General features: G+C 43.1%; 203 protein-coding genes, 3 tRNA genes, 6 pseudogenes, 1 riboswitch and 2 other annotated features (1 of these 215 cut by a window edge). Of the genes and pseudogenes, 154 read left to right on the forward strand and 58 right to left on the reverse strand.

The genetic code is table 11. The features are described from left to right. The 10 genes and pseudogenes from EO126_RS11130 to EO126_RS00045 form a co-directional block, all read left to right on the forward strand. Nucleotides 1–127 (forward strand): annotated as a pseudogene (locus EO126_RS11130) (IS30 family transposase); the annotation flags it as partial. A 93-nt stretch (nt 128–220) separates the two neighbouring features. Next, nucleotides 221–982, forward strand: coding sequence for a ParA family protein (locus EO126_RS00005; protein ID WP_006555266.1), 762 nt, complete (start codon nt 221–223; stop codon nt 980–982). Further along, on the forward strand, nt 975–1,973 hold the full coding sequence (locus EO126_RS00010) for a ParB/RepB/Spo0J family partition protein (RefSeq protein WP_127006821.1): 999 nt from the start codon (nt 975–977) through the stop codon (nt 1,971–1,973). The genes EO126_RS00005 and EO126_RS00010 overlap by 8 nt, the downstream gene beginning before the upstream one ends. Nucleotides 1,974–2,055: 82 nt before the next feature. Beyond that, entirely contained in the window at nt 2,056–3,273 is a 1,218-nt protein-coding gene (gene hydF / locus EO126_RS00015; protein WP_127006823.1) for a [FeFe] hydrogenase H-cluster maturation GTPase HydF, read from the forward strand. A gap of 213 nt (nt 3,274–3,486) precedes the next feature. Further along, complete coding sequence (locus tag EO126_RS00020; RefSeq protein ID WP_127006825.1) at nt 3,487–4,008, forward strand: DUF4446 family protein; 522 nt, start codon at nt 3,487–3,489, stop codon at nt 4,006–4,008. A 138-nt stretch (nt 4,009–4,146) separates the two neighbouring features. Beyond that, the gene (locus EO126_RS00025) at nt 4,147–5,133 is read left to right on the forward strand and encodes a M23 family metallopeptidase (protein WP_006555270.1); all 987 of its coding nucleotides are present in this window, start codon (nt 4,147–4,149) and stop codon (nt 5,131–5,133) included. 280 nt (nt 5,134–5,413) lie between these two features. Continuing rightward, nucleotides 5,414–5,992 carry a cob(I)yrinic acid a,c-diamide adenosyltransferase gene (locus EO126_RS00030; protein WP_127006827.1) on the forward strand — a complete coding sequence of 193 codons (579 nt, stop codon included), beginning with the start codon at nt 5,414–5,416 and terminating at the stop codon, nt 5,990–5,992. Between the two features lie 159 nt (nt 5,993–6,151). After that, on the forward strand, nt 6,152–7,261 hold the full coding sequence (locus tag EO126_RS00035) for a hypothetical protein (RefSeq protein ID WP_127006829.1): 1,110 nt from the start codon (nt 6,152–6,154) through the stop codon (nt 7,259–7,261). Between the two features lie 64 nt (nt 7,262–7,325). Further along, complete coding sequence (locus EO126_RS00040; RefSeq protein WP_127006831.1) at nt 7,326–7,700, forward strand: GerW family sporulation protein; 375 nt, start codon at nt 7,326–7,328, stop codon at nt 7,698–7,700. A 233-nt stretch (nt 7,701–7,933) separates the two neighbouring features. After that, the gene (locus EO126_RS00045) at nt 7,934–8,383 is read left to right on the forward strand and encodes an OmpH/Skp family outer membrane protein (RefSeq protein ID WP_127006833.1); all 450 of its coding nucleotides are present in this window, start codon (nt 7,934–7,936) and stop codon (nt 8,381–8,383) included. Nucleotides 8,384–8,561: 178 nt separating this feature from the next. Here the strand turns inward: EO126_RS00045 and EO126_RS00050 are convergent, their stop codons facing one another. The 3 genes from EO126_RS00050 to EO126_RS00060 form a co-directional block, all read right to left on the reverse strand. Further along, a complete protein-coding gene (locus EO126_RS00050) occupies nt 8,562–8,849 on the reverse strand; it encodes a cupin domain-containing protein (RefSeq protein WP_006555275.1) in 288 nt (95 codons plus the stop codon). A 181-nt stretch (nt 8,850–9,030) separates the two neighbouring features. Beyond that, nucleotides 9,031–9,693, reverse strand: coding sequence for a hypothetical protein (locus EO126_RS00055; RefSeq protein WP_006555276.1), 663 nt, complete (start codon nt 9,691–9,693; stop codon nt 9,031–9,033). A gap of 2 nt (nt 9,694–9,695) precedes the next feature. Further along, complete coding sequence (locus EO126_RS00060; protein WP_127006835.1) at nt 9,696–10,685, reverse strand: DUF1858 domain-containing protein; 990 nt, start codon at nt 10,683–10,685, stop codon at nt 9,696–9,698. A gap of 302 nt (nt 10,686–10,987) precedes the next feature. Here EO126_RS00060 and sfsA point away from each other — a divergent pair, with 302 nt between their 5' ends. From sfsA to EO126_RS11135, 10 genes are all read left to right on the forward strand, one after another. Continuing rightward, entirely contained in the window at nt 10,988–12,139 is a 1,152-nt protein-coding gene (gene sfsA / locus EO126_RS00065) for a DNA/RNA nuclease SfsA (RefSeq protein ID WP_127006837.1), read from the forward strand. A 9-nt stretch (nt 12,140–12,148) separates the two neighbouring features. Continuing rightward, entirely contained in the window at nt 12,149–12,469 is a 321-nt protein-coding gene (locus EO126_RS00070; RefSeq protein ID WP_206168748.1) for a YnfA family protein, read from the forward strand. Between the two features lie 175 nt (nt 12,470–12,644). Continuing rightward, nucleotides 12,645–15,122, forward strand: coding sequence for a DNA gyrase subunit A (gene gyrA / locus EO126_RS00075; RefSeq protein ID WP_127006841.1), 2,478 nt, complete (start codon nt 12,645–12,647; stop codon nt 15,120–15,122). 482 nt (nt 15,123–15,604) lie between these two features. Further along, complete coding sequence (locus tag EO126_RS00080) at nt 15,605–16,513, forward strand: DUF2156 domain-containing protein (protein ID WP_040770734.1); 909 nt, start codon at nt 15,605–15,607, stop codon at nt 16,511–16,513. Nucleotides 16,514–16,637: 124 nt separating this feature from the next. Next, nucleotides 16,638–17,858: a GNAT family N-acetyltransferase gene (locus tag EO126_RS00085; protein ID WP_127006843.1), complete on the forward strand. Its 1,221-nt coding sequence runs from the start codon at nt 16,638–16,640 to the stop codon at nt 17,856–17,858. 112 nt (nt 17,859–17,970) lie between these two features. Then, entirely contained in the window at nt 17,971–18,255 is a 285-nt protein-coding gene (locus EO126_RS10870) for a hypothetical protein (RefSeq protein ID WP_225723623.1), read from the forward strand. Then, nucleotides 18,233–19,006: a diaminopropionate ammonia-lyase gene (locus EO126_RS00090; RefSeq protein WP_240631424.1), complete on the forward strand. Its 774-nt coding sequence runs from the start codon at nt 18,233–18,235 to the stop codon at nt 19,004–19,006. Before EO126_RS10870 ends, EO126_RS00090 begins: the two co-directional genes overlap by 23 nt. A 162-nt stretch (nt 19,007–19,168) precedes the next feature. After that, nucleotides 19,169–20,410, forward strand: coding sequence for an L-cysteine desulfidase family protein (locus tag EO126_RS00095; RefSeq protein ID WP_006555284.1), 1,242 nt, complete (start codon nt 19,169–19,171; stop codon nt 20,408–20,410). Nucleotides 20,411–20,503: 93 nt separating this feature from the next. Continuing rightward, a complete protein-coding gene (locus tag EO126_RS00100; protein ID WP_006555285.1) occupies nt 20,504–21,262 on the forward strand; it encodes an SDR family NAD(P)-dependent oxidoreductase in 759 nt (252 codons plus the stop codon). 284 nt (nt 21,263–21,546) lie between these two features. Then, nucleotides 21,547–21,795, forward strand: coding sequence for a DUF7695 domain-containing protein (locus tag EO126_RS11135; RefSeq protein WP_006555286.1), 249 nt, complete (start codon nt 21,547–21,549; stop codon nt 21,793–21,795). A gap of 88 nt (nt 21,796–21,883) precedes the next feature. Here EO126_RS11135 and EO126_RS10665 read toward each other — a convergent pair whose 3' ends face one another. Together EO126_RS10665 and EO126_RS00105 are read right to left on the reverse strand one after the other, a co-directional pair. Further along, the gene (locus EO126_RS10665; RefSeq protein WP_006555287.1) at nt 21,884–22,051 is read right to left on the reverse strand and encodes a hypothetical protein; all 168 of its coding nucleotides are present in this window, start codon (nt 22,049–22,051) and stop codon (nt 21,884–21,886) included. 301 nt (nt 22,052–22,352) lie between these two features. Next, complete coding sequence (locus EO126_RS00105) at nt 22,353–23,165, reverse strand: ADP-ribosylglycohydrolase family protein (RefSeq protein WP_127006845.1); 813 nt, start codon at nt 23,163–23,165, stop codon at nt 22,353–22,355. A 305-nt stretch (nt 23,166–23,470) separates the two neighbouring features. Between EO126_RS00105 and EO126_RS00110 the strand changes: the two genes are divergently transcribed. The 7 genes and pseudogenes from EO126_RS00110 to leuB all read left to right on the forward strand — a co-directional run bounded on the left by EO126_RS00110 (nt 23,471) and on the right by leuB (nt 29,985). After that, nucleotides 23,471–23,656: a hypothetical protein gene (locus EO126_RS00110; RefSeq protein WP_127006847.1), complete on the forward strand. Its 186-nt coding sequence runs from the start codon at nt 23,471–23,473 to the stop codon at nt 23,654–23,656. Nucleotides 23,657–23,666: 10 nt separating this feature from the next. Then, a complete protein-coding gene (locus EO126_RS10670) occupies nt 23,667–23,816 on the forward strand; it encodes a hypothetical protein (RefSeq protein ID WP_155994008.1) in 150 nt (49 codons plus the stop codon). A 111-nt stretch (nt 23,817–23,927) separates the two neighbouring features. Then, nucleotides 23,928–24,689 (forward strand): DUF805 domain-containing protein, encoded by a 762-nt coding sequence (locus tag EO126_RS00115; RefSeq protein WP_127006849.1) that lies wholly within the window; start codon nt 23,928–23,930, stop codon nt 24,687–24,689. A 96-nt stretch (nt 24,690–24,785) separates the two neighbouring features. Continuing rightward, nucleotides 24,786–24,987, forward strand: a binding site (T-box leader). Between the two features lie 534 nt (nt 24,988–25,521). Continuing rightward, a pseudogene (locus EO126_RS00120) lies at nt 25,522–26,835 on the forward strand (2-isopropylmalate synthase); the annotation flags it as partial. A gap of 218 nt (nt 26,836–27,053) precedes the next feature. Continuing rightward, the gene (leuC, locus tag EO126_RS00125; RefSeq protein ID WP_127006851.1) at nt 27,054–28,313 is read left to right on the forward strand and encodes a 3-isopropylmalate dehydratase large subunit; all 1,260 of its coding nucleotides are present in this window, start codon (nt 27,054–27,056) and stop codon (nt 28,311–28,313) included. A gap of 1 nt (nt 28,314) precedes the next feature. Beyond that, a complete protein-coding gene (locus tag EO126_RS00130; RefSeq protein ID WP_127006853.1) occupies nt 28,315–28,809 on the forward strand; it encodes a 3-isopropylmalate dehydratase small subunit in 495 nt (164 codons plus the stop codon). Between the two features lie 102 nt (nt 28,810–28,911). Further along, nucleotides 28,912–29,985: a 3-isopropylmalate dehydrogenase gene (gene leuB, locus EO126_RS00135; protein ID WP_127006855.1), complete on the forward strand. Its 1,074-nt coding sequence runs from the start codon at nt 28,912–28,914 to the stop codon at nt 29,983–29,985. Between the two features lie 234 nt (nt 29,986–30,219). Here leuB and panB read toward each other — a convergent pair whose 3' ends face one another. Together panB and EO126_RS00145 are read right to left on the reverse strand one after the other, a co-directional pair. Further along, on the reverse strand, nt 30,220–31,059 hold the full coding sequence (panB, locus tag EO126_RS00140; RefSeq protein ID WP_127006857.1) for a 3-methyl-2-oxobutanoate hydroxymethyltransferase: 840 nt from the start codon (nt 31,057–31,059) through the stop codon (nt 30,220–30,222). Then, entirely contained in the window at nt 31,049–31,969 is a 921-nt protein-coding gene (locus tag EO126_RS00145) for a Rossmann-like and DUF2520 domain-containing protein (protein ID WP_164726682.1), read from the reverse strand. The genes panB and EO126_RS00145 overlap by 11 nt, the downstream gene beginning before the upstream one ends. Before the next feature lie 391 nt (nt 31,970–32,360). Further along, nucleotides 32,361–32,610: a binding site (T-box leader), on the forward strand. A 52-nt stretch (nt 32,611–32,662) separates the two neighbouring features. On the opposite strand from EO126_RS00145, the gene EO126_RS00150 reads away from it, so the two are divergent. The 19 genes and pseudogenes from EO126_RS00150 to epsC all read left to right on the forward strand — a co-directional run bounded on the left by EO126_RS00150 (nt 32,663) and on the right by epsC (nt 51,136). Continuing rightward, entirely contained in the window at nt 32,663–34,123 is a 1,461-nt protein-coding gene (locus EO126_RS00150) for an energy-coupling factor ABC transporter ATP-binding protein (protein WP_127006861.1), read from the forward strand. Nucleotides 34,124–34,252: 129 nt separating this feature from the next. Continuing rightward, nucleotides 34,253–35,062, forward strand: a complete 810-nt coding sequence (locus tag EO126_RS00155; RefSeq protein ID WP_127006863.1) for an energy-coupling factor ABC transporter ATP-binding protein — start codon at nt 34,253–34,255, stop codon at nt 35,060–35,062. Between the two features lie 8 nt (nt 35,063–35,070). Further along, nucleotides 35,071–35,751, forward strand: coding sequence for an energy-coupling factor transporter transmembrane component T family protein (locus EO126_RS00160; protein ID WP_127006865.1), 681 nt, complete (start codon nt 35,071–35,073; stop codon nt 35,749–35,751). Then, on the forward strand, nt 35,748–36,698 hold the full coding sequence (gene hisJ, locus EO126_RS00165) for a histidinol-phosphatase HisJ (RefSeq protein ID WP_127006867.1): 951 nt from the start codon (nt 35,748–35,750) through the stop codon (nt 36,696–36,698). The genes EO126_RS00160 and hisJ overlap by 4 nt, the downstream gene beginning before the upstream one ends. A gap of 320 nt (nt 36,699–37,018) precedes the next feature. Then, nucleotides 37,019–38,176 (forward strand): ATP phosphoribosyltransferase regulatory subunit, encoded by a 1,158-nt coding sequence (locus EO126_RS00170; RefSeq protein ID WP_127006869.1) that lies wholly within the window; start codon nt 37,019–37,021, stop codon nt 38,174–38,176. Beyond that, nucleotides 38,172–38,801: pseudogene (gene hisG, locus EO126_RS00175) on the forward strand (ATP phosphoribosyltransferase); the annotation flags it as partial. The gene EO126_RS00170 and the pseudogene hisG, both read left to right, overlap by 5 nt. A 58-nt stretch (nt 38,802–38,859) precedes the next feature. Continuing rightward, nucleotides 38,860–40,188: a histidinol dehydrogenase gene (gene hisD / locus EO126_RS00180; protein ID WP_127006871.1), complete on the forward strand. Its 1,329-nt coding sequence runs from the start codon at nt 38,860–38,862 to the stop codon at nt 40,186–40,188. Further along, nucleotides 40,178–40,840, forward strand: a complete 663-nt coding sequence (gene hisB, locus EO126_RS00185) for an imidazoleglycerol-phosphate dehydratase HisB (protein ID WP_127006873.1) — start codon at nt 40,178–40,180, stop codon at nt 40,838–40,840. Before hisD ends, hisB begins: the two co-directional genes overlap by 11 nt. A gap of 48 nt (nt 40,841–40,888) precedes the next feature. Further along, nucleotides 40,889–41,521, forward strand: a complete 633-nt coding sequence (gene hisH / locus EO126_RS00190; protein ID WP_127006875.1) for an imidazole glycerol phosphate synthase subunit HisH — start codon at nt 40,889–40,891, stop codon at nt 41,519–41,521. A gap of 259 nt (nt 41,522–41,780) precedes the next feature. Beyond that, on the forward strand, nt 41,781–42,578 hold the full coding sequence (hisA, locus tag EO126_RS00195; RefSeq protein WP_240631425.1) for a 1-(5-phosphoribosyl)-5-[(5-phosphoribosylamino)methylideneamino]imidazole-4-carboxamide isomerase: 798 nt from the start codon (nt 41,781–41,783) through the stop codon (nt 42,576–42,578). Between the two features lie 87 nt (nt 42,579–42,665). Then, nucleotides 42,666–43,424, forward strand: a complete 759-nt coding sequence (gene hisF, locus EO126_RS00200; RefSeq protein WP_006555309.1) for an imidazole glycerol phosphate synthase subunit HisF — start codon at nt 42,666–42,668, stop codon at nt 43,422–43,424. A gap of 65 nt (nt 43,425–43,489) precedes the next feature. Next, nucleotides 43,490–43,807, forward strand: a complete 318-nt coding sequence (gene hisI, locus EO126_RS00205; protein ID WP_127007120.1) for a phosphoribosyl-AMP cyclohydrolase — start codon at nt 43,490–43,492, stop codon at nt 43,805–43,807. Between the two features lie 39 nt (nt 43,808–43,846). Beyond that, nucleotides 43,847–44,170, forward strand: coding sequence for a phosphoribosyl-ATP diphosphatase (gene hisE / locus EO126_RS00210; protein ID WP_127006879.1), 324 nt, complete (start codon nt 43,847–43,849; stop codon nt 44,168–44,170). Between the two features lie 82 nt (nt 44,171–44,252). Then, nucleotides 44,253–45,341: a histidinol-phosphate transaminase gene (gene hisC, locus EO126_RS00215; protein WP_127006881.1), complete on the forward strand. Its 1,089-nt coding sequence runs from the start codon at nt 44,253–44,255 to the stop codon at nt 45,339–45,341. A 242-nt stretch (nt 45,342–45,583) separates the two neighbouring features. Beyond that, nucleotides 45,584–46,273, forward strand: coding sequence for a 7-cyano-7-deazaguanine synthase QueC (gene queC, locus EO126_RS00220; protein ID WP_127006883.1), 690 nt, complete (start codon nt 45,584–45,586; stop codon nt 46,271–46,273). A 67-nt stretch (nt 46,274–46,340) separates the two neighbouring features. Continuing rightward, on the forward strand, nt 46,341–46,943 hold the full coding sequence (locus EO126_RS00225; protein WP_127006885.1) for an SGNH/GDSL hydrolase family protein: 603 nt from the start codon (nt 46,341–46,343) through the stop codon (nt 46,941–46,943). A gap of 555 nt (nt 46,944–47,498) precedes the next feature. Further along, nucleotides 47,499–47,975, forward strand: a complete 477-nt coding sequence (locus tag EO126_RS00230; protein ID WP_127006887.1) for a hypothetical protein — start codon at nt 47,499–47,501, stop codon at nt 47,973–47,975. 1,475 nt (nt 47,976–49,450) lie between these two features. After that, nucleotides 49,451–50,371 carry a cysteine synthase A gene (gene cysK, locus EO126_RS00235; RefSeq protein WP_006555316.1) on the forward strand — a complete coding sequence of 307 codons (921 nt, stop codon included), beginning with the start codon at nt 49,451–49,453 and terminating at the stop codon, nt 50,369–50,371. Between the two features lie 129 nt (nt 50,372–50,500). Continuing rightward, nucleotides 50,501–51,136, forward strand: a complete 636-nt coding sequence (epsC, locus tag EO126_RS00240; protein ID WP_127006889.1) for a serine O-acetyltransferase EpsC — start codon at nt 50,501–50,503, stop codon at nt 51,134–51,136. 365 nt (nt 51,137–51,501) lie between these two features. On the opposite strand, the gene aroQ is transcribed toward epsC, so the two are convergent. The 8 genes from aroQ to EO126_RS00280 form a co-directional block, all read right to left on the reverse strand. Next, nucleotides 51,502–51,942: a type II 3-dehydroquinate dehydratase gene (gene aroQ / locus EO126_RS00245; RefSeq protein WP_006555318.1), complete on the reverse strand. Its 441-nt coding sequence runs from the start codon at nt 51,940–51,942 to the stop codon at nt 51,502–51,504. Next, nucleotides 51,923–53,182, reverse strand: coding sequence for a shikimate kinase (locus EO126_RS00250; RefSeq protein WP_127006891.1), 1,260 nt, complete (start codon nt 53,180–53,182; stop codon nt 51,923–51,925). Before EO126_RS00250 ends, aroQ begins: the two co-directional genes overlap by 20 nt. Before the next feature lie 61 nt (nt 53,183–53,243). Further along, complete coding sequence (gene aroC / locus EO126_RS00255) at nt 53,244–54,338, reverse strand: chorismate synthase (RefSeq protein WP_127006893.1); 1,095 nt, start codon at nt 54,336–54,338, stop codon at nt 53,244–53,246. 78 nt (nt 54,339–54,416) lie between these two features. Continuing rightward, nucleotides 54,417–55,784, reverse strand: coding sequence for a 3-phosphoshikimate 1-carboxyvinyltransferase (aroA, locus tag EO126_RS00260; protein ID WP_225723621.1), 1,368 nt, complete (start codon nt 55,782–55,784; stop codon nt 54,417–54,419). Then, nucleotides 55,771–56,853 carry a 3-dehydroquinate synthase gene (aroB, locus tag EO126_RS00265; RefSeq protein ID WP_006555322.1) on the reverse strand — a complete coding sequence of 361 codons (1,083 nt, stop codon included), beginning with the start codon at nt 56,851–56,853 and terminating at the stop codon, nt 55,771–55,773. Before aroB ends, aroA begins: the two co-directional genes overlap by 14 nt. Before the next feature lie 9 nt (nt 56,854–56,862). After that, entirely contained in the window at nt 56,863–57,870 is a 1,008-nt protein-coding gene (aroF, locus tag EO126_RS00270; RefSeq protein WP_006555323.1) for a 3-deoxy-7-phosphoheptulonate synthase, read from the reverse strand. 551 nt (nt 57,871–58,421) lie between these two features. Continuing rightward, complete coding sequence (locus EO126_RS00275) at nt 58,422–59,450, reverse strand: ribonucleotide-diphosphate reductase subunit beta (RefSeq protein WP_006555324.1); 1,029 nt, start codon at nt 59,448–59,450, stop codon at nt 58,422–58,424. 166 nt (nt 59,451–59,616) lie between these two features. Then, complete coding sequence (locus EO126_RS00280; RefSeq protein WP_127006895.1) at nt 59,617–61,902, reverse strand: ribonucleoside-diphosphate reductase subunit alpha; 2,286 nt, start codon at nt 61,900–61,902, stop codon at nt 59,617–59,619. Between the two features lie 516 nt (nt 61,903–62,418). Between EO126_RS00280 and EO126_RS00285 the strand changes: the two genes are divergently transcribed. From EO126_RS00285 to purB (EO126_RS00300), 4 genes are all read left to right on the forward strand, one after another. Beyond that, nucleotides 62,419–62,661: a DUF2922 domain-containing protein gene (locus EO126_RS00285; protein ID WP_006555326.1), complete on the forward strand. Its 243-nt coding sequence runs from the start codon at nt 62,419–62,421 to the stop codon at nt 62,659–62,661. Between the two features lie 91 nt (nt 62,662–62,752). Beyond that, the gene (locus tag EO126_RS00290; RefSeq protein WP_006555327.1) at nt 62,753–62,965 is read left to right on the forward strand and encodes a DUF1659 domain-containing protein; all 213 of its coding nucleotides are present in this window, start codon (nt 62,753–62,755) and stop codon (nt 62,963–62,965) included. Between the two features lie 209 nt (nt 62,966–63,174). Then, a complete protein-coding gene (locus EO126_RS00295; protein WP_006555328.1) occupies nt 63,175–64,098 on the forward strand; it encodes a hypothetical protein in 924 nt (307 codons plus the stop codon). 240 nt (nt 64,099–64,338) lie between these two features. Then, nucleotides 64,339–65,631 (forward strand): adenylosuccinate lyase, encoded by a 1,293-nt coding sequence (gene purB / locus EO126_RS00300; RefSeq protein ID WP_127006897.1) that lies wholly within the window; start codon nt 64,339–64,341, stop codon nt 65,629–65,631. 150 nt (nt 65,632–65,781) lie between these two features. On the opposite strand, the gene EO126_RS00305 is transcribed toward purB (EO126_RS00300), so the two are convergent. After that, nucleotides 65,782–65,949, reverse strand: a complete 168-nt coding sequence (locus tag EO126_RS00305) for a winged helix-turn-helix transcriptional regulator (RefSeq protein WP_081580022.1) — start codon at nt 65,947–65,949, stop codon at nt 65,782–65,784. 69 nt (nt 65,950–66,018) lie between these two features. Here EO126_RS00305 and EO126_RS00310 point away from each other — a divergent pair, with 69 nt between their 5' ends. Beyond that, the gene (locus EO126_RS00310; protein WP_006555330.1) at nt 66,019–67,320 is read left to right on the forward strand and encodes a replication-associated recombination protein A; all 1,302 of its coding nucleotides are present in this window, start codon (nt 66,019–66,021) and stop codon (nt 67,318–67,320) included. A 328-nt stretch (nt 67,321–67,648) separates the two neighbouring features. Here EO126_RS00310 and EO126_RS00315 read toward each other — a convergent pair whose 3' ends face one another. Both EO126_RS00315 and EO126_RS00320 read right to left on the reverse strand, forming a co-directional pair. Beyond that, a complete protein-coding gene (locus EO126_RS00315) occupies nt 67,649–68,971 on the reverse strand; it encodes an MFS transporter (protein WP_006555331.1) in 1,323 nt (440 codons plus the stop codon). A gap of 151 nt (nt 68,972–69,122) precedes the next feature. Beyond that, the gene (locus tag EO126_RS00320; RefSeq protein ID WP_006555332.1) at nt 69,123–69,647 is read right to left on the reverse strand and encodes a transcription repressor NadR; all 525 of its coding nucleotides are present in this window, start codon (nt 69,645–69,647) and stop codon (nt 69,123–69,125) included. Nucleotides 69,648–70,056: 409 nt separating this feature from the next. On the opposite strand from EO126_RS00320, the gene EO126_RS00325 reads away from it, so the two are divergent. The 34 genes and pseudogenes from EO126_RS00325 to EO126_RS00485 all read left to right on the forward strand — a co-directional run bounded on the left by EO126_RS00325 (nt 70,057) and on the right by EO126_RS00485 (nt 113,225). Further along, entirely contained in the window at nt 70,057–71,346 is a 1,290-nt protein-coding gene (locus tag EO126_RS00325) for an adenylosuccinate synthase (RefSeq protein WP_127006899.1), read from the forward strand. A gap of 339 nt (nt 71,347–71,685) precedes the next feature. Further along, a pseudogene (locus tag EO126_RS00330) lies at nt 71,686–72,267 on the forward strand (DedA family protein); the annotation flags it as partial. 173 nt (nt 72,268–72,440) lie between these two features. Then, nucleotides 72,441–74,162, forward strand: coding sequence for an ArnT family glycosyltransferase (locus EO126_RS00335; RefSeq protein WP_127006903.1), 1,722 nt, complete (start codon nt 72,441–72,443; stop codon nt 74,160–74,162). 81 nt (nt 74,163–74,243) lie between these two features. After that, on the forward strand, nt 74,244–74,972 hold the full coding sequence (locus EO126_RS00340) for a uracil-DNA glycosylase (RefSeq protein ID WP_127006905.1): 729 nt from the start codon (nt 74,244–74,246) through the stop codon (nt 74,970–74,972). Nucleotides 74,973–75,511: 539 nt separating this feature from the next. After that, nucleotides 75,512–77,659 (forward strand): ribonuclease J, encoded by a 2,148-nt coding sequence (locus EO126_RS00345; protein WP_127006907.1) that lies wholly within the window; start codon nt 75,512–75,514, stop codon nt 77,657–77,659. A gap of 148 nt (nt 77,660–77,807) precedes the next feature. Further along, a complete protein-coding gene (locus tag EO126_RS00350) occupies nt 77,808–78,764 on the forward strand; it encodes a YybS family protein (RefSeq protein WP_127006909.1) in 957 nt (318 codons plus the stop codon). A 24-nt stretch (nt 78,765–78,788) separates the two neighbouring features. Further along, the gene (locus EO126_RS00355) at nt 78,789–80,804 is read left to right on the forward strand and encodes a DHH family phosphoesterase (RefSeq protein WP_127006911.1); all 2,016 of its coding nucleotides are present in this window, start codon (nt 78,789–78,791) and stop codon (nt 80,802–80,804) included. After that, nucleotides 80,801–81,247, forward strand: coding sequence for a 50S ribosomal protein L9 (rplI, locus tag EO126_RS00360; RefSeq protein WP_006555340.1), 447 nt, complete (start codon nt 80,801–80,803; stop codon nt 81,245–81,247). The genes EO126_RS00355 and rplI overlap by 4 nt, the downstream gene beginning before the upstream one ends. 1 nt (nt 81,248) lies before the next feature. Then, the gene (dnaB, locus tag EO126_RS00365) at nt 81,249–82,595 is read left to right on the forward strand and encodes a replicative DNA helicase (RefSeq protein ID WP_006555341.1); all 1,347 of its coding nucleotides are present in this window, start codon (nt 81,249–81,251) and stop codon (nt 82,593–82,595) included. A gap of 11 nt (nt 82,596–82,606) precedes the next feature. Continuing rightward, a complete protein-coding gene (locus EO126_RS00370; RefSeq protein WP_127006913.1) occupies nt 82,607–83,761 on the forward strand; it encodes a M48 family metalloprotease in 1,155 nt (384 codons plus the stop codon). A gap of 542 nt (nt 83,762–84,303) precedes the next feature. Next, on the forward strand, nt 84,304–85,443 hold the full coding sequence (locus EO126_RS00375) for an Ldh family oxidoreductase (protein ID WP_374111559.1): 1,140 nt from the start codon (nt 84,304–84,306) through the stop codon (nt 85,441–85,443). A gap of 401 nt (nt 85,444–85,844) precedes the next feature. Next, nucleotides 85,845–87,854: a molybdopterin-containing oxidoreductase family protein gene (locus EO126_RS00380; RefSeq protein ID WP_127006915.1), complete on the forward strand. Its 2,010-nt coding sequence runs from the start codon at nt 85,845–85,847 to the stop codon at nt 87,852–87,854. Between the two features lie 285 nt (nt 87,855–88,139). Continuing rightward, complete coding sequence (gene brnQ, locus EO126_RS00385) at nt 88,140–89,501, forward strand: branched-chain amino acid transport system II carrier protein (RefSeq protein ID WP_127006917.1); 1,362 nt, start codon at nt 88,140–88,142, stop codon at nt 89,499–89,501. A gap of 270 nt (nt 89,502–89,771) precedes the next feature. Further along, nucleotides 89,772–91,187 carry an amino acid permease gene (locus tag EO126_RS00390; protein ID WP_127006918.1) on the forward strand — a complete coding sequence of 472 codons (1,416 nt, stop codon included), beginning with the start codon at nt 89,772–89,774 and terminating at the stop codon, nt 91,185–91,187. A 300-nt stretch (nt 91,188–91,487) separates the two neighbouring features. Further along, nucleotides 91,488–91,640, forward strand: a complete 153-nt coding sequence (locus EO126_RS10675; protein ID WP_006555347.1) for a hypothetical protein — start codon at nt 91,488–91,490, stop codon at nt 91,638–91,640. 223 nt (nt 91,641–91,863) lie between these two features. Further along, the gene (gene ilvD, locus EO126_RS00395; protein ID WP_127006919.1) at nt 91,864–93,522 is read left to right on the forward strand and encodes a dihydroxy-acid dehydratase; all 1,659 of its coding nucleotides are present in this window, start codon (nt 91,864–91,866) and stop codon (nt 93,520–93,522) included. A gap of 313 nt (nt 93,523–93,835) precedes the next feature. Further along, nucleotides 93,836–95,599, forward strand: coding sequence for a biosynthetic-type acetolactate synthase large subunit (ilvB, locus tag EO126_RS00400; protein WP_127006921.1), 1,764 nt, complete (start codon nt 93,836–93,838; stop codon nt 95,597–95,599). After that, nucleotides 95,589–96,077 carry an acetolactate synthase small subunit gene (gene ilvN, locus EO126_RS00405; RefSeq protein ID WP_127006923.1) on the forward strand — a complete coding sequence of 163 codons (489 nt, stop codon included), beginning with the start codon at nt 95,589–95,591 and terminating at the stop codon, nt 96,075–96,077. Before ilvB ends, ilvN begins: the two co-directional genes overlap by 11 nt. 48 nt (nt 96,078–96,125) lie before the next feature. Further along, entirely contained in the window at nt 96,126–97,136 is a 1,011-nt protein-coding gene (gene ilvC, locus EO126_RS00410; RefSeq protein ID WP_127006925.1) for a ketol-acid reductoisomerase, read from the forward strand. Between the two features lie 176 nt (nt 97,137–97,312). Beyond that, the gene (locus EO126_RS00415) at nt 97,313–97,555 is read left to right on the forward strand and encodes a DUF1653 domain-containing protein (protein WP_006555352.1); all 243 of its coding nucleotides are present in this window, start codon (nt 97,313–97,315) and stop codon (nt 97,553–97,555) included. Between the two features lie 54 nt (nt 97,556–97,609). Continuing rightward, a complete protein-coding gene (locus EO126_RS00420) occupies nt 97,610–98,383 on the forward strand; it encodes an HAD family hydrolase (RefSeq protein WP_006555353.1) in 774 nt (257 codons plus the stop codon). Between the two features lie 158 nt (nt 98,384–98,541). Then, on the forward strand, nt 98,542–99,207 hold the full coding sequence (locus EO126_RS00425) for a peptidylprolyl isomerase (RefSeq protein WP_275938036.1): 666 nt from the start codon (nt 98,542–98,544) through the stop codon (nt 99,205–99,207). A gap of 94 nt (nt 99,208–99,301) precedes the next feature. Beyond that, a complete protein-coding gene (locus EO126_RS00430; RefSeq protein WP_127006927.1) occupies nt 99,302–99,601 on the forward strand; it encodes a GIY-YIG nuclease family protein in 300 nt (99 codons plus the stop codon). 111 nt (nt 99,602–99,712) lie between these two features. Next, nucleotides 99,713–100,171, forward strand: coding sequence for a YwiB family protein (locus tag EO126_RS00435; protein ID WP_127006929.1), 459 nt, complete (start codon nt 99,713–99,715; stop codon nt 100,169–100,171). After that, complete coding sequence (gene argS, locus EO126_RS00440; RefSeq protein WP_127006931.1) at nt 100,137–101,801, forward strand: arginine--tRNA ligase; 1,665 nt, start codon at nt 100,137–100,139, stop codon at nt 101,799–101,801. The genes EO126_RS00435 and argS overlap by 35 nt, the downstream gene beginning before the upstream one ends. Nucleotides 101,802–101,867: 66 nt before the next feature. Beyond that, nucleotides 101,868–103,481, forward strand: a complete 1,614-nt coding sequence (locus tag EO126_RS00445; protein ID WP_006555358.1) for a CTP synthase — start codon at nt 101,868–101,870, stop codon at nt 103,479–103,481. 2 nt (nt 103,482–103,483) lie between these two features. Beyond that, nucleotides 103,484–104,125 (forward strand): GntR family transcriptional regulator, encoded by a 642-nt coding sequence (locus tag EO126_RS00450; protein WP_127006933.1) that lies wholly within the window; start codon nt 103,484–103,486, stop codon nt 104,123–104,125. A gap of 239 nt (nt 104,126–104,364) precedes the next feature. After that, nucleotides 104,365–105,492, forward strand: a complete 1,128-nt coding sequence (locus EO126_RS00455; RefSeq protein WP_127006935.1) for an ABC transporter ATP-binding protein — start codon at nt 104,365–104,367, stop codon at nt 105,490–105,492. Continuing rightward, nucleotides 105,493–107,067 carry an ABC transporter permease/substrate-binding protein gene (locus EO126_RS00460; protein WP_240631427.1) on the forward strand — a complete coding sequence of 525 codons (1,575 nt, stop codon included), beginning with the start codon at nt 105,493–105,495 and terminating at the stop codon, nt 107,065–107,067. A gap of 243 nt (nt 107,068–107,310) precedes the next feature. Further along, on the forward strand, nt 107,311–107,874 hold the full coding sequence (ahpC, locus tag EO126_RS00465) for an alkyl hydroperoxide reductase subunit C (RefSeq protein WP_127006937.1): 564 nt from the start codon (nt 107,311–107,313) through the stop codon (nt 107,872–107,874). A 645-nt stretch (nt 107,875–108,519) separates the two neighbouring features. Then, nucleotides 108,520–108,855, forward strand: coding sequence for an ArsR/SmtB family transcription factor (locus tag EO126_RS00470; RefSeq protein ID WP_006555363.1), 336 nt, complete (start codon nt 108,520–108,522; stop codon nt 108,853–108,855). Between the two features lie 17 nt (nt 108,856–108,872). Then, nucleotides 108,873–110,069 carry a DNA polymerase IV gene (locus tag EO126_RS00475; RefSeq protein WP_127006939.1) on the forward strand — a complete coding sequence of 399 codons (1,197 nt, stop codon included), beginning with the start codon at nt 108,873–108,875 and terminating at the stop codon, nt 110,067–110,069. Further along, complete coding sequence (gene larAH10, locus EO126_RS00480; RefSeq protein WP_127006941.1) at nt 110,056–111,351, forward strand: NPN-dependent 2-hydroxyacid racemase, LarAH10 family; 1,296 nt, start codon at nt 110,056–110,058, stop codon at nt 111,349–111,351. The genes EO126_RS00475 and larAH10 overlap by 14 nt, the downstream gene beginning before the upstream one ends. A 65-nt stretch (nt 111,352–111,416) precedes the next feature. After that, the gene (locus EO126_RS00485) at nt 111,417–113,225 is read left to right on the forward strand and encodes a hypothetical protein (RefSeq protein ID WP_164726683.1); all 1,809 of its coding nucleotides are present in this window, start codon (nt 111,417–111,419) and stop codon (nt 113,223–113,225) included. Between the two features lie 264 nt (nt 113,226–113,489). Here the strand turns inward: EO126_RS00485 and EO126_RS00490 are convergent, their stop codons facing one another. After that, entirely contained in the window at nt 113,490–114,437 is a 948-nt protein-coding gene (locus EO126_RS00490; RefSeq protein WP_006555367.1) for a LysR family transcriptional regulator, read from the reverse strand. A 226-nt stretch (nt 114,438–114,663) separates the two neighbouring features. On the opposite strand from EO126_RS00490, the gene EO126_RS00495 reads away from it, so the two are divergent. The 4 genes from EO126_RS00495 to EO126_RS00510 all read left to right on the forward strand — a co-directional run bounded on the left by EO126_RS00495 (nt 114,664) and on the right by EO126_RS00510 (nt 120,340). After that, nucleotides 114,664–115,041, forward strand: a complete 378-nt coding sequence (locus tag EO126_RS00495; RefSeq protein ID WP_006555368.1) for a CidA/LrgA family protein — start codon at nt 114,664–114,666, stop codon at nt 115,039–115,041. Next, entirely contained in the window at nt 115,035–115,754 is a 720-nt protein-coding gene (locus EO126_RS00500) for an LrgB family protein (RefSeq protein WP_127006945.1), read from the forward strand. Before EO126_RS00495 ends, EO126_RS00500 begins: the two co-directional genes overlap by 7 nt. 276 nt (nt 115,755–116,030) lie before the next feature. Beyond that, nucleotides 116,031–116,846, forward strand: coding sequence for a sulfite exporter TauE/SafE family protein (locus EO126_RS00505; protein ID WP_006555370.1), 816 nt, complete (start codon nt 116,031–116,033; stop codon nt 116,844–116,846). 428 nt (nt 116,847–117,274) lie between these two features. Further along, complete coding sequence (locus tag EO126_RS00510) at nt 117,275–120,340, forward strand: YadA-like family protein (protein WP_127006947.1); 3,066 nt, start codon at nt 117,275–117,277, stop codon at nt 120,338–120,340. A 119-nt stretch (nt 120,341–120,459) separates the two neighbouring features. Here the strand turns inward: EO126_RS00510 and EO126_RS00515 are convergent, their stop codons facing one another. From EO126_RS00515 to EO126_RS00525, 3 genes are all read right to left on the reverse strand, one after another. After that, the gene (locus EO126_RS00515; RefSeq protein ID WP_127006949.1) at nt 120,460–122,214 is read right to left on the reverse strand and encodes an ABC transporter ATP-binding protein; all 1,755 of its coding nucleotides are present in this window, start codon (nt 122,212–122,214) and stop codon (nt 120,460–120,462) included. Next, entirely contained in the window at nt 122,211–123,995 is a 1,785-nt protein-coding gene (locus EO126_RS00520; RefSeq protein WP_127006951.1) for an ABC transporter ATP-binding protein, read from the reverse strand. Before EO126_RS00520 ends, EO126_RS00515 begins: the two co-directional genes overlap by 4 nt. 230 nt (nt 123,996–124,225) lie before the next feature. Next, nucleotides 124,226–125,647: a hypothetical protein gene (locus tag EO126_RS00525; RefSeq protein ID WP_127006953.1), complete on the reverse strand. Its 1,422-nt coding sequence runs from the start codon at nt 125,645–125,647 to the stop codon at nt 124,226–124,228. 238 nt (nt 125,648–125,885) lie between these two features. On the opposite strand from EO126_RS00525, the gene EO126_RS00530 reads away from it, so the two are divergent. Then, a tRNA-Ser gene (locus EO126_RS00530) sits at nt 125,886–125,974 on the forward strand. A gap of 96 nt (nt 125,975–126,070) precedes the next feature. Here EO126_RS00530 and EO126_RS00535 read toward each other — a convergent pair. The 10 genes from EO126_RS00535 to EO126_RS00580 form a co-directional block, all read right to left on the reverse strand. Further along, nucleotides 126,071–126,814: an aminotransferase class IV gene (locus EO126_RS00535; RefSeq protein ID WP_127006955.1), complete on the reverse strand. Its 744-nt coding sequence runs from the start codon at nt 126,812–126,814 to the stop codon at nt 126,071–126,073. Then, complete coding sequence (gene pabB, locus EO126_RS00540) at nt 126,798–128,267, reverse strand: aminodeoxychorismate synthase component I (protein WP_225723619.1); 1,470 nt, start codon at nt 128,265–128,267, stop codon at nt 126,798–126,800. Before pabB ends, EO126_RS00535 begins: the two co-directional genes overlap by 17 nt. Further along, complete coding sequence (locus EO126_RS00545; RefSeq protein ID WP_127006957.1) at nt 128,260–128,850, reverse strand: anthranilate synthase component II; 591 nt, start codon at nt 128,848–128,850, stop codon at nt 128,260–128,262. Before EO126_RS00545 ends, pabB begins: the two co-directional genes overlap by 8 nt. Before the next feature lie 221 nt (nt 128,851–129,071). After that, a tRNA-Ser gene (locus EO126_RS00550) sits at nt 129,072–129,162 on the reverse strand. 93 nt (nt 129,163–129,255) lie between these two features. Then, complete coding sequence (locus EO126_RS00555) at nt 129,256–129,915, reverse strand: radical SAM protein (RefSeq protein WP_127006959.1); 660 nt, start codon at nt 129,913–129,915, stop codon at nt 129,256–129,258. Beyond that, nucleotides 129,902–130,240 (reverse strand): 6-carboxytetrahydropterin synthase QueD, encoded by a 339-nt coding sequence (queD, locus tag EO126_RS00560; protein WP_006555390.1) that lies wholly within the window; start codon nt 130,238–130,240, stop codon nt 129,902–129,904. Before queD ends, EO126_RS00555 begins: the two co-directional genes overlap by 14 nt. 12 nt (nt 130,241–130,252) lie before the next feature. Then, on the reverse strand, nt 130,253–131,482 hold the full coding sequence (locus EO126_RS00565) for an LL-diaminopimelate aminotransferase (protein WP_127006961.1): 1,230 nt from the start codon (nt 131,480–131,482) through the stop codon (nt 130,253–130,255). 494 nt (nt 131,483–131,976) lie between these two features. Further along, nucleotides 131,977–132,732, reverse strand: coding sequence for a hypothetical protein (locus EO126_RS00570; RefSeq protein ID WP_127006963.1), 756 nt, complete (start codon nt 132,730–132,732; stop codon nt 131,977–131,979). Continuing rightward, entirely contained in the window at nt 132,732–134,132 is a 1,401-nt protein-coding gene (locus tag EO126_RS00575; protein WP_127006965.1) for a sensor histidine kinase, read from the reverse strand. Before EO126_RS00575 ends, EO126_RS00570 begins: the two co-directional genes overlap by 1 nt. Further along, nucleotides 134,110–134,784, reverse strand: coding sequence for a response regulator transcription factor (locus EO126_RS00580; protein ID WP_006555394.1), 675 nt, complete (start codon nt 134,782–134,784; stop codon nt 134,110–134,112). The genes EO126_RS00575 and EO126_RS00580 overlap by 23 nt, the downstream gene beginning before the upstream one ends. Before the next feature lie 603 nt (nt 134,785–135,387). Here EO126_RS00580 and EO126_RS00585 point away from each other — a divergent pair. From EO126_RS00585 to EO126_RS00595, 3 genes are read left to right on the forward strand one after another with little or no spacing between them, the layout of a single operon-like run. Continuing rightward, nucleotides 135,388–137,106: an FAD-binding protein gene (locus tag EO126_RS00585; protein WP_127006967.1), complete on the forward strand. Its 1,719-nt coding sequence runs from the start codon at nt 135,388–135,390 to the stop codon at nt 137,104–137,106. A gap of 1 nt (nt 137,107) precedes the next feature. Next, nucleotides 137,108–138,064 (forward strand): succinate dehydrogenase/fumarate reductase iron-sulfur subunit, encoded by a 957-nt coding sequence (locus tag EO126_RS00590; protein WP_127006969.1) that lies wholly within the window; start codon nt 137,108–137,110, stop codon nt 138,062–138,064. Further along, the gene (locus EO126_RS00595; RefSeq protein ID WP_006555397.1) at nt 138,064–138,942 is read left to right on the forward strand and encodes a CoB--CoM heterodisulfide reductase iron-sulfur subunit B family protein; all 879 of its coding nucleotides are present in this window, start codon (nt 138,064–138,066) and stop codon (nt 138,940–138,942) included. The genes EO126_RS00590 and EO126_RS00595 overlap by 1 nt, the downstream gene beginning before the upstream one ends. Nucleotides 138,943–139,123: 181 nt before the next feature. Here EO126_RS00595 and EO126_RS00600 read toward each other — a convergent pair whose 3' ends face one another. Then, nucleotides 139,124–139,801, reverse strand: a complete 678-nt coding sequence (locus tag EO126_RS00600; protein ID WP_127006971.1) for a lactate utilization protein — start codon at nt 139,799–139,801, stop codon at nt 139,124–139,126. Nucleotides 139,802–140,557: 756 nt separating this feature from the next. Between EO126_RS00600 and EO126_RS11035 the strand changes: the two are divergent. The 13 genes and pseudogenes from EO126_RS11035 to EO126_RS00665 all read left to right on the forward strand — a co-directional run. Further along, nucleotides 140,558–141,085, forward strand: a pseudogene (locus tag EO126_RS11035) (anthranilate synthase component I); the annotation flags it as partial. A gap of 99 nt (nt 141,086–141,184) precedes the next feature. Then, complete coding sequence (locus EO126_RS11040) at nt 141,185–141,424, forward strand: hypothetical protein (protein WP_276317386.1); 240 nt, start codon at nt 141,185–141,187, stop codon at nt 141,422–141,424. Between the two features lie 127 nt (nt 141,425–141,551). Beyond that, nucleotides 141,552–141,830: pseudogene (locus EO126_RS00615) on the forward strand (hypothetical protein); the annotation flags it as partial. Nucleotides 141,831–141,867: 37 nt separating this feature from the next. Further along, the gene (locus EO126_RS00620; RefSeq protein WP_127006975.1) at nt 141,868–142,941 is read left to right on the forward strand and encodes a hypothetical protein; all 1,074 of its coding nucleotides are present in this window, start codon (nt 141,868–141,870) and stop codon (nt 142,939–142,941) included. Between the two features lie 15 nt (nt 142,942–142,956). Continuing rightward, the gene (locus EO126_RS00625; protein WP_127006977.1) at nt 142,957–150,948 is read left to right on the forward strand and encodes a hypothetical protein; all 7,992 of its coding nucleotides are present in this window, start codon (nt 142,957–142,959) and stop codon (nt 150,946–150,948) included. 34 nt (nt 150,949–150,982) lie between these two features. After that, complete coding sequence (locus tag EO126_RS00630) at nt 150,983–151,906, forward strand: hypothetical protein (protein WP_127006979.1); 924 nt, start codon at nt 150,983–150,985, stop codon at nt 151,904–151,906. 112 nt (nt 151,907–152,018) lie between these two features. Continuing rightward, entirely contained in the window at nt 152,019–153,272 is a 1,254-nt protein-coding gene (locus EO126_RS00635; protein WP_127006981.1) for an Nramp family divalent metal transporter, read from the forward strand. A 256-nt stretch (nt 153,273–153,528) separates the two neighbouring features. Then, nucleotides 153,529–154,131, forward strand: a complete 603-nt coding sequence (locus tag EO126_RS00640) for a hypothetical protein (protein WP_006555481.1) — start codon at nt 153,529–153,531, stop codon at nt 154,129–154,131. Further along, nucleotides 154,109–154,873, forward strand: a complete 765-nt coding sequence (locus EO126_RS00645) for a YaaA family protein (protein WP_127006983.1) — start codon at nt 154,109–154,111, stop codon at nt 154,871–154,873. Before EO126_RS00640 ends, EO126_RS00645 begins: the two co-directional genes overlap by 23 nt. Nucleotides 154,874–154,883: 10 nt before the next feature. Then, nucleotides 154,884–156,002: a [FeFe] hydrogenase H-cluster radical SAM maturase HydE gene (gene hydE / locus EO126_RS00650; protein WP_127006985.1), complete on the forward strand. Its 1,119-nt coding sequence runs from the start codon at nt 154,884–154,886 to the stop codon at nt 156,000–156,002. 295 nt (nt 156,003–156,297) lie between these two features. After that, nucleotides 156,298–157,086 (forward strand): DUF3100 domain-containing protein, encoded by a 789-nt coding sequence (locus tag EO126_RS00655; RefSeq protein WP_127006987.1) that lies wholly within the window; start codon nt 156,298–156,300, stop codon nt 157,084–157,086. After that, entirely contained in the window at nt 157,086–157,565 is a 480-nt protein-coding gene (locus EO126_RS00660; RefSeq protein ID WP_225723617.1) for a hypothetical protein, read from the forward strand. The genes EO126_RS00655 and EO126_RS00660 overlap by 1 nt, the downstream gene beginning before the upstream one ends. Before the next feature lies 1 nt (nt 157,566). Then, a complete protein-coding gene (locus tag EO126_RS00665; protein WP_127006989.1) occupies nt 157,567–158,544 on the forward strand; it encodes a peptidase dimerization domain-containing protein in 978 nt (325 codons plus the stop codon). Between the two features lie 136 nt (nt 158,545–158,680). Here EO126_RS00665 and mscL read toward each other — a convergent pair whose 3' ends face one another. The 3 genes from mscL to thiW form a co-directional block, all read right to left on the reverse strand. Next, entirely contained in the window at nt 158,681–159,139 is a 459-nt protein-coding gene (mscL, locus tag EO126_RS00670) for a large-conductance mechanosensitive channel protein MscL (RefSeq protein ID WP_006555487.1), read from the reverse strand. Nucleotides 159,140–159,473: 334 nt separating this feature from the next. Continuing rightward, nucleotides 159,474–160,667 (reverse strand): putative hydroxymethylpyrimidine transporter CytX, encoded by a 1,194-nt coding sequence (cytX, locus tag EO126_RS00675; RefSeq protein WP_127006991.1) that lies wholly within the window; start codon nt 160,665–160,667, stop codon nt 159,474–159,476. A gap of 43 nt (nt 160,668–160,710) precedes the next feature. Next, the gene (gene thiW, locus EO126_RS00680) at nt 160,711–161,229 is read right to left on the reverse strand and encodes an energy coupling factor transporter S component ThiW (RefSeq protein WP_006555489.1); all 519 of its coding nucleotides are present in this window, start codon (nt 161,227–161,229) and stop codon (nt 160,711–160,713) included. Nucleotides 161,230–161,387: 158 nt separating this feature from the next. Continuing rightward, nucleotides 161,388–161,495: riboswitch (TPP riboswitch) on the reverse strand. A gap of 123 nt (nt 161,496–161,618) precedes the next feature. Between thiW and EO126_RS00685 the strand changes: the two genes are divergently transcribed. Further along, nucleotides 161,619–162,164, forward strand: coding sequence for a GNAT family N-acetyltransferase (locus EO126_RS00685; RefSeq protein WP_206168746.1), 546 nt, complete (start codon nt 161,619–161,621; stop codon nt 162,162–162,164). 257 nt (nt 162,165–162,421) lie between these two features. Here the strand turns inward: EO126_RS00685 and EO126_RS00690 are convergent, their stop codons facing one another. The 3 genes from EO126_RS00690 to EO126_RS00700 are packed head-to-tail and all read right to left on the reverse strand — an operon-like array spanning nt 162,422 to nt 166,057. Further along, nucleotides 162,422–164,404, reverse strand: coding sequence for a PTS fructose transporter subunit IIABC (locus EO126_RS00690; protein WP_127006993.1), 1,983 nt, complete (start codon nt 164,402–164,404; stop codon nt 162,422–162,424). A 4-nt stretch (nt 164,405–164,408) separates the two neighbouring features. Beyond that, nucleotides 164,409–165,314, reverse strand: a complete 906-nt coding sequence (pfkB, locus tag EO126_RS00695) for a 1-phosphofructokinase (RefSeq protein WP_127006995.1) — start codon at nt 165,312–165,314, stop codon at nt 164,409–164,411. Further along, nucleotides 165,311–166,057: a DeoR/GlpR family DNA-binding transcription regulator gene (locus EO126_RS00700; protein WP_006555493.1), complete on the reverse strand. Its 747-nt coding sequence runs from the start codon at nt 166,055–166,057 to the stop codon at nt 165,311–165,313. Before EO126_RS00700 ends, pfkB begins: the two co-directional genes overlap by 4 nt. A gap of 337 nt (nt 166,058–166,394) precedes the next feature. Here EO126_RS00700 and bioD point away from each other — a divergent pair, with 337 nt between their 5' ends. The 5 genes from bioD to EO126_RS00725 all read left to right on the forward strand — a co-directional run bounded on the left by bioD (nt 166,395) and on the right by EO126_RS00725 (nt 171,295). Continuing rightward, nucleotides 166,395–167,087: a dethiobiotin synthase gene (gene bioD, locus EO126_RS00705; protein WP_040770763.1), complete on the forward strand. Its 693-nt coding sequence runs from the start codon at nt 166,395–166,397 to the stop codon at nt 167,085–167,087. 138 nt (nt 167,088–167,225) lie between these two features. Then, nucleotides 167,226–168,578 carry an adenosylmethionine--8-amino-7-oxononanoate transaminase gene (bioA, locus tag EO126_RS00710; protein ID WP_127006997.1) on the forward strand — a complete coding sequence of 451 codons (1,353 nt, stop codon included), beginning with the start codon at nt 167,226–167,228 and terminating at the stop codon, nt 168,576–168,578. Nucleotides 168,579–168,762: 184 nt separating this feature from the next. Beyond that, complete coding sequence (locus EO126_RS00715; protein WP_127006999.1) at nt 168,763–169,590, forward strand: class I SAM-dependent methyltransferase; 828 nt, start codon at nt 168,763–168,765, stop codon at nt 169,588–169,590. Between the two features lie 351 nt (nt 169,591–169,941). Then, nucleotides 169,942–170,334, forward strand: a complete 393-nt coding sequence (locus EO126_RS00720; protein ID WP_127007001.1) for a hypothetical protein — start codon at nt 169,942–169,944, stop codon at nt 170,332–170,334. Nucleotides 170,335–170,338: 4 nt separating this feature from the next. Next, nucleotides 170,339–171,295 (forward strand): AEC family transporter, encoded by a 957-nt coding sequence (locus tag EO126_RS00725; protein WP_127007003.1) that lies wholly within the window; start codon nt 170,339–170,341, stop codon nt 171,293–171,295. Nucleotides 171,296–171,767: 472 nt separating this feature from the next. Here EO126_RS00725 and EO126_RS00730 read toward each other — a convergent pair whose 3' ends face one another. The 3 genes from EO126_RS00730 to EO126_RS00740 all read right to left on the reverse strand — a co-directional run bounded on the left by EO126_RS00730 (nt 171,768) and on the right by EO126_RS00740 (nt 175,936). Beyond that, a complete protein-coding gene (locus EO126_RS00730) occupies nt 171,768–173,051 on the reverse strand; it encodes a sodium/glutamate symporter (protein WP_127007005.1) in 1,284 nt (427 codons plus the stop codon). A gap of 621 nt (nt 173,052–173,672) precedes the next feature. After that, a complete protein-coding gene (locus EO126_RS00735; RefSeq protein WP_127007007.1) occupies nt 173,673–174,908 on the reverse strand; it encodes a M20 family metallo-hydrolase in 1,236 nt (411 codons plus the stop codon). 140 nt (nt 174,909–175,048) lie between these two features. Next, nucleotides 175,049–175,936 (reverse strand): PocR ligand-binding domain-containing protein, encoded by an 888-nt coding sequence (locus EO126_RS00740; protein WP_006555501.1) that lies wholly within the window; start codon nt 175,934–175,936, stop codon nt 175,049–175,051. A gap of 304 nt (nt 175,937–176,240) precedes the next feature. Here EO126_RS00740 and EO126_RS00745 point away from each other — a divergent pair, with 304 nt between their 5' ends. The 20 genes from EO126_RS00745 (at nt 176,241) to EO126_RS10780 (ending at nt 191,880) form a co-directional block, all read left to right on the forward strand. Continuing rightward, nucleotides 176,241–176,528, forward strand: coding sequence for a BMC domain-containing protein (locus tag EO126_RS00745; protein WP_006555502.1), 288 nt, complete (start codon nt 176,241–176,243; stop codon nt 176,526–176,528). After that, nucleotides 176,528–177,343 (forward strand): propanediol utilization microcompartment protein PduB, encoded by an 816-nt coding sequence (pduB, locus tag EO126_RS00750; RefSeq protein WP_006555503.1) that lies wholly within the window; start codon nt 176,528–176,530, stop codon nt 177,341–177,343. Before EO126_RS00745 ends, pduB begins: the two co-directional genes overlap by 1 nt. A 25-nt stretch (nt 177,344–177,368) precedes the next feature. Continuing rightward, nucleotides 177,369–179,030, forward strand: a complete 1,662-nt coding sequence (locus tag EO126_RS00755; protein ID WP_006555504.1) for a propanediol/glycerol family dehydratase large subunit — start codon at nt 177,369–177,371, stop codon at nt 179,028–179,030. Between the two features lie 12 nt (nt 179,031–179,042). Continuing rightward, the gene (locus tag EO126_RS00760; RefSeq protein ID WP_127007009.1) at nt 179,043–179,729 is read left to right on the forward strand and encodes a propanediol/glycerol family dehydratase medium subunit; all 687 of its coding nucleotides are present in this window, start codon (nt 179,043–179,045) and stop codon (nt 179,727–179,729) included. A 10-nt stretch (nt 179,730–179,739) separates the two neighbouring features. Beyond that, entirely contained in the window at nt 179,740–180,255 is a 516-nt protein-coding gene (locus EO126_RS00765; RefSeq protein ID WP_006555506.1) for a diol dehydratase small subunit, read from the forward strand. Between the two features lie 18 nt (nt 180,256–180,273). After that, the gene (locus EO126_RS00770) at nt 180,274–182,100 is read left to right on the forward strand and encodes a diol dehydratase reactivase subunit alpha (protein ID WP_006555507.1); all 1,827 of its coding nucleotides are present in this window, start codon (nt 180,274–180,276) and stop codon (nt 182,098–182,100) included. Nucleotides 182,101–182,103: 3 nt separating this feature from the next. Then, nucleotides 182,104–182,481, forward strand: coding sequence for a glycerol dehydratase reactivase beta/small subunit family protein (locus tag EO126_RS00775; RefSeq protein ID WP_006555508.1), 378 nt, complete (start codon nt 182,104–182,106; stop codon nt 182,479–182,481). After that, nucleotides 182,478–183,206, forward strand: coding sequence for a BMC domain-containing protein (locus EO126_RS00780; RefSeq protein ID WP_225723616.1), 729 nt, complete (start codon nt 182,478–182,480; stop codon nt 183,204–183,206). The genes EO126_RS00775 and EO126_RS00780 overlap by 4 nt, the downstream gene beginning before the upstream one ends. A gap of 66 nt (nt 183,207–183,272) precedes the next feature. Beyond that, the gene (pduA, locus tag EO126_RS00785; RefSeq protein WP_006555510.1) at nt 183,273–183,542 is read left to right on the forward strand and encodes a propanediol utilization microcompartment protein PduA; all 270 of its coding nucleotides are present in this window, start codon (nt 183,273–183,275) and stop codon (nt 183,540–183,542) included. Between the two features lie 68 nt (nt 183,543–183,610). After that, nucleotides 183,611–184,234, forward strand: a complete 624-nt coding sequence (pduL, locus tag EO126_RS00790) for a phosphate propanoyltransferase (RefSeq protein WP_006555511.1) — start codon at nt 183,611–183,613, stop codon at nt 184,232–184,234. Nucleotides 184,235–184,243: 9 nt separating this feature from the next. Continuing rightward, entirely contained in the window at nt 184,244–185,086 is an 843-nt protein-coding gene (eutJ, locus tag EO126_RS00795) for an ethanolamine utilization protein EutJ (RefSeq protein ID WP_127007013.1), read from the forward strand. 28 nt (nt 185,087–185,114) lie between these two features. Beyond that, nucleotides 185,115–185,606 (forward strand): PduM family microcompartment protein, encoded by a 492-nt coding sequence (pduM, locus tag EO126_RS00800; protein ID WP_006555513.1) that lies wholly within the window; start codon nt 185,115–185,117, stop codon nt 185,604–185,606. Then, complete coding sequence (locus tag EO126_RS00805) at nt 185,593–185,865, forward strand: EutN/CcmL family microcompartment protein (protein WP_006555514.1); 273 nt, start codon at nt 185,593–185,595, stop codon at nt 185,863–185,865. The genes pduM and EO126_RS00805 overlap by 14 nt, the downstream gene beginning before the upstream one ends. A gap of 10 nt (nt 185,866–185,875) precedes the next feature. Beyond that, nucleotides 185,876–186,916, forward strand: coding sequence for a cob(I)yrinic acid a,c-diamide adenosyltransferase (locus EO126_RS00810; protein ID WP_127007015.1), 1,041 nt, complete (start codon nt 185,876–185,878; stop codon nt 186,914–186,916). Continuing rightward, a complete protein-coding gene (locus EO126_RS00815) occupies nt 186,906–188,324 on the forward strand; it encodes an aldehyde dehydrogenase family protein (RefSeq protein WP_127007017.1) in 1,419 nt (472 codons plus the stop codon). The genes EO126_RS00810 and EO126_RS00815 overlap by 11 nt, the downstream gene beginning before the upstream one ends. Nucleotides 188,325–188,333: 9 nt before the next feature. Then, the gene (locus EO126_RS00820; RefSeq protein ID WP_006555517.1) at nt 188,334–189,455 is read left to right on the forward strand and encodes a 1-propanol dehydrogenase PduQ; all 1,122 of its coding nucleotides are present in this window, start codon (nt 188,334–188,336) and stop codon (nt 189,453–189,455) included. Nucleotides 189,456–189,465: 10 nt separating this feature from the next. Continuing rightward, entirely contained in the window at nt 189,466–190,188 is a 723-nt protein-coding gene (locus tag EO126_RS00825; protein ID WP_127007019.1) for an MIP/aquaporin family protein, read from the forward strand. Nucleotides 190,189–190,395: 207 nt separating this feature from the next. Then, nucleotides 190,396–190,758, forward strand: coding sequence for an ethanolamine utilization microcompartment protein EutS (gene eutS / locus EO126_RS00830; RefSeq protein WP_006555519.1), 363 nt, complete (start codon nt 190,396–190,398; stop codon nt 190,756–190,758). Nucleotides 190,759–190,881: 123 nt separating this feature from the next. Beyond that, nucleotides 190,882–191,337: a EutP/PduV family microcompartment system protein gene (locus EO126_RS00835; protein WP_006555520.1), complete on the forward strand. Its 456-nt coding sequence runs from the start codon at nt 190,882–190,884 to the stop codon at nt 191,335–191,337. 54 nt (nt 191,338–191,391) lie between these two features. Next, complete coding sequence (locus EO126_RS10780; RefSeq protein ID WP_006555521.1) at nt 191,392–191,880, forward strand: hypothetical protein; 489 nt, start codon at nt 191,392–191,394, stop codon at nt 191,878–191,880. 222 nt (nt 191,881–192,102) lie between these two features. Here the strand turns inward: EO126_RS10780 and EO126_RS00845 are convergent, their stop codons facing one another. From EO126_RS00845 to EO126_RS00890, 10 genes are all read right to left on the reverse strand, one after another. Next, a complete protein-coding gene (locus tag EO126_RS00845) occupies nt 192,103–192,333 on the reverse strand; it encodes a hypothetical protein (protein ID WP_127007021.1) in 231 nt (76 codons plus the stop codon). A gap of 51 nt (nt 192,334–192,384) precedes the next feature. Continuing rightward, nucleotides 192,385–192,897, reverse strand: a complete 513-nt coding sequence (locus EO126_RS00850) for an MBL fold metallo-hydrolase (protein ID WP_127007023.1) — start codon at nt 192,895–192,897, stop codon at nt 192,385–192,387. 209 nt (nt 192,898–193,106) lie between these two features. Beyond that, nucleotides 193,107–193,553, reverse strand: a complete 447-nt coding sequence (locus EO126_RS00855; protein ID WP_127007025.1) for a GNAT family N-acetyltransferase — start codon at nt 193,551–193,553, stop codon at nt 193,107–193,109. Nucleotides 193,554–193,781: 228 nt separating this feature from the next. Continuing rightward, nucleotides 193,782–194,438, reverse strand: coding sequence for a molybdenum cofactor guanylyltransferase (gene mobA / locus EO126_RS00860; protein ID WP_127007027.1), 657 nt, complete (start codon nt 194,436–194,438; stop codon nt 193,782–193,784). 282 nt (nt 194,439–194,720) lie between these two features. Beyond that, nucleotides 194,721–196,421 carry a sensor histidine kinase gene (locus EO126_RS00865; protein WP_006555525.1) on the reverse strand — a complete coding sequence of 567 codons (1,701 nt, stop codon included), beginning with the start codon at nt 196,419–196,421 and terminating at the stop codon, nt 194,721–194,723. Continuing rightward, nucleotides 196,418–197,116, reverse strand: a complete 699-nt coding sequence (locus tag EO126_RS00870) for a response regulator (protein WP_006555526.1) — start codon at nt 197,114–197,116, stop codon at nt 196,418–196,420. The genes EO126_RS00865 and EO126_RS00870 overlap by 4 nt, the downstream gene beginning before the upstream one ends. Nucleotides 197,117–197,187: 71 nt before the next feature. Beyond that, nucleotides 197,188–198,018 carry a phosphate ABC transporter ATP-binding protein PstB gene (gene pstB / locus EO126_RS00875; RefSeq protein WP_006555527.1) on the reverse strand — a complete coding sequence of 277 codons (831 nt, stop codon included), beginning with the start codon at nt 198,016–198,018 and terminating at the stop codon, nt 197,188–197,190. After that, on the reverse strand, nt 198,018–198,920 hold the full coding sequence (pstA, locus tag EO126_RS00880) for a phosphate ABC transporter permease PstA (protein ID WP_006555528.1): 903 nt from the start codon (nt 198,918–198,920) through the stop codon (nt 198,018–198,020). Before pstA ends, pstB begins: the two co-directional genes overlap by 1 nt. After that, nucleotides 198,907–199,815, reverse strand: coding sequence for a phosphate ABC transporter permease subunit PstC (pstC, locus tag EO126_RS00885; RefSeq protein ID WP_006555529.1), 909 nt, complete (start codon nt 199,813–199,815; stop codon nt 198,907–198,909). The genes pstA and pstC overlap by 14 nt, the downstream gene beginning before the upstream one ends. A 16-nt stretch (nt 199,816–199,831) precedes the next feature. Continuing rightward, nucleotides 199,832–200,707: a phosphate ABC transporter substrate-binding protein gene (locus EO126_RS00890; protein ID WP_127007029.1), complete on the reverse strand. Its 876-nt coding sequence runs from the start codon at nt 200,705–200,707 to the stop codon at nt 199,832–199,834. Nucleotides 200,708–201,250: 543 nt separating this feature from the next. On the opposite strand from EO126_RS00890, the gene EO126_RS00895 reads away from it, so the two are divergent. From EO126_RS00895 to alr, 6 genes are all read left to right on the forward strand, one after another. Then, on the forward strand, nt 201,251–202,009 hold the full coding sequence (locus EO126_RS00895; RefSeq protein WP_006555531.1) for a LamB/YcsF family protein: 759 nt from the start codon (nt 201,251–201,253) through the stop codon (nt 202,007–202,009). 47 nt (nt 202,010–202,056) lie between these two features. Then, the gene (locus tag EO126_RS10880) at nt 202,057–202,719 is read left to right on the forward strand and encodes an NRAMP family divalent metal transporter (RefSeq protein WP_225723615.1); all 663 of its coding nucleotides are present in this window, start codon (nt 202,057–202,059) and stop codon (nt 202,717–202,719) included. Nucleotides 202,720–202,758: 39 nt separating this feature from the next. Continuing rightward, a complete protein-coding gene (locus EO126_RS10885; protein WP_231160785.1) occupies nt 202,759–203,253 on the forward strand; it encodes a divalent metal cation transporter in 495 nt (164 codons plus the stop codon). 49 nt (nt 203,254–203,302) lie between these two features. After that, the gene (pxpB, locus tag EO126_RS00905; protein ID WP_006555535.1) at nt 203,303–204,058 is read left to right on the forward strand and encodes a 5-oxoprolinase subunit PxpB; all 756 of its coding nucleotides are present in this window, start codon (nt 203,303–203,305) and stop codon (nt 204,056–204,058) included. A gap of 53 nt (nt 204,059–204,111) precedes the next feature. Next, entirely contained in the window at nt 204,112–205,080 is a 969-nt protein-coding gene (locus tag EO126_RS00910) for a 5-oxoprolinase subunit C family protein (protein ID WP_127007033.1), read from the forward strand. Between the two features lie 266 nt (nt 205,081–205,346). Continuing rightward, nucleotides 205,347–206,456 carry an alanine racemase gene (gene alr / locus EO126_RS00915; RefSeq protein WP_006555537.1) on the forward strand — a complete coding sequence of 370 codons (1,110 nt, stop codon included), beginning with the start codon at nt 205,347–205,349 and terminating at the stop codon, nt 206,454–206,456. A gap of 222 nt (nt 206,457–206,678) precedes the next feature. Here the strand turns inward: alr and EO126_RS00920 are convergent, their stop codons facing one another. Then, nucleotides 206,679–207,494: an IclR family transcriptional regulator gene (locus EO126_RS00920; protein ID WP_127007035.1), complete on the reverse strand. Its 816-nt coding sequence runs from the start codon at nt 207,492–207,494 to the stop codon at nt 206,679–206,681. A gap of 446 nt (nt 207,495–207,940) precedes the next feature. Between EO126_RS00920 and EO126_RS00925 the strand changes: the two genes are divergently transcribed. The 6 genes from EO126_RS00925 (at nt 207,941) to fucO (ending at nt 215,105) form a co-directional block, all read left to right on the forward strand. Then, nucleotides 207,941–209,458: a UxaA family hydrolase gene (locus EO126_RS00925; RefSeq protein WP_127007037.1), complete on the forward strand. Its 1,518-nt coding sequence runs from the start codon at nt 207,941–207,943 to the stop codon at nt 209,456–209,458. Between the two features lie 157 nt (nt 209,459–209,615). After that, nucleotides 209,616–210,395 (forward strand): SDR family oxidoreductase, encoded by a 780-nt coding sequence (locus EO126_RS00930; RefSeq protein ID WP_006555540.1) that lies wholly within the window; start codon nt 209,616–209,618, stop codon nt 210,393–210,395. Between the two features lie 15 nt (nt 210,396–210,410). Continuing rightward, nucleotides 210,411–211,646, forward strand: a complete 1,236-nt coding sequence (locus EO126_RS00935; protein WP_006555541.1) for an MFS transporter — start codon at nt 210,411–210,413, stop codon at nt 211,644–211,646. Between the two features lie 105 nt (nt 211,647–211,751). Next, on the forward strand, nt 211,752–212,864 hold the full coding sequence (locus EO126_RS00940; RefSeq protein ID WP_006555542.1) for an L-rhamnose mutarotase: 1,113 nt from the start codon (nt 211,752–211,754) through the stop codon (nt 212,862–212,864). A gap of 12 nt (nt 212,865–212,876) precedes the next feature. After that, nucleotides 212,877–213,776, forward strand: a complete 900-nt coding sequence (locus EO126_RS00945; RefSeq protein WP_006555543.1) for a dihydrodipicolinate synthase family protein — start codon at nt 212,877–212,879, stop codon at nt 213,774–213,776. Nucleotides 213,777–213,953: 177 nt separating this feature from the next. Next, nucleotides 213,954–215,105, forward strand: a complete 1,152-nt coding sequence (gene fucO, locus EO126_RS00950) for a lactaldehyde reductase (RefSeq protein WP_127007039.1) — start codon at nt 213,954–213,956, stop codon at nt 215,103–215,105. A gap of 125 nt (nt 215,106–215,230) precedes the next feature. Here fucO and EO126_RS00955 read toward each other — a convergent pair whose 3' ends face one another. Both EO126_RS00955 and EO126_RS00960 read right to left on the reverse strand, forming a co-directional pair. Beyond that, the gene (locus tag EO126_RS00955; RefSeq protein WP_006555545.1) at nt 215,231–216,043 is read right to left on the reverse strand and encodes a hypothetical protein; all 813 of its coding nucleotides are present in this window, start codon (nt 216,041–216,043) and stop codon (nt 215,231–215,233) included. Next, on the reverse strand, nt 216,036–216,917 hold the full coding sequence (locus tag EO126_RS00960) for a LysR family transcriptional regulator (RefSeq protein WP_006555546.1): 882 nt from the start codon (nt 216,915–216,917) through the stop codon (nt 216,036–216,038). The genes EO126_RS00955 and EO126_RS00960 overlap by 8 nt, the downstream gene beginning before the upstream one ends. Before the next feature lie 356 nt (nt 216,918–217,273). On the opposite strand from EO126_RS00960, the gene purB (EO126_RS00965) reads away from it, so the two are divergent. The 4 genes from purB (EO126_RS00965) to EO126_RS00980 all read left to right on the forward strand — a co-directional run bounded on the left by purB (EO126_RS00965) (nt 217,274) and on the right by EO126_RS00980 (nt 222,710). Continuing rightward, entirely contained in the window at nt 217,274–218,620 is a 1,347-nt protein-coding gene (gene purB / locus EO126_RS00965) for an adenylosuccinate lyase (RefSeq protein ID WP_006555547.1), read from the forward strand. 53 nt (nt 218,621–218,673) lie between these two features. Further along, a complete protein-coding gene (locus EO126_RS00970; RefSeq protein WP_127007041.1) occupies nt 218,674–220,086 on the forward strand; it encodes a DASS family sodium-coupled anion symporter in 1,413 nt (470 codons plus the stop codon). Nucleotides 220,087–220,337: 251 nt separating this feature from the next. After that, nucleotides 220,338–221,612 (forward strand): MFS transporter, encoded by a 1,275-nt coding sequence (locus tag EO126_RS00975; RefSeq protein ID WP_127007043.1) that lies wholly within the window; start codon nt 220,338–220,340, stop codon nt 221,610–221,612. A 192-nt stretch (nt 221,613–221,804) separates the two neighbouring features. Beyond that, on the forward strand, nt 221,805–222,710 hold the full coding sequence (locus EO126_RS00980) for a DMT family transporter (RefSeq protein WP_006555550.1): 906 nt from the start codon (nt 221,805–221,807) through the stop codon (nt 222,708–222,710). Between the two features lie 72 nt (nt 222,711–222,782). Here the strand turns inward: EO126_RS00980 and EO126_RS00985 are convergent, their stop codons facing one another. Both EO126_RS00985 and EO126_RS00990 read right to left on the reverse strand, forming a co-directional pair. Then, nucleotides 222,783–223,322, reverse strand: a complete 540-nt coding sequence (locus EO126_RS00985; protein WP_127007045.1) for a hypothetical protein — start codon at nt 223,320–223,322, stop codon at nt 222,783–222,785. Nucleotides 223,323–223,659: 337 nt separating this feature from the next. Beyond that, nucleotides 223,660–223,733, reverse strand: a tRNA-Gly gene (locus tag EO126_RS00990). A gap of 225 nt (nt 223,734–223,958) precedes the next feature. On the opposite strand from EO126_RS00990, the gene EO126_RS00995 reads away from it, so the two are divergent. From EO126_RS00995 to EO126_RS01010, 4 genes are all read left to right on the forward strand, one after another. Continuing rightward, a complete protein-coding gene (locus EO126_RS00995) occupies nt 223,959–224,762 on the forward strand; it encodes a hypothetical protein (protein ID WP_127007047.1) in 804 nt (267 codons plus the stop codon). Between the two features lie 178 nt (nt 224,763–224,940). Beyond that, nucleotides 224,941–225,546: a beta-class carbonic anhydrase gene (locus EO126_RS01000; protein WP_127007049.1), complete on the forward strand. Its 606-nt coding sequence runs from the start codon at nt 224,941–224,943 to the stop codon at nt 225,544–225,546. A gap of 158 nt (nt 225,547–225,704) precedes the next feature. Further along, entirely contained in the window at nt 225,705–227,075 is a 1,371-nt protein-coding gene (locus EO126_RS01005) for an MFS transporter (RefSeq protein WP_006555562.1), read from the forward strand. Nucleotides 227,076–227,221: 146 nt separating this feature from the next. Then, nucleotides 227,222–227,644, forward strand: a complete 423-nt coding sequence (locus tag EO126_RS01010) for a GNAT family N-acetyltransferase (RefSeq protein ID WP_006555563.1) — start codon at nt 227,222–227,224, stop codon at nt 227,642–227,644. 67 nt (nt 227,645–227,711) lie between these two features. On the opposite strand, the gene EO126_RS01015 is transcribed toward EO126_RS01010, so the two are convergent. Then, entirely contained in the window at nt 227,712–228,611 is a 900-nt protein-coding gene (locus EO126_RS01015) for a diacylglycerol/lipid kinase family protein (protein WP_006555564.1), read from the reverse strand. Between the two features lie 195 nt (nt 228,612–228,806). Here EO126_RS01015 and EO126_RS01020 point away from each other — a divergent pair, with 195 nt between their 5' ends. Together EO126_RS01020 and EO126_RS01025 are read left to right on the forward strand one after the other, a co-directional pair. Next, on the forward strand, nt 228,807–229,502 hold the full coding sequence (locus tag EO126_RS01020) for a GntR family transcriptional regulator (protein ID WP_127007051.1): 696 nt from the start codon (nt 228,807–228,809) through the stop codon (nt 229,500–229,502). 510 nt (nt 229,503–230,012) lie between these two features. Further along, nucleotides 230,013–230,686 carry the 5' portion of a molybdopterin-binding protein gene (locus EO126_RS01025; RefSeq protein WP_127007053.1) on the forward strand. The gene runs 316 nt beyond the window's last position, so only the first 674 of its 990 coding nucleotides appear in the window; its start codon is at nt 230,013–230,015; its stop codon lies beyond the right edge, outside the window.

Below are 230,686 nucleotides of genomic sequence, written 5' to 3' on the forward strand. Positions count from 1 at the left end.
TGGTGTAATGCACTGCCACGCAAAATTCTAAATTACCGGACACCACAAGAAGTATTCATTGAAGAAGTTAATAAGTTACTGGGTTTTTAAAAGTGTTCAATTTCATATTGCAATTTACTTCTTTTAAAAAACGTTAAATTGTGTTTAAAATGCAAGTTTTTATTCGGGGAGTATGGTATAATATTTTTGTGTATTTGTATTAAGAAAATGAGGTGAGCCTGTGGGAAAAGTAATAGCCATAACAAATCAAAAAGGTGGAGTCGGCAAGACTACCACATCGGTTAATTTAAGTGCTTGTATTGCAAATTCAGGCAAAAAAGTACTGCTTATTGATATGGATCCACAGGGAAATGCTTCAAGCGGACTTGGTATTGATAAAGATAGTTTAGAACTTTGCATTTATGATGTTTTAATCAATGGCATGACGATGAATGATGTTATCGTGCCGACAGCTCTAAAAAAATTAAAAATTGCGCCTGCATCAATCGATTTAGCCGGCGCCGGGGTTGAGTTAGTAAATTTACCGAAACGTGAGCATATTTTGAAAAAGGCATTGAAGGAAATCAGAGATGATTATGATTTTATTTTCATCGATTGCCCGCCATCATTAGATTTGCTTACGTTGAATGCACTGACAGCTGCTGACGGCGTATTAATTCCTATTCAAAGTGAATTTTATGCTTTGGAAGGCGTCAGTCAGTTGATTAATACCGTTAATTTAGTTAAAAAATCCCTCAATGAAAAACTTGAAATTGAAGGGGTATTATTAACTATGTTTGACGGTCGCACTAATTTGTCTATTCAAGTGGCTGATGAAGTGAAAAAATTTTTCACCACTAAAGTGTATAAAACTATCATTCCTCGTAATGTTCGGTTAAGTGAAGCCCCTAGTTACGGAGAACCGATTATTATTTATGATCCGCGTTCTAAGGGGGCCGAGGTATATATGAAATTAGCCAAGGAGGTCATCAAAAATGCCTAGAGACAGTAAGAAAAAGGGTGGTCTCGGCAGAGGTGTTCTTTCCTTGTTGCCGCAAGATACACCGGAAAAGGAATCAGCGGTAAATACAGATGTTGAGGCGGCCGGTAAACAGAACGGTATTGTGGAATTACCGGTAACAGACATTGAACCGAATCCAAATCAACCGCGTCGTCATTTTTTAGAAGATGAAATGGCAACATTGGTAGAATCGATTCGTCAATATGGTATCATCCAGCCTATCGTAGTTTGTAAAATGAATGATAAATATCAAATTGTGGCCGGTGAGCGTCGTTGGCGAGCAGCTCAAATAGCGGAACTCACGACCATACCGGTAGTTATTAAAGACTATAGTATGGAACAGATTACGGAAATTGCTTTGGTTGAAAATTTACAGCGTCAAGATTTGGACCCGGTAGAAGAAGCTTATGCCTATAAGCGCTTAATGGATACGTTTAAAAAGACGCAGGAAGCTATTGCTACTCGCTTGGGACGCAGTCGTTCCCATGTGGCCAATATGGTTCGCTTATTGCAATTGCCGGATTTTATCCTTACGGAATTATCGGTTGGAGATATTTCAATAGGTCAAGCCAGACCATTATTAAGCTTAAAAAATAAAGAGTTACAAAAAGAAGCGTTAAAGCTGATTAAAGAAAAAGAACTTACGGCCCGTCAAGTGGAAGCGCTGGTTAAGCAGATGACGGACGGTACATACGGTCAACCGGCTAAAGGCAGAAACAAAACTCCGCAAACAGCAGAGTTACGGGAGATTATGGATCGCTTAAAAGTGAGTCTCGGTGTGCCGGTAGACATTAAAATAAAAGCAGGTAAAAAGGTACAAGGGAAAATGGAGATAGCTTTTCGCAGTGAAGACGAATTGGACTATCTGATTGACTATTTAGAGGCCCAAGGAATGGGTGAAGTTGAGGGAGCTTCCCCTGCACAAACTGAGGCTGATACTGATGAATCAGCTTCCATTTCATTTCGTGTGTAACCTGCGCTTGTCATAATTTTTTGCGAGCACGGTACAATCACGACGTATATTAAAGGCAGGTAAGTAAGAAGCTATGACAACTATGGAACAAACACCAAAAGCAAATCGCGTTCATATCGGTTTTTTCGGTCGCTGTAATGCCGGTAAATCTACATTGATTAACATGCTTACAGGTCAGCCGATTGCACTGGTATCGGATATAGCGGGTACGACAACCGACCCTGTAAGTAAGGCTATGGAAATTTTGCCGTTGGGGCCGGTAGTTATTACCGATACGGCGGGCGTTGATGATACATCAGAACTCGGCCCGTTGCGTATTAATAAGACAAAGGAATTATTGCCGCGCATGAATTTGGCAGTCTATGTCTTGAAAACCGATGAGGCACTGACTGCTGCGGATTTGGAGTGGCTTGGTCTGTTACAGCGTCAAAATGTTAATACCTTGCTTATTTTGAATGAAGTGGCCGGTAAGACTGCCGACACATATATGGCAGAATCCGGCACTTTATTGAACGAATTAAACTTGCCTTGTATCGGGGCCAATTTATTGACGAACGATAAACAGCAGATAATTTTAGAAAAATTAGGCTCTATGAGACCAAAGGACAGTGAAGATGAGCAATCATTATTGGCCGGCTTAGTGGAACCTCATGATATTATACTTTTGGTATGTCCGATTGACGGAGCAGCACCGAAAGGACGCCTTATATTGCCGCAAGTACAGATGATTCGTGAGATTTTGGATGCTCATGGAATGAGTCTTGTTGTGCAGACGGAAGAAGTAGCAACGGCCCTTACTAAATTGGCGGAAAAACCTAAATTGGTGATTACCGATTCACAAGCTTTTGATGCCGTGGCTAAACAGGTACCGGATGATATTCCGCTTACCTCTTTTTCCATTTTGATGGCTCGTTTTAAAGGAAATTTAAAGACCTTAGCTGCCGGTGTCAAAGCTGTTAAAAACTTAAAACCCGGTTCTAAAGTATTGATTAGTGAAGGTTGTACGCATCATCGTCAATGCGATGATATCGGTACGGTTAAAATCCCGCGTTGGTTAAAACAAGCGGGCTATGAAGATTTAGATTTACAATGGACCAGTGGCGGTGCATTCCCCACTGATGTGACGGACTTCGATTTGATTATTCACTGCGGAGCTTGTATGTTGACGCGCCGAGAAGTATTACGACGTTTAGAGGTATCGGAAGAACAAGGGGTACCTATCGTAAATTATGGTGTGTTAATTGCGTCATTACATGGTATACTAGAGCGTGCACTTAGTCCGTTTGTTGCTGAATTATAAGATACGGTCGGTGCATTAATCTTTTAACAAGAATTAAGAATTTTATGTTATAATAATAGTTCGACCAATAGTCGTATTGATCGTTAAAAATGGTACCGCAGTTATACCGGTACCTCCTTATTATGGCCACAGTATTCATATTATTGCTGTATTAGGCTGTATTTTAATTTTAAATTCATTATATTCGTATAATTTTAAATAGAAAGGCAAATCATGTTAGAAAATATGCAACTTTGGATCGCCATTGCCGGCGGTTTATTACTTATTGTAGTATTTCTCTATTGCCTCGTGTTGCAAAGTAAAATTAATTCCTTAAGTAAACGGTATGATTATTTTATGCGCGGTGAAAATGGCAGTAGTTTAGAGCGTAAATTATCAGTAGAAGTTAAAGAATTGCGTGATGCGGCGGAATCCATTGAAGGTTTATTCCAGCAGCAAGAAGCAATTCAAGCAACACAGCATAATACATTTCAGAAAATCGGCTTTGTTAAATACAATGCCTTTGAAAATATAGGAAACGACTTATCGTTCTCCGTAACTTTATTGGATGGTAATAATAACGGGATTTGTATTTCCAGTGTGTATGGTCGCAGCGAATCTCGTATTTTCAGTAAGCCGATTGTCAATGGTAAAAGCCTTGCCAGTCTTTCGCAAGAAGAAATGGAAAGTTTACAGGAAGCTTTGGGAACTAAGAGCAATGAAGAAGCTCTTATTAGTGCATCCGTTGTAAAATAAGGCTAATGAAGTTTTTTTATAAGGTGGAAGGTTACAATTAGCAGTCACATTTTTATTTTAGCTGTGAAGTTTAAAATTTAATTAGTACCTGTTAAAGGCGTTAAAGGTTTAAGTAAAAAGAAGGAGTTGGGGCAATATATGAAAATACCGGGCTTTTTGGCACAGCATGTGCAAAGTCAGGGCGATTCGTATACGTTGCAAATAACAAAGCAGCAATGGCGTTGGGTTTTGACCGGCGTGGTTATATTGTTGGTTGTTACGCTGGGCTTTGGCATATGGGGGATTACCCGTCAGGCTGAAGTGATGCAATTACGTCAACAAACGCAGTTGCAGACGGAACAATTAAAATTATTGCAACAAAAGACAGAGATTTTAGATAAAAAAATGGAATCGTTGGATCAGTTGGATAAAGAGATCCGTCAAATGGTTAAGGGTTCTGAATCCGGTACTATACCGCAAGGCGGCGGTGAAGCACAAACACCGCAGGCTGCATCAGGCGATAAAGAGGAGCCTGGCGGTGCCACAAAGAGTGATTCTGACAGCGGAGTGAGTAATTCCGGTACTTCAGTAACGAGTTTATCGGCCAAATTATCGCGACTTGATCGTTTGGCACAACAACGAATGGCTTCGTTTTATATGTTACGCAATATTTTGCGTGACGGTGCAGGCCAGAATATCCGTGATTTACAGTCGGTAGCGTTTGCTGCCAATAATCCGGGCAATACATCTACGATGCCGTCTATTTGGCCGACTAAAGGGGTTATTACGTCCAATTTCGGTACTCGTATCGATCCTGTATATGGCGGTTCAGCTACCCATGAAGGCCTTGATATTGCTAATGATTACGGTACTCCGATTGTTGCAACGGCAGCCGGTACGGTTACTTTTGCCGATGCAACATCGGGTGGTTACGGTAATTTAGTTGAAATCGATCATGGCAATGGTTTTGTAACGCGTTACGGACATAACTCAGTCTTGCTTGTTCATGCAGGCATGCAAGTAAAACAAGGCGACACAATTGCTTTAATGGGCAGTACCGGTAAGAGTACGGGCAGTCATGTTCATTACGAAGTGGATATTAACGGCGTGGCTGTGGATCCGTTGTTATTCTTGCCGATTCAGTAATTTGTTTACGGTTATTTCCGGCTGATTTATGAAACAACAGCATAAGGGCGTTTGATAATTGTATAGTTATCATAAAAATAAAAGCTATAACATTCATATATGGTGTTGCGTGACGAGGAATTCTTCGGAATTACGTTGTTTCGCAATGCCTTAGGTGAGCTGTTATAGCTTTTTTGATTAAAAAAATCAAAAGAATTTTCAATGTATATACTTTAAGTATAACGCTATAAAGACAGATGTGGTAAAATGATAATATACAATTGTGTAAAGGAGGTCCATCATGGATACGTATGTGCAAGTCTATACGGGCGATGGCAAAGGTAAAACGACCGCTGCTATAGGATTGGCGATTCGCGCCATTGGTGCAGGCAAAAAAGTACTGTTTTTGCAATTTATGAAATCTAAGGTCTATAGTGAGCACGAAATTTTACCAACCCTACCTAACTTAACTCTGGAAACGGTAGGCAAGCCTTTTTTTATTATCCAGGAAGGGGTCAAGTCGAAAGAAGAATTGGCTCGTTGGGGTGATGAAGTCGTTGTATTTCCGGTCGGTAAACCGCCGGCTGATTATGTAGCCCTAATTGCCAAAGGTATGGAACGGGCTAAAGAAGCAACCGCCTCAGGTGAATATGATGTAGTTGTGCTTGATGAATATGTAATGGCTCTGTTTTTCGGACTCGTCAGTCGTGAAGAAACCGAGGCTTTATTGGCACATCGTTCACCAAAGACGGAATTGATTTTTACCGGACGCGGTGCACCGGATTGGCTCATTGATGCGGCTGATTTGGTTACTTCTATGGAAGAAGTAAAACATTATTACACAAAAGGCGTTTTGGCCAGAGCCGGTATTGAAAATTAACCGTAATAAAATCAGATAGAATATTTTAAGTTATGAGATTTAAAATAGAGGAATTTTTTCACTCTATGGAGAATATTTAAAAGAATGCCCTTTTCAGAGACTGAAGGGGCTCGGCGGATATAGAGAAAACCGCAAGGAGTTACTATAGGAGGGTAGGTGTTGCCTGTGACCGGATTAGCCATAGTGCTACTGGTTATTTTTGTTCTGATTATAGTCGCCATTTTTAATCCCATTACGTATGAGGTTGAATTATCAGCGCGTAAACCATATAAAGCGCGTCTTTTCATCCAGTGGTGGGGAAAAATGTTCCGTATTCACTTTGCCTATGAGCAGGAGAAACCTTTTTTCAAAGAAGTCTATATTTTGCGTAAAGCAAAATTGGGCAATGTCCGTGATTATGAAGATTGGCTGTCACGCCGTGTAGCGGAAGAAACAGCTGAAGCTGATGAATCTAAGGTTTACGAAGAGGAATTAGAAAAAGCACGGAACAAAGAGGAAGAAGAATCTAAAGACACTGTACCGAAGACAGTCATCAAAAGCGTACGCTTTGATGCTGACGGTAAACCGGTAGAAATGGTGGAAGAAGTCGTTGAAACAAGCGGTGACCGCATTGTAATGACCGATCCGACTACGGGAAATATTGAAGGAACCGTGTCACCGAGTGAATTGCGGGCTGAAAATGAAGCAGCGGCTGCTAAGGCGGCACGTCAAGCTGAAAAAGGAACCGAGTCTGACAGTCAATCTGATAGTACTGAAGATGCAAAAAGTACTGATGATAAAGAGGCTAAGGAAAATGATCCTAATAAACGATGGTGGCTCAAACATGTAACCAATGGCGCCCTATATGAGAAATTGTTGCTGTTTACGAAGCGTTGTTACAATCATTCGAAACCTCGTCAATTTGAAATTGAAGGTCAGTTCGGCACGGGTAATCCGTATCAAATGGGTTTAACCGCGGCTGCTTTATACTCGATTTGGCCTGAAAAAATGTCTCGGGTTGAATTAAGTTATATGGAACCGGCTTTCCGCGGCAGCTTAGATGTACGCGGTCGTATCAGTCCGGGCGTACTCGCTTTCTACGGTACTTTATTTGCCGTATCAAAACCGGTACGAGATCTTCTGATTGATGTGGTAAAATTTGCTTTGCGTTATCGTAAAGCACAGAAGGCCAAAAAAGAAGCCGAAGCTAAAGAAGCTGATAAGAAACAGGCTGCAGACAAAAATAACAAAGCTAAAGAATCAGATACCAAAGATAAAGCAGCAGCGTAATCGCATTGCTTGTTATACGTGAAACTAATCGGTGTGAAGTACACATGTATTAAGGAGGATACTCATGGAAAATAAAAGCGTCTTTATTAAAGAGAATTTACAGCCTATTTTTGAAAAATTCAAAGATATGATTAAAGTGGAAACTGTAGTCGGTGAGGCAATTCAAATCGGCGATGCTACACTTGTTCCTTTCGTTGATGTAACCATGGGCTTCGGTACCGGTGGTGCCGGTAAAGGCGATTGTGGCGGTGCCGGCGGCGGTGCTAAAATGGAACCGACTGCCATCCTCGTTATTAAAGGGGAACGCGTTGAATTATTCAATATTAAAGGTTCTGCTAAATACAGCGGTTTTGACCGTCTTATCGGTATGGTTCCTGAAATTATCTCTAAACTAAAAAAGGACCAATATATTTATATCAATGAAAACGATGAAAAATAAAATTTAGTATCTCCAAACAGCCTCTTCTTTAAGGGGCTGTTTGGAGATACTATTGATTTTATAGATGATTCATTTGATATTCATTATCAATCGGTATGATAAATACATGACAAAAATGAATATAAAGTATTAAATTTATTTTTTTAGATATTGTACTTTCCCTGTATTTCTGTTACTATAGTGAGTATAGGGCAACATAATACGCTCTAGTATTGTAAGGAGGTCTTTGGGACATGAATTTTAAAAAGAATCTTGCTGCTTTAGCAGTTATTGGAACAATCGGTTTAGGTGCTGCCAGCGCAGCTAATGTTGGCGTAGTTAATATGGCTCAGGTAATGCAGGCATATCCTGGTTACGGTGCTATTCAGATGCAGGCTCAGAAAGTTGAACAGGAATACGCTCCAAAACTTCAGAAATTGGAAACTGAAATCAACGCTATTAAAGACGAAAAAGCTAAACAGGACGCTATTGATAAAAAATATGCTCCGGTAGCTCAGAAATACAACGAAGAAATGAACAAAATCTTCGCACCTGTTGACGCTAAAATCCAGAAAAAATTGGATCAGGTACGTGCTCAGAAAAACTTACCTTTCATCGTAGCTAACCCTACTGTAATCGTAAGCATCGAACCAAATTCCACTGCTGAAAACGTAACTGACGATGTAATTGCTTTGTTGAAATAAGCAAGTAAATTCATTAGTAAGGGGCTATCATATTGATAGCAGACCCTCATTAAAAAAAGCGAGTCAAGGATGACCTTGGCTCGCTTTTACTTTTTATGAGGCTATAGAATAAGGGTTACGTGTAAATATGTTGTTTGAATCACGATGCATTCCTATGAGGATGGAATGTATCGTTTTTTTATTCCGGTTTGTGTACTAATGTAACGATGAATTCACTGTCTTCCACCAGCGTTGCCTGAATGAAGTTATCACCGTTGAAATGTAGCACCGTACCCGGAGTTAATACATGTTGTTCTTCCTGATTGAGTTGAACATCTACTTTGCCTTTAACTACGGTAAAGACTACATTGGCTTCCGGATGATTATGGTTTTCCACTTTTTCACCGGCTTTGCCGCCTTTTTTTACGACTACGAAATTAGGTCCTTGGAATAATAAGCCTAATTCGTTTTTTTCTGTACTAACCATGAGAATACCTCCTTTACGGGTAAAAAAATTGCCGACAGTACGTTGCCTTATAGACTATAAGGGAAAGGTAAATTAGTTATAAAGTGCAATGGTCAGCTGTCGGCAAGATCTATAATATGTTGTTTATTTTAGGGGCGTACATTACATAGCTGCTGTTTTGGCTATGTGTTCAAATCTTTTATTAAGCACGTACAATTTTGTACTGTGGGAATTCACCGTCAATTAATTCTACGGTGAATTTAAATTTAGGATCGGCGGCACTTACGAAGCCGGTGAACCAAGCTTGGTAAGTGGCCATCATGAATGTTTGATCCACGCCGGCCTTGGCCCAGTTGGCTTTTTGATTGGCATGACTGCCTTCCCAAACATATTCGTCAGGCGTATCGGCCAGAACCGTGTCACCGCCGTCACAAGGCATGCCGTTCAGGTAGTAGTTTTGCATAACCTGGTAGATTTCCTGCGGTGTATGCTCACCTTTATTAAGCTCGTCAGCCGCTACTTTCCCACAAGCGGCACCCTGGGTTACGAAGGCGGTTAAAATAGCCGTTTCCGCATCTTCGCCACCGCAATCAAGCAAGTCTTTGATGAAATTAGCCTCACGAACTGTCGCAATCTCAATCTGGTTCTGTAACCAGCCGTGAATATTGCTGTGGTCGATGATCATTTCAAGATTACGATCGGCCGGAATCGGTTTACCGTAAAGATCGACGGCTACGAAATGAAGTTCATCGGCTAAATCACCTAAGGATTTCTGAGCTTCTTTATAAATTAAATCTTCGCGCTCGATAACGAGGCGGATTTTTTTATACAACCAAAAATGAATATGACCCAAGAATGCTGACATGATTACGCTCCTTTACGAAGATTATTCAAACGAGTTACGAGTTCGGCAACATCAAAGCCGTGAATAGAAGCGGCCTGCCATAACGGTTCGGAAGTGGCGGACGGACAGCCGAGACAGCCCATGCCGATTTCTTGGAGAGCCGGAATGGTGTTTGGATATACTTCAATGATTTCACGAATGATGGAGTTTTCTGTAATAGGTTCACCTGCTTGTAAGCCCTGCGCACCGTTTATGCCCATACCCGGTAATTTTACAGCCGGTTCGGCGTTTACATTGGCAGCGGCAGCTGCGCTGATGGTCGCGGTTACTTTGGTATCAGCTGCTTTAGTATTAGCTAAATCGCCCAATACAGCTTCTTTGAAAGCGTCGAGACCGATGCGATCGATGAAGGCGCCGATACGTTCAATGTGAGCGTTTTCTTTGTAGAAGGTTACCATACGGTTAACTAACTCCAATACTTCTTTTTCCGTTGCGACTTCGGCAATGAGGTCGGCGAAGCGAGGATGAGCCCCAGCACTGCCGCCGGCATATACCTGCCAACCGTCAACGGTACCGATAACCCCGATATCTTTGGTGATGGATTCGGAACAGGAGTTCGGGCAACCGGATACGCCCATTTTCATTTTGGACGGCATTTCTTGAGATACATATAATTTTTCGAGTTTCATACCGAGGCTTACGCTGTCTTGTTTAGCACGTTTACAGAATGTTGTACCCGGGCAAATTTTGACACTGCGTACGCGGTTGGATGTGGTGTAAGCCGGTGCCATGCCGAGCATGTCCCAAGCTTTATCTACATCTTCCGCTTTTAAATTGGTGATCATAATGCGTTGACCACCGGTGATTTTGAGGGTGGCTTTGAATGTGTTAGCCACATCTATAAATTTTTGAAGCATAGCGGGTTGTACGAAACCTCCCGGAATGCGTGGTGTAATTGCATAACGGCGTTCACCGTTGCGAATGCGTTGTAAGTTACCTGCTACTTGAGCCATAATTGTCATCGTCCTTTCCCTTGACGGCACTCACTTTACGAGTGCAATACTTCTACGTATAATAAAGAAGGTATCGTTTACTTTTTAATACGTTTAAACGATTACTTCATATTCTTTAGTAAACGGAACTTTTCGTGTTTACATGCTTATTATAGGACATTTAACTTGAAATGTATGTAGCCGGTGCTACATTTTTATTTTTTTAGATATAATTTAAGAATGATTCGTTATTGCACTTCTGAAAAGGGAATGGCTGTATAGGCAGTCATTCAACATAACGATTATGTCATGCGAGGTATGTAATGAAACAGTTATATGAAAAGGTATTAACCGGACGGTTTGTAGAGCGCCCCAATCGTTTTGTAGTCCATTTGGCGATGGATCATTTGGATGGTGAAGTGGTTCCGGCCCATTTACCTAATCCGGGGCGCATGTGGGAATTACTATATCCGGGTGTGAAATTTTATGTGGTGCATCACCCGAAGGCGGGAGCTAAAACGCAATATCGTGTTATCGGCATTGAGCGTGACGGTGTGCCAATTATGCTTGATACCAATTATAGTAATGATGTGGCTGAGTATTTAATCGCGACTAAACAAATTCCGGGCTGGGAAGAGTGGTCGGTGGTGCGCCGTGAGTATACGGTGGGCAACAGCCGCTTCGACTTGTTTTTGACCAATGATGACGGGGAAGCTTTTTTATTGGAAGTAAAATCATGCACCTTATTCAGCAGTGAAGGAGCCATGTTTCCTGATGCCATAACGGAACGGGGACGGAAACATTTATTGCATTTGCAGGCCTTACAAAGTGAAGGCTACCATACGGGCGTCTTGTTTTTGGTGCAATGGGAACGGGCCCGTTGGTTTCTGCCGGATTATCACACGGATTTGGAATTTGCCAAAACATTTGCCGAAGTAGCGGGTGATCTTGATTGGAAAGCCATAGCCCTTCGTTGGACGGAAGAATTTACCATGCCCACAGTCATTCGTGAATGTCACTATGATGCGAACTTGCTTCGCCGTGAAGCGGAAGATCGCGGTGATTATTTGGTGGTCTTACAATTGCCGGATGCTATGGATTTAGAAATTGGCAGCAAGGGTGTCATGCATTTTGAAGCCGGTTATTATACCTATGTAGGTTCCGCTAAAGCTAATTTGACGAAGCGTTTGGAGCGCCATAAACGGAAACGTAAGAAACTCCATTGGCATCTTGATTATTTCCGCTCTCATTGTGAAATGATTGCTACTGTACCGATTAGAAGCAGTGCAGATTTGGAATGCGAACTGGCTAAAGCTATGAAAAAACTGGACACATGGGAAGTGCCGGGATTCGGCTCCAGTGATTGCGATTGCAACAGTCATTTATTCGGTACGACTTACAATCCGATTCATAATGAACCGTTTATGCTCATGGTAGAGAATTTCCGCATGAATCGCTTGGATGAGGAGATTTAACATATGGAGATTGCTAAATCATTATTCTATTTCGTCGTGGCCGGTCTTTTTGAAATCGGTGGCGGCTACCTGGTATGGCTTGCTTTAAAAGAGGATAAGGGCCCTTGGTACTTGGCGGCCGGTGCGGTGGTGCTATTTTTATACGGCATCGTGCCTACCTTGCAGGAAGCCTCTTTCGGTCGTGTCTACGCGGCGTACGGTGGAATTTTCATCGTTTTATCCATCCTTTGGGGCTGGCAGGTTGATAAAGTAGTGCCCGATATGGCCGATTTAGTCGGCGGAGCCATCGCTCTGGTCGGTGTTTTGATTATTATGTACTATCCGCGTTAACGGATATGGTACATTTTGATAAATGCCTTAAAAGTCACAATAAACCGGCTTAGATAATGCGATAACTGCGTGAAAAAGTAGCGAAAAAGCACTAAAAATGCTATAATATAAGTTGCTAATAAATTAAATGAGCGATTGAAATGTACTATTAGTTATTATTAAATGAGGTGAGACTGTGGAGGAAACGACCTGGAGTCACGGGAAAATTGAGCCCGTCCAGATTGATAAAGAAATGAAGAGCTCCTATATCGATTATGCCATGAGTGTAATCGTTATGCGTGCCTTACCGGATGTTCGCGATGGTCTTAAACCGGTGCATCGTCGTATTTTGTACGCTATGCATGAAACCGGTATGGCCCCTAATAAGCCTTATAAGAAATCGGCCCGTATCGTCGGGGATGTACTTGGTAAATATCATCCGCACGGGGATAGTTCCGTATATGATGCGACGGTGCGTTTGGCACAGGATTTTAATACGCGTTACCTCTTGGTAGACGGTCATGGCAACTTCGGTTCTATCGACGGTGACTCGGCGGCGGCTATGCGTTATACGGAAGTACGTATGGCTCGTATTACTACGGAAATGCTTGCTGATATCGACAAAGATACTGTTGATTTCATGCCGAACTATGATGAATCTTTACAAGAACCGACTGTATTGCCGGCTAAAATTCCGAACTTGTTAATTAACGGTTCGGCCGGTATTGCGGTTGGTATGGCAACGAATATTCCGCCGCATAACTTGAATGAAGTGGCGGACGGCTTAATTATGCTCATCGACAATCCGGATGCGGATGTTAATGATTTGATGACTGCCATTAAAGGTCCGGACTTCCCGACCGGGGCGTTAATTCTCGGTCGTGACGGTATTAAAAAAGCTTACAGCACCGGTCGCGGCAGTATTAAGATGCGTGCCCGTGCCACTATTGAAGAAATGAACAAGGGCAAACATCGTATCGTGGTAACGGAAATTCCGTACCAGGTAAATAAAGCCCGAGTTATTGAAAGTATTGCCGAATTAAGCCGTGATAAAGTTATCGACGGTATTACGGCTCTTCGTGACGAAAGTGACCGTCGCGGTATGCGTATCGTGGTAGAACTTCGTGCCGATGTACAGCCTGATATCGTTCTTAATAAATTGTATAAACACACTCAATTGCAAGACACCTTTGGTGTAATCATGCTTGCCTTGGTAGACGGTCATCCGCGCGTATTGACGTTAAAAGAAGTGCTCACGCATTACTTAAATCATCGTTTAGGTGTTATCGTTCGCCGTACGCAGTTTGAATTGGCCAAAGCAGAAGCACGTGCTCACATCTTGGAAGGCTTGCTCATCGCACTTGATCATATCGATGAAGTTATTGCTACGATTCGCGCATCGGAAACTGATGAAATCGCGAAAAACGCATTGATGCAAAAATTCGGTTTAACCGAAAAACAAGCCGTAGCTATTTTGGATATGCGTTTACGTCGCTTGACCGGTTTGGAACGCGAAAAGATTGAAGACGAATACAAACAGTTGGAAATCCTCATTGCGGACTTGAAAGCCATCTTGGCCAGCGAAGAACGTCAACGCGGTATCATTAAAGACGAATTGACCGATATGAAACAGAAATACGGTGACAAACGTCGCAGTGAAATTACGATTGATACCTCCGAACTTGATGTGGAAGATTTGATTGCCGATGAAGAAATGGTTATCACATTGACTCGTCAGGGCTATATTAAACGCATGAATGCCAATGTATATCGCAACCAGCATAAAGGCGGTGTGGGCGTAGTCGGCATGAAGACGAAGGAAGATGATTATGTAGTACAGATTTCTCATGTACGCACTCATAATACACTCTTATTCTTCACGACGGCGGGTCGTGTATATCGCTTGAAAGGTTACGAAGTACCGGAAGCATCAAGCCGTAACTCACGCGGTACAGCGATTATCAATGTATTGCCACTCAATGTGGGTGAAACAGTTACGACCATGATTGATATGGAAACAGTTGACCATAGCCTTAACTTGTTAATGGTAACGAAACAAGGTGTAGTAAAACGTACCTCCATTGAAGAGTATCAAAACATTCGCCGCAGCGGTTTGAATGCGATTTCCTTGGCTGATGATGATCGACTCATTTCCGTATGCCTTACTTCCGGTAATCAGGATGTTCTCTTGGGAACCCGTAAAGGCATGGCTATTCGTTTCAATGAAGAAGACGTACGTCTCATGAAACGTTCCGCTCAGGGTGTTCGCGGTATTAAACTTAATGCCGGTGATGATGTAGTCGGTGCCGGTGTGATTACCGAATCGGGCGAAGTCTGTCAGGTATTTACCATCAGTGAAGAAGGTTTCGGTAAACGCAACAGCGAAGATGCATACTCGCTCCAGAAACGCGGTGGCAAAGGGACGAAAAACTTCCGCATTACCGACAAAACCGGTGATGTCGTAGCCGTAGAAATCGTAACTGACAGTGATGAAGTAATGCTTATCTCCGAACAGGGCAAGATTATTCGTTTTGATATGAAAGATATTGCCGTTAAAAAAGGTAAAGCAATTTCCGGTGTAAAATTGCAGAATCTTGAAGGCGGGGATAAAGTAGCTTCCGTTGCTATTATCGCCAAAGATGAGTTGGATACAGAAGAAGACAGCTTGTTCTAAGTTGTTTTAATCAATAAAAATAAAAGGTATTGTAAGACTACAATCCTAAAATAAAGCGGTTTGAAGATTTAGGTAGCTTCAAGCCGCTTTATTGATTTTTTATTAAGTTATTGCTTCGATATTATTTTACCGTCTTTAATATGGACTCAAATACCTTTATTAATCAAAATAAATTCCTGAAAAATTCTCTTTTGTACAATTTTATGGTAAAATACATATATATAGAATGAAATATATAGATATAGTTGTATTTTACAAAGTGTAAATATGTAGTATAATTATAGAGTTCGCTGATTATCACTCAGCCCCTATCGGTACTCTATCGTAAGTATCGATTGGCCCTAAGTGCAGTGACTATAAAATCCTAAGAGGTTAGGTAATTTGGGTTAGAGAACAGATCCTAATAAAATGTACAGCGTTATAAGAAAATCAGAACGCTATAACCGTGTATTATTACTGTTAGTTCATAGGAGGCGAGTCCTATTTTAGAATTTAAAAGATTTGAATTAAAAGATAAACCAATCATTGATGATTATTTTGCAATTCATCATTATGAATCATCAGATAACTGTTTTACCACATTATATATGTGGCAGGACGCTTACGGTATTCAATGGGCCGAAGAAGACGGCGTATTGTTTATCAAAGGGGGCGGTAAACGTGAACCGTTTATGTTGCCGCCGTTTGCCGGTAAAGACGCAAAATTCGTAGACGGTCTTGATATGGCCAAAGAATGGTTTGAAGTAAATAATTTACCGTTCCGTTTAAAAGGCGTTAATCCGATCATGATGGAACGTATGAATACGCTTTGTCCTGATTGTTATGAATTTACGCCGGACCGTGACAATTTTGAGTACATTTATAAGACTCAAGATTTGATTACTTTATCCGGTAAAAAATTGCGTCAGAAGAAAAATCATTTAAACCAGTTCCGCATGCAGTATACCAACTATGAGTACATGCCGCTTACTTCGGATATTTTTGCCGACTGTATCGCTACGGCTGAATCTTGGGTGGAAACGCATCATGAAGAAGGCATCGAAGATGAGTTGGAATCCATTAAATTGTTATTCGCTCATTGGGATGAACTCGGTCTTGTAGGCGGTGCTATTAAATTGTTCGGTCGAATCGAAGCATTCACTATCGGTGAATACTTGAACGAACGTATGGCTTTGATTCATATTGAAAAAGCAAATCCTACTATTCGCGGTTTGTACCAGGCTATCAACAATGAATTCATTCGTCATGAATTTGCCGATACAGAATTTGTAAACCGTGAAGAAGATATGGGCTTACCGGGTCTTCGTAAGGCTAAAGAATCGTATAATCCGGATCATTTTGCCGAAAAATATGATGCGGTCTATGCCGATATTTGTCCGATTAAGGAATAAAGCATAAGGGGAGTCCCGAGGACTCTCCTTTTTTGTATATACACTGAATTGAACTATGTAGTGCTTTAATTGGCATGCATATTATCTGACTATAATTGAGTGTTATGAAAAAAGAGGTGTGATTATGGAATTTAGAATTGCCAATACCAATGACACAAAGGCCGTGGAGAACTTGTGGGCCTATTGCTTTGAAACCAAAGACGATCCGTTTTTCCAATATTATTTCAGCAAAGCGTATGAACCGGAACATACCATGGTGGGGTATGACGGCAACGTATTGACCAGTATGGTACATTTACGTCAATACACGCTTAATGTGCGCGGTGCGCTTGTACCGGTTAGTTACATGGTAGGGGTAGCCACCGATCCGGTAGCGCGTCGTGGCGGTATCGGCGGCCAATTATTAACTGCTTCTTTGGAAGAGTTAAAGCAGCGCGGCCAGGGTATCACTATTTTAATGCCGTCTAAAGCAGCATTTTATCAGCAGTATGGTTGGGAATTATACGCTCATCAATGGGTGCAGACATTGAGTCTTGAAGAATTGCGTCCGCTTACAGATAAAACGTTACACTTCGGCCTTTTGCAATCGGAAGACGAATGGACTAAGTTAGCGCCTATTTATGAGGCTTATACGGAAGGTTTATCCGGTTATGCCGTACGTGGTGAAAAAGAATGGCATCGCTTGTTGGGTAGCTTCTTTGCGGAAGGCGTACGTGTAGCCTATGTGCAGACCGAGGACGGTCAGATTGAAGGCTATGCGGTGTATCGTTTGGGAGCGGAAGAAATTCCGGTAACCGAATTTGTTTATACCTCCCGTCGCGGTCAAAAAGGGCTCTTAAATTACTTGTATAATCATCGTTCACAAGGTTCAAGTATTCGCTGGAACGAAGGTATGCAGGATGAGTCCTATATTTTCCATCCGAACGGTAAAACCGGTCATACGACTATGCCGTATATGATGAGCCGTATCGTTGATGTTACAACCGCTATGGCGAGTGTGCCGGCTCATATTGATGCGCATTGGGCCAATCAGCCGGGCGTAGTTGACGGTAAGACGTATACTTTTACGTTGGGAGTGAAGGATTCCTTGGCAACTTGGAACGAAGGCACTTATGAAGTTACTATTCATAGTGACGGCCATGTAGCGGCCGTTACAACAGCGGACGAAGTTAAGGCTGATGTACAGGTTTTAAGTGAAGTTGGCGCCTTAAGCCTTATCCTCATGGGCCGCATGACAGCCTCTGAGTTACTGTTTGAAGGTAAGGTATGCGGTGAAAAAGCGGTTATTGCCATGCTTAACCGCGTATATCCGAAACAAAAAACATACATTAATGAATGGTGGTAAAATTTAATAAATTAAAGCCCTTATAAGGTTCAGACTCTATTAATAACGGATGTATTACATTTAAATCGATAGCTTTCTTGTATCTTATGAATGACATAAGTTAGGAGGATCCATGATAGATATTATCCCTATTCAAAAAGATGTAAGACATAGTAATTTTGATGCTTTATTTACAGTTGCCAAAGCGAAAGAGGTTAAAGAATTTCACGAGAGTTTGCCGGGGTATAAGGTAACACCGTTGCGAGAATTGAGAGCTTTAGCTAAACATGTGGGCCTTAAAAATTTATTTGTGAAAGATGAAAGTTATAGATTTGGGCTGAATGCTTTTAAAGGTTTGGGTGGCCAAGAATTTAGGGCAGCAAGCTGTTGTATATATGCCGAAAGGGTCTGCGGTTGAGCGGCTGGAAAATATTCGTAATCTTGGGGCTGTAGCCGAAATTACCGAATTTAATTATGATGATACGGTGCGTTTTGCCAAATCACAAAGTGAAGCAAACGGTTGGATTTTAGTGCAAGACACGTCTTGGCCAGGCTATGAGGAAATTCCCGGCTTAGTTATGCAAGGCTATATGACAATGGCTCTTGAAGCGGTGCAGGCTTTGGGTGAGACCGTACCTACTCATATTTTCTTGCAAGCCGGTGTTGGCGCTATGCCCGGGGCCTTGACCGGATTTTTCAGCCATTATTACGGCGATAAGAAACCAACCATTATCTATGTGGAGCCGGATAAGGCAAATTGTGTATTTCAGACGGCTAAAGCCAATGATGGCACCTTACATGCCGTGACCGGTGATTTAGACTCTATGATGGCAGGGCTTTGTTGCGGTGAGGTATGCACGATAGCTTGGGAGCAAATTCGACAATTTGGTGACTACTGCGTATCTTGTGATGATAAAGTGGCAGCCGATGGAATGCGCGTGTTAGGGAATCCGTTAGCCGGTGATGCTCAGGTAATTTCCGGTGAGAGTGGTGCTGTTACTACCGGACTCGTTTATCGGCTCATGGCTGATGCGGATAAAGCTCATATGCGTTCGGAGCTTGGGTTGAACGAAGAATCGGTTGTTCTTTGCATCAGTACGGAAGGCGATACGGATAAGGCCAACTATCGTCGGATTGTCTGGGATGGCGCTTCCGGGCTTAGAAAGTAGAATTATCCGGGAAATAATAAGACACTTTGCAATGAATCAGTCGCAAAGTGTCTTGTTTTTTATTATAATGAAATTAGATTGAGATTTTTGATTATAAATAGGGTATAATAAAGTTAGAAACGGGAAATTTAAGCCGTTTGTATAAAAGCATGGAGGACTCTTATGAAAGATTTGTACTGTATGTTGGAGAGAGAGGTACTACCTGCTTTTGGTTGTACGGAGCCGATTGCGTTGGCCTTTGCGGCGGCGAAAGCGGTTGAAGTATTGGGGGCTTTTCCGAACAGCTTGCACGCTGATTGCAGCGGCAACATCATTAAGAACGCCAAGAGCGTTACGATTCCGAATGCCGGGGGGCGGACAGGTTTTTACTACAGTTTGATTTTGGGCGCCATTGTGGGAGATGCGTCTAAAGAATTGGAAGTGCTCGAAGGCCTGACGGTAGACGATGTGAAGCGAGCTGACGAATTATTTAACAGCAATTTCTGTACCGTATCGTTAGCGGAAGGTGTGGCGAATCTGTACATCGCGGTGACGGCTAAAACGGCGGATCACGAAGTGAAAGTAACAGTTCAGCAGAAACACACGAATATTACTCACATCGAAAAAGACGGTGAAGTCATATTTGATATGCCGATGGAACAGATTTTGGCCGAAGAAGTGCAAATGACATTTGACGATTGTTATGAGTTCGCTGAAAACGCCGATTTTAATCGGTTAAAAGAATTATTGCATCGTCAATTTGATTATAATATGGCGATTGCCGAAGAGGGTATGAAAAATTCATACGGCTCCAATATCGGGAAGCTTATCATTGAAGAATCGGCGAGTATCGCAGATAAGGCTCGTGCCTATGCGGCAGCCGGCTCCGATGCCCGTATGGGCGGTTGCAGCATGCCGGTTATGATTAACTGTGGCAGCGGTAATCAAGGGATTACTTTGGCCGTTCCGATTTTTGTATATGCCGAAGAATATAATGTGCCGGAAGAACGTCGTTATCGTGCGTTGGCCTTGGCTAATGTATTGGCGCTTTATATTAAGCATGATATCGGCCGTTTAAGTGCATACTGCGGTGTTGTGAGTGCGGCTTCGGCTACGGCGGCGGGTATTGCTTATTTAATGGCTGAGTCGAAAGAAGTTGTGTGGGAAACTTTATCGAATGCTCTGGTTGGCACATCCGGTGTCGTTTGTGACGGTGCTAAAGCGTCCTGTGCGATGAAGATAGGCATGTCTTTGGGTAATGCGTTATTATCTTATCGCCAAGCAAAAACGAATAACAGTTTTAAAAACGGTGATGGTATTGTTAAAGCCAACATCGATGAAACGGTCCATACGGTAGGCCGCATCGCTCGTGAAGGCATGCGTGAAACGGATATCGTGATTTTAGAGTCAATGATTGAAAGATAAAAATCCTGATTAATTTGAGTTTTAACTGGCCTGAAAGCAAGTTTATAACTATAATTAAAATATAAGGTATATCTAAGAAAGAGAGTGACTACAATGAGCAAAACAGTATTAATCACAGGTGCTACGTCAGGGATTGGCCATGCTACGGCCTTAGCTTTTGCCAAAGCAGGGTATGACCTTTTGGTTTGCGCTCGTCGTTTGGAAGTATTGGAAAATATGAAAGCCGAATTCGAACCGGAATACGGTATTAAGGTTACGCCGTTTGCCCTTGATGTAACCGATCGTAAAGCTGTTTCCGAAATATTACCGGCTGTGATTGAAAAAGCCGGTGGTGTAGATATTCTCGTGAACAATGCAGGGCTTGCACAAGGACTGGATCCGTTCCAGGAAAGCTCCATAGACGATATTGAGCTCATGATTAATACGAATGTAAAAGGTTTGCTCTATGTATCGCGTACCGTGTTGCCATTCATGTTGGCTAAAAATGCCGGTCATATTATAAACTTGGGTTCTACGGCCGGAATTTATGCTTACGCTAAGGGCGCTGTATACTGTGCGACTAAAGCGGCGGTTAAAACATTGAGTGACGGTATTCGTATCGATACTATTGAGTCGGATATCAAAGTAACGACAATTCAACCGGGCATTGTAGAAACGCCGTTCAGCGAAGTTCGATTCCACGGCGATAAGGAAAAAGCGGCGGCGGTGTATGCCGGTGTTGAAGCTTTGCAGGCTGAAGACATTGCGGAAATTATCGTATTTGCCGCTACGCAGCCGAAACGCGTGCAGATTTCGGATATTACAATTATGGCCAATCAGCAAGCCACAGGCTTTATGATTGCCAAGAAATAAGTGAATGACAGTTGCCTGTGGCGAATACATCGTTACAGGCAATTGGCAGTTATACATCTTTTTATTGAGTTCACTATAGAACTCTAATCAGACCGTGGGATTGGGGGAATGTACTGGCAGCGTCTGGGAAAGGCTTAACCGACATAGTATAGGCGGTGGGCAACATTTGATTGAACAGAATATTTTACTTTTGTATTGTGCGTTTTTAAAGATTGACATTGTGCCGATTTTGAATTTTTTAAGTGTATCAGATGGTTATTTTTCTTTATACCAGGGGGAAACTTATGAAAATAATTACGGTCAATAAGATTAAGTGCAATCATTGTGTAGATGAAATCGAAGCTACGGTACTACAGCCGTTCATAAGGTATCGGCGTGATAAGGTAGCAGTTGACCATGGTCTTGAATTGTTAAAACAAAATTCGGCGAAATGTGTAACTGTCAATCATGTTATTCATGACGAAATAAAGGCGCTCACTCGAGGAATAAACGATAAAATTCCCGACAATTATCCTGTCTGTCATCCTACGTAAATTTTAATTAATGACAATTTAATAATAAAAAACAGCAATGGACTTGTCCATCGCTGTTTTTTATTGAGTAATTATGATTTAGCAACTATTATTCTTCCGAGCTTTTTGAAGTGAAAGAACGGTAGAGGTAATAAACGAAGCCGCAAAGTAAGAGAATGGATACAATCATAAAGCCTACTTTGAAAGCAAATACCATCATTTTGAAGGAAATATACATAAATAAGCCGGCTAATAATAACATAATTAAAGATTTCATTTTACATGTCTCCCTACTGTCAAAACTTTAATTTAAATGAGTACAAAACAGTAGCAAAGCATCGCGAGTATTATAGGTACGATGCGATCGATTAAATTGGCTTGATTATTGTGCCGATTATGAGCACATTGCTTGCTGTTCTTTTTGAATTATAGCAAATCTGAAAGTAAATCGCAAATTATTGATGTAAAAATAACTATTTATTATGATTAGTTTTATTTTAGGCCGGCTATTAATAATGTGTTCTATAAGAAATGACCGCCAATCTAATAAAGAGCTGAATTGACGGTCATTTTGTGATTTATTTAATTTTTTTCGGTAAAATAAATGTTTTTTCAAATTCGCAGAATAGCTTTAAGAGTTTAATATCTAAGTAAGATAAGGCTTCATCTCCGATGTCTCTCGGTATACCGAAGAACGGTTCCGCAATGGAGCCTGCAATGGCGGCCAAGGTGTCACTGTCGCCGCCGATGGAAATGGCATTGCGAATGGTATCTTCAAAATCGTTACCTTCAAGGAAGGCGACCACGGCTTGCGGTACGGTTCCTTTGCAACTGCCGTCAAATTCGTAGGTAGGGCGGATTCCGTCAATTGTAAAGTTCAAGTCGTAATAATTATCTTGGACAAATTTACGAATATCCTCCTTACTTGCCCCGGTGCGAGCTAAGTAGATAGCACCGGCTGTGGCTTGCGCACCGGCAATACCGTCCGGGTGGTTATGAGTGACAGCCGTTACGGTGTGAGCCAGCTCGAGAACTTCTTCGAGGCTGTCACCGACATAGGCACAGCCGCTGACACGCATAGCGGCACCGTTGCCGTAGCTGTTATACGGCTTTGGATCTTTACTGTAAAGCCAATCGGCAAACATACTGCCATAGTCATAATTGAGACCGCGGAAAGCACGCCCCAATATACGCATTGTCATTACGGTTGTTTGGGCCAATTTTTCACGAGATTCGGAACCGGCTTTTAGTAAGGTCGCACCAACGGCAATGGTCATTACCGAATCATCGGTAGCATGGCAAGGGGGTTTAAAAAGTTCAAATTCTTTAGACTTCAGATTATCCCATTTAAAACGGGAGCCTACAACGTCGCCTACAATTGCACCTAACATAGTAATACGCCTCCTCATATCCAACACCTGATTCAATTAAAAAATAATGAATATTTAGGTTAAAAACCATAAAATATCATTAGGCTTATATTATACCACATGCTTTTTCCAATAAATATAGAGGGGAAGTTCAATGGTTTTTATCAAGATTTTTGAAATATAATTAAAAAATGAAGCTGTGAAAATTAAAAGAGGGAAACTTTCAATGAGTGTGGAACTCTTTACTTATAGAATATGCCATAAAATTGTGGACGAGGATTTTTTTGAAAATAGGTATAGGGGAGTAAAAAAACGGGGAGGATGGCATGGATTATTGGGGTCTGATAAGACGAATTATTATTGCATGTTTAATCCTGGCGTCGGCGTCTATCATGGTTTCCACGAACAGTGTGGATAAAGTTTTTGAGCAGGCCACCAGATGGGTTGGCTACTGGGAACAGGGGAAAAAAGCATTAGGTTTCGGATCCGATGGATTTGGTTTCACAAACTGAGGATACCATTGTGATTAAATATACTTCACACACGGTTGTCGCGGAAGGTAGCGGTACGGTGCGAAGAGAGTTTGCCGGCGAAGCGACGATGCGTAAGGACGGCCCCGTATGGTTAATTGATAAAATCCAAGAGCATCAAGTGAGAGTGGCTGACGAATAGACTGAGGACGAGCATAATTTGGAATTGACATATACTAATGGTAGAATAGAATTAATAACATTTAAATTATTTGATATTATTAAGTGATATATAAAAGAGGAGTATTTTACGATGAAATGTAGAAACTGTGGCACAGAGCTTAAAGAAACCAGTCGCTTTTGCCCAAGCTGCGGCACAGCAGTAGATATGGAAGATACCTTGGCCAAGCCGAACGAAAATCAAGTTAATCAATCGGAACTGGCAACGCAGGGAGCCGAACCCGACAAGATTAGTAAGACAAGTCAATTTAATCAACCTGTTTATGTGGAAGAATCACAGCAAACGGATGATGCCGATACAGCGCAGTCTGATACAGAGAATGCTTCGCATAGTGAAACGAATGAGTCTGAGAATCGGGTTGCTCCGGACAATGGTAATCGGCGGGGGTATGATAACGGGAATTACGGCAGTTATACGAATGTAACCGATGCAGGCGGATATCCTCTGAATTGGGTAGGCTCATTACCGTTGATAGATAATTACAAGATGTGTTTTAGAGAGAAATATTTTGATTTCAGCGGCCGAGCCACGCGCGGTGAATATTGGAAATTTACATTAGTGCAGTTCATAGTATGTTTCTTTGTATCGTCGTTGCTTTGGCTTTTTACCGACTTTGGCTACTTTGTACACTCTGCCATTAACTTAATATTGTTAATACCGGCTTTATCCGTACAGGTACGTCGTTTGCATGATATCGGGCGAAATGCTTTGTGGTATTTGTTGGTATTTATACCATTTGGCGGGCTTGTAATCTTTATTTTCAATTTACAGAAGAGTCAGCCGAATCCCAATGAATACGGACCGTTACCGGATTATTCTCATTATGCGCCATAAGATTCGGTAGAGGATAAATCTGACTGAATTTTAAAAATCTAAAAAAATTCTCTTGACAAAGTATATTTGTTGTGAGAGAATAGCAACAATCAAATGAGATATGTGATGAACAGGTATAAAGAACTATTTAGTTGCTTACAGAGAGTTGCCGGTCGGTGTGAGGCAATAGAACGGATAGTATCGAAACTCGCCTGCGAGCATTGTGGCTGAACCTCAGTAAGCCGTGACGGTAGTTCCGTTATAACTGCAAGAGAACCAACTAGGGTGGTACCGTGTTATAGTTTATGATGCCCCTGGAACACATTATGTGATTCCGGGGGCTTTTTTGATAGGTGAAAAATTATTGGAAGTATTTAAACTTCAAGTCTAACAGTTTTTATATTTCAGGTCTTCAAATCTTCAGTCTTACATTCATCCATCAAAAGCATAACTGTTAATATGACTATTAATGTATATAACGCCCCTGGACGTACAGTCTGACTGTGCATCCGGGGGCGTTTTTATATTACCCGCCCACATGTTGAAAGGTTTGTAAACGACAGTGGGCATGACGGTTCTTTTGAGAAAAAAGAGAGAGCCTGCATCATGGGTGAGAGCATGAGGCGGTGGGGACTTATTTGAGTGAGAAGAGAGGGAACCGGCCCTGTGGGTGAGAGCACGGGGCCAAGCCGGTTCATTCTTGTAAAAAGAATTTGAGGCTGCGGGTGAGAGCGTAGCACAATAGTTCTTTTGATTACGAAAAGAACGTTTTATTATATTGGCGTTATAGTTGAGAAATAAGAGAGCAAAAAGAGAGGAAATTCATATGGAACAGGGGCAAGCAACTAATCAAATCAACGAAGTTACAAATCAAGTAGTCAATCAGACAAACGATAATGCAGTAAATCAAGATCGAGTGTATTTCTTTGATACAACTTTACGGGATGGTGAACAGAGTCCGGGCGTATCGTTACAAACTCCGGAAAAAATCGAAATCTCTCAGAATTTGGTTCGTTTAGGCATCGATGTGATTGAAGCGGGTTTTCCGGCTGCTTCGCCGGGCGACTTTGAAGCGGTTAAGAAAATTGTCGATGAAGTACGCGGCATTACGATTTGCGGTTTGGCCAGAGCCAACAAGGCAGACATTGAGCGTACGGCGGAAGCCTTGAAAGGTGCAGCCCACAGTCGTTTACATGTATTCATTGCCACCAGTGATATTCACTTGGAATACAAGCTTAAGAAAACGCGTGCCGAAGTGATTGAGATTGTGAAAGATTGCTTAGCCTTTGCAGCCGGTAAATTTGATGAAATCGAGTTTTCCGCGGAAGATGCTTCACGAACCGATTTGGATTATTTATGCGAAGTTTTTGCCGTTGCCATCGAAGGGGGCGCCACGATTTTAAATGTGCCGGATACGGTAGGTTACATGACACCGGATGAATTTGCGTATAAGATTCGCTATATTAAAGAACATGTAAAGGGCATAGATAAAGCAATTATCAGCGTTCATTGTCACGATGATTTGGGGATGGCCAATGCCAATACGTTGGCGGCTATTCAGGCCGGGGCTCGTCAGGTGGAAGGCACGATTAACGGGCTTGGCGAACGGGCCGGTAATGTGGGCATTGAAGAAGTGGTGATGGCGTTAAAAACGCGAGCCGATATCTACGGCGTTATGACGGGGATCGATACGAAGCAGTTCACTCGCGTCAGCAAGTTGGTAAGTAAATTGACCGGTATGGTAGTACCGCCGAATAAAGCAATCGTAGGTCGTAATGCCTTCGCTCATGAATCAGGTATTCATCAACACGGTATGTTGAATAATCCGACTACCTATGAAATCATGACACCGGAAAGTGTGGGGGCTGAAAAAACGAGTATCGTGCTTGGCAAACATTCCGGACGTCATGCCTTTGAAAGCCATTTGGAAGGTATGGGCTTTAAGTTCACTATGGAAAAAGTGAACGATTTATTCGCCAAATTCAAAGCGTTGGCAGATCGTAAAAAAGAAATCTTTGATGAAGATATTTTGGCTTTGGTTATCGATAATATCGACCATGTCAAAGCGGTGGAACTTATCCATCATCATTATAAATCCAACGAACGCGGCTATGCCTATGCCGATGTTCGCTTGAAAACACCGCAGGGAATTCGTGAAGATGCGGCGTGAGTACGGATGTAATTTCATCCAGCGTTTTGGCCTATATTAACGCTGTAAACTATGTGTACTTGGCGGAAGAAATTGAGCAGGAAACAGCACAGGAAATAGAGTAGCTGTTACACACGATGAAGCTGAGAGAGCTTCAAGGTGAGATATTAGAGCTGATAAAGCGTAAATTCAGCATATGAGAGAAAAAATTTGAGAGAATTGAGGAGGACTTCGTTATGGGGATGACGATGACAGAGAAGAACATGGCACGCCACGCCGGTGTGGCTGCTGTGAAAGCAGGCGATATTATTGAGTGTAAGGTAGATGCCGTATTGATGAACGATATTACCTTTCCACCGGCGCTTAAAGAGTTTAGAAAAATCGGCAAACCTGTTTTTGACCGTGACCGTATTTATTTGGTGCCCGATCATTTCACACCGAATAAAGATATCAAATCCGCTGAGCAGGTTAAAGTGATGCGTGATTTTGTGAAAGCGGAAAAAATTACTCATTATTTTGAGGTAGGTCGTATGGGCATTGAACATGTATTGTTGCCGGAACAGGGCTTGGTAGCCCCCGGTGATATGATTATCGGGGCTGATTCCCATACTTGTACCTACGGTGCGTTGGGTGCTTTTGCTACCGGCGTCGGTTCCACCGATGCAGGCGTTGCCATGGCAATGGGCCAAACTTGGTTCAAAGTGCCGGAAACAATCAAGGTGGAGCTTACGGGCAAACCGAACCGTTGGGTAACCGGCAAAGATATTGTGCTTGAACTCATCGGTCGTATCGGTGTTGACGGTGCCCGTTATAAAGCGATTGAATTCACCGGCGACGGGGTAGCTCATTTAACGATGGCAGACCGTTTGACCATTTGTAATATGGCGATTGAAGCGGGCGGTAAATGCGGCGTTTTCCCTTATGATGAAACGACAAAGGCCTATGTGACGGGTCGTGTGAAACGTGATTTTACACCGGTTACGGCTGACGACGATGCTGTTTACGGTGAAACGGTAACGATTGATTTAGCTGCTTTGAAACCGGTAGTGGCGTTCCCTCATTTGCCGTCCAATACTCATTGTGTAAATGAAATCGCCAAAGATATCAGCATCGATCAAGTGATTATCGGTTCCTGTACCAATGGGCGCTATGAAGACTTGAAGGCGGCGGCCGAGATTTTTAATAATCGCAAAGTAGCCGATTTCGTACGATGCATCGTTATTCCGGGCAGCCAGGCTGTGTATGATGAGGCTGTCAAAACGGGCTTGGTAGATATTTTTGTAGATGCCGGCTGTGCCGTAAGCACGCCGACCTGCGGTCCATGCTTGGGCGGTTACATGGGTATTATGGCGGCCGGTGAACGAACCGTGTCGACGACGAATCGTAATTTCAGAGGCCGCATGGGTCATGTAGACAGTGAAGTATATTTGGCCAGCCCATATGTGGCGGCGGCCAGTGCCGTTATGGGACGCATTGCCGGTCCGGAGGAGGTATAATATGGATTTTCAAGGTAAAATATGGCGCTACGGCGACAATGTAGATACAGATGTAATTATTCCGGCCCGCTATTTGGCCATTGCGGATATGGACGAATTGGCCACTCATGCTATGGAAGATATTGATACCACCTTTGCACCGAATGTAAAGCCCGGCGATATTATGGTGGCCGGTAAAAACTTCGGTTGCGGATCTTCCCGTGAGCATGCATCGGCTGTTATTAAGGCCAACGGCGTACCTTGTATTATTGCCCACAGTTTTGCCCGTATCTTCTTTCGCAATGCCATTAATATCGGCTTGCCGGTAATTGAAATCGGTGATGAAGTTGAAAAAATCCATGCCGATCATGAGGTAGGTGTGGATATGAGTACGGGGGAAGTACATAATTTGACGACCGGCGAAGTGTATCAAGGGACTGCTTTGCCGCCTTTTGTACAAGTCATCGCCAAAGCCGGAGGACTCGTAAATTTTGCCAAACAACGCAGTGCTACCTAAAGTTTGCACATAAGTAGGCAATTAATATATAGTGTTTTATATTTAAAATAAACTTCACCATCTTTTTGGGGAAAAATTTGAGAAAAAACAGAGGGAACGGATATGAGTAAAACAAAAACGGTTGTTGCCATTAACGGCGACGGGATTGGTCGTGAAATTGTAACAGCCGCCCGGCGTGTGGTTGATGCGGCTGTGGCTAAAGATAATATAAAAATAGAATGGATTGAGCAAAAGTCCGGTGGGGAAGCCATTGACGCGTACGGCGAGCCGTTGCCGGCCGATACGATTAAAGCCTGTGAAGCGGCTCATGCCGTTTTGTTGGGCGCTGTAGGCGGACCGCAGTGGGATGATGTGGCACCGGCTATTCGCCCCGAGAAAGCGATTCTTGGTCTTCGTAAAGCTTTGGGCCTCTTTTGCAATTTGCGCCCTGTCCGTATCTTTAAAGCCTTGCAGGAATATTCACCACTCAAACCGGAACTCGTACAGGATGTAGATTTTGTTATCGTTCGCGAACTGACGGGTGGTATTTATTTTGGTGAGCGTGAAGAAGCACAGGGGGAAGGCCCTAATGAGTTGGCTTGGGATAAGGAAACCTATCATCGCTATGAAATTGAACGCATTATGGACGTGGCCATTGAAACAGCCGGTAAACGACGCGGTAAGGTAACGAGTGTTGATAAGGCAAATGTGTTGGCATCTTCTCGCCTTTGGCGTAAAATTGCGCAAGAAAAAGCTCAGGCCAATCCGGAAATTGCCATGGACTATCTATATGTGGACAATACGGCCATGCAACTCGTTGTTAATCCGGGCCAATTCGATGTTATCGTGACCACCAATTTATTCGGTGACATTTTGAGCGACGAAGGTGCCGTTGTATCCGGTTCGCTCGGTCTTTTACCATCCGCTTCCATCGGTACGGGCACCGCTTTGTATGAACCAATCCACGGTTCGGCACCGGACATTGCCGGTCAGGGCATCGCCAATCCTTTGGGTACCATTTTGTCGGCAGCCATGATGTGTCGCTATTCCTTGAACGCGCCTCAGGCGGCTGATGCCATTGAAGCGGCCGTTGAAAAAGCTTTGGAAGCCGGCCATCGTACGGGGGATATCTACAAGGCCGGCATGAAACGTGTCAATACTATCGGTATGACGGATGCCGTTTTACAATATCTTTAATAGTGTAATCGTTTAGCCCAGTCTTAAACGTTAATTACCTTGCAATACTTTTAATGCTTATAAAAACCGCCATATAACAGCCTGCATTATCTTGCTGTTATATGGCGGTTTTATTCAATCTTAACTTTTGTCAGTGTAAATTATAATGTATATAAAACGAATAAAAGTGCTGAAATTGAGTGCTTTCTAAAATTACCTAAATTGAATTTAGGTAAGAACTTTTTGAATTATAAATTAATATAATTTTTCCAGCACGGAATCGTCAATTTTGAAGGTATGTTCTTCAGCCGGAAATTCACGGCTTTTTACGTCTGCTATGTAGCTTTTAACGGCATCAATTGTAATATCGTGGAGGTTGGCGTACTTCTTAACGAATTTAGGGGTAAAGCCGTTGCTGACACCCAACAAATCGTTGCAAACGAGGACTTGACCGTCACAACCGTTGCCGGCACCGATGCCGATGGTCACCATGTTTTTGAGCGACTGTGTTACCTTCGTAGCCAAAGCGGCCGGTACGCATTCCAATACACACGCGAAAGCACCTGCTTCTTCTAAGGCTTTGGCATCGTCGATTAATTGTTGCGCAGCGACCATTTCTTTGCCTTGCACTTTAAAACCGCCCAACTGATTTACCGATTGAGGTGTTAAACCGATATGAGCTACTACCGGAATACCGGCAGTGGTAAGTTTTTTGATTAAAGGTGCTACTTCCTGACCGCCTTCGAGTTTAACCGCCGTACAGCCGGTTTCTTTTAAGAAGCGACCGGCATTGTACATGGCATCGGCCATATCGGCCTGATAGCTCATAAACGGCATATCGGCCACTACAAGGGCCGTTGAATTACCGCGGACTACCGCTTTGGTGTGATGAATCATTTCATCCATGGTTACGGGAATGGTGGATGTGTAACCGAGCATCACATTGCCGACGGAATCGCCTACCAATATCATGTCGATGCCGGCTTCATTAACATTACGTGCCATGGCAACATCGTAAGCGGTAATCATGGTAATCGGTTCGCCTTGTTCTTTCATCTGTTTAATGGTTGTTACAGTTTTTGGTTTATTGTTCATGGGAAGTCTCCTCCTCAGTAGCAGCTTCAAAATTAGATTGGTTATTTAAACATTCGGCTGATTCAAACAGACTGAATAATTCATCCGCCATAAGTGGCGTAATAGTCTGATTAGCCAGAGCCACACAAGTTGTGGCACTTCCTAAGGTTTTATAAAGGGGCCGTATGGAAGCGGGTAATACTTCTAAATGCCGCTCCACCGTTGTAATGTCACCGCGGGCGATGGGACCCGTTAAGGCCTCACCCGGTGCGGTTACGGTTTTCAGATTGGCGGCTACGCCTTCAAATAAAGGACGTAATGCATCGTATGCATCTTGCAAGTTATCGGTCCAACGGCTCATCAGTTTCTGTGCCAAAGCTTGTAAAGTAACTGTGTAGTTGGCACAAATGCAGGCAGCCGCATGATACAGTGCTCTGTCTTTGGTCGGGACATAAAAACTGCGACCTTTTAAGAGGGTTACCAGTTCCTTGGCGGCCTCAAGTGCTTTGGTATCACCGTCAATGGCCATAAAGACGCCTTCTAAAGGTGTCAACGGTTCTTGAGCGGAGGCAAAGCTTTGGAGCGGATGGAGGCTGCCTACGGAGGCTCCTGTTTTTTGTAAAGAAGCCAACGGCGCCAAATCCAAACTGCCGCTGCAGTGTAAATATATGCTATTGCGCATAGCCGGCTCGTGTTGAGCCTTTTGAGCGAGGTCTTGGGCGACGGCAGGTACCAACCGGTCCGGTACTGTGAGTAGTACTACATCAGCCTCAGCGGCTAAGGCTGTGTGAGATAAGGTCGGTACCTTGAATCGGGCGGCTAAAGTGGCAGTTTTTTCAGAAGAAGAACCAACAATGCCGACCAGGTGGTGAGGCAAGTGGTGCGCTAAGGTGCAACCGACTTTGCCACCGCCGATAATGCCAATTTTCATGAAACTCCTTTCTGCTTTGTGACGGTCGCAAAATTCCATAAAAAAAGGCGCACTTCGACCTCGAAATGCGCATAAAATTCCTATGTTGCGTCTCGTCCCGGTCTGATAGATCCAAGCGATAAAAATAGAATAGAAAATATAAAGATGTAAATTATGTTGAAACAGATGCAGTTCTTGACAGATACCACTCTGATTCACTGTTATTATAGCATAGCCGAATATTTATTGAAATATGATGTCGCAAGTATAAATAAACCGTATAAGAGCCGTTCACATACTCTCTGTGATGAATAAAAGTTCTGTGAGAGAGGAAGTAAGTTTTATGACGAATTATGAAAATTCGTATTGACTTCTTAATTCGCTTGTGTGTATAATTGAACAAAACATATAGTTATCATCTGCGAACAGGAAGAGTAGGTATACGAGTTCGGCTACAGCGAGTCGGGAATGGTGGAAGCCCGGTGCAAGAAAGTATAGTGAATGGACCTGGGAGATGTGGCCCGAACTGAGGGTAGGCGCCACCGGTCATCTCCGACCGTTACCAAAGGAGCGCGTATCGCCTGTATTGGGTAGGCCGTACGTAGTGAGCCGGGTCTTTTGACCAATCGGGGTGGCACCGCGGATTAACCTTCGTCCCTATATATTTTGGGATTGGAAGGTTTTTTTTATACCCATTTTTAGGAGGAGAACAGTATGGAGCGAATTCAAGATGTTTCGAAATTAGTATATACTCACGTACAAGGCGGTCAGTTCCGCTGGGTTACGGTGAGCACCTTAATGTTGGCGCTGGGCACGATTTTACACTTAGTGAGCCCAAGTGTGGCCGGCATTACACCGAACTGGATGATTGCTACGTATTGCGTAGCCATTCATTTAACCAGACCAAATTATCGTCAGTCTCTGGGGATTGGCCTTGTAGCGGCGCTCATTAACCTTATGACGTCGAAATCGGCGTTCCCGTATGCCAACCTTTTGAGTGAACCGGCCGGCGCACTTACCGCAGCTTTTGTGGTTCAGATGTTTAGCCGACTCAAATTCGGTCGTATGGTAGTGCCGCCGGTAGTATCCGGATTTTTCAGTACAGTCGTATCGGGTGGGATTTTCGTTACGGTTTTATATGTAGTGTTAGCCTTACCGACTGATGTATACGTAAAAGCTATATGGCCGTTAGTTCTTTTGGTAGCTGCCATCAACGCTGTTATTACACCGCTTTTATACGTTCCGGCACAGCGCTTATTCGCTCGCCGCGGTTATTTACCGAAAGCAGACGAAGTTATTTCCAGCGACCACAGCCAATATGAATTGACTCCGGCTACGGATGCTAAAATCTCGATTGAACATTTCTCATATTATTACGGCCAACAAACCAAACCGGCCCTTAAAGATATTAATTTAGTTGTAAATGACGGCGACTTCCTCGTAATTACCGGCCCTGCCGGTTGTGGTAAATCGACTTTATGTATGGCTATGATCGGTGCTGTTCCTAAGTTCTACGGCGGCCGCATGGAAGGTATGGTATTTGTTAACGGTAAAGCAACAACGCAGGCTGAAATATCCGAATTGGCCACTGAAATCGGCGTTGTTCTGGCAGATTATGATACTCAGCTCGTTACCATGACCGTAGCTGAAGAAGTGGCGTTTGCCATGGAAAACCGCGGCTACACACCGGAACAGATTAAAGAACGCAGCGCTGTAGTCTTCAAACAAGTCGGTCTTGAAGGTATGGAACAGCGTAAAATTCCAAGCCTCTCCGGCGGGCAACGTCAACGTTTGGCCATCGCTTCCGTATTGGCTACGAATCCTTCCATCTTGGTATTGGATGAACCGACCAGTTCCCTGGATCCTGAAGGGACCGCTGAATTGTATCGCTTAGTAGGTGCCCTCAACAAAGAGTACGGCATTACCGTAGTCGTTATTGACCATGATTTGCATGCAGTTCTTCCGTATGCCAACCGTATGGCGCTTATGGTGGATGGCGAACTTCGTACCGATTCCTTACCGGAAGAAACGCTTCGTTATATGTATGATCACAATATCTATGTAGACGCGTTGCCATCGATTTTCACAACGTATATGCGTTTAGAAGCGGCCGGATTTACTTTTGAAAAACCATGGCTCAGTGTGGCAGCCGCCAAAGCGGGGCTTAAAAGCTGATTCATTAAAATTGAGTAATTAAGGGCTAACACTTTAAGGCCAATGATTAAAAAGTAAATGATTTAAAACTTAGCGAATTAAGGCTATAGATTGACAGTGAAGAACGAATTCAAACAATAGGAGGTTCGTATGCTGGAAGTAAAAGGCTTGCGTTTCGGCTATGTGCTGGGCCAAGATATTATAGATAATGTAGATTTTTCCATCGGTGAAGGCGAGTTTATCGCTATCGGCGGTCGTAACGGCTGCGGCAAAACAACGGTGACTCGTTTGTTGATGGGACTCGAAAAACCGCGCAGCGGCAAAATTTATTATAACGATACAGATATTACGGCGTTACCGCCATCAGAACGGGGGCGTTTTATCGGCTATGTATTCCAACAGCCGGACCGTCAGATGTTCCGACCTACCGTTGCTGAAGAAGTAGCATTCGGACCGGAACAATTAGGTTATACCAAAGCCGAAGTGGCCGATATTACCTCTAAAGCCTTGGTAGACACCGGTATCAGCCACTTGCGTGATGCGTATCCGCCGACTTTACGTCGCGGTGAAAAACAGCGCGTGGCCATCGCCTCGGCTCTTGCCATGAAATCCAAGATTTTGATTTTGGATGAACCGACCAGTGGTCAGGATGGCAAGGAAACACGGGAATTATTGGAATTGTTGGAAACCTTACGTGCCACTGGTCTTACCATTATTCTTGTTACCCATGATATGGAAATTATGGCCAGTCATTGTACGCGTGCCATTATCGTAGGCTACGGCACGAAAGCTTTTGACGGGAAGCCGGAAGAATTATTTACGAAACGTGATGATTTATTTGATTTGGGGCTTACTAAACCGCCTTGCGTGGAATTGGCGGAAGCCGTACCGGGACTCGGTTATTGCAAATCAATGGCAGAATTTGAAGCAAAAATGTTGAGCTTAAAGGCTCGCAGTTAGGAGGAACCATGCAACGATTAGTACCATTTACCAAAATATTAATGACCATCGCATTTTCCGCATGGGCTGTCCTTTTGACAACGACTTATGAATTGAGCCTTTTATTAGCCTTGGAATTGGTAATTTTATTAGTTACCGGTTTGTTGGTTCGTCAATATAAAGCCGTTTTAACATTAGCCGCTTTTGCCGTATTTTTGGCTGTTGTTCAATTCCTCGGCGGCGGTACTTTGGAATCGGCGTATGTAACCGGTCTTCGTATGCTTTGTATGACGATGGTATTTATCATGCTCTTGGCGACGACCAAATTGCAGGATTTGACGGCCGCCTTGGTAACGCAGTGTAAAATCCCTTACGAATATGCCTTTATGTTTACCGCAGCACTTCGATTTGTACCGGATTTCATTGCGGAAAGTCATGCCGTTCAAGAAGCACAAGCTTGCCGCGGCCTCGCTTTGGAAGGCAATTTCTTTAAACGCTTTGCCTCCTACGGATCCGTTATTCAGCCTTTGTTGTTAAAATCCTTGGGCCGCTCCGAAACGATGGCGTTATCCTTGGAACTTCGCGGTTTCGGCAATAAAGACCACAGCTTCGTTGCCACCGTTGGTATGCGTGCTTTGGATTATGTCGTAACAGCTGTTTTAGTGCTTATTACGATTGCCATTATTATGTATGTGCGAGGCGCTATATGAGTAATGATATTCCCGATATGAACGGTAACCAGCCTTTTAATAACAGTCACACAACAAATGTGGCGACTCCCATCGGCCCGAAGGCGGCTCAAAATCAGTATCCCGTGGCCGGTAATAATCAGTATGAAGGGCAGTTGGCTGACGGACATATTCATACTGAACTTTGCCCGCACGGCAGCGGCGATAAGGTGGCAAGTATTATTGAAAAAGCCATTGAATTCGGTTTTTATAAACTTTGCATAACGGAACACGCACCGTTGCCAAGCGGTTTCAGTAAACGCTATAAAGGCGATCCGGAAGGTTTGGCTACGGCGTCGCTTCGCATGGATCAAGTAGAGCCGTATTTGGCTTTGGGCAATGAGCTGCAACGCGAGTACGGACAATACATTAATTTGTCGGTCGGTTTTGAAGTGGATTTTTTACCCGGCTTTGAAGCGGCTACACAGGAATTCTTAAATATGGTGGGGCCGTATACGGGCGAAAATCTTTTATCTGTTCATTTTATGCAGGGCGCTAATGACGGTTTTTGGTGCCTTGATTATAGTGAAGCCGAGTTTGCCAAAGCGTTTGGTCAATATTTGACAAAGCAGGATGTTTTATATCGACGCTATTTTGAATTGGTATTGCAGGCGGTGCAAACGGATTTTGGTCCGCATACACCGGTGCGCATCGGTCACATTGATGTGATTAAAAAGTATCAAAAGCATTTTAATTTCAGATCGTCTTATGATCAACAGACGCAACAGGTAATTATGGAAATCTTGCGTACCTTAAAAGTACAAAATCGTATGCTTGACTATAATGTAAGCGGGGTTTTCAAGGCAAACTGCGGTGAAATGTATCCGAGCCCTTTTATTCAGGGCATGGCCTATGTCTTGGGTGTACCGTACATGATGGGATCTGACTCACACAGCTTGGATGCGTTTGTTCGAGCCTGGAGTGTGTAGTTAAAGCTCAAGAGAATAACTTGAAGCTGATATAGTCGCCCTTCCGAGCGGCGGCAAGCGTAAATCAGAAATGGGAAATCAAATAGAGAGAACAATAAGATAATAAGTCTTTGGCTGTATGATTGATACAGCTAAAGGCTTTTTTATTTATGTTGTATTTCGCTTGAAAACATTAATTCATTCCTTAAATACATAATTGCTATGCTTAAATGAAAGTTGACTATCCCGGTTTGAAAGTGTATTATAACTTTAATACTTTAGTTAGATGAAGAATAAAAGCAGAGATAAAACTGGATGGAAAGAGAGAGTAGGGAGCAGGTATGAGACAAAAACGTTTACCACCGGGATTTCGTGATGAGTTTGGCGAAGAAGCACAGAAAAAAGCGGCCCTTAGTCACGGCTTGGCCAAATGTTTTTATGAACGGGGCTATACCAAGATTAATACGCCGCTGATTGAATACAAAAATATATTTGATGATTACGACTTGGCCGTGCAACAACGGATGTATGAAGTCGTTGACAGTTCGCAGGAACGCATGGTAGTGCGCCCTGATCTGACATTGCCGATAGCTCGTTTCTTGGCTAATATTCAAGTGAATTTGCCAAAGAAATTCTATTATATCGGTGATGTTTTGGCTATGAATCAGGCACATCGCGGCTGGGCCAATCAAGTAACGCAGGCGGGGATTGAACTGGTCGGTTATGCTTCTGAACAAGCGGAGTTGGAATGTTTGCTGATTATTAATCAGGTCAATCGTTTATGGCTCAATAATCGCCTCTATGTGGAACTTAGCGATGCTCGTTTTGCTGAAACGGTAGTGGCGGCTCTGGGGCTCAGTGAAAATGAACGGACTGCCTTATTTGATGCTTTATTTAACAAAAACCTGCCTGTTTATGAACGTTTAATTGAATCATATGCGGAAAATACTTTATATTCATTACTTAAGATTTGGCCGCGCCTTTTCGGATCCATTGATGAAGTAAAACGTGAACTGGAGGCCATTATTTTACCGATGAATGCGCAGCGTTTGGTGAACAGAGTCATGGAAATGGCTCAGGCCGTGCAAAAATTATCGAGTCAGCAGGTGAGGATAGATTTTAGCAGCCCCGCACCACAGCCGTATTATACGGGAATTACGTTCCGCGGTTATGTTGACGGTGTAGCCAGTTACCTGGTGAGCGGCGGTCGCTATGATAAATTACTCGCCAATTTTCAAAAGGAACCGACTTGTGCGGTGGGCATGGGTTTTGATTTAGATGTATTAACCGAAGTGGCTCATATCGAAGTGCCGAAGGCACAACCGATTTATGTATACGCAGAGTTCGGTGCTTGGGATAAAGCGGCCGATTATTTGCTGGCACATCCGGCCTATAGCTTGGTATTGGCGGATACATTGGCGGAAGCTCGGACGCAGGCTAAAGCTGACGGAGCGAAGCTTTATGTAGTTACAGCGGAAGGGGTGAAAGCTGATGCTTAGTATTGCGTTGACTAAAGGGCGTGTGGAAGAGCAAGTCATTCCGTTGTTTGAACGTTGCGGCATCGACTGTGAACCGCTTCGAAATAAAAAGCGCAAACTTGTTATTAATTTGGGCGATAATTTAAAAGTGATTTTGGTAAAAGGTGGCGATGTCTTGACCTATTTAAATAATGGGGTGGTTGATATCGGTATCGTAGGCAGCGATATTTTGGATGAGCAGCAAAACACGGGCTATGAGTTATTGGATTTACAAACCGGTCGTTGTCAATTCATTTTAGCATCGCTGGCAGGCTATGATATGAATGAACCGCGGCGTCACACTATCGGCACAAAGTATCCGAATATTACGAAACGCTATTTTGCGGGCCGCGGTAAAGATGTGGAAATTATCAAAATTGAAGGTTCTGTGGAGTTGGCACCGCTTATCGGCTTAGCGGATGCTATCGTGGATATAACGGAAACGGGTACAACTTTGCGTGAAAATAATCTTCAGATTTTTGACAAACTGAGCCCGATTTCGACTCGCTTGGTCGCCAATCCTTTGGCTCTTAAACAAAAACGGAGTGAGATTTTTGACTTGGTAGATCGGTTAAAAGCGGCTCGGCAGTCGGACGATTTTAAATAGCTTTGAGATATATACTTGGGATATTTAATTTGAGAAAAACAGGAGAAAGGGTAATAGTATGAAAATATACAGAGAACCGTTGGCCAAGATGCTGTCTTTGGTCAATCAATATACAGCGGCCACAACAGACTTGGTTATTGAACAACAGGTACGCCAGATTATTGAAACCGTTATTGCTAAGGGTGATGCCGCTTTACGTGATTACAGCGAAAAATTCGACGGGGTGAAGTTGACGGATTTAAAGGTAAGCGAAGAAGCGTTGGTAGAAGCGTATAATTCATTGGAACCGGTGTTAAAAGAGGCTTTGGAAGTTGCCAAAAACAACATTGAAGCCTTTCACAAACGCCAAATTGACCAGAGCTTTATCGACCTTGATACACCGGGTATTATGCGAGGTCAGAAAGTGACGCCGTTAAAGCGAGTGGGCATTTATGTACCGGGCGGTACCGCCGCTTATCCGTCCACGATTCTGATGTGTGCGTTACCGGCCAAATTAGCGGGCGTGAAGGAAGTCATTATGGTGACACCGCCTCAAAAAGACGGCATAGCACTTATTGTGTTGGGGGCGGCCAAACTGGCCGGTGTTGATGCGGTGTATCAGGTTGGCGGAGCTCAGGCCGTGGGTGCCCTTGCATACGGTACCGAATCGATTCCGAAAGTGGATAAAATCGTGGGCCCCGGCAATATCTATGTGGCCACGGCTAAACGTCAGGTGTTCGGCCAAGTATCCATTGATATGATTGCGGGACCTTCGGAAATCGGTATTCTGGCGGATGAAACGGCGAATCCCATTCACTTGGCCGCCGATTTATTGTCTCAGGCAGAGCATGATAAACGGGCACGGGCTATTTTAATTACCGATAGTGAAGTATTGGCTCATGCCGTTGCGGATGAAGTGGAACGACAACTACAGACTTTACCGCGTCAAGACATTGCCCGCACAGCCATTGAAGAACGCAGTTTTATTGCCATTATGGATTCTGTTGCCGATATGTTTACCTTAATGAATGAAGTGGCGCCGGAACATTTGGAAATTCAATTGGCCAATGCCATGAATTATATGAGTTTGGTTGAAAATGCCGGCTCCGTATTTCTCGGTTCGTACACGGCTGAGCCGTTGGGCGATTATATGGGCGGCCCGAATCATGTATTGCCGACCAGTGGCACAGCTCGTTTTTCCTCACCTCTCGGTGTATATGACTTTGTAAAACGCACAGCTTTTATGCAATTTTCCAAAGAACGTTTGGCCGAATTGGCACCGCATATTGCTACCTTGGCTCGTACGGAAGGTTTGGAAGGCCATGCCCGTTCCATTGAAGTGCGTTTTGACCAAACAAAAGATTTTTCCGTAACGGATGAGGCGGAGGTCGTTGGCTATGGACACTGATTATAAAGCGGCTAAGGCCGTTAATGGCAGCGAAGCGGTTAATGATAAGGCATCGGCTTCACCGCGTAAGGCTGCGGTAACACGGGTTACGGCGGAAACAAACATTGCGGTGGCTCTTAATTTAGATGAACAAACCGGTATTGATGTGAGTACCGGTATAGGCTTTTTTGATCACATGCTAACGCTGTTTGCCAAACATGGTCGTTTCGGTTTGACGGTTAAGGCGCATGGTGATACTTATATTGATGCGCATCATACGGTAGAAGATGTGGCTCTTGCTTTGGGACAGGCTCTTACGCAGGCCTTGGGTGATAAACGGCAAATTGAAAGATATGGTGATGCCTGGGTACCTATGGATGAAGCTCTGACTCAGGTCGTGATCGATTTGAGCGGCCGTCCCTATTTAGTATTTAAAGCAGACTTGCAAACTCCTTTGTTGGGGAGCTTCGAAACGGAATTAGTGGAAGATTTCTTCCAAGCGCTTGCCATGAACGGCCTTATGAATCTTCATGTGCGCAATGAATACGGGCGTAATACTCATCATATTATTGAGAGCATGTTTAAAGCCTTGGGCCGAGCCTTGCGTAAAAGCGTAACAGTCAATGAGGCCATTGAGGGCATTAACTCAACTAAGAGGAGTTTAACCGTATAGAATGAAAGATTTGGCACAGTCGGTTATGAGAGAAGAGAAGGTACATGAATGATTGCAATTATAGATTATGATGCGGGGAATACCTTTAATGTGCAAAAAGCGTTCACTTATTTGGGGATTCCCAACGTGTTGACGGCGGATAAAGAAATTATTTTAAGTGCCGATGGGGTTGTAGTACCGGGCGTGGGAGCGTTTCGTCAGGCTATGGATACCTTGAAACGACGACAACTGGTGCCCGTATTGGAAAACGTGGTGACCGGTCGTATTCCTATATTAGGTATTTGTCTGGGGATGCAGTTGTTATTCGATTCGTCTACTGAGTATGGTGAAACGGAAGGACTCGGCTTTATTCCGGGAACGGTTGAGGCGATTCCGCAAGACTTGGGGATCATGGTGCCGCATACCGGTTGGAATCGTAATCGACTGCTGGATGCAACAAGTCCTTTTAGTTGTATTGACGGTGAATATACCTATTTTGTTCATTCCTATTATGTGAATTGCGATGCCCGATATATTACGGCAACCGCTGATTATGGTATTGAAATTCCGGCTGTAGTGGCAGCGGGGAATGTGTATGGCATGCAGTTCCATCCTGAAAAAAGCGCCGCCATAGGTCTTCGTTTGTTGAAGCGCTTTGGTGAAATATGCCATGGCGAATACAAAGGGGAAGTAATGGCATAATAGAATTTTAGTAAGGCTGTATTAAATTTATAGCCGATGTCGTGAAAATTCAAAGACATTATTTATAGTGAAATTTGATAATTAAAATAATTCTTAAAAGTTAGTGTTTGTTGTATATAAGGGTCGGTACTGCACATTTTTTTATAATAAAGACTAATACATTTTATAGAAAAGTTCGATATAAAATGTAGACATATGTAAAATAGAGGTGTATATTATAAAATTATACATAATATAACAGCAGTACATAAAGGAGGGGATGACCGTGATTTTTCCGGCCATTGATATACAAGACAAACGCAGCGTTCGTTTATATAAAGGTGATTTTGATAAGGAAATAGTAGTTAATTACAGTCCGGTGGCACAAGCTGAAGACTATGAGGCAGCCGGTATTAAGGCACTTCATGTGGTGGATTTGGATGGTGCTAAAGCCGGTAAACCGGTCAGTTACGATATTATTATCGGTATTCGTCAAGTTTTTAGCGGAATTATTGAAGTAGGTGGCGGCATTCGTGACGAAGAAACTATTAAAGCGTATTTAAATGCCGGTATCGACCGTATTATTTTAGGTTCGGTCGCTTTAAAGCAGGCGGAATTTACCAAAGAGATGTTGGCTACTTATGGTTCGGAACGAATTGTAATCGGTGTTGACGGCGCCGACGGCAAAGTGGCTACGGAAGGTTGGGTTGAAAAATCCGATGTGGATATGAGCCATTTAATTCGTGAGATGATGGCTGCGGGAGCTAAACATTTTATCGTAACGGATATTAATCGTGACGGTACTATGCAGGGCGTTAACCAGGAATTATTGGTTAGTTTGCATGAACAATTTCCGGAAGCTCGTATTATTGCATCCGGCGGTATTCGCAACGCCGGCGATATTGTAGCACTTCGTGAAGTCGGTATTGTCGATTGTATCGTGGGTAAGGCTTTATATGAAGGCCCGTTAGCCTTGATGGATATTGTTGCTTTAGAAAAAAGTGAATTAGCAGGGACGTTGATCGAACCGTCGCCTTACTATACGCGACAAATTCATAAAGAATCAGCATCGTTGTAAGTTAACTACTAACTTAAAAGAGTCTACCTTAAAATATAAGCCTTGATATTTTAAAGCTTATAAGAGTGATAAAGGAGTAGCGAGACCATGTTGGCAAAACGTATTATCCCCTGTTTGGACGTGGATAACGGTCGTGTCAAAAAAGGGGTAAATTTTATAAATCTGGTTGATGTGGGTAATCCCGTAGAGATTGCCGCTTCCTATGAAACACAAGGTGCCGATGAACAGGTATTTTTGGACATTACGGCGACGACGGAAGGTCGGGGGACCTTTAAAGATGTGATTTCCGCTATATCTAAAGAAGTATTTATGCCGCTTACCGTAGGCGGCGGAATTCGTACCGTTGAAGATATGCAACAGTTATTGCAGGCCGGTGCGGATAAGATTTCTTTAAATTCGGCTGCATTGGCCAATCCCCGGCTTATCCGTGAAGGGGCTGAAAAATTTGGCAATCAGTGCATCGTTGTGGCTATTGATGTGAAAACGGATCCGCTTACCGGTGAACGGTACGCTTATAGTCATGGGGGCCGTAAAAAGACGGAGCGCTTGGCCTATGATTGGGCTCAAGAAGCAGTAGCTTTGGGAGCCGGTGAGCTGTTGGTGACAAGCATGGATAAGGACGGTACCAAATCCGGCTTTGATATTGAATTATATGAGCGTCTCGGTGAATTGGTACAGGTACCGATTATTGCTTCCGGCGGGGCCGGTACGGTGGACCACTTCGTGGAAGTTTTTACAAAAACTAAGGTAACCGGTGCTTTGGCAGCCTCTATTTTTCACTTCGGCGAAATAACGATTGCTGAATTGAAAGATGTGTTGCGCGCCCATCATATTCCGGTTCGCTAGGAGGCGTATTTAAGATGGCTGAGAATGTTATATATACGGCGGGGGACAAAAAGGCAATTGATGACTTGATGCCCGATTTTGCCAAGGGTCAGGGGTTATTGCCCACGGTGGTAGTTGATACGGTTACTAAGGAAGTACTTATGGTAGCCTACATGAATCAGGAAAGTTATGAACGGACGTTACAATCCGGTGAAACCTGGTTTTGGTCGCGTTCACGTCAAGAACTATGGCATAAAGGTGCCACCAGCGGTCATACGCAAAAGGTGGTAAGAGCGGCTTTGGATTGTGATCGGGATACATTGCTGTTGGAAGTCATACCGAATGGACCGGCTTGTCATACAGGCGCACGGAGCTGCTTTTTTAATGAGATTAAACTCAAATAAAAATAGTTTGGGAAGGCTTAATAAGAGAGAGGGACTATTATGACGCAGGAATTGGCGGAATTATATGAAGTCATTAAGAATCGGCAATTGAAGCCGAAAGAAGGGTCCTATACGAATTATTTATTCGAAAAAGGACTGGATAAGATTTTAAAAAAAGTAGGCGAAGAGGCTACCGAAGTGGTTGTTGCGGCCAAAAATGAAGGCACTGAAGAACTTGTCAGTGAAACAGCGGATTTACTGTATCATGTATTGGTTTTGTTGGTTGAAAAAGGAATTCCTTATGAAGCAATAACCGAAGAATTGGCTCGTCGTGAAGGACGCATCAGCAAAACAACGGATAGACCTGAAATAAAGAATTTGTAGCCTGTGTAGGTCCACCCGAGAGCGGTGGGCCTTTTTTAAAAGGCATATCTTTGATGGATATAAGAAGAAAGAGAGCTTGGGTATGAAAGAGAGTATTAAACAATTAAAACCATATATTCCGGAAGAGCCGGTGTCAGCTTTGCAGGCGCGTCTGGGTGTGGAGCGTGTAGTTCGTTTATCGGCCAATGAAAATCCGTACGGCACATCGCCGCAAGTGCGTGAAGCGGTCCTTAAGTATGTGACCGATCATGACAGCAGTCAGTATCCCGACGGTAATGCCGGTTCTTTGCGTACCGCCTTGGCAAAACATTTAAACGTGCCGGAATCATCTCTTGTTATCGGGGTGGGCCTTGATGAAGTTATTACGATGTTAAGTCGTGCCTTTTTGACTGCTAAGGACTCCATTGTTATCAGTACACCGACTTTTTCGGAATATGCTTTGAATGCCCAATTAGAGGGGGCTCAGATCAAAGCTGTGCCTTGTGATGCGGTTACGGGAGCTGCGAATCCGGACGGTATGTTGGCGGCTATTGATGATACAACTCGCCTCGTGTGGCTTTGTAATCCGAATAATCCGACCGGTACGTATTGTTCGGTATCGGCCATTCGTGAGTTTATGCGGCAAGCACCTAAAGATGTGCTTGTTTTGATAGATGAAGCCTATATAGAGTTTGTTACGTCAACAGATTCGGCCAGTGCACTGCCGTTACTGGCGGAGTTTGGCAACATGGGTTTGATGAGGACTTTTTCAAAAGCCTATGGGCTCGCCAATTATCGGGTCGGTTATTTAGTGTTGAGTCCCGAGTTGTCCAATTATGTGCAAGCCATCCGCTTGCCATATAATCTGAATAGTGTGTCACAAGTAGCGGCGGAAGCAGCCTTACAGGACCAAGCCTTTATTGAACGTGTTGTTGCGGCTAATGCTGTGGAACGACGTAAATGGGAAGCTTGTCTTGATGAACTTAAACTTCATTATTATCACAGTGAAGCCAATTTTATCTTTGTGGAATTCCCGACGACTGAAAAAGCACAATACGTGGCTGACTATTGGTTGCAAGCGGGCTATCAGGTGCGATCCGGTCTCAGTCCGAAGTGGTTGCGTATAACAATCGGTCAGGCCGATGATTGTAAAAAAATGCAGATATTACTAAAAGAATGCAGATATTACTAAAAGAATGCTTGGTTTAATACTATCTTTTAAGCCTTTTGCCGATAATGTTTTGAGCTTTTTAAAAGAGGTTTAAAGGTAATAACTATATATTAATTATTGTTAGAAGATACGAAGCCCTTGTCTGAATTTAGGCAAGGGTTTTTGCATGAACTTATTTTCCGGCTGAACATCTTGGCAAATGTGTTATGATAATATAGAGAGTAAAGATATAGAGTAATACTATAAACTATAAAGGAGACGCTATGAAAGCAATTGTATTATCCAGCGGCGGTGTGGATTCTACCACATGTTTGGCTTTGGCCATTGACCGTTTAGGCAAAGAAAATGTAGCGGCCGTATCCATTTTTTACGGGCAAAAACATGACAAAGAGCTTCAATGTGCCCGTAAAATTGCGGCGTACTATGAAGTCCCTCATTATGAATTGGATCTGTCGCAGATTTTAAAATACTCCAATTCGTCTTTATTGCAAAATTCCACAGATGAGATTATTCATAAGAGCTATGCGGAACAGATTGAAGAGCAGGGTGAAGGCATGGTCAGCACCTATGTGCCGTTCCGTAACGGTTTGATGCTGTCCGCTGTAGCCAGTTTGGGTATGAGTTTATTCCCTGATGATACGGTGCAGCTCTATTTAGGGGCTCATGCCGATGATGCGGCGGGCAATGCGTATGCGGATTGCAGTGAAGCTTTTGTGGACGCTATGACAAAAGCGATTTCTTTGGGAACTTATGATAAAGTGCAGGTAGTGGCACCGTTTGCTGCTAAAAATAAGGCGCAACTCGTTAAAGTCGGCTTAGACCTTAAAGTGCCGTATGAATTGACTTGGAGCTGTTACGAAGGGGGCGACAAGCCTTGCGGTACTTGCGGAACTTGTATCGATCGTATTAAAGCTTTTGAACTTAACGGTACGACCGATCCGCTTATGAAATAAGATTATTATCTAAAAGTTAATCAGATAAAACGGAATAAGTTAATTATACAGATTAGGTGGTGACGATATGGCAGATAAAAAAACTTGGCAACGGGTGTTATTTATCGGCGACAGTTTGACGCGCGGCTATGATGTGCCGTACGGTAAAGGTTGGGTCGAATTATTGCAAGCTCATTTTGAGAAGAATATCACCGCTAATGGCGGCTCGAAACCGATGCTGGTAAATGCCGGTGTTGACGGGGCAACCTTACAGGCGATTTATAATAATTTAGAGCGTGCTTTGCATGAAGCAAGTTATGATGCGGTAGTTATTATGGGCGGTACGAATGATATTTTGCATGGTAGAAATGCGGAAGATTGCTACTTTTCACTTATGCGTTCGGTACACCACATACAAAAAGCCGGCAGTGATGTAATTATCGGTTTGGCACCGCAGATTGATTGCGATCCGGACGGTGATGATGCAGTCTTGGTTGACTATAATGAACGGTTGCGAACCTATTGCGAAGAGCAGGGGTTATTGTATATAGATTTTTACAAAAAAATCGCCGAGGCTGATTATCGCGGTGAAATCCTTTATGCCGGTGATGTGCATCCTAATGAGTTGGGTTATCACTACATGTATGAAGCGGCCTGTGATGTTTTGAAGTCGGGGTTCGGCGGTATGTAAGTTGCAAAGCCTGTATTTATGCGGCTTTTTATAATTTAAATAGAAAAATTTGAATTTAATCGAAAAAAATAAATTTTAGATATTGAAATTATTAGATTTACATGCTATAATAGGCTCATAACAAGGGAACAGTAGTTAATGGTTATTCAGAATCGGGCGCTACAACTCCAAGAACTTCTTTATCCCGGAAGTTCCGGCGAGTGAGTCCACTTGTTAAACCTCTAAATACCTATACCTAATCGTGAGTACAAATATGTACGAACAACTTGCCGTTGCCTCCTCCCTAAGGGCAACGGCATTTTTCTGTTTATAATGACTTATATATTTACCTTATTTATGAATAATGATACATATGAAGAATAGATGAACGATTATGAAAAACTTCACTGAAAGATCATCGAAATTTTCACATATAACTCATAAAATACAGGTAACATGTACATATGTTAAACATCAATTAACACATAAGGTAAGTATATAGTATTGTATGATTAATATAAAACTATTAATCATATAGTAAAAAGTTTGTATAATTTTGTACTAGGAGGTATAGTTATGAAACGTAAATATGTATTAATGGTACCTGTCGCGGCGGTAACTCTTTGGGCCAACTCTTTCGGCGTTTTGGTAAATGCACAAGGCGTACAAGACATGAACAACAATGTTCCGGCTGTATGGCAACAAGATGATCAGAATAAACAAGGTCAGCCAAATGATAAACAGGGTAAAAAAGCTGATAATAAACAGATCAACAAGAATGACAAACAAGTTCAGAAGCAGCAGAATCCTCAGGTAGTCCCAAAAGCACCTGAAAAAGAAACTGTTAAAAAAGACAAAGCACCAAGCAAAGTAACTCCGGAAACTAAAGAAAAACGTAAAGTAGCATTGGCTAATGACTATAATAATCGCAGACCGGATGCTCAGAAACCACCGGTAAAACCGGAAGATAAGAAACCATTGCCACCTAAAGATGACAAACCGGCTCCGCAAAGCACTAGTGCCGTTCAAATCGGTGTAGTCCTTAACGCGTAAATTTAGTTTTTCTCTGAAAAACCTCCCTCACTGAGTTATGTAGCAATATGTACGAAATGCTAAAATAACACACAACACACACATAAAACACTAAACACTAAACACACAACACACTTAACTTTACAAGCATATGAAAATATATGCGAATACCCTCCGGACCATAGCGTTGGAGGGTATTTTTTGCAATATTGTCTTGTTTTTTTACCATAAAGTTAAGTATAAAATGCATTTAGGTTATACGTTTAAATTGATAAGATGTCTTTATTAACATGGTAAGAATCATTTGCGACCATAACGGTGAAATCTTGATACTCGGCATTGATTAAATGCTATGGGCTGCTAATATTTGACATTTTTAAGGCGTTTTATTAGAGACTATATCATTTAGGCGCGATAAAAGCCGGCAACGGTAACAACGCTTGAAATTCGGTTATCAATAATTTTAATTGATAATAATCTTGTTTATCATTATGTGAGAACGATTTTTTGACGCTTATTATGCATAATCGATACCGATATTTATGTGGAAAATTCATTTTAAATATTCTTTATATTCAAAAGCTTTGCTATAATAAGCGTAGATTTCAAGGCTGTCGGTTTTCTGCCGGACCGGATGAAATACGTTTAAAGGTATAGGTTATTTCGAGGAGTTGGACAGACAATATACATTGGGTATATTGCATAGCGGACAGTACAGGTAAGACAGGATGCCTGTGAAGAGTGATAGACAGTAGCTAAGTTTATGACCGGTAATTACGGGCCTCTTGTCTTATCGAGATTATATTGTGTATTCGGGAGCTGGGTAGGGAGATTGACCAACATAGGTTATACCGAGCAAATATATATATATGTATAACAGAAAGCAGCCTAGGAATAGGCTGTTTTTTCTTTTTAGGCATGCAAAAGTTGAAAGAAGATTTAGATAGTGACGTTATGAAGTCGGAAAATGAATAATAACTAATATTGGACTGGCAAAAAATGTACAGTTGTAGTAAAATAAAGTACGTGCAACAGAGAGTCAAATATTCGTCAGCTAATACAGGCGGAAAATCAAAAAGTTTAATTTCTCGGTTGACAGTATTAATTCATAGTGTTATAGTAGGTTTATGATTTGAATAGAAATTAGGACGAGGAAGAGAAAAGTACATATACTGTTGTATGTGCAGCGAGCCCGGATGGTGAAAGCGGGTCTTATGAAGTGTATGGAAGTGCATCTCGGAGTTATTAAGGCAAAGCTATAGCAATATAGGGGAGTCTTTTTCGGGGGTCGCCCGTTACAGCGAATCTGTATAGTATGAACTGATAGGAGTTAAGGCTCCGGAGAATATTTGTTCAAGGTACAGCAAAGGTTTGATTGTGCGCACAGTCAAATGAAACAAGGTGGAACCGCGATATATCGCCCTTGGTCACAAACGTGACCAAGGGCTTTTTTTATTAGAGCTGAGAGACTCTATGAGAAAGGAACGATGATTATTATGAGTACAGAACCTGTAAATGACACATTAAAATTGATTGGTAATACTCCTGTATATCAAATTGGGGAATCTAATGTTTTTGTAAAATTGGAAAAATACAATGCCGGCGGCAGTGTTAAAGACCGTGCCGTATATGGTATGTTGCGCGACGCTCAACAGAAAGGTTTGATTAAACCTGACACTATTTTGGTAGAAGCAACTTCCGGTAACACCGGTATCGCACTTGCTATGTTGGGTGCTGTTATGGGTATTAAAGTTGTTATCTTGATGCCTGAAAGCATGAGTAAAGAACGTCGTGAATTAGTAAAAGCTTACGGTGCTCAGTTGATTTTGACTCCAAAAGCAACCGGTATGAAAGGTGCTTTAGCTAAAGCTCAGGAAATTCTTGATGCTAACCCAAGTGCCGTAACTTTAGGCCAGTTCGTAAACCCTGCCAACCCTGGCATTCACTACGAAACAACAGCTACCGAAATTCTTGAACAAGTTCCAAATGTAGGCATCGTAGTAGCCGGCGCTGGTACCGGCGGTACATTCACCGGGGTAGCTCGTAAATTGAAAGAACATAATGCTAACGTGAAAGCTGTTGCGGTTGAACCTGCCGGTTCCCCAATGATTTCCGAAGGCAAGGGCGGCGCTCATAAAATTCAAGGTATCGGTGCCGGTTTTATTCCTGAAAACTTTGATCAATCCCTTATGGATGAAGTTGTAACTGTAACTGATGATGATGCAATTGCTCAAGTACAGACTTTCATGCGTGAAAGCGGTATCAGCATCGGTATTTCCGCCGGCGCAGCTATTAAAGCAGCTAAAGATTTAGCCACTAAAAACCCTGGCGTGCCTGTAGTAGCTATCGCTCCGGACGGAGTTGAAAAATACTTATCTATGCTTGAATTTGATGATGTAGAATACGTAAAAGCCTAAGTTAATCGACATACGGTCAGCGCAACTGCCGCGGCAGTTGCCGAGCATTAGGCATAGCTTGAAGAGAGAAGACGGTCATGAAGTGACCATAGATATTTAGGGGCTGGGGGAAACCGGCCGGGAGGATGTATGAAAGAACTTTGGCAAGCGATTCGCTATAATATCAAGCGCGTTATGGATTCAGATCCGGCTGCCACATCGGTATTGATGGTATTGTGGACGTATCCGCATATAACTGCTTTATTCTGGCATTTTTTTGCTCATCGTTTGTATAAACGGGGTTATAAATTATTGGCCAGACGAGTGGCGCTGCATTCGCGTCATGTGACGGGGATTGAAATACATCCGGGCGCGCAAATCGGTAAAGGCTTGTTCATTGATCACGGTATGGGTGTCGTGATTGGTGAAACCGCCATTGTAGGCGATAATGTAACTCTGTTCCACGGCGTAACTTTGGGCGGTATGAGTTCAAAACGCGTGAAACGCCATCCGACGGTCGGCAATGATGTGCTTATCGGGGCCGGTACTAAGGTACTTGGCGATATTACGGTAGGCAGCGGTAGCCGGATCGGCTGTAATCTGGTTATCAAACGTGATGTGCCTGAGAATGTGGTCATCTATGAAACGGAACCTGAAAACATTGTAGCTCGTAAGATTCGTTCTACAATTCATTTGGTTGACAGCCATACTCGCAAACATATGCCACGGCATAAAATTGCCTTCACACCAAAAGATATGACTGACGACATGGCATGGTTCATTTAAAACAATATTTTATGTTACATACTATTATCGGCAGTATGTAACTAGGCATTATAATGATAAAATATGTGGATGTGACAATCTCGTTTTAAATGAAAACCGGCTTGACGTAAAGCCTTGATTTGGTTGAAATTATTCCCCAAATATCAGCGGGGGCTGAGTTTGGGGAGTTGACAAAGAAGAGATGAAAAATCAGTTTACTAAACTAAAACAACTTACTACACTTAAACCTTATACAAAATATACCAAAAAGAGGTGTGGAGCTGAGTCCTCAGGGATTAGCTCCACACCTCTTTTATTATGTTGAGTTTGATTATACGGGGGATGGGACAAAACGTGTTGGTGTTTAGTCCCGAGAGTTATTGCGTTTACTCCGCGTCCGGATATGTATCGATAAGATAATCCATAGCTTCGAGATAGCCTTGTAAGCCGTGGCCTTTAATCGTTTTTTCCGCATATTCGCTTACATAGGAGTAATGGCGGAAGGATTCACGTTCGTCGGGATTCGAAATATGAACCTCAACGGTCGGCAGGCCGATGGCTTTTAATGCATCCAAAATCGCAACCGATGTGTGTGTATAGGCGGCCGGATTGATGATAATCGCCTCGGCATCATTGTGGGCTGCTTGAATTCGATCGACGAGGCTGCCCTCGTGATTGCTTTGGTAGAAACTAACGGCCACATGACGTTCATGGGCGTGCTGTCGAATCATTTGAATGAGATGTTCATACGTTTCAGAACCGTAAATATCCGGTTCTCTTAAACCTAACAGATTAATATTAGGACCGTTAAGAATTAAAATGTGCATGGTATTCCTCCTCGATGTGTTGAGCGCCGTCGTTCGGATTGACTATGTCAAAAGCACACTGTGAAAATGCGTCATAGAGAGGTTGCCGAACGGCATATAAAGATTTCAAGCGACTCAGACCGCCTTGCGAAAGAGGGCGACCGTCAACGGCCAGGTTTTCCAATGGGCGGCGAATCCAATAAATGCGTCCGTTTTGACGTAAAATCGGATAATTAACCGATTGTGTCACAACACCGCCGCCGGTAGCAATAATTGCACCGGTAGTTTTGCAAAGTTTAGCCAAAAGAGCCGTCTCTTTTTCACGAAAGGCGGGCTCGCCATGAGTGGCGATGTATTCGCCGGGATGGCAGTAGCGTTTTTCAAATTCATCATCACAATCAATGAAAGGCCGTTGCAATCGTTCGGCTAAAGCAATGCCTACCGTAGTCTTGCCTACGCCGGGCATGCCGATGAGGACGATATTTTCCTGTTGGTGGCGCATTTGGCGAATGATGGTTTCTGTAGCCTCCGGTTCAAAATCTTTTTGCATGAATAATTTGGCGGTTGCTACAGCCTGACTTATCAACATAGGCAGGCCGTCGGTGTAGGGAATATTACGTCGCTCGGCGTCGATGAGGAGTGCCGTACGGTAGGGGTTATAGATTACATCGGCGACACCTTTAAGTTGTGGAAAGTCATCCAATGAAATCAACGCTTCCGGACAATTCGGATAGGTACCTACCGGCGTTGCATTAATGAGTACATCCGCATCGGCTCCGAAGGTAGCGGCTTCGCTGTAAAAAGGTTCAGTTTTACGGGACAGATGGATAATTTCACGTGCACCTAAATCGATCAGGGCTACATGAATCGTGTGAGCCGTGGCACCGTCACCAAGGACAATTACTTTTTGATCCTTAATATTGATGCCGGCCCACTCCAACATATAGATAAATCCGTCGTAGTCTGTATTGTGACCGTACCAACTCCCGTCGGTTTGGCGCACCATGGTATTGACGGCACCGATATGTTTGGCAGCGTCGGATAGGGTTTGGCAGGCACTCATGACGTCTTTTTTATAAGGAATCGTCACATTTAAACCTTTTAGTTCCGGTTGAGCTAAAAACTCTGTCAGCTCTTGAGGAGCTCGTTCGTACAGTACATAGTGGGGATTGCCCAGAGCGTTATGAATTTGTGGCGAGTAGCTGTGCCCCAAGGTTTTGCCCAAAAGGCCAAAAGGGGTTAGAGCAGAATTTTGATTCATACGTGTCCTTTCCGTTTATTGGAATTGTCTTTTTCGGCCGGTTAACGGTGTTTTATGTCTATCAGTCGAGTTTAAGGTCATTGTCCAATAAAAAATCCAATAAAATTAAGGCGGTTACGGCTTCTACGACCGGTACGGCCCGAACAGCGATGCAAGGGTCATGGCGGCCTTTAATTTGTAAATCCGTATTGGCACCGGCTTCATAGCTGAAACTTGGTTGTACTTTGGCGATGGAAGCAGTCGGTTTCATGCCTACTTTTAGGACGAGCGGCATACCGTTGGTGATGCCTCCTTGAATACCGCCGCTGTTATTGTTTAAGGTGCGAACTTCACCGTTTTCCAAACGAAACGGATCATTTTGATTGGAACCGCGGTCGAGGCAACCGTCAAAACCGCTGCCAAAGGCAACGCCTTTAACACCCGGAATACCAAAGAGGACCTGACTGAGGCGATTTTCGATGCCGTCAAAATTCGGGTTGCCCAGACCGGCCGGCAAGCCGGTGGCAAATAATTCAATGATGCCGCCCGTAGAATCACCTTCCTGGCGGAGTTCGTCAATATAGGTGATGGCTCTGAGGCGTGACTGTGAAGATACCATAGCTACGGTTTCGTGGCTTACTTTTTGCAGTGCATCCATGTCCGGATCGGTAAAGCTGATTGTTCGGTCTTGAACGGAACCGATTTGTTTTAAATGGGCTCCGATTTCAATGCCTTTGGCTTTAAGTATTTGAAGGGCAATGCCGCCGGCGCAGCAAAGGGGGGCCGTTAAGCGACCTGAGAAATGACCGCCGCCACGCATATCAACGGCCTCACCGTAACGCATGCGAGCCGTATAATCCGCATGGGACGGGCGAGGGATATCGCGCAGATTGTTATAATCTTTGGATTGTTGATTGGTGTTTTCAATATAAAAAGCCAGTGGTGAACCGCTGAGTTTACCGTTCACAAGGCCGCTCAGAAAGATCGGTTGATCCGCTTCTTTGCGCTGTGTCGTAATTAAACTTTGTCCCGGTGCACGTCGTTTCATAAAACGAGCAAGGGCGGCCTCATCAATTAAAATGCCGCAAGGCAGGCCGTCTACTACGGCGCCGATGGCTTTGCCGTGGGATGCACCAAACACGGAAATAGTAAGATTTTTGCCAAAACTCGAACTCATACGCGTCTCCTGTTTTGAATGGTTAATGTTATAGTTATAGTATTTATATAGTAAGTTTGGCAGCTGTCAGCCCGGGAATTATTCGGCATGACCGCCCAATTCATTCCAGTGTTTGAAAAATAAAGGATAGGATTTATTGATGGCCTGGCTGTCGGTAATAGTGATCGGGTCATCGCTGAATAGAGCCATGAGTGAAGCCGCCATGACAAGGCGATGATCATTATGTGAGGTTACGGTGCCGCCTGTAAGACGTCCCGTACCGTTGATGTACAGATTATCTCCTTCAATGTGAGCGGTTCCGCCTAAAGTGCGTACTAAATCGCGTACCGCCAATAAGCGGTCAGATTCTTTAAGGCGCAAACGTTCACCGTTAATAAACCAGCTTTCGCCTTCGATGCTGCAAGCCAGGGCAGCCAATACCGGCAACAAGTCGGGACATTGTTCTAAATCAACCGTAATCGGGGCGATGGCTCTGCCTTCACAATGAAGACGTAGCGGTGTTTTTATATTGTCCAATTGATCGTCTTCAATAACGGTACCGTCTTCGGTTTGCCATTCTACGGTTGTTCCGGCACAATCAATGATATCCAATATACGTTTATCCGCTTGGGTAGAATCCGGTTGTAAGTTGGTGATGGTAAGCGGCTGACCGGTGATGGCAGCCGCAACGAGCCAAATGGCACTATTTGACCAATCGCCTTCAATCGGATAATTTTCGAGGCCGTGGTAGTGTTGGCCTTTTGGTACGGTAAAACTGTTGCCGTCATCGGTTGTATAGGCCATAACGCCAAAATCTGCCATTACATGACGAGTTAACGTCACATAATCGCGAGATTGTAATGGCGTAGTGCTGTTTATTAAGGTATCTTCATCCAATTTCGGTGAAGCCAATAAGAGTCCGGAGAAAAACTGGCTGCTCACATTACCTACCATTTCAAAAAGGCCGCCCGTTAAATGACCGCTGATTGTAAACGGCGGTTTGGTTGCGGAAAAGGTGATGCCGTGAGCTTCCAATTGACTTTTCAGCGGTTCCAACGGCCGATCGGGTAAGCGACCGGCGGCGGTTACATCCGTGGTATCGCAAATGGCGGAACCCACCGATAAAAGGAGGCGCAAAGTCGTGCCTGATTCATGTGCATCAATTGTGCCGTGGCTTTGATTTTCGGGGATTGATATAACGCGAACCCCACTCTCTGTTTTCTCAATAATGGCACCTAAACCGCGTAATGAGGCAATGGTGGCGTCAATATCTTCTGAATAGTGGGCAATCAGTAAGGTAGACGGACTGTCCGCCAAGGCGGCGGCAATGAGGGCCCGATGGGCATGTGCTTTAGCGGGAATCGCCGCAATGGTACCGGTTGGTATAGCGGCAGAGACCGTTTTAAATTCAGTGTTGGCGGTCGTAACCTTGATTGGTTCAAATTCAGATGGATTAGTTGGCACCATGATGTGTTACCTCCTTAATGGCATAATCGGCTAATTTGCTGTGATCCACAGTGCGTAGTTCGCAGTGGCCCCAACGAGTGGGATAGATAATCGTGATAGTTTGACCATGGCTTTTTTTATCGTGTAAAGCAGCTTGGCAAAGCTCCGTAGTACTGATTGTTGTAGTAATCGGTAACTTGTGAGCGGTGAGTAAATGTAAGAAATCGGTTAATTCGGATTCGCTGATGTGGCCGTTTTGATAAGCGGCGCGCATCATCAGTGCCATGCCGATGCTGACAGCCATGCCGTGTTTGACGGTGAAATGACTGCAAAGCTCAATGCCGTGACCGAAGGTGTGACCGAAGTTGAGTAAGGCTCTCACGCCGGCTTCTTTTTCATCGGCACTGACAATTTTTGCTTTCGCTTTAACACATAAGGCGATAATAGCTTCAATATGAGCCAAATCGGTTTGCTGTAACGGCTTAGTCGCTAAATCGGCCAATAATTCGGGATAATCGAGCATGCCGTATTTGATGACCTCGCCGCAACCGTTACTGAATTCATCAGCCGGTAAGGTACTGATGGCTGTAGGATCGCAAAGAACCAAAATCGGTTGTTTGAACGCACCCCACAAATTTTTGCCCGCTTTTAAATTGACCGCTGTTTTACCACCTACGGAGGAGTCCACCGCAGCCAACAGGGATGTAGGCATTTGGATATAGTCGATACCGCGTAAATAGGTGGCCGCCGCAAAACCCGCCATGTCGCCCACTACACCGCCGCCCAGGGCAATGAGTAAATCCTTGCGAGTGAGGGCTTTTTCAGCCATGAATTCCACTAAATCTATGAGTCGTGAGGCATTTTTTTCAGCTTCACCATGGGGGAAGACGTATTCATATACCGTGTAGCCCGCTGCCGTAAGCTGATTCTTGACGAGTGAGCCATAGAGCGGTGCCACGTTGTCATCGCTGACGAGTACTGTGGGACAGGGCTTTTTGAGCGGCTCTATATAATCCGTAATATGTTGTAATACATTGTCTTCAATAATGACATCATAGGCAGTCGAGGCTTCGATATGAATACGTTCCATGATAACTCCTTAATCTGCATTTAAAATTTTGCGCATAGCAAATACTTCTTTGGTAAGGGAAGCAAATTGATCGGGACGCAATGCTTGCGGGCCGTCACAAAGGGCTTTAGCCGGATCGATGTGAACTTCAATCATGAGACCGTCGGCACCGCCACCGGTAGAAGCTAAGGACAAGGGACGAACCATGCGGCTCATGCCGGCAGCGTGGCTCGGATCCATGATAATCGGTAAGTGACTTAGCTCGTGAATCATCGGAATAGCCGTTACATCAAGGGTGTTACGGGTTTTGGTTTCGAAGGTACGAATGCCGCGTTCGCAAAGTACGATTTGCGTATTGCCTTCGCTCATGATGTATTCGGCAGCCATCAACCATTCTTCGTAGGTAGCGGATAAGCCGCGTTTTAAGAGAACCGGTTTCTTTAATTTGCCCACTTCTTTGAGTAAGGTGAAGTTCTGCATATTACGGGCGCCGATTTGAAGCATGTCCACATTATCGAAATACTGTAATTGCGACGGATCCATGACTTCGGATACGATTGGTAAGCCGGTTTCTTTCTTGGCCAATTCCAATAAATGTAAACCTTCAGGCCCCATGCCTTGGAAGGAGTATGGCGAAGTACGCGGTTTGAAAGCACCGCCGCGAAGGATGGTAGCACCGGCTTCTTTGACGGCTTTGGCCGTAGCCAATACTTGTTCCGGTGTTTCTACGGAGCAAGGTCCGGCCATGATCGCGAAGTGGCCGCCCCCAATTTTTACGCCACTTACGTCTACGATGGTGTCTTCCGGATGGAATTTACGGTTCGCTTTTTTGAACGGTTCTTGAATACGAGTAACTTTTTCAACAATATCCAAGGATTCAATCTGGCGTTTGTCGACGAGTGAAGTATCGCCGATGAGGCCGATTAATGAGTAGTTATCGCCTTTGCTTGGATGTAAGGTAATTCTTTGCACTTCCAATTTAAGGCGTAACTCTTGAATCTTCTCCGGACTGGCATTTTCCTTTAACGTAATAATCATCGTAATCTCTCCTCTTTCATCACTTATGAATATTTGAAAGCATGTTTCGTTCATAATTCATATCCTTTACTAATGCTTGTAAAACTTGCGCGGTTACCTCTAAAAGCAACATGACTACATTTTCAAACGAGTTGTTTTAAATCGGCTTACTGCGTATTTCCTTTAAAATGATAGTAAAAAAGGAGCTACCCGCGTGCACTACGGGTAGCTCCTTAACTATACTAAGCCTAACAATGATACCGAAATCAGCGTAGCCCAAATAGTCCTTTACCCGTAGCCTGGATAAAGAACCAAAAATAGAAGTATTGGCTGTTCATAGTGCTGATTGCTGAGTTCATTCAGTTGGCTCCTTTCTAAAGTGATTGCCAACATTATAAACCTACGATTCTATCTTGGCAAGTCTTTTTTGCAAAACATTCGTAAATTCCGAGTAAACTGAGTATTTAGTTGATAAAGCTGAGTATTTCTGAAAGTATTGAAGTAATACTGTTTCGGTAAAAAGAAAGGCCGGCGAAGTGCCGGCCTTAATGATTTTGACTGATTGTGGTGAATTATTCCAAATCGTCGAAATCGAAAGCGGCCGCTTTAGTATAGTTGGTAACTTTTGCTTCAAAGAAGTCCGTTTTAGTGCTGTTGAGGTTAGAGAAACTTTCAATCCAAGCCATAGGATTTTCCTTGATGTCAGGATAGAGATGTTTGAGGCCGATGGCTTCCAAACGAATGTTAGCCAAGTATTTGATATAGCGTTCAATCAATACATTGTTGATGCCGAGGATTTTGTCATCCGTAATATATTGACCCCAAGTAATTTCGTTTTCTGTACCTTGACGAAGCATATCGGTTAATTCGGCTTCCAATTCCGGTGTGAATAATTCGGGACGTTCCACGCGAAGTTCGCGAATTATATTTTGGAATAAAACAAGGTGAGTTACTTCATCACGATTGATGTATTTGAAAATCGTACTGGTAGCAGTCATCTTGCCTTGACGAGCCAAGGTGTAGAAGAAGCTGAAACCGGAGTAGAAGTAAATCCCTTCCAAAATGTAGTTCGCCATGATGGTGCGAATTAAATTATGTTCCGAAGGATCATCGCTGAAACGTTGGTAAATGTCGGCGATGAAGCGGTTACGTGCCAAGAGATGTTCATCTGTACGCCATTCGTCATAAATGCGGTCACGCGTAATCGGATTGGTTACGGTGTCCAAAATGTAGGAATAACTTTGAGCGTGAATTTCTTCTTGGAACGCTTGAATATTAAGTAAGGATGCCACTTCGGCAGCCGTAATATAGCGACTTAAGTTGGGTAAATTTTCACTTTGAATCGAATCAAGGAAGTTGAGGAAGGAAATAATTTTGTCAAACGCACGACGTTCGCTGTCAGTCAAAAATGGGAATTGTTTGATGTCTTCGTTCAGCGAGATTTCTTCCGGAATCCAGAAGTTGTTGAGCATGGTGCGATACATCGTTGTGGCCCAGTCATATTTAATACGGTTCCATTCACGCAAGTTGGTTGTATTGCCGCCAATCATGCTTTCGGTACCGCGCTCGCCGTGTTCGTTAAAAATTAATTTTTTATCCATAATGACATTCACCCTTTCTATATAAGTTCTTGTCTTTAGTATAGCATATTAAAGTAGTTAATCGATAAGAAAATTGCAGGTAACGGCAGCCAAAACAACGTATGACACTAAGTCCATAGGGCCGTTTGACTGCCGATTATCATGCGGTCTGTTAAGTTAATTTACATCAAGAGGAGCAGCTGGTGCATTCGTCCATTTCGAGGGACTGATTGCGGATGTAGTAAATCGTTTTTACACCCTGTTTGTACGCTTCCACATAAAGGTTGAGGATTTCTTTGGCCTTTACTTGCGGAGTGATGTACAAGTTGAAGGACTGAGCCTGGTCGATATGACGTTGGCGGGCAGCACAGGCACGAATGCTCCATTGCTGGTCAATCGTGTGAGCTTCTTTGTAGAGCCAGAACGTGGAATTATCGAGATCAGGTGCAGTTTTAGGAGTAAAGCTGCCTTTCTTTTCTTCGATGAAGAACTTTTTGAAAATAGGGTCGATACCGGCTGTTGTGTTGGCGATGTTGGATGTACTGCCGGTTGGGGCAACGGCCATGAGATAGCCGTTACGCAAGCCGTATTTAGCTACATCTTTACGTAACTGCTGCCAACGTTCGGAGGTATAGCCGCGACGTTCAAAGTAAGCGCCGGTTTCCCATTCGGAACCTTTGAAGGCAGGGTAAGCGCCTTTTTCTTTAGCAAGTTCCATGGACGCTTTAATTGCATAGTAAGCGATGTTTTCAAATAATTTGTCCGCAGCTTCGATGTGTTCTTCCGATTCCCATTGAATCTGGTGACGCACCAAGTAGTGGTGGTAACCGCTGGTACCGAGGCCGATGGCACGATATTTTTCGCTGGTCATCTTTGCTTCCGGTACCGGGAATTGGTTGATGGAAATAACATTGTCGAGCATGCGAATCTGAAGGGCTACATTTTCTTCCAATTCTTCGTCGGTGATTTTACCGAGGTTAATGGAGTTAAGGTTACATGTTACCATGTCGCCGGTTACAGTTTTGGTAGTGATGCTGCCGTCCGGATTGATGATTTCTTCGCTCAAGTTAGTGAAACCTACGTTTTGGGCAATTTCGTGACATAAGTTGGAGGCATAAATCATGCCGGCATGTTTATTCGGGTTGGTGCGGTTAGCCGTGTCGCGGAAGAAGATGAACGGCGTGCCTGTTTCAACGGCGCTGCGCATGATTTTTTTCATCATATCCAAAGCGCTAACCTGGATCGGGTGAAGTTCGGGATTGTTTTCACAAAGAAGATAATGTTCGGTGAAGGCTTTGTTATTTTCGTCTTCATCGTAAAAATCTTCTAAGTTGAAGCCCATAACCTGCTGTACTTCATGCGGATCGAAGAGGCTGAAGTTTTCACGAGCCATCAAGCGTTCCATGAAGATATCCGGAATGGAAATAGCCGGGAAGATGTCGTGAGCTTTACGACGATCGTCACCGTTGTTGGTACGAAGTTCTACGAATTCGTAGAAGTCTTTGTGCCAAATATCGAGCGTTACGGTAGCACCGCCTTTACGTTTGCCGAGCTGGTCTACGGCTACGGCTGTATCGTTGTAAAGACGAACCCAAGGGATAACGCCGCCGGAGGAATTTTTGTAACCGCGAATATCACTGTTTAAGGCACGAACTTTACCCATGTAAATGCCGAGGGCACCGCCGTGTTTGGATACGCGGGAGAATTTGCTGTTTACATCGTAAATGGACCAAAGGTTGTCATCTACGCCGGAAATAAAGCAGCTGCTGAGCTGATGGAACGGGGTACCCGCATTAGCCAAGGTTGGTGTTGCGGTCGTCATTTTTAATTCGCTCATTAAGTCGTAGAATTTTTTGGCAAATTCCACTTTGCGATCCCCTTCGATGAGGGCGAGGTGCATAGCGATGGCCATGAAACGTTCCTGCGGCAATTCGTAAACTTCTTTGTCATAACCTTTTACAAGGTAACGATCGGCCAATAATTTAATGCCTTCGTAGTTGAAGCGGTAGTCGCGCTTCGGTTTGATGTAATCGCCTAATTCTTCAAGTTCTTCTTCGGTATATTTAGTGAGGAAGAAATCGGCATAGCGTTTAGCTTCTACTAATTTTTTTACCAATGCAGGGAAGTTGCCGTAACCGAACGCTTTGTATTTGCGTTGGATAGCCGCTTCTTTATACAAGTCGAAAAGGAAGAGGCGTGCTGCTACATATTGCCAATCCTGGTTCATGCGGTTAACCATGTTACCGTAACCGTCGTCTACTTTTTGGATAACTTTTTCGATTGCTGTCTGCACTAAGATTTTCTGGATTTCTTTAGTGCTCATGCCGTCAACGAATTGCAATTTGGAGTCCATTTCGAGTTCGATAGGATCGCAACTTTCGAGCCCCAAGCAGGCGAAGGCAATCATTTTTTTAGTTTTCTCTACCGAGAGCGGTTCGTAATGGCCGTCTCGTTTTTTAATCATAATAGCCATGAATTAAGGTTCCTTCCCGTTACAAAGTTTTACACATAAAAATATGGCTCGGAAACAGTGACTTCACTGTGTTTACGTAAGCCGTTGATACACTCATACCCTCTAAATACATCTATTTGGTAATATCGATGAGTTGTATTATAAATCAATATCTTGTATACGATATTACTTATCACATACAAGATACACCTCATTATACTATTTTTCGACGGGCAAAAGAAAGAGGAGAATTACATTTTGTATTGAATATTTTGCATATGGTTAATATTGATTTTGCTTTTTGAAATTTTGCGGCTTGACAATGGAGGAGGGCAGGAATGTATAAGGGTGTAAGCAGGTTCACAAGAAATGGTGATTCGCTTATGACGTTTGCAAACGGTCAATGAGAATTGTGAGAATTCAAGAGTACATGTACTTTTTAGTAATAAGGGAAAAACGGTGCTGACACAGGTATGTATGCTTTTTAGTCATACATAGGCAGGGTACCGGGCAGATTTTTTACTTCAGGAGGCAAATATGGCTACAGGAACTATGAATGTTTTGAAAAAAGAATTACAACTCGTATTTTTAGATGATACCAACAAAGAAACTACGGTGAGAATCAGCGTTCCGAAAGAGGATGTGAGCTTGACTGCGGCTAAAACAGTGGCAGATATGATGCTGGCCAAACATTTTATGACCAGTGCTAAGGGGAAGGCCTTGAGCGGCTTCAAAGGGGCGTATGTGGTAGAAAATACCAGCGCACCGTTGGTAGATTAATTTTGGGGCAGAGTCGGAAACTGATTCCGGAGCAGCGTTGGAGATTAAATCCGGCGTACTATTTAAAAGATAATATATTAGGAGGTTAATTATGGCAGACGCAACAGTAAAAGAAGTAGTAAAAATTCAGATTCGTTTAGATTTGGGCGATAAAAAGGTAAAATCCATCAATATCGGTAATGTTAATCCGGAACTTGGTAACGCGGATTTTGAAGAAGTCGGTCAGGTTATGGCTAATCTTTGTGCTTATCCTTATAAAGATGTGGTTCGTGTAGAAACAACAACCATGACGCCACAGGCGTAATTAATAATTTGAATAAAAAGTAATAATTAAGAAGAGCGGTGTAATCTGTTGAAACAGGTTACACCGCTTTTTTGTTGAATATTTTCGTAATAAAACGTGCCTGTGGTATAGGCAGTTTTTGTCAATTTAAGTTATAATAAAAGTATATGGAAAAAGATAAAAATACTTTATCTGTCTGATGTTCTGTGTTTAATATGGGGGCATGATATATGACGATATTTAATATGAAAAAGAAGGCAATGCTTATTTTGGCCGGCTTGGCTTTGATATCCGGATCGGTATTCGCTGCCGGCAACAGCAATGTAACAACGGCCGACAATGCGGCAACTACAGGTGCGGATAAGGACTTGGCGGCGGTTGTTAATTACGCTGCTCAAGCTGCTGTTGATACAGGTTCGCCTTATGTAAAACGGGGAATTCCCAAACAAATTTTAGAAGCATTTTTACCGGCTTCGGGGGCAAAGACCGTTTTGACCAACGAAAGTAACTCCTTATATAAAGAACAGGCGTTACGCGTGGCCTTCCCGATGACGGATGTTTCAAAATATGACTTGATTCCTCACTTTGACGGTTTTCCAAAGCAAATTCCGAGTTTTGCCAAAAATGTGTTCGTATTTTACATTCCTCAATTCATAAAAGCCGGCGGTGAGGCACAGGTTACCTTTACCGGCACGGCTTCTGAAATGGCACCGTACGTTGCAGAGGCGTTAAAACTGGCGGTTATGCAGACTAATTTGCAGGTCAGTCGTTCAGTATATGTGAAAATGGAACCGAATTCGGAAATGCAGTATGCCGATAGTTTGCGTGAATTAGTACCCGATTATAAAGTCGTCAGCACTACTGAGTTGAAAAACATGGGCCCATGGCGTGATTTCTGGGGTGATATTATTGATGTAAAGACCGTTAACGGCGGTAATTATGCGGATAACCAGCTCTTTGATTTATCTACGAATAAAAAAGCTCAGCAACAGCTGTTAGGCTATTATTCGTATAACTACAATATGGTTTCGTTAGATAATAATTATACCTATTATATTTTTAATGTAGGCTCTACATTTAATCGTCCGTACGTCACCGGTGCGGCCGTGAATAAAGCAGGCACTGAAATTGTTTATTTTTATAAACAGAAGTAAGTAGTGATGATATGAGAGGCGCTGTATCGGATCATAGATCACTAATAATGTACTATATATTGTGTTACAGATAAAAAATATTGTAACAGATAGGATATCGTAACAGATAGCAGTTGTACAAAATACGAATATTTTTAAGCAAAATTAACTTAACGTTCGGATAGATTTATTGACCCTGTATTTTTACTATGATAGAATGAAAGAAGAATATTCAGTCATTTCGATGGAGGTTAAAGACACATGATTCAACGGTATACAAGAGAAAAAATGGGGCACATTTGGAGCGAACGCAACGAATTTGACCAAATGTTGGAAGTGGAAATCTTAGCTTGTGAAGCACAGGCAGAATTGGGCGTTATTCCTAAAGAAGCGGCTAAGGTTATCCGTGAAAAAGCGAACTTTGATGTAGAACGAATTCATGAAATTGAAAAAGAAACAAACCATGATATTATTTCTTTCGTAACCGCTGTCGGTGAATATGTTGGCGAAGAAGCTAAATACATTCACCTCGGCCTTACATCTACAGACGTAAAAGATACGGCTCTCGGTGCTATGATGAAACAGGCTTGCGACATCATTTTGGAAGATTTGCATCAATTCCGCGATGTACTTCGTCGCCGTGCCGCTGAATTCAAATATACGCCAATGGTTGGTCGTACCCATGGTATTCATGGCGAACCTACTACTTTCGGTTTGAAACTTTGCCTCTGGATGGCTGAAATTGAACGTGATATTGAACGTTTGGAACATGCAAAGAAAAACGTAGCCGTTGGTAAAATGTCCGGCGCTGTCGGTACCTACTCCGTAAACGATCCGTTCATTGAAAAATATGTTTGTGAAAAACTCGGTTTGGAACCGGTAAAAATTGCAACGCAGGTTATTCAACGTGACCGTCATGCCGAACTCTGCAGTACTTTGGCAATCATTGCCAGCACTTTGGATAAAATTGCTTTGGAAATTCGTCATTTACAACGTACCGAAGTGCGTGAAGCGGAAGAATATTTCAGCCCTAAACAAAAAGGCTCCTCCGCTATGCCACACAAACGTAATCCAATCACTTGTGAACGTATTTGCGGCTTAGCGCGTGTAGTACGCGGTAATGCGCAAGCTGCTTTGGAAGACGTAGCTTTATGGCATGAACGCGATATTTCCCACAGCTCCGTAGAACGCGTAATCTTACCTGACAGTACAATTACCGTTGATTACATGTTGTCCTTGGCTATCAAAGTTATCGACAAATTGTTGGTATACCCTGATAACATGATGAAAAACCTCGAATTGACCGGTGGTTTAATCTTCAGTCAGCAAATCTTAACAGCTCTCGTAGATAAAGGCGCTGTTCGTGATGAAGCTTACCGTTGGGTACAACGTCATGCGATGGCTCGTTGGTTGGAAGGCAAAGACTTCAAAGCCGGCTTAAAAGGTGATGCTGATATTAAAAAATACCTCACCGACGAAGAAATCGATCACCTCTTCGACCCACATCGTATGTTAAGTCATGTAGATACGATTATGGCAAGATTCGGATTATAATAAAATAGCGAGAATGTCTTCGTGATTTGAAGGCCGTGATGTAATTTCTAAGGCTTGGTTTTGCAAGCAAAAAAGACCCTTAGAAATCACAATCACGGCCTTCTTTGCGCATGGAACATTCTCGCCATTTTATTATAGGAAGGGAGATAATTAATCATTTTCGTGTTTAAAACCCCATACCATTATGGCGTAAAAGATTGGGAGGAGGTCACGTCCTTTGTCGGTAAAGGTGTATTCTACGCGCGGAGGAATTTCATTATATTGTTTTCGGCTTATGAATCCATCATATTCTAATTCACGTAACGAATTTGTTAGCATTGTATTTGTTATACCTGGTAATGCTTTACGGAGTTGGCTGTGGTGAAATAAGTAGAAAGAAGTGATTTCATGGAACAGCAGTCATTGTTTGCGAATAATATAGCGAAACCATTGGCTGCACGTCTTAGGCCGGAAACGTTAGAAGAATATGTAGGGCAAACGCAACTTTTAGGTGAAAATCGTGTATTACGACGTTTGATTGAAAATGATCAAGTATCTTCCATGATATTATGGGGACCACCCGGTGTGGGGAAAACCACGCTAGCACGTATTATTGCGCATCATACCCAGGCTACTTTTATAGATTTTTCAGCGGTAACAAGTAGCATTAAAGATATTAGAAGTGTCATGCAGAAGGCTGAAAAAAATCGTCAATATGGCATTAAAACAATTGTTTTTGTAGATGAAATACATCGGTTTAATAAAGCTCAACAGGATGCTTTTTTGCCTTTTGTGGAAAATGGCAGTATTATTCTTATTGGTGCTACTACAGAAAATCCATCGTTTGAGGTTAATGGTGCATTGCTTTCACGATGCAAAGTATTTGTGCTTAAAATTTTGAAAACAGATGAATTGATGACATTGCTACAACGGGCTGTTCGGGATGAACGTGGGTTTGGTGGCAGAGATATTGAAATTTCAGAGGATATGTTATGGATTATCGCTGAATTTGCTAATGGTGATGCACGAATGGCACTTTCTACTTTAGAGATGGTTATACTTAATGGTCAAGTATTAGATGATGGTGCTATAAAAGTTACACGGGAAACAATAGAACAGTGCACGGCTAAAAAATCGCTTCTTTATGATAAAAGTGGCGAAGAACATTATAATATTATTTCAGCACTTCATAAGTCTATGCGAAATTCTGACCCTGATGCGGCTGTATATTGGTTAGCACGTATGTTGGAAGCTGGGGAAGAACCATTGTATGTGGCGCGGCGGCTTATACGTTTTGCTAGTGAGGATATTGGTATGGCGGATCCGCATGCTTTGGGAATCTCAGTGGCGGCTTATCAGGCTTGTCATTTTATAGGGATGCCGGAATGTAATGTGCACTTGACACAGGCAGTAGTTTATTTATCTTTGGCACCTAAATCCAATGCTATTTATAAGGCGTATGAAACTGCTAAGAATGATGCAATAGAGCTTTTGGCAGAACCTGTACCGATGCATTTTCGAAATGCACCTACTAAACTTATGAAAGACGTTGGCTATGGCAAAGGTTATCAATATGCTCATCATACACTTGATAAAATAACTAATATGAAGTGTCTGCCTGATTCACTTGTTGGAAAGGAATATTATGTGCCAACCAATCAAGGTATGGAAGAAAAATACAGAGAAAAACTTAGGCGCATTAAACAATAGAAGAAAGAACATAATGGATAAAGAAGGAGTAGGAATCTGCAACGCAGATTCCTACTCCTTCTTTCTAATTAAATAAATGCGGCGCGAGGTACGTAGCGTAGAAGTGTCGGGGATGTCAAAGTTCTTAGGCTATTAAGCTTTTTGTTGAGTGAATATGGCTGCGCTAGTTGAGAAAGGGGCAGGGTGTGGTGACCAAAAAGCCTTTTTCCAGCTTTTGGGGCGCGATACCCTGCCCCTTTTTTATTATCGCCGTGATTAGTTAACAAAAAGCTTTCCTTTAAGCCTTTGGATATAGTCCCCGACACTTCTCACTACTCCCTCCGCCGCTTTACTTAATACCTTCCAATGCTCTTTTTTTACTTTCCATTCCCATGCTCAACACTACAAGCGCAATGATTACAAAGACGGAGGCGAAGAGATAAAATATGGAGTCCATGAGCATTTGATGGGATAGGAGCACACCCACTAAAATAGGTGCTATGATGCCGCCAATGCGACCGACACCGGCTGCCCAGCCGGAACCGAGACCGCGGATTTCGGTTGGATACAATTCCGGGGTGTAAGTATAAATAACGCCCCAAGCCCCTAAATTGAAGAATGACATGCAAATACCGGAAGCCAGTAGCATTGTTTCAGAGGTAGCATGGCCGAAGAAATAGCTGCTGATGCCACTGCATAAAAGATAGAGCGATAAAGTATAACGACGTCCGATCTTATCAACTAAATAGGCTGCTGAAATATAGCCGGGGAACTGAGCTAACGTCATAATTAACAGATATTCGAATGATTTTATAATGGTAAATCCTTGTTGGTAAATCAATGAAGGAAGCCACATGAAGATGCCGTAGTAGCTGAAAACGATACCGAACCAGGTAATCCACAACATACAGGTGCGTAAGGCATACTGTTTGTTCCAAAGTGTCCCCAGTCCTTGAGGCGCGGAGTGGGCCGTTAAAGCGGCCAATTCTTCTTTGCTGCAGCGTGTCAGCGGCACTTTGGTGGCGGCTTCAAGTTGTGCAATGGTTGCATTTAATTGTTCCAGTTTTTGCTGTTTAATCAAATAACGTAAAGATTCCGGCATGTGGGAACGAATTACACCGGTATAGAGGGCCGGTAAGGCACCGATTGCCAGGCTGATACGCCAGCCGTAGAGTGGGATGATAAGATAGGCAATAAGGGCAGCGAGCAGCCAACCGATAGCCCAGAAACTTTCCAACATTACGATGAAACGACCACGGGAATCCTGCGGTGAATATTCGGTGATCAAAGTAGCTACAACGGGGAGCTCACCGCCGAGCCCCAGACCAACCAATAAACGGCAAACTAATAAAAACTCATAGTTAGGTGCCAGTGACGATAAGGCTGTGGCAACCCCGTAAAGCAACATGGTCCAGGTAATTATTTTTTTACGACCGATATGATCGGCTAAAGCACCGGCCAATACGGCGCCGATGGCCATGCCCAAAAGGCCTATACTGCCGAGCATACCGATTTCCGTGCCGGTAAGATGCCATTCTTTAGTTAATAGCGGCATGATGAAAGAAATAATTCCAGTATCCATGGCATCAAAAGCCCAGCCGATGCCGGCAATGAGCAGTAATTTGTAATGAAATCTATTCGGTTTCATTGTGTTCAATTCATTAATAATCATCGAGTCATCCCCTAATTTTTCATACCTAAACATAAAAAAGTATACAGAATAATGAAATGTATACTTTTTTAATATAACGCAAGACTTTACGGATATCAAGAGATTTTTTGAAAAAAGACAATGGGGAATGTGTGTAAAAAACACCGGACAGTTATTTGTCCGGTGTTACTAATATATGTAAATCTTGCAGTGTTTTTATAATTTGTTCCATAGCATCCATGGTGGGTGCCTCAATCAGATGTGTATGAAGACCGTCGTTTAATTTTGACAATAAGCCGCTGGCAGAATCTTTTTGTCTTTTTAAAAAATCTTCAATATCTGCTTCTGTTTTTATAGACAAGGGTGCGGTCAGATTACCGTATACGTCGTGGTTTACGGAGATGTTGTGAATCAGGCCGCCCAAGGCAATGATTGTGTGTAATTCAGTTCGTAGATCCTCCGCTTTATGACGACAAATTATACTTCGCAAAATACCCTGCGTCGCGGCTTTACTGATTTCGTAGCCTTTTACAGTTGAACGAATAGGATAACCGGCAGAGCGAAGTGTGGCCATGTCATTTACAATAACTTGTCGAGTAACCCCGTAGGTCTTAGCTAATTCTTCACCGGTCAGCGGTGTTAAACTTTGATTCAATATATTTAAAAGCTCTTGGCGTCGTTTTTCCTTTTTATTCATGTCTTATGTCACCTTGCTGTGATAATAAATAAGTCATTGTAAAAATGGGGGCAGTTAATGTACTTCCTTACCCCTTGTTAGTTTATGTGATGGAATTCTAATGATTTCAATTGTTTGCTCTTATTTTATCTCATTTTTAGATTCTGTGCACCTTTCTTTCTCATCCCTCCCGCGCGGTAAATACGGCGTGAGGTGCGGAAAGCACCCGCGCGCTCCTAGGCAGAAGTTTCAAGTGACACGTCCCCACTCTTCCGCCGTTTTACCTAATGCATACTTTTGATTCGTGTGGTATAATGAGGTGTATGAATGGCTCTATTTTGTTTTTTAGAAATGAAGCTCTAGGAATCAAGAAACGGAGCAGGCCATACCACAACTGACACTATGTGATACAAATGGAGGTTTGAATATTATGGCAACTAGTATGGTTATCGGAACCCAGTGGGGCGATGAAGGAAAAGGCAAGATCGTAGATTATTTAGCAGAACAGGCGGACGTGGTTGTTCGCAGTCAAGGCGGCAACAATGCAGGACATACCGTAGTAGTTGATGACGTAGCATTTGCGCTTCGTTTATTGCCTAGTGGGATTTTATACGACAATAAAATCAATGTGGTAGGCACCGGTACTGTTATTGATCCTAAAGTTATTTTAGCTGAAATTGAAAACTTGGAAAGCCAGGGTAAAAGTGCTAAAACATTGCAGATTTCCAATCGCGCTCATGTAATTTTGCCATATCATAATCGCTTGGATGAAGCGGAAGAAGCCTCTAAAGGTGCGTTATCCATCGGCACGACCAAAAATGGTATCGGCCCTTGCTATGCAGATAAAGTAAACCGTATCGGCATTCGCATTTGCGATTTGATGAATGAAGAAGTTTTCAAAGAAAAATTAGCATATAATGTTAAGATTAAAAATAAAATTTTGCGTGATGTATACGGCGTTGAACCGGTAGATTACTATGAAATCTTGAAAGATTACTTAGAATATGCGGATCGCTTGCGTCAATATGTAACAGACACTAACTATAATGTAGTATCTTACATTAAAGACGGTAAAAAAGTATTGTTCGAAGGTGCTCAGGCCACTATGCTTGACCTCGATCATGGTACCTATCCGTTCGTTACCAGCTCGCATCCGATTTCCGGCGGTGCATCTGTTGGTGCCGGCGTAGGTCCTAATTATTTGAAAAACATCGTAGGTGTTGTTAAAGCTTATGCTACACGTGTTGGTGCCGGCCCGTTCCCATCTGAATTATTGGATGAAACCGGTGATTTCCTTCGTGAAGCCGGTCATGAATTCGGTACTGTAACCGGTCGCCCTCGTCGTTGCGGTTGGTTGGACCTTGCTGTAGTAAGCTATGCTGCCGATTTGAACAGCCTTGATTATTTGGCAATCACTCGTCTTGATATTTTGGACAAATTGCCTGAAATCAAAATCTGCGTTGGTTATACCTTGAACGGTGAACCGGTAAAAGGTTTCCCTGCTGATTTGCAGGTGTTGGAACAGTGCAAACCTGTTTATGAAACTTTACCGGGTTGGCAGACTGATATCAGCGGTATTCGTCATTATGAAGATTTACCGGAAGCAGCTCGCCGCTATGTAGAACGTATTTCCGAAGTAACCGGTGTGCGTCTCGGTATTGTATCCGTAGGTCCTAATCGCAAACAGACTATCGTATTGCAGGATGTATTCGGCGCGTAAGATTTATTTTCTCGTATAGTTTCTATGCATGGAAAGTAATGACTGAATTAGTCGTTAAGGCCACTGAATTGATTCGTCAATTCGGTGGCTTTTTTGTGTGATACCTTATCTTGAATAGGTATTTTAGCCGAATTGTCTGCTGTGTGAACGATTGTCGATTGAGGATAGGCGAATTTGTTTACAATATATTAAATTTTTATAAACTATGCATTTTAGTAATAACTTTGTATTAAAAACACAGAAACTATGGTAAAATAGAAGATAATGTGAGAAATTGAAATGCTCTGCATGATAATTATAGTTTGATAGGTTGTAAACAATTAAAAGGAGATATTAACAGTGGATTATCTGATTTCGTTTTTGGAAACATATGGCTATGCGGCCATGTTTATTGCCATGGTACTGGAAAATGCCAATATACCGATTCCCAGTGAAATTGTACTCGGGTTCTCGGGCTATTTGATTGCTCAGGGCGTTTTTGAGATGAACATGACCATGATCGTAGCTACGGTTGCCGGTGTGGTAGGTTCCATTTTATCGTATTGGATGGGGGAACATGGCGGACGTCCGTTGCTTAAAAAATACGGGGCCTACATTTTCTTCAACGAGCATAAGTTTGAAATGGCGGAAAAGCTGTTTAACAAATACGGCGGTGCCGCTGTTTTCTTCGGTCGTTTATTGCCGGGGATTCGAACTTTCATCTCTTTCCCTGCCGGTATTGCCCGTTATCCGATGAGTCGTTTCGTAATTTGGACCTTGCTCGGCACGATTCCTTGGACTATTTTGCTTGTATGGTTGGGTGTTAAATTAGGTGAACATTGGCAGGATTTGATTGCCTATAATCACGAATTCTTAGTTATCATGTTGGTTGTGTTTGCTATTATAGCTGTATTTTTCGGAATCCGTTATTATCGGAATAAAAATCGTAAAAATACAGCCGTGAATACTGCGGATGCCGCAACAGACAGTGCAGTTGTTAAGGCTGAAGAACAGACGGCTGATGCAGCAACTGACCGTACGAATGTTACGGCAACAACTGAAACAAAAGACAAAGCTGTGCAGGAGAATACCGTACAGCACTAAGGAGGAATTAGATGAGGCTTCATCGTTTAAGCGTCATTTGCTTTTTAATCGCCTTAGCTATGTTTGCTATCGGGAACGGCAGTTTGCCCATCACCGATCCGGTTGAGTCGAATTATGCGTTGACAGCTAAAGAAATGGTCATGTCAGGCGATTGGTTGTCGCCTCAAATTTACCATATTTATTGGTATGATAAGCCGATAATGATTTATTGGCTCATTGCATTAAGTTATAAAATCTTCGGGTTCACCGATTTTGCCGCTCGTTTTCCGGCGGCTTTGTTCGGCGCTTTATCGGTAGGCTTTTTCTACCAGGTAGTGCGCAGCATTTCCGGCCGCCGCTTAGTGTCGCTCTGGAGTGCTATGATTCTCGGGTCATCACTTGAATTTTGGCTTTTGGCACGCGGTATTGTGACGGATATGGTGCTCTTATGGGCTACAATCGGGACACTGGCTTATGCTTATCGCGGACTAATGGAAAAACGCACGTTGTTCATGTTGTGGGCTTACCTTTTTGCCGGCATCGGCGTGTTGACCAAAGGACCGGTGGCACTGGTGTTGCCGGGTATTTTGCTCCTGGTGTTTGCCGCATTTATGCGCTCGGCACGCATGCTTCGCTACATTTTTGCTTGGCAAGGCATTCTGGCATTTTTAATTGTTGTTATGCCTTGGTACGGTTACATGTATATGACGCATGGCCAAGACTTTATTGATGCTTTCTTGGGACTGCATAATGTGGTGCGAGCAACGCAGTCGGAGCATCCCGAAGCCAATCATTGGTGGTATTATTTAGTGTTGTTCCCATTGGCCTCATTGCCTTGGACCGGTGCTGTTTTGTACGGCATGTATTACGGTTGGCGGTTTAAACAACCGTTTTATATTTACTCCATGATTATGGGGTGGGGTACTTTAGTATTCTATACCTTAATGGCTACCAAGTATCCGACCTATACTTTTATCAGCTTAGTACCATTCAGCTTTTTAGGTGCGTTCGGGGTGGTTAAAATATTGCGTCCCGGCAGACCGCGTAAGCTTTCTTGGCTCATTATGGGGCCGGCTTTCTTCTTGTGGCTTGTGTTTGGGGTGGCCAGCTTCTATGTGCCATGGGGATTTTGGTATCTGCTATATGTATTGATTGTGGTTGGTTTTATCCTGACCGGTTTAATGTGTTGGAATCAGAAACGGTATATGTTACCGGTAGTGGTGACCTTTATGACAATGGCCATTGCAGGGCTTGTTATTCATGAAGGGGTACAGCCTTTGATTGAACAACGTTCATCAGTGGCGTATGCACCAATTGTGGCGCAATATGACGGTGATATTTATTATTATGGTGATTACAGTGCATCGCTCGTGTATTATACCGATAAAGATATTGTTAAGATTAATGATAGCTCGTTTCCAAGCGGTGAATCGGGGCGTAGTGATGCATGGAAGGGCAAAAATAAGATGCCTGTTCAGTCAGTAGCTGAGGTGACCAATAAATTTCAAGCTATGATAAATAACAGAGAACAAATTTTACAGGGGATGACGAACACTCATGGTCAGCCTACACGCTTGCCGATGGGCAAAGAACCGACGGAACCGATGCCGATTGATAATCCGTTGCCGTTGCGTGCCATGATTCTCGTACCTGATAAATACAGGGCTTCGTTTGAAAACTCACCATTATATCCGATGGTACAATTACAGCGCGTTGTTAATAAAGTATATATTTTTGAAACACGATCAATTTAATTTAGAAGATTTCGGTTGCTCCCCCATATCTCATGAGATATGGGGGATTACGTTATTGACCGGTTGGCGCGTGGAGGTCGTATGAAAACTAAAATTAATCAATTTATCGAGCATTTGGCGGCTTATGAAGGGTCCCCTACCGTCTTTAATCCGTGGCGTGATTTCGATCCGCAACTGGATGTGTCAAAAGAGGCTCCGAAGTGGCGCCGTGAGCAGTTGGCGAAGTATTTAGAAACTCGTTTAGGCCAAAGTTCGTATGTTATTATAGCGGAAGCTATGGGTTACCAAGGCGGGCGTTTTTCGGGAATTGCCATTACTTGTGAGCGCATGCTTCTGGGATTTCATAGTGAAGTAAAGCCTGACATGATTTTGCCGGATGGTTCAGCCAAGCGGACAAGTCGGGCTGATAGTCCGCTGGGACTTAACAATAAGCAGCGGATTGAAGGCTTCAACGAACCGACCGATACAGTCGTTTGGTCAGCGTTATTGGAAAATGATATTTCGACTTATGAAGCTGTTTTGTGGAATATTTTTCCTTTCCATCCGCATGTGGCGAATGAGCCGTTGACGAACCGGACACCCTCCGAGGCAGAGCTTGTGGCAGGTGGTCAGTTTGCCAAAGAACTTTTGGCATTAAATGAAGAATTTAAAACTGTGAAAAGCGGGCGTGAGCAAATTATCTGTGCCGTGGGACGTAAGTCGGCGGATATTTTGGCACGTCAGGGAATTACGGCTCATGCGTTACGACATCCGGCCAATGGCGGTGCTAAACAATATCGTGAACAGTTCAAGGCTGTTGTGACCGGATAAAACTATTAGATTAATGTAGTCGGTGGTAAGTGCTCGACGTAATGATATAATTAAAAGACATAGAACAAAAAAGTATTATATATAGAGAACCTTCGATTAATTTATCGGGGGTTCTTTTCGTTTTATTCTTCTTATGTTATACTATTCATAAGATATTTGTTCGGCTTTGGTTAAATAGAATGTACAAAGAGTCATAGTCAGGCTCTTTTTTCAGGTAGGCAACTTATTTTATAGTGCTACGCTGTTTTAACATTTAACCCTTTAACTTTACAAAAGCAGCATGCAAATAAAGAGGCGTGTCTTATACAGAACGGTCCTTGCTTTTGTGTTGCATCAATACGCTTATGTTACATCCATATGTTTGTGTTACATTAATAGGCTTATGTTATATTAATAAGTTTATGGGATGACAAGTTAATAATGAACGAGTGAATCTTTTAAGGTACATCCGACAGGTAATGGTATAAGCTGGGGGCGGACGTACATGATTAAGGTATATAAATTTAGAACATGTAAGATTTAGGAGGAGTAAAACATATATGTTAAAAGAATTATTGAATCAATTGACAGGTCAAGGTAATCAAAATGCCAATGCGCCTAAAACGGCAGAAACAAAGGATGCTTCAGTAGCAAAAGAAGCAACTCCTGCGGAAACAACCGGCACTGACAATCGTCAAACTGCAAGCGGTGAAGGTGCACCACGCCGTACAACGCGTCGTACGACCAATAATCGTAATACGAATAATGAACAACGTCGCACGGGTACTCGTCGTACAACAGTCGCTGCCGGTGAAGGCACTAAACAAGTTGCATCGCGCCGCAGAAATACAAATAATGCCAATACAGCTAATTCTGCTGAAGGTACGGCTAAAACGCAGCGCAGCAATAATCGCACGAATAACCGCGGTAATTCAAACCGCAATACGTCCCGTAATGCAGCTGCAGGCAATAATGAGCGCGCCGGTAACGGTCGTCACGTTTCTCATGGCAATGGCGATGTACAGAACGAAAATCAACATCATTCGAGCAAAAAAGATAAGCTTATGATTATTCCGTTGGGCGGTCTTGGTGAAATCGGTAAGAACATGACCGTATTCCAATATGGCGATGACATTATCGTATTGGATGCAGGCCTCGCCTTCCCTGAAAACGATATGCCGGGCGTTGACATTGTCATTCCGGACATGAGCTATTTGATTGAAAACAAAGATAAAGTACGTGCTGTAGTTATCACTCACGGTCACGAAGACCATATCGGTTCTTTGGCTTATCTTTTAAAAGAAATCAATGTGCCTGTATATGCCACTAACTTGGTTTGTGGTTTGATTGAAGGCAAATTGAAAGAAAATAAAGTGGGCGGCGTTAAGTTGAATGTTGTAAAAGCAGGCGATGAAATTCGCGTCGGCTCTTTTAAAGTCGGTTTCATTCAAACTAACCACTCTATTCCTGATGCTTGTGCCGTTTATTTTGAAACCCCGGTTGGTACCGTTGTTCACACCGGTGACTTTAAGGTAGACCAGACACCGGTTGACGGTAAATTGATGGATGTTCATAAATTTGCCGAACTTGGCAACAAAGGCGTATTAGCCTTGATGTCGGACTCCACGAATGTGGAAAAACCTGGTTTCACACCATCTGAAAGTACGGTAGGACCTGCTTTATTACGGGCGGTCGGCGAAGCTCGCGGTCGTGTTGTATTGGCTACCTTCGCATCCAACGTATCCCGTTTACAGCAGGCCGTTGATGCAGCGGTTGCGTTTAAACGCAAAGTTATTGTACTTGGCCGCAGTATGGTTAATGTAACGGAAATCGCGCAGGAACGCGGGTACTTGAATGTTCCGGAAGGAACCTTAATTGATGTGGATGAAATGGGTCGTTACCGTGATGATCAAATCATGATTTTGACGACAGGCAGCCAGGGGGAACCTATGGCCGGCTTATCCCGCATGGCAACCAACAATCATCGCACAATCGAAATTACACCGAATGATACAATTATTATCTCCGCAACTCCGATTCCGGGGAATGAAGCGGCGGTAGGTCGTACGATTGATAATTTATTGCGCCTCGGTGCCGATGTAATCTATGGTCGAGATCGCGGCATTCACGTATCCGGTCACGGTAGCCAGGAAGACTTGAAAACCATGCTCAACTTGGTTCGCCCTAAATTCTTCATTCCGGTACACGGTGAGTACCGTATGTTGAAAAAACACGGTGAACTCGCTGTATCCATGGGCATTGTTAAACCAAATCACGTGCTTGTTGGCGATAACGGTCAGATTTTCGAATTCACCAGCCGTACGGGGCGTAAAGGCGCTCATGTAACGGCCGGCAAGGTATTTGTTGATGGCCTCGGCGTCGGTGACGTAGGCAATATCGTAATTCGCGATCGTCAGCAATTGGCTCAGGAAGGCATGGTTATCGTAGTTATGGCTATGGATCGTGCGAGCGGTCAGATTGTGGCCGGTCCTGATATTGTATCTCGCGGTTTCGTATATGTACGCGATGCGGAAGATCTCATGAACGAAGCACAAAAACGTATTGAACAAGTGATTGAGAAATGTGAAGCCAGCCAAATGAAAGATTGGGCAACCATTAAATCCCAAGTACGCGATACTTTAGGCAAGTTCTTATATGAAAAAACTCGTCGTCGTCCGATGATTTTGCCGATTATTCAAGATGTATAATCGTTGTTTATGATTATTTGCACATCCTGATTAACGATTATAAGGGTCATAACTTGCGATTTTGGGGTTAATGATATTCAAAAACAATACAAAATGTTATAATAGGCGTATGACCTCGGTCATACGTCTATTTTGTCAGGAGTAATTTATGAAATATACAGATACGCGAGCCGTAGTGGAAACAGGTTTTTTGACGGCTCTTATTATGGTTTTTACCTTTGTTGGAGTAACGGTACCGTTTATGGGGTTCCTTGCTTCCATCTTGATGCCCGCCGTACTTGTAGTATTGGGGGCCCGTCATGGGGGGCGATGGAGTATTTTAGCGACTGTCACCATGGGATTGGTTATGTCGGTTGTATTGTCGCCGTTAGGTGCACTTATGCAGGTCATGACATCCGGTATTCCGGGTATTGTTTTAGCCTACGGTTATATACATCGTTGGTCGACGAGTCGCCTCTTGGTATTGCCGGCCGTTACGATGATGATTACCATCGGCATACAGCTCTTGGTAGCTCAGTACGTAATGCAGATGGATATTGTTACAATGTGGCAGAATTTTCAGCAGGAAACATTGACTGTAATGGAAGCTGCTTATCGTGAACAGGGTCTCATGGATGAGCAAGTGACAGCTATGATGACGAGCATACAGAATATGCTTAAACAAATGGCGTATGTACTTTTGGCGGCACTGTTTATGTCATCTGTAGTTATCAGTTACTTTATTTGTGTAGTAGCCAATATGATTATGCGCCGTACCGGCGGTGAAGGTGTTACTTTGCCACCGATGGAAGCCTGGCATGTACCGCAGTGGACACTTTACATGTTTGCTTTGGGTGTGTTGTTAACCTATTGGGGCAATGAGCTTCAATCGGAGCCGTTGAGTATTGTAGCGTATAATATGTACGCCCTCGGTTCGTATATGTTGGTTCTGCAAGGGATCGGTTGTTTATGGACCGTTTTTAAAAGTTACGGACTTTCAAGCGGTATCCGCTTGGTTTTAATATTTATTACTTTAATAATGCAATTTGCTATTTTGTGGATTGGCATTTTAGATTTGATTTTAAATTTGCGTCGTCGTTTGTCCAAACGAATCGACGAAGAGTAAAGAGAAAATGTAGGGAGCGATCTTATGAATGGGAATGAAGGCTTTTTCGGAGCCTTTGAGAAAACCGCCATCTTTGTTATCATCGTTTTACTATTAGTGATTGCCTGGCTTAACTGGCAGATGGCGCTTTTTGGCTTATTGTTTGTTATAGTAGCCTATCTATACAGCAGTCGAGCGCTTTGTAAGCAGCGTCAGCAACGTTATGAACAGTTTAATACGATTGCCAAAGGGATTACGCAGGCATCAAATTTTGCTTTGCAGAATTTGCCGACCGCCATCGTTATTATTGACAGTAAAGCCCGCGTTTGTTGGTACAACAGCGTATTCCGTGACTGGATGCCACAAGACCCGGATAAAACACAGCGCCTTAACGGCTTTATTCCGAGTCTCCGTCTGGATAAAATTTGGGGCAAATCCGGCTATTTTAATGAAAAAATTGAAAATAAATACTATCGTGTTATCTATAAGTTTATCGATGGCACGGATTATAAGAGCGCGTCTGATGCGGAAGTAGAATCGTACATGGCATTTTACTTTGATGATGTGACCGAATCGGAACAATTGCGTCATGAAGCGGAATCGATGGCACCTGTATTCGGATTTCTCATGATGGATAACATCGAAGATGTGACGAAGGGTCTCAGTGACGTTGAGTACACTAACCTTTGGGCGGAAATCAATAATGCCGTGGTGGAAGAAATCGACCGTTATGACGGCTTTGTTCGTAACTATGCAGATGATTCGTATATTTTCTGCATTTCTAAAAAAGCTTTGATGAATATGATTGAACAAAACTTCCCGTTATTGGCGAAGGTTCATAATATTCCGACCAGTCGTCGTATTCCGGCTACCATCAGTATCGGTATTGCTGCCGGGGCAGCTACAATTAAAGAACAATCGGAACGTGCCCGTTCCGGTCTTGAGTTGGCACTCGGCCGTGGTGGTGACCAGGCCACTGTTTATATCGGCGAAGAATTGAAATTCTATGGCGGTAAGACACAGGGCGCTGAAAAAAATACGCGTGTACGTGCCCGTGTGGTAGCGCAGGCCATTAAGGAATTGATGGATGATGCGGATAATGTCATTGTAATGGGTCATGAACGTGAAGATTATGACAGTATAGGCGGCGCCATCGGTGTTGCGGCCATGGCCAGAGCAGCAGGTAAATCGGTGCATGTAGCGGTTAGCGATCAGACGGTGGCTATTAAGAAATTATCCGATTTATTCCCGACTGAACCGGGTTTTGAAAGTTTATTAATAACGCCGCAAGCGGCTGAAGATTTTGTAACCGATACGACTCTCGTATTCGTAGTGGATGTTCACAGACCGGATATGGTGGCGGCACCTAAAGCGTTGCAAAAGGCAAAACGTCGTGTCGTTATCGATCATCACCGTCGGGCATCGGACTTTATTGAAAAGCCGCTCTTAACATATTTAGAACCGGCTTCGTCCTCAACCAGTGAGCTCGTAACGGAATTAATTCAGTATTTCGTAGACCCGATTTCACTCAATGTGGTGGAAGCGAGTGCTTTATATGCCGGTATCGTAGTAGATACGAAGAACTTTGTGGTACAAACCGGATCCCGTACCTTTGATGCGGCCTCTTTCTTGCGCCGTTCCGGGGCGGATTTATCCATTGTACGCCATTTGTTTATGGAAAGTTTTGACAGTATTAAACTACGTGCCCAAATGTTGGCTGATGCGGAACGTTTTGACGGTATGGCTATCACTATTTGTCCGGAAGGCATACAGAATGCAGCCATCGTATCGGCTCAGACGGCGGACAAACTTATTACCATCGAAGGCATTGAGGCCAGTTATGTGCTTTATAATCTGCTCGATGGAGGTATCGGTGTCAGTGCCCGCTCACAAGGGGCTATGAATATTCAACTTGTTATGGAAGCCTTGGGCGGCGGCGGTCATCGCACTGTAGCCGGCGCTCAACTTTACGATATAACCATGGAAGAAGCTGTGGAAGCTGTTAAAAAAGCGGCTAAAGCACAAGTGGGCACCATGAAGAAGGAGGAGAAAACAGAATGAAAGTAATTTTGTTGGAAGATGTAAAAAAACTAGGTAAAAAAGGTGAAATCATTGAGGTTAGTGAAGGTTACGGTCGCAATGTATTGATTAAAAAAGGTCAGGCTTTAGAAGGTACGCCGGCTAACTTGAATAATGCCAAACAGCAACAAGCTTCGGCTGCTCATAAAAAACAGGTAAATGCTGATGAAGCTAAGATCTTAGCCAGCCAATTGGCAAAAGTTGAAGTGCGCATTCCGGTAAAAATGGGTGATGCCGGTCGTGTATTCGGCTCTGTTACCGGTAAAGATATTTCTGATGCGTTGGCATCTCAATTTGACGTAGCTGTTGATAAAAAGAAAATTGAACTTAAAGAACCACTCAAAACGTTGGGTGTTCATGATGTATTGATTCGCGTGCACCCTGAAATTACTACTACCATTAAAGTTGAATTAGTGGAGGCATAATATGGCGGAAGCGCGCATTCCGCCTCATAGTATTGAAGCGGAGAAAGCCGTCCTCGGTGCTTTGTTGACTGAGAATGATATATATGATTCTGTCAGTAATATCGTAAATCGCAATGACTTTTATCGCGATGCTCATCGGATTATATATGAAGCTATTGAAAATATAGTGCGTCGCGGTAATCGCCGCGTTGATATGGTACTTTTAACCGAAGAGCTGACGCGCATGAAAAAGCTGGATGAAGTAGGCGGCATTAATTATATTGCCGAACTCACTAATGATTCCATGGCGGCTTTTAATGTGGAAGATCATGCTCGGATTGTGTATGAGAAGGCGACCTTGCGTCGCCTTATTGATACGGGTAACCGCATTGTGGGCGAAAGCTATGAAGGGACTAAAACCGTGCCGGATATTTTGAATGATGCGGAAAGCAGCATTTTGAATGTGACCGGTGCGGTTAAAGGAGAAAAAGCCTTTGTCAGCCTTGGTGATGCACTGGTTGAGAAAGTGAAATATATCGGGGAATTGCAAAAGTACGGTGACAGTTTAATCGGGATTTCTACGGGTTTTAAAGATTTGGACGAAATAACCAACGGGTTACAGCGATCAGATTTAATATTGATAGCCGCTCGTCCGGCTATGGGGAAAACGGCTTTCACTTTGAATTTAGCTTATAATGTGGCCATCAAAGGGAAAGGATCAGTTGCATTTTTCTCTCTGGAAATGTCGGCTGCTCAGTTAGTTGGTCGTATATTGTCTTCGGCTACGGGCATTCCTTCCGAACGCTTGAAAACCGGGCGCTTGTTACCGGATGATTGGCCAAAATTAATTAGTAAAGTGGAAGAATTAGGTGAATCTAAGTTATTTATTGATGATACACCGGGACTTACTGTTCAAATGATGCGTTCGAAACTGCGACGGTTGAAGGTGGAACAGGGTCTGGATCTTATTATTGTCGATTATGTGCAGCTCATGACGGGTCGCAATGGCGGAAATAGTGATAATCGTCAGCAGGAGATTTCCGAGATTTCGCGAAATCTTAAATTAATAGCCCGTGAGATGGATGTACCTTTGATTGCTTTGTCACAGCTCAGTCGCGGTGTTGAATCGCGTACCGACAAACGACCGGTGCTTAGTGACTTGCGTGAATCGGGGTCATTGGAACAGGACGCGGATATTGTAGTCTTTTTATATCGTGATAAGTACTACAGTAAAGATGAAAATCAAGAAGACGTAACGGAAGTTATCATTCGTAAACATCGTAACGGCGCATTAGGCACGGTTAACTTGTTATTCCAAGGGGAATATACACGATTCCGCGATATCACTATGCGTACCGACGAGATGTAGGGAGGAACTGTATGAAACGCTGGGGACGAACTGTATTGGCAATGGCTATTGGGGTAACGTTGGCAGGCGGTACCGGCCTTACCGGAACGCAAGGCTTTAGAGCTGATGCAGCCGGTGTAGTTGATATATTATTGGGCGGTACGTTGGCTATGGTGGAGGTTAATTCAGAGTTATCACGTATGGATGATACGGCTGAAGGTCAACAGCAAATGCTTCAAGAACGTCAGAAAAGTACCGGGTACTATGATAATTATTCTTATCAGGATCGAGCTAAGCGAATTTTTGAAAGCTTGACTGATACCCCGGATGTAAAACGTACCTATGTTGTGTATGTAACGCCGGAAGAAGATGCTAATGCGGCTATGAGTCTTGGTCGTGTTATGTCTATCAATAAAGGGCTTATGGATATGATGGATGATGCAGCCATTGCGTCCGTAGTAGGTCATGAAATCGGTCATGGAGAAAATAAGGATGCTATTCGCGGCCTTCGCAAAAGCGTGGCTTTGCAGACTGCGGTCGGTGCAGCTACCGCTAATTCAGGCGGTCTTAGTGTACTCCTCGGCAATGTGGCCGGTAACTATGTAAATCAGCAGGTTTTCAGTGTAACGCAGGAAAAAAATGCCGATGAATGGGGCTTTAAACTCTTGGCGGATGCCGGTTATAACGTAGGTGCCGCCGCTGTAGCCATGGCTGTCTTGCGCGATAAGTACGGTGATTTGTATACGGATGGTTTGGGTCAGATTGTGAATCCGAATAATCATCCTAAGATGAGTCAGCGTATTTTGGATCATTTAAAGCGTTTGGAAGAATTCTCCGGTAAGCATGTGAGTGTTACCGATGATGTAGTATATGTAAATAAGAAGCCGGTGTATACCGGGGAACCGATAGGTCAATATACGGGCGCTATGCGTGCGTATTTGGTAGCGGGCAAATTGGCACGTTATTATCATGACAATAACGTCAATACACCAACGGTCCAAGAAAATCAGGTCTGGATGAACGGTTCGTCCTTGGTCACATTGAGTTCGTCTGAAAAAGCGGCTGAAATGGAACAAGCTTTAGCGACGGCGATTGATTCTAAGAGCAGTAAGAAAGTAAAAGCTGACGATAAGAAGAATAAAGTCGACAGCAAAGCTAAAGTTGATAAAGAAAATAAAACTAAATAATATTAATAAAAGTTGTAACCGGCACGCCTGTCAAACATAGTTTGGCAGGCGTGTTTTTATACAATAAAATGCAAAAAAAAACTAAAATCAGGCTGAAAAATACTAAAAATATTATGAGAAATGCCATAAAATAAGGGGTGCAATTTCGACCTGAAATATGAAAAATGTTTGATTTATACGTTTTAGAGTAGACAAATATAGTAATAAAACAGAAAAATTATGGAAAAAATAGCGTAAAATTTTAAAAAATTCATCGTTCCTATTAGTAAAACGCATTCATGGATAAGACTAGTGATAACTAGCAGTTATGGCCTCCTATACCGTCAATTATTCGTCAAAAATGCCTTATCTATGCAGATTAAGTAATGGATTTTGGACGTTTTTAAGGCTTTGGAGTATTCAACAATCAAAAACCCTGTGCTATAATGAACTTGTCTTTAAAAGGGAATAAGCGATTTGAGAAGGGGACCAAAAAACGTCAGTAATTAGGATTAAGGATTTCTTGAAGAGCTTGTTTCAGGTATATGTTTTCGGAAAAGAGGATTAGACAAATGGGAAACGTAGTAAAATTTAAGTATGAACAACTTGACCAACTTTTATTGGATGCTTTCATGAAATTTGGTTTCTCTGAAAAAGATTCTAAAATTATTCGTGACGTATTGTTGATGTCCGATATGTATGGTATTCAGAGCCATGGTATGCAACGTCTTGTTCGTTACCACAAAGGTATCGAAAAAGGTACAATCAAAGTTGATGCTCAACCTGAAGTTGTTTTCGAAACTCCTGTATCCGCAGTTATCGACGGTCATGACGGCATGGGTCAATTAAACGGCCACTATGCAATGGAATTAGCTATTAAAAAAGCTAAAGAATCCGGTGTAGGTATCGTTTCCGTACGTAACTCCAACCACTACGGTATTGCCGGTTACTACGCTAACATGGCTGTAGAAGAAGGCTTAATCGGCTTCTCCTGCACAAACTCTGAAGCTATCATGGTTCCTACATACGCTCGTAAAGCTATGTTAGGTTCTAACCCTCAAGCTTGGGCAGCTCCTGCTGAACCTTACAATTTCTTCTTTGACGCTTCTACTACAGTAGTAACTCGCGGTAAATTGGAAATGTACAACAAATTGGGTAAACAGTTACCTGATGGCTGGGCATTGAATAAAGATGGTAACCCATCTACTGATGCAGCCGACGTATTGAAAAACATCTCCGCTCATGTAGGCGGCGGTATCATGCCACTCGGTGGTAACACTGAACAATTAGGTTCCCACAAAGGTTATGGTAATGGTATGGTTGTTGAATTATTCGCAGCTATCCTTTCCATGGGCGGTACTTCCAACCATTGCATGAAAGACGGCAAATCCAATATCTGCCACGGCTTCATGGCAATCAACCCTGCATTCTTCGGCGATGCTGACGCTATTAAAAAACATTTCTCCACTTTCTTAACTGAACTTCGTGAAGCTCCTAAAGCTGAAGGCGAACCACGCATCTACACTCATGGTGAAAAAGAAGTAGAAGCAGTTAAAGACCGTGAAGAAAACGGTATCCCTGTAATCGACAAAACTATGACTGAAGTTTATGAACTTTGCGAATACTTAGGCCTTGACTTCAGCAAATACTTCGGCGATTACAAACCACCTGTAGCAGGCGATATGTTCACAGGCAACTATTAATAGACGGCCACCGGCCCCTGTTAATACGAGCCACCAACTCTCAGACTCTTAGTAATAATGCACCTAGCACATATAGCGCAATGTTTGACATTGTGCAGTTTAATAGGAAGGGCATAGCCTATTAAGCAGCAAGAATACAGCAGCCCGCACTCTAATCAGTGCGGGCTGTTTTGTTTGCTACTTGAAAAGAAAGCCTAAAATGAATACAATAATAAAATAGTTTTTAACCACATCATGGCAGATCGTGTTATGGGCTGTTGCAAGTGATATATGCAACAACCAAGGATTTGAATTGAGTTTACAATAATAAAGTGAACAGGTTTAATTAATAACTCTACATGATTATAATCTATTTGGTTATTGTGAAGTTGAGGCAAATATTGGAAGAAGGAGAGATTTGTATGAGTAAACAAGAAATCAACGGCGTATGTCCGTTTGATTGCCCCGATGCGTGTGGGCTTGTTTTGACAGTCGAAAACAATAAAGTTTTAAAAGTTAACGGCAATCCGAAACATGCGTTTACACGGGGAACTTTATGTCCGAAAATGGTTCATTATGAAGATACCATCCATTCACCGGAACGTTTACAAACACCTTTGAAACGCGTCGGCCCTAAGGGGAGCGGCGAGTTCGTGCCTATCAGCTGGGACGAAGCGGTGAAAACAATTGCACAGCGTTTTAAAGAAAGTATTGAAAAATACGGTGGTCACAGCATCATGCCGTATTCGTATGCGGGGACGATGGGGCTTATTCAAAAGGCGGCCGCTTTTCCGCTCTTTGCCCGTTTGGGTGCGGTGCGACATAATCGGGGGATATGTTCACCGGCTAAAACCTATGGTTGGCAAATGGTTATGGGTGATACATTCGGTACACGTCCGCAAGAAATGAGCCACAGCGATTTTGTAATTTTGTGGAGCCTTAATGCCTTGGCCACGGATATCCACATCATGTATGATGTAAATGCCGCTAAAGCTCGCGGTGCCAAGGTTTGGGTTGTCGACATTTATAATACCACTACTTGTACGCAAGCCGACGAAGTCATTATTACCAAGCCGGGAACAGACGGTGCGTTGGCATTGGGCATACTTCATATTTTAGAACGAGATAATTTGGTGAATCGTCAATTTATCGACAATTATGTTGTTGGTTTTGATGAATTAACCAAGGAAATATTACCGCAATATACGCCCGAAAAAGTATCGGCCATTACGGGTGTGCCGGCTGAACAGATTGAAAAATTGGCCCGTGCATACGGCATGGCGAAAGCTCCGTTTATCCGCTTGGGCAGCGGCCTTTCACGTTATGGCAACGGTGCTGCTACGGTAAGGGCTATTACTTGTTTGCCGGCTGTTGTCGGTGCCTATAAAAAATTGGGCGGCGGCCTTTTAAGTGATGCGAAGGGCAGTTTTTATGTGAACGATAAAATCATGTCTTGGGATGTTCACGCCGGTAAGGTGGTACCAACCTTTCCAATGGTGAAGCTGGGCGAAGTTCTTACAAAATCGGAAGAACCGATTCGCTGCCTCTATGTGTATTCATCGAATCCGGCCATTACGGCACCGGATCAGAACTTAGTGCGTCGCGGCTTGGCTCGGGAAGATTTATTCACGGTGGTACACGAACGATTTATGACAGATACCGCCAAATACGCGGATATTGTGTTGCCGGCTACGTCATCGGTTGAAGCGGATGATATTTATAATTCGTACGGTCATTATACGAGCGGTATCGGCTACAAAGCGATTGAACCGGTTGGTGAAAGTAAATCAAATTGGGATACGATTCGTTTGCTTGCCAAAGCCATGGGCATTACAGATCCGTTTTTTGACAAAACGGCCTTGGATTTAATTCATGATTTGTTGGATCAGTCGCCGAATGTACCGGACGAACTAAAAACGAAATTATTCAGCGGTGAACCGGTGGAAATGCCGGTGCCTGAAAATTATAAAATGAATTTCAAAACACGCTCCCGTAAGATTGAAATCTTGAATCCGGAACTTGCGGAACCTTTGCCTGTCTTTACGGCACCACACAGTGATACGGTGGCTCACGGCGAGTTTTCACTCATTAATGCACCGGATCTTCGCATTCTCGATTCATCGTTTAATGAACGGATTTTTGATAAAAATAAAACACTCATGGGTGCGTGGCTTAATCCGGCTGATGCGGCCTCTATCGGTGTTAAGCCCGGTGATATGGTAAAACTTTACAACGAGCAGGGCAGTTTGCAAATGCCGGTTCATATCGATGACGGTATTAGCCCGAAAACAGTGGTTTCCTATGGTGTATGGTGGCAACGCTATTCTTCGGATCCGAAGCACAGCATTAATGCATTAACCTCATCAAGACTCACTGATTATGCGGAAGGCAGCACTTTTTATGACGTAAAAGTGGATATTACACCGCTATAGGATACAAATGTCTCCATTTACAAAATAAAATGATGAGATAGTAAAATGTTAATGAGAATTGTCATCTTTATGAAAAAACGACAATTACAAAGAATATTCAATTAAAATGGGCATTCACAGGAATTTATTGGTTAGATTTTTTGATAGACATATTATGTTTGATATAAATTTATGCGAAAAAGTAATAGATAAATGAGGATAAATTTTAAGAATATATTTGTACAATATATAAAAACGTTGTATAATCTATGGCAAACCTATTTTAATTGAGAGAGGATGGGGACTATGAATACAGAAAATGTAAAATTAAGTAATCGGGCTTATATAGCTATAGGCTTGATGTTGTTCGCATTATTCTTTGGTGCGGGCAATCTGATCTTCCCGGCATCATTGGGACAACAGGCCGGGGTTAACGTGTGGTGGGCTGTCTTGGGCTTCATTGTGACAGGCGTAGGTTTACCGCTCCTCGGTGTTATGGCAATGGGCTATTCCGGCGCCAAAGATTTGCAGGCATTGGCCGGTCGAGTTCATCCGGCATATGGCTTTTTCTTCACGGTATTATTATATTTAACCATCGGACCGGCCTTCGCTATTCCGCGTACCGGTACCGTATCCTATGAAATTGCTATTCGTCCGTTCTTAGCAAACGGCGGTACTGACATGTCACAGATGATTTTCTTAGTAGTGTTCTTCGCATTATCGCTTTGGTTGTCCATCAACCCTGCCAAATTGGTAGACCGTATCGGTAAAGTGTTGACACCATTACTGTTACTCAGTATCTGTGCTTTGATTGTTAAATCCTTGGTTACACCAATGGGTGCTTACATGGGCGCTACCAAAGCGTACAGCACAGCCGGTGTGGCCGTAGTTCAAGGTATCCTCGACGGTTATAACACAATGGACGCCTTGGCTTCCTTGGTATTTGCTATTCTTGTAATCGACTTTGTAAAATTATCCGGTGCCAAAACTAAAGAAGAAGTAACAAGTGCTACTTTCAAAGCGGGCATCATCGCCGTTGCATGTCTTGGTTTTGTATACGTTTTCGTAGCAAATTTGGGGGCTACCAGTGTACAGCAACTTGGCCTTTTAGAAACAGGCGCACCGGTTTTGGCTGAAAGTGCCAAATATCTTTTCGGTGATATCGGTGCTTTAATTTTGGCCGTTATCGTACTATTGGCTTGTTTGACAACCAGTATCGGTTTGATCACATCTTGTGCTAAATACTTCCAACGTGTATTCCCGGCAATCGGTTACAAATCCTATGTCGTAATATTTACCGTTGTATCGTTCTTGATCGGTTTGTATGGTTTGAAAACAATCATCGTTGCCGCTATTCCGGTATTAATGTTCTTGTATCCGTTGACGATTGCCATCATTGCTTTGGCATTCTTGAATAATACATTCCAAGGTCGTCAGTGTGTATATGCTTGGACAATCGGTTTAACTTGTGTAGCTGCTTTTGTCAGCGGTGCTGAAACTGCCGGTGTCAGTCTTGGTGCTTTCGGTGAATGGTTCGCTACGTATGTACCGTTTCATGCGCAAGGTATGGGTTGGATCAGCTTCACTGTAGTCGGTTTCATTATTGGTTTCGTTCATAAAGCTTTGGTATCTAAACCTGAAGTAAATGGCGAAGAAAAAACTGCATAAGTGTTAGCGATTGATAGTGGGTCTTAACAGATTCGTAATAATCACATAGTGAAAGGCAGTTCCTGCGGGAACTGCCTTTTTTGTTTTTATTGCCGGCTTATCGGTTAAGAAGAACGGCATGCCGAAAGGTTTTTGTTATCCTTGTAAATAGTGTATAATAAACAGGTAAAGCCTGTGTCAAAATTGCATGAAGGAAGGTTTTAGCCTTTTAAAGTAGGATGCAATGTGCTGACATCGGGCAAGTAGCGTAAGTAGTATAGGAGGATATTTGTGATTTCGTTGCGTAGGAAGCCGTTGGCTGATTTGACAGCAGCGGCGGCGGAGAAAAAACTAACCAAAGCATTAAGTGCTTTGGATGTAACCTTATTGGGATTGGGTGTTATTATCGGGACCGGCATTTTTGTGCTTACCGGTATCGGAGCCGCTAATTATGCGGGGCCGGGTCTTATGTTATCGTTCGTTTTGGCTGCTATTACCTGTGCCTTTGTATGTTTGGCCTACGCGGAATTGGTAGCTATGTTACCTGTTTCGGGTAGTGCCTATACCTATACCTATGCGTCACTGGGTGAGTTCTTCGGCTGGTGGGTCGGCTGGGGACTGGTGCTGGAATATTCAGTCGGAGCCAGTGCGGTAGCCGGCGGTTGGTCGGCGTATTTGGTAGGCATCCTACATGCGGCCGGTATCGATTTGCCGAAAGCTCTGACGGCGGTGCCGTACGAAGGCGGTATCGTGAATTTGCCGGCTATGTTGGTCGTGTTGTTTGCCACAGCTCTTTTAGTACTCGGTATTCGCGAAAGTGCGAAAGTTAACCGTGTGCTGGTTTTAATTAAGGTCGGCACTATTTTCTTGTTCCTGTTCTTGGCAGCCCCTCATGTGGATCCGATTAATTGGGATCCGTTTTTACCATATGGTTGGCAAGGGGTAGCAGCCGGTACGGGGATTTTATTCTTCGCTTATCTCGGGGTTGACTCCATCGCTACGGCGGCGGAAGAAACAAAGAATCCAAAGGTGGATATGCCGGTGGGCATAATAGCCTCACTCGTTATCTGCACCGTTTTATATATTGCGGTCAGTGTTGTTATGACCGGCGTGGTACCGTATCAACAACTCGATACGGCGGCGCCGGCGTCCTATGTGCTGGAATATGTGGGCATGCGAGCCGGCTCGGCTATCGTCGGTACCGGTGCTCTTTGCGGTTTATCTACAGTACTTCTGGTTATGATTTACGCGCAGACACGTGCGTTCTATGCCATGAGCCGTGACGGTTTGATTCCGCGAAGCTTGTGTCGCATTCATAAAAAATTCCACACGCCGCATATTATCACCATGATTGTTGGTGTGGTGGTGTCACTGATTGCGGGTTTCACACCGATTCATATCGTAGCCGAAATGTGTTCCGCCGGTACCTTGTTTGCCTTCATGTGCTCCGCCCTCGGTATCATGGTACTGCGCCGTGTATATCCGGATATGAAACGCGATTTCCGCTGTCCGGCTGTGTATGTGGTAGCACCGCTCGCTATTATTTTCTGCGGTTTGGTGTTTTCACAATTGTCGGCTCATACAATTCAGCTTTTCGTCGGCTGGAGTATCCTCGGCTTCTTAATTTATATGGGGTACAGCCGTAAACACAGCGTGTTGGCAAAAAGCCGTCATGCCGGTGAGGAAGTAGCTGAAGGTGCTGTGTAATCTTTAGCCGTAAAGGTAAATGCGTTTGGCATCGGACTGATTGATACAATAAAATAGAGGATTTGAAGGTGCGCTGTGAGGATTTATGCTCATGGCGCATTTTTGCATTGTGTATTAGATATGGATGTTTGTCTGTAAATTTTTAAAAAATTGAAAATTAGTGCTTGCAATTAAAAAAATGTAGTGCTATTATAATGTACAACAATACGGAGTCAATGGACATGTATCGGAGAGATTTTCAGATATCGATTTTAATTAAGTGCGTGGCACTGAGAAATACTGTGGAAAGGAGGACGCATCATGTTAGGTTTTGTCGTGATTATTATTAGCTTGCTCATTATTATTGACATTATTATCGTCATTAGCCGTGAACAAAACTTAACAGACGTCGTCTTAAAAGTTTCCACAAATCATGGCCCTGAGCTCCCCTTGCTGAAAGGGTTGGCAAGCTAATAAAGAGCTTGGGCCGTAAACCGTATACCGTATACCGTATTTCGTATATTTGTGAGAGACAAAGAGAACATTTAGTTGGATATTTTTAAGACGATTCTTCGGAATCGTCTTTTTTTATTACAATCATCGAAGATTGACAATTTAACGGCAATTACAAATTGACATCATCATTTTTAATTAATTACCGAAAACTGAGATTTGGTTGGGAAAAGGAGCGAGAAACATGCGAAGTGATAATTTTTCAAAAGGTGTGGCGAGAGCACCGCATCGTTCATTGCTGAAGGCTTTGGGATTTGTGAACGAAGAAATCGGTAAACCGGTCATTGGCATTGCCAATTCGTTCAATGAGATTATTCCGGGGCACATGCATCTGCTCAATTTGGTGCAGGCCGTAAAAGACGGCATTCGCGAAGCCGGCGGAATTCCCATGGAGTTCAACACAATCGGGATTTGCGACGGCACAGCCATGAACCACATCGGCATGAAGTACTCGTTGGTGACACGGCAAATTGTAGCGGATTCCATTGAAGCTACGGCGATGGCTACACCGTTTGACGGTTTGGTATTCATTCCGAATTGCGACAAAATCGTACCGGGCATGTTGATGGCGGCGGCCAGATTGAATCTCCCAAGCGTATTCGTCAGCGGTGGGGCGATGCTGGCCGGTAAACATCAAGGTAAACGGATAGGCCTCAGCGATGTGTTCGAAGCGGTCGGTAAAGTTGAAGCGGGGCTAATGACAGAAGAAGAGCTCGCACAGCTTGAAGATGCGGCGTGTCCGACTTGCGGCTCCTGTTCCGGTATGTATACGGCGAACACCATGAACTGTTTAACGGAAGCACTTGGTATGGCGCTACCGGGTAACGGTACAATCCCGGCCGTATATTCCGAACGACTCCGCTTAGCAAAACGAGCGGGGCTTCAAGTGATGGAAGTGCTTAAAGCAGATTTAAGACCGCGCGATGTACTCACCAAGGGCGCTTTTGAAAACGCTGTAGCCGTCGACATGGTCTTGGGCGGATCGACGAATACGGCTTTGCATTTGCCGGCTGTAGCCCACGAAGCAGGCGTACCGCTCAGCTTGGATGATTTTAATCGCGTTGCCGAAAACACACCGCAGCTTGCTAAACTATCGCCGTCCGGTTCCTATTTCATTGAAGATTTGTATGCAGCCGGTGGTATTCCTGCCGTGCTTCATCGCTTGCAGGAAGCCGGGAAGTTACATGAAGAGGCTAAATCGGTAACATTGGTTACGCAAGGAGAACTCGCCAAGGTAGCCAAGGTGCTCGATGAAGATGTGGTGCATCCATGGTCGAATCCGGTATATGAAACCGGCGGTATTGCCGTTTTAAAAGGTAATTTGGCTCCGGACGGTTCAGTTGTCAAAGCGGGGGCCGTTGATCCGGAAATGCTGGTTCACAGCGGTCCGGCCAGAGTGTTTGATTCTGAAGAAGCTGCCTGCGAGGCTATTACGGGAAATCAAATTAAGAAGGGCGATGTGGTGGTTATCCGCTATGCCGGTCCGAAAGGCGGACCGGGGATGCCGGAAATGCTTACACCAACATCCACGATTACCGGCATGGGGTTCGGTAAGGATGTGGCTCTCATCACGGATGGTCGTTTTTCGGGAGCTACGCGAGGCGCTTCCATCGGACACATTTCACCGGAAGCGGCGGCCGGTGGACCGTTGGCACTGGTGCAGGAAGGCGATGTGATTGACATCGACATTCCAAACCGCAGCTTATCGGTTCGCTTGAGCGAAGCCGAAATGGCTAAGCGTCGAGCACAGCTTAAACCGCATGACTCCGGAGCTACCGGATATTTGAAGAAATATGCAACCTTCGTATCATCGACGGCTGAAGGCGCCATAGAAAAATATTAAGCACGGTGGTCGTGGGAAGCTACTGAGGCAGCAAGTTATTAAGTAGAGTTTTACAAAATTGCCGGCTGGTCGACAAGAGGTGAGAGACCTTGTGGATCGGTACCGGAGTTAGAGAATAAACGAAGAGAGAACATTAAAAAAGGTTTGAGAAGCCTTGATAGAGAGAAAAAACCGAGAGAGAACATTTTTTACAAGGTCTGGGAAGCCTTGATAGAGAGAAAAAAACGAGAGAGAACATTTTTACAAGGCGTGAGAAACCTTGATAGCAAAAATGAGAGAACTGTTTGAGAAAATAGAGAGAGGAAGTGAGCGAATGGGGGACGCCATGATAAACGGGGCGCACATCGTATTGGAAACGTTACATCGCTTGGGAGTTACCGATTTCTTCGGGTATCCCGGCGGTGCCGTTATTCCGATTTACGATGAGATTTATAAGTACCCGAAGTTGAATCATTACTTTGCAAGGCATGAACAAGGGGCTGCTCATGAAGCGGACGGTTATGCCAGAGCGACAGGTAAATGCGGTGTTTGCTTGGCTACATCGGGACCGGGGGCCACGAATTTGGTGACAGGCCTTATGACGGCCCATATGGATTCCGTGCCGGTGTTGGCAATTACGGGGCAGGTCGGTTGTGCGCTCCTCGGTAAGGACGCCTTCCAAGAGTCCGATATCGTGGGTATTACGATGCCGATTACTAAGAACAATTACCTTGTTAAGTCTGTGCGCGATTTACCCCGTATCCTACGCGAAGCCTATTACATCGCCACGACGGGGCGACCGGGACCGGTACTTGTGGATATTCCGAAAGATGTACAGCTGACGGAAATAACGCGTAAAGAATTTGACCGACTCTATGAGGAACCGTTTGAGCTCGAAGGTTATGAACCCAATTACAAAGGTCATTCGAAGCAAGTCAAAAAAGCGGCCAAAGTTCTTAAAACTGCAAAACGTCCGCTTATCATTGCCGGTGCCGGTGTTTTGAAAAGTCGGGCTTCCGCGGAGCTTTTGGAACTGGCTGAAAAGATGCGGATTCCGGTGACGAATACATTGCTGGGCTTGGGATCTTTCCCGGGAGAGCACGAACTCTTCCTCGGTATGCTGGGGATGCACGGTACGGCGGCTGCGAACTTTGCTACCGATGAAGCGGATGTGGTATTGGCGGCCGGTATTCGCTTCGATGACCGTATTGCCGGAAATCCGGATGCGTTTTGCAAAAATGCCACCATCATTCACATCGATATCGACCCTGCGGAAATTGAGAAAAACCGCAAGGTGGATGTGCCGATTGTAGGCGATGTGAAACAGGTGTTGCAGTCACTTAATAAAGAATTGGGCTTAAGTGCAAATGCTTCTAAAGATGGGGCTAAAGAGGCCTTGAAAACATCGCATGAAGCATGGCTGGCGCAGGTAGGTGCTTGGAAAGAAGAGTATGCACTGAGATACAACAAGCAACCGGACGGCACGTTACCGCCGCAACAAGTATTGGCAGAGCTCAACGATTTACTCAAAGGCGATGCCATTATTGTTACTGACGTAGGTCAACATCAAATGTGGGCCGCTCAGTATTTTACTTACAGTACACCGAATAGCATTGTTACTTCCGGTGGAGCCGGTACGATGGGCTTTGGTTTGCCGGCGGCTATCGGTGCTCAAGTGGGAATGCCCGAACGCAAAGTCGTATTGGTTGTGGGCGATGGCGGTTTTCAAATGACAGCTCACGAATTAATGCTCATCAAGCAGTATAAGTTGCCGGTCAAAATCGCCCTCCTCAACAATTCCTATTTGGGGATGGTGCGGCAGTGGCAAGAGCTTTTTAACGATAAGCGTTATTCCTATGTAGACTTATCCTGTAATCCGGATTTTCAAACATTGGCAGCGGCCTATGGCGTGCGCAGTGTGAAAATCGAAGGCGAAACAGATTTAAAAGCAAAGCTGAAAGCGTCGCTTGATGCGAATGAAGGCATGCTCATCGAATGCGTAGTAGCTCGCGAAGAAAATGTGTATCCTATGATTCCGGCCGGCATGACCGTGGCGGATATGCGCGGTAAGGAAGGGGTGGCTGACGATGTCGAATGAACATCAAATCTTGGTGATAACCAAAAATACATCCGGTATCGGTGCACGTGTGCTGGCCCTTTTTAATCGGCGCGGCTATTCCGTGAAAAAGATGACATCCGGCATAACGGTTCAAGCCGGTTATGCCCGTATGACACTCACGGTGGATGCCGATCCGGATACATTAGATCAGATTCAAAAACAGATTTACAAAATTATCGACGTAGTTAAAGTTAAAATATTCCCGAAAACCGATGTGGTACGGTGTGAGTTGATGCTCATCAAGGTGAAGGCCGATGATTCAACCCGTTTCCAAATCGTACAAATTGCCAATATATATCGCGGCAATATACTCGATGTGGCGCCGACCTCGCTCATTATTGAGCTTACGGGGGACGAAGAAAAACTACGCGGTTTTATCGATATTATGAAGCCCTACGGGGTGCTTGAAATGGTTAAAACGGGCGTGACGGCAATGAGCCGGGGCGAACGATTATAAGCAATAGATTAGGTTAGCCGGGGAGCCGGCGGAGAGAGAGGAATTATTATGGCAGGAACAATCTATGGAGCAACAGTTTATTATGATGAAGATTGCAATTTGAATGCGTTAAAGGGTAAAAAAGTGACCGTGTTGGGGTACGGTTCACAAGGTCATGCTCATGCGCTTAATTTGAAAGAAAACGGCATGGATGTTACCGTTGGTCTTCGTGAAGGCTCTAAATCATGGCAGGTAGTCGAAAAAGACGGATTACCGGTTAAAGTAACGGCTGATGCGGTTAAAGATGCGGATGTTGTTATGGTACTTATCCCTGATGAATTGCAGGCGGAAACGTATAAAAAAGACATCGAACCGAATCTTAAAAAAAGCGTTTATCTCGGTTTTGCTCACGGTTTTAATGTTCACTTCAAAAAAATTGTGCCACCGGCTGATGCGAATGTATTCATGGTAGCGCCTAAAGGACCGGGCCACCTCGTTCGTCGTACTTTCCAAGAAGGCAGCGGTGTACCAAGTCTTTATGCGGTAGAAAAAGATCCGTCCGGTGATACGAAAGAATTGGCGTTGGCTTGGGCAGCCGGTATCGGTGCCGGACGTGCCGGTATCTTGGGAACGACTTTCCGTGAAGAAACCGAAACCGATTTGTTCGGTGAACAAGCCGTTCTTTGCGGCGGTATCTGCGAATTGATGCAGGCAGGTTTTGAAACCTTGACGAAAGCTGGTTATCATCCGGTAAATGCGTACTTCGAATGCGTTCACGAAATGAAACTTATCGTAGATCTTATCTATGAAGGCGGTTTTCATACAATGCGTAACTCTATTTCCAATACGGCTGAATATGGCGACTATGCAACCGGCACCAAGTTGATTACCGCTGAAACGCGTAAGACCATGGAGCAAATTTTGAAAGATATTCAATCCGGCGCTTTTGCGGATGAATTCTTGGCGGACTACAACGACGGCTTCAAAAAACTCTATGCTCGTCGTGAAAAAGCGGCTAACCATGAATCCGAAAAAGTAGGGGCCGAACTTCGCGGCTTGATGAGTTGGATTAAGAAATAAGAATTTATTACTCCTTTAGAGCATATAAAATCCTATGAAAGCGATTTGCGTCCCGTTTCGTTTGGAACGCAAATTGCTTTTTTGTTATAAAAAGTATTTATTTTTGCCCTCTTATGTTACAATAAAAAAAGCGAAACAATGAGTTTAATTCTTAATCACAACTTATGGGAGGTCGTATGCACGAAATCGTAGTAGGTGGCTTGTACCGCCATTTCAAAGGCATGTATTATTACGTAAAAGACATCGCCATTCATTCGGAAACGGGTGAACCTTTCGTTGTGTATCAGCAGTTATATGGTGAACGCAAGACGTATATTCGTCCATTGTCGATGTTTGCGAGTCCGGTAGATCATGAAAAATATCCCGATGTAAAACAGAAAGAACGTTTTAAACTTATGTCGGGCCGTGACAAAGCATAAAAACACATTTAGCTGTATAATTATATGAAAATATTAATGTGATGGGAGGCATTGATGAAAAAGAAATTCTTCTTTTTTGACATTGATAACACGTTGGCAGTTTGGCCGGACGGCATTATTCCCGATAGTGCACAAACAACTTTGGATACTTTAAAGGCAAACGGACACCGGGTAGCTTTGGCTACGGGGCGTTTACAAATAGATGCAAAACGCTTTGCCGATATGGCTAATGTTCATGATTTTGTCGCGGATGGCGGTAAAAGTGTAACTATTAATGATGAAATTCTTTTTATGGAAGGTTTGAATCGCGAAGCCTGTCTGAACTATTTGGCTCAGTTAGACAGATTGGGGCTCCACTGGGCTGTGACGGATGTAAATGAATTGGTCCGTGTTACGCCATATGAAGACGTGCTTAGCTGGCATCCTGTTTGGGATGTTTGTACGACCAAATATGATCCGAATTTTGACTACCGTCAGGTGGAGCATTTCTATAAAATTTATGCCTACATGACACCGGAACAAGAAGCTGCCACCGGTGTAGTTCATATGTCGAATGACATCATTCGCTACGGCAATGACTGTATTTTGTTTGAGCCCATGGTTAAAGGGGAAGGCGTGCGTCGTATGATTGCTCATTACGGTGTGGAACCGGCCGATGTGGTTGTATTCGGCGACGGGTACAATGACTTATCCATGTTTAGTCCGGATTGGCTCAATATCGCCATGGGAAATGCCCGTGAAGAACTTAAAGTGGCGGCTGATTATATTACTTCCGACTGTAAAAAAGACGGCATTTACGAAGCTTGTAAAAATTTCGGCTGGATTTAAGTTGATGGTCCGTTAAAGTCCATACGACCGCCCTTTACGAATGAAACCGAAAAATTTAAAATTACCTCTAGCCTAATTAAATACTCTATGCTATAATGAAATGTCAAAAGTACCGCTCATATTGTTTGTGAGCGGTTTTTCATATATTGGAGGTACAGATGAAGATGACGCATATTTATACAAATTGGCGACGTTTGTGCTCGGTCGGTTTATTGGGGATGACCATGCTCGTAACAGCCGCTTGCGGTACGGTAGCGGGCAGCTCGGCCGATCAAAATGCAGCACAAAACAATAGTCAAACCGGTACCTTACAAGCACCGACGCTTGATAACACGCCGGTTAAAGATCACTACGCGGTTTTTAATACTACGGAAGGAACCTTTAAAGTTCGTTTATATGGTACTAAAACACCGATTACAGTTAAAAACTTTGATTACTTGGTAAAACAAGGCTATTATAATGATTTAACATTCCATCGCGTTATCGACGGTTTTATGATTCAAGGCGGCGATGATGGTAAAGGTGGCCCGGGATATACGATTCCTGATGAATTTGTCAATGACTTACATTTTAATAAAATGGGTCTTTTGGCTATGGCAAATCGCGGTCCGAACACCGGCGGGGCACAGTTCTTTATTACTTTGGGACCTACGCCTTGGCTCGATAATAAACATACCATCTTTGGTGTTGTTACGCAGGGTATGGATGTAGTAGCCAAAATCGGTAAGGTGGGTACGGATAAAAACGATAAACCGCTGACTCCGGTTGTAATTAAATCTATTACCTTAGAGCCGATTACGGATACGCAAGGCGGCAGCAAGTAAGTTATCGGCCGGTTAACGGTCGGATATAAATTTGATAAGAATATAAAAGTTGATTGTGAAGCTTGTACAATCAGCTGTATGAGGGGAGGCAGTTATGAGTCAATTTTACACATACATGGTAGAATGTGCGGATGGGTCTTTATACACCGGTTGGACGGTTGATTTGAAACAACGCGTGGCGGCTCATAACGGTGAGATCCCGGGCGGTGCCAAATACACCAGAACTCGTCGACCGGTGAGTTTGGTGTGGTTTACGGCCTTTGACCGTAAGCAGGATGCGCAGTCCATGGAATACCAGGTAAAGCGCATGCCGCGAGAGCAAAAAAGGGCTCTTGTAGCGGCTTTTGCCAAGGCAAATCCTACGCTGATTGACGACATTCTTCAAGGCGTTTAAGCAAAGAATTTTCTTAAAATTCAGCTGTTTCTATGGTATAATTAACTGATGTATAGTTTAATAAAATTTTTGATAACAAATTAATATAAAAAACGAGAAAGGAGGACTTCGATGAAACGCGTTTTAGTTGGCGTAAAGAGTATTCAACGTGATGCTGACGGGCAAGATACGGTCATTGAAATGGTTTCTCCCGGCGAATATCATGAAAAAAACGATACAAAATATATTATGTATAATGAAACTGAATTATCCGGTATGGAAGGGTCACACACAACAATTAAGTTGAAACCCCGTTCAATCGTATTAATTCGTAACGGTAAAGTATCCATGAGACATGAATACGTGTTGGGCGAGACCCGACAGACGGTGTATGAAACACCATTCGGGGAGCTTCATATGGCGTTTAAAACACATGAATTGGAGTCCGCTTTGCAGGATGGAATCGGTAAAATACATTTAGGCTACGACATTTCGGTTAGTGGCGAATGGCAATATTACAATCAGTTGGATATCGTATTACAGGAGGATTTAGAGTATGGAACTAAAGGACAAGCTCAAGCAAGGAATTGAGGCGGCAGTAGCAAAGGCATTGGCTGACGGCAAATTACCGGAAGGGGCGTACCCTGAAGTTGTTTTAGAAGTACCGCCACAGAAAGAATTCGGTGATTTTTCCACCAATATTGCCATGCAATCGGCGCGCGTAGCGCACATGAGTCCGGCGGCTATTGCCGATATCATCATTGCCAACATGGATTATGATTGGCTTGAGAAGGCGGAAAAAGCCGGTGCCGGATTTATCAATTTCTTTGTAAAAAACGATATGGTATATGATACATTGAAAACTGTATTGGAACAGGGTGTTTGCTACGGTACGCAACCGGTTCGTGAAGACGATACGATTCAGGTTGAATATGTCAGTGCCAATCCGACGGGCCCGCTTCATGTAGGTCACGGTCGCGGTGCGGCTTATGGCAGTGCGCTTGTTAATTTATTGCGTGCTGCGGGCTACAAAGTAGAATCGGAATACTACATCAATGACGCCGGTAATCAGATTGATAACTTGGCTAAATCTATTGATGCCCGTTACATGGAGCTCCTCGATATGAAGAGTGAATTTCCTGAAAACGGCTATCACGGTCAAGACATTGTGGAAACAGCCCAAAGCATCATCAACTGGCGCGGCGATTTCTTTGCTGTGTTGAGTGAAGAAGAACGCTTGCCGTTCTTCAAAGAATTCGGTTTGACCGAAAAACTTAACGCCTTGCGTGTAAGCCTTCGCAATTTCAATGTAGACTTCGATCATTGGTTCAGTGAACGTTCCTTGCATAGAAGCGGTGAAGTAACGAAAGCAATTCAGTTTTTGAAAGACACCGGTGATGTGTATGAAAAAGACGGCGCTTTATGGTTTGCATCTACCCGTTACGGCGATGATAAAGACCGCGTAGTTATTCGTGAAAACGGTGAACCTACTTACTTGGCATCGGACATTGCATACCATCGCAATAAATTTGAACGCGGTTTTAAAAAGATGATTAACATCTGGGGTGCCGATCATCACGGTTATGTGACACGTGTTAAAGCGTCCATGCAAGCTCTCGGATATAATCCGGATCGCTTGGAAATCTTGTTATTACAAATGGTGGCCTTATATCGTGACGGCGAACTTGTTAAAATGTCGAAACGTACCGGTCAATCCGTTACTTTAGATGAATTGATTGAAGAAGTAGGCGTTGATGCAGCTCGTTACTTCTTCCTCATGCGTTCCTTGGACAGCCAGTTGGATTTTGATATTAACTTGGCAGCCTCAAAGAGCAATGACAACCCGGTATATTACATCCAATATGCCCATGCACGTATTCACAGCATCTTCAATCAGGTGAAAGAAGCGGGCATCGCCTATGGCGATTGGGCCAATGTTAAATTTGATACCTTAACGAGTGAATTGGAACTCGATATTATTAAAAAATTGGGCGCTTACCCTGAAGAAATTCGTCAGGCGGCCGAACATCGTGCGCCACATCGTATTGCTCGTTACTTATACGACTTGGCCGGTTTGTTCCATTCGTTCTATAAACAAGGTCGTATTATGGGCGTAGACAGCGACTTGCAACAGGCTCGTTTGGGTCTCATTACGGCAATCGCCGATGTATTGCGTAACGGCCTTAGTATTTTAGGTATTTCCGCACCGGAAAAAATGTAAGCGTTTTTAAAGACTGTCGTGGAATTGCGATAGTGTGTAGATACATTCAGAGCTTTGGGAGGAATCATGGCAACAAAGTATATTTTCGTAACAGGTGGGGTTGTTTCGTCGTTAGGTAAAGGCATTACCGCTGCGTCCTTGGGCCGTTTGCTTAAGAATCGCGGTTTGAATGTAACTATTCAGAAATTTGACCCATATATCAATATTGACCCGGGTACAATGAGTCCGTACCAACACGGTGAAGTGTTTGTTACCGATGACGGTGCTGAAACAGACCTTGACCTTGGTCACTATGAACGTTTTATCGACATCAACCTCGGTAAACGCTCCAATGTAACGGCCGGTAAAGTATATTGGTCCGTTATTAATAAAGAACGTAAAGGTGATTATTTAGGCGGTACCGTACAGGTTATCCCTCATATCACTAATGAAATTAAACAAAACGTGTACCGTGTCGGCAAAGAAGACAATGCCGATGTTGTAATTACGGAAATCGGCGGTACCGTAGGCGATATTGAAAGCTTACCGTTCCTCGAAGCCATTCGCCAAGTTAAAAAAGAAGTAGGCCGTAACGATGTGCTCTACATCCACGTAACTTTGGTACCGTATATCAGTGCGGCGGGCGAATTAAAAACCAAACCGACCCAGCACAGCGTTAAAGAATTACGCAGTATCGGTATTCAACCTGATATCATCGTTTGCCGTACGGAAAAACACATTTCTGATGAAATGAAAGACAAATTGGCATTATTCTGTGATATTGATCCGGATGCCGTTATTGAAAACCGTACTTGCAACACAATTTATGAAGTGCCTTTGATGATGCAGGAAGAAGGCCTCGACGATATCGTTGTTAAGAAATTACAATTACCTGATAAACCGGCCGATATGGTGGCTTGGAAGGAAATGGTAGATAAAATTCTCCATCCTACCAAAGAAATCACGGTAGCTTTAGTTGGTAAATACGTAGCCCTTCATGATGCGTACCTCAGCGTGGCTGAAGCATTGACTCATGCAGCTATTGCAACCGATACGAAGGTTAATATTAAATGGATTGATGCGGAAGAGCTCGAAGAAAATGCGTGCAATATCGCTAAATTATATGAAGATGTAGATGGTATCGTAGTACCGGGCGGCTTCGGTTATCGTGGTGTTGAAGGTAAGATTCGTACTATTCAATATGCTCGTGAAAATAAAGTTCCGTACCTCGGCTTGTGCCTTGGCATGCAATCCGCCGTTATGGAATTTGCCCGTAACGTAGCCGGTCTTGAAGCAGCAAACTCCACCGAATTTGACGAAGATTGCATGAATCCGGTTATCGACTTAATGCCGGATCAGGTAGATGTAGACCAAAAAGGCGGCACAATGCGTCTTGGTATCTACCCATGTAAGACAGTAGAAGGTACGAAAGTACGCGAAGCTTATGGTGAAGACTTGATTTATGAACGTCATCGTCACCGTTATGAATTCAACAATGCGTTCCGTCAGGAATTGACTGATAAAGGTCTTGTAATCAGCGGTACATCTCCTGACAACCGTTTGGTTGAATGTGTGGAACTCAAAGATCATCCTTGGTTTGTAGGTGTTCAGTTCCATCCGGAATTGAAATCCCGTCCTACTAAGGCACATCCTTTATTCAAAGGCTTTGTGGATGCTATTTTAAAAATTAAAGGAATGTAATAGTGAGTAAAACTGTACGTACAGCTCGTTATCAACAAATTGCAGCCGATGTGGCCGGCAAGATAGTATCCGGCGGTTATAAGGAAGGTGAGCGTATTTTTGCTCGTTCCACCTTATCCGTTCACTACGGTGTATCTCCTGAAACTTCTCGACGAGCCATTGCTTTATTGGCAGATTTAGGCATTGTAGAAGTAACTAAAGGGAGTGGCTGTACAGTTTTATCCAAAGAGAAAGCTGAACAATTCCGAATACAATTTAACGACTTTGATTCGGTGGACTCTTTGCGGCAAGAGCTAACACAGCAGATTGAGAATCAAACAAAATCCCTGCAGGTGTTAAAAGAGACGATTAAAAAATTAACTGATTCTGTCGGTCATTACCAATATAAAAATCCCTTGCAACCTATGAAGATGTCCATTACAGAGGATTGCCGTTATTTAGGGCAGTCAATAGGATCGATTCAGTTATGGCAGCATGCCGGTGTTACAATTGTGGCGATTGAAAATCAAGATAACACTATGATCATATCGCCGGGGCCATATGCTACATTTACAGCGGGCGAAGAAATATATTTTATTGGTCCTGCTGACAGTTGGTTACGATTGGAACGATTTTTGTACAATACCGATGAAAACGAGGCTTAACAGCCTGTACCAGATAATCGGTAATGCTTTAAGGTTGACTAAAGGTTGACCATATAATTTAATAATTTTATTTACAATATAACGCAATAAGCGCCTGACATGAGTCGGGTGCTTTTTTGTATTATATGGGCTATTATGAAACAAAGTAATGTATAGTATTCTATATTTATAAAAGTCGATATTTGACTAAAGTAACAACCTAATGTTATAATTAAGTTGTTACTTTAGGGAGGTATTGCATGATAGAAATAAAAAACGTAAAGAAAAGATATGGAAAAAAAGAAGTATTACATGATATTAGTTTGACTATTCCTGATGGTGAAATTGTTTCACTCATCGGCGGTAGTGGATGTGGTAAATCCACATTGCTTAAAATGATTAATCGCTTGATTCCGATTACAGGCGGCGATATTTATGTTAACGGTGAAAATATTCATGATATGGAACCGGTAGCGTTGCGCCGTAAGATTGGCTACGTCATCCAGCAAACGGGCTTATTCCCGCATATGACAATTCGTAAAAATCTGGAATTAGTCATGGACCTTCATAATATGCCGCAAGAAGGTCGGAGTGAGAAAATCAATGAAATGATGGATTTGGTTGATTTATCGCGAGATTTACTGGAACGGTATCCCATTGAATTATCCGGTGGTCAGCAACAACGTGTTGGTGTGGCGCGGGCACTTATTGTAGACCCGGATGTTATTTTGATGGATGAACCTTTCTCCGCGATTGATCCCATTACGCGCGTGTCCTTACAAGATGAGCTGCACAGTTTACAAGAAACATTAAAGAAAACCATTGTTTTTGTAACGCATGATATGGATGAAGCTATTAAAATTTCGGATCGTATATGTTTGATGCGTGAAGGTCATGTAGAACAATATGATACACCGGAACAAATTTTAAGAAATCCGGCTACGGAATATGTGGAAAGTTTCATTGGTAAAAACCGTATTTGGAATTCACCGGAGTTCATCAAAGCGGAAGATATTATGATTGATGCAACCAATATTGCCTATCCGAGTGACAGTTTATTCCGTTGTATGAAAAAAATCAAAGATATTCCTCAGGATTTTCTTATTATAGTTGAGCGTGGCACTCGCCGTTTCAGAGGCTTAATTAATGCCCGCATGATTCGTGAACAGGCAAGCTTACAAGGGCCGGTTAGTGAAATCATGGCACAGCCGAAGAAGTTGGCTCATGTGGGGGATTCATTATTAGATGTGGTAGAAACAATTCAGACCTTGCATCGTCCGTACATGATTGTTTTGGACGATTCTGAACGCCTGGCCGGGGTCATTACACAAAGTAGTTTGATTACCACACTGGGAAGTCAGTATGTCGATGATGCGGAGGTAATATAATTGGGTATATTTAGTTATATGTTTGAAAATATAGATCAGATTATGCGTCTTTTGTTGGAGCATATTCAGCTAACCGCTATTGCGGTGGGTTTAGCTATTATAGTCGGTTTGCCGTTGGGGATTTTAATCAGCTACGTAAAGCCGCTAAATAAGCCGGTCATGGGAGCAACTAATTTAATTCAAGCCGTTCCCAGCATGGCTTTACTGGGGTTTGCCATTCCGCTTCTTGGGATTGGCACCTTGCCATCGGTAATTGTAGTATTTTTATATTCCCTTTTGCCGATTGTTAAAAATACCTATATCGGTATTAGTCAAATTTCACCGGGCACCATTGAGGCGGCTCGCGGGATTGGCTTAACTCGTCAACAAATATTGTGGAAGGTGCAGTTGCCGTTAACTTTACCGATGTTAATGGCAGGTGTGCGAATTTCGGCTGTTACAGCCGTAGGGCTTATGACAATTGCCGCATTTATCGGAGCCGGCGGTTTGGGATTTCTGGTTTTTAGCGGTATCAGCTCCGTTAATAACGGTATGATTTTGGCCGGTGCCATTCCTGCATGTATATTGGCGTTAGTTATTGATTGGGTGCTCTCTCAAGTAGAGTCGTTGGTAACACCGGTCAGTTTACAACCTGAGTTGCTAAAAACTCGCTCTACACTTAAGGCTAAACGACGCCGTCAAAAATGGAGTGTCGGTATTGTAGCTGCTTTGCTGATTCTTATGTTTGGCCAGAATGTATATGCCAATTTGGTCAGAGACCCTAATACGATTCGCATTGGGAGTAAACAATATACTGAACAATTAATACTGGGTAATATGCTGGCTGAAATGATTGAAAAGAATACAAATATTAAAGTAGAAAATCATTTAGGTGCCGGCGGTACGCAAGTGCTGTTTAGTGCAATGGGAAAAGGTGACCTGGATGCCTATATTGATTATACCGGCACGGCGTATGTAGATATTTTAAAACATGAACCGGTAAGTGATGAGCAAGAAGTATACGATAAAACAAAACAGGAATTGGCAGAGAAATATGATGTTGCTTTATTAGCGGCGGCACCGTTCAGTAATACCTATACGTTAGCGGTAGATCCGGCTGTGGCACAGACCTATAATTTGCATACAATGAGGGATTTAAGCCAAGTTGCTTCATCCTTAAAGGCAGGTACTACACTTGAATTTTTGAATCGCCAAGATGGTTTAAGAGGCGTTCAAAAAGCGTATGGTTTTAACTTTAAAGATGCTAAAGGTATTGACGGGGCAACTCGCTATGTAGCATTGGCAAGCGGTGATGTACAGGTAGTTGATGCCTTTTCTACGGATGGGCTGTTGAAGAAATATAATTTAACTATTCTTTCAGATGATAAAGGTTTCTTTCCGCCATATTACGGTGTGCCGTTAGTTCGTCAAAAAACATTAGAAGATCACCCTGAATTGCAGGATGTTATTAATCGCATGATGGCAAATTTAGATACAGATACAATGCGTGAGTTAAATTATCAAGTCGATGTGGAACATAAGAGCCCTAAAGAAGTAGCGCATGACTATTTAGTTGCTAAAGGCTTGGTAAAATAAACGAGTGCGTAAAATCTAAGATGCAAAATTGTATCGCCTTTTTTCATAAATCGCATAATTGAAACTCGATTTCATATTGATTTTTTCGTTCCGTGGTGTATAATAAATACATAATCAATATAGATTATCCGTTATTAATAACTATCAATTAGAGGCGATCAATTATCAAATGATCCTCTCCATGATGTGATGGTTTTTAAGAATAGTATAGTATTTATAAAAGACACAAGGAGTGACTCACAAATGGCAATTATCGGCAAAGAATTACCTGATTTTTCCTTACAGGGTTTCCGTAATCCGGAAGTAGTAACAGTAACTAAAGCAGATGTAGTCGGTAAATGGAGCGTATTCGTATTCTATCCGGCCGATTTCACATTTGTATGCCCTACAGAATTGGAAGATTTGCAGTCCCACTATGCAGAATTACAGGAAATGGGCGTAGAAGTATTCTCCGTATCCGTTGACTCTGAATTTGTACATAAAGCATGGGCTGATGCATCCCCTAACATCGCTAAAATTCAGTATACTATGTTGGCTGACCAGAAGCATGAATTGGCTGATTTCTTCGAAACTTTCTCCGAAGAAGAAGGTCGTGCTTACCGCGGTTCTTTCGTAGTAAATCCGGAAGGCAAAGTAGAAACTGCTGAAATCCACAACATGGGTATCGGTCGTTCTGCCGATGAATTGGTTCGCAAAGTTCAGGCAGCTCAATTCGTTGCTAAAAACGGTGATCAGGTATGCCCTGCTAAGTGGAAACCGGGAGCTGACACTTTAAAACCGGGTCTTGATCTTGTAGGCAAATTATAAGATTTATAAGATTTATAAGATAATCCTTGTTTTAACCTGCTAATAAATGAACAGCAAGTCCCTCCCTACATTAGGCTGTTCATTGACATATTTAGGAGATCCCTTTTCTTGAAATCGGCGGCACGAGCGAGTCTCGGCCGCTGATTTTTTTGTTTGCGTGAAATTGTTTATTTATGAATATTTTGTGAATATTTTATGATTTGTATATAATCTTTTTTGCTTCGAATTGGCTATTTATTCGTTTTTTTGAGGACGATATTCAACATTGGTCAATAAGTTTTACCGAGTTTGTTTTCGTTAAAGTAGAATTCAAGATAATTATTAAGGATGTATAATGAAAGGTTACTTTTGTATATTCTTGCAAAGTGGTTTTTGTCAAGCTTTAGCAGACTAAAATAAGGCAAAAACACAGTAAAATTGATTGACTTTTGTGCTCGAACTTATTCAAAATAATTAATAATTATTAATTAACAAAGCGTGTAAACCTTTGTCGAATAGGTGTTTGTAACTTAGCACTTTTTTTCATGGATTCAGAAAAAACTTGAAATATTGAAATTATTAGATTTATCGACCGATATAGTATATAATATATACATAGAATAAGGCGAAAGGGCATTAGCTAAGGTTAAAAAAGGAGTATTGGGCATGGAAGTATCATATGAAAGATTGGCAAGTATTTTTAAAGCATTGAGTGATGAGACGAGATTGCATATTATCGACATGTTGTCGTGTAATGAATTGTGCGCTTGTGACATTTTGGCAAGCTTCAATTTATCGCAATCTACATTGAGCTATCACATGAAGATTTTGATTGATGCCGGTGTTGTTAACTCGCAGCGTAACGGGTTATGGACACGCTACTCAATCAACGAAGAAACTTTTGACGAGTTGGTTAAGATTTTACCTGACTTGTACAAAACCAAAGATGAATGTATCTGTGCTCAGATTAAGTATTGTCGTTTAGAGGACAAACCTGAATAAGAATCGTAGGAGTTAAGATGAGACGTTGGATTATGCATGTGGATATGGATGCTTTTTATGCATCGGTGGAGCAACGTGATAATCCCGAGTATAGAGGCCGCCCGGTAATCGTTGGTGGCCTTTCTTCGCGTGGCGTGGTAGCAACGGCGTCGTATGAAGCTCGCAAACTGGGCGTTCACTCGGCTATGAGTATGGCGAAGGCGCGGCAACTCTGCCCAGACGGTATTTATTTGAGACCTCGATTTGAAGTATATCATGCAATTTCGGAACAGGTTCATGCCATCATGGAACGGTATACGCCATATATTGAGCCCTTGTCGCTGGATGAGGCCTTTTTAGATGTAACGGGCCTTCATAATCGCTTTGCGGGCCCCTATGCGGTCGGTAAGGCGATTAAAGTGGATATATTAGAGGCAACCGGCCTGGTGGCGTCTGTGGGACTCGCACCGAATAAGTATTTGGCAAAATTGGCTTCGGATATTAAGAAGCCCGATGGCTTGGTGGTGATTCCGTACGGACAGGAAGCACGGTTCATTGCTAACTTGCCGGTTAAACGCTTGTGGGGGGTAGGGCGACAGACGGAAAAACGTCTTAACGAAGCGGGTTTTTATAAAATAGGTCAAATTGCGGCCTTACCGGATGAATCAAAACTGCACCCGGTGGCCGGGAATCAAGCTAAACGGCTCTATGATTTGGCACGGGGAATCGATGAACGCCCAGTTGAATATGAGCGCATGATTCATTCTATCGGTAATGAACTGACCTACGAAACTGATTTGACCGATGAGGTTGTGATTGACCGGGAATGGCACTATTTTGCCCATAAAGTAGCGAAACGGTTACGCCGGCAAGGCTTGAAGGGGCATACCGTAGCTATTAAGGTACGGTTCAACGATTTTAAGACCATAAGTCGGCAAAAACGCTTAGATATGCCTACGGACAACGAAGAAACACTATACCGTATAGGATTGTTGTTGTATAATAAACTAAACATTGATAAACCGATACGCCTTTTGGGGCTTACGGTCAGTGATTTTGCCGGTGACTGGGGGCAGATATCTTTATTTGAGAACGAGGTGTCGCAAGATGAATTGGCAAAGACCGTAGATGACTTGGAGGCTAAATTCGGCGAAGGAATTGTTATGAAAGGGGCTCTTTGGGAAAGAGCTGCCGGGCAAAAGAGAGAGGAAGAGAATCAAGATGAAACATTTTAAATTAAAGTATGGCAACGGTGAAGTAGAGTTTGATTTACCGACTCAGGAAGTATTGAATGTGGTAGAAGGCGCTGAATATCCGGCTATTGAAGATATTCCGGCGGCTCTTCTTGAAGTATTGGATAATCCGACAGGCACAGCACCTTTAAGAGATATAGTGCAGCATGATGAAACGGTATGTATCGTTGTATCCGATATTACTCGTGCGTGGATTCGTTACGATGCCTATTTGCCGACTTTGCTTAACTATTTGAATGAAGCCGGGGTACCGGATAAAAATATTTTTCTCTTAATCGCCTATGGAGCACATCGCTTACAGAGTGAAGTGGAATCACGCGCTGAATTCGGCGATGAAGTAGTAAATCGCGTTCGCATTGAGCACAGCAGCGGTATTAATCCGGACAATCATTTCCGTCATATCGGCGAAACTTCGCACGGTGTGCCAATCGAAGTGAATGAGCTCGCATTGGATGCGGATCGCCTCATTTTAACCGGCGGTATTGTATACCATCTGATTGCCGGTTTCGGCGGTGGTCGTAAAGCTATTTTACCGGGCATTTCATCATATCGGACGATTCAGAAAAACCATAATCTTTGTTTGTCCGATGAAATCGGCGGCGGTACTAAACCTGAAATCGTGAGCGGTAATATTACGAACAATATTATGCATGATGACCAAATGCAACATGGCCGTGCGGTTGAAGCAGACTTTTTAATTAACTCCGTAGCCAATACGGAAGGTAAGGTTGCCAAACTCGTGGCCGGACATTGGGAAGATGCTTGGCTCGAAGGGACTAAGCTGGTTGAAAAAATCTACGGTGTACCGATTGAAGGCTTAGCTGACTGTGTTATCGCTTCGGCCGGCGGTTATCCGAAAGATATCAACTTGTATCAAGGTGTTAAGACACAGGTTAATGCCGTGTTGGCATGTAAAACGGGTGGGGTTGTAATCCTTCTCATGGAATTGCCGGATATTCACGAACCGGAAGAATTCCTCGGTTGGTTTGATACACGTGATTTGCAGGAACGCGAAATTAAATTGCGTAACGGCTTTACCGTACCGGGCTTTATTGCCTTCCATTTAGGCGAAGATTTTCAGAAATATCGTCATATCTTGGTGACTAAGCCGGAAAATAAAGCAATCTGTGACCGTGTCGGCATTGATGTGGTAACATCGATTGATGAAGCTTTGGAACTTGCCGGTAAATTACTGGGGCGTGATGACTATTCCGTCACCGTTATGCCTTTAGCCAGCAATACGGTGCCGTTAGTAAATAAATAATGCTGTTTTACTGTTTTTAGCTTAAGTATTAATACCAAAGGTATTGGAAGATGGGAGCTGGAAGTATGCATAATCGTCATGGCATCATTGGTAAGTCTGTTATTGAATCGGTTCGTCGTTCGTTACAGAATAAGTATGCTGAGGATTGTCATATTCAGCAATTGATTGAAGAGCTGGATAGCACGGAAGACTTAACGTATGAAGAACTTCATATTACACGTCAGGCCTATGAAGAAGTGAAAGCGCGCTTATTCTATACAGCGTTATTGGACAGTTTATGGCAGGAAATCGATGAGACGCAGGATTTGTTGGAACAGCTTCATGTATACGATTCCTTGGAAGATGAATTTGATACTCAAGGCGAAGAATTAACCAGTGAAGAAATGAATATAGATGAAGTTGATTTGGCGGATGTGGATGTGTCAGATCGACCTGTAGCATTACGCCAAAGCGGTGCGGTGGCGGCACGCCAGGACGGCACCGTAGTAGCTCGTCGGGACGGTTCGGTAGTGAGCCGTCAAGAGGGGGCTGTGGCTAATCGCCAAGATGGTTCGGTAGTACTGCGTCAAGAGGGTACATTGGTAGCTGAACCGATGGTGGCTAAAACGCAGGCAGTGGCAGCTGATGCCATTACTGATAGAGATATTCCGTGGGCGAACTTAACACAGGGCGCCGATGCGGATGATAATTTATTGGCAGGAACAAATGCTGTATTGAATTCGGAGGTGGTAACAGCCAATTCGGCGGCAACTGCAGAAGAAGATGATAATGACGATGATACGAATACAGTGTTCCCGGCATCAGAAATCTTTTTGCAAGACATTTTGGATATGTTGAGCCAAAATTTGCCGGATGGCAAAGAGGGACCGATGACGATTGAAGATTTGATGCTCCATACGGAGTGGAAAGAATTTAAAAAACTTGCTAAACAGGCTAAAAAGTCTATTAAGAAAGCCCATAAAGCAGCCAAAAAAGAAGCTAAAAAAGTCGCCAAGGAAGCTGAAAAAGCGGCTAAGGCGGCTGAAAAAGAAACCAAAAAAGCATTGAAAAAAGCGAAACACGCCAAAAAAGGAGTGCAAGAACGCAGCGAAGAATGGTATCAAAATTTGGAAGAGTTGACTGATGATGTAGCAGACACCGCAGCTGACAAAACAAAAGAGATTTCCAAAGCAGCTGGCAGTGTAGCAACAGCAGTGCAGTCAAAAGTGAATGATGTCAAAGAAAGGGTGGTAGACGAAATGAGCAATCAAGAAGAACTAACCAATCGTTTGAATCAAGCAACTGATGGCAAAGCTGAAGAAGTTGTTGAAAAAGTTTCTGATAAAGCCGAAGAAGTAGCCGGCAAAGCTGAAGAGTTGAAAGACCAAGCTGTTGATAAAGCACAAGAATTAAAAGACCAAGCAACTGATAAAGCGGAAGAAATAAAAGATAAAGCATCCGATAAAGTGGATGAATTGGCAGACAAAGCCCAAGATTTGAAAGATCAAGTAGCCGATAAAGTTGATGAACTTGCCGATAAAGCCGGTGAGTTAAAAGATCAAGCAGCTGATAAAGCTCAGGAATTGAAAGAGCAAGCATCCGACAAAGTGGATGAATTGGCGGATAAAGCCCAGGACTTAAAAGAACAGGCAGCCGATAAAGTTGATGAACTTGCCGATAAAGCCGGTGAGTTAAAAGATCAAGATGCTGAAAAGGCTGATGAAGTGGCTGAACGTGCTAAAGAAGTAGCCGGTCAAGTAGCCGATCAAATTTCTGAAGTAGCTGATAATGTAAAAGAAGGTGCTCGCGGTGCAGCGATTAAAGTCTTAGATTTCATCGAAGACGCCCTTCAAAAAGCTAAGAGCAATTCGGATGATAAAAATCCAAAAAAATAAAACGCCTTGGTAAGAAATTACCGGATCTGCACGAGACGACCAAGGCGGAAAAGAAAGCCTTGCTGACCGACAGCAAAGGTCGTTGTCAAGTGTGCGGCAATCATTGCCGACCGGTAAAAGATAAATGCAAAAAACGACAACGAGCATTGGCCAAACTATTACAATAATATATTGTGTGAGTTTCCATCGCTAATTAAAATACCCCCTTACAGCAGTTACTGTAAGGGGGTTATTTGTGTGTACCATTATTTTTGCCCGACGATTTTATTTTTTTGCATCGCCAAAAATGGTGGGTCCCGGATCCTCACCATGAACTAAACGTTCTTCCACGACATGGGAGCGGAAATAGTTGACCCAGAGTCGAATAGCCGGCACAATCATGGACTGTTCGTTCCAAATCATACCGAGTACCCAGTTGATGCGCGGCTCAATCGGAATCGACACTATTTGATCCGGATTCAAACGCTCGCAAATTGTCTGCGGTAAAATCGCCGTGCCGAGGCCGCTTTTTACGAGTTCCGTAATGAAGTCCCAGTTATTGCTTTGTGCTACGATTTGCGGCACAACGCCGATTTCCTGGAAACGACCCAGAATAATGTCGTATAACGAAAAGGACGGATGGAAAAATACCAAAGGCTCCTTGCGAATTTCATGGAGCGTAACGGATTCGTAATCGGCAAACGGTGAATCGGGTTGCATTACATAGTATAGCGGCTGATGGTTAAAAATATAGGTTTGCGTATCCGGATTGGTGAAGTCCGATACCGGTAGCGTGACGAAGCCTACCTGTAACTGATTATCCTGAACAAGTTGAGCGATTTGCGGCGAACCATGCTCACTTACTTTCAATGAAATCTGCGGATAAGCGGCCATGAAATCGCGGATAATCGGTGATAAGAAGGAAGAGCCGATCATCGGCGGGATACCGAGGCTTAATTCGCCCGATTCCGTATCATTCGTGTGGTGCATTTGATGCTCCAGTACTTCAAATTGCCTCACTAAGGCTTCAATCTGCGGTAATACGGCACAAGCTTCGTTGGTGAGCTCGATGCGATGCCCACGGCGACGGAATAACTGCTTGTTCCATTCCCCTTCCAACAGGCGTACCGCTTTACTTAAAGACGGTTGGCTTACATGTAAAGTTTGGGCCGCTTTGGTAAAACTTTTCTGGCGAGCCACTTCTACAAAGTATTTTAAATGGGTAATATCCATATAATCCTCCTGCAATATAATCTCTATCTATTATAGCTAAAAAGAATACGGTCGTATAGGGAAAAAATATTATTTTTTTAAGAAAAAATGAGATACAATAAGTCATGACAACGGGGATATCGAAAAATCCCTATTTGATTAAACAATAATTATCACATTCGTTTAATGAATGAACATAAAGTATTTTGTCATAGGTAATTAGTCGGTTTGTAGGAGGCATTAAGGAATGAAACGTGTGGCGATTGTAGTAGGTCAGATTCTATTGCTCGCCTTCATAGGAGTGTTGGGCGGCTACCTGAAAGAATGGTTGCACCTGCCATTACCGGGGACTTTGGTGGGCATGATTTTGTTATTTTTGTTGCTCTGCTCGGGGATTATCAAACTTAACTGGGTGGAACAAGGGGCGGCCGTTTTAATTGGGGAATTGTTGTTATTCTTCATTCCGTCCGCTATAGGGGTTATTCAATATACACAACTGTTCGGCAGCACGGGGGCTATGTTGTTGGGGGTTATCGTAACGAGTATTGTAACATTGCTCATTTCCGTTACGATTATTACTTTGAGCGTTATGAAATTACGTAGAAAGGGGTACAAATTATGGTAAATTATTCACCGTTTCAGATGATTAGTATTCATATCATCGAATCGTTAGTGGGCACTGTAGTTTTGTATTTTCTTTTCAAAAAATTATATGAACGTTCCGGCAAAAAGCTTTATTTCACTCCTTTATTGGGTGTGCCGGTAGTTATCGGTTTATTCCTCGTAACCATGAATATTCCGTATCAGGTATATCAGGAAGGCAGTCAGTACATCACCATGATGTTGCAACCGGCTACCGTGGCCTTTGCAGTGCCTTTATATAAATTCCGTAATGTAGTTAAAGAATATTTTATTCCTTTGGTAGTCGTTATCGGTATGGGGTGTTCCGTTGCGTTCTTGGGTTCTATGGGACTTGCTGAACTCATCGGTTTGAGCCCTGAACTCGTTCACAGCATTGCACCACGTTCCGTAACTACGCCGTTGGCTTTGGCCGCTTCCGACACAATGGGCGGTGATCCTACAATTACGGCTATCCTTGTAATTGCAACAGGTCTTATCGGTATGATTATGACGACCATGATGATTAAACGTGCCCACATTCATAACCGTTTGTTAAAAGGTATGCTTTACGGCATTTCCGCTCATGGTACAGGCACTGCCAAAGCGTATGAAGACGGACCTAAAACCGGCGCCATTGCCTCTTTGGCTATGATTTTTATGGGAATTATGACGACCGTTATTGCGCCTATCGTAACAGCCGTATCAGCCGTATTATAGCTGAAAATAATTAAATATACCTATTTAAAGGTAGTTCCTTGATTGGCACGACCAGTCAGTTAACTATATACGTATTTACACACACTTACACAAACTTACGTAAACAAAAACGCCATCATTTGCGGGTTTATAGCTGAGTCACGAACAGCTATAACCAGGAAGTGATGGCGTTTCTGTTTATTTTGCGATATACTGAATTAAAATGTAGATGTAATCAAATGTATAGTGTATTTGAAGTGTATGTTTTGAAAAAAGAGAAATGAGGTTGAGTCAGCTATGGATGGGGCAACAGGATTGATTTTAGGCATGTCGGTGGGCATGTTATTGCAATTTATTGTGTTGGGCATTGGCGTTGGTGCTTTCGGGACACTCATAGGTGCCGGCGGTGGTTTGGTATTCGTGCCGGTATTCTTATATACCTTTACCGATTGGACGCCGGCTATGGTGGTTGGTACATCACTGACTATCGTTATGTTTAATGCCATGTCGGCTTCAACCGCGTTTATTAAGCAAAAGAAGATTCTGTATAGCGCAGCGATTTGGTTTACCTTGGCGACAATTCCGGGCTCTTATCTCGGTGCTGTGGCTTCAGAAGGTTTTGACGTATCCATGCTGAAATTCTGGTTCGGCCTCTTTTTACTTTGTATGTCTACGTTTATCGGTTATAAAAACTGGACTAAAGGGCAGCGTAAGGAAGAATCTTTGCAGCTCCATGAACTGACCTACAGTAAGACAATCGGTTGTTTAATCAGTGTGGTGGTTGGTTTCATTTCCAGTGTGTTCGGTATCGGCGGCGGTTTGATTCATGTGGCGGCGCTCGTATATCTCTTGGGTTTCCCGACTCATATAGCAACAGCTACCAGTCAGTTTATTTTGTTCCTGTCCACGATTATGGGTGTGACAACTCACTATTTCTTAGGTCATATTCAGTGGAACATTGCCATTGCCTGCGGTATCGGAGCTGTTATCGGGGCACAGCTTGGCGCGGCTATTGCTAAACGATTGAAGGCAACCAGTATCCTAATGGTATTCTCGGTGGGTGTAGGCATCTTGGCGCTGCAACTTATTCATTCTTCGGGAAAATTATGGTAGGATGCTTTGATTTTAGTGAATGTTAATTAAATATTGAGGACCTCGAATCTTTGAACCGTTACAAGGCAATTGTTGTTAGTTGCTTTGGGCGGTTCTTTTTTTGTTGTTAAAAAGAAATTTACTGAAATTTTATCAATAGATTATCGCAAAAATTTAATAACTATTGATGCTTTGGTTATAGTTTGAGTTTGCTAAAACTTTATAGATATAATGAAGTGTTATTACCGCGTTTTTTTATACAGTTTCTATAATATCAATTTTTATATTAAGTAAAGATATTAACTGAAGTAATGACTATATTGACCCGATATGGTAAAAATGTTAGCATTTAATCATAAGTGAAGCATAGATGAATTTAAAAGGGGAATCAATCAAGTTCATCGAGCTGTAAAAGTGTTAGCAGTATAAGGATTTGAGAGGTGTATAGTATGGAAACTAAGAAACACGGTTGTCATCGAGTAGTTAAGGCTTCTTTGAGTAGTGCAGTCTTATTGAGTTTATTATTAGGCGGACAGGTTTTTGCGGCGGATAATATCATTGTAGACAGTGGTACCGCTACGGGTACAACAAATACCGTGACTGATGATAAAACAGCTCGTGTCGTGGGGACAGAAAACTCTGTAACCGGCAGTGAAGATGCCAATGTTATTGGCGATACCAATACGGTTGAAAACACCAATGGCGTTAATATTGTAGGTAATGATAATAAGATAACAAAGAGCTACCTATGGCAGGGTGGAACAAGATATGAAGCCAGCGTTGATACTCGTGTTTTTGGTAATAACAATGAAGTACGAGGTAGTCGTAAACAAAACGTTATCGGTGATAATAATAAAATAATCGGTCGAGATGTTGGCACCGTTACTGACTATGGTCATCCTGAAGGTCGTGAACCTAATATTTCCGACTTAACTATTGGTCGTGGTAATGTACTTACCGGTAATGATACGTATCGTAATGAATGGGATGCTTTAACGGTTATTGGTAATAACAACGAAATTAGAGGAGTATCTGCAGGTATTATTATTGGTGATAATCAAAAAGGAAACAATATTAAGGATTCCGTCATTATCGGTTCTTTATCTCCTGAAGAAAAGAAGATTATCGGCGAAGGTAATAGAAATGTCGTTGTCGTTGGCTATCATACGATAGCAGGTGATGGTAGTACGGCAGTAGGTCAAAGAACGCAGAATTTGGGGCTAACAAGTACAGCGGTGGGAGTTCGTTCAACTATCAAAGATACAAATATCTATGGTTCTGTTTACGGTATCGATAATAAACTTAGTTACGAAAGTCAAAGTGAAAATGGGCCTGGGGGCTCGATAGCAACTGGTGCTTATGGGATGCTTAATAAGGTTGACTCCTCACTGACCTCCATGGCTTTCGGTACAGGAAACCGTATAACAAATGCATATGGTAATGTAAACGAGGGCATTGAAGGCGGGTTCCTTTCAGGTCGTTGGGGTGAAGTCTATTTCCACACTCCTGATGATTTCGGCTATACCGATCATCTTTCTGAAATAATGGGCGATTTTGCGGCACTTAACGGCGGGTCCGTATTTGCCATGGGGAACGGCAACGTATCGGATTATGCAAGACGCTCGGCCATCTTTGGGACGGGCAACACTTTAAACGGCACCGAAGCGGCTGTCAGTGATTATAATCTGGTTACCGGTTATCAAAATAAATCTACCAATGTGAATAACGTGTCTGTTATGGGGACCGGTAATAAGCTGAGTGATGCTACAAGAGATGTTGTTATTGGTGATTACCATACTTTAACCGGTGGTAGTAACAATGTTATTTTGGGGACGATGGGAACGAAAGAGGGATATGAAGAACAAACATATACTCCGCAAAGTTATGACCACACAACCCCTGATAAATATTGGGTAGGAGATACGCTGTACTATGCGGTAAAGGTACAAAAACCGTTACGCGAACATACGGAAAATATCAGTAATGCCGTTATGCTCGGCTATAATACGGACGTACAGCATGATGGCGGTGTGGCTATCGGTAGTAATTCCGTAGCATCTGTTGATAAAGGGGCTTTTGGATATAACCCGGTTAGCGGCAAAGCTTTTGAAAGTGAAGCGGCCATTGTTGCCTATGTCGGTAAGGCGGATAGATTAGCTGAGCTAAATAACAGTATCCCTGATTTGGAATCCGCTCTTTCGACAGCTAAAGCTGATTATGAAACTAAGGTTTCTGATTATCTGGCCAAGAATGCTGATTATGTTCAAGCCGTACATGAGTATAACCAGATTGACCATGATTCGGATCAAGGTAAAAAAATTAAAGAGCAGATGGATGCCGCTAAGACTGCAAATGATAAAGCGAGAGCCGCTATGAATACGTCCGAAACAGCTATGAATGATGCCAATAAAGCCTATACGGCAGCTGTATCGGAAAAAACTCAGATTACATCTGCTTGGCAATCCGGTGCGGCGGCTGTTTCCGTTGGTGATAGTGAAACCAGTTTAACTCGCCAAATTACTAATGTAGCAGCCGGTACCAATGATACTGATGCGGTCAACGTAGCTCAGCTTAAAGCGGCTGTGGATGCTGTAGGTACAGGCTTACAAGAAAGTACGGATGCTTTGAGTTTTAAAGACAATAAATTAGGTCTGTCAATTAAGAATTCCGATGGAAAAGAAATCATTTCAGGGAGTGTTAATTTATCTACTATAGCCTCAGCTATCGATACGAGAAATACCATTGCCAATGCCGATGGTGATACTTCCATTATTATCGACAGCACAGAAAAGAATAATATTGGCGGAACTAATTACAAAATCAAAGTGAATACTGACGGTAAAGTTGAATCCGGCAATAAAGGCATCGTTACCGGCGGCACTGTTTACAACGAAACTCGCGTAGCTAAAGACGGCACGTATGTTAAACAGTCTAAATCTGCGGCAGATAACTTGACTGCTTTAGATAGCCAGGTAGCTGCCAATACAACTCAGATTACTCAGAACACCAATAATATTACTTCTATTTCCAACGAAGTAAGCAATATTACCAATAATGTAACCAGCTTAAACAGTCAAGTTAATAAATTGGACAATCGCGTTAATCGTGTCGGTGCCGGTGCGGCCGCTTTAGCAGCCTTACATCCGCAAGATTACGATCCGACTGCTAAATGGGACTTTGCCGCCGGTTACGGTAACTACAAATCAGCTAATGCCGTAGCTCTCGGTGCGTTCTATCGTCCGACGAATGACTTGCTATTCTCCGTTGGTACTAGCATGGGCGGTGGTGAAAACATGTTTAATGCAGGCGTTAGTGTTAAATTCGGTAGCAGTAACGAATATTCGAATTACTCGAAATCTGCCTTAGCCGAAGTTGTATCTGAACAGTCTAAGAAATTAGAATCTCAGAATTCAACGATTGAAGAATTACGCACTCAAGTTCAACAACAGGCACAGGAAAACGCCGAATTACGTACACAAGTACAGGAAATCATGCGTCAGTTGGCTAATAAATAATAAAACAAAAGCAAAACGGGACTACCCAAGGTATAACCTGGGCAGTCCCGTTTTGTATTACTTCGTTTTTGATTTTAGTTTTATTGCTTTTTTTTAGGGGATGAAGTCTATGAACAAGCTTACACCGCCATCCCCTTGGCATAGTTTTCATACAACTCCTTGTAATAACCACCTTTAGCCAAGAGTTCATGATGGGTACCTTGTTCAACAATCTGACCGTTATTCACGACGAGCAATAAATCGGCATCGCGAATGGTAGATAAGCGATGAGCAATTACGATGCCGGTACGTCCTTTTAAGAGCTGATTCATAGCTTTCTGTACTTCCACTTCCGTACGCGTATCAACATTTGCGGTGGCTTCATCGAGCACTAAAATGCTCGGGTTAACCAAGAAGGCACGAGCGATGGTTAGTAGCTGGCGTTGACCTTGTGACAGGTCATCGGCACCGTTTTTTAATACCGTATCGTAGCCATGCGGTAAGGTGCGGATAAAATGGTCAGCCATGGCCAGTTTGGCAACATGGATGATTTCTTCACGTGTTGCATTCGGTTTGCCGTAGGCAATATTTTCCGCAATCGTCCCTGTGAAAATCCAAGTATCCTGCAATACCATGCCGATTTGGCGATGTAAGGTCTCGCGGCTTAATTCACGAATGTCCGTGCCGTGAACCGTAATGGTACCGCCGGAAATTTCGTAAAAACGCATGAGCAGGTTAATAATCGTGGTTTTGCCGGCACCTGTCGGACCGACAATGGCTACAACGTGACCGCTCGGAATTTCAAAATTAACATCTGTCATGAGCGGTTTATCTTCGCTATAACCGAAGTTTACATGCTTAAATTCAATGGCATTGCCGTTTGATGCGGTCGAAAGTTCGCCTTTTCCCGAGTCATCTTCCATGGGTGCGTCCAGAATCTCATAAATACGGCCCAAGGCAGCATGAGTTTCCTGGAATTTTGTTAAAATGTAGGAGCTTCGGGAAATTGGGTCGGATACCTGAGTTACATAGAGGAAGAAGGCCTGAATATCACCGAGGGTAATTTGACCGCGCAAAACGAGAAGACCACCCTGAATAGCAACGAGTACATAGCCGATTTGGTTGATGAAGTTAACTAACGGCATGATAAGTTGGCCCATAAAGCCGGATTGTCGTTCGCGCGTGAAAAGTTGCGTGTTCAAGTCCGTCATATGGTCAGTGGAGACTTTTTCAAAACCGAAAGACTGAATGATTTGCTTACCGGAGATCAACTCTTCAATCCCACCATTTACGGCACCTAAAGCCTGCTGATTGCGCAGGTAGATGGCGCGGGCTTTTTTAGATGTAAAGGTTAAACCGAAAACGCCGACGATAATTACGCCAAGAATTATGAGTGCCAGACTCGGGCTGATCCAAAGCATCATGGCTACGGCACCGACGATGCCGATAAAGGAAGAAATGAGGCCCGGAATGCCTTCTCGGAGCGTTTCCCCGACAGAGTCAAGGTCACTGGTGAGACGGCTCAGCATATCGCCACGATTATGTTGATTGAAATAGGACATTGGTAAATGGTGAATCTGATGACTTACACGACTGCGTAAAGCCAATACCATGTGTTGTGCACTGCCGGCGATGATGAACTCGCTTACATAGGTAAATACAGCATGGCAAGAGTAGAAAATAATAAGGAGTACAACCGTATCGGTGGTGCCATCTAGAATTGCATTAATTTCTCGATGTTCTTCCAGACCATGGACGATGGCATCCACAATCTGACCCAACAGGCGCGGCGCGATGATTTCAAAGCTGGCCGCCAAGATGAGGGCTATGGTTAGAAAACCGAGGCGCCACCACTGACTGCGTGAATCCAGGAGGAATCGTTTGACTAGTTTCATAGTGCCACCTCCTGTGATGTTACGATCTGTTGATAAATAGGGCAGTGGGCTAACAGTTCCTCATGCGTGCCCACACCGGCCGATTCACCTTGATTGATGACTAGGATTTTATCCGCTTTTTGAGCGGCGCTGACTTTCTGTTCAATGGATATGAAAGCACGGCCGTCCGGTTCTGTTTGGCTGATTTCCAGGGCTACCGCTTTACGCACTTGCTGTTCCGTAATGCCGTCCAAGGCAGAAAAACTATCGTCAAAAATTAAGAGACGCGGCTTGCGCACTAAGGCTCGAGCCATAGCTAAACGTTGACGTTGTCCGCCGGACAGGTTGGTGCCGCCCTGTGCCAGTTCATGAACGTAACCGTCTTCGAAGCGACTGATAAATTCATGGGCACCCGCTAATTTAGCTGCTTCTTCCAGATCTTCACGTGTCAGCGATGCATCGGATAATTGGCTTTTGCCGAATTCTAAATTCATGGCGATGGTACCGGTGAAAAGATAGGCCGTTTGCGGTACATAGCCGATTTGTGAACGAACAGCTTCAATAGGTTGGCTAAAAATTGACTGACCGTTGAAAAGAATATCGCCGGACTCGATGGGATATAGGCCCAAAATGAGTTTTGCCAAGGTACTCTTACCGGAACCGATATCGCCCATAATAGCCAGCGTTTCGCCGGCGTTGAGGGTGAAGGAAATGTCTTTTAACGCCGCTTCTTCCGCGTCGTCATAACGGAAGGTAACGTTGCGGAATTCTAACAGCGGTACATGGTTGGAGCTGGCAACCGGTTCATGTGAAACGGAATTTTCAGCCGCTATATTTAGCTTAGAAGTATCGGTTGGGTTTTCAGAATGAACCAATAATTCCCGAATACGGCGATAGCAGATAATGGCTTCCGGCACATCGAGAAGCACGAACACGGCCATAATGAGGTTCATCAAAATAAGGGTGGCGTATTCGATGATGGCCATAATATCACCGATTTGGAGCACGCCGGAGTCAATCTGATAACCGCCGAGCCAGAGGATAACTACCGTACTCATGTTAAAGATGATGAGGATACTCGGCAAACCGATGGCGTAGGTACGTGCCAATTTAGTTTCTTTGGCGGATAAATTGGAGAACATGCTGATTTCAGCGGCTTTTTCATCGTCAGTACGATTAAACGCACGAATAACGGACATGCCGATAATATGGTCGCGCACGAGGTCGGTGAGCTTATCCAGTTGTTGCTGAACTGCCATAACTATAGAGAGGGCTCGTTTTTGAATCATAACCATGAGCATTACCATGATGACCATGAGACTTAAGATGATAAGCCCCATTTCAAAACTTTTGTAAAAAGTAAGCCCCAGGCCGACTATAATCATGAGCGGCATAGGGAGAATCATATTGATGCCTTCGGAGAGGACGGACTGGATTTTTTCAACGTCACGAGTGGCACGCATGAGCAATGTGCCGGTGCCGTATTTTGAAAAATCCGACAAAGAGAAGTCCTGTAACGCCTGTACGAGTTGTTGGCGCATGTTGAGACTTACGCGTGATGCAATATGGGAGGCCAGATATACAGCACTTAAAGAGCCGATAACGGTCACCAAAGAGGCTGCGAGCATGGCAATGCTGAGCCGGCTGATGGCGTCCAAGTCGCCGTGCAAAACGCCTTCGTTAATGATACTGGCCGTTAAGGTCGGTACAGTGAGCGCACTGACTACATGAATCAAGGAGAGCAGGCTGGCGCTTAAAAAAGCCCATTTTACGGGGCTTAAATATGTTGAGATAAATTTCATATATATCGTTCCTTTTCAATATACTATATATCTCTATTGTATCACAATTAGTGATATGTCGTTATTTTATTTTGATACGTCATACGAAATTTATTGTATGAAAAACCCCTTACTGTTAGGTTTAAAATCTAACAATAAGGGGTTATCCGATGAGTTAGGACACTGATTCGAGATGAACTGATTCGGGATGATGTGTAATTTTTGGTTCTATGCCACCGGATTCATGACGGTTATTTCAATATTTTCACCGTATGACCATTGGTATGAATATTGCTATTCGTTGCATCGTCATTGTTGAGTTCGGTTAAATACGAGTCGCCGGTTACATTCCAAACCGAGTCCTTGCTAAGACTGAGCGAGGACTGTTTGGCACTGTTATTTGGATTAATGGCACCGGTGAAAGTCGAGTTTTGTGCAAGCTTAATATCTAATTTACTGCCGCGGTCGGCTAAGATATCGCCGTTAATGGCTTGTTGGTTAGCCTGCAGTTTCACTTGGCTGTTAGTGTTTCCTGTATTGTTGATAGCCGCCGGTGCAAAGGTTAGGTCGGATGAATCGCCCGCACCGGATAGAACCTGCATGAGTGGGGCATTGCTGGATTTATTAATTGTATTACCTTGCAACTTTAGCTGTGCTTTAGTACCGATAACGATGAAAAGTGGTGCTGTGCCGGTTTCCGTAATTTGGCTTTGATTGATGGTTAGCTTCGAAGTACCTTTTTCAGCTGTGCCTAAATCTGTCTGATATAGGTAAAAACCATTGGCTGCTTTTAATTGGGAATTAGTGAAGGTTACATCCGTATTACCTTCCAAAAGTCCTAAGGTTCCGTTCGTAGCTTCGCCGTTAACAGCATTTAACTTCATCGTGCCGGTAGAGCTGATGAGGGGGCTGTTTTTGCCATAGGTGCGTAACGTTACATTATCCGCGGTGAGAATGCTGTTAGTCTTCGTAGCCGTGGCAATGGCCGGACTTTGGAAGCCGTAGGTACTGATACTACTTTGTTTTAAGTTGATTTCGGCACCGTAAGCGGCACCGATACCTTGGGAGACACGGTTATTTGTGTGAACCGTTAAATCTTTGGCGGTGATTTTTACCTTTTTGCCGCTGCCGACTACGCCTGACGCACCATCGCCGGTGGTGGTAATCGTGCTGCTTTCAATCGTTGCTTCACTGTAAGGTGCGACTAAGAGAGCCGCGTTTTGACCGCGCCAAAGGCTGAGACCTTCGCTGTCGCTATTACCGGTTTTGATGAGTTCGGCTTTTTTCAACTTTGCTTTGCCGGTTTTCTGAACCAAGATTACATTTTGGTTATTCTGATTGTTGCTGAGGGACTTTTTAAAAGTCTGATTACCGTTGGCTGTTTTAGTGGCTTTAAACTTATAGTTGCTGTCTACTTTTTTGCCTTTTTTCACCGCATCGTCGGAATCACTTACAAGTCCGAGCAGTTGACCGGCCGCTTTAATCGGGTTGAGTGACGGTAACGAGAAGGACGGGATGATTTTTGCGGCGATATAAGCACTAAGCGGATCGGCCGCGTGTGCGGTGCTAACCGGATAGGCTGATGCGGAAAACGCCAAAGTAACGGTCATTATGGCCGTTAATGTGATGCGTTTAGTGGATTTACGGGATTTGTTTCTATTTAAATGTTTCATGGTACTCCTTTATAGTTTGAGTGGCTGTATATTATTTGTATTAATCTCGCAAGTTATTTCGCGAGACACTATGTTCATTATAACGTAGTGGGTGAGTGAGTACAAAAGAAAGTTTGATGAAGTCGGCTGTATAGCCGGATAGAGACTGTGATTTACGGAGCTTTTCGGAGGAAAGTTTGGCTAAGGGCTTGATTTGTTGGACAAAACACGGTAATATATTAAGGTAATAGTTTAATTTGGAGAGGTGTCCGAGTGGTTTAAGGAGCTGGTCTTGAAAACCAGTGACTCCGCAAGGGGCCGTGGGTTCGAATCCCACCCTCTCCGCCATGCTAAAAAGCGACTTTTCGTAATGAAAAGTCGCTTTTTTATTAGTATTTTCTACTTTCCGTGTTTATTTGGAGTTTATTTGAGGGCTGATTTAATTTAAGTCGGAAAAGGACGGAGTCTGTCTTTTAGGTAGTTTTGGAAAAATTCTTCTGTTTTGGTATTTTCTGAAACAGGAAATTCGTGAGTCCCAAACTTGAGAACCGGCATGATGCCCATGAGAGAATTAGTAATAAAGCACTCATCGAAGGTGTCGATTTCATTAGGTATAATTGGTTTTTCGACAACATTATAGCGATGACAGAGGTAGGCGCGGATAACACCCGGTAAGAGTCCGGCTTCGATGGGCGGCGTATAAAGCTGCCCGTTTTTTATAAAGAACAGATTACTCACGGCCCCTTCGGTCAGTTCACCACGGCTGTTGCAAAAAATCGGTTCATCGATGCCGTTCTTAGCAGCTTGTCGTTTGGCTAAGATGGAGTCGCCGTAATTAAAGGTCTTATGACGGACAAAGGGTGAAGACTCGTTACGGCGAATGTCGGATAAGCCCAGGACGAAGCTCGGTCTTGACTCTAAAGTTTCATAGGGATTGGGGCGGGCGGTGAAGCTTAGATTGTTAGCGGATGCCAAGATTTTGACAACGCCCATGCCCTCACCATTCCGGTCTATATAGGTTTGAAAACGGTTTTTCCAGTCAGCCGGCAGTGTGATACCAAGCCAATCAAGCGTTTGCCGCATTCTGGCTTCATGGGCTTCTAACCAGATAGGCTGACCGTTTACGAGGGCCAAAGTTTCAAAGGCACCGAGGCCAAATTGATAGCCGTCATCAAAGGTAAGGTTCATAGTCAAAAATGTCTCCTTTCAATGCGGTGAGCAAGGCTTTAGCCTTTTGCCAAATTTCTTCGTATTCAAAGTTTCGGTCGGATTCGGCGGTAATACCGCCACCGAGGCCGATATAGTATTTGTTATCTTGGTGGACAGCGGTGCGGATGACGATGTTGAAATCACAGTTACCGTCCAGCGATAAATAACCGATGGTGCCTGTATAGAGCTGGCGACGGCTCGATTCCAGTTCGTCGATGATTTCCATGGCGCGCTGTTTTGGGGCCCCGGTAATGGAACCGCCGGGGAAGAGCGCCGTCAGTGCGTCTATGGCCGTTTGTTCCGGACGGAGCGTGCCGGTTACAGCGGACACCAGGTGGAAGACTGAGGCGTAATCCTCTACTGAAAAGAGGTTAGGAACGGCGACACTGCCGGGCTCACAGATTTTATTAAGGTCATTTCGTTCAAGATCAACAATCATCAACAATTCGCTGCGGTCTTTTTGCGATGCTGCCAATTCAGCACGAAGAGCTGCATCTTCGGCAGGCGTCTTACCACGACGACGCGTCCCTTTGATAGGCCTTGTTTCAATGTGCCGATTGTCGATACGGAGCAGGCGTTCCATGGAGGCACTGATGATTTGATAGAATCCGTACTGCAGGTAAGCTCCGAATGGTGACGGATTGTCTCGGCGCAGACGGCTGAAGAAGGTGTAAGCGGGGCAGGCACAGTCGACAGTCAAGGTACCGGTAAAATTGGTAACGTAAACATCGCCGGCTATAAGATAGGCTATTAATTTCTGAAGTGCCGAGGTATACTCATCAGGCGTGCAGTCCGGGCGAATCGTGAGCAGATAAGTTTCTGTTAATGCCGGTGCTTGAAAGTTCGCCATTCTTTGAGCGATAAGGTCCTCCATTTTTTTCAAAAGAATGGGAGCAGGTTCAGTATGTCCGTTTGCAATGAACCAAAGGGTGTGCTCTTTTAAATCTTCAATGATAAAGAAATCGTAGAAAATCCACTTCATATCGGGCATGATGATTTTCGTTTCGTGACGCGAGGTAAGGCCCGTTTCCACCATGCCGTAGTCATAGGTAACATAGCCGATGGCCCCGTCTGTCAAAGGCAGATTCGTATCGTTTTTTCGTTGATGATTCTGTAAATAGGTTTTAAGATAAGTTTCAGGTTTTTCCGGATGGTATTGACCATTCACGTAGAGACGTCCTTTTTCGACATTCACCTCATGATAGGGCACGAGCCCGATGATGGAATATTGACCGAGGTTGTTTTCTAAGGAAGAGTCGAGAAAGGCTGCATTCTGTTCTTCCGCAAAAAGAGCAAAAATTTCAGCGGCCGTATAAGGCAAAGTAGAACGGCGAACGCAAGGTTCAGATATTGTTTCAGTTATAGTAATAACCGTAGATTTGGACATTGTTGCTGCTATAGCATCAGTAGTTTTAATCATGGTTTCAGTCATGGACACGGACTCCTTCTTCGGCGTGACGACAAAAGGCTTGGATTAAATCAGAGCCGTACTCGGATAGTAAGGCTTCGGGGTGAAACTGCAATCCGAAGAGCGGTAATGTTTGATGTGACATAGCCATGACGGCACCATCGTCGCTGACGGCATCTACCTGATAGTGAGGTGGCAAAGTGCTCTTTTTGATGACAAGTGAATGATAGCGAGTCACCGCAAAAGTTTTGGGCAGATCTTTGAATAAGCCCTGCCCTTCGTGATGAATTGGCGTTATCTTACCGTGCATCGGCTTTTCACCGCGAATCACGGACGCGCCGGCGTCGTGGGCCATGATTTGCATGCCGAGGCAGACGCCGAGAATAGGCAGAGTCTCTTTAAATTCACGAACAATGGCCAAAGACTCTTTGGCATCGGCCGGTCCTTTGGGACCGGGTGAGATGATGAGGCCTTCGGGCTTCATAGCGGCAATTTCATCGAGGCTGATGGTATCGCAGGGACGAACCATAACGTCGCGTCCTGTTTCGGCAACCAAGTTGGCCAGATTATAGGTGAAGGAATCGTAATTATCGACGATGAGATACATAATACCTCCTTATATGAAAAAAAGGATAACGATGGCAGCAAAAAAACTGCACAGTCGTTATCCTTAAAGGTCCGTAAACTGTATGTGAGGAAGATTCCTCACGATGGGAGAAATTCTCTTGTTATTAGTATAGCATAATTTAAGTTTTTATCTAACGTTTTGGATAGAAAAAATCCCCAAAGAATCCAGTAAAACCAGGCTCTTTGGGGTTGTAATCTAACTGGCGGAGGATTAGGGATTCGAACCCTAGCGACGGTAACCCGCCCTAACGATTTAGCAAACCGTCCTCTTCAGCCTCTTGAGTAATCCTCCATATCTAATTACTAAAATATCATATCATTAGTAGAAGGCACTTGTCAAGATTTTGTAAATATTAGTTGTAAATTTTATTTAAGTAAAAGGCACTTAAACACCTTTGGCATCGGGATCCCAGATAAACTTATGTATTTGGAGTTGGATGCGGATTTGCTGCAAGTTATTGGTGAGCAAATAATCTACAATTTCCTTCGGGGCGATTTTGCCGAAAACCGGGGACACGAAGATGTGGCCTTTTGGTTGTTTGGTAAGTACTATTTCTTTCATACGCTGCAAATCACCGAAGGAGCTGACTACAAATTTTAACACGTCTTTGTCGGTTAAAGCTTCGCACAGGTGAGGATGCATAGACTCTTCGGCACTCGAATCGGGACATTTGTAATCATAGGTATAGAACACATTATCCCGTTGGAAGGGAGCGATAATACTGCCATTCGTTTCGATGTTGAATTCATAAGGGCCGAACGGTGTTGTTTCACGGCTCAAAATATCGATGAGCTGCTCTACTTCGGCGGCCTGTAATAAAGGTTCGCCGCCCGTGATGGTTATGTAGCGGTTGCCCATTTCTTTTAAAGCATCCGCTACTTCTTCTACAGACTGGATTTCAAAGTCTACTTCATCACCGTAACTGTACGTTGTGTCACAGTAGACGCATCGTAAATTACAGTCATAAAGTCGTAAAAAAGAGCAGGGGAAACCTTGGCGTGTGCCTTCACCTTCGATGGAACTGAAACGCTCAATCACGTTCATAAATGGCTACATTCCCTTCCGATTCCTGTACAACAACTTTGAAACATTTTTCACCTAATTGGTCGGCAATCCATTTTGCCATGTTTTCGGCAGTGGGATTGATGTCACCCATAATATCGTTCACGTGTTTGTGGTCGAGACGACCGTGAATGGCTTCTTTGATGTGACCGAAGTCGATAACCATACCGTTCTCGTCAAGCTCGGCGGAGCGTGCATGAATATGCACAATCCAGTTGTGACCGTGCAAGTTTTGACACTTGCTCTTGTAGGTCAATTTCAGCTGATGAGAGGCGCTGATTTCTAGTTTTTTTACTACTGTAAACATGTATACCTCACTTTAAAATTTTAATGTTTTAATTCGCTCAATGGCACGCAACGTGTTTTCACGACTGCCGAAGGAGGTGAGACGTAAGTAACCTTCGCCGCATGGGCCGAAACCGGCACCCGGGGTGCTTACGATATTTACTTTTTCCAATAACAGGTCGAAAAAATCCCAGCTTGTCATACCGGCCGGCACTTTAAGCCAAATGTAAGGTGCATCAACACCGCCGAATACGGTAAGACCGATAGCGGTAAGGCCTTCGCGGATGATGCGGGCATTTTCTTTGTAGTACGCAATAGCTTCGCGCGTTTGACGATGGCCGTCTTCAGAATAAACCGCTTCGGCAGCACGCTGAATAATGTAAGGAACACCGTTGAATTTGGTGCATTGGCGACGGTTCCACATAGGATTTAAGGCCTGTTTTTGGCCATCTGCGGTATTGACCGTTAATTCCTTCGGTACCACTGTATAGGCACATCGGGTGCCGGTAAAACCTGCTGTTTTTGAGAAGGAACGGAATTCAATGGCTACTTCACGAGCCCCTTCGATTTCGTAAATGCTGTGAACCGTGTCTTCGCTGCTGATGAAGGCTTCGTAAGCGGAGTCAAACATAAGCACCGTTTCATTGGCTTTGCACCAGTCAACCCACTCTTTGAGACGTTTGCGGCTCAACACGGTACCGGTCGGATTATTCGGGCAGCAGAGGTAGACGATATCTACGCGACGGTCCGGGAATTCAGGGGAAAAGTTATTTTCCGCATTGGTCGGTAAGTAAACGATGTTTTCAAAACGGTCGCCTTTAAATTTACCGGAACGACCGCCCATAACATTGCTGTCGAGATACACCGGATACACCGGATCGGTGATGGCGATTATATTATCGGCACTGAACAACTCCTGAATATTACCTACATCGGATTTGGCACCGTCGGAGATAAAAACTTCGTCAATGTCGAGATTGATATTTAGTGGTTTGTAATCATGGTCTACAACAGCTTGGCGTAAAAATTCATAGCCCTGTTCCGGACCGTAGCCGCGGAAGGTTTCGGCATGCCCCATTTCGTCAACCGCTTTATGCATAGCTTCAATTACTGCCGGAGCTAAGGGTTGGGTAACGTCACCGATGCCTAAACGAATAATATCGGCATCCGGATGCGTTTTTTGAAATTCTGCCACTTTGCGAGCAATATTAGCAAATAAATAGGAACTTTGTAGATTGGCATAATTTTCATTAATTAGGGTCATGATAACCTCCTTGAAGTTTGGGTACAACTAGTCTTGAAATTTATAAAATCTATATTATATAGAAAAATATAAATTTAATAGTAACATTTTACTATATAAAAGCGGTCTCTGGCAAATTGCGGACTGTAAAGAGTTCGTAATAATTGGCTAAGACATCTAAAAATAAAGAAAAACAGGAATCCGGGGAGGGATTCCTGTTTTCTTTGTAAGGGGAGTGTTAGTGTTAATCAAATGAAATCTTGATCACCTATATTGGCTGAACAGGGAGGGTTCAGTATCAATATAGTTCCCTGTAATCAATGATAGAGGTAATTCGAATGGGGTATCGAAATTACCATTCATTTGATGATATAACTATAAGCCATCAATATGAACACAAAATGAACGTTTTTGTGTTTTAATGACTTTTTTTGATAAAATTTTCGCACTAAAATTAATATCTATAATTAGTGGTAAAACATATAGTATATGCGGTTCTAAATAATCCTAGAATCTTAGTGGACAATAGATTTTATTATATGTCCATTAACCCCGTCAATAATTAACTCATAAGTCAGGCCGGCACGCGTAGCTATAATTTTATACAGCGGATGCTTCAAGAATTCTTTCGGCGGAGTGCGTGTGAAATCATTAACCTGTACACCTTTGGCTAATTCGTCGATTGGCGGATGGAAATGATCGGTATTGTTCTCATCCGGCTCGATAAGTTGCTTTTCCCCGTTTACCGGCGGTGTTGGCGGCGGCACTCTTAGGGGTGGCAATGATGCTACATTACTGTTTTCCGCGGTGGTCGGTAAATTAAGATTAGGGTGATTATTGGCAACGTCATTAGTCTGAGCTTGGCTATTAGTTGGACCGTTAGCTTGCGGTCCCGGATTTTTGTCATTAGGCATCATGTCTTGTCCCATCGGAGCTCCCGGCGGGAACGGCAAATCATCAAAGGTGATTAAGGTGAGCTGTTTAAATGTTAATTCATTGAGTGGTACGCCGGTGTTGATAGACGTTAATTCTTTGATTCTATCTTCGCTTAAGACTGTTAAGTTGTTGGCTTTAGCTTGAGCTTTAATCATTTCAGTGCGGGCTGCATTTACTCGATTAGCTTCTTGCTGTGCTATATAGTCGTGAATGGCATATACACAGCCGCCTATGACAAAAGCGGTGACAAATAACAATATTATACGGCGTAGCGATCGTCGGGGCGGTTCCGAAGCATTTACTTCAACCGCAGATGGTCGCAGGAATGGTTTCATTATATTTCCTCTCCAAGGGCTTCATCAGTTATAATAGGAAATTCTAAAATAAAGCTTGTTGCTACATGGGGGTCACTAATAGCATAAGCTTTTGCCTTGTGCAAATTAATGACATTTTTTACAAAATAAAGACCTAATCCCAAACCTTGATTGGATTTTTTGGTACGAGCCTGATCAACCTGATACATGCGATTCCAAATTTTATCAAGGTCGTCTTGATTAATCCCATCGCCGTTATCTTTAATGGTAATACGAATGGTATTGTTTAGTTTTACGACCTGAATTGAGATAGTATCTTTAGTGAATTTTATGGCGTTATCAATCAAGTTGCCTACGGCTCGTTTTAAAAACGGCAGATTGCCGACCATGGAAAGGTTAGGTTCAATGGATGCGGAAAGGGTAATATTTCTCTCTTTGCAAATACGTTGGTAACTGTCTACAACTTCTTGCATCATTTGGCTTATGCTGAGCGGATTTTTTTGAATGCTGTCCATATTATCCAAGCGGGCAATGTCCAAAAGTTGAGTAACCATGGCTGTCATAAATCGGCTCTGCTGGAAAATATGTTCAAAGCTTTCTTTGGCTTCGTCGATATTGTCGATATAAGCACGACCGTAGTCACTTTCTGCCTGAATAACGGCAATCGGTGTACGTAGCTCATGAGATACGTCGGAACTGAACTGTTTCTCACGCTGTGAGGAATTTTCCAAACTATCCAACATGGTGTTAAATGTTTTTGACAGAGCCGAGATTTCGTCATGGCTGTCTACAAGTTGTTCGATACGCTGTGATAAGTCTCGTTCCTGGCCGATGGCTGCAGCGGTTTGTGTCATATTGCGAATCGGGCCGAGACCTCGCTTAATAATCCAATACCCGCCGCTGGTGCCGATGACCAGGAATATAACGCCGCCCAGAATTAAGGATAGCAACATTATGTTGGCTGCCCGACTGGCCGTGGTTGCAGGCATTACGCCACGAACCCAACCGTGGAAGGCCGGGTCGGCAACCGGAGCGTCATAATAATAAAATGTAGTGTTCTTAACAGTTACTTCTTGAATGTGGTGGGGAGAAATTATGCTTTCCGGTGGAAATCTGTCAGGAATGGCCCCTTTAACCGCGACCCCGTTATCTGTATAAAGGACGGTGAATACACCTTCTTGGAACGGACGGAATCGGGTAAGATTGTCGGCGGTATTAATAACTCTCGATTGTAAGGTGCTGCGCATTTCTGAAGTTTCCCATAACTGGGTGAACTGCAAGATGAATACGGACAACATGAGTAACATCAATAAGAGAAAGATGGAATACCAACCGGTAATCTTAAGGGTCAAGGGTAAACGGCTGAAGGGGGTTACCCAATGACCATCGGTTTTGAATTTATTCTTCCACTTTGAAAACATAGCCCACACCTCGAACTGTGTGAATTAATTTGGCTTCGTTGGCTACATCCAATTTTTTACGTAAGTCTTTAATATATACATCTATTAAGTTGGAATAACTTTCGTAGTCATATTCCCAAACATGGTCGAGAATCTGCTGACGGGACAATACGATGTTTACATTGCTGGCTAAATAATATAATAAGTCAAATTCTTTAGCGGTAAGAACTAATTCCTGACCATGCAAGGTAGCGGTACGGCTTTGACTGTTGATGGTTAAAGGACCTGCTTCCAAATCGTTGTGAGCATGGTTGTAACTGCGACGGGATAAAGCGTAGATACGGGCAATCAATTCTTCGAATTCGAAAGGTTTTACAAGATAATCATCGCCACCGTGGTTAAGACCTTTTACTTTATCTTGTAAGGTGTCTTTAGCGGTTAAGAATAATACCGGTGTTTTATTGCCTTCTTGGCGTAAATGTTGTACAACGGTAAAACCGTCCATTTTAGGAATCATTACGTCCATAACGACTACGTCGTAGCTGGATGTGTTAATGTGATCTAAAGCGGTTTCGCCGTCAAAGCAGCAGTCTACCGTCATGGATTCAACACGCAAGCGTTTGGCAATGATGTTATTTAGCATTTCTTCGTCTTCAACAAGTAAAACTTTCATATAATCGCTCCTGTCTTACAAAAATAAGCCTGTTTCACAACCTCTTCGGTGTAACAGACTATAAAATAAAAATATTAATCAAATTAAGCATGTCTAAAATTATTATACCATTATTATGCGTAAAAATAATTATAGCTTTTATTGAGGTCAGTATAGCCTAAGGGTATGAAATCAGTATGAAGGGATAACGGTTAGGCATTAAATTTATGATAACTAAATTGTGTACCTTTGTGTTTTATGCATAGATTGGACGTTTTTCGGACGTTATGAGAAAAGTCAAAAAAAAATGTGTGAAAATGATTTTCGATTAAATATTCCGAATTTCTATCCGGCGGTATAAATAAACTGAATAATATCAGCGTTTATCCAGAAAATAAAATAGTTTATGATAAATAAATGTTTAAATGCACCCTAAAAATAGGGGAATTTAGGAAATGATAAAAATTATCAATTATGAGGGCTATTTTCAAGTATGCGTATTTGATTTTGGACAAATGCCTTTAAAAGCCGCTATAATTAAAGAACAAGCTATAGGAAAGGCATGCCCAGGTACGGCGTGCCGGATAAGTCTGTAGGAAGTAGGTACAAGTTTAGGAGGTTATTATGGAACAGTATGATGTTCTAGTAGTAGGTAGCGGCGGAGCCGGTCAACGAGCAGCATTAGAAGCAGCTCATCAAGAAGGTTTGCGCGTAGCACTTATTACCAAGATTTTCCCAAGTCGTTCTGCAACGGCTATGGCTCAAGGCGGTATTAATGGCGTATTAAACAATGTAGCAAAAGAAGACACTATTGAAGACCACATCTTCGATACCGTTAAAGGTAGTGACTATCTTGCCGACCAGGATGCTGTTGAATTCTTTATCAACCGTTGTCCTGAATTAATCAAAGAACTTGATTATTTCGGTACCCCATTCTCCCGTACTAAAGACAATAAAATTGCACAACGTAACTTCGGCGGCCAGGCATACCCTCGTACATGCTACAGTGCCGACAAAACCGGTCATGTAATCTTACATACGTTGTATGAACAATGCTTAAAGGAAAATGTACATTTCCTTCAAGATTGGTACTTATTAGATATCGTAAAAGCTGACGACGGTTCCGTAGGCGGCGTTGTTGCTTGGAACATGAAAGAAGGTCGTGTTGAAAAAATCGCGACTACTGCATTAGTAATTGCAACCGGTGGTGCCGGTCGTATGTACTGGACTCGTACTTCCAATCCTTACCTTTCCACAGGTGACGGCATGGCAGCATGTTTCCGTGCCGGCTGTGCTTTGAAAGACCCTGAAATGGTTCAGTTCCATCCAACCGGTCTTGGTAAAAGCGGTATCTTGATGTCCGAAGCTGTTCGTGGTGAAGGCGGTTACCTCTTGAACAATAAAGGGGAACGTTTCATGAAGGACTATGCTCCTAGCAAAATGGAATTGGCACCTCGTGACGTTGTAGCTAAAGCTATCGAAACCGAAATCGCTGAAGGTCGCGGCTGGGGTACCGGTCTTGACGCTTATGTAGTAGCTGACGTTCGTCACTTACCAAAAGAAGTTATTCTTGAAAAACTTCATGGTATCCGTGATTTGGCTATTACATTCGAACATGCCGATCCATTAGTTCAACCTATTCCAATTCGCCCAACTTGTCACTATTCCATGGGCGGTATTGATGTAAAAGACTTTAAAACTTGCGGTACTGTAATCCCTGGTTTGTTTGCTGCCGGCGAAGCTTCTTGCGTATCTATTCACGGTGCTAATCGTCTTGGCGGTAACTCCTTGGCTGACGCTGTTGTATTCGGTAAAGTAGCCGGTGAAGGCGCTGTAGCTTACGTTAAAGAAAACCAAGCTAAAGACGCTTCCAAAGCTCTTAACGAAGCAGCTAACGGCTGGGAACAACGTTTCCGCGAAGTAACAGGCCGTACAACCGGTCGTCCAATTTCTGAAATTCGTAACGAAATGGCTCTTTCCATGTGGAACAATGTAGGTATTTTCCGCGAAGAAAAGAAAATGGAAGAAGAATTAGAAACCTTGAATCGTTTGATTGAAGAATACAAAACTTGCTACGTTGGCGACACTAACCGTACGTTCAATATGGCATTCGTAAACTACGTTGAAGTAGGCAGCCTTTTAACTGTTGCTAAAGCTGTTACTTTGGGCGCACTTCGTCGTAAAGAAAGTCGTGGTAGTCACCTTCGTGAAGACTTCGCGAAACGTGATGATGCTAACTTCTTAAACCATACTTTAATTACCCTTGGAGAAGATGGCGAATACAAAGTTGGTCAGAGTGAAGTTGTAATTACTCGCTTCGAACCAAAAGAAAGGACGTACTAAGATGAGACAGATTACTTATAAGATTCATCGTTATAATGAAGGTCGCTCCTATGTACAGACCTATTCCTTTGATTATGAACCGGACCGTACAATTCTTTGGGGCCTTCAAAAAATTAAAGATACTATCGATCCAACCTTAACATTCATCGCTGCTTGCCGTAGTGCTGTTTGTGGTGCTTGCTCCATTAAAGTTAATGGTCAGGCTATGCTTGGTTGTGAAAGTAAAATCGACGATATTACCGAACGTTTCGGCAGCGACACTATTGAAATCGCTCCAATCGGTAACTTCGACGTCATCCGTGACTTGGCAGTTGACTGGGAAGCTAAAGTTAACCGTCTTAAAACTGTTGCTCCATGGATTTTCATGAAACCTGAATTCAACCGCGATACCGGTTCTCGCCAGACTCCGGAAGATTTCAAAAAATTTGTTACTAACACAGAATGTATCCTTTGCGGTTGCTGTGCTTCCGAATGTAACAAATTGTCCGCTAATCGCGAAGACTTCTTGGATCCATATGTTTACACCAAAGCTAATCGCTTTGTTCAAGATTCCCGTGATGCCGCTCCTATGGCTCACGTAAATCCTGCTTTTGAAAATGGTCTTTGGAAATGCGTTCATTGCATGAACTGTATCTCCCGTTGTCCAAAACACTTAAAACCTGCAAAAGATATTTCCGAACTTCGTGCAGTAGCTACGAAAGCCGGCTTATCCAATAAAGGTACTCGTCATGCTATCGCCTTCAAACAAGACCTCATGCAGACCGGTCACTTGAACGAAGTAACGATGAGTCTTAAGACTGACGGTCTTGTAGATTCCGCTAAACAGGGGCTCTACGCTATGCGTCTCTGGGCACATGGTAAGATTAATCCTCTTGAACTCGTAATTCCACATAAACCTGTTCAAGGTATTAAGGATGTGCGCACCATTATTAAGGCAGCAGAGGAGGCAGAAAGATAATGAAATACGCATTTTTCCCTGGTTGTGTACTTGAAGGTGCAGCCAAAGAAGATTTTATCGCCACTGTTGCGGTTGCTAAAAAGTTAGGCATTCAAATCGAAGAATTGGAAGGTTGGACTTGCTGTGGTGCGTCCCACGTTCAGGATATCGATCCATTGGCAATTCTTTCTACTAATGCTCGTAATATTGCCTTAGCTGAAGCACAAGGCGTTAACTTAATGACAGTTTGTAACACTTGTACTTTAATGCTTCGCGAAGCTAAAAATGAACTCGATCGCGATGAAACTCAACGTGCTCGCGTAAATAACATTTTGGGCCAAGCAGGCTTACGTTATAAAGGTACCAGCGATGTAACTCATTTCTTATGGGTATTGATTCGCGACTACGGTTTGAACAACCTTAAAGCTAAAGTTGTTAAACCTTTAAGCGGCCTTCGTGTTGCTGAATACTATGGTTGCCATCTTCTTCGTCCGCAAGAAGAAACAGGCTTTGAAGACTTCCAGATCCCAACCAGCTTGGCTGATGTAATCAAAGCTATCGGCGCTACACCAATCGACTTCTCCCGTAAGCTCGACTGCTGTGGTTTCCATGCTGTATATCCTGCACATGATTCCGTAATGCATATGACCGGTTCCATCAATGCTGATGCTGCTAAAGAAGGCGCTGACTGTGTTGTTACACCTTGCCCACTTTGCCAGATGCAGCTTGATATGTTCCAAAAAGAAGCAAAACAATATGTTCCTAACGACAAAGATATGCCTATTATCCATATGAGCCAGTTAATCGGCTTAGCATTGGGTATCAGCCCTGCTGAACTTGGCATGACTAAACGTCATATGACAAGCACAGCTGCTTTGAATCGTTTTGTAGGTGCATAATCTAAGCTCAATAAGCTATTAAAGGTATTTGATTGTAGCTTGTGCCTATGAAGAAAGCCCCACCCGGTTTCGGGTGGGGCTTTCGTTTTATTGTTAAGTTAAGTGCTGTTAAATTTTAAATTGAAATTTATTATATATACTTGGCATTTCTTGTGATTGATTCCGAGTGATATTCGCCCGTTTAGAAACCGAGCTCTTCGTTCACGATGATGATTTCCATTATATCCATATTGCGCATTTTCTTATAGTAAATGGTAAGGGCATTGCAGATACGATCCGGTGAAGCACAGTCGTAGCAATGATCCTGTTTAATGGCACATGGAGTTTTGGAGAGTTTCTTGTTTTTGACTACGTTTTTCGGTGCCGCTACATTACGAGCCCGGTAGATGGCCGACGCCAAGTCGGGGGTAATTTTGTTGATACCCAGAACGAAGAATACTTCTTCAGATCCGAATAAGGAGCAGGCTACGCGGTTACCGGTGCCGTCGATATTAACGAGTTCGCCCGTTTGAGCCAATGCATTGACGGAGGTGAGAAATACATCTTTTTGTATAGTGCGTAATGCTGTTTGGCGGAAGTTTTCGCCTTCCAAAGGGCGGTGAATATCGGTGATTTCCTTATTATTCGGTTCTAAGGCTTCATAGACCCGAAGCGTTTGCAAGGTGCGTGAATCGCCCAGAGCAACGCGTTTATTTTGAATACGCTCTTTCAGATAAGCGGTGGCTTCGGTGCCGGTTTCAAAATAATGCACGACAAAATTATTGCGCTTCAGATTTCTAATCGTTGCCTCAATGTCGATAGGCGTTTCATTGGCTGCAGGATTGGTTACTGCGTTGATAGTAATGTCCGTGTTGGCCATGGGACTTCCCTCCTGTTATGAGCAATATACATTTGTATTATACCACAGGAAATTAAAAGAATATATAATGTTTCAAGATTTTTGTGTATTAATTAAAATGCTGTAGAATCAAGTTTTGAGGGACGCTTTGTAAAATTCAGTCTTTAATTTTATAAAATACTTACAAAAAAATCTTGACATTTGAAGGCATTATGTTTATTATAAATACAACCTAAGTGGACAGAATTTCTTTTTAAAAGAACAAAATGATATGTTTTGTACATCACGAGATAACACTGGGGATTTGAGGGAGCAGAGAGACTGAGGAAATGACCGGTCTTGGGATTGATTGGTCATGTGGAGTGAGAGACATTTGTTATTATCGGTTGCGGCGGGGAGCCAAAACCTATATAAATTACATAGTGAACCTTAAAACCGTTGAGACGGAGATAAAAATAAGACGTGCACTTACAGAGAGTAAAGTTAGCTGAGATTTTCATAGAACGCAGTTTATTAAATGGACCGTTGAGGGCGCTGGGAAAGAGGCGATTCTTGGAATGCCTTTAGTATACAGCGACGCGACATTGGCGTTAGTAATGAGGGGTATGTTAGTACCCTGCGAATGAGGGGACGTTTTATGTATTTAAAGCGTCAATCAAGGTGGTACCGCGAGTATAATTAAATTACCCGTCCTTGGCATATATTTGCCAAGGACTTTTTTATTGGCAAAATTAGATTCCGTTACATTGAGAAATAAGAGAAAAAGGAGTTTCAGTCATGAATCAGTTAACGCTGGACACATTAAAGACTTACGCAGCCGAGTACCCGATTGTACCGGTGTATAAAGAAATTTTTTCAGACACACGAACCGTAGTCAGCGTGCTAAAAGCTTTAAAGCGAGTAAGTAAAACAGCCTTTTTATTGGAAAGTGCCGATAATAAAGAAAACTGGGGACGTTATTCATTCTTAGGTTATAATCCGTTGCTTGAAATCACATGCAAAGCCGGGACGATGACGATTAAGGGGGCTACGACCCAGACCTATCGGACGGCGAAGCCGAATGAAGAAATCAGGCGCATCATGAAAGAATATTGAAGTCCGCAATTCGATTTTTTACCGACGTTTACGGGTGGGTTGGTCGGTTACTTCGGCTATGAATATATGACTTATGCCGAACCGCATTTGGATCGCGGTTTTCAGAATCAGCGCATGAAATTGATGAGCACCGGTCCTTACGATATACCGATTTTCAATGATGTGGATTTACTCCTTTTTGATAAGGGGGTTGCCTTAGATCATTACAAGAAAAAGATTATTTTAATTGCCAATATTCGCACCGATGAATTGGAAACCAATTATAACAAGGCTCAAGTAGTGGCTAATTTGGGCGTAAAATGGGGTGCCGTGGTTCACGGTTTTGACGGCCTCGATGAAATTACGGCTTGTGATAAGACCTATGTTTGTGAAATTAACGATGGTAAGCTTACTTCTTATGTATTGGATCCGGTTGAATTTGGTCTGGCTTACGCCAAACCGGCAGAGCTCGTAGGCGGTGACGGTCCTGTGAATGCGGATATTACGCGTTCCGTCTTGACCGGGGAAAAGGTTCTCGTCGGAATGCGGTGCTTCTCAATGCAGGCATGAGTTTCCATTTGGCTGAAGCAAATACAAGCTTGGCCGACGGCATCGCCAAAGCGGCCCGTCTTATTGATGAAGGCAAAGCGTTGACCGTGCTTGAAGATTTGATCGCCGCTACGAATGAGGTGGCCTAATGATTCTTGATACGATTGTGGCGGCTACCAAAGAACGGGTAGCGGTATTAAAGGCAACGACGCCACTTGAAGTTGTGAAAGCACAGGCAGAGCAGGCGGCTAAAGAAGAACTGGCGGCTAACGGTGGTCAATTTCCCTTTGCTTTTGAAAAAGCACTTCGCGCAGGGTCGATGAATTTTATCTGTGAGGTAAAAAAAGCCTCCCCCTCTAAGGGCGTAATTGCTGAAGATTTCCCGTATTTGGAAATTGCCAAGGATTATGAAAAAGCCGGTGCAGCCGTATATTAACGATTTAATTGCCGTTAGAAATGACCCTATGGCAACAGCACAGGTTTTAAAAAACAACGGTTATTATACTGATACGGTTGAAAACTATGGCGGCGGTTTAAGCCGTTTCTATAAAGAATTTGGCGGTATTTCCGTTCCTTATCAAATGTACAATACGCAAGGTAGTCCTAGTCAGTCATTTAATACTCAGTTGCGTATGGATAACCCGAACGAACCATTAGATGTTCAAGGTATGATTTCTGCCATGAACTTACCTTACGTTAATGGAGCAAAACGACAAGAACAAGCATTAAGCCGTGAACTAGGCTATCAAACAGATTTAATCGGTGCTGTAGGTAGTGATGTATTTGAGAGGTTTAGTGGACAAGCAAACCAATTAGCTAAGGCAGCAATGGCAGCCGCACAAGAAGGGGCTGACCTAGAAAACCAACAACATAAGTTGACAGGGGTAGGTAAATTAGCACAGATGATTGCTAATAGTAATAATAGTTCTAATTCTAAGATGTATGCCGCTATGGGGCAAATGTTAGGTGTAAACTTAAATCCTATGGACGACCGATACATCAATAGTCAAAAAATGGCGTTAGACCAAATGCAACGCAATCAAGCTATTCAAGACGAACAGCGTAAAATGCAGCAACAAAAAGAGTTATCTGATTACAAGATGCAACAAGAAATTGCCGCCAAGAAAGAATTGGCTACTTGGGAAGGTGAGCATAATCTTGAATTGGCTAAGAAATATGCAGAAGCAGGGGTTAGCCAAAAAGGTAAAGGTGGTAGTTCCGGTGATTTAACAACCTCACAGAAGGTAAAAATGAACAACGATATTATTAAGTTAGGAGATAATTATAGAAAACTATATCAAGAAACAGCCGATAAAGTCTATGCCGGATTAGTTAGCGAAGACGCTTTACGACAAATCAGTATGGACGCAGCAAGTCAATTAGCTAATTATGACGGACTTGGATTAGACGCTTATAAACACGTTGAAGGTATGATTGTCGGAGACGCCGCCTATACAGAAAAACAATTACTTAAGACCTATGGTGCTAAGAAGGAAGACGGAACTCGACCTAATGCTTATGTAGGTTGGAAGGAATAAGGAGAGTGATATAGATTGAGTTGGTTACAAGATTATTTGTCGCAGTCCAATAAAGCGTGGGATGAAGAAAATCAACGGATTGGTGATAGTTATGTGCCAGACGAACATACCAACTTTATAGACAGCTTTCAATCCAACGTATGGGGTTCACTATCAGGTTATGCAGGTTTCCTCGCAGCAGGTGCAGAAAAAGCAGGGTTTACAGGTTTGCGTGATTGGGCTGAAAACGAGGCTTCTTATGCAGGAAAGAGAGCCTATGCCAACGCCGATAAGACAGAGTATGACGATTTAGGGTGGTATGACCCTCGATATTACATTAATGGACACGCTTTAAATGCTACCGCACAAATGCTTGGCGGTAGCCTTGTTGACATTGGTCTTGTAGCTGGCTCTCTCCTTGCTGCTCCCGAAACAGGTGGTGCGTCTTTAGCGGGTATCGCTGCTGTAGGTGCCGCTAGAACTGGCGGTCGTATCATGGGTGAAAAATTACTTGGTAACGTGTTAACTAAGTACGCCCTCGAAAAAGGGGCTACTATGGGCTTAGAGGCAGGTGCTAAATTAGCATCTCGTCAAGTCCTTGGTGAGGCTGCTTTAGGTACGGCTAAAGGATTAGTTAATGACATTCCATTTATCCTAACAAAAGGGGCATCAGAATCGGCAATTAACGCAGGCGACGTATACATGGAATCCTTGCAGATGGGCAACGACCGTGATACAGCGTCTAGTCAGTCTATGCAAGCCTTTGGTGAGGGTTACATTCCTGCTATGGCTGAATTTTATGCTGATAAAATGGCTATTGGAGGTACGTTAGCCGGATTCGCAACAAAGGGTGGTAAAGTTCTTTCTAAAGCTGTTCGTAGTGCTGTTGCTAATGGTGTAGTATCTGGGCAAGTGGAAGGTGCTGTGGAAGCATGGCAAACCATGGTACAAGATAGGGCATTAGGCAAGGAAGATGCATTAAACGCCCGTATCTATGACCCTACTTCGTGGTCGGACAACATGGCAGACTCATACGGGCAAGCCGTTGGTCCTGCTATGTTACTTGGCGGTATTGGTGGTGCTAGAGCAGGTATCAGTTCTGCCATGAACAACCCTAACCCAAACGTTAAAGTTACTCCAGAAGTAGCTGAACAACCCGTGTCTATCGAAGGCGACATTACCCCAGTTACAGATAGTATTACACCTATCGAAGAGGGGGTTGCTCCAATCGAAGGCGAAATTTCCTCCGCTCCTGTTGTAGATTTGGGCGGTATGGACTCTACAAGCCCACGGCAAGGCTTGTATGACGAAATGCGTAATACGTTTATTCGGAATAACCCAAAAAGCCCAGATATTGTCGAGACTAAATCACAGGCTACAAATGATAAGATTGAAGACATCGTTAGTCTTTGGGATAATTCCTCTCCAGAAGAAATCCAAAACTTAGCCCCAAATACATTTGTGGAAGACTTTAAGCAGGCAGGACTTACGGATGCGGAAGCAGGAAGAGCATCTAATGGGTTAGTTAAACACATGAAAGAGCAAAAACCGTTACCGAAGGTTGACGGTAGGGCTTTAATTGAAGAAGCTAGTAAAGTTGGTGTGCAACTAGACCCTAAACAAGCAGAGAACTTAGTATCTGACAATCCTTCTCCTGCTTTAGTTAAACAAGTGCAAAACAAAATTAACAAGGTTCGACCTATTGTGGAAAAACAACAAGCAAAACTTGACAAAAAAAGAGAGCAAGAGGCAATAGCCCAACAACAGAAAGAATACCTAGAAAATGAAAAACGAAATTACGTTAATAACAACTATGAAAATTCAACGAACAAACAGTTCTTTGACCGTGTAATTGGGAATACAGAAAACGAGCCAAATAAAGCGGCTGAAACCGCTTATAAATTTAAACGTGCTATGAAAGAACGTAACGAAGACATTAAAAACGGAAAGCCTAAAGCAAAGAATGTTCGTAATTATTTAACTAAACAAGGGCTTACAGAAGAAAAGTACGGAAAAAACCCGGTGCAAGCAATGGTGGATTATGCAAAATCCATGGATCAAGAGAGGATTAATGCTCGACAATCCGCCCGCACTTCTGACGAATATAGAAGCTCGCTCAAAGAAAGTGCAAGAAATGTTACTAATGTAATGGCTGTAAATAAAATGCATGACGATGCATTAAAAAATGCACATGGCGACCAAATTAAATCGGTAGAACGTGATATTGACAATAGCTTAATTCAGTTAGGACAAAATGGTTTTGATATTACTAAGCTAAAGCACTATAAACGCTTAGAAAACGCTGCCAAAGGTTTTCATAAACAAGCTATAGATAGATTACAGCGTATCAACGAATCCGTTGGTTTGGCAGAAAAAGTTAAACCAGTCGAAAATACGCCAATTGAAACAAAGACTATTGAAGGAAATAAACCAGTAGAAGAAGCTAAACCGATAGAGGAAAAACCTCCTGTAGAAGAAAAACCTGCAAAACCTAAACGTACTCGCACCAATAAACCTAAAACGTATAAAGGACATACAGAAGCTCGTCAGTTTTTCTCCGGTGAAAAATCCATTTCCGATACAGTAACAACTCTTAATCAGATGGAGAAAGATGAAACTCTCAAACCAAAAGAAAGAGAAGAAGTTGCTAATATCAGAAAATTATTAAATAACGTTCGTGATGAAGAAGGCAATTTAGAACAAAAAGAATTAACAGAGACAGGTAATACCGAATACAATAATATTATGAAAGAACACAAGGATTTAAAGGATAAAGCGAAAGCTAATAATATCGGTATTCAAGAGTTTACTAAACAAGCTGATAGCTTAAAACGTCGTGCAGAGAAGTTATTCCGTAGTTTCCCGAATGCTAAAACTCTTGATTTAGTTGTTGGTTCTAACTTAGTATTCAAAGTTCCTAGTCAAAACGCTATTGCTAAAGCAATTCGTGAAGACGTTGTTAAACCTAACAGAACACTTATTAATACATTTATGAGCAAGCCTGGCAACTTTAACGATGCTGTGTTAGGATTTGTAGAAAGTGCCTTTGGTTCTAAGTTATCAACTTTACCTACTAATATCCGTAATGCAGTTGTAGAAAAGATTTTACAAAACGAATACAATAACTTAATCAAAAAGTATGGAGATAATGAAGGTATCCTAAAAGCAAACCCTAGTAATTTAAAACAGTTAGCTGCACGAATTGCCGGCTCATTCCCTACACAGGATTTCCCTAGTATTGGTAAAGAAGCAGCCGAATCTACCACAGCTATTTTTGGAGAACGCTCTAAAGGGTTAGCTAATATCGCTAATGATAATCAAGGTATGATTGGACTTGCCAGAGAATACTACCAAAAAGAAGAAGAAAAAATAAAGCCAAAAGAAAAGGTCGAGCCAAAGGCTAGAACAACCAAACATCAGACCAAAGCAGGGTATACTGTAAATAAAGAAGGTGTGAAAGCCTCAATATCCATAGGTTATAACGAAGATGAATATTACCCTATAACAATTACCGTCAAATTTGATAATCCGGAACTATCAACCGACCAAAATATTCAAGATATTATAGGCGAGATTTATTCAGATTTATTCTTTGATGCCGATGATATAGATGTTGTATCTAACGAAAATGGGGTAGCCGAGTTAACGGCTCGACCTGTACTAAGTTATACAAATATGTCAAATAAAGTTAGTCAAGAAGGAATTTTAAAGGCTCGTGAAGAAGCTATTAAGGCGGCTATTGGAATATCGCCAGACAAAGAAGTAGCTTTTGTGGTGGACGCAAACGCAGACATTTCTGCCTTACAAGACGTACTTAACAAAATTTACGGCGAAGATAAGTATAAAGTAAAAACCGAAGTGGTATCCGATAGAAAGAACATCTACATAATGAAAGAAGAGTCTCCTGTAAACGACGAAATAAAAGGAAGAATTATCGATAACTCTTTGTTTAGTACGGGTTCTTCGAGTGCTGATAACTCTAACGTGCCAAATAAAGAGATTTATAATCAAGATAACATGGAACGGCACGAAGGAGAGAACCGCAATTTCAGCAAAAATATTTCTTTAGAACTTATCCCTAAAATAAAACAAGCTATTGTAGATTATTTAGGAGATGCAGAGTTACTAGAGAAAATTTTCAGAGAATCGCCACACTTATTAATTAGATTTAGACTGTTTGAAGATAATCCAAAATTGATGGGACTTCACGTTTACGAAAGAGGAACTATTGATTTTAAGTATAATCAAAATGACATAGAAGAAAATATAAGAAATGGAGTTCCAATTCACGAACTTGTTCACGAGTTGGTCTCTAATTTAGAGGTGAAAGAGAAGGGAAAAGGGAAAAATAACGTAGTAGAAAAACATAAGTTCGTAAATCGGCTGATTAACCATGTAATTAACAGTGTATTGGAGGATTTGTATAAAAATGACAATGGAAGAACGCTTGCGGAATTGGGGCTTTCACGAGGAAGATATACCAGAAATGTTGGAGGAATTGGCAAAACTTCCGAGTATAGAGAAGGAAGAAGAAATTCTGATAGCGGAAGCGGCGTTTCAAGCCCTAGCAAAGGTGAAGGTACCAGGATACAACTATCATCAAGACTTCTTGTTAAGAGCGAAAAGTCTAGTCCACGGAATGGAGGACGAAGTGGAGTTGACATATACCTTGACGATTCCGATGTTAAAGAGGCGACTGGCTCGCTGGAAATGATTAAAAATTCTATCTTTGACGGCATGAAAGACGATGATTGGGTGGCTATCACAAGAACAGCCCAAGTATTTATCAAAGACGTTATTGGTGCAAAAGCCCAGGACGGAGAGAATTTACACCCTCAAAAGAAAATTAATCTTGTGATTTCGTATCTTGCAGGATTAAGGAAGATAAGTCAAGAGGCGTTCAATAGAGTTCTTACTGATTATGAAATTCGCCAAGAAATTTTGGGTTACGGCTCTATGTCAGGCTTTATTTCTCAATCGGAATTGCAAAATTTAGCGAACATTTCATTAAGCGAACTTAAAAAGAATGGGGATTTGAGGTTACGGGAACAAACTGAATTTATTGAAAAGGGAGGCAAGGACAGACAAGGAAACGCCTCCACTAACCGGAATCCAGACTCTAACGACATGCAATCCAACCCAGCCGAAGCTAGTGTTAACATGGCAGAAAAGCTCATAGAGAAAGAAATTAAAAAAGAAACAGACAGAATAGAGGTTCACCGAAGGGCAGACAACAAAGATAATATTCCTATGTACGCTTTGTTAAAAGAAGTAAGGTCTCCGTCTAGCTTATCTAGGAAACACTTCCCAGAACTCGTTAAGTTTATTAAAGAGGCACAACAGGTTGCTAGAAAAACTGATAGGGATTTAAAAAAATACCGAGCTAAAATGGACGCAGTATATAAACAGTTAAAAAACGAGGACAGCCAAAAATCATTTGAGAAACTTAAAGTCGAAATTTCCGACCGCCGTATGGAGTTTGCACAGGTAATCCCTATTACAATGCAGGACGGAACTAATAAATACACCATTATTAAAGAGGGTGATATTTTTGAAGAATTTGAAGACGAATCAGATGCATTACAAAAGAAAGTGGAATTAGAAAATGCAGGCTATAAAGTAGCCAAAGATTACAAAAATCAAAGACACCGTATTTTTGCTAGTAAAGACATGGTCCGTGGATACAATTCCTTGGAGCAGGCTAACCAAATTGCTATTAAGGAATCGGGAGAAATCGCTAAGTCTAAAGGATATAATGATACAGTATGGAAAGCCTATGTTGAGTATCGTAAAACTCTTGACGAACTTATGATTAAGGCGGCTAATGCTAATGAACGTATAGGGAATCCTGATAAGCAGAAATACTCGTGGGGTTATTCTCCATTTGAACATTCTCGTTTTGGTGTATACGAGGAACAAAAGGGTACAGATGAAAACGGTAAAGAAATGGTTACTCGTAATGTTATTGCGTCTTTTAGAACAGAGAAAGCTGCTCGAAAATGGGTAGAAAAAAACCTATTAAACAACCCTCAATTCGCACAGTCTAAGTTTGCTATTGTAGAACAAGAACGAAATTACAACAATCCTCGCAATGACTTTGATAGCCATTATTCAACGATTGATAATGACTACTTCAAAGACCATGTTGTTGAAGATTATATGACAGCAGAACAGAAAGAGGCAGAGTTTAAACGCTTAACTGGTTTGTATCCAGAAATGAAAAAGTTGGTTGATTCTGGCTTTATCAACAAGCCATTAACGCAACAAGAATTCTTAAATTTAGTCAATGATAAAGCAACAATGGAAAAAATCGGGATTGATGCCAAAGCCCTTCAAAACGAAATGAAACATGCTAATGGTTTTGAATTGTTTAAGCGTAACGGCAAAGTTACTAAGAAGTCTTTGATTGAACATTTCTATACCAACACGGGCGATTTTGCAAAGAACAAACATAATATGACTCGTGTTATGGGGGCCAAGGGTTCTAACCCTAACTTGCAACGTGCTGATTATGACTACATCGTTTCTATGGTTAAGCATATCAATAATGCAGAATGGTATCACAAAGCAACGACAGCCTATGAACATTGGTTTAAAGATAAATACAAAGCAAATAGAAGCACAGGCAGTATGTCAAACAAACAGGAAATGATGCACACCTTAATCCGTACCGTTATGGGTGTTCCTAATCATTTTGATACGAGATTAAATGAAGTTATGAATGAGATTCCTGGTCTCGGTAGTTTTATGACTAAGAACTACGGTGAAACATGGTTTACTGACTTAATGAAACGTGGCATGGAAGTTACAGCATTAGTTAAGTTGGGCTTGTTGCGACCTACCGCTATGATTGCACAGCTAGGCGTTATGGCTAATATCTTTACTATGACAGGGTTTAATCAAAACTTCTGGGCAGCACAGGAGGAAGCTTTGAAAGGAAATAAAAACCCTAAGTATAAAGATTTATTTAGTTATATTGGTATTGGTGAAGATTATCAAGGTGTTGAATCTGACGTATTCAACGACTCTAAATCAATTGTTCACACTACTAAAATTGGTAAGTTATTGGCTAAAGCAATGCTACCATTTGAAGTGGGTGATAATTTTACTCGTCGTGTTGCTGCTATTTACGCATACGAGAAAGCATTAGCACAGGGCAAAACAAAAGAAGAAGCAATGAGTATAGCTAATGATTTTACATACATGACCAACTTTGACTATACCGAGATTGACAGTCCTGGTATTTTCCAAAGAGCCGGTGTTGTTGGCAAAATGTTATTACAGTTCAAAAAGTACCCTGTAAAACAAATTGAATTCATTCATGACATCTGTAATCTTATGGATTTACCGGAAAACCCTTCTGTAGCTGACATTGAAAAAGCTAAGAAAGAACGGAAAATGCGATTAATTCGCTTTATGGGTTCGTATGTAGCTATGGCAGGTATGCTCGGTATGCCAATGGTAGGAGCAGTCGACGAATTAGCTGCGTGGATTATGGGTACTAAGCCTACAGAAGCCGTTAAAGAGTTGATGTATGAATGGGCGGGCAAGGATCCAGTTAAACAAGCTTTAGCGAGAGGTGCTATCTACGGTGTGCCTGGTATGGCTGGTGTAGACTTTACTCGTAACATCGGTTTAGGCGACGTTATTCCTTCTGATGCTAGTGAATTAGCAGGCCCAACATTTGGTACTATCGCTTCTATGTACAATGCATTTAAGTACGACCAAAGTCCTGGCAATAAGATTTTGGCAGAAGTACACGCTATCGCTCCATTCTACACAAATCTGTATCAAGCACTTGGTACTGGGAAGATGAGAGATTGGAAAGCAGGAATGGATACACGCCCTTATACACCAATGGAACGTACATTAAAAGCTTTAGGGTTTCGATCAATCAGAGAGTCTACCGATTCTGATTTGGCTAATATTTTATACAATAAAATTAAAGAAACAAAAGATGCTAAGAAAGCGTCTATTTACAAGTACCTCGATAATCCATCGGCAGAAAACCTTAAAAACATGGTATAATATTGATGAATTTAAAGAAATAAGGAGAATGACCATGAATTGGAGAAAAGCTTTATTGGTAGCCGGTTTATGTACTGTTTGCACTGTTGGTGTGAGCCAGGCAGATAATCGCTTGGCCGATGTGAAACCATCGGATTGGGCGTATCAAGCCTTAATGATACTCGAAAAGCATGGTGCTCTTACTGATACACAGGGCTTAAATTTAGGTACTCAAGTATATACACGTTATGAATTGACGCCACTCGTGGCTGACGTGGTGGATCGTCGTGAAACGATGAATGATACGGATAAAAATATTGCTATTCGTTTGTATAGCGAATTCCGCGATGATTTGATGCAATATAACCGCGATCAGGAAATTCGCGAAGGAAAACGCGGTGAAGACGCTATTTCACAAGGTCAGCAACCGGCCTTAACGCGTGAAGAAATCGAAGAAAAAATGAAGCATTTTGAAGTCGATAGCAGCAAGGTGCAAAACGGCGGCGATGTGCGACTCCGTTTTGATAATCACGGCAAGAATGATATGCGTACGCGTGTAGGTGTTGTGATTTCGAGTAACGGTGTGGCAGCACCGGATGCTTTATATGACAAAGTAGGTAAACAGGCGATTGCGAAAGCTGATGAAGAAGCGGCTAAGTCGCGTGAAAAGTTTAAAGAAAACCGTGCCCGCATAGAAGCGGAAGAAGCGGCAGAAAAAGCTAAGAGCGATAAAGAAGCCGCTAAAGCACAGGCTAAGGCTGATAAAGAAGCCGCTAAAACTCAAGCACAAGGCGATAAAGCTGCGGCTAAGTCCGGTGCGGAAGGTGCTGATGTGCAGACGAAGTCAGGTCAACCGGCACAGGAAGCTCCTAAGGACAATGGAGCCGGGGCTAATAATGGGCAAGCTGATGGCAATACCGGTGAAAAGACGGTAGATCCAAACGGCACTTTAGCTGAAAATACGCCTAACGCACAATAAGAGTTTGGAGTGTGACAGGAAGGGGACCCTTGCTGAAATCCAAGCCGTTATTAATGAGTGTATGTGAATCGGTAGAGTTGGATTCTGAAAAAGATAGGGAATGGTGAAGGGTATGTTTTTGTCACGTATTAAAGAAAAATTAAATACGGTCCACAAACAGGGAGTTTCGGAAGTATTCCGTTACATCGGACCGGGTATAATCGTAACGGTCGGCTTTATCGACCCGGGGAACTGGGCCGCCAATTTAGCGGCCGGTGCTATGTTCGGTTACAATTTGTTATGGGTTGTTACGCTTTCAACAATCATGCTCATATTATTGCAACATAATGTGGCTCATTTGGGGATTGTTACAGGGCGTTGTTTATCGGAATGTGCGTATGAAATATTGCCGCACTGGTTGTCTCGTATTCTTTTGAGTACGGCCGGTTTGGCTGCGGCGGCGACAGCACTGGCCGAATTTATCGGCGCGGCCATTGCCTTAAAAATGCTGTTCGGTATTCCGCTTTTTATCGGTTCGATTTTGACAGCCGTCATCTGTACAGTTATGCTGTTGACAAACTCGTACAGCAAACTTGAAAAGGTAATTGCCGGCTTTGTGTCGCTCATTGCCTTGGCCTACTTAGCGGAACTTTCCATGGTTGATGTGGATTGGGCGGCGTCGGGCCTCGGTTGGGTGAATCCCACATTGCCGAATGAGTCGATGATCGTTATCCTGAGTATTTTGGGCGCCGTTATTATGCCGCACAATTTATTCTTGCATTCGGAAATTATTCAGAGCCGTGAATTTAACAAAAAAGATCCGGAAGTCATGAAAAAGCGCCTGCGCTATGAGTTCTTGGATACGCTTCTTTCCATGGGTATCGGTTGGGCTATTAACTCCGCCATGATTATCTTGGCGGCCGCTACATTTTTCAACCAAGGCGTCGTGGTCGAAGAATTGGAACAGGCACAGGAATTGTTGGTACCTTTAATAGGACCGGCAGCCGGCGTAATATTTGCCGTAGCCTTGCTTTTTGCTGGTTTTGCTTCATCGGCTACAGCCGGTATGGCAGGTGCCAGTATTTTTGCCGGTATGTTTGGTGAATCCTATGATATGAAAGACTTACACAGCCGTATAGGCCTCGCATTGACCTATATTCCGGCACTCGTATTGATCTTATTTATTCAAGATTCCTTCAAAGCACTGTTGGTTTCGCAAATGTTCCTCAGCTTGCAGTTACCGTTCACGATTTTCTTGCAGCTCTATTTGACCGGATCGGCGAAGGTTATGGGGGAATACAAAAACAAACCGTCTACGGCTGTTATGTTATGGCTTATCGGTATCGTTGTAACGGGGATGAATATTTACCTGTTGATTGAAGCGTAATTAATACAGGGCGATTTAGCGTGGTTTATAAACCGGTGCCCGTAAATCAGGTTATAAATGTTAATTAAAAAGGACTTTCGCAAATATGGCGGAGGTCTTTTTTGATTTTTGAAGCAATACAATGAAAAACATATTATGCTGTATTGTCCACTGAAGATATAGAAAATTTTAGGTAAAAATGCTATAATTATATGGTTAGAATAGAAAAGAAGCTTGACTGTTTCAATTCGGTGTTTTGATGTAGGAGGATCGCATAATGACAGAGGTTAAACATTCCGATTATGAAGAAGTGGTAGAAGACGTAGCGGTTCAGTTGTCAGCACAGTTGAAAACGGCCGAATCAGGCTCCGTTATAGATATGTTTTTGAGTGATACCTTGGATCCGGCAGAACAATTTTTGTTCTACGGTGCTTTGGAACAAGCTCTTTTAGAATACCGTAAGGGTCATAATCAGAAGACTGTATTTATTCGTTTACAGCCGGAAGGACTGGCTACCAATGCACCGGTTTCTACACCGGCCAGTGCCTTATTAGACCGTATTTTATTACGTCGTATGGATGAATTCATGCACGATAAATTGTTTGTTGAAGAAATTTTTTACAACGGCGAGCATATGGTATATTCCGGCCTTGATTTAAAGAATCGCCATGTTGTTATTTTGACGGATGGCGTGGATGAAGGCTCGCCATATTTGGCCGAAGCCATTTCCATGTGTAAGGAAATGAAGGCCAAATACGTTGTCGGCTTGCCGATGATGATTTGGAGTAAAGATTTGCAGGCTCATTTAGCTGAAGAAGATGAAGCTATGCATGAAGATGTCAAGGGTATGAGTGGTCATGAAAATACTCCTGTCTCCTAGCAAAACGAAAAAACTGCAGGGAAAACCGACGGCCCCCGTCTTTGACAAAGTCATGACCGATGCTATTGTAGGGCATATGAAGACATTGACAGCTGAAGTTATTGTAAAGGCACTTAAAGTTAAGCCTGACATGGCGGCTGAGTTGGTTGCTTTTTATCAAAACCACGATGACGCTCCGGTGGGGGCGGCGGCTTTCAGCTATTCGGGTCTCGCTTTTAAAAATCTGGCATGGTCTGAATTATCTGAAAAAGCTCAGGCTTTTGGGAATGACCATGTATGTATTTTGTCCGGTCTGTACGGTATCGTGACACCTGAGAGCCCGATTACCGATTATCGGCTTGATTTGGTTGATCGGATTTTTGCCAAAAACATCATTAATAAGTCGGTAATCGACGGTTTACTTCAAGATGTTAAAACATTGTATGATTGCTGGACCGAGAAGGTAACAGCCTATTTTCAAGCGGAAGACTGGCTTCTTAACTTGGCATCCAAAGAGTATGCCAAATTGGTGAGTCATCCCCGTATGGTGACCGTTGAATTTTTAGAATTAAAAGAGGGCGTATGGAAACAGCTTAGCACATCGTCAAAACAGATGCGCGGCCGCCTCGCTCATTATATGATTGCTCATGAATTGACCGAATGGACCGATTTGCCGGCTGAGCTTGACGGTTTTGTAAAAGACACCGACTTGCCGGCCACATTGACCGAGCCGCTTACAGTGGCTTATCGTCGTTCGGAATAAGTGGAGGAATATGACAGTACAAGATATACTTAAGAAAGATTTGGTCGGCAATGATACGTTGACCGTCGATGAATTGCGCTTTTTGATGAGCGTTACCGACGAAGATGATTTGCAGGCCATTTATAAAAAAGCCTATGAAGTAAAGGCAAAATATGTAGATAAAATGGCGTATTACCGCGGTTTGATTGAATTTTCCAATCGCTGTGTGAAAAACTGTGAATACTGCGGGATTCGTCGTGATAACGATAAGACGGAACGCTTTGATATGAAGCGTGAAGATATTATCAAAATGGCACAATGGGCCTATGACCATGAGTACGGTTCCATTACTTTGCAGTCCGGAGAACGCAGTGATGCGGCCTTCGTTGACTATGTGGTGGATTTGATTCGTGAAATTAAATCTATCGGGGACGGGTCGTTGGGCATCACCATGTGTGTAGGTGAACAGACCGAAGAATCATATCGCCGCATGGTGGAAGCCGGTGCCAGCCGTTATTTGCTTCGTATTGAAACCAGTAATCCGGAATTATACAAGAAAATCCATCCGAATGATGAATTGCATTCCTTTGAAACGCGCGTAAACTGCTTGAAGAGCCTCCGCAAGGTTGGTTTCCAGGTGGGGACCGGTGTTATGATCGGTTTGCCTCATCAGACGGAAGAGGATTTGGTCAACGATATTCTTTTCTATCGTGATATGGATATCGACATGATCGGTATGGGGCCTTATGTGGTGCATCATGATACACCGCTCGGGCAGGAAGCCCTCGCCATGGGGATCGATGATGAAGCGGGTAAAAAACGCCGTATTCAGCTCGGTCTTAAGATGATTGCATTGACCCGTTTATTCTTAAAAGACGTGAACATTGCGGCGACTACGGCACTTCAGGCTCTTGATAAATTGGGTCGTGAAAAGGGTCTGGCTGCCGGGGCCAATATTTTAATGCCGATTATCACGATTCCGGAACACCGTGCGAAGTATTTGTTATACGATAACAAACCTTGCGTCGATGATAATGCGGATAAATGTAAGGATTGTTTGACTCGTCGCGTTATGTCCATCGGTGACATGGTGGGCTGGAAACAAAACGGTGACTCCAAGCATTATGGTAAACGAACAGGCTTATTCTAACACGTAAGCCTAACGCTCAAAGGTTAAATTTAATTGGTTTGAAATTCAAACTTAAATTATTCTGAAACCTGAATATCATAGAAAATATATAGGGTAAGGAGTATTTTGAATTTTAGTCATTAAAAAATAAATTAATCAAAAAACAGGCAATTGCACAAGATGCAATTGCCTGTTTTTATTTGCATATTTATCAATTAGCATTACAAAATAATATAAGCCAAAATATGATTTATGGCGTATAATTGGCGTATGTAAATTTTGAGTGCATTTATGTTTAATGGTGGAGGGCAAGATTATGGGATTACTAAAAAACTGGAAGATTCATCTGCTGTGTTTACTGATTACGTTACTCGCGGAGGGGATAGGAATTCAAAAATTCGGCATTATTGTCTTCTTGCCATTATTGTATTCATTGGTATTCGGCCTTATTATTTCAATTCCTAAATTTAAAATTGTTACCGAAGAGCAAATGGTAGCGGCTACCGATTATCTCAACATTTCGATTATGCTTTTGATGACTAAGATTGGTCTTGGTATCGGCCCGAATTTACACATTATCATGAATTCCGGCTGGGCCCTTATTTTACAGGAATTAGGCCATTTCCTTGGTACCATCGTGCTGGGCTTACCGATTGCGCTCTTGGTTGGTATGCGTCGCGAAGCGATTGGCGCTTGTTACTCTATCGACCGTGAAGCTAATGTGGCTATTATCATCGATCGTTACGGCTTCCATTCACCGGAAGGTCGCGGTGTTATGGGTATGTATATTTGCGGTACCTTATTCGGTGCTATGTGGATTTCCGTATTAGCCGGTATGATTGCTCAATTGGGTTGGTTCCATCCGATTGCTCTCGCTATGGGGGCCGGTATCGGCAGTGCCAGTATGATGGCGGCTGCTACAGGCTCAATCATAGCGGTACATCCTGAATTCGAACGTGAAATTATGGCCATGTCCGGTGCGGCGAACTTATTGACCAGTGTTGTTGGCGTATACTTCAGTTTGTTCGTATCATTACCGATTATGGAACGCTTATACGGCTTCTGTGCCCGTGTATCACGTCATGAATCTGAGGAGGTGCGCTAATGAGTACGGAAAAGACTATGACCTTACAGGAAAAAATAATTCAATTTTTAGTCGTTGTTATTATAGCGGCTGTCATCACGGCTGTAGGTAATATTTTGGATGGTAAACATGCCTTCGGACCAAGCTTGGTAGGTTGTTTAGTATTGGCAGCGATTGCTTTTGCCGGTGCCGTAATTTCTTATTTACCGGGTTTCAAAAAACTTCCGATGGTATTCTGGGTATCTATTTTAGGCGTTATTTTATCAATTCCGGGAGTACCCGGCAGTGAATGGATTACTAAACAAGCGGCCAATGTTACTTTCTTGGCTACTACCACCCCGGTATTGGCTTACGCCGGGTTATCGCTCGGTAAAGATTTAGGCGCCTTCAAACAATTGTCATGGCGTATTATTCCGGTTGCTTTAGCCGTTGCGGCCGGTACATTCTTCTGTGCCGCTTTGGTAGCACAAGTAGTATTACATTGGGAGGGCGTAATTTAATATGAGTTTAACAAAAACAGAAGTAAAAGAACGAGTCTGTGCAGCTATTGAAAAGGCAATGCCAAAATTAATGGAAGTGGCTGAAACAATTATGGCGGCACCGGAATTGGGGTATAAAGAAAATAAAACAACTGCCTTTGTGCAACAGTTATTTACGGAATTAAATATTCCGTTCACTACCGGCCATGCCGTAACCGGTGTTAAAGGTCGTTTAAAAGGTAAGAGCGATGCGTATCGCGTAGCCATGATCGGTGAGTTGGATGCCATTATTTGTCCGAAACATCCGCGGGCCGATGCTGTAACCGGCGCGGCTCATTGCTGTGGTCATAATGTGCAGATTGCCAATATGTTGGCCGTTGCCATCGGTTTACAGGCGGAAGGTGTGTTGCTGGAATTGAATGGTGAAGTAGTTATCTTTGCCGTGCCGGCCGAAGAATATGTGGAAATCGACTACCGCAATAAACTTCGTGAAGAAGGTAAAATTAAGTATTTAGGCGGTAAACAGCAGCTTATTTATGAAGGAGCCTTTGATGATATTGATATGGCCATGCAGATGCATGTGGAAACGGCTAAGGCAGAAACGGGCGAAATGGGGCTCGGTTCTACTTCGAACGGCTTTATCGGGAAGTTAATTAATTACCACGGCAAAGCGGCCCATGCAGCCGGTGCACCTCATGAAGGTGTTAATGCATTGCAAGCAGCTATGATGGGAGTAATGGGGGTTAACGCAATTCGCGATACCTTTAAAGAAAGTGATTATGTGCGTTTCCATCCGATCATTAATAGCGGCGGCAGTTTAGTCAATGTAGTGCCTGAAGTAGCCTATACCAAAACGGCGCAAGCTTTGGCTATGACCATTGTTGATCTGTTATATGGTGATGCTGAAGGTGCTAAAGAAGTACAGGCTAATTATAAACCTGTATTTACTAAAGACGAATACATTAAGCTGATGGATAGCATTAGTGAAGGCGAAAAGTAAATTTTGGGTTATAGGATTAACATGTTAGAGCCGATATAAAAAGAGTGAGGGAAATGCATTATATGCATTTCCCTCACCTTTTTGTCCATTACCGGGGCAAGACCCGCCAATAAGTGGGAGTATTTAATTTAGCGTATTAGCTCGCTTTCTTTTCTGGAACTAATTCGGATGTACAATGTGGGCAACGAGTAGCTTCTTCGTCCACGTCTTGTTTACAGAATGGGCAAGTACGCATAGGTTTTACCGGAGCTTCTTTCTTAGGGTAGAGATTGTTAATCTGTTTAATTACCAAATAGATAGCGAAAGCTACGATAAGGAATTGAACTACCGCGTTTAAGAAACTGCCGTAAGCGATAACCGGAATACCGGCTGCTTTAGCTTCGGCCAAGGTAGCCGCATGCTGACCGTTAAGGCTGATGAAGAAATCGGAGAAATCGATGCCTCCCAAGAGCAAACCGATTGGTGGCATGATGATGTCGCTTACTAAGGAAGAAACAATTTTGCCGAAAGCAGCGCCGATAACAACACCGACAGCCAAGTCAATAACATTGCCGCGCAATGCGAAGTCTTTAAAACCTCTTAAAAAATCGTTCATGAATTTACACTCCTCTAACTGCATTACTGTACACAATATAAATCATGCTTTTTAACAGTTGTCGGTTACTATGATTGCTAATGAATTAATACCGACTTATTATTCCCAAATTCAGTATAGCATAGATAGAGATTAGTGTATATATAAAATGTCGATTATTTTAAAACTAATTATAAAAATTCGATATCCGGCTTTATTTGTTTAGATTTTATGATATTTGAAACCCGTAAATAAAGAATTTAAAGTCCATTAGATCTATTAGAGTTGTTTAAACAAGTAGTTCGGTCAGAAAATAAAAGGATCTGAATCACTAAGATTCAGATCCTTTCGTAATTTAGTTCTGCGGTTTGTTTGTAAAACGACCGACGATGTATGTCAGAAGTGCAATGACAATCATAACCGGGAATGTGGTCCCCAACGGAGTTTCATAAGTCATCACATTTCTGTATAAGATAAACCCGACTAACCAAAGAATCAAGTTTGGAAGGTAAAATTTACGCCCAGATGCATCCTGCTTAAGGAGAAAGTATTGGGTAAAGAGAATCGCGATCATGGGCGTGAAAACCGAACCGATGAGAAACAGGAAGTTCTCATATTCTGTCATAGGTACTAAAATTGCTAAGATAATGCCTAAAACTGTGAGGCTGATAGCCGTTGCTTTTTCAGATAAGTTAGGGAAGATGCTGACAAAGCTGACCCCGGCGGAAAACGCGTCGAGGTACGTCGTCGTTACCGTAGCAAAGATAATGATTAATAAAGGCCAGAGGCCGAGACCGGTTTTTAACATAACGGCGGCAATATCCGTTTCACCGGCATAGATAGCGGAACCGAGACCAATCACATACATCCAGATGCTGACTACCGAGTAAATCAAGGTACTTACTACGGTGGCGGCTACCGGGCGTTTAGCGGTACGCGTATAATCGGATACGAGCGGTAACCAGGATAACGGCATGGCGGCCGCCAATTCAACGGCAGCACCGAAGGAGAGTCCTTGGTCGTCCGTTAATTGTAAGGCACCGACCACAGCCGAAGAAGGGTCAAAGATAATAAAGCTGAGCCAAATGGTAAGGCAGAACAAGAGGCCTACGGCCACGAGGTTTAAACGGGTCAGATTGCTGTACCCCAATACGAGCCAGAGAATGATGAGGCCGCCGATAATTAAGGACCAAGTGATGGTGCCCCAAGGTAAAATGGCATCTGTTGCGGCAGCACCGGTGATAATCATGACGGTAGTCCAGCCGATTAATTGCAGTACGTTGGCTAAGGCAAAGCCGGATGCTCCTTGGTGACCAAAGCCGATACGTACGGTTTCCATGGCACTGCGGCGCGTATTGGCACCGATGAGGCCGGCTAAGAAGAAAAGCAGTCCGCCGATAATGTGGCCCAAGAGAATGGCGATGACACCTTGTTCAAACCCGAGTGGGGCAAATAATGTGCCCGTAAAGATTTCGGCTATGGATAAGGCGGCGCCGAACCATAAAAGACCGTGAGATAATAATTTTGTTTCAGAAGTAGTTGTACTCATAGAATACCCTTTCCGGCATCGCGTGTAGGGTAATACATTACGCCTACTGATGCTGTTTTATTTGTTGCAAGGCTCCGGTGCTGCGTAATGCATAGAGTAAAATCCCTGCCAATAGGGAGCCGCCTATGGTAGAAATCAAAAAAGGAACCACATAGGTGTAGAAGGCGATTTGGCCGGCTGATTTGCCCAAGACTAAAATGGCAAGTGGGTAAGCGGAAAGACCGCCGAGAATGCCGGTGCCGAATACTTCGGCTAAGAGCGTCAAGAGCAGATTACCGGTCCGATGGTACACAATCCCCGATAAGAGGGCGCCCCACATGCTGCCCGGAAAGGCAAGGATACTGCCAAGGCCCAAAACAAGGCGCAAGGTACTGGCACAAAAAGCAACGCCTACCCCATAATAGCGGCCGAGTAAGACGGCACAAAGGATATTAATCATATGTTGTACGGGGGCACAGCGACTGATGCCAACGGGAAATGAAAAGGTACTGCCTACTACGGCAACGGCTACTAAAACGCCGGCTATGGTTACTTTTTTTACATTACTGGTAGAATCGTTCATTACAAACTCCTATTGCGGTCGAGACTTAATGGTCTCCTCTCACGCCGGAACACGGCTTCCCTTCGCTGTAATGACAACTGTCGGGCGCTCCCCCGCCAGTCGGTCTGTTTTGACAGACAACATAAAAAAACAGAGGCACCATACGGTGCCGCTGTGAGAAAGTCGCTATAACATCTTCCTACGACGGCATTATCCGTACAGGTATAAGGGTCGAAGTTGGATGACTTCCTCTCAGCCTACGTTCATAAGCTCCCCTGAAATTTCTAACGTGATTATAGCACAGGCGGCGGATGCTTGCAACGTTTTATTAACGGGCGGTTTGAAAAAGCGATGAGAATGTTTTATAATAAAGCGAATATAATGCGTTTGAAAAAGGAATTGGTGAGACAGTGAAAACTGGTATTATAAAGATTGGGGCTTCAGATGTAAAAACTTTACGCGATTTGGCAATGAGAACATTTTCAGAAACATTTTGCAATGAATATACGGATGAAGAGTTTAAAACTTATTTTGACACGGCTTTATCGGAAACAACATTGCGGCAGGAATTGAGTGATCCCGAATCGCAACACTATTTCGTTACGGTGGATGGTAAGCCGGTAGGATTTTTAAAGGTGAATATAGGGAGTGCCCAAACGGAACAGGAGTTACCGACCGGCTTTGAAGTGCAGCGCATTTACGTATTGGCCGATAATCAAGGGATGGGCCTTGGCAAAGTATTGTTTGAAAAAGCGTTGCAGTTGGCTGCCGAAACCGCTTGTGATTATGTTTGGCTCGGCGTTTGGGAACATAATTATAAAGCCCAGAAATTCTATGCCAAATATGGTTTTGAAAAGTTCAGTGAGCATACTTTTATCGTAGGCGACCCTCATGATACCGATTGGCTGTTGCGTCGTTCGGTTGCAAGCATTCGCGAAGAAGCGGCCAAGCAGTGATTAAAAAAAGTCGGATAAGGATTGAAGAAGTTGGACGGAACTGAATAGTACTGAAAAGAAGTTAAAAAATTTAAGAAATTTAAGAAGACTAAAAAGCGATACCCCTGAATTCGAGGTTTAAAACTCGGATTCAGGGGTATTTTATAGGGTATTAAGCTTTAAGTGTAAAATTTTTATGCATCAAGGATTTACTGCCACATTAGTCTTACAAGTTGATAGGCTGACGTATGCAGTGGTTCAATTGAAATCAAAGACAGTTAGTCTTTTAAAGGGTTTTTCAATACAGCCAATAACAAAGCGGTTACAACGGAACCGACTAAGATTGCCAATAAGTACATGAGCGGGTTACCGATAGTCGGTACAACGAAGATACCGCCGTGTGGAGCACGCAAAGTACATTCGAAGGCCATCGATAAGGCACCGGCTACGCCTGCACCAACGATACAGGATGGAATTACACGAACCGGATCGGCAGCGGCAAACGGAATAGCACCTTCGGTGATGAAGGAGAAACCCATAACATAGTTGGTAATACCGGATTTACGTTCAGCCGGGGTAAAACGATTAGGGAAGAACGTAGTACAAAGAGCAATAGCTAAAGGAGGTACCATACCACCGGCCATAACAGCCGCCATTACGCCATATTCACCGGTTGCCAAGAGACCGGTACTGATTACATACGCTGCTTTATTTACAGGGCCGCCCATGTCAACGGCCATCATACCGGCAAAGATAATACCGATAACGATACGGCTGCTGGTATCCATGCTCTTTAAGGCATTCATTAAGCCTTCGTTAAGAGCACCAACCGGCGGGTTAATAATAAAGGTAATAATGATACCCATGAAGAGTACGCCTAATACAGGGTAGAGTAATACCGGTTTGATCCCTTCCAAGGATTGCGGCAATACGGAGAAAGCTCGTTTTAGTAAGAGCATGAGGTAACCGGCTACAAAACCTGCCAAGAGGGCGCCGAGGAAACCGGAACCGCCTGCATTGGCAAGATAACCGCCGACGAAACCAACGGCCAGGCCCGGACGGTCGGCAATACTCATGCCGATGAAACCGGCTAATACCGGTAACATAAAGCTAAAGGAAGCACCGCCGATCTTCATGAAGAAAGCGGCCAGTTCTGTACCTGAACCGAATTTACTTGGATCGGCCGGGTTAAAATCGTCGAATAAGAAGGCGAGGGCAATAAGGATACCGCCACCGATAACGAACGGTAACATATGAGATACGCCGTTCATCAAATGCTTGTAAATCTGGCGACCAAAGCTGTCTTTGGCGGAAATCGCATTTTTATTGGCTTTTTCTTCGCCGGCTTCATAGATAGGCGCTTTGCCGGAGGTGGCTTCTTCCAATAATTCTTTGGCTTTGTTGATGCCGTCCGCTACTTTAACTTGGATGAGCGGTTTGCCGTTAAAGCGAGCCATCGGTACGCTCTTGTCAGCGGCTACGATGATGCAGTCCGCGTTGGCAATATCTTGAGCTGTTAAAGCATCTTTAACGCCGCTGGCGCCGTTTTGTTCAACTTTAATGGTGATGCCCATATCCGCAGCGGTGCGTGTTAAGGCTTCGGCTGCCATGGCTGTATGGGCGATACCGGTCGGGCAAGCTGTTACACCCAGTACGCGGTAGGAACCGTCGCCTGCTTTAGCCGGAGTTGCTTCAGTCGGTTTTTGTTCCGGCTGTTCAGCGTTAGGTGCTGCAGTGCCGGCCGTGGTTACGTTCTGTTCGACGATGGCTAAGGCTTCGGTTTCCGTCATTTTAGGCTCGAATAAATCAGCTTCTTTTACGTCGATTAAAGCGAGGAAGCCTTCAACGGTTTGTGCTTTAATAAGGGCTTCCTTGAATTCGGGATCCATGATGAGGGTCGCTAAGTTAGCCAATACTTGTACATGCATGTCGGCTTGGCCTTCAGGAGCGGCAATCATGAAAAAGAGGCGGGTCGGTTCGCCGTCGAGGCTTTCGAAGTTCATGCCTTCAGGTACGGTCATAGCCGCGAGGCCCGGTGTTTTTACGCCGATACTTTTGGCATGCGGCGTAGCAAGGCCCATGCCGAGACAGGTGGAGCCGGATTCTTCACGAATCAGCACATCTTTGATGTACTGTTCTTTGTTTTTCAAATTACCGCTTGCATCCATTAATTCGGCCAGTTGGCGAATGGCGATATCTTTAGTGGTCGGATGGGCTTGCAATTGAATAGATTGCTTTTGTAATAGATCCGTAATTTTCATGATATTACTCCTTCTCCAATAATGCTTCTACTTGTTCACGATTTGCCAGCCATTCTTCAAAGGCGGACGCTGAACCGGCGGCTACGCCCATGGCGAGAGCTTTGTCATATTGACCGTCCGATTCGATATAGCCGGCTAAGAACCCGGCCACCATGGAATCACCGGAACCTACGGAATTGACAAGTTTGCCTTTCGGCACGGCACTTGTTCGTACATCGCCGTTGGCATCCACTAAAACGGCACCGTCACCGGCTCTCGATACGAGTACATTTTGGGCTCCTTTGGCTTGCAATTGGCGAGCTGCGTCGATAATGTCTGACTCCGTTGTAAATTTTGTATTAAATACACTTTCTAATTCGTGATGATTCGGCTTAATTAGGAATGGCTTTAAATCAAGTACATTCATGAGTAAATCTTGGGTAGCATCTACTATGATACGTATGTCACGACCTTTGAGGCGCTCCATAATATCGCGGTAGGTTGTTTCGGGAAGTCCCTTCGGTATGCTGCCGGAGAGCACTAACGTGTCACTGTTTTTGAGTGCATCGAGTTGTTTGTAGAGTTGGGACATGGCTGTGTCGGTAATGACAGGACCTTGGGCGTTGATTTCGGTTTCGCCGTTGCTCTTTAATTTTACATTGATGCGTGAATAGCCTTTTTCAAGACGAACGAATGATTCGTGGCAACCTTCTTCACGCAATTGACGAACAATTTCGTCACCGGTAAAACCGGCAATAAAGCCCAATGCTGTATTTTCATGGCCTAAATGGCGTAACATGATGGATACATTAACCCCTTTGCCGCCGGCTACAATGAAGTCCTCATAGGTACGATTAACGCCGTTGGCTTCAAAGCCTTTAACGCGCATAACGTAGTCGAGCGAAGGATTAAAAGTAACCGTGTAAATCATGACTCTACCTCCTTGATTTCAGTGTAGTTATGATAGGCACCTTTTACTTTGGTAGTAATAATCGTGGCACTTTCCAACGGGGCAAAGGTGACCGACGATATTTTATCAAATTTTGACGAATCACAGAGTATATACGGATGATGGCATTTTTGGATGGCTTTCGCTTTGATGGCTGCTTCGGCCGGATCCGGCGTGCTGAAACCGCCTTTAATGCTGACACCGTTGGTACCGAAAAATCCTTTGGTAAAGTTAAATACATCTAATTGTTGTAAGGCTGTATCGCCGATGATGGCGCCGGTAACAGCTTTCACCTGACCGCCTAAGAGTATGACACGACGATAACGGGCTGCTAAGGCTGCCGCATGCGAGGTGCCGTTGGTAACAAAGGTTACATTTTTGGCGTTTACAAAGGGGAGCATCATTTCCGTGGTAGTACCGGCATCGATAAAAACAAAGTCATGATCTTCAATGAGTTCGGCGGCTGCTTTGGCGATGGCCGTTTTTTCATCAGTGAATAAATTGGCTTTGGTTGAAATATCCGGTTCGGTTGTAAAATAGTCTACATCACAACTTACGGCACCGCCGTGTACTTTTTGCAGTAGCCCTTTGGCATGTAGTTCCGTTAAATCGCGGCGAATCGTGGCCGCCGAGGAGTCGAGGTCTTGGACCAACTCTTGTACGGTAACGGCTCGTTTAGTCCGTAACCGCTCTAAAATTAATGACTGCCGTTCTTCTGATAACATAGGGAATCTCCTCTACTTAACAAGGCGTATATTTTATTAACTACATTAGTATGTCACTTAATTATAGTATATCTTAACTATAATATAATCATAATCAATCATATTAGTCAATAATTAATGATTCTTTTTGAGCATTTGTAATCAATAGTACTAAAAATGATGGTTGAATGCCTTTTAGTTATAAATGAAATGCAATTTTTAGAATTGTGTGCTGATTATAAACCATACTAAAATAGTTAGAGTTGACAATGGTGTGACGGCGTGGTTAAATAACATTAAAATCAATTTGTTAACCACAGTTGATAAAAAGGGTAATAATAGAGGAAGGGATGTTATTATGATACAACTCGAATCAAAGAGTAAGGGCTTATTTGTATTGGGAACCGGTACGGATATCGGCAAGACATTCATAACCGGTTTATTGGTAAAAACGTTACGTGACGGTCAATATAAAGCCGGTTATTATAAAGCGGCAGTCAGTGGGGCTCCGTCCATTGCTGAAAGTGATGCAGGCTATGTGAAAAAAGTAGCGGGACTCACCGTACCGGATGAAGCATTATTATCCTATTTATATGATCATGCCGTTTCGCCTCATTTGGCGGCTCAATGGGAAGGCCATCCGTTGGAAAAATCCGTGGTGGAAGCAGCTTTTGCGAAAGCTAAAGAAAACTTCGAATATGTCACCATGGAAGGTAGCGGCGGCATCATGTGTCCTCTGCGTTATGATGAAACGGCTCATATCTTCTTGGAAGATGTGATTCAGTGGTTTAAATTACCAACCCTCTTGGTAGCCCATGCGGGTCTGGGTACTATTAATGCGACAGTTTTGACGATTGAATATTTACGTGCCCGTCATATTCCGGTAAAAGGGGTTATCTTGAACTTTTATACGGATAGTCCGATGGAACGGGATAATAAGGCTATGATTGAAGAATTGACGGGTGTGCCGGTCATTGCCTGTGTACCGGAAGGCGCCAAAGATTTAGGCGTATCCGCCGATACATTAGCGGCTTTATACGAAGAAGTATAAGCGATATATCAGCTGCTTTATTTGAAGTGTAAGGGCCTTAGTGGTTACTTCATGATGCACTGTAAGGGTTTAATATAAAGGTATAGAGAATAAGACATTAGATTAGGTATTAGGCATTTAGGATAAAAGGAGATTATCATGAGTTCACAGGTGTGGGTTGAAAAAGATTTAGCACATATATGGCATCCTTGTTCACAAATGAAGGATTATGAAACATTGCCGCCGATTGTTATCGACCATGGTAAAGGCTCTTATTTATATGATGTAGACGGCAATGAATATATCGATATCATCAGTTCGTGGTGGTGTAATTTGTTGGGTCACTGCAATCCGAAGATTAATGCGTCTGTTAAAAAACAATTAGATACTTTGGAACATGTTATTTTTGCCAATTTGAGTCACAAACCGGCTATTACCTTGGCAGAAGAATTGACAAAATTACTGCCAAAAGGACTCAATAAATTGCATTTTAACGATAACGGTTCCGGTGCGGTAGAATGTGCCCTTAAAGTGGCTTTTCAGTATCAGTATCAGACCGGTCATCCGGAACGTCAGAAATTTATGTGCCTTGCGGAAAGTTATCACGGTGAAACCATGGGTGCGTTAGCCGTTGGCAGCATGGATTTATTTGCCAAAATGTATCAGCCGATGCTCATGGAAACGATTCATACGGAAGCACCGGATTGTTATCGTTGTCCTTATAACAAAACCCGTGAAACTTGCGAATGTGAATGTTTCTGCCACATGGAAGAAAACTTCGCCAAACACAGCCATGAATTGGCGGCCGTCATCGTGGAACCGATTGTCCAAGGCTGTGCCGGTATGCGTATTTATCCGCCTTTGTATTTGAAAAAACTGCGGGCTCTTTGTGATGAATACGGTGTATTGCTTATTGCCGATGAAATTGCCACAGGATTTGGTCGTACGGGCAAAATGTTTGCCTGCGATCATGCGGGCATTACGCCGGATATTATGACCATATCTAAAGCATTAACCGCCGGTTACATGCCAATGTCCATTATGGCCGTAACGGATAAGATTTATGATGCTTTTTATGCCGATTACTTCGAATATAAGGCTTTTATGCACAGTCACACCTATGCCGGTAACCCATTAGGCTGTTCGGCTGCTTTAGCGACATTAGATATTTTGCAAAACGACGGCGTTTTAGCTGCCGCTCAAGATAAAGCCGTCTTTTTACACCAAGCTCTGGAAGATGCTTTAGGCAAACATCCGAATGTAGGTGAAATTCGTCATATCGGCCTCATCAATGCCATTGAATTGGTTAAAGATCCGACTACGAAGGAACCGTTGCTAAGTAAAGCGCGTACGGGCTATCAGATTTATAAGAAAGCGTTGGACCACGGCTTGTTACTTCGTCCGTTGGGTGATGTACTCTACTTCAATCCACCGCTTAATACGGACAATAAGACATTGACTGATGCCATCGATCGTACGGTGGAATCTTTTGCCGATGTATTGGGAAAATGAGATGCCCACATATTAGGTGAATGAGATGCCGATATACTCAAAAAAATGAGATTATATCTCAATATAATATGCATCTTAAAATAGGTTATTATTCGTAATTGGTATTTGTCACGCGAACAAAATAAGAGTACTCTATATATAGAAAATATTAGAATTAATATAAATTATCAATAGGAGGACTTTTATGAGCAATGTGCGAGTAACGAATATTCACGAAGATGAAGCAGCTTGGCGTGCCGAACGTGACGCGTGGAACAATCGCTCCGAATTTTTTGTGGAATTGCATGAAAAACAAGAACGTACTGCGCAGGTTACACATTTTATAGACTTTTTGAAAAAACATGATTTATTGCCGGCTCCCGGAGGACGTACGCTTGATGTAGGTTGTGGTGTAGGTGATTACTCCTTGGGGATCGCAAAGTTGGGCTATCAAGCTACCGGTATCGACTTGTCGAATGGTATGATTGCAGGGGCTCGTTTGATCGCCGAGAAAGAAGATCTCGATTTAGATTTATATGTTGGCCCTTGGAGTGAAGAAACACGTGCGGAATTAGGCTGGGAGAAACAGTTTGATTTAAGTTACAGCTTCTTCTGCCCGGTTATGTTTGATATGAACAATATCGAAGCGTTGACTAAAACAAGCCGTAATGCATGTCTGTTTGTAGGCTTTGCCGGTCGTCAGGATACCATCGTTGATGCTTTATATGAGCATTTTTACGGTAAAAAGGATGATTTTAAATGGCAGGCTAACGTAGATGACGTTATTGCTAAAGTAAATCAGATTGGCCGGGATGTGCAGGTTGAGTATGTAAATGTACCGGAAACGGAATACTTCACGGAAGAAGAAGCACTTCGTTACTTCACCATGCGCCTTCACTCTGAAGAATGGGGTACGGAAGAAGCGATGAAAGCTGAAATTTTGCCGTTATTGGCTCCGTATCGCACGGAAGACGGACGCATTCGCAATACATCGGAAGATAAGATTGCGTGGGTGTCTTGGCGCGTTAAATAGCTTTAATGGCCATATTATGCTACCTGTATAGGTGTAGTTCTACAGGTATGTTGCCGGTAAACTGTTTTTTACAAATAAATTTAATAAGGCTGTGGTGTCCGGCGTTATAATTACCGGCTTGCCACAGCCCGTTTATAACGGTTTGAATGACTGACATTCAGGCCGTTTTTGCTATTTTTTGACTTGAAAACTCAGGTCAAGTGCGTATAATGTTGTGTATGTGAAACAAATCGATATAATAAACAATTACGGAATTATGGTAATTACGAATTTTAGCAATTACAGTAATGATAGATTATGGGAGTTACTGTAATTGTTTCGTTTATACAAAGTATAGAAAGAAGGCGAATTATGAGATTAATACATAAAATATTGGCCGTGCTCGGCCTTGTAAGTGCCTTGAGCCTGTCCTTTTTCGGACCGGTTGAGGCCCAGGATTATTGGTACTATGTGGGAGCTGATATTCATGATAATACAACTTCCATCGACAACAGCAGTGTTGATAAGGATGCGGATGTAGCGCAGCTTTGGATCCGTGTGATTCAGCCGGGTGGCGACTACTATTTTGAAAAAATGGAAATCAAGAAAAACGAACGATCTATTCAAACCTTGGACATGCAGTATTTTCATGCGACCGGTGTAGCGTATGATAAGAGTGAATATACCTATGACACGAAACCGGCTGCGGTAAAGCCGGGGACTATCGGCGAGTCTTTATATAATTTAGTGTGGGGAGCTCAATAAGCATATGATATTGCATATTTTTATGACTACGGTCGCACCTATTTTACTTCTTGTTCTCATCGGTTACTTTATGGATAAAAAATTCCATATGGACCTTGATACACTGAGCAAAATCAATTTCTATGTTGTGTCACCGGCCTTTTTGTTTACCAACACATACAGCTATACGGTGTCGGGTGAAAGTGCACAAGTAGTGTGGCTAACCATTATCGGCTTTGCGGCGACTTGGATTGCCAGTATGATTTTTGAAAAAGCACTGGGCCTATCCCGTGAAAAATCCGGTATTTTTCGTAATGCCGTGTTATTTAACAACTGTGGTAACATTGGGGTGCCGCTTATTGTGTTTATCTACTCCAATGAGCCGTTTTTGCAAAACGGTTCACCTGTATGGTTACAGGCGGCTATCGCCATTCAGATTGTCGTATTCGTTTGGCAAAATATTGTAACCAACAGCTTTGGTTTTTACTTTGCCGGACAGGGCAAAATGAGTCGTACCGATGCGATTAAGTTAGTATTTAAAATGCCGATTATCTATGCTGTAGCAGGTGCGGCTCTCTGTAGTTTCGGAAATATCCCTATTGATGAAACATTCTTCTGGCCGGTTCTGACCAACGTAAGTAATGCCCTCGTTATGGTCGCTTTATTTACGCTGGGGGTTCAATTGGCAAGAACACCGTTCAACTTCTTTACGCGAGAAGTAATTTGGGGCAGTTCCGTTCGCCTTATTGTAGGTCCTTTGGTGGCGTGGCTGGTAATTTGGCCTTATGAACTTGTGGCAGGTCCCGTTTCGGAACTCGTTATGCAAGTTCTCGTCATTTCGGCAGCTGTTCCGAGTGGTGTCACCACAGCACTCATTGCAGGCGTCTTAAAAACAGAAACAGAATATGCTACCCAACTCGTTGTGGCGAGCACCGTATTCGCGGCTATAACACTGCCAATAGTAATTATGTTAGTTAAGTAAGCCGGCTTCAAAGATGCAATCGGTTTTAACAATGAAATAAGAAAAGAAATGGCTCCTCACAAGGCTTGGTTTTGCGCAGCAAAAAGACCCTTGTGAGGAGCCATTTTCTTTCCATTTGATTATCATCTCAATTCAAACCGTTGTATACCTTTGAAAGCCGGCTTTAACTAGCGAGGGGGGAAGGGGAGGTTTCTGCGTTGCAGAAACCTCCTTCCTCCCTCCAACGCCGGTAAGAACAGGCATAAAGTTCTTTGCGCAAAGTTCCTGATGGGACTTATTATGCCGCTAAAAACAGTCATAAAGTACTCTGGGTAAAAGAAACGGAGAGGTCCACATCTAAGGGTCTTTTTACTGCGCAAAACCAAGCCTTAGATGTGGAGCCTCTCCGTTCTTTATAACCTATACCTTTATACTGTTTTTAGCTCTAATGTAGCCCCCATTAGGGGCTTAAGGACGAACCTTATGCCTGTTCTTACCAAGTCCCCATCCACGTAATAATAATGGCATTGACGAAGTCAATCAGGAACGCACCAACGAGTGATACGATGAGCCATGCTTTAGGCGATGGACCGTATTTTTCAGCCAAGGACTGCATGTTGGCGAGACCGTTGGCAGTAGCACCCATGGCAAAACCGATACCGCCTACGCCGAGCATAACGCCGTCGTAGTTTTTGCCGAAGAGTAAGAAGTAACCGAGCCATGCAAAGACAATCATGAGAAGTGTCTGAGCAATCAAGATTACTACGAGTGGTAAAGCCAAATGAATCAATTCGTATAGTTTCAAGCTGTTAATAGCCATAGTAACATATACGGTTAATGCTACTTCGGATACTACATTGAGGCCGCCGCCCTGTACGCGATACATACCGGAGAAGTCACCGATATTACGAATGACAGCTGCTACGAGCATGGCACCGATGTAAGCCGGTAAGGTAATGAATGTGTTGAGGTAAGCACTGAGTACGGCACCGAGACCTACAGCTACGAATACGAAACCGGCTGCTTTTAATACGCCGTTTACGTCGGTTGTTTCTTCTTCTTCAAGAATAGACATATCGAATACATGTGGTTCTAATTGAGCAGCTGCCGGATTATCAGCTTCTGATTCAGGAATGTTTTTAGTTGCATTCGGAGTTGTTTTAGGATCAATATGTTGCGAACCGGGAGTTTTAATTTTGTAGTGTTTAATTAAGAATTCACCGAAAGGTCCGCCAAGTACGAGCGCTACTACCATACCGAAGGTAGCGGCTGTAATAGCTACGGTTGTAGCACCTTGAATACCATATGTGGTTTCAAAGTACGGGCCGAAAGCCGCCGAGGTACCGAGACCACCCATGAGGGAAACGGCACCGGCCAAGATGCCGTAGTGAGGGTCAATTCCCATGGCACCGGCAATAGACATACCCAACAAGTTCTGGATGAAACCGAGAATCGAGGATACGATTAAGTATAAGATAAGTGCGATACCACCGTATTTGATAAGTTTTAAGCTGGCCATCATACCGATGGTAGTAAAGAATACCAAGAGGGCTACGGTAGATAAAGTATTGTCAAAATCGACTTGTAAAATTCCGTATACACGTAATCCGGATAAAATGAAGGCAAACGGCAGACCACCGATTACCGCAGCCGGTAAGCTGAGCTTTTGGAATACGGGAACTCGGTTTTTGATCCATAAACCGATGAAATACGTCACAAATGCGAGTGCGACCGCTTGTACGCTACTGATTTTGACTGTCAAGACTTCTGCGCCCATAAACAACGCCTCCTTTGAGCAAGCTGACTCCCTCATAATACTGATAAGCAGGCGTTTATAACTTCGATTGCCGATAGACGGTAAGCCGTTCGCTTGTATTTAACGTACAAGCAGTCATAGCAAATAGGAAGTGAAATGACATTATTGCGCCGGACATTAACTATATTATAAGAGGCTTCATAATACAGATGATTTAACCGTGTAGTTGAATTAATGGGAAGAAAATTATGGCAACCGGTATTATGAAACTAAAAAATGATGAGTGCGGAAGGTGAGTTTCATGAACGAAACAGACCTTCTTTTAATAAATATTTCAACTTGATAATATTATACTATGCGAGTGCGTAAAAATACAATAAAAATATGTAAAATTCTATGTATACAAAAATCATGAGAATGCATTTAAGCTGATAAACAATAGGTTATGTGGTCTGATGATTATAAAATCAACTGAATTATAAATTCTATAAATTGTTTATTTGTGCATAAAATAAGATTAATTATACATATAAAAACAAATGTAGTTACCTTAAAAATATAATAAAATAAACAAAAGTAGAGTATATAAGGACATTTTTATATACTCTACAAAATGCATAAATGTATAGAAAATTTTGCATGTTACTGTTTATCTAAATGAAGGATAATGTCTTTCAAAAATTCTGTCCCGGTTACTAAATCATCGATATTAATGGCTTCGGCCGGATTGTGACTTACCCCTTCGCGGCATGGGATGAAAATCATACCCACATCGGTGTAATCCCCCCAATTCATAGCGTCATGGCCGGCACCGCTTGGCAGTGTCATATAATTATACGGTTTATTTTTAGCAACCGTTTCCATGGCCTCAATCATAGTATTTTTTACCATGAGGGGCATTTCATCGGCAATTAATGAGGTGTCGATAGGAATATCGCGTTTGTGACCGATTTCCGCAATGGCATGAAGTATGGACCGAGTGGCACGATCTTTAGCTTCGGCAGAAATGCTGCGGATATCGAGACCTAAGGTTACTTCACCGGGAATGACGTTCATAACGCCCGGTGTGGCTTCGATAACACCTACCGTAGCTACGACCGGAATAGGTTCACTGTTTTGTGCAATTTGTTCTGCAGCCAATATGATTTCAGCGGCTGCGCAAAGTCCGTCATGACGATGATTCATCGGCGTGGCGCCACTGTGGCTGGCGGTACCGTGAATATGAATTTTATAACGGGTCGATGCGGCAATGCCGGTGACGATACCGATGGTGTGGTTTGTTTTTTCAAGTACGATACCTTGTTCAATATGGAGTTCCAGGAAGGCTTTAAGAGGTGTGGTGAACTTAGATTGCGGTATAATATCCGGATTGAAGCCTCGTTCTTTTAGAACATCATAAAGACTGAGCCCTTTTTTGTCGCACAAGGTTTGTAAACGTTCGCGACTCAATTGACCGCGCATGGCTTGACTCCCCAAAGTAGCACTGCCGAAGCGGCTCGATTCTTCGCACATGAAGAGCACAATATCTAGGGGATGATTGAGATGTGTATTCGTTTCTTTTAAATCGGTAATGACTTCGAGTGCGGCTGCGATACCGGCGAGTCCGTCGTAATTACCGCCTTGCGGTACGCTGTCTGTGTGAGAGCCGGTCATAATAGCGGGTACATCCGGATTTTTTCCTTCATAACGGCCGATTACATTACCGAATTCATCATAACGTAGAGTAAGATTCAGCTCTTTAAGCTGTTTGATGAGATAGTCACGGCCCGCCCAATCCTGATCGGTAAAGGCAATACGATTAATACCGGGTACATCGTCGATGGTACTTATGGTTTGCATGGCGTTTAAATGTTTTAAAAGTCGCTCTTTATTTATCATAGGAATCTCCTTGCTGTTCGGCGTAATATAAAATTTAACAGTAAAAGTTTATAAGTTTAGCAAAAAAAGCAGTATTTAATTCAATTGTTGAGTTAAATACTGCTTTTGTATTTGTTAAAAAATAATTGTTAAAAGCTATTTTAATATCTGTATTTACGACGGTAAGAATGCGGCGTTTCCGAAGTGGCTTCTTTAAAGACTTTACAGAAGTAGCTAGTCCGATTATAGCCCAGATTGCGGGCGATAGATTCAATGGACGAATCAGAGCCGCGAAGCATTAATTTAGCTTGTTCCAATTTGCGGTCGTTAATGTATTGTACGAGCGACGTCCCCGTTTCCTGTTTGAAAATTTTGGACAAATAGGACTCACTTAAATAAACGTGACCGGCAATGTCGCGTAAGGATGGATTGGAACTTAAATGCTTGTCGATATAAACAAGGGCCCGTTTAATTTCAGGACGATAGGCCGTCTTCATCTGGCTGTGTATATCGGACTTACCGCTTTGTAATTCCGGTATATCCAGCGATGTATTTAAAATATCCGGGAAATAATGACCGGCCATAAGATTCAGTACTTTAGACGCACTGTTTATTTCTTCGGTGGAATAAATAGGTAATTGTCTATAGAATTTTTTGGCCGTTGAATCGTTTTGCCAATCACTACGCGCTGAAATTTGTGACAATTGCGGATCGGTTACGGCTGTTTGGCCGGCACAAATAAAACCGAGCAAGTGACCTTCATGAATGACCGGTACGGAAAAATCTACGATGCCGGCGTGACAGCGATAGGCGGATGGACAATGTCCTTTGGAGGCCTCAAGGCCACCATACGCATCACAATAGGCACATAGCCTCGATAAGGTTGGATGACTGCGAATGTACTTGCAAAAATTACTGAAGTTGTATTTGCACGAAAGAACACGGCCGCGCAAATCTACATATACGGCTGCCAGTTCCGTAATGTTAGTAAAATCACGCATGATCTCATTAATCATGGTTGTTTCTGTCTTGAAATTACCGGTTGGCATCGTTGCCACCCCTCTCTCATTTCTTTTTGTATGGGCGTACAAAACAAAAGGATTAAAAAATAGTAATACAACAAATAACTAGAACTCATGATAAACACAGAATTTACTGAGGTTTTATGATTAATCGTTATACCAATTATAACAAAAAATTGTTAAAAGTAGAACAAAAAATTAAAATTTCGTAAAAATGTGTTAAAAAATGAAATACTGTTATTTTGTATAATAATCGTACACATAAACGATGAAATGTGGTGAATATTTGATTTTTATTTTTATTGTGCGCCCAAGATAGGAGATGAATTGTATGTCGCAAGAAGCACTAGGTATGGTTGAAACAAAAGGCCTGGTTGGCGCTATCGAAGCAGCCGATGCCATGGTTAAGGCCGCCAATGTGGCCCTCGTCGGCACCGAAAAGATCGGATCCGGTCTCGTAACCGTTATGGTTCGAGGTGACGTAGGGGCTGTTAAAGCATCTGTAGATGCCGGTGCAGCAGCTGCCGAACGAGTTGGTCAAGTTGTCTCGACGCATGTAATTCCACGGCCCCACAAAGATGTGGAAAGCCTTATCTTAAAGGAAAAAGGTGATGCGTAATGAGTACTACAGATCAAATGGTAGATGAGATTTTGAAACGCGTATTAAGCAAAGCTGACAATTTGTCGGCAGCCACCCCGAATCAAAGTGAAAGCAAAGGAGCGGAACAGATTATGGCGAACAGTTGTAGTTTAACAGAATTTATCGGTACAGCAAAATTTGGTGATACTATCGGCTTAGTAATTGCTAACGTGGATCAACAAGTATTGGATGCCATGAAATTAACTAAAAAATATCGTTCTATCGGTGTTGTAGGTGATCGTACCGGTGCCGGCCCTCATATTATGGCGGCTGATGAAGCAGTTAAAGCTACCAACACTGAAATCGTAAGTATCGAACTCGCACGCGACACTAAAGGCGGTGCCGGTCACGGTTCCTTAATCGTATTCGGTGGCGACGATGTATCCGACGTTAAACGCGCCGTTGAAGTTACGCTTAAAGAAGTAGAACGCACTTTCGGCGATGTATATGGTAACGAAGCGGGCCACATTGAATTACAATACACAGCTCGTGCCAGCCATGCTATCAACACGGCATTCGGCGCTCCTGAAGGTAAAGCGTTCGGTCTTATCGTAGGTGCTCCGGCAGCTATCGGCGTTGTAATGGCCGATGTAGCTGTAAAAGCAGCTAACGTTGATGTTATCGGTTATGCATCTCCGGGTAACGGCACAAGCTTCTCCAACGAAGTTATTTTACAAATCTCTGGTGACTCCGGTGCCGTACGTCAGGCTGTTATCACAGCTCGTGAAATCGGTAAAGAATTATTAGGCACATTAGGCAGCGAACCTAAAAACGATGCTCCTTCTTACATTTAACTTCGATAGAAAGGAAGCTTGACATATGAGATCAAAACGTTTTGAAGTATTAAGTAAACGCCCTGTTAACCAGGATGGTTATGTAAAAGAATGGGTGGAAGAAGGCTTTATTGCCATGGAATCGCCGCAGGATCCTAAACCTAGCATCCGCATTGAAAACGGCAAAATCGTAGAACTTGACGGCAAACGTCGTGAAGATTTCGACTTGATTGATACATTTATTGCTAACTATGCAATTCGCTTGGAACGTGCTGAAGAAGTTATGGCTATGGATTCCCGCAAAATCGCCAACATGATTTTGACACCGACCGTACCTCGCAGTGAAATCGCAAGCCTTGCCAAATCTATGACTCCGGCCAAAATGGTTGAAGTTGTAAGTAATTTCAACGTTGTTGAAATGATGCAGTCCATGCAGAAAATGCGTGCTCGTCGCACCATGGCTAACCAGGCTCACGTAACCAACGTTAACGATAACCCGGTTCAAATCGCAGCTGATGCCGCTGAAGGCGCACTTCGCGGTTTTGCCGAAGAAGAAACAACTGTAGCGGTTGCCCGTTATGCTCCGCTTAACGCTATCAGTATTTTGGTAGGTTCCCAAGCCGGTCGTCCGGGCGTATTGACTCAATGCTCCTTGGAAGAAGCTACTGAATTGGAACTCGGTATGCGCGGTTTTACAGCTTATGCCGAAACAATTTCCGTATACGGTACTGAAGACGTTTTCACCGACGGTGACGACACTCCTTGGTCCAAAGCATTCTTAGCATCCGCTTATGCATCCCGTGGTTTGAAAATGCGTTTTACTTCCGGTACAGGCTCCGAAGTTCAGATGGGCCAGGCCGAAGGTAAATCCATGTTATACCTCGAAACTCGTTGCCTCTATATCACTAAAGGCGCCGGCGTACAAGGTATTCAGAACGGTTCCGTAAGCTGTATCGGTATTCCGGCTGCTGTACCATCCGGTATTCGTGCCGTTTTAGCAGAAAACTTGATCGCAGCTATGCTTGACCTTGAATGTGCATCCAGTAATGACCAGACATTCAGTCATTCCGATTTACGTCGTACGGCTCGTACACTCATGCAGTTCTGTCCTGGTACTGACTTCATTTGTTCCGGTTACAGCTCCACACCAAACTATGACAACATGTTTGCCGGATCCAACTGGGATGCTGAAGATTATGATGACTGGACAATCATTCAGCGTGACCTTAAAGTTAACGGCGGTTTGAAACCGGCTACTGAAGACGCTGTTGTAGCTGTTCGTAACAAAGCAGCGCGAGCTTTACAAGGTTTATTCGCAGAACTCGGCTTACCGGCTATTACCGATAAAGAAGTAGAAGCCGCTACATATGCCAACGGTTCTAAAGATATGCCGCCTCGTGATAAAGTAGCTGATATCAAAGCAGCTGCCGACCTTATGAACCGCGGTGTAACCGGCATCGACTTTGTTAAAGGTCTTGCTAAACGCGGTTTCAATGATTTGGCCCAAAGCGTTCTTAATTTGTTGAAACAGAAAATCGCCGGTGACTATTTACAGACATCCGCTATTTTTGACGATAAATTCAATGTAATTTCAGCAATTAACAATCCTAACGATTATGCCGGCGTAGGTACAGGCTATCGTTTGGAAGGCGAAGATTGGGAAGTAATCAAGAATATTCCTAACGCAATCGATCCGCGTGATATTTAAGGGGGCATCAATATGGCTGAAATTAATGAGCAAGTTTTACGCGCACTAATTATGGAAGTGCTTCAAGAAATGGGCAGCGCCAGCAAGCCTGTTACTTTTGCCGGTTCCTCCACTGAAACAGCGGCTCCGGCTCGTCCTAAAGAAGAGGACGTTGATGATACTTGGATTCAAACCGGTGGTCCGGCTGAATCTCACACATCTCCTGACGAAGTAGTTATTGCTGTAGGCCCTGCATTCGGTCGCAGCCAACGCACTACTATCGTAGGTGTACCGCATCGCAATGTAATCCGTCAACTCGTTGCCGGTATTGAAGAAGAAGGCTTAAAAGCTCGTGTAGTTCGTGTATACCGTTCTTCCGACGTAGCAGCTGTTGCTGTTGAAGGCGATCACTTATCCGGTTCCGGCGTGTGCATCGGTATTCAATCCAAAGGTACCACTGTAATTCACCAACGTGATTTACAACCGTTATCCAACTTGGAATTATTCCCACAAGCACCGTTGCTTACGGAAGAAGTATACCGCGCCATCGGTAAAAACGCAGCTAAATACGCTAAGGGTGAATCCCCTAATCCGGTAGCTACGCTTAACGATCAAATGGCACGCCCTAAATATCAAGCGTTGTCAGCCCTTTTACACATTAAGGAAACAAAACGAGTGGTTAAAGGTAAACCGGCTGATGAATGCCGCGTAAGCCTATAAGGAGGCCTTTATGAGCACAGATATGGAAGCGATGATTCGCAAAATTTTAGAAGATATGCAAAAGGGAACGCCCGCACCCGTAAGTGCTGCGACTCAGACGAGCACAAACGAACGCGTTGCAACGACTGCGGATTACCCGATTGCTCAAAAACATCCTGATTGGATTCGCGTAGGCAACAAAGGTTTGGATGATATCACTTTGGATGCTGTTATGAGCGGTCAGGTTTCGATGGATGATATGCGTATCAGCCCTGATATCTTAAAAGCACAGGGCCAAATCGCCAAAGCCGGCGGTCGCGATCAAATCGAATTTAACTTCTCGCGCGCTGCCGAAATGACTAAAGTAGGCGATAAACGCTTATTGGAAATGTACAATGCACTTCGTCCGTACCGTTCTTCCAAACAGGAATTATTGGCTATGGCTGATGAACTTGAACATGAATACGGTGCTGTTATTTGTGCCGAATTTGTTCGTGAAGCAGCTGAAAACTATGAAAAACGTAAGAAATTGAAAGGCGATAACTAAGAGTTAGGAGTTTTGTGTATGAAGCGAGTCGTTGGTATTGATATAGGTAATTCCACAACAGAATCAGCGTTAGCGGAAATCCACGAGTCCGGTGAAGTTCGTTTTCTCGGTTCGGCCATTGCCAATACAACAGGGATTAAAGGGACTAAGGATAATATTCAAGGGCTCTTTGAATCGCTTCGTCAATTGGTTGCTAAAACGGGCCTGTCCTTAAAGGACATCGATTTAATCCGTATCAATGAAGCTACCCCGGTTATTGGGGATGTAGCGATGGAGACGATTACTGAAACGATTATTACCGAATCAACCATGATTGGGCATAATCCGAAAACTCCGGGCGGTCTTGGTATCGGTGTGGGCCAAACGGCTCATATCCTGCAATTGCTCGATAAACCTATGGATGAGGACTACATCGTCGTAGTACCGAAAGAAATAGATTTTCAGCTTGTGGCCGAACTGATTAATGCGTATGTAACAAAAGGCTTTCGCATCAAGGGGGCTATCTTACAGGCCGATGACGGCGTGCTCGTAGCGAACCGTTTGCAACAGCCGATTCCTATTATTGATGAAGTGGCGTATGTCGATAAAGTACCGCTTGGTATGCTCGCCGCCGTTGAAGTTGTTGAACCGGGTAAAGTCATTTCCCAATTGTCTAATCCTTATGGCATTGCTACGGTTTTCAAATTATCGGCTGAAGAAACCAAGAATATCGTACCTATCGCCAGAGCTCTCATCGGCAACCGTTCGGCGGTGGTTATTAAAACCCCGGCCGGCGATGTAAAAGAACGTGTAATTCCGGCAGGTTCGATTGTAGCCACCGGTGACGGACGAACTGTTTCAATTGACATTTCAGCCGGTGCCGAACAGATTATGAGCACCCTCGGTCAGGTATCCCACATCGACAATGTATGCGGTGAAGCGGGTACTAACGTAGGAGGCATGCTGGAAAGAGTACGTCAGACCATGGCGGACTTAACGAATAAATCACCGAACGATGTATACATTGAAGATTTACTCGCTGTCGATACATCGGTACCGATTAACGTAAAGGGCGGCCTTGCCGGTGAATTCTCGATGGAACAGGCTGTAGGCATAGCTTCTATGGTTAAGTCGGATCACTTGCAAATGGAAATCATCGCCAAAGAAGTGGAACGGGAGCTTAAGATTCCCGTTGAAATCGGTGGCCAGGAAGCTGAATCAGCTATTCTCGGGGCTTTGACAACACCGGGTACGGAAACGCCGTTGGCGATTTTGGACCTGGGCGCAGGTTCCACGGATGCATCGATTATGTCACCTGACGGACGAGTAACGGCTATTCATTTAGCCGGGGCCGGTAATATGGTTACCATGTTGATTAACTCTGAATTGGGCCTTGAAGATATTCACTTAGCGGAAAGCATTAAGAAATTCCCATTAGCCAAAGTTATCAGCGTCTATCATATTCGCCACGAAGACGGCAATGTACAGTTTTTCAAAGATCCGTTACCGGCGGAACTGTTTGCCAAAACGGTTATCGTAACCGATGAAGGGCTTGTGCCGATTGACGGCGAACAGTCCATGGAAAAGATTAAAATTGTACGTCAAACTGCTAAAGAACGTGTTTTCGTAACAAACTCGCTGCGTGCTTTGCGGGCCGTAAGTCCTACACATAATGTGCGTGACATTCCGTTCGTGGTTATTGTCGGCGGTTCGGCATTGGATTTCGAAGTACCGCAACTTGTTACCGATGCGTTATCCCATTACAATCTCGTGGCCGGGCGCGGGAATGTGCGCGGCACGGAAGGGGCACGTAATGCGGTGGCAACCGGTTTGATTTTATCGTATGCGAAAGAGCGGAGGGGATAAGGTATGGAGGTTATAATTGCACCTAAACCGACTATCATAATTTATCACCATCCGAATGTATCTCAGGAGGCCATTCAGGATCTCTTGTTCGGTATTGAAGAAGAAGGTATACCGTTTAGCCTTGAAACGCGCGGCACCGATGAAGATATCTTGCGCATGGCCGATGAAGCTTCACATGCATCGGCACTGTCCGTAGGCGTCGGCTGCACGGCAGATACCTTGGTGTTAAGTTATCAAAACTTACCGCCACATCAATTTATCTATCGTTTACGTAATTATAAACAAGCACAACAAGCTATGCGAGCGCTGGGGGCTAATGCAGCTCGCCTGGTGAAGGGCAATCCTTTTAAAACCGACCCCGGATTGGAGGTGGCATTTTGAAAGAAGCATTAGGACTCTTGGAAGTAGCAGGTCTTGCAGCGGCCATAAAAGCAGCCGATGTAATGGTAAAAGCAGCCAATGTACGAATTATCGATGTGGAAAAAGCACGCGGTAACGGTTGGATGATGGTTAAAGTTTCCGGTGATGTAGGTGCCGTACAGGCGGCCGTACAAGCCGGAGTGGCACAAGCCAAACATGATCGTCATTATATTGCGCAAAAAGTAATCCCAAGACCGGCTGAAGGCATTGATAAAATGCTCTTGGGCGGTGGCGGTAAGCCGGTATTAAATCCGGAAGTAGCCAAAGCTGAAATTGTAACAGAACCGCCTGTACAATCGGAAGTGAAACCTGCGACAACAGCTAAAGCAACGGCACCTGCGAAAGCGACTGCCGTTAAAGCCGCACCGGCTAAGGTGGAAGCTAAAGCAGCTGCTTCAACGACTAAGACGACGAAGACGACATCGGCTAAGGCAACGGAACCGGTTAAACAGGCTGAAACGGTTAAAGCAACAACTGCTACGGCGGCTAAAACATCGACAGCAACTAAACAGGCGGAACCTGTGAAAACAGAACCGGCAAAAGCAACTGAAGCACCTGAAACAACGGCTTCGGGAGATGCCGAATCTGTTGTGGACACGACAAAAGAAGCGTTGCTGAAGGTAGTAAAACCGGCCCCTAAGAAACGGCCGAGTCGAGCAAAAACAACAACAAAACCGAAAGCGTAAGTAAAGATAAGCAAAACGCTTAGGTAATACAAACAGTATGATGTAATGACTTAAGGAGGATTTATAATGAATAACGCATTAGGCATGGTAGAAACAAAAGGTTTAGTAGGCGCTATCGAAGCAGCCGATGCTATGGTAAAAGCAGCTAACGTAACATTGACAGGCTATGAAAAAATCGGTTCCGGTTTGGTAACTGTAATGGTTCGCGGTGATGTAGGTGCTGTTAAAGCCGCTGTTGACGCAGGTTGTGCTGCAGCCGCTAAAGTAGGCGAAGTGGTATCCACTCACGTTATTCCACGCCCTCATAGCGATGTAGAAAGCATTTTGGTTAAATAAGACCGGCTTATCGGAAGTAAGATACCTTAGAAACACTGATTACAGAATCTATTAGCAAAGGATAACTTATGATGGATAGAGATGCTTTAAAAGAGCTGATTCGCCATATTATCCAAGACGTACAGACGCCGGAAATCCCAATCGGGATTTCCAATCGTCACATTCATCTCCGTCAGGCCGATTATGATCGACTTTTCCCTCATGTGACATTGCAGTCCAAGAAGGTATTGAAACAGCCCGGTGAGTTTGCTGCCGAACAAATGGTGACGCTGGTGGGACCAAAAAATGAAATTACTAAAGTTCGTTTATTGGGACCGCTTCGCAAAGCATCGCAAGTGGAAATTTCACAAACCGATGCCCGTATGTTAGGAGTCAAACCTCCGATTGTGTTGTCCGGTCAGCTTGACAAAGCCGTACCGATTACGTTAAAAACGGAATTTGCCCAAGTTACTATCCCATGCTGCATCGTAGCTAAGCGTCATATTCATGTAAATGCCGACGATGCTACGAAACTGGGCGTAACCGATGGTGAAACCGTAAAGGTACGCGTGGTTACACCTGAACGAACAACGGTGTTCGAAGATGTGATTATTCGCGTTTCACCTAATTATGTAACGGAAATGCATCTTGATACGGATGAGGCGAATGCGGCGCAAGTAGGTAATGATACGGTGGCGAAAATAGTACGGTAGGAGGCAAATATGCGCAGTATTGAAGAAGTAAATCAACTATTGGCCGCCTTTAATCAATGCGTTGAGGAAGGGGCGACACGTACAATTTCAGAAAAGGAAGCCGATACTTTACGGGTCGGCGTGGATTTGGGAACATCGTCCATCGTCCTTGCCGTAGTTGATGCCGAAGGGGAACCGGTTTATGGTGCTTTTGAATACGCGCAGGCAGTAAGAGACGGCTTAGTAGTAGATTATGTCGGTGCGGTAACCATTACAAGACGCTTAAAAGCAAAGGCGGAAGCAGCTTTAGGATGCTCCTTGTCAAAAGCGGCAGCGGCTGTACCGCCGGGAACTATGGGCAAGAATAAAGACGTGGTCGGCCATGTACTGGAAGGTGCTGATTTTACGGTAACCGCCATATATGATGAACCGACGGCGGCAGCCTTGGTACTTGACTTGGTAAATGGTGCCGTAGTTGATGTTGGCGGCGGAACGACCGGGATTACCGTGATTAAACGGCGCAAGGTAAGTTATACCGCCGATGAACCGACCGGCGGCTCACATATGACGCTTGTGTTGAGCGGTAATTACGGGATTTCCCAAGCGGATGCGGAACTTCTCAAGCGAGATCATTCAAGAGAACGGGAAGTGTATCCGGTGATTCGCCCGGTGGTTGAAAAAATGGCTACTATTACAAATAAAGCCTTGGCGGACGGGGCCTATCGCAAGAATGGTCCGGTATACGTCGTAGGCGGTGCCACTAATTTTACGGATTTTGCCGATACCTTTGAGAAAGTCATCGGACGCGAGGTAATAAAGCCTCTATATCCGGAATTTGTAACCCCTTTAGGAATTGCCTTAGGCAGTATGTAAGGCCAATTTTACAGGGAATGAGGTAGTTATGGACGAAATTATTGCAGCAGTACTCAAACGCTTGCAGGCGCGAATGGATAGCCGAGGACAGGTGGATTTGGCTCACGACGGCAAGCTTGAGGAACGAACCTTGCTGCATCATCAAAGGGTAACGGTGACGGGCGTAACCCAAGCACAACTGGATGAACTGACAAAGCGAGCTGAAGGACCTTTGGTAGCCTGGCTTGATAAGGCAGTCGCCTACGGTTGTGATATGACGCTGGTTACCGCCATGTGTGCCAACGGGCAATGGGATCCGGCGATGATATTAAACTGGCCGGTTACCTTTACGGATAAACAAGGCCGCAGGGTATACAGTTTCAAAGAGCGCATCATTAGTGCGTCGGCGATTCGTACTTGCAACAATGGGTCCGTTATACTTATATTTCGTGGTCAGCGATTTACCGCTCTCGGGCTTGATGAGTTGCGTGACCGCCACCTTGTATGTATAGAAGGGACGAAGCGATATGCAGACTGGTAGAGTAATAGGCAGTATTGTATCAACGCAAAAGCATGAGTCCTTAGTGGGCTTGAAATTGATGATTATACAATACGTAGACGGCAATCAGGAACCGTTACCTTCGTATGAAGTGGCGGCCGACACGGTGAGTGCCGGGATTGGCGAATATGTATTGTTGACTCGCGGTTCTTCCGCCCGCCATGTGTTCGGCGACGGACAGGATATCAACAGCGCTGTTGATTGCGCTATCGTAGGTATTATAGACAGTTTTGATAAATAGGAGGCCGGCCATGGCTATTTACACAAAGACGGGCGATAAAGGCATGACGGGGCTATTCGATGGTACCCGCGTTGCTAAAAACTCGGAACGGGTCAACACCTATGGCACCCTTGATGAGTTGAATGCGCACTTAAGTGTGTGTGAAAAATTGGTGCGGTATCCGGAAACAAAACAGATTTTACATAATTTACAGGGCCTGTTATTTAGACTTTGCGCGGAAGTAGCGACGATGGACCAAGCTAAATTAACACAGCATAGCACGCTTATCAGCGAAGCGGATATTAAAGAGCTGGAATCAATCATCGATCGTTATACGCAATTGTTGCCACCGCTTACAAGTTTTATATATCAAGGCAATAACTTAGCAGCCGCAGAGCTTCATGTAGCCCGTACTGTTTGCCGACGGGCGGAACGAAAACTCAACGGCTTGCGGCAGGGCGAACCGGTAAGACCGACAGCGTTGGCGTTTGTCAACCGGTTATCTGACTGCATTTATACATTGGCACGTATGGAAGATTTCATTTTCTATGTTGACGAAGTAGCGTCAAAAGTTATGGCTAAATTGGATGGGGCTGCCGAATCGGTCCCGTCTGCAGAAGGCCATACAGAAAATGAAGCAGCCCCTGTGGATGAGGACCAACGCCTGCGCCGTATGGCCATGTGTTTACTCGAAGGGGCGACTGCCAAGAGCGAAGCTATGGGCGTACCGGTAGTTATCACCGTAGTGGATGTACACGGTAATCCGGTGCTCACGTATCGCATGGCGGATGCTTTACTGGTAAGTACCGATATTTCGGCCGGTAAAGCCTATACGGCTGTAGCACTTAAATGTAAGACCGAAGCTTTGAAAGAAATCACTCAGCCCGGGGCTGATTTATATCAAATTGAATCCATGGTATCCAGGCCTTTAGTTACGTTTGGCGGCGGTTTTCCGCTGACTCAAAGAGGTAAGCTCATAGGTGGCTTAGGTATTAGTGGGGGGACAGTCGCAGAAGATGTGGCTATCGGAGAATATGCAATGGATTATATGGAGGCAAAGTATGGAAAATAAACAAGAGTTGGAACGCATGATTCGCTCTATGGTTATGAATATTATGAATGGTACCGACACGGGAGCCGCAACGGTTTCGGAAGGTGCCTTACCTGATGAACCGGGCGTATTCAGTACTGTAAATGCTGCCGTAGCGGCTGCTAAACAGGCACAAATTAAATTTGAAGAATGCGCGTTGGCTACGCGTGGTAAAGCTATCGAAGCCATTCGTCAGAGTATGCGTCCGTTGGTTAATAAATTGGCTCAGATGACCTATGATGAAACCGGTATGGGTCGTGTGGCAGATAAGATTATTAAATTGAATCTTACTCTTGATAAAACACCGGGTGTGGAAGACTTGGTAACGGAATGTGAAACCGGCGATAACGGGATGACGCTATACGAATTATCCCCTTACGGCGTAATCGGTGCCGTAACACCTAGTACGAACCCGAGTGAAACACTTATTTGTAATGCTATCGGCATGTTGGCCGCCGGTAACGCTATTTTCTTCAGCGTACATCCCGGTGCCAAAAAACTGTCTCGTTGGCTCGTAAGTCAATTGAATCGTATCGTAGCCGATGCCATCGGTATTGATAACTTGATTGTTACTATCGCTGAACCTTCCATTGAAGCGGCTCAGGAAATGATGGTACATCCGGATGTTCCTTTATTGGTTGTAACCGGTGGCCCGGGCGTTGTACATCAAGCTTTGTGCAGCGGTAAAAAAGTAATCGGTGCCGGAGCCGGTAATCCGCCTGCATTCGTTGATGAAACGGCTAACATTCGTCAGGCTGCTCAGGATATCGTAATGGGTGCCAGCTTTGATAATAATATTCTCTGCATTGCTGAAAAAAGCGTGGTTGCTGTTCGTTTCATCGCCGACGAATTAATTGAAGAAATGAAAAAAGCCGGTGCGGTTCTTATAGAACGTGATGATCAAATCCAAAAATTATTGGACATCACCTTACAGAAAAACTGTACTCCTAGTCGTAAATATGTAGGTCGCAATGCTAACGTAATCTTGCGTGATGCCGGTATCGAAGTGGAAGGCGATCCTCGTCTTATCATCATGCGAACCGACAAACATCATCCGTTTGCCACAACCGAAATGTTAATGCCGATTTTGCCTGTAGTAACCGTGGAAAACTTCGAAGACGGCTTGGCAACCTGCTTATTCTTGGAAGCAGGTTTACATCATACCGCTACCATGCATTCCCTTAACTTGGAACGTCTTAACAAGATGGCTCGCGCTATGAAAACTTCGATTTTTGTTAAAAACGGCCCATCCTATGCAGGTCTCGGCTATAACGGTGAAGGCACTACAACCTTTACAATTGCCACGCCAACCGGTGAAGCTACCACTTCGGCTCGTCATTTTGCACGCCGCCGTCGTTGCTGCTTGACTACAGGCTTCCAAATTCGCTAGGAGGCTGTTATGAATCAATGGACATTTCCTACTAAAATCTTTGCCGGCCATGATTCCCTCTTACGATTAAAACAATTTCGGCAAGAGCGGATCTTGGTTGTGTGCGATCCGTTTTTAGAAGGTACGGAAAATTTAAATTATATTTTGAATGAGCTCCGCCCACAGAACGAGGTGAGCATTTATACGGACGTTGTCCCGGATCCGCCTATCAGCCATGTGGTTAAAGGGGTCGAAGCTATTCAGCAAATAAAACCTACGGCAGTGATTGCCATTGGTGGCGGTTCGGCCATTGATTTGACCAAAGCGGTATTGTATTTTGCCCGTCGCATGGGGTATGTGGGCGTACATTATTTCACCGTAATTCCTACCACCAGCGGAACCGGTTCGGAAGTAACGTCGTTTGCCGTTATTACCGATCCGTCTTCCCAAACGAAATATCCTATCTTGGATGAAAGTTTATTGCCGCAAGAAGCAATTTTAACGCCGCTTTTTGTTAAAACGGCACCACCTAAGGTGACGGCCTACAGCGGTATGGATGTATTGGTTCATGCCATTGAAGCACTGGTTTCGACCGGTGCCAATAATTTCACGGATGCATTGGCAGAAAAAGCTTTGGCCTTGGTATTTGAGTACCTGCCTAAGTGCTTTGCACCGGGTGCTACGGAAGATGATCGCATGGGGATGCATGAAGCATCCTGCATGGCGGGGCTCGCTTTTAACCAAGCCGGTCTTGGTATTACCCACGCTTTAGCTCATCAGTTGGGCGGTCAATTCCACATTCCGCATGGTCTCGCCAATGCGATGCTTATCGCCAGAGTCGTTATGTTTAACGCCTTCCATTGTGAAAAGGCGTATGAGAAATATGTACAACTTGCAAAGAAGCTCGGCTTTGCAGATAGAGGTACAGATAAGAGAGATGCTTTAGTCGCGTTAGTTAAAGCTATCTTACAACTTGCCAGAACCGTTGAATGCCCGCTCAATATCAGTGCGGCTGCTAAAATTTCGGCACAGGAGGCAAGACAGAAAGTTTCTATTATGGCGGATAAAGCATTGCAAGATATGACCTATCAGACAAATCCATATGCCGCCTCGAAGGACGATCTGGAAAATCTATTATTAATGATCATGTAAGGAGTAGCGTATGGATACACAGATCCTGATTAGTGAATTTGTCGGCACGGCAGTTTTAATGGCTTTTGGTAGTGGGGTTAACTCCTCGGTTTTATTAAAAAATACATTGGCTAAAGCATTTGCGCCAAACTGGATGAGCTTAATTTTTGGATGGGGCATGGCGGTAACCTTTGCCGTATATATCGGTTTGGCACTCGGTGGCCCGGCTCATTTAAATCCGGCTATCACGATTTCTCTCGCTGCCGGTGGTATTTTCCCGTGGGACCAGGTATTGCCTGTTGTTGTTGCTCAAATGGTGGGCGGTTTCGTTGGGTCTGCGATTACTATGATTCACTATTTCCCTCATTTCAAACAAACCGGACCGGATGAAGGCAATGTAGTCGGTATTTTTGCCACCGGACCGATGAGCGATAACCGTTTCATGAATTTATTATCCGAAGTAATTGCTACTTTTATGTTTATGTTGGCAATTCTTTGTCTCGGCAAAATGAGCGACGGTTTATTCCCGTTTATCGTAGGTATGTTAGTTGCCTCTATTGGTTTCTCCTTCGGTTCTACCACCGGTTTTGCGCTCAATCCTGCGCGCGATTTTGGCCCTCGCTTGGCCTATGCAATCTTACCGGTACCTAACCGCGGTGATGCCAATTGGGGTTATGCTTGGGTGCCTGTTATCGGACCTGTCATCGGTGCAACAATTGCTGTGTTATTCTTCTTGGCAGTTGCGCCTAAATAGAGGAATGAGTAATGTTAGGTAATTATCGTTCTTAAATGAGCGGAGGAGGCTCACAGGCGATGATTACCTAATAAATCATAGCCATTAAACAAAATAAATCAGGAGTCTGAAATATACAGTTAATTTGAAATGCTGTCAGAACACTACGGGATACAGGGGTGCAGGCATGAATTAAGAGACTGAACTATACGCAGAAAGGACAACATTATGGATTTTTTAGACGCTGTAGAAAATAAACAACGCATTATTCAGGAGTTTGTGCCCGGCAAGCAGGTTACGATTGCTCATATTATTGCCAATCCGAAACCTGAATTATTCCGTAAAATGGGCCTCGATGAAAAACAACGCGGTGCTATCGGTATTTTGACGATTACACCGGGCGAAGGTACGATTATTGCTGCCGATATTGCTTCGAAAGCAGCCGGCATTGAATTGGGCTTTGTGGACCGTTTTTCCGGAGCTTTACTGATTACCGGGGATATATCCGGTGTAGAATCAGCTTTAAAAGCGGTAATAGAAGGGCTGGATAAAATTTTAGGATTTTTCCCTACCAAAATTACTCGCACCTGATGAAGCAATTCGTCAGGTATTCATACTAGTGTCGGTTATTTTAATAGGTATTTGCAGGAAATCTGTAGTATAATAGATAAGGATTCAATGGTGCTGACAGCCTGCGGATTGTGAGGTGAGCGGATGGAACAGACGAATCAGGCGTTAAAAACGGTAATAATGGTAGGACGCACGGAAGTGGGGAAAACCACTTTAGCCAATACGTTGATGTACGGCAGTCCGGAAGCTCGTAAGACGCAATCAATAGGACGAATCGGGTCGATTATTGATACACCCGGTGAGTTTGTGGAAAATCCCATATACTATCGGGCAATTTTATTGAATGCCTATGATGCGGACATCGTATTGTTTTTGAATGAAGCCAATGAGAAGGAGAGTATTTTTCCGCCTAATTTTGCCGCTTCGTTTAACAGGGAAGTTATCGGGGTTATTACTAAGACGGACTTGGGGGGCGACGCGACTAGAGCTCGCAAAAATCTTCGCGAAGCCGGTGTCAGCCGAATTTTTGAAATATCGGTACATGATGCTGAATCCGTTAAGCAATTGCGTGATTATATTTCTCAGGAGCCGCAACCGTAGCTGTATACGGACTCCGGTATAAGACATTAGTAGTGAATATGATGGTGGTAAATTATGAATTTTAAGCAGAATTTAGCAAGTGTATTAGCTGGTGCCTATAAGCTGGATTATCGTTGGCTCCAGATTACAGATAATGAAATTTTTATTTACAAAGATGTAAAAGACGCGGCCGAAACACCGTTGGCTTTACATTTTGATCCTGCCTTTAACGAAGAGGTCATCGCTTTATGCGAGAAAACAGTAGGCTCCATTACCGAACCTATCTTGATTGATACGATTTTACAAGCTCATTGCGCGGCTGAAGCTCATGAAATTTATTACGATGAGAAGTTATATGCTGAAAAAGCGGTGGCCATTCGCCATAAACCGAATGAATTAACGGCTATTTTAGAAACAGGGGAACGCTATTTGTTGACATTAAACGGCGTTGTTAAAACGAATCCCGGTGATTGGGTAATTCGTGGTGTTAACGGTGAAGAATATCCTTGTGATCCTGAAATCTTTAAAATGTTATATGATGTAATGGATGAATCCAAAAAATAAGATATTGAGTAGGATTCTTAACATTGAATGTTCAAGCATCGGTCTTGTGGCCGGTGCTTTTTTGTATCCGAGAATGTAGGGCCTTTATGTTTTTTTGAATTTGTGTTTATATAAAAAGAGGCTGAGTCGGGTGACTCAGCCTCTTTTTCAAAGTAGACAATAAGATATGCAATCTTAATATTTAGGTTGTTTAAGTTAAGTTTTGAATGCCTGATTATAATCTTATAATTTTACTGTTTCGCCATCTTCAGGAATGGTTACTTGATCTTGTAAGCCCATGCCGTCAACGTATTTTTTCATAGTTTTGCGGTCAACAGCAGTGTGGTTAACCGTATCCATGTGGACCGTTAAGATCTTAGCTTTGGGTGTTAAAGCGGCCGCTTTACCTACATCTTCGGTACCCATGATGATGCTGTCTTCGAAGCCGAGTAATTTAGCATAACCGGTGTTCATTATGAGCACGTCAGGATTGAATTTGCTGATGGATTTGGTAATGTCCGGAGTCTAAACGGTGTCGCCCATAATGTAAACAGTTTTTTCGTTAGGCATGGAGAATACTACGCCCATAGTTTCGCCCAAGAGATCTGCTGCGGCCTTGTTTTGGTACATAGCGTCAGTACCGTGAGTTGCGTTGCGGTGAGACAAAGTTACGCCTTCTAAAGTAGTTGTATCAGCCAATACGCGTACATCTTTGAAGCCCTGTTTTTGAATCAATGCCTGGTCGGATGCGTTTTGAACGAAGATAGGGGTATCTTTGTTGATGCTTTTAGCAGCAGCTTCATCCCAGTGATCCAAATGTGTATGCGTTACTACAACGGCATCTGCACCTTTCAAAATTTCATCAACGGATTTCGGAAGGTCAACGAGCGGTAAAGTTTGTTTGCTGTTGAAAGTACCTTCAAAGCCCGGATACGTGTTTTTAGCAGCGAAGAACGGCCCAAGCAGGTGGCGGCCCTTACTAAAGAATTGAAGGTTTCGGAAGCGGTAGCTGACGCTATTTTTCTGTTTTGCGTGCATGGACTATATGCTATAAATCAAAAGTATAACTGGCAACGTACCGAAGAGTGGCTTCAGGCGCAGCAAGCCTTGTTCCAGTTTATACAATCGGGTATGCAGGGCGTGGCGCAAAATCATGATTAATTTGTTGTAAATGACACTTTTACGTAGTTTAATCATAATGTTAATATCATAGCAGGTTTAACCGGTAAGCGAGTCGGTTGAATCTGCTATTTTTTTAATTGCATATATAGTAACGGATACGGATTGCCCTGCTCATCAAGTTCAGTTCGTTTATAAACACTAAATCCCATGTGTTCGTAAAAGCCCTTAGCCTTCGGATTTTGCTCATTAACGGCGACATGGTTAATTCCATAGGTTCTGATACCGTATTGAATCAATTGCTTGCCAAGACCATGGCCGTTCATGTCCGGTGCGATAAACAGCATTTCTAATGTTTGCTCGGCAATACCCATGAAGGCGATAGTCTGTTGCGTATCATCTTCGGCTACGATTAAGTGGGGAATACCGGTTAAAGCTTCGGGTACATAGTTTTTGATTGTTAAGATTTCCTCGCCGGACAGAAAGAGGTGGGTAGCTCGAACTGAAGCTTCCCAAACAGTTAATAGTCGTTTTATGAGATCTTCCGGACGTTCTGTGACTTCATAAATTTTCATAGTAAACTCCCTTTATATAAATATTATGTTTAATGGTTTTTCTATTGTGTAAAAGTATTATTAAGATTATATCATATACTCCAATAATAGGATGTTAGGGGAGAATGCACATCGGAATCTGCCATAATAGAATAAATGCAAAAAAATACTGAAATATGAAGTTAATAATTAAAAAGCCCATAATACGATATTTTGCACATCGTATTATGGGCTTTAACTTATTTATTATTATTTGTGCGGATGATGTACCAATACTTTGTCTGTATCGATTTCGTGCATTTTGTGGAAATATTCTTGCGCATATTCCAAATCTTCCGGCGTATTGATGTCGATGAAAATATCGGCTTCTAAAGTGTTTTCCTTCAACGGTAATTGTAACAGAGGCACTGCTTTGTAGAAGGAATGAAGCAATTTTTCGCCGGCTGCAATTTTTTCTTTCATAATCGGCAATAACTGGCGATTATAAATAGCGTGTAAGCAAATATCCTTGCCGTTAAGCATTGGCACAACAACTTGAGCCACCCCTTGGCTTTGAACCATACGATCCAAAACTACGAGGGATAAGAACGGCATATCAACGCCGATAACAAAGAGGTTTTCCGCATCGGTAGCTTCAAATGCTGTAGCCACGGCACCTAAGGTATTGTGACCCGGATATTTATCTTCAACAACTGTGGCGTCGTGTAACGGTTCGAATTTATCGAACAGGGTCTTATTATCGGTTACAATAATAGGGTCCTTTTCGAAAGAGAAAGCTAACATAGTGTAAATTGTTTCAATCAATGTTTGATCGCCGAATTTGGCGAATACTTTGTTATAACCCATGCGAGAGCTGTTGTGACCCGCTAAGATAACCGGTTGTAATGCTGCTAAATTTTCATACATAATAACGACCCCCTTTAATTATGTGTCTCTGTATATTAATCATATCATAATTGCATAATTGAAATAAAGAAAAATCATGTTGATTTAAAATTCTATAGTATTAATTTTGCATAATTGGACTTGATTTAACGGGGTATATGATAATAGGGCATACTCGAAAAATGAAGTTGAAAATCACTTCTAATTAGCTAAAAATTGAATATAGACGCCAACATTAAGTTACTTAATATTGGCGTCTATATAAATTTAACGGGAAATAAATCAGTAATAATTAACGATTTATCAGCTTTCGGAGTTTTTAAAACGAAGAATGAAGGTAGTACCTTCACCCGGTTCACTCTTGACAGCTACAGAACCACTGTGAATTTCCATAATATGTTTTACGAGGGCAAGACCGAGTCCGCTGCCTTCACGCTTGCTGTTACGGCTCGGATCGGCCTGATAGAAACGTTCAAAGATACGAGCTTGTTTGTCTTTAGGAATACCGATGCCTTCGTCGGTTACGCTGACTACGGTAAAGCCTTCTTTAGGACAAATATTAACGGTAATGTGATTATCCGAGTTTTGGCTGAATTTAATAGCATTGTCAAAGAGATTGATGAATACTTCTTCAATCAATTTAGGCGAGAGAAATAAGGTCGGGCTTTCGCCGGTCATGGCCAAAGTGATATTGCGACCCTGCCTTTTAGTAGCTAATTGCTGCCAAGCTGAATTGATAACGGATCGGATTGAGGTTTTTTCAAAAAGAACTTCAGATCCTTCGTCTTCAATGCGGGAGAGTTTCAAAATAGTATCGATAAGTTCCTGCATATGGAGAGCTGCCGTGTGAATGTGGCCGCCGAGAACGGTTGCTTCATCTTTGTTCGGATACATTCCTTTGGCAAGAATTTCCGCATAACCGCTGATGGTAGTAAGCGGTGTTTTTAATTCATGTGATACATTAGAGGTAAACTCATGACGTCGCTGTTGTTCTAAATAGCTCTGCGTAATATCGGAGATAATAACAAGCAAACGGCCTTTGTAACGATCGTCTTCCGTGATGTGGAACACGATATGAAAATGCTGATTATCCTGGTGCAATAGATATTCGCCGCCTTGATGCTTGCGCATGGCATTGATTACCTGTTTACGCCATTCTACGTCGTCAGAGAGCAATAACAGCGATTCACCGTGTAATTCACTTTTAGCATTCAAAAATTCTTTTAAGTGTTCATTATATGTAATGATTGTGCCGTCTAATTCGGCCAATAAGAGCCCTTCGTCCATTTCTTCCATAATAGACCGGAGGGTATTTTTTTCGGCCTGTAAACGCAAAATCATGGCTTCCAGTTCATTTTTTTGAAAAGAAAGCCTGGATAAAAGCGGTGTGATTTCATTATAGGCCTCGTCTATAACCGGTTTGGTGTCTCCGTGAGAGGTCCACGCTTTTACGATCTCTTCAATCGGATAGATGGCATCGGCAGTCCACCGACGGGCTAAGAGATAACAACCGCCGGACATAGCCGCAAAGAGCAAGAAGAGGCCAGGTGCCGCATCTAAGATGACCTTGTAAACGGTGGAACCGTTACGTGATACGCGCAGAATGGTATTATCCGGCAGACGTATGGCTTCATAATAGCTTATGGCATGGATTGTAGATGAGTCACGAATATCACTGCCTTCGCCGTGGAGAACGGCTTGTGCTATTTCCGGTCTTTGCAGGTGATTATCCATCGTGTCGGCATCATGTACGGAGTCAAATAAAACTTTGCCTTCGTAGGAAATCCAAGTAATACGTAACGTATTATTGGTAGATTGGGCAATGGCTTCTAATCGGTCCGGTGTTAATGTACCCGTAGACGCAATAATTCGGCCTTCCGTATAGAGTACGGTGCGAAAATCATGTTTCCAGTTATTGTAGAACAAGTAACTGAGGATAACGGTGCTGACTACGAGACTCAGCATGCCCAAACCGAACAGGGCACGGAAAAACTTTTGTCTCATATGGTGGCCTCCCAACGATATCCGATGCCGCGAACAGTCTTAAGATGGCGGCCTGCATGGCCTAAATGCTGTCTTAAGGTAACTACATGCATGTCAACGGTACGGGACTCGCCTTCGTAGGAGAAGCCCCAAACAACTTCCATAATACGTTCACGGGAGAGGGCAATGCCCGTATTTTCCATGAAGTAGAGCAAAAGTTCATATTCTTTGAGCGTCAAGGCGATAGGTTGACCGTCAAGGGTGACGATGCGACTGTCTTTGTCGAGTATCAGATCATCACAAGTAAGTACGGATTTCTTAGGTGGTGTTGTCGGACGAGTACGTCGCAATAGAGCCTTAATACGGGAAACAAGTTCAACGACGCCGAATGGCTTGGTAATATAGTCATCGGCACCGCCGTCCAGGCCTTGCACGACATCAATTTCGGAGGTTTTAGCGGTAATCATGATAATAGGCAAATCTTGGGTCGTTGGTTTTTCACGAAGCTTATTGAGGATTGATAAACCGTCTTCACCTTCCAGCATGATGTCGAGCAAGACAAGTTGAGGCCGGCGTTCTTCCAGGGCGGCCCAGAAGGGACCGCTTGACTCGAAGGTGCCGACCTCAAAGCCCTGCCCGTTTAACACATAGGAGATAAGTCCGCGAATGCTGTCTTCATCTTCTACACAATAAATTAAAGGGTGGGTTTGTTTCATAGCTATCTCCTTATTCTGATAGAAAAAAAGGAACGAACTGCATTGAGTTCGTTCCGGGGAGTTTCCTGTTATCAACCGAAGCGACCGTTAATGTAGTCAGCCGTTTTTGGCTGTGTTGGTTCGGTAAATATAGTCTTTGTTTTATTATATTCTACCAAATCTCCCATTAAGAAGAAAGCGGTTTTATCAGAAATACGAGCAGCTTGTTGCATATTGTGAGTAACAATAACAATTGTGTAGTCTTCTTTTAACTCTAACGCTAATTCTTCGATTTTAGCAGTGGAGATAGGATCGAGCGCACTGGTAGGTTCGTCCATGAGGATTACGTCAGGGCGAGTTGCCAAGGTACGGGCGATGCAAAGACGCTGCTGTTGACCACCGGATAAGCTGATGGCACTTTTGTGTAAGCGGTCTTTAACTTCGTTCCATAAGGAAGCTTGAGTCAAGCTTTTTTCAACGATTTCGTCGAGTTCGCTTGCTTTGGTGATGCCTTGTAAACGCGGGCCAAAGGCTACGTTGTCATAAAGGCTCTGTGGGAATGGGTTAGGCTGCTGGAAAACCATGCCTACGCGGTGACGAAGAACGATAGGTTCCATGTCGGCGTAAATATCTTCACCTTCAAGAAGGATTTTACCTTTAACGGTAACGTCACCTTCGAGGTCGTTCATGCGGTTTAAGATACGTAAGAAGGTAGATTTACCGCAACCGGAAGGTCCGATTAATGCAGTAATTTCATTCTTCTTAATGTTCATGTTGATATTTTTTAAGGCATGGAAGGTGCCATAGTAGAAGTCGAGGTTTTCTACTGTAAAAGCGTTGCCTACCGCTTGATCGGCTACAGCTTTAGCACCGGCATTTACCAACACTTGCTGATTTGGCATTGCTACTTCAGAAATTTCCATTATTTGTTGTCTCCTAGGTTTTTACGATTAAGGTGACGGCTCAAGGCACGAGCACCGATACTGAATGTGAAAACGAGGGCTAAAAGTACGAGGGCACTTAAGTTGGCCATGGCACTTGCATTTGGATCTAAGGATTCACTGCGGGACGCCCAAATTTGAAGAGATAATGTTTCACCGGAACGGAATGGGTTGAATGCATTGGTAGGGGACGTAATGTCCGTGCTGGACCAGTTGATGTCAGTACTCATACCGGCAGTAAACATAAGGGCAGCGGCTTCACCGAATACACGGCCGGCTGCCAAGATAATGCCTGTAATAATAGCCGGGAATGCGGCCGGAATTAATACGCGGCTGATGGTTTGCCATTTGGTAGCTCCTAAACCGTAACTACCTTTAGCATAGGATGCCGGTAAGGCGCGTAAAGCGTCTTCGGTAATTGTGGCGATAAGCGGTAAGGTTAAGATAGATACCGTTAACGCACCGGCGAATAAGTTCCACTGGGAGTTGGTCATGATGATGAACACCAAATAACCGAACAAGCCGAGAACGATGGATGGTAAAGAAGATAAGGTTTCAATGGAGATACGCATAATCTTTTGAGCTTTACCTTTAGTTGCATATTCCGCCATGTAGATACCGGCACCGATGCCGAGCGGAATACTGATAAGTAATGCTAAGAATACGAGATAAATCGTATTAAAGAATTGGTTACCGATACCGGTAGGAGAGAATGCTAAGAGTTCCGGTTTGAAATCGCTCAAGGCACTCCATGCGATTTGGCCTACAAAGCCAATTAACAATAACAAGGTTGCCCCTGCCAGGATATGCAGACCCAGTGTAACCAAACGGTCGGTAGATAAAGCCCGTCGACGAGGGGCCGGAATGGCTTTACTTGCTTTCACTTAGGTTGCCTCCTTTAGATGTTATGTAGCGAATAAGTAAAATGAATACTAAGGAAATTACGAATAAGAATAACGCCATGGTCCATAAGGCCATATTGTATTCACTGCCTTCCATTGTACCGCCCATATCCGCTGCAATCGCACTGGTTAAGTTAACGGTAGGATCCAATAAGGATTTAGGGAAGGCTTTCATTTTACCGATTACCATAGCTACGGCCAAGGCTTCACCGAAGGCACGAGCCAAACCTAGTACAACGCCGGCTAAGATGCCGTGTTTTGCTACCGGTAAAACGATTTTGTAAATTACTTCCCAGCGGGTAGCACCCAAGCCGTAAGCACCTTGACGGTATGTTTTTGGCACACTGTTGATGGCGTTCATGGTTACGGATGTAATCGTTGGGAAAATCATGATTGCAAGTACGATGGAAGCTGCCAATACGGAGAAACCGCTGTTAGCAGTAGTGTACTTTTGAAGGAAAGGTACCAAGATGGTAAGACCTAGCCAACCATAGATGATTGAAGGAATTCCTACAAAAATTTCAATCACCGGTTGCCAGAAACGACGTCCGACGCTAGGTGTAATTTCTGCCATGTAGATGGCTAACGCAATACTTACAGGCGTTGCCATTAACAAGGCGAGAGCACAGGTAATAAGAGAGCCGACAATATAAATGCCGGCTCCAACGTGACCGCCGCCGGCAAGAGTGTCGGCGGGCTGCCACTGGGTTGAGAATAGGAATTCTGAAAGACTGTGCCCGTAGATAGTGAATGTACCGGTACCACGATAGAGGAGGAAGATCCCAATCGCTGCTGTAATAATCAGTAGGAAGAGACCTGCGCCTCTGATAACGTTACGCCATATTCTATCGGCGCGTAAAGTGCTTTCAATGTTCATCTATTATTACCCCTGTTTATTGTTTAACTTTGGATGCTACACCGTAGCCTTGAGCTTCCAATTTTTTACCATATTCATCAGACATGATGAAGTTTAAGTATGCTTTCTGAAGAGCATCAGGCTGACCTTTAGTGTACATGTGTTCGAAGCCCCATACTTTGTAAGTTCCGTTGTAGCTGTTTTCGAGGGTAGGAGCCACACCGTCGATGGAGATAGCAGTTACGCTGGAATTATTCAACAAGTAAGGAAGAGCCACATAACCGATAGCGCCAGGAGTGTTGGCGATACTCTGAATTAATGCACCGGAGTCATCAGTTTCTAAAGATTTGTTGGATGCTTCCTGGTTTTTGTCAAGAGCGAATTCAGAGAAGAGAGCACGTGTACCGGAAGTAGTAGGACGAGTTACCAATACTACGTTCTGGTCAGGACCGCCAACTTCTTTCCAGTTAGTGATTTTGCCGGTGAAGATGTCGATCAATTGTTGTTTTGTTAAGTTTGGAACAGCTTTAGCAACATCTTTGTTAGCTACAGTTGCTACAGTTACGATTGCTACTTTGTGGTCAACGAGTTCAGCTGCTTTTTCTTTGGATAATTTAGTTTCAGCAGGAACGTCGGAGTTACCAATGTTAACTGTGCCATCGGAAACTTGTTTCAAGCCGGTACCGGAACCGCCACCGTTTAATACGATGGATACATCAGGGTTTTTCTTTTTGAATTCAGCCGCAGCATCTTTTGCCAATGGAAGTAAAGCGGAAGAACCGGAAGAAGTGATGGTTCCTTTTAAAGCTTGAGAATTAGCAGGGGCAGAGCTGTCGTTGCCACAACCAAGTAAACCGAGAGTTAACATGCTTGCTACTGCCATTGCTGTAAATGCCTTACGTTTGAAGTTCATGATTCAATTGCCTCCTAGTAGAAATGGACGTATTTACCAATTTAGTTTGTATACACAGTATAACCAAGCTGTGTAAAGTTTTTTATGTCCCTCTGTAAAAGTTTTGTAAAATTAATAATTAATGAGAATAACTTCGATTTACTTTGTCGTTAGGGGTTACTCATAGGATCATATAAATAGTTTTTTATTGTATAAGAAATTTGGATTGTTTATGTATGTTTTATTTGTGAAGTGATTGTCTACTATGGACGGAACTCATGAAAACTTTGAATTTAAATGACGTTTTTGGGCGGTGAACAGAGATAATTTCAATGTGTTAATACTGACGGTAATCTTAATTGTTTTTGATCTTAAATCAAAAAATACCAATCAATTAAGAATAAAGGAGGCGTGAAAAAATATTTTGTAGTTTTGAATTGCATAAATGTTAAATAGTGCTATAATTTATTTAAATTATATTCTATAGAAATAAAAGGGGTTAGTGATAGGGCTATAGCGTATAGGAATGAAAAAAGCGAAGGTATTTGGAAAGGAGCGATTATAATGCGCGTGGATATGAACAGTGATTTGGGAGAAAGTTTCGGTGCGTATACCTTAGGTATGGATGAGGCTGTATTATCTCATGTAACCAGTGCCAATGTGGCTTGTGGGTGGCATGCGGGTGATCCGCTGATTATGGCTAAAACAGTGGCTCTTTGTAAAGCCAAGGGTGTAGCGGTAGGTGCTCATCCGGGATATCCCGATTTAATGGGGTTCGGTCGTCGTAAAATGACGGTTACGCCGGCTGAAGCTAAAGCGTATATGCTCTACCAGGTGGGGGCTTTGCAGGCATTTTGTAAAGAGGCAGGTGTACCGTTACAACATGTTAAATTACACGGTGCTTTTTACAATACGGCCTGTGTAGATCCTAAATTGGCTACAGCTGTTTTGGACGGTATTGAAGCTTTGGGCGACGGCATTGCCATTATGGCTCTCAGCGGCAGCGTTATGGTTCAATTGGCGAAAGAACGAAATATTCCGGTTATTCAGGAAGTATTTGCCGATCGCGGCTATACGGCTAAAGGTACATTGGTACCACGCAGTGAACCGGGGGCTTTTGTCAAAGATCTGCAAGAAGCACTGGCACGTATTTTACAAATGGTTAAAGAAGGTACCGTGGTAGCCAATACGGGCGAAACAATTCCGATTGTTGCTGATTCCATCTGCGTGCACGGTGATAATCCCGAAGCGGTATCATTTACCAAAGAACTTCGCGAAGGTCTCGAAAAAGCCGGTTTAACCGTGGCTAATTTTATCGGTTGATTGAATAATTTATGATTTCATGACATGGTATTTAAGGGAGGGTTTCTATGAAGCGAGTTGATGATAATAAAAAAAGCTTATCCGTTTTAATCGGGGCCGCCTTTTTGATGGCTACATCCGCTATCGGTCCCGGTTTTATGACGCAGACCGCAGCGTTTACAGATCAGTTTAGGGCGGACTTCGCTTTTGTTATTTTGGCATCTGTTATTTTATCGTATATTGCCCAGCTTAACGTGTGGACGATTATTGCGGTTTCTAAATTGCGCGGTCAGGATATTGCAAACCGCGTGTTGCCGGGGCTCGGTTATTTTGTAGCCTTCCTTGTAGTGTTAGGCGGTTTGGCCTTTAATATCGGTAATATAGGCGGGGCGGCTCTCGGCATCAATGTAATGTTTGGATTGGATACGAATGTAGCGGCCGTGTTATCGGCAGTTTTGGGCGTTATCGTGTTTGTCTCTCATAAGGCAACCAAGGCAATGGATGCAGTGACGCAATACTTGGGGATTTTAATGCTCTTATTAATCGGTTATGTCACCATTGCATCGGCACCGCCGGTAGGTACGGCGTTAAAACACAGTGTATTGCCGTTAAAATATGAATGGCTCGCTACAATTACGCTCTTGGGCGGTACCGTTGGCGGTTACATTACCTTCTCCGGCGGGCATCGTTTGATTGATGCCGGTATCGTGGGCGAAGAAAATTTATCGTAAGTACGTCGTTCTGCTACCCTCGGTATGGGTGTGACTACCTTGGTGCGCGTACTGTTCTTCTTAGCTGTGTTGGGTGTTGTTATGCAGGGTTACACGTTGGATGCAAGCAATCCGGCTGCGGCCGCATTTTGCTTTGTCGCCGGTGATGAGGGTTACCGCATTTTCGGTTTGGTATTCTTCTGCGCCGCTATTACTTCGGTAGTGGGTGCCGCCTATACATCGGTATCATTTTTAAAAACACTGTTCAAACCGATCGGACAATATGAAAATCTTTGGATTATCGGCTTCATTATTGCATCGGCTATCATTCTGGTGCTCATCGGCAAACCGGCTATGCTTCTCATTGTGGTAGGTTCTTTAAACGGTCTTATTTTACCGGTAACGTTGGCGGTTATGCTCATTGCGGCTAAACGCAAAGATATTATCGGTGAATACAAGCATTCGCCAATCTTATTATGGAGCGGCTGGGCCGTAGTTATTATTGCAGCCTACATCGGTTTTATTTTCTTGCAGGGCATTTTAAAACTGATTTAATAAGATTTTTAAAAGAAACTTAAGTCACAGTGATTAGGAGGTGGCCATTTTGACACCCGGACAGGCAACTTTGCACTTTGCGCCCGTTGGTGATAAAGCAGTAACGGCGGTATTTGGAGATACTATCGATCCGGCGATTAATCGGCGCATTCGGCATACGGTGCAGGCATTACAATCTGAAGTGGGGCAAACCATTGAAGAAATGGTGCCGACTTACAGTTCTATACTTGTAATATATGATCCGCTTCAAAAATCATATGCGGATATTTGTGAAATGATTACTCAAGCGGCTGAAGATGTGGGACATACGACGGAAGCCGGTACGGTACGCGTGGTAGAAATTCCAACCGTTTATGGTGGCGAGTATGGCATGGATATGGAATTCGTAGCCGAACATGCGGGCCTTACGGCGGATGAAGTTATACAGATTCACAGCGGTACCGACTATTTGGTATATATGTTGGGATTTATTCCGGGCTTTACGTATCTCGGCGGGATGGATGAACGAATTGCCACACCGCGTCTTACGACACCGCGTACCTTGATTCCGGCCGGATCCGTTGGTATCGCCGGTGCTCAGACCGGCATGTATCCTTCGGACTCGCCGGGCGGCTGGCAAATTATCGGCCGGACGCCGGTGCGGTTATATGATGGCAACAGTGCTAAACCTACTTTATTAGAGGCCGGCGATTATGTTCGTTATGTGCCGGTTTCTGAAGATGAATTTTTACGTATTAAAAATAATTTGGCGAGTTATGAAGTGAAGTCGTTTTATTGCAAGGAGAGTGAGCTCCATGGACGTTAATACATTGAATAAAAACGGGGCTACTCACGCCTTTCATTTAATCGGTGAGCCTCATGGCGACGTATCGCCGATTGCTTTTTGGCAAATTGAGCAACCGGGGTTTTTTTACCACTATTCAAGACGGCGGTCGGGCCGGCTGTCAGCAATATGGTATGCCTGTAGCCGGTGCGATGGATCTTGAAAGTTATGAATTGGGACAGCGTTTGGTAGGCAATCCGCAAAATCTTGGCGCTTTGGAATGTACCGTTATGGGACCGACCTTTACGGTCAAAGAGCCTTGTGTAGTCGCCTTTACGGGGGCTTTGATGGCTCCGGCCGTCAATGATGTGCCGGTGGCTATGAATGAGGCTGTTCGTTTGCAGTCGGGGGATGTAGTTTCAAGCAGTTTCAGTATGAGTGGTGTGCGCATGTACATCGCCGTGCGTGGCGGTTTTGATGTGCCTGTTATAAATGGCAGTGTGGCAACGCATGTAAAATCAAAATTAGGCGGTTACGGCGGTGAACGATTGCAAAAAGGCCATGTTTTGGTGTTGGGGGATGAACGAGTTCGTGCCTGCGGGCTAAACCGTGCGGTAATTCCGGGGTATACTGTGCCGGCCGGCTATGAAACGCCGATGGCGCGACGGACTAAACAGTCGATTCGACTCGTGTTGGGGCCACAGGCTGACCGCTTTACTGCAGACAGTTATAATATCTTGACGAGTGCTCCTTATGAAATTACGGCCTCATCCGACAGAATGGGCTATCGCCTGGCGGGGGCAAAGTTAGATCATGTGAACGGGGCCGATATTATTTCCGATGGGGCCGTGTTCGGTTCTATTCAAGTGCCGGCGGACGGCCAGCCGATTATTCTTATGGCAGATCGACAAACAACGGGCGGTTATACTAAGATTGCTACCGTTATAACCCCTGATTTACCGATTTTGGCACAAATGGGGCCGGGTGAAATGATTCAATTTGAAATTATCTCGGTGGAAGCGGCACAGGCTGTTTATAAAGAATATTGTGCTGTGTTACGCTAACCGCAAGTTACGTATTTTTAGAAGCTCTTTTATACCAGGTTATAAATGTCCGGAGTCAAATATTTCAGATCCTTGATTTATATGACTTCGGGCGTTTTTGTGTTCTGTCATGTGCGGGTGTATAATATTGGGTAGATTTTATAGAATTTTAGCGTATAATAAAACGTAACTATAGTTTATTATATTTTTTACAGTTAAGGTGTATGTAATATTATGTCTTATGCGGGAACCAAGCTATCGGTTATCGCTTAGGAGGAATTTAACTTATGAGACCGACCCATATAGAAATCGATACGGCCATAATTCGTGAAAATTTACGTCGTATCAAAGACAGTTTACCGGAATGGAGCACCAGTACGGCGGTAATTAAAGCTAATGGCTATGGTCATGGCAGTGTCATGGTAGGCCGTATTGCCGTGGAAGAAGGGTATGAATCGCTGGCGGTAGCGTTCCCGGAAGAAGCTTTACCGTTACGTGCAGCCGGTATCATGGTACCGATTTATCTCCTGGGGATTACTTTGCCGCAGTCCTTTGATTTGATTGTGGAAGGAAATTCGCGCCCGGCTATATGTGAGTCGACCGATTTGGCGGCTTTGGAGGCTTGTGCCGCTCGTCACGAGACGATTATTGAATGTTGTATCGCCGTTGATACAGGCATGCACCGTATCGGGATTCATCCGGATAGAGCACTCGATTTCATGCAACAAGTGGAATCCTATCCGCATTTGCACGTAGACGGTTTCTTTTCGCATATGGCCAGCGCTGATGCGGCCGATAAAACCAGCGCTCATCAACAAACGGCCATGTTCCGTAATATGGTGGAAATGATTCGCGCTCATCGATCCGAACCATTCCGCTTTTCTTTGGCTAACAGTGCCGGCTTATTGTCGGTTAAGGACAGTTTATTTACAGATGCACGCCCGGGCATTATTCAATACGGTATCATGCCTTCTTTGGAAGTGCCGAATCGTTTAGGCTTGCGTCCGGCTCTCAGCATGTACAGCAAAGTCGTTCATGTCCAACATTTAAAAGCCGGTGAACGCATCGGTTACGGCGGCACTTATACAACTGACCGTTTGACTACGGTGGCGACCGTACCGGTTGGTTATGCCGATGGCTATCCGCGCAGCTTGTCGAATCGCGGCAGTGTGCTCATTCACGGTCGCCGTTGTCCTATTGTAGGCCGTGTTTGTATGGACCAATTAATGGTGGCTATGCCGGAAGGGGTACCGGTTCATCCCGGTGATGAAGTAGTTTTAATCGGTACACAAGGTGATGAAAGTATTACCGTGCTTGAACTTGCTACCTTGGTAGGGACTATCCCGTATGAAATTTTCTGCGATTTCTCGGAACGTGTTCCGCGTATTTATATTTAACTGTGAAAAGCTTGGCTGAAACGGCGACCGAGATAGCTGAAGAACAGGTAGTCGATGCTGAAGCTTTTGTGTGACAGATAATAAAAAGTATGTAAAACAAAAAGCCCGTCTTGATGTTAATTTGATCAAGGCGGGCTTTTTTATAAGTAATTTTCAGCTGACTGCAAGCCGAGGGTACTTCTCGAGTCCGGCAGTCGGCTTTTTTGTTTGCCACAGCTGAAATTAATATTGGAAATTCTTGGTTTCCATGAGCTTTTTGATGACGGTGCCGAAACGTCGCAAAATATATTTAATGTTGGAAATGTGTTCCGGCGAAGCGTCGAAAATGATGAAGCTGATACTTAGTGCGGCTGCGATATTGTTGTTTACGCGCAGTGGCATGGCAATGCATCGCGCATATTTGGTGATTTCTTCTTCTTCATAGGTAAACTCACCGTTAGGGTCTTTGTGAATATCCTGATACAAGGCATCTACTGTGGGAATGGTTTTTTCTGTTAAAGGCGGCAAAGAATTAGGGAACAGTTCGCGCAGTTCATCTAAACTGTGGTCGAATAAAAGGGCTTTGCCCAAGGCTGTGGCATAGGCCGGCAACCGTTTCCCCACAGAGGAAATTAACTGTAACGGTTTAGGGCTGTTTACTTTTTGAAGATACATAATCTGATTGCCTTCCAACACACCCAGATGAATGGTCTCTTTACATAGGGAGGACATAACTTCCATTTGATCTTTGATCAGGGTGAGGAGGTCACTGTTGTGTTGGTAGGTATTGCCTATGATAAAAGCCTGTTTGCCAATCGTGTAAATTAACGTATCTTCTTCACAGAGCAAATAATTATTTTCGACTAATGTTTTTAAAATAGGGGTCAAGGTGCTTTTGGGGCACTCCAGGCGCGCAGCAATCTGAGAGAGTGTAAGCCCGTTGCTGGCGGCCACCGCTTCCAGAGTTTTTATGACACGCAGGGTCGGTTTATGTTGTGTGGGAGATGGTGCTGTGTCGGTATTTAGCGCATCTCGTTGAATTGAATTGGATGAAGGCATATAAAGCGCCACCTTTCTAGAAAAGCATATATTTTAAGACAACGTATTAGGTTGCGGTAGTATAATTGTAAACCTGTAAATATATTGTAACATAATTGTTCGTATATGCATACATTAATATGAAAAATGAAATTTAGTATCTTTGATTATTGTCAGTATGATAAATAGTTATTGCGTATATACGAATTATATTGACTTTTGCGTATGATAAGTATAAGATAAGAACATAAATAGTACGTAAATGATATTTGTATTTGTATATACGAAACATTTTGGCAAGTCTTACATGATTGCGTGTTGATTTAAATTTATGGTCTTTCGTTCGCATATAAGAATAGCAGCGGAAAATTTTGAGACAGTGTTGAAGAAGTTAATATATTTTAATTTAGCCGCTCGGCAGTATAGGGCTAAAACGGTAAAACAAGTGCTTTGTGGAGGTGCAGGAGATGAAAGGTATTCATGTAGGCTCTATTGATAATGTGGCAACAGCCATTGAGCCGTTAGAAGTGGGTGACAAAGTTCTCGACGTAGTAATTAAAGAACCGATTCCTAAAGGACATAAATTTGCTACCGAACGTATTGCCAAAGGTAAACCGGTTATTAAATATGATTCCCATATCGGTGTAGCCGAAGTAGACATTGAACCCGGTCAATGGGTACATGTTCATAATATTGAAGGCGAACGCGGCCGCGGTGATTTGGATTCGGAAGTTCGTGATATCGATCAAGATGTAGAACGCAAGACTAATGTAGAAACAGGTCGTGAAAGTTATAAATTGACCGGCTATCGTCGCAGTGACGGCAGCTTTGGTTTCCGAAATCATATTTTGGTAATTCCAAGTGTTCATTGTTCGAATAAAGTGGTAGAACGCATTGCGAATGGCGTTATGTACAGCGATGTGGAACGACGTGATGATACCAAAGTCGTATACGTAAACCATCAACACGGTTGCAGTGAGTTATCCTATGATGCGGATCAGACAAAAGACGTTATTGTGGGAACCGCAGCTAATCCAAACGTATATGGTGTGTTGGTAGTAGGGCTTGGTTGCGAAGTTGTACAGGCACATACGGTAGCGGAAGAAATTAAAGCTCGGGCACCGTATAAGAAAGTAGAGTTTTTCAACATCCAAGCTTGCGGTGGGACCGAAAAGAGTATTCGTCGCGGTATGGACATTGTTAAAAATATGTTGGCTGAAGCACTCAAAGAAGAACGTACGGAAGGTACGTTGGCTGACGTAGTGCTCGGTACGGAATGCGGCGGCAGTGACAGCTTCTCTGGTTTGAGTGCCAATCCGGCTCTCGGCGTAGCTTCCGATATCGTAGTAAGTCACGGCGGTGCCGTGATTTTGGCAGAAACTACCGAACTTATCGGGGCTGAACATATTTTAGCCAAACGTGGTATCAATGAAAAAGTAAGTAAAGAAATTATGAGTACCATTAAAGGCTTTGAACAAGTAGTTATTGATTCCAATGCCGATATCCGCGGTGCCAATCCGAGTCCGGGGAACATAGAAGGCGGTCTCAGCAGTATTGAAGAAAAATCACTGGGTTGTATTTATAAAGCCGGTAACAGTCCGGTAGTAGCCGTAAAAGATTACGCTAAACCGATTACCGATAAAGGGTTAACCTTTATGAATACACCGGGTAATGATATTGAACAATTGAGCGGTATGGTAGCCGGCGGTTGCAATGTTTGTGTATTTACAACCGGACGCGGCACACCGACAGGCAGCCCGATTGCTCCGACTATCAAAGTATCATCCAATACCTTCACTTTCAACAACATGAATGACGCTATCGATTTAAATGCAGGTACGGTAGTAGAAGGTACGAAGACAATTAAAGAAGTTGGTTATGAAATTGTTGATGCTATCGTTGAGGCAGCTGACGGAAAATTAACCAAAGCAGAACAGAATGAACAGAATGACTTTTCAATTTGGCGCTTGGCAACTACCGTATAAATCGGTAACGCTGACAGTATGACTGGCAGGCTGATGCAGTCTTGCAGCATATAATCCAAACGAATATAAACATTAAGTCCGGAGATTGATAGGAGACTTAGGTGGTTTATAGGATTATAGGTGTATAGAGTGTTAATTAAAATTGGAGGTATGTATCATGGATTTGCAATTAAAGGACAAGGTTGTATTTGTAACCGGTGGCGGTAAAGGCATCGGTAGTGGTATTTCTCTTTCATTAGCACGTGAAGGTGCGATTCCTGTTATTCTTTCTCGTTCGCCGATTACCGACGAATTTAAAAAAGATATGGAAAGCATCACAACTAACTATGAATTCATTCAGATTGACTTGAACGATACTGACAAAATTAAAGGTATCGTTGATGATGTAGCAGCTCGTCGCGGCGGTATTTACGGTATCGTAAATAATGCCGGTGCCAACGACAACAAAGATCTCGACACTACATCCTGGCAAGAATTTGAAAAGAGTATTCATGGCAACTTGACTCATTATTATGAATTGGTACATGCATCAGTTGATTACTTACGTAAATCCAAAGGTTCTATTTTGAACATCACATCCAAAACAGCCTTAACCGGTCAGGGTAAAACAAGTGCTTATGCAGCCGCTAAAGGTGCTATCTTGGGCCTTACTCGTGAATGGGCAGCCGCTTTATTGGATGACGGTGTACGCAGCAACTGCGTAGTAGTCAGCGAATGCTGGACTCCTCTATACGCTAACTGGATTAAAACATTTGATGATCCGGAAGCTCGTAAAAAAGTTATTACCGATAAAATTCCGTTGGAACGTCGTTTCACAACAATTGAAGAAATTGCTGACACAGCTGTTTTCGTATTATCGCCTAAATCCTCGCATACAACCGGTCAATGGTTATTCGTTGATGGCGGCTATGTTCATCTTGACCGCGCGTTGAGCTAAGAGGAGGTACCGTATATGAATCAAACAGGTAAGCTTGTTACCAGCAGAAATATTAAAATCGCTTTTTGGTTAGTAACATCATTATTCTTCCTCTGGGGCTTCAGTTACGGTCTCTTGGATGTTATGAATAAAAACTTCCAAAACCACTTGGGCGTTACCAAAGCCGTATCCGGTTTATTGCAAGCAGCGTATTTCGGCGGTTACTTCGTAATCGCAATTCCGGCCTCTATGGTAGCCACCAAATTCGGCTACAAAGGCGGTATCATTATGGGTCTGGCCTTATATGCATTAGGCGCGTTGCTTATCATCCCGGCCAGTAATGAACAAAGCTTTAACTTATTCTTATTAGCCTTCTTTATCATTGCCTGCGGTCTCGGCAGTTTGGAAACAAATGCTAACCCGTACATTACCAAATTAGGTAGTGACGAAGATGCGGCCTTCCGTATTAACATGGCGCAAAGCTTCAACGGCGTAGGCCAGTTCTTGGGGCCAATCGTTGGTGGTGCTTTATTCTTATCCTTATCTCATGGTGATATTGATAAAAATATGGCCAATGTACAGATGGTATATGTAGGGATTGCTGTTGTAGTACTTGCTGTATTGGCTGTTTTCGTTATGACACGCATGCCGGAAGGCTCTGAAGTCAGCGATACTACCGGTGATGCTGTGGCTGATGAAGGCAGCGGTTCTTATGGCGACTTACTCAAATATCGTCACTTCAGCTTAGGTGTAATTGCTCAATTATTATACGTTGCAGCTCAAGTAGGGGCCGGTGCATTCTTCATTAACTACTCCGTAGAACACTGGCAAGGTTTGGCCGACCATGAAGCTGCTTATTTCTTCAGTATTGCGTTGGTGGCTTTCTTAGTAGGTCGTATCGTAACGACTCCTATTATGAAAAAGGTTAAAAGTAATGTAATCTTGGCTACCTATTCCTTAATCAATGCAGGGATTATGATTGTGTTACAGTTTGTACATAATTTACCGGCCGTTATCGTTCTCTGGTTATCCTTCTTCTTCATGTCTATCAGTTTCCCAACAATCTTCGCATTGTCTGTTGTGAAAATTCCTAATAACTTAGTTAAAAAAGCAGCCAGCTTGTTAATTATGAGTATCGTAGGCGGTGCGTTCATGCCGTTCTTCATGGGCAATGTAGCCGACCACTGGGGTACCGGTCCAAGCTTCTTACTATTATTGCCTTGCTTCTTATATGTAGCTTGGTATGGCTTGAAAGGTGTAGCTAAAGACTGATTATATGCTGACAAGGATTGCCGGCGATATGTCGGCAATCCTCTTATACGGCTGAAAATCAATAAGACATATATTAAAAGGTCTTATGTCAAAGGAGACAGTAATATGTTGGAAATTGTAGATTCCCATTTACATATATGGGATTTGGATGTATTGCATTTACCTTGGTTGAATTCCTGCAAAGGGGTTATTCAACAAAGCTTTTCTATGGATGATCTCGTTAAAGAATACGCTAAAGCCGGCGTAGACTTTAAAGGTGGGATCTATATTGAAGTGGACTGCGATGACGCCATTAAAGAAGATGAATTTATCTTCAAATTGAACAGTCCTAAGATTTTGGCAAAAATTATGCGGGCCCGTCATCTGTGCGGTCATGTGCGTTTGCCGGCCGGTATCGTAGGCGTGCGTGAGCCGCTTCATATCGACAGCTCACCGCGTGGACGTTGCTTGGAACGTAGTTTCATCGAAGGTCTCGAAGTATTGGCTGACAAAGGTCTGATTTTTGAAAGCTGTAACCGTGTTGATGAATTAATCGACATTTACCAGGCGGCCGCTCAGGTTCCCGACTTGAAATTAGTTATTAACCATTGCGGTAATGTGACGGAATTAACTCCGGAATATAAAGAGGCCATGACTAAATTGGCATCTTTGCCGAATGTATATTGTAAATTATCCGGTTATGCAACCGAAGATCCGGTATTTGTCAAAAACTTATTAGACTTTATTTCCGGTACATTTGATCATAGTCGTTTAATCTATGCATCTAACTTCCCGGTTGTGGAATTGTATTCAAACTTTACCGATCATTTAAATTCGGTACGTGAATACTTCCAAGATGATCTTGATATTTTTTCAAAAAATGCCAAAAAATTATATAAATTGAACAAGCCGCAAGTATTTGCCAGCGTTATTAAACTTCGCCCCGAAAAAGCGGAATATTATAAAGCTTTACATGCGGATCCGTTCGCCAGTGTTAATAAAATGATTCGTGAATGCGGTATTACGCACTATCAGATATTCAATCGTGACGACTTGTTGTTTTCAATCATGGTCTATGAAGGAGATGATTTCGAATACGATATGGGCAAGATGGCTAACGACCCTGAAACACAACGTTGGTGGCGTGAAACCGATCCTTGTCAAACACGTATAGATGGGGCTCAGAAACATGAATGGTGGGCCGACATGGAAATGGTATATGATTTAAACAAGAAATAGGAGGAATAAATTATGAAAGCGAAGTATATCAGCCCAATTTTAACATCCTTGAATGCAGACGAAACTGTTAACTATGAACATATGCACAAATTCTATGATCAATTGATCGAAGCCGGTATTAACGGTGTTTTGACCGGTGGCAGTGCCGGTGAATTCTATGCGTTCTCCTATGATGAAATCAAAGAACTTATCTTGGACGCTATTAAATACGGTAAAGGTCGTTGGGAAGTAATTGCCGGTACCGGTCGTATGGTAAAAGCCGAAACCATTAAACTTTCGAATGAAGTATTGGCAGCCGGTGCTGATGCGGTTATTATCGTTGGTCCATACTACAGTGCTTGTAATCAGGAAGATGCGTTTGCATACTATGATGAAATTTTGAGCGCTATTAATGGTCCGGTGTACTTATATAACTACGGCGATCGCACAGGTTTTGACGTTTCCGCCGAAACGTTGCTTCGCCTTCGTGAAAAGCATGATAACTTGGTAGGCGTTAAAGATACTCATCCTGTATTGCGTCATACTCAACGTTACATTCAGTTCTTAAAACCTAAATTCCCTGACTTCAAAATTTACACAGGCTATGATAACAACTGTATTCCATCCGTAATCTCCGGTGGTGACGGCTGTATCGGTGCTTTATCCAATATCGATCCTCAGATGTGTGCGAATGTAATTAAATCTTTGGACGCTGAAGATTTGAGCGCTTTGAAAGAATTGCAACGCAAAATCGATGCTTACTTCGCATTCTATGAAGTTCATGTACCATTCAATCCTGTTATGAAATGGGCTCTTAAAGAATTAGGCGGTCCTATGGAAGAAACTTGCCGTACACCTATTCAAGTTTTAACTGACGCCGAAAAAGAAAAATTAGCTCCGGTAGCTGATGCTTTATGGCGCAACAAAAAATAATTATTTTGTTATGTGACCTATTGTAAGGGTTTCATATAGGCACTATGACGCATTGCTTGCAGCACGTTGTAGTGCCAAATAAAAAATGAATCCGGCAGGAATTGAATATAGAAATCTATAAACAAGGCATTTTTCGACCTGAAAACTCTAATTTCTATTGATTGGGAGGCAACACAAATGGTTAATCGTATGATTCTTAACGAAACATCTTATTTCGGATTCGGTGCCATTAACAACATTGTAGGCGAATTAAAAGCGAACAATTTGAAAAAAGCATTGGTTACAACCGATAAAGACTTGATGAAGTTTGGTGTAGCAACTAAAGTTACCGACTTATTGGATAAAGCCGGTGTAGCTTATGAAATTTTTGACGAATTAAAGCCAAACCCTACAATTGAAAACGTGCAAGACGGCGTAGCAGCTTGTAAAAAAGCAGAAGCTGATTGTATTATTGCTATCGGCGGCGGCAGTTCCATCGATACCAGTAAAGCGATTGCTATTATTATGACAAACCCTGAATTTAGCGATGTTCGCAGTCTTGAAGGCGTAGCCGATACTAAACATAAATGTTTACCTATTATTGCGGTAACTACTACATCCGGTACGGCTGCCGAAGTTACGATCAACTACGTAATTACAGATGTAGAAAAACGTCGTAAATTCGTATGTGTTGACCCTCATGATATTCCAATCATAGCCATCGTTGACCCTGATATGTCCATGGGCATGCCTAAAGGCTTATGTGCTTCTACCGGTATGGATGCTTTGGTTCATGCCGTTGAAGGTTTCATCACTAAAGGTGCTTGGGAAATGACCGATATGCTTCATTTGAAAGCTATCGAAATTATAGCTCGTTCCCTTCGTGATGCAGTAGCCGGCGACCCTAAAGGTCGCGAAGCTATGGCACTTGGCCAGTACATTGCCGGTATGGGCTTCTCTAACGTAGGCCTCGGTATCGTTCATTCCATGGCACATCCTTTGAGCGCGTTGTATGACATTCCGCATGGTAAAGCTTGTGCTATGATGCTTACAGCTGTATTGAAATTCAATGCACCTGCAACCGGTGAAAAATATCGCGATCTTGCTAAAGCTATGGGCGTTCAAAACGTTGATGGCATGAGCAAAGAAGAATACCAGAAAGCAGCTATCGATGCTATCCAGAAATTAGCTGATGATGTAGAAATTCCTAAGAGCTTGCTTGATGCCGGTGTTAAAGAAGAAGACATTCCGTTCTTGGCTGAATCGGCTAAAAACGATGCTTGTACACCAGGCAACCCTCGCGATGTATCGCAAGCTGACATTGAAGAAATCTATCGCTCGATTTTATAAGCCTAGCATAGTTTCATAAGATTATATAATTTTTGCTCGGTAATTAGATAATCTAAATAAAAGACCGCAGTATCTGTGGCTATAGCCATGAATACTGCGGCCTTTTTGTTGTTTTGTCAGACACCTCAATTTGAATGGGTTAATTTTTGAAGTTGATTTTGCAATGATTTTAATTCGGTTAAGATATCATCCGGTTTAAAGTCAGTGTGAACAGGTTCTTTGGCAGTTGGTGTTGCAAGCGGACGAAATTGGTTAGTGACTATTCGATCAATACTTTGGTGCAATTCGGATAAGAGTGCATTTAACTCCTTAATTGATAGTGACTCAGCATTTTGGTCGTCTTGTAATTGTTCTATATAGTAGTTGATGAAGCCGATGAGAAAACGACTGGCTGATGATATAGACGGCGTACGGCTGCCGGCAATAATTATAACATCGCTATTTAAATACGGTTTGAATTGCTCTGATAATAAGACATTAGTATCGACAAATTGGTCAACCCCGATAATGTATTTAGCTTGTTGAAGCAGTTGACATACGGTTTCGAAGGGCATTGATTCATAAGCAATCGGAATGAAACGATCCGGTGATATGGAAAGTATCTCTGTACAATCTTCTTGTAATTGCTTAGTGTAAGGCAAAAGATTATTAAAAATGTATATATTTTCGTTTTCGGGAATTTTGGCGATTTCAAAGAAGAAAGGCGTTGTAGGTCGTAAATCAAAAACAAATAATTGATTAGCCGGAATTATTGAATTCAGTTTTTCTGATTGTGTACCGGCACAGACATACAAGGTGTTTGAAGAAACAGTATTTATAGAGTTTGATGTGGCAGTTTTTAGGGTAATGTCAGAACCTAAAATGGATTGACACATTATAGCAATTTCTTCGGCAATAAACGGACTGCTGCCGACGGCTGTAATAAGTGGGCTATTCATCTGTTGAACCTCCTTTCTGAAGTAGCTCGATGAAAGCATTCGCCGCTCTGGAATTATGACGATTAGTCTTGTAGGCTAAGGCCGGTTGACGATATAAAGGCGGATCCAACGGAATCGTGACTAAGTCTGTATCTGTATCGCATAAGCTTCCGGGAAGAATGGTAATTCCTAGATTAGACGCTACAAAACGTTTGATGCTTTCAATATGATTCAACTCAAAATTGATTTGAGGTAATGTGTTTGATTTTTCAAAAGTTTGAATAATTTGCTGTCGATAGAAGCAATCGGCAGCTAATAAGATTAGCGATTCATTAACTAAGTCTGTTAATTGAACTGAGTTATTGCGCCGAAGATGATGTTGCCTTGAACAAATAACGTATAATTCTTCTCGCGGTAATGGCAAGTAGGTTAAGGCATTATTGTTTTGTGCTGAAAAAAGAATAGCCACATCGATTGCGTCGATTAATAACTCTTGTTCAAGCAGATTGCTGTGAGATTCGGTAAACACTAACTTGATTTGCGGATATTGTGATGTAAATTCTTTTAACAGTGAGGTGGTGGCACTAACGCCGGCTAACGGAGTCAGTCCTATTTTTAAAGTGCCGCCGTTTAGAGATTTTAAAGCGTCTATTTCATTTAAGGTGTTGGAAATACCTTCCATTACCTTTTGAACATGGCGTAAAAAAATCTGGCCTTCGCTGGTTAGTGTGATTTGTTTCTGCGTACGGTCAAAAAGTTGTATTTCAAGTTCTTCTTCCAAACTTCTAATGGCACTTGTTACAGCCGGTTGCGATACATAAAGTCGTTCAGCTGCTCTGGTGAAACTGTGAGTTTCATTGACCATAAGGAAGTATTCAAGTTGGCGAATTTCCAATGATAAATCTCCTTTCTATTTAAATGTTTTTTCGTATTAACTTAGCTGTATTGTAGCATTTTTTACATGGTTACGGGATAAGAAATAGCTATGGTAGCATAAGTGAATTTTATTTTGCACCGTGGTTTTTAATAGTAAAAGACTCTTTAAGCTGTTGCCGTGTCTTAATTTACTTCGATTCATAGCTGTAAATGAGCTAGGATAAATGACACTTATTGTTGGATAATCCCTAACTATTTCACACTGACATATGGTGCATGGTACGCTATGAGCATCAAAAGATACGTTAAAAAAAGATGGTATTGCGTATTAGGGAATAAATAAAGATATTGTTTTATTCGAAAGGAGTAATTATTATGGGTTCGTCTGCAATTGATAGTATGATTCATGGAGCATTATTCAGCACTGATGAAATGCGTGAGATTTTCAGTGATCGTTCTTGGGTGCAAAAATGGCTCGATACAGAAGCTGCATTAGCGAAAGCTCAAGGTGAATTAGGAGTAATTCCTAAAGAAAAAGCGGATGTTATTAATGAATATGCAAAAGCCGATTTGCTTGATATTCCGTCTATCGGTGAATTCTATAAGAGTTCCATTACAATTGTGCCTTTGTTAAAAGCCTTTAAAGCTGTTTTGCCTAATAATGCCGGTGAATTCGTTCATTGGGGTGCTACCAGTCAAGATATTGTGGATACAGGCTTAGTATTGTTGCAACGTGATGCATATGATGTAATTTTGCGTGATTTGAAGCTATGTCAAAAACATCTCTTAAAGATTGTGCGTGAACACAGAGATACTATTATGTGCGGTCGTACACATGTTATCCATGCTTTACCGATTACCTTAGGTTACAAAGTGGGTGTATGGGTTGATGAATTAGGTCGCAACATTGCACGCTTGGAAGAGATTAAATCTCGAGTTTTTGTCGGTGAAATGGCCGGGGCTGTTGGTACTTTAGCGTCACAACCCGAAAAAGGTTTAGAAGTACAGGCTCGTATGATGGACATTTTGGGCTTAGAAGTACCGATTATTGCATGGCATGTAGCGCGCGACAGTCAAGCTGAATTTGTCAGTGCATTAGCCTTGATTGCCGGCACATTAGGTCGCATCAATCATGAAATCTTATCCTTACAACGTACTGAAATTTTAGAGTTGGAAGAACCGTTCTTTATGGGTAAAGTTGGATCTTCGACTATGCCTCATAAACGTAATCCGCAAGTATTGGAAAATGTATTGGCTCTTTGCCGTAATGTTCGTAGCATTGCACCGTCTATCGTAGAAAGCATGGTTAGCGAAAATGAACGTGATTGGGGATGCTTCTTGTCTGAATGGGAAGCGATTCCACGTGCTTGTCATCTTATGGCGGCTGCTTTAGAAAAATCAAAAGATATCTTTGAACATATGATTATTTATCCTAAACATATGGAAAAGAACTTGTATTTATTGCGTGGTTTGATGATGAGTGAATGTATTATGATGCATTTGGCACCACGTTTGGGTCGTATGACGGCGCATGAAATCGTATATCGTACTTGTATGAAAGCGTATGAAGAAGAAGTTCAAATGTTTGATGCCTTAAAAGCTGAACCGGAAGTAGCCAAAGCCTTTACTGATGATGAAATTAAATATATGTTAGATCCTCATAACTATATTGGCTTGGCACCGCAATTTGTTGATCGTGTATTGGCTAAATATGACAAATAATATTTGCTACATATGAGATGTTATCTTATACGTACGTATAGAAAGGAGGCAGTATGTCTTCTAAGCAAATTCGTAATCTTTTGATTACTATAGCAGTCGGCGTTGTTATATGGTTTTTACCCGTACCAAATGGTATAACAGACCAAGCATGGCACTTATTTGCCGTATTTGTGAGCACAATCTTGGGGTTCATTTTGGCGCCGTTACCTATTGGTGCGGTTGCATTCTTGGGCGTAACAATAGCTGCGTTAACAGGTGTTATTACGACAAGTGTAGCTATTTCGGGATTCGGTAATAGCACTATCTGGCTCATTATTTGTGCTTTCCTTTTGGCTCGCGGGTTTATTAAATCTGGATTGGGGCGTCGTATAGCGTTCTTAATTATTAAAGCTATCGGTAAATCTTCGTTGTCCTTGGGATATGCGATTACATTAAGTGACTTTATCATTTCACCGGCCACGCCTTCCAGTACGGCTCGTGCCGGTGGGATTATTTATCCGATTATTCGTAGTTTGTCGTCTGCACTCGGTTCGGAACCGGGGCCTACCGCGCGGAAGTTTGGCGCTTATATCATGCAGATTGAGTATCAAGCGAATGCCATTACCTGTGCCATGTTTATGACGGCCATGGCCGGGAACCCGTTAATTGTGGAACTGGCAGAAAAGACGATTGGGGTTCAGATTACTTGGGGCAATTGGGCGTTAGCTGCCATTGTGCCCGGTCTGTTATCCTTGTTACTTATGCCATATCTGTTGTATAAATTGTTTCCCCCTGAAATAACAGATATGCCGCATGCTAAGACTATGGCTATTGAAGAGTTGGATCGGATGGGGCCTATGTCGCCGATGGAAATTAAAATTGCTGTTATCTTTGTAGGGGCTTTGGTTTTATGGGCTACCTCCGAATTGACACATTTAAATGCTACATTGGTTGCAATGATAGCCGTTGGCGTATTATTACTGCTCAGTGTGCTGACTTGGGATGATGTTTTGGCTGAAAAAGGTGCATGGAACACCATGTTCTGGATGGGGTCTTTGATTACTTTGGCCGGGGCTTTGGCTAAATCAGGCTTTGTTAAGGCTGTATCTACTATGGCCGGCGAAGCAATTTTATCGGCCGGATTGTCTTGGTTGGCTGCGTTTGCCTTGCTAGCCATCATTTATGTTTATTCTCACTACGCCTTTGCCAGTGTATCGGCACATATTGGTGCCATGTATGCAGCTTTCTTGGCAGTAGCCGTAGCAGTTGGGACACCGCCTTTGTTGGCGGCCTTGTCATTGGCCGGGTTATCCAATTTGATGATTCCGTTGACTCATTATGGCGGTGGGGCTGCACCTATCTTGTATGGTGCGGATTTTGTATCTCAAGGTAAGTGGTGGCAATTAGGCTTTATAATTACAACGGTCAATGTGATTATATGGCTTGGAATCGGTGCCATTTGGTGGAAAGTAATCGGTTTATGGTAAAACGCCAAGTAAATGAATGTTTATTGTATGATTAAGAAAAATAATTTAATACCATAAAATGAAAATGCCGCAATTGTTATTTGTATAAAAGTAGTGATTGCGGTACCTTTGCGTTGGCGAGGGGTTATTAATAAAATTTATTTCTGAGTTTTTATTTTGTGATTTTACATAAATAGTTTAAACGAATATAATTAGCCTCTGTAGTACGTACGATTTCATGACAATGTTTTTTCAAGGAGATGCTATTAGCTATGGAGGCTCACAAAGAGAAGCTGTGGACACTGCCGTTTGTGCTGGACACAGTGATTAATTTATTGGTGTTTTTAATTTATTACTTATTGATCGTAATTATTGCGGTGGTGGCAAAAGATACGCTTCATGCCACATCCAGTCAGGCCGGTTTGGCTGTAGGTATTTATATTATCGGTACCGTTTTGGCTCGTATATTTGCGGGCCGTTTTGTAAGTACCTTAGGAAGTCGCAAAGTGCTTTATACCGGTTTGGGTATCTATTTAGTCTCAACGGCTTTGTACTTTTATATTCCAAACTTGATTGTGCTGGATACCATTCGTTTTATTAACGGCTTTGCCTATGGTATTACGTCGACGGCTACCAGTACGATTGTGGCCAGTGTAATTCCGAAAGCACGTCGCGGTGAAGGCATTAATTATTACGGTTTGAGCACCAGTTTGGCAGCCGCCATCGGTCCTTTCTTGGGGATTTTTCTATTATCCCTTACCAGATTCCGTACAATCGTGGCCATCTGTGTAGGTCTCGTAATCCTTTGTGTGCTTGCAGCTGTAAGCATGAAATACGAAGAACCGCAGTTCAGTGAAGCTATTAAAAAAGAAGAATCGGGACGACGCATTTCCGATTATTTGGAACCGCGCGTCAACTCCATCACTTTGATTTCTGTTTTGGTAGGCTTTGCTTATTCGGGTATTTTAGGCTTTATGGCATCCTATACCCGTGATATTAATATGGTGCAGGCCGGGACCTGGTTCTTTGTTGTCTATGCGGTAGTTATCACCTTGACACGCCCTTCACTGGGGTTAATCTTTGACCGCAAGGGTGAAAACTATGTTTTATATCCATGCTTTATTTCATTGGCCATCGGTATTTTGTTGTTGGCCTTTGCCGATGCTTCGTGGATGATTTTATTATCCGCTGTTTTTGTTGGTTTAGGTTACGGCACGTACATGTCCAACGGACAAGCCGTAGTAGTAAAAATGGTACCGTTCCATCGTATCGGGATTGCCACATCCACCTATTTTATTGCCCTTGATATCGGCCTCGGTTTCGGACCGTATGTATTGGGTGGTGTTAAAGAAATCGTAGGTTTCACCAACATGTTCCTGTTGACCGTCATAGTGGCGTTGGTTGCCTTCGTATGCTATCACTTCTTATACGGTCGCTTGTTGGGGACCCCAAACGATCCGGCTTTGAAAGCACAAAAAGAAGAAATGGAAATTCGCAATCAGGATGGCAGTTTTACTTTGGAAACGGGTAAAATCTCATTAAATTAATAGGTTTTAAAGCACATGAAATCGGCTTGTTTTTATTTTTCGTATGATATACACTAGAAATGAAAAGAGATGTTGTTGTATTTCTGGCGTGAACAAATTAAACCTTCCAGTCGTTGTTGAATTTGATTGAAATTAAAGTAATTTGAATTTACGCTGATGTGTATGTTTTATGATGGATTGAGGAGATTGGAAATGTCCGTTAAGCAAGCTGAGTTAATGATGCTGTTTGTTACGTTTTCATGGAGTTCATCCTATTTATTGATGAAAATCGCACTGACCGGTGTAGATCCGTTTACGCTCATGTTGTTGCGGTTCAGTATAGCTTTTTTGTGTGTGTTACCGCTGCTTTTGCGCACACTGAAATTTTGTACCAAACGAACGGTAGTAAAAAGTTTGGTGTTGGGCTTTTTGGTGTACAGTTCCTTGTTCGGTACGATTATGGGGTTAAAGCATACCACTGCATCAACGGCTGCATTTTTAGGAACAACGGCCGTTGTGTTGGTACCGATTTTGGAAGCCATTTGGACACGTAAGATGCCACCGATGCTGACGATATTAAGTATTGCGTTGGCCTTTGTTGGCTTGGTGCTCTTTACCGTTAAAGACGGGTTATCTTTAGATATCGGGGCCCTATACTGTTTGTGGGGGGCTTTCGGTTATGCCGTTTATATTCTGGTGGTAGGTCGTATGGCTAATGAAGATGATATGTTCCCGGCCAGTTTATTGCAATTCGGAGCCATCGCCATATTTAGTGCCATCAGTGCTTATGTTTTTGAAACGCCGCATTTGCCGCAAACCGGTTTGCAGTGGGGTGCCGTTTTGGGCCTTGCCGTAGTGTGCAGTGCTTTTTGTTTTGTTATGCAAAGTATTGTGCAGCGTTATCTGTCACCGTCGCGTACGGGCTTAATTTTCTCTATGGAACCTGTATTCGCTGCCATCTTGGCGTACTTCATCCTTGATGAAGTCATGGACGGCCAAGGTTTAATAGGGGCGTTGCTCATCATGATTGCCAATGTTTTGAAAAATATCGTGTATCGGATTCGGTATATGAATGCTCAACGAAAGCGTAAAATTTGGAATCGAAAGCGAGTGGCGTAGACCGGAGAATAAAGAATATAATAGATAAAAAAAGCACAGATCTTCGAGATGAAGGTCTGTGCTTTTTATTATTTAAAATAGATTTGTAGGTCCGTTAAAATATTCATTATAGGACTTATAAAAAACATACATACCAGACATATAAGCCGGTGACGTAGGTTTGGCTGATATTATATCAATCGAATCGAGAGGGGTTGCAGCAGTATAAGGCAGTACTTTTGAACCATCAAAATTGTAAATTGCGACTCCGAGAGGGCGCCATTTTACGCCGGAATCGTTATACCATGCATCTGATCCTTTTGCAATGTTACCGTGATAAATTTCGTGTAGACGTTTGAAACTTCGTTCAGAGTTTAAATAATAGGTGTTTTCATATAATGTGATTGTATTATTGTTGTAATAAACAGCGTATGCCTTAGCGTTAATTATATAGTAGGGAGGACTAGTGCGAACGATTTTAACAGAAGTGTTATCAATGTATTCATCAGATATATCTCCTGTAAATACATGCTGATAACGGCTCGGATTATTTCGTAATTCATCCAACGATATGGCTGATGCCATTGAAAATAGAGAAATGAAAAGTACAGCGATCATAAAAAACCGTTTCATGGTGATACCCTTCCCCTTTTTTTCGTGTAAAATACGAATGCTAAAAAGTTTTTGCCGAAGATATATTATCTTTATTTTACCATATAGTATGGGGATTTTATCAACTATATTTGCATAAATAATAAGATTAGAAAAAGTAGCCAAGGGGGCAAGAGCGGCAAAAAGGGCAACATAAAAAGGGGCAGAAAAATGAAAAAAGCCCCCATTTTTTTTGAATGAAATGAAAAAAGAAGAAATATTCAAGCCTAAATAAAAATAACAACAAACGCAGTATGTATACGGCTTCTTGTCAGTTTTGAAATAGCTTTAAATATTTCTCCTTGATTTATAAAGTTGGTGGAGCGGCCGATGGGAATCGAACCCACCTCTACGGCTTGGGAAGCCGTCGTTCTACCGATGAACTACGGCCGCAAATGTCTTTTTATATTTTATCAACTTTGCTTATGTTTGTAAATACTTTGTATAGTCGGATTCAGTTGGCAAAATTAAGCAATTGGGCACGAAAGTTACGCTACATAAAGCAAAACGAATAATCTTTTTACAAGGACAACATTATGTTCGGCAGCTTTGTTATGATTATGGCAACAAAAGGATACTGTATCGATAATACGGGGATAAAGTAAGGAGGCGTTCGATATGGATTTATTACGGTGTTTCTTCTATGTTGATGATTTTAAAAAAGTGCCAAGTAAAAAGATGGTTATTAATAGCGCCTTGGGCATACTGTTTTTATTTATGCTGATGTTTAATGTGATGGGAATCCCTATAGGCACTGCAATCTGGTTTAATTCCGAAAAGCTGTTAAACCTTGAAAGTTTGATAATTTGCACCATAGGCGGCTGGGCGATAGTCACGGCTTGGTTTACTGTCGGAAATGAGGAAAGTTCCGAGAAGTCTAAATTGATCGCATATAGTTTGTTAAGTATAGTCGGTATGTATATGTTGGCGCCGATTTTATTCCTTGCCTTTACCTATAAGTTTATTATGGGTAGTGCGACGGTTTTGTGGTTTGCCCTGCTGGTCGGTTTGAGTAGTGTTGTGAAAAAATACGGTGCTGTGATTGCAAAACTTCGTTGGCTTTTTTTAGGGTTAATCGTGATATGTTATAGCAGCATGTTTCTATTCGATATGTACGGTGAACGATACAGCTTTGAAACTATTTGGGCGGTCAATGCAGGTTTGTATTTGTTGGAACTTATTATCGTGAGTTATTTCATCGTGTGGGAGCTCGTTAATTTCAGACTGCATCTGGAGTCCGGTTATGACAAAGATATTTTAATCCGCGGAAGCGAATCAGCCGATGAAAGCAACAATGGCTTGGACGAATTGGCATATACTTTAAAAACCATGTTTGTCCTTCAAATCAGTTTTATAATGCTTATTATGTTTTGCTTGCGTATCGGCGGGCTTATAAAGACAATATTTAATGTTAATATTTAAAAACCAGGAAAATAATAAATCTAAAAATAGCGTAGGCAAGCTACGCTATTTTTTGTTAATTATATAATATAACTGAATACTTATTTTTTTACAGTTATTCAATTTTTTTGCCACGCACATCGAAAGAATATGATATAGTTATAGTGTGAGAAGTATTCTGTTATGGAGGTGGCAAAACATGTCATTATTAGATGAAGTTTTAAAAGCTAATGAAGCCTATGTGGCTGATATTATTAAAGAATACGGTGAAGCGGGGATGCCGTCCCCGAAGACACCGCAGCGTCATATTGCGATTTTGACCTGTATGGATACGCGTTTGGTGGATTTATTGGAACGAACTATGGGAATCAATCGCGGTGATGCGAATGTGATTCGTGTAGCCGGTAACTGTATTACCGATGTGTTCAGCGATGTTATCCGCAGTCTGGTTGTAAGTATTTATGAATTGGGAGCCAAGGAAATTTTCATTGTCGGTCATGAAGATTGCGGCATGGAAAAGACTTGTCCTGAAGAATTGTCCAAACGCATGATTGATCGCGGTATTTCGCCGGAAGCAATTACTATGATTCGTTGTGAAATGGATCGTTGGGCCAATAATTTCTGCCATTCCGAACAAAACGTAATTAAAGCAGTCGCTCAGCTTCGTCAAAATCCGTTGATTCCTAATGATGTTAAGATTCATGGCCTTATGCTGAACCCTTACACTAGTAAGTTGACCTTGCTTGTGGACGGTAATAAACCGAATACTGAACTTGATTCCATGGCTGTTTGTACTTGCTACTAATTTGTAATGCTGTCAGGTTTGTCAATTACGGATTGTGTAATTAACGTATTTAGCCAACGGCTATAATTACTGACTTATTATAATTAACTCATTTGGCAACTTGTTCATTGCGTAATAATCGGGTATAGGTTTTGACAGTGAAGTCGGGAGGGTTTAATTTGCCTGTCAACAGAAGTAATCAAATATTAATCATTGTTATGATTGCGTCATTTTTGACACCGTTTTGCGGTAGTTCACTGAATATGTCGCTACCGGATATAGGCCGGGAATTTCATGCCGGTACGTCTGAACTTAGCTGGGTCATCGAAACATTTTTATTGACCTGTGCTATTTTTACGGTACCTATGGGACAACTGGGTAACCGAATCGGCAAAAAGAAGGTCTTTTTAATCGGGACCATATTATTTACGTTGACCTCATTGGTCATCCATTTTGCCCCGACTATTCATTGGCTCATGGTTCTGCGTGGTTTGCAGGGCGTTGCGGCAGCTATGCTCTTTTCAACGGGGACGGCCATTATTGCCTTGGTATTTCCGCCGGAACGACGCGGTTGGGCCATGGGCATGAACGTCGCTGTAGTCTATATCGGGTTGGCCGTGGGACCGGTTATCGGCGGATTTTTAAATTATCGTTTCGGTTGGCAAAGTATATTCTACTTTATAGCTTTCTTGGGCATGATTGCGGTGATCATGACGATTCTTTTTATGAAAGAAGAGTGGATCAATAAAGATCAGGGGTATATGAACCCGGTAAGCATAATATTGTACGCTGCCGCTTTGGTTATGGGGTTGTACGGTTTATCGGAGATTGTGAAAACGCCGACCGCCAAATATATTTTCGGAGCCGGTATTTTGACAACTCTCATATATATTTGGCATGAGGCCCATGTGGCTAAACCATTGTTACCGGTGCGTATTTTCCTTGAAAATAAGACGTTTGCGTTCTCTAATTTGGCCTCTATGTTGAATTACAGTGCTACATTTGCCGTGGGCTTTTTGTTGTCTTTATATTTGCAAATGATTATGGGCTATAATTCGGAAATGGCAGGCTGGTTTTTATTGGTTCAATCCATTGTTATGGCACTTTTATCGCCGGTTATGGGGTCTTTGTCGGACCGTTACGGATCGGCTGTGTTAGCCTCGACCGGTATGGGAATTATTGCCATAGGTCTTCTCGTGATTTGGGAGGCTATGAACCTGACGTCTGTGGCGATTATTATCGGCGGCTTAATTATTGTGGGCGTTGGTTTTGCCATGTTCTCGGCACCGAATAACAATGCGATTATGGGCTCGGTACCGCCGGCTTATTTCGGTATGGCCAGTTCCGTTATCAGTACGGTTCGTTTGCTCGGCCAAGTACTGAGTATGGCTATTGTAGCATCTATTTTGGCACGTAATACCGGGGCGGCCGGAGCCGCTATTGCCAATGTGGACAAGGCCGTTTTATTGGATAATATCCAATACAGTTTGATTGTATTTATGGCTTTTTGTGTTATCGGCATTATTCCGTCGATGATTCGCAATCGGTAATTAAGATCGCGCGTCGGTAGCAGTTAACTGCCTAAATTAGTAAAAAAATAAGTATATCTGTCTGAAGTATCAGCTGCCAGGCAGTGAATGCCGGATAGAATTGCAGATAGAATAACAGGTAGAATTATAGTTAAGGAGTATATAGTATGACGTGGAAAGTAGAGATTTATTCCGAATTGCCGGATGAGGCCAAAGCGATTCGCCAAGCTGTATTTGTGGAAGAACAGGGGTTTCAGGAAGAGTTTGACGAGTTGGATAACACGGAAGCGGCTCATTTGGTCGGTTTTGTGGAAGGTGAACCGGTTTGTACCTGTCGTTTTTTCCGTGCTAAAGATGAGGCATCTACATTTATTATCGGCCGTGTGGCGGTTATGAAAGACCGTCGCGGACAACAGTTGGGTGCTAAAATTTTATTGGCGGCGGAAGATTTTATCCGCGTCATGGGTGGCGTTAAAACTAAATTGGCGGCTCAAGTGCAGGCCAAAGGCTTTTATGAAAATCTCGGCTACACGGCGGAGGGTAAAGTATTCGACGAAGAGGGTTGCCCTCATGTGTGGATGAGTAAATAAAATATATATAAATAAAACAAAGCCGTTTAGCGATTATCGCTAAACGGCATTTTTGTTTTGCCAGCAGTTATCTTTTTTTATTTGGTACGTATACTTGTAAAAAGCCCGGCATTACTTCCAGATCAACCGGCATAAGCGGACCTTTGTTGCCGTCCATGTTGGTAGGCAATTCGATATCATCGAGTAAGGTAATTTTTGCTTTACGCACTTTTAAAATAGTTACATATTTTGATGTATAAATCGAACCGCGTAAGATGAGCGGTAAGATGCGCAGAATATCCATGATGAAATATTCTTTGAAGATGATGATGCGCATGTAGCCGTCATCAACTGAAGCTTGGGGCATGAATTTTTCAAAACTGGATACTACATTGGTGAGCAAAGCGATGACCAACGGTGAACGAATGGTAAAATCATGCTCATCCGTTTTAATATGAAAACTGTAATCTTTGGTGGTAAAAAGAGCTTGGCCGCCTTTTACGAAATAGGCCAAAGGACCTAAGAGCTGCTTCTCTTTAGGCGTTACTTCCTCCACCACTTTAGGAATGACGCCGGCCGCAATATTATTACAAAAATATTGATCGTTACAACGACCGATATCCACGTGACGAATTTTGCTGTGTTTTAGGGCTCTTATGGCAGCCAACGGCTCCAGCGGAATGCCGAGGGCTCGCGACATATCGTTAACTGTGCCGACTGGTACAAATCCGAATTTGGCAGTACCGCCGCCTTGGGCAATACCGTTTACCGTTTCGTTGATGGTGCCGTCGCCACCCATGCAGAATACGGAGTCGTAGCCGTTTACGGTAGCATATTTGGCAAAGCGCGTGGCATCACCGGCTTTGGTGGTAAATTTAATTTCCATATGATCAAAGAGGGTGCTCAACTGCCATTGCAGTTCCATAGCATACTGTATGGCACGGCCTCCACCTGAGACAGGATTTATAATAACTAAACAGCGACTCATGTATGTTCTCCCATTTGTATTTTAGTTGACGCTTAGCAGATATTGCCTTTATAATTAGATTAAAATAGTCTGTAGAAATCAGCATACTGCCTTGTTATATCTATTATAAGGTATTTATACTATATAGTATACTAGAGATTGACTGTCACTACAAAGCGTAGGCTGAAAGCTATTCGTGAAAGTAGAGGATTTACTATGGGTAAGCAAGAAGAATATCATCTTAATTCGATTGATTCTATTGGTCGTTTGCCGTTGAGCGAACAAGTTTATGTTACGTTAAAACAAGCCATTTTAACAGGGGCGTTAAAACCGCAGGTAAAGCTTAATGAAGTGAAAATTGCGGAACAGCTTAATGTGAGTGCCACCCCGGTTCGTGAAGCGTTTCGTAAATTGGCCAAAGATAATTTGGTAGTCATTAAACCTTGGAAAGGTGTTACCGTTAAAGGGTACACCCCGGAAGAAATTATCGGCATGTACCAGTGCCGTGAAGTGATGGAAGGCTTAGGAGCCCGATTATGTGCGGAACTTTGCACGGCAGAACAGCTTGAAGAATTACAGGCGCTCTGTGATGCAGGCTCGGCTACGACTGATGCGGAAGAACGCGTGCAGATTAACAGTCGTTTCCATACTTTGATCTCGTTCTTCTCGAATAACGAGCGCATTATGGATTATTTGGGCGAATTCCGTGAAATGGTAAATCGTGATATGTATATCAGCACTATGGACCAAGCCCGTACCGATTCTTGTAATCGGGAGCACGCCGAAATTATGGCGGCTATTCGTAATCACGACGGCGAGGCGGCTGAACAAGCTATGCGCAAACATATTCGCAATGCTTTCGTATTTAAAAAAGCACATGCCGATTTACGCGCTAAGAAATTTGGCGTATAAGACTTTTGATGTCGGAGTTGAGACTTTGATAAAGGGCGTATTGCAAGGTAAAGTTTGCACCGGATAGACAAATTTAAAAAATTTGCATGAAAAAAGTGCAAATTTTGCATAACAACTGTTTACTTTTTTCTTGCAGTTTGCTATAATCATTTCAGGATGTAACCACAGAGTTATATCTCGGGGCACCCCCCAAAGCCCCTTAACATTTGAATGTGATTCAAATGTTCTCTCTCTCTTTTTTCTCAAGCACAAAAGCCTCGGCATATGCCGAGGCTTTTGTGCGTTTAAGAGAAATTAGGATTAAACACTTAATTAAATAGATAAAAGTTTATTGTGCGTGGACAGTTTGTTTGGGAAAATTAGAAGTGGCGGAATTTCAGACTGCAATATTGATAAAGGTCAGTTAGTAATTTGATCTTAGATACCATATACATTACTTTCTAATGACACACAATTAAATATAAATAGTTGAAAAAATCAATTGTCACAGAATGAATATAAGGAGGTTCTATGAAAAAAGTACCGGTCGCAGAGGCTGTAGGGCAGGTTTTATGTCATGATATAGCGCGCATTGTAATCGGCGAAGTAAAAGATACGCCGTTTCGTCGCGGTCATGTTATTCGTGAAGAAGATATTCCGGCCTTTTTAGAATTGGGTAAGGAATATGTATTCGTGCAGGAACCGGACGATGAAGCAGCTTTGGCTGACAAATTGCATGAAGAAGATGTAGCTCTCGGTTTATATGCTTTATGCGACAATGACAGTATTTATGCCTCCGATGTGCGAGAAGGTAAAATTGAGGCTTTTGCCGCTTGGGACGGCATGCTCAAAATCGATGTACCGCGTTTGCAGGCTATTAACAGCATCGGGGAACTGACGATTGTGACAAAATGGTCGCACACGGCCGTTAAAAAAGGCGATAAATTAGCCGGTATGCGCTGTATTCCTTTATGGTTGCCTAAGGTGCAACTGGAACAGGCCAAAGCGATTTGGCAAAATCAGCCGCTTCTTTCGGTTAAACCGTTTGTGAGAAAGCGCATCGGTCTTGTTACGACCGGTTCTGAAGTAGCCCGAGGCCGTATTCAAGATGCTTTCCGGCCGATTATTGAAGAACGGACGGCACCGTTTGGCATGAAAATTGTGGCTCATGAAATCGTTATCGATGATACGGATAAAATTATGAC

The sequence above is a fragment of the Veillonella seminalis genome, from assembly GCF_003992065.1.
GTDB lineage: Bacteria > Bacillota > Negativicutes > Veillonellales > Veillonellaceae > Veillonella_A > Veillonella_A seminalis.

Bases quoted from the DNA above. Each gene is read 5' to 3' on its own strand.
- EO126_RS00835 (WP_006555520.1), top strand. From the start codon at position 190,882: ATGGAACAGACGAATCAGGCGTTAAAAACGGTAATAATGGTAGGACGC.
- EO126_RS00050 (WP_006555275.1), bottom strand. From the start codon at position 8,849: ATGGTTAGTACAGAAAAAAACGAATTAGGCTTATTATTCCAAGGACCT.
- ilvB (WP_127006921.1), top strand. From the start codon at position 93,836: ATGGGGGACGCCATGATAAACGGGGCGCACATCGTATTGGAAACGTTA.
- EO126_RS00445 (WP_006555358.1), top strand. From the start codon at position 101,868: ATGGCAACAAAGTATATTTTCGTAACAGGTGGGGTTGTTTCGTCGTTA.
- EO126_RS00320 (WP_006555332.1), bottom strand. From the start codon at position 69,647: ATGAATAAAAAGGAAAAACGACGCCAAGAGCTTTTAAATATATTGAAT.
- EO126_RS00895 (WP_006555531.1), top strand. From the start codon at position 201,251: ATGCGCGTGGATATGAACAGTGATTTGGGAGAAAGTTTCGGTGCGTAT.
- EO126_RS00110 (WP_127006847.1), top strand. From the start codon at position 23,471: ATGGATTATTGGGGTCTGATAAGACGAATTATTATTGCATGTTTAATC.
- hisE (WP_127006879.1), top strand. From the start codon at position 43,847: ATGACGCAGGAATTGGCGGAATTATATGAAGTCATTAAGAATCGGCAA.
- EO126_RS00345 (WP_127006907.1), top strand. From the start codon at position 75,512: ATGTTAAAAGAATTATTGAATCAATTGACAGGTCAAGGTAATCAAAAT.
- EO126_RS00100 (WP_006555285.1), top strand. From the start codon at position 20,504: ATGAGCAAAACAGTATTAATCACAGGTGCTACGTCAGGGATTGGCCAT.
- EO126_RS10870 (WP_225723623.1), top strand. From the start codon at position 17,971: ATGATAGATATTATCCCTATTCAAAAAGATGTAAGACATAGTAATTTT.
- EO126_RS00095 (WP_006555284.1), top strand. From the start codon at position 19,169: ATGAAAGATTTGTACTGTATGTTGGAGAGAGAGGTACTACCTGCTTTT.
- EO126_RS00335 (WP_127006903.1), top strand. From the start codon at position 72,441: ATGAGGCTTCATCGTTTAAGCGTCATTTGCTTTTTAATCGCCTTAGCT.
- EO126_RS00040 (WP_127006831.1), top strand. From the start codon at position 7,326: ATGGAAAATAAAAGCGTCTTTATTAAAGAGAATTTACAGCCTATTTTT.
- EO126_RS00955 (WP_006555545.1), bottom strand. From the start codon at position 216,043: ATGAATAGCCCACTTATTACAGCCGTCGGCAGCAGTCCGTTTATTGCC.
- EO126_RS10880 (WP_225723615.1), top strand. From the start codon at position 202,057: ATGAAGCGAGTTGATGATAATAAAAAAAGCTTATCCGTTTTAATCGGG.
- EO126_RS00505 (WP_006555370.1), top strand. From the start codon at position 116,031: ATGGATGGGGCAACAGGATTGATTTTAGGCATGTCGGTGGGCATGTTA.
- EO126_RS00090 (WP_240631424.1), top strand. From the start codon at position 18,233: ATGCCGAAAGGGTCTGCGGTTGAGCGGCTGGAAAATATTCGTAATCTT.
- argS (WP_127006931.1), top strand. From the start codon at position 100,137: ATGGAACTAAAGGACAAGCTCAAGCAAGGAATTGAGGCGGCAGTAGCA.
- pduL (WP_006555511.1), top strand. From the start codon at position 183,611: ATGATGGATAGAGATGCTTTAAAAGAGCTGATTCGCCATATTATCCAA.
- EO126_RS00910 (WP_127007033.1), top strand. From the start codon at position 204,112: ATGGCGACGTATCGCCGATTGCTTTTTGGCAAATTGAGCAACCGGGGT.
- larAH10 (WP_127006941.1), top strand. From the start codon at position 110,056: ATGAAACATTTTAAATTAAAGTATGGCAACGGTGAAGTAGAGTTTGAT.
- pfkB (WP_127006995.1), bottom strand. From the start codon at position 165,314: ATGATTTACACGGTTACTTTTAATCCTTCGCTCGACTACGTTATGCGC.
- EO126_RS00145 (WP_164726682.1), bottom strand. From the start codon at position 31,969: ATGAAAATTGGCATTATCGGCGGTGGCAAAGTCGGTTGCACCTTAGCG.
- cysK (WP_006555316.1), top strand. From the start codon at position 49,451: ATGAGTACAGAACCTGTAAATGACACATTAAAATTGATTGGTAATACT.
- EO126_RS00485 (WP_164726683.1), top strand. From the start codon at position 111,417: ATGCATAATCGTCATGGCATCATTGGTAAGTCTGTTATTGAATCGGTT.
- EO126_RS00585 (WP_127006967.1), top strand. From the start codon at position 135,388: ATGGAACAGTATGATGTTCTAGTAGTAGGTAGCGGCGGAGCCGGTCAA.
- brnQ (WP_127006917.1), top strand. From the start codon at position 88,140: ATGAATACAGAAAATGTAAAATTAAGTAATCGGGCTTATATAGCTATA.
- mscL (WP_006555487.1), bottom strand. From the start codon at position 159,139: ATGAACGATTTTTTAAGAGGTTTTAAAGACTTCGCATTGCGCGGCAAT.
- EO126_RS00150 (WP_127006861.1), top strand. From the start codon at position 32,663: ATGGAGCGAATTCAAGATGTTTCGAAATTAGTATATACTCACGTACAA.
- EO126_RS00845 (WP_127007021.1), bottom strand. From the start codon at position 192,333: ATGAACACCGGTTATGCTAAATTACTCGGCTTCGAAGACAGCATCATC.
- pduB (WP_006555503.1), top strand. From the start codon at position 176,528: ATGAGTACTACAGATCAAATGGTAGATGAGATTTTGAAACGCGTATTA.
- thiW (WP_006555489.1), bottom strand. From the start codon at position 161,229: ATGAACGATTCTACCAGTAATGTAAAAAAAGTAACCATAGCCGGCGTT.
- EO126_RS00060 (WP_127006835.1), bottom strand. From the start codon at position 10,685: ATGGCTCAAGTAGCAGGTAACTTACAACGCATTCGCAACGGTGAACGC.
- aroQ (WP_006555318.1), bottom strand. From the start codon at position 51,942: ATGCACATTTTAATTCTTAACGGTCCTAATATTAATCTGTTAGGTTTA.
- EO126_RS00820 (WP_006555517.1), top strand. From the start codon at position 188,334: ATGAATCAATGGACATTTCCTACTAAAATCTTTGCCGGCCATGATTCC.
- EO126_RS00655 (WP_127006987.1), top strand. From the start codon at position 156,298: ATGGGATTACTAAAAAACTGGAAGATTCATCTGCTGTGTTTACTGATT.
- hisJ (WP_127006867.1), top strand. From the start codon at position 35,748: ATGAGTAATGATATTCCCGATATGAACGGTAACCAGCCTTTTAATAAC.
- cytX (WP_127006991.1), bottom strand. From the start codon at position 160,667: ATGAGTACAACTACTTCTGAAACAAAATTATTATCTCACGGTCTTTTA.
- EO126_RS00555 (WP_127006959.1), bottom strand. From the start codon at position 129,915: ATGAACGTGATTGAGCGTTTCAGTTCCATCGAAGGTGAAGGCACACGC.
- EO126_RS00285 (WP_006555326.1), top strand. From the start codon at position 62,419: ATGGCTACAGGAACTATGAATGTTTTGAAAAAAGAATTACAACTCGTA.
- EO126_RS00520 (WP_127006951.1), bottom strand. From the start codon at position 123,995: ATGAAATTTATCTCAACATATTTAAGCCCCGTAAAATGGGCTTTTTTA.
- EO126_RS00760 (WP_127007009.1), top strand. From the start codon at position 179,043: ATGGCTGAAATTAATGAGCAAGTTTTACGCGCACTAATTATGGAAGTG.
- sfsA (WP_127006837.1), top strand. From the start codon at position 10,988: ATGAAACAGTTATATGAAAAGGTATTAACCGGACGGTTTGTAGAGCGC.
- queD (WP_006555390.1), bottom strand. From the start codon at position 130,240: ATGTTTACAGTAGTAAAAAAACTAGAAATCAGCGCCTCTCATCAGCTG.
- queC (WP_127006883.1), top strand. From the start codon at position 45,584: ATGAAAGCAATTGTATTATCCAGCGGCGGTGTGGATTCTACCACATGT.
- EO126_RS00055 (WP_006555276.1), bottom strand. From the start codon at position 9,693: ATGTCAGCATTCTTGGGTCATATTCATTTTTGGTTGTATAAAAAAATC.
- EO126_RS00290 (WP_006555327.1), top strand. From the start codon at position 62,753: ATGGCAGACGCAACAGTAAAAGAAGTAGTAAAAATTCAGATTCGTTTA.
- fucO (WP_127007039.1), top strand. From the start codon at position 213,954: ATGGTTAATCGTATGATTCTTAACGAAACATCTTATTTCGGATTCGGT.
- EO126_RS00170 (WP_127006869.1), top strand. From the start codon at position 37,019: ATGAGACAAAAACGTTTACCACCGGGATTTCGTGATGAGTTTGGCGAA.
- EO126_RS00515 (WP_127006949.1), bottom strand. From the start codon at position 122,214: ATGAAACTAGTCAAACGATTCCTCCTGGATTCACGCAGTCAGTGGTGG.
- EO126_RS00995 (WP_127007047.1), top strand. From the start codon at position 223,959: ATGGATTTATTACGGTGTTTCTTCTATGTTGATGATTTTAAAAAAGTG.
- EO126_RS00490 (WP_006555367.1), bottom strand. From the start codon at position 114,437: ATGGATATTACCCATTTAAAATACTTTGTAGAAGTGGCTCGCCAGAAA.
- EO126_RS00715 (WP_127006999.1), top strand. From the start codon at position 168,763: ATGAGCAATGTGCGAGTAACGAATATTCACGAAGATGAAGCAGCTTGG.
- EO126_RS11135 (WP_006555286.1), top strand. From the start codon at position 21,547: ATGAAAATAATTACGGTCAATAAGATTAAGTGCAATCATTGTGTAGAT.
- hydE (WP_127006985.1), top strand. From the start codon at position 154,884: ATGACAGTACAAGATATACTTAAGAAAGATTTGGTCGGCAATGATACG.
- EO126_RS00765 (WP_006555506.1), top strand. From the start codon at position 179,740: ATGAGCACAGATATGGAAGCGATGATTCGCAAAATTTTAGAAGATATG.
- EO126_RS00735 (WP_127007007.1), bottom strand. From the start codon at position 174,908: ATGATAAATAAAGAGCGACTTTTAAAACATTTAAACGCCATGCAAACC.
- EO126_RS00945 (WP_006555543.1), top strand. From the start codon at position 212,877: ATGAAAGCGAAGTATATCAGCCCAATTTTAACATCCTTGAATGCAGAC.
- ilvC (WP_127006925.1), top strand. From the start codon at position 96,126: ATGGCAGGAACAATCTATGGAGCAACAGTTTATTATGATGAAGATTGC.
- EO126_RS00890 (WP_127007029.1), bottom strand. From the start codon at position 200,707: ATGAACTTCAAACGTAAGGCATTTACAGCAATGGCAGTAGCAAGCATG.
- ilvN (WP_127006923.1), top strand. From the start codon at position 95,589: ATGTCGAATGAACATCAAATCTTGGTGATAACCAAAAATACATCCGGT.
- EO126_RS00315 (WP_006555331.1), bottom strand. From the start codon at position 68,971: ATGATTATTAATGAATTGAACACAATGAAACCGAATAGATTTCATTAC.
- EO126_RS00755 (WP_006555504.1), top strand. From the start codon at position 177,369: ATGAGATCAAAACGTTTTGAAGTATTAAGTAAACGCCCTGTTAACCAG.
- EO126_RS00975 (WP_127007043.1), top strand. From the start codon at position 220,338: ATGGAGGCTCACAAAGAGAAGCTGTGGACACTGCCGTTTGTGCTGGAC.
- EO126_RS00620 (WP_127006975.1), top strand. From the start codon at position 141,868: ATGGCAACAGCACAGGTTTTAAAAAACAACGGTTATTATACTGATACG.
- EO126_RS00455 (WP_127006935.1), top strand. From the start codon at position 104,365: ATGATAGAAATAAAAAACGTAAAGAAAAGATATGGAAAAAAAGAAGTA.
- rplI (WP_006555340.1), top strand. From the start codon at position 80,801: ATGAAAGTAATTTTGTTGGAAGATGTAAAAAAACTAGGTAAAAAAGGT.
- epsC (WP_127006889.1), top strand. From the start codon at position 50,501: ATGAAAGAACTTTGGCAAGCGATTCGCTATAATATCAAGCGCGTTATG.
- EO126_RS00230 (WP_127006887.1), top strand. From the start codon at position 47,499: ATGAAACGTAAATATGTATTAATGGTACCTGTCGCGGCGGTAACTCTT.
- EO126_RS00700 (WP_006555493.1), bottom strand. From the start codon at position 166,057: ATGTTATCAGAAGAACGGCAGTCATTAATTTTAGAGCGGTTACGGACT.
- EO126_RS00250 (WP_127006891.1), bottom strand. From the start codon at position 53,182: ATGAATCAAAATTCTGCTCTAACCCCTTTTGGCCTTTTGGGCAAAACC.
- EO126_RS00570 (WP_127006963.1), bottom strand. From the start codon at position 132,732: ATGAAACCATTCCTGCGACCATCTGCGGTTGAAGTAAATGCTTCGGAA.
- bioA (WP_127006997.1), top strand. From the start codon at position 167,226: ATGAGTTCACAGGTGTGGGTTGAAAAAGATTTAGCACATATATGGCAT.
- EO126_RS00415 (WP_006555352.1), top strand. From the start codon at position 97,313: ATGCACGAAATCGTAGTAGGTGGCTTGTACCGCCATTTCAAAGGCATG.
- hisA (WP_240631425.1), top strand. From the start codon at position 41,781: ATGACCGTGATTTTTCCGGCCATTGATATACAAGACAAACGCAGCGTT.
- hisC (WP_127006881.1), top strand. From the start codon at position 44,253: ATGAAAGAGAGTATTAAACAATTAAAACCATATATTCCGGAAGAGCCG.
- EO126_RS00725 (WP_127007003.1), top strand. From the start codon at position 170,339: ATGATATTGCATATTTTTATGACTACGGTCGCACCTATTTTACTTCTT.
- eutS (WP_006555519.1), top strand. From the start codon at position 190,396: ATGGATTTTTTAGACGCTGTAGAAAATAAACAACGCATTATTCAGGAG.
- EO126_RS01010 (WP_006555563.1), top strand. From the start codon at position 227,222: ATGACGTGGAAAGTAGAGATTTATTCCGAATTGCCGGATGAGGCCAAA.
- EO126_RS00595 (WP_006555397.1), top strand. From the start codon at position 138,064: ATGAAATACGCATTTTTCCCTGGTTGTGTACTTGAAGGTGCAGCCAAA.
- EO126_RS00425 (WP_275938036.1), top strand. From the start codon at position 98,542: ATGAAGATGACGCATATTTATACAAATTGGCGACGTTTGTGCTCGGTC.
- EO126_RS00850 (WP_127007023.1), bottom strand. From the start codon at position 192,897: ATGCACGCAAAACAGAAAAATAGCGTCAGCTACCGCTTCCGAAACCTT.
- EO126_RS00010 (WP_127006821.1), top strand. From the start codon at position 975: ATGCCTAGAGACAGTAAGAAAAAGGGTGGTCTCGGCAGAGGTGTTCTT.
- pstC (WP_006555529.1), bottom strand. From the start codon at position 199,815: ATGAACATTGAAAGCACTTTACGCGCCGATAGAATATGGCGTAACGTT.
- alr (WP_006555537.1), top strand. From the start codon at position 205,347: ATGAGACCGACCCATATAGAAATCGATACGGCCATAATTCGTGAAAAT.
- EO126_RS00665 (WP_127006989.1), top strand. From the start codon at position 157,567: ATGAGTTTAACAAAAACAGAAGTAAAAGAACGAGTCTGTGCAGCTATT.
- EO126_RS00545 (WP_127006957.1), bottom strand. From the start codon at position 128,850: ATGTATCTCATCGTCGATAATTACGATTCCTTCACCTATAATCTGGCC.
- EO126_RS00275 (WP_006555324.1), bottom strand. From the start codon at position 59,450: ATGGATAAAAAATTAATTTTTAACGAACACGGCGAGCGCGGTACCGAA.
- EO126_RS00940 (WP_006555542.1), top strand. From the start codon at position 211,752: ATGTTGGAAATTGTAGATTCCCATTTACATATATGGGATTTGGATGTA.
- aroF (WP_006555323.1), bottom strand. From the start codon at position 57,870: ATGATTATTACGTTAAAGGAAAATGCCAGTCCGGAGAAGATTCAAGAG.
- EO126_RS00025 (WP_006555270.1), top strand. From the start codon at position 4,147: ATGAAAATACCGGGCTTTTTGGCACAGCATGTGCAAAGTCAGGGCGAT.
- EO126_RS00295 (WP_006555328.1), top strand. From the start codon at position 63,175: ATGACGATATTTAATATGAAAAAGAAGGCAATGCTTATTTTGGCCGGC.
- hisD (WP_127006871.1), top strand. From the start codon at position 38,860: ATGAAAATATACAGAGAACCGTTGGCCAAGATGCTGTCTTTGGTCAAT.
- pduM (WP_006555513.1), top strand. From the start codon at position 185,115: ATGGACGAAATTATTGCAGCAGTACTCAAACGCTTGCAGGCGCGAATG.
- EO126_RS00525 (WP_127006953.1), bottom strand. From the start codon at position 125,647: ATGAAACATTTAAATAGAAACAAATCCCGTAAATCCACTAAACGCATC.
- EO126_RS00935 (WP_006555541.1), top strand. From the start codon at position 210,411: ATGAATCAAACAGGTAAGCTTGTTACCAGCAGAAATATTAAAATCGCT.
- EO126_RS00740 (WP_006555501.1), bottom strand. From the start codon at position 175,936: ATGCCAACCGGTAATTTCAAGACAGAAACAACCATGATTAATGAGATC.
- EO126_RS00775 (WP_006555508.1), top strand. From the start codon at position 182,104: ATGGAGGTTATAATTGCACCTAAACCGACTATCATAATTTATCACCAT.
- aroB (WP_006555322.1), bottom strand. From the start codon at position 56,853: ATGGAACGTATTCATATCGAAGCCTCGACTGCCTATGATGTCATTATT.
- dnaB (WP_006555341.1), top strand. From the start codon at position 81,249: ATGGCGGAAGCGCGCATTCCGCCTCATAGTATTGAAGCGGAGAAAGCC.
- EO126_RS00865 (WP_006555525.1), bottom strand. From the start codon at position 196,421: ATGAGACAAAAGTTTTTCCGTGCCCTGTTCGGTTTGGGCATGCTGAGT.
- EO126_RS00085 (WP_127006843.1), top strand. From the start codon at position 16,638: ATGGAATTTAGAATTGCCAATACCAATGACACAAAGGCCGTGGAGAAC.
- EO126_RS00970 (WP_127007041.1), top strand. From the start codon at position 218,674: ATGTCTTCTAAGCAAATTCGTAATCTTTTGATTACTATAGCAGTCGGC.
- EO126_RS00470 (WP_006555363.1), top strand. From the start codon at position 108,520: ATGGAAGTATCATATGAAAGATTGGCAAGTATTTTTAAAGCATTGAGT.
- EO126_RS00730 (WP_127007005.1), bottom strand. From the start codon at position 173,051: ATGGGCGCAGAAGTCTTGACAGTCAAAATCAGTAGCGTACAAGCGGTC.
- EO126_RS00930 (WP_006555540.1), top strand. From the start codon at position 209,616: ATGGATTTGCAATTAAAGGACAAGGTTGTATTTGTAACCGGTGGCGGT.
- EO126_RS00925 (WP_127007037.1), top strand. From the start codon at position 207,941: ATGAAAGGTATTCATGTAGGCTCTATTGATAATGTGGCAACAGCCATT.
- EO126_RS00810 (WP_127007015.1), top strand. From the start codon at position 185,876: ATGGCTATTTACACAAAGACGGGCGATAAAGGCATGACGGGGCTATTC.
- EO126_RS00985 (WP_127007045.1), bottom strand. From the start codon at position 223,322: ATGAAACGGTTTTTTATGATCGCTGTACTTTTCATTTCTCTATTTTCA.
- EO126_RS00340 (WP_127006905.1), top strand. From the start codon at position 74,244: ATGAAAACTAAAATTAATCAATTTATCGAGCATTTGGCGGCTTATGAA.
- hisF (WP_006555309.1), top strand. From the start codon at position 42,666: ATGTTGGCAAAACGTATTATCCCCTGTTTGGACGTGGATAACGGTCGT.
- hisB (WP_127006873.1), top strand. From the start codon at position 40,178: ATGGACACTGATTATAAAGCGGCTAAGGCCGTTAATGGCAGCGAAGCG.
- EO126_RS00600 (WP_127006971.1), bottom strand. From the start codon at position 139,801: ATGGCCAACACGGACATTACTATCAACGCAGTAACCAATCCTGCAGCC.
- panB (WP_127006857.1), bottom strand. From the start codon at position 31,059: ATGAACAATAAACCAAAAACTGTAACAACCATTAAACAGATGAAAGAA.
- EO126_RS00420 (WP_006555353.1), top strand. From the start codon at position 97,610: ATGAAAAAGAAATTCTTCTTTTTTGACATTGATAACACGTTGGCAGTT.
- pduA (WP_006555510.1), top strand. From the start codon at position 183,273: ATGAATAACGCATTAGGCATGGTAGAAACAAAAGGTTTAGTAGGCGCT.
- purB (WP_006555547.1), top strand. From the start codon at position 217,274: ATGGGTTCGTCTGCAATTGATAGTATGATTCATGGAGCATTATTCAGC.
- EO126_RS00535 (WP_127006955.1), bottom strand. From the start codon at position 126,814: ATGAACCTTACCTTTGATGACGGCTATCAATTTGGCCTCGGTGCCTTT.
- EO126_RS00635 (WP_127006981.1), top strand. From the start codon at position 152,019: ATGTTTTTGTCACGTATTAAAGAAAAATTAAATACGGTCCACAAACAG.
- EO126_RS00435 (WP_127006929.1), top strand. From the start codon at position 99,713: ATGAAACGCGTTTTAGTTGGCGTAAAGAGTATTCAACGTGATGCTGAC.
- EO126_RS00105 (WP_127006845.1), bottom strand. From the start codon at position 23,165: ATGTTAGGTGCAATTGTAGGCGACGTTGTAGGCTCCCGTTTTAAATGG.
- eutJ (WP_127007013.1), top strand. From the start codon at position 184,244: ATGCGCAGTATTGAAGAAGTAAATCAACTATTGGCCGCCTTTAATCAA.
- EO126_RS00350 (WP_127006909.1), top strand. From the start codon at position 77,808: ATGAAATATACAGATACGCGAGCCGTAGTGGAAACAGGTTTTTTGACG.
- EO126_RS00870 (WP_006555526.1), bottom strand. From the start codon at position 197,116: ATGAAACAAACCCACCCTTTAATTTATTGTGTAGAAGATGAAGACAGC.
- pstB (WP_006555527.1), bottom strand. From the start codon at position 198,018: ATGGAAATTTCTGAAGTAGCAATGCCAAATCAGCAAGTGTTGGTAAAT.
- EO126_RS00825 (WP_127007019.1), top strand. From the start codon at position 189,466: ATGGATACACAGATCCTGATTAGTGAATTTGTCGGCACGGCAGTTTTA.
- ilvD (WP_127006919.1), top strand. From the start codon at position 91,864: ATGCGAAGTGATAATTTTTCAAAAGGTGTGGCGAGAGCACCGCATCGT.
- EO126_RS00115 (WP_127006849.1), top strand. From the start codon at position 23,928: ATGAAATGTAGAAACTGTGGCACAGAGCTTAAAGAAACCAGTCGCTTT.
- EO126_RS01000 (WP_127007049.1), top strand. From the start codon at position 224,941: ATGTCATTATTAGATGAAGTTTTAAAAGCTAATGAAGCCTATGTGGCT.
- EO126_RS00280 (WP_127006895.1), bottom strand. From the start codon at position 61,902: ATGGCTATTATGATTAAAAAACGAGACGGCCATTACGAACCGCTCTCG.
- EO126_RS00645 (WP_127006983.1), top strand. From the start codon at position 154,109: ATGAAAATACTCCTGTCTCCTAGCAAAACGAAAAAACTGCAGGGAAAA.
- EO126_RS00355 (WP_127006911.1), top strand. From the start codon at position 78,789: ATGAATGGGAATGAAGGCTTTTTCGGAGCCTTTGAGAAAACCGCCATC.
- EO126_RS00160 (WP_127006865.1), top strand. From the start codon at position 35,071: ATGCAACGATTAGTACCATTTACCAAAATATTAATGACCATCGCATTT.
- EO126_RS00630 (WP_127006979.1), top strand. From the start codon at position 150,983: ATGAATTGGAGAAAAGCTTTATTGGTAGCCGGTTTATGTACTGTTTGC.
- EO126_RS00475 (WP_127006939.1), top strand. From the start codon at position 108,873: ATGAGACGTTGGATTATGCATGTGGATATGGATGCTTTTTATGCATCG.
- hydF (WP_127006823.1), top strand. From the start codon at position 2,056: ATGGAACAAACACCAAAAGCAAATCGCGTTCATATCGGTTTTTTCGGT.
- EO126_RS00640 (WP_006555481.1), top strand. From the start codon at position 153,529: ATGACAGAGGTTAAACATTCCGATTATGAAGAAGTGGTAGAAGACGTA.
- leuC (WP_127006851.1), top strand. From the start codon at position 27,054: ATGGGGATGACGATGACAGAGAAGAACATGGCACGCCACGCCGGTGTG.
- EO126_RS00590 (WP_127006969.1), top strand. From the start codon at position 137,108: ATGAGACAGATTACTTATAAGATTCATCGTTATAATGAAGGTCGCTCC.
- EO126_RS00805 (WP_006555514.1), top strand. From the start codon at position 185,593: ATGCAGACTGGTAGAGTAATAGGCAGTATTGTATCAACGCAAAAGCAT.
- bioD (WP_040770763.1), top strand. From the start codon at position 166,395: ATGATACAACTCGAATCAAAGAGTAAGGGCTTATTTGTATTGGGAACC.
- EO126_RS00380 (WP_127006915.1), top strand. From the start codon at position 85,845: ATGAGTAAACAAGAAATCAACGGCGTATGTCCGTTTGATTGCCCCGAT.
- EO126_RS10780 (WP_006555521.1), top strand. From the start codon at position 191,392: ATGAATTTTAAGCAGAATTTAGCAAGTGTATTAGCTGGTGCCTATAAG.
- purB (WP_127006897.1), top strand. From the start codon at position 64,339: ATGATTCAACGGTATACAAGAGAAAAAATGGGGCACATTTGGAGCGAA.
- EO126_RS00430 (WP_127006927.1), top strand. From the start codon at position 99,302: ATGAGTCAATTTTACACATACATGGTAGAATGTGCGGATGGGTCTTTA.
- EO126_RS00855 (WP_127007025.1), bottom strand. From the start codon at position 193,553: ATGAAAATTTATGAAGTCACAGAACGTCCGGAAGATCTCATAAAACGA.
- hisH (WP_127006875.1), top strand. From the start codon at position 40,889: ATGATTGCAATTATAGATTATGATGCGGGGAATACCTTTAATGTGCAA.
- EO126_RS00325 (WP_127006899.1), top strand. From the start codon at position 70,057: ATGGCAACTAGTATGGTTATCGGAACCCAGTGGGGCGATGAAGGAAAA.
- EO126_RS00020 (WP_127006825.1), top strand. From the start codon at position 3,487: ATGTTAGAAAATATGCAACTTTGGATCGCCATTGCCGGCGGTTTATTA.
- EO126_RS00310 (WP_006555330.1), top strand. From the start codon at position 66,019: ATGGAACAGCAGTCATTGTTTGCGAATAATATAGCGAAACCATTGGCT.
- EO126_RS00565 (WP_127006961.1), bottom strand. From the start codon at position 131,482: ATGACCCTAATTAATGAAAATTATGCCAATCTACAAAGTTCCTATTTA.
- ahpC (WP_127006937.1), top strand. From the start codon at position 107,311: ATGGCAATTATCGGCAAAGAATTACCTGATTTTTCCTTACAGGGTTTC.
- EO126_RS00045 (WP_127006833.1), top strand. From the start codon at position 7,934: ATGAATTTTAAAAAGAATCTTGCTGCTTTAGCAGTTATTGGAACAATC.
- EO126_RS00510 (WP_127006947.1), top strand. From the start codon at position 117,275: ATGGAAACTAAGAAACACGGTTGTCATCGAGTAGTTAAGGCTTCTTTG.
- EO126_RS00770 (WP_006555507.1), top strand. From the start codon at position 180,274: ATGAAGCGAGTCGTTGGTATTGATATAGGTAATTCCACAACAGAATCA.
- mobA (WP_127007027.1), bottom strand. From the start codon at position 194,438: ATGTATGAAAATTTAGCAGCATTACAACCGGTTATCTTAGCGGGTCAC.
- leuB (WP_127006855.1), top strand. From the start codon at position 28,912: ATGAGTAAAACAAAAACGGTTGTTGCCATTAACGGCGACGGGATTGGT.
- EO126_RS00690 (WP_127006993.1), bottom strand. From the start codon at position 164,404: ATGAAAATTACGGATCTATTACAAAAGCAATCTATTCAATTGCAAGCC.
- EO126_RS00920 (WP_127007035.1), bottom strand. From the start codon at position 207,494: ATGCCTTCATCCAATTCAATTCAACGAGATGCGCTAAATACCGACACA.
- EO126_RS00305 (WP_081580022.1), bottom strand. From the start codon at position 65,949: ATGCTAACAAATTCGTTACGTGAATTAGAATATGATGGATTCATAAGC.
- EO126_RS00660 (WP_225723617.1), top strand. From the start codon at position 157,086: ATGAGTACGGAAAAGACTATGACCTTACAGGAAAAAATAATTCAATTT.
- EO126_RS00225 (WP_127006885.1), top strand. From the start codon at position 46,341: ATGGCAGATAAAAAAACTTGGCAACGGGTGTTATTTATCGGCGACAGT.
- EO126_RS10675 (WP_006555347.1), top strand. From the start codon at position 91,488: ATGTTAGGTTTTGTCGTGATTATTATTAGCTTGCTCATTATTATTGAC.
- EO126_RS01020 (WP_127007051.1), top strand. From the start codon at position 228,807: ATGGGTAAGCAAGAAGAATATCATCTTAATTCGATTGATTCTATTGGT.
- aroC (WP_127006893.1), bottom strand. From the start codon at position 54,338: ATGAGTTCGAGTTTTGGCAAAAATCTTACTATTTCCGTGTTTGGTGCA.
- EO126_RS00815 (WP_127007017.1), top strand. From the start codon at position 186,906: ATGGAAAATAAACAAGAGTTGGAACGCATGATTCGCTCTATGGTTATG.
- EO126_RS00980 (WP_006555550.1), top strand. From the start codon at position 221,805: ATGTCCGTTAAGCAAGCTGAGTTAATGATGCTGTTTGTTACGTTTTCA.
- EO126_RS10665 (WP_006555287.1), bottom strand. From the start codon at position 22,051: ATGAAATCTTTAATTATGTTATTATTAGCCGGCTTATTTATGTATATT.
- EO126_RS01015 (WP_006555564.1), bottom strand. From the start codon at position 228,611: ATGAGTCGCTGTTTAGTTATTATAAATCCTGTCTCAGGTGGAGGCCGT.
- EO126_RS00575 (WP_127006965.1), bottom strand. From the start codon at position 134,132: ATGTTTTCAAAGTGGAAGAATAAATTCAAAACCGATGGTCATTGGGTA.
- EO126_RS00495 (WP_006555368.1), top strand. From the start codon at position 114,664: ATGAAACGTGTGGCGATTGTAGTAGGTCAGATTCTATTGCTCGCCTTC.
- pabB (WP_225723619.1), bottom strand. From the start codon at position 128,267: ATGACTGAAACCATGATTAAAACTACTGATGCTATAGCAGCAACAATG.
- EO126_RS00720 (WP_127007001.1), top strand. From the start codon at position 169,942: ATGAGATTAATACATAAAATATTGGCCGTGCTCGGCCTTGTAAGTGCC.
- EO126_RS00370 (WP_127006913.1), top strand. From the start codon at position 82,607: ATGAAACGCTGGGGACGAACTGTATTGGCAATGGCTATTGGGGTAACG.
- EO126_RS00155 (WP_127006863.1), top strand. From the start codon at position 34,253: ATGCTGGAAGTAAAAGGCTTGCGTTTCGGCTATGTGCTGGGCCAAGAT.
- EO126_RS00580 (WP_006555394.1), bottom strand. From the start codon at position 134,784: ATGAAAGTTTTACTTGTTGAAGACGAAGAAATGCTAAATAACATCATT.
- EO126_RS00030 (WP_127006827.1), top strand. From the start codon at position 5,414: ATGGATACGTATGTGCAAGTCTATACGGGCGATGGCAAAGGTAAAACG.
- EO126_RS00130 (WP_127006853.1), top strand. From the start codon at position 28,315: ATGGATTTTCAAGGTAAAATATGGCGCTACGGCGACAATGTAGATACA.
- EO126_RS00500 (WP_127006945.1), top strand. From the start codon at position 115,035: ATGGTAAATTATTCACCGTTTCAGATGATTAGTATTCATATCATCGAA.
- aroA (WP_225723621.1), bottom strand. From the start codon at position 55,784: ATGGTGCCAACTAATCCATCTGAATTTGAACCAATCAAGGTTACGACC.
- EO126_RS00745 (WP_006555502.1), top strand. From the start codon at position 176,241: ATGTCGCAAGAAGCACTAGGTATGGTTGAAACAAAAGGCCTGGTTGGC.